General features: G+C 34.1%; 176 protein-coding genes and 2 tRNA genes (2 of these 178 cut by a window edge). 81 read left to right on the forward strand and 97 right to left on the reverse strand.

Annotated features, from left to right (window positions below):
- Window positions 1-1,890, reverse strand: partial view of a carboxy terminal-processing peptidase gene (locus AXG55_RS05145; protein WP_148697060.1) — the 5' portion only. 156 nt of this gene lie to the left of the window's left edge; 1,890 of the gene's 2,046 nt are visible here — the first part of the coding sequence; its start codon is at window positions 1,888-1,890; its stop codon lies beyond the left edge, outside the window.
- A gap of 89 nt (window positions 1,891-1,979) precedes the next feature.
- On the opposite strand from AXG55_RS05145, the gene AXG55_RS05150 reads away from it, so the two are divergent.
- From AXG55_RS05150 to AXG55_RS05160, 3 genes are all read left to right on the forward strand, one after another.
- On the forward strand, window positions 1,980-2,471 hold the full coding sequence (locus AXG55_RS05150) for a Fur family transcriptional regulator (protein ID WP_148697061.1): 492 nt from the start codon (window positions 1,980-1,982) through the stop codon (window positions 2,469-2,471).
- A 115-nt stretch (window positions 2,472-2,586) separates the two neighbouring features.
- Window positions 2,587-4,149 carry a pyruvate kinase gene (locus AXG55_RS05155; RefSeq protein ID WP_148697062.1) on the forward strand — a complete coding sequence of 521 codons (1,563 nt, stop codon included), beginning with the start codon at window positions 2,587-2,589 and terminating at the stop codon, window positions 4,147-4,149.
- A 3-nt stretch (window positions 4,150-4,152) separates the two neighbouring features.
- The gene (locus AXG55_RS05160) at window positions 4,153-5,166 is read left to right on the forward strand and encodes a diacylglycerol/lipid kinase family protein (protein WP_148697063.1); all 1,014 of its coding nucleotides are present in this window, start codon (window positions 4,153-4,155) and stop codon (window positions 5,164-5,166) included.
- 28 nt (window positions 5,167-5,194) lie between these two features.
- On the opposite strand, the gene AXG55_RS05165 is transcribed toward AXG55_RS05160, so the two are convergent.
- The gene (locus AXG55_RS05165; RefSeq protein ID WP_148697064.1) at window positions 5,195-5,539 is read right to left on the reverse strand and encodes a MazG-like family protein; all 345 of its coding nucleotides are present in this window, start codon (window positions 5,537-5,539) and stop codon (window positions 5,195-5,197) included.
- Window positions 5,540-5,680: 141 nt separating this feature from the next.
- Here AXG55_RS05165 and AXG55_RS05170 point away from each other — a divergent pair, with 141 nt between their 5' ends.
- The 4 genes from AXG55_RS05170 to AXG55_RS05185 all read left to right on the forward strand — a co-directional run bounded on the left by AXG55_RS05170 (window position 5,681) and on the right by AXG55_RS05185 (window position 10,435).
- Complete coding sequence (locus AXG55_RS05170; RefSeq protein WP_148697065.1) at window positions 5,681-6,760, forward strand: methyl-accepting chemotaxis protein; 1,080 nt, start codon at window positions 5,681-5,683, stop codon at window positions 6,758-6,760.
- A 1-nt stretch (window position 6,761) separates the two neighbouring features.
- Window positions 6,762-7,895, forward strand: coding sequence for a methyl-accepting chemotaxis protein (locus AXG55_RS05175; protein WP_148697066.1), 1,134 nt, complete (start codon window positions 6,762-6,764; stop codon window positions 7,893-7,895).
- 210 nt (window positions 7,896-8,105) lie between these two features.
- The gene (locus tag AXG55_RS05180) at window positions 8,106-8,285 is read left to right on the forward strand and encodes a hypothetical protein (protein WP_148697067.1); all 180 of its coding nucleotides are present in this window, start codon (window positions 8,106-8,108) and stop codon (window positions 8,283-8,285) included.
- A 98-nt stretch (window positions 8,286-8,383) separates the two neighbouring features.
- Window positions 8,384-10,435, forward strand: a complete 2,052-nt coding sequence (locus AXG55_RS05185; RefSeq protein ID WP_148697068.1) for a YcaO-like family protein — start codon at window positions 8,384-8,386, stop codon at window positions 10,433-10,435.
- A 96-nt stretch (window positions 10,436-10,531) separates the two neighbouring features.
- On the opposite strand, the gene AXG55_RS05190 is transcribed toward AXG55_RS05185, so the two are convergent.
- From AXG55_RS05190 to AXG55_RS05215, 6 genes are all read right to left on the reverse strand, one after another.
- A complete protein-coding gene (locus AXG55_RS05190; RefSeq protein WP_148697069.1) occupies window positions 10,532-10,795 on the reverse strand; it encodes a hypothetical protein in 264 nt (87 codons plus the stop codon).
- 45 nt (window positions 10,796-10,840) lie between these two features.
- The gene (locus tag AXG55_RS05195; RefSeq protein WP_148697070.1) at window positions 10,841-11,620 is read right to left on the reverse strand and encodes a hypothetical protein; all 780 of its coding nucleotides are present in this window, start codon (window positions 11,618-11,620) and stop codon (window positions 10,841-10,843) included.
- Window positions 11,621-11,827: 207 nt separating this feature from the next.
- Window positions 11,828-12,772, reverse strand: a complete 945-nt coding sequence (locus AXG55_RS05200) for a malate dehydrogenase (RefSeq protein WP_148697071.1) — start codon at window positions 12,770-12,772, stop codon at window positions 11,828-11,830.
- Window positions 12,773-12,871: 99 nt separating this feature from the next.
- Window positions 12,872-13,612 carry a bifunctional demethylmenaquinone methyltransferase/2-methoxy-6-polyprenyl-1,4-benzoquinol methylase UbiE gene (gene ubiE, locus AXG55_RS05205; protein ID WP_148697072.1) on the reverse strand — a complete coding sequence of 247 codons (741 nt, stop codon included), beginning with the start codon at window positions 13,610-13,612 and terminating at the stop codon, window positions 12,872-12,874.
- Entirely contained in the window at window positions 13,599-14,270 is a 672-nt protein-coding gene (locus AXG55_RS05210; protein WP_148697073.1) for a bifunctional adenosylcobinamide kinase/adenosylcobinamide-phosphate guanylyltransferase, read from the reverse strand. The genes ubiE and AXG55_RS05210 overlap by 14 nt, the downstream gene beginning before the upstream one ends.
- 1 nt (window position 14,271) lies before the next feature.
- Window positions 14,272-15,264 carry a M28 family peptidase gene (locus AXG55_RS05215; RefSeq protein ID WP_148697074.1) on the reverse strand — a complete coding sequence of 331 codons (993 nt, stop codon included), beginning with the start codon at window positions 15,262-15,264 and terminating at the stop codon, window positions 14,272-14,274.
- A 1-nt stretch (window position 15,265) separates the two neighbouring features.
- On the opposite strand from AXG55_RS05215, the gene surE reads away from it, so the two are divergent.
- The 4 genes from surE to AXG55_RS05235 all read left to right on the forward strand — a co-directional run bounded on the left by surE (window position 15,266) and on the right by AXG55_RS05235 (window position 18,836).
- Window positions 15,266-16,039 (forward strand): 5'/3'-nucleotidase SurE, encoded by a 774-nt coding sequence (gene surE, locus AXG55_RS05220; protein WP_148697075.1) that lies wholly within the window; start codon window positions 15,266-15,268, stop codon window positions 16,037-16,039.
- Complete coding sequence (locus tag AXG55_RS05225) at window positions 16,036-17,103, forward strand: KamA family radical SAM protein (protein WP_148697076.1); 1,068 nt, start codon at window positions 16,036-16,038, stop codon at window positions 17,101-17,103. The genes surE and AXG55_RS05225 overlap by 4 nt, the downstream gene beginning before the upstream one ends.
- A gap of 13 nt (window positions 17,104-17,116) precedes the next feature.
- The gene (locus AXG55_RS05230) at window positions 17,117-17,920 is read left to right on the forward strand and encodes an SDR family NAD(P)-dependent oxidoreductase (protein WP_233231392.1); all 804 of its coding nucleotides are present in this window, start codon (window positions 17,117-17,119) and stop codon (window positions 17,918-17,920) included.
- A gap of 178 nt (window positions 17,921-18,098) precedes the next feature.
- Window positions 18,099-18,836 (forward strand): type 2 periplasmic-binding domain-containing protein, encoded by a 738-nt coding sequence (locus AXG55_RS05235; RefSeq protein ID WP_148697078.1) that lies wholly within the window; start codon window positions 18,099-18,101, stop codon window positions 18,834-18,836.
- Between the two features lie 73 nt (window positions 18,837-18,909).
- On the opposite strand, the gene oppF is transcribed toward AXG55_RS05235, so the two are convergent.
- The 10 genes from oppF to AXG55_RS05285 all read right to left on the reverse strand — a co-directional run bounded on the left by oppF (window position 18,910) and on the right by AXG55_RS05285 (window position 32,426).
- A complete protein-coding gene (gene oppF, locus AXG55_RS05240) occupies window positions 18,910-19,887 on the reverse strand; it encodes a murein tripeptide/oligopeptide ABC transporter ATP binding protein OppF (RefSeq protein ID WP_148697079.1) in 978 nt (325 codons plus the stop codon).
- A complete protein-coding gene (locus tag AXG55_RS05245; RefSeq protein ID WP_148697080.1) occupies window positions 19,884-20,849 on the reverse strand; it encodes an oligopeptide/dipeptide ABC transporter ATP-binding protein in 966 nt (321 codons plus the stop codon). The genes oppF and AXG55_RS05245 overlap by 4 nt, the downstream gene beginning before the upstream one ends.
- Window positions 20,850-20,866: 17 nt before the next feature.
- Window positions 20,867-21,793 carry an oligopeptide ABC transporter permease OppC gene (gene oppC, locus AXG55_RS05250; RefSeq protein ID WP_233231393.1) on the reverse strand — a complete coding sequence of 309 codons (927 nt, stop codon included), beginning with the start codon at window positions 21,791-21,793 and terminating at the stop codon, window positions 20,867-20,869.
- A gap of 16 nt (window positions 21,794-21,809) precedes the next feature.
- A complete protein-coding gene (oppB, locus tag AXG55_RS05255; protein ID WP_148697081.1) occupies window positions 21,810-22,730 on the reverse strand; it encodes an oligopeptide ABC transporter permease OppB in 921 nt (306 codons plus the stop codon).
- Between the two features lie 115 nt (window positions 22,731-22,845).
- Window positions 22,846-24,501 carry a peptide ABC transporter substrate-binding protein gene (locus tag AXG55_RS05260; RefSeq protein ID WP_148697082.1) on the reverse strand — a complete coding sequence of 552 codons (1,656 nt, stop codon included), beginning with the start codon at window positions 24,499-24,501 and terminating at the stop codon, window positions 22,846-22,848.
- Window positions 24,502-24,857: 356 nt separating this feature from the next.
- Window positions 24,858-28,376, reverse strand: coding sequence for a methionine synthase (gene metH, locus AXG55_RS05265; protein WP_148697083.1), 3,519 nt, complete (start codon window positions 28,374-28,376; stop codon window positions 24,858-24,860).
- Window position 28,377: 1 nt separating this feature from the next.
- Window positions 28,378-28,668: a 2Fe-2S iron-sulfur cluster-binding protein gene (locus AXG55_RS05270; RefSeq protein WP_148697084.1), complete on the reverse strand. Its 291-nt coding sequence runs from the start codon at window positions 28,666-28,668 to the stop codon at window positions 28,378-28,380.
- Window positions 28,669-28,709: 41 nt separating this feature from the next.
- Window positions 28,710-30,581 carry a bifunctional homocysteine S-methyltransferase/methylenetetrahydrofolate reductase gene (locus AXG55_RS05275; RefSeq protein WP_148697085.1) on the reverse strand — a complete coding sequence of 624 codons (1,872 nt, stop codon included), beginning with the start codon at window positions 30,579-30,581 and terminating at the stop codon, window positions 28,710-28,712.
- Between the two features lie 188 nt (window positions 30,582-30,769).
- The gene (locus tag AXG55_RS05280; RefSeq protein WP_148697086.1) at window positions 30,770-31,495 is read right to left on the reverse strand and encodes a response regulator transcription factor; all 726 of its coding nucleotides are present in this window, start codon (window positions 31,493-31,495) and stop codon (window positions 30,770-30,772) included.
- Window positions 31,461-32,426 (reverse strand): sensor histidine kinase, encoded by a 966-nt coding sequence (locus AXG55_RS05285; RefSeq protein ID WP_148697087.1) that lies wholly within the window; start codon window positions 32,424-32,426, stop codon window positions 31,461-31,463. Before AXG55_RS05285 ends, AXG55_RS05280 begins: the two co-directional genes overlap by 35 nt.
- Here AXG55_RS05285 and AXG55_RS05290 point away from each other — a divergent pair.
- From AXG55_RS05290 to AXG55_RS05310, 5 genes are all read left to right on the forward strand, one after another.
- Window positions 32,392-34,752 carry a lytic transglycosylase domain-containing protein gene (locus tag AXG55_RS05290; protein WP_233231394.1) on the forward strand — a complete coding sequence of 787 codons (2,361 nt, stop codon included), beginning with the start codon at window positions 32,392-32,394 and terminating at the stop codon, window positions 34,750-34,752. The two genes, AXG55_RS05285 and AXG55_RS05290, sit on opposite strands and share 35 nt — an antisense overlap.
- Window positions 34,753-34,778: 26 nt before the next feature.
- A complete protein-coding gene (gene phnC, locus AXG55_RS05295) occupies window positions 34,779-35,576 on the forward strand; it encodes a phosphonate ABC transporter ATP-binding protein (RefSeq protein WP_233231395.1) in 798 nt (265 codons plus the stop codon).
- A complete protein-coding gene (phnE, locus tag AXG55_RS05300; protein ID WP_148697089.1) occupies window positions 35,576-36,868 on the forward strand; it encodes a phosphonate ABC transporter, permease protein PhnE in 1,293 nt (430 codons plus the stop codon). The genes phnC and phnE overlap by 1 nt, the downstream gene beginning before the upstream one ends.
- A 1-nt stretch (window position 36,869) precedes the next feature.
- Entirely contained in the window at window positions 36,870-37,529 is a 660-nt protein-coding gene (lipB, locus tag AXG55_RS05305) for a lipoyl(octanoyl) transferase LipB (RefSeq protein WP_148697090.1), read from the forward strand.
- A gap of 248 nt (window positions 37,530-37,777) precedes the next feature.
- Window positions 37,778-39,580, forward strand: a complete 1,803-nt coding sequence (locus AXG55_RS05310) for a metallophosphoesterase (protein WP_148697091.1) — start codon at window positions 37,778-37,780, stop codon at window positions 39,578-39,580.
- On the opposite strand, the gene AXG55_RS05315 is transcribed toward AXG55_RS05310, so the two are convergent.
- A complete protein-coding gene (locus tag AXG55_RS05315) occupies window positions 39,577-40,788 on the reverse strand; it encodes a cation:dicarboxylate symporter family transporter (RefSeq protein WP_148697092.1) in 1,212 nt (403 codons plus the stop codon). The two genes, AXG55_RS05310 and AXG55_RS05315, sit on opposite strands and share 4 nt — an antisense overlap.
- Before the next feature lie 120 nt (window positions 40,789-40,908).
- Here AXG55_RS05315 and AXG55_RS05320 point away from each other — a divergent pair, with 120 nt between their 5' ends.
- The 3 genes from AXG55_RS05320 to AXG55_RS05330 are packed head-to-tail and all read left to right on the forward strand — an operon-like array spanning window position 40,909 to window position 43,922.
- Window positions 40,909-41,682: an exodeoxyribonuclease III gene (locus AXG55_RS05320; RefSeq protein ID WP_148697093.1), complete on the forward strand. Its 774-nt coding sequence runs from the start codon at window positions 40,909-40,911 to the stop codon at window positions 41,680-41,682.
- A 26-nt stretch (window positions 41,683-41,708) separates the two neighbouring features.
- The gene (locus AXG55_RS05325) at window positions 41,709-42,506 is read left to right on the forward strand and encodes a transporter substrate-binding domain-containing protein (RefSeq protein WP_148697094.1); all 798 of its coding nucleotides are present in this window, start codon (window positions 41,709-41,711) and stop codon (window positions 42,504-42,506) included.
- Window positions 42,507-42,524: 18 nt separating this feature from the next.
- Window positions 42,525-43,922, forward strand: a complete 1,398-nt coding sequence (locus tag AXG55_RS05330; protein WP_148697095.1) for a metallophosphoesterase family protein — start codon at window positions 42,525-42,527, stop codon at window positions 43,920-43,922.
- Between the two features lie 11 nt (window positions 43,923-43,933).
- On the opposite strand, the gene AXG55_RS05335 is transcribed toward AXG55_RS05330, so the two are convergent.
- Window positions 43,934-46,795, reverse strand: a complete 2,862-nt coding sequence (locus AXG55_RS05335; RefSeq protein WP_148697096.1) for an AarF/UbiB family protein — start codon at window positions 46,793-46,795, stop codon at window positions 43,934-43,936.
- 152 nt (window positions 46,796-46,947) lie between these two features.
- Between AXG55_RS05335 and AXG55_RS05340 the strand changes: the two genes are divergently transcribed.
- The 7 genes from AXG55_RS05340 (at window position 46,948) to AXG55_RS05370 (ending at window position 53,339) form a co-directional block, all read left to right on the forward strand.
- Window positions 46,948-48,201: an aminotransferase class V-fold PLP-dependent enzyme gene (locus AXG55_RS05340; protein ID WP_148697097.1), complete on the forward strand. Its 1,254-nt coding sequence runs from the start codon at window positions 46,948-46,950 to the stop codon at window positions 48,199-48,201.
- 128 nt (window positions 48,202-48,329) lie between these two features.
- Window positions 48,330-48,896 carry a Fe-S cluster assembly sulfur transfer protein SufU gene (gene sufU / locus AXG55_RS05345; RefSeq protein ID WP_233231396.1) on the forward strand — a complete coding sequence of 189 codons (567 nt, stop codon included), beginning with the start codon at window positions 48,330-48,332 and terminating at the stop codon, window positions 48,894-48,896.
- Window positions 48,897-48,930: 34 nt separating this feature from the next.
- A complete protein-coding gene (sufC, locus tag AXG55_RS05350) occupies window positions 48,931-49,680 on the forward strand; it encodes a Fe-S cluster assembly ATPase SufC (protein WP_148697099.1) in 750 nt (249 codons plus the stop codon).
- 28 nt (window positions 49,681-49,708) lie between these two features.
- Window positions 49,709-51,166 carry a Fe-S cluster assembly protein SufB gene (sufB, locus tag AXG55_RS05355; RefSeq protein WP_148697100.1) on the forward strand — a complete coding sequence of 486 codons (1,458 nt, stop codon included), beginning with the start codon at window positions 49,709-49,711 and terminating at the stop codon, window positions 51,164-51,166.
- A complete protein-coding gene (locus tag AXG55_RS05360; RefSeq protein WP_148697101.1) occupies window positions 51,166-52,464 on the forward strand; it encodes a SufB/SufD family protein in 1,299 nt (432 codons plus the stop codon). Before sufB ends, AXG55_RS05360 begins: the two co-directional genes overlap by 1 nt.
- 20 nt (window positions 52,465-52,484) lie before the next feature.
- Window positions 52,485-52,817: a Rieske (2Fe-2S) protein gene (locus AXG55_RS05365; RefSeq protein WP_148697102.1), complete on the forward strand. Its 333-nt coding sequence runs from the start codon at window positions 52,485-52,487 to the stop codon at window positions 52,815-52,817.
- Window positions 52,818-52,841: 24 nt separating this feature from the next.
- Window positions 52,842-53,339 carry a YajQ family cyclic di-GMP-binding protein gene (locus AXG55_RS05370; protein ID WP_148697103.1) on the forward strand — a complete coding sequence of 166 codons (498 nt, stop codon included), beginning with the start codon at window positions 52,842-52,844 and terminating at the stop codon, window positions 53,337-53,339.
- Between the two features lie 6 nt (window positions 53,340-53,345).
- On the opposite strand, the gene AXG55_RS05375 is transcribed toward AXG55_RS05370, so the two are convergent.
- Window positions 53,346-54,449 carry a DsbA family protein gene (locus AXG55_RS05375; RefSeq protein ID WP_148697104.1) on the reverse strand — a complete coding sequence of 368 codons (1,104 nt, stop codon included), beginning with the start codon at window positions 54,447-54,449 and terminating at the stop codon, window positions 53,346-53,348.
- A gap of 367 nt (window positions 54,450-54,816) precedes the next feature.
- On the opposite strand from AXG55_RS05375, the gene AXG55_RS05380 reads away from it, so the two are divergent.
- The 6 genes from AXG55_RS05380 (at window position 54,817) to AXG55_RS05405 (ending at window position 75,519) form a co-directional block, all read left to right on the forward strand.
- A complete protein-coding gene (locus AXG55_RS05380) occupies window positions 54,817-67,455 on the forward strand; it encodes a fibronectin type III domain-containing protein (protein ID WP_148697105.1) in 12,639 nt (4,212 codons plus the stop codon).
- 529 nt (window positions 67,456-67,984) lie between these two features.
- Complete coding sequence (locus tag AXG55_RS05385; RefSeq protein ID WP_233231397.1) at window positions 67,985-69,151, forward strand: MFS transporter; 1,167 nt, start codon at window positions 67,985-67,987, stop codon at window positions 69,149-69,151.
- Between the two features lie 146 nt (window positions 69,152-69,297).
- Window positions 69,298-70,335: a DUF4135 domain-containing protein gene (locus AXG55_RS05390; protein ID WP_148697107.1), complete on the forward strand. Its 1,038-nt coding sequence runs from the start codon at window positions 69,298-69,300 to the stop codon at window positions 70,333-70,335.
- The gene (locus AXG55_RS05395; RefSeq protein WP_233231398.1) at window positions 70,329-71,849 is read left to right on the forward strand and encodes an ABC transporter substrate-binding protein; all 1,521 of its coding nucleotides are present in this window, start codon (window positions 70,329-70,331) and stop codon (window positions 71,847-71,849) included. Before AXG55_RS05390 ends, AXG55_RS05395 begins: the two co-directional genes overlap by 7 nt.
- 32 nt (window positions 71,850-71,881) lie before the next feature.
- Window positions 71,882-73,636, forward strand: a complete 1,755-nt coding sequence (locus tag AXG55_RS05400) for a sensor histidine kinase (protein ID WP_148697109.1) — start codon at window positions 71,882-71,884, stop codon at window positions 73,634-73,636.
- A gap of 344 nt (window positions 73,637-73,980) precedes the next feature.
- Window positions 73,981-75,519, forward strand: coding sequence for an ABC transporter substrate-binding protein (locus AXG55_RS05405; RefSeq protein WP_148697110.1), 1,539 nt, complete (start codon window positions 73,981-73,983; stop codon window positions 75,517-75,519).
- Between the two features lie 9 nt (window positions 75,520-75,528).
- Here the strand turns inward: AXG55_RS05405 and AXG55_RS05410 are convergent, their stop codons facing one another.
- A complete protein-coding gene (locus tag AXG55_RS05410) occupies window positions 75,529-76,467 on the reverse strand; it encodes a DUF2797 domain-containing protein (protein ID WP_148697111.1) in 939 nt (312 codons plus the stop codon).
- 144 nt (window positions 76,468-76,611) lie between these two features.
- Here AXG55_RS05410 and AXG55_RS05415 point away from each other — a divergent pair, with 144 nt between their 5' ends.
- Both AXG55_RS05415 and AXG55_RS05420 read left to right on the forward strand, forming a co-directional pair.
- On the forward strand, window positions 76,612-78,552 hold the full coding sequence (locus tag AXG55_RS05415) for a lytic transglycosylase domain-containing protein (RefSeq protein WP_233231399.1): 1,941 nt from the start codon (window positions 76,612-76,614) through the stop codon (window positions 78,550-78,552).
- Window positions 78,553-78,600: 48 nt separating this feature from the next.
- Window positions 78,601-78,690: transfer RNA gene (locus tag AXG55_RS05420), tRNA-Ser, on the forward strand.
- Window positions 78,691-78,895: 205 nt separating this feature from the next.
- Here AXG55_RS05420 and AXG55_RS05425 read toward each other — a convergent pair.
- Window positions 78,896-80,356 (reverse strand): gamma-glutamyl-gamma-aminobutyrate hydrolase family protein, encoded by a 1,461-nt coding sequence (locus AXG55_RS05425; protein WP_233231400.1) that lies wholly within the window; start codon window positions 80,354-80,356, stop codon window positions 78,896-78,898.
- A gap of 633 nt (window positions 80,357-80,989) precedes the next feature.
- On the opposite strand from AXG55_RS05425, the gene AXG55_RS05430 reads away from it, so the two are divergent.
- Both AXG55_RS05430 and AXG55_RS05435 read left to right on the forward strand, forming a co-directional pair.
- Window positions 80,990-81,685, forward strand: a complete 696-nt coding sequence (locus AXG55_RS05430) for a phospholipase A (RefSeq protein WP_148697114.1) — start codon at window positions 80,990-80,992, stop codon at window positions 81,683-81,685.
- A gap of 478 nt (window positions 81,686-82,163) precedes the next feature.
- Entirely contained in the window at window positions 82,164-83,588 is a 1,425-nt protein-coding gene (locus AXG55_RS05435) for a hypothetical protein (RefSeq protein WP_148697115.1), read from the forward strand.
- A 159-nt stretch (window positions 83,589-83,747) separates the two neighbouring features.
- Here AXG55_RS05435 and AXG55_RS05440 read toward each other — a convergent pair whose 3' ends face one another.
- Window positions 83,748-84,332, reverse strand: a complete 585-nt coding sequence (locus AXG55_RS05440; protein ID WP_148697116.1) for a lipocalin family protein — start codon at window positions 84,330-84,332, stop codon at window positions 83,748-83,750.
- Window positions 84,333-84,407: 75 nt separating this feature from the next.
- A complete protein-coding gene (locus tag AXG55_RS05445) occupies window positions 84,408-85,655 on the reverse strand; it encodes a dicarboxylate/amino acid:cation symporter (RefSeq protein ID WP_148697117.1) in 1,248 nt (415 codons plus the stop codon).
- 402 nt (window positions 85,656-86,057) lie between these two features.
- On the opposite strand from AXG55_RS05445, the gene AXG55_RS05450 reads away from it, so the two are divergent.
- The 3 genes from AXG55_RS05450 (at window position 86,058) to AXG55_RS05460 (ending at window position 88,918) form a co-directional block, all read left to right on the forward strand.
- Window positions 86,058-86,390: a DMT family transporter gene (locus AXG55_RS05450; protein ID WP_233231401.1), complete on the forward strand. Its 333-nt coding sequence runs from the start codon at window positions 86,058-86,060 to the stop codon at window positions 86,388-86,390.
- 114 nt (window positions 86,391-86,504) lie between these two features.
- The gene (locus tag AXG55_RS05455; RefSeq protein WP_148697118.1) at window positions 86,505-87,371 is read left to right on the forward strand and encodes an HlyD family secretion protein; all 867 of its coding nucleotides are present in this window, start codon (window positions 86,505-86,507) and stop codon (window positions 87,369-87,371) included.
- Window positions 87,368-88,918: a DHA2 family efflux MFS transporter permease subunit gene (locus AXG55_RS05460; RefSeq protein WP_148697119.1), complete on the forward strand. Its 1,551-nt coding sequence runs from the start codon at window positions 87,368-87,370 to the stop codon at window positions 88,916-88,918. Before AXG55_RS05455 ends, AXG55_RS05460 begins: the two co-directional genes overlap by 4 nt.
- A 5-nt stretch (window positions 88,919-88,923) precedes the next feature.
- Here AXG55_RS05460 and AXG55_RS05465 read toward each other — a convergent pair whose 3' ends face one another.
- The 19 genes from AXG55_RS05465 to AXG55_RS05555 form a co-directional block, all read right to left on the reverse strand.
- Complete coding sequence (locus AXG55_RS05465; RefSeq protein WP_148697120.1) at window positions 88,924-89,787, reverse strand: mechanosensitive ion channel family protein; 864 nt, start codon at window positions 89,785-89,787, stop codon at window positions 88,924-88,926.
- A gap of 44 nt (window positions 89,788-89,831) precedes the next feature.
- Window positions 89,832-91,157, reverse strand: coding sequence for a peptide MFS transporter (locus AXG55_RS05470; protein WP_148697121.1), 1,326 nt, complete (start codon window positions 91,155-91,157; stop codon window positions 89,832-89,834).
- A gap of 142 nt (window positions 91,158-91,299) precedes the next feature.
- The gene (gene purM, locus AXG55_RS05475) at window positions 91,300-92,277 is read right to left on the reverse strand and encodes a phosphoribosylformylglycinamidine cyclo-ligase (protein ID WP_148697122.1); all 978 of its coding nucleotides are present in this window, start codon (window positions 92,275-92,277) and stop codon (window positions 91,300-91,302) included.
- A complete protein-coding gene (purN, locus tag AXG55_RS05480) occupies window positions 92,274-92,852 on the reverse strand; it encodes a phosphoribosylglycinamide formyltransferase (RefSeq protein ID WP_148697123.1) in 579 nt (192 codons plus the stop codon). Before purN ends, purM begins: the two co-directional genes overlap by 4 nt.
- A gap of 23 nt (window positions 92,853-92,875) precedes the next feature.
- Window positions 92,876-95,203 carry a phosphoribosylaminoimidazolesuccinocarboxamide synthase gene (locus AXG55_RS05485; protein WP_148697124.1) on the reverse strand — a complete coding sequence of 776 codons (2,328 nt, stop codon included), beginning with the start codon at window positions 95,201-95,203 and terminating at the stop codon, window positions 92,876-92,878.
- Between the two features lie 14 nt (window positions 95,204-95,217).
- The gene (locus AXG55_RS05490) at window positions 95,218-96,003 is read right to left on the reverse strand and encodes an orotidine 5'-phosphate decarboxylase / HUMPS family protein (protein WP_148697125.1); all 786 of its coding nucleotides are present in this window, start codon (window positions 96,001-96,003) and stop codon (window positions 95,218-95,220) included.
- The gene (locus AXG55_RS05495; RefSeq protein WP_148697126.1) at window positions 95,987-97,180 is read right to left on the reverse strand and encodes a 5-(carboxyamino)imidazole ribonucleotide synthase; all 1,194 of its coding nucleotides are present in this window, start codon (window positions 97,178-97,180) and stop codon (window positions 95,987-95,989) included. Before AXG55_RS05495 ends, AXG55_RS05490 begins: the two co-directional genes overlap by 17 nt.
- A gap of 6 nt (window positions 97,181-97,186) precedes the next feature.
- The gene (purE, locus tag AXG55_RS05500) at window positions 97,187-97,717 is read right to left on the reverse strand and encodes a 5-(carboxyamino)imidazole ribonucleotide mutase (RefSeq protein ID WP_148697127.1); all 531 of its coding nucleotides are present in this window, start codon (window positions 97,715-97,717) and stop codon (window positions 97,187-97,189) included.
- A gap of 2 nt (window positions 97,718-97,719) precedes the next feature.
- A complete protein-coding gene (gene purF, locus AXG55_RS05505; RefSeq protein WP_148697128.1) occupies window positions 97,720-99,171 on the reverse strand; it encodes an amidophosphoribosyltransferase in 1,452 nt (483 codons plus the stop codon).
- A complete protein-coding gene (locus tag AXG55_RS05510) occupies window positions 99,171-101,702 on the reverse strand; it encodes an AIR synthase related protein (RefSeq protein WP_148697129.1) in 2,532 nt (843 codons plus the stop codon). The genes purF and AXG55_RS05510 overlap by 1 nt, the downstream gene beginning before the upstream one ends.
- A 6-nt stretch (window positions 101,703-101,708) precedes the next feature.
- Window positions 101,709-102,500 (reverse strand): phosphoribosylformylglycinamidine synthase subunit PurQ, encoded by a 792-nt coding sequence (locus AXG55_RS05515; protein WP_148697130.1) that lies wholly within the window; start codon window positions 102,498-102,500, stop codon window positions 101,709-101,711.
- On the reverse strand, window positions 102,497-104,107 hold the full coding sequence (purB, locus tag AXG55_RS05520) for an adenylosuccinate lyase (protein ID WP_148697131.1): 1,611 nt from the start codon (window positions 104,105-104,107) through the stop codon (window positions 102,497-102,499). The genes AXG55_RS05515 and purB overlap by 4 nt, the downstream gene beginning before the upstream one ends.
- Before the next feature lie 118 nt (window positions 104,108-104,225).
- The gene (locus tag AXG55_RS05525; protein ID WP_233231403.1) at window positions 104,226-105,017 is read right to left on the reverse strand and encodes a ZIP family metal transporter; all 792 of its coding nucleotides are present in this window, start codon (window positions 105,015-105,017) and stop codon (window positions 104,226-104,228) included.
- 42 nt (window positions 105,018-105,059) lie between these two features.
- Window positions 105,060-105,611, reverse strand: coding sequence for a carboxymuconolactone decarboxylase family protein (locus AXG55_RS05530; protein ID WP_148697132.1), 552 nt, complete (start codon window positions 105,609-105,611; stop codon window positions 105,060-105,062).
- A 63-nt stretch (window positions 105,612-105,674) separates the two neighbouring features.
- On the reverse strand, window positions 105,675-106,217 hold the full coding sequence (locus AXG55_RS05535; RefSeq protein ID WP_237243995.1) for a peroxiredoxin: 543 nt from the start codon (window positions 106,215-106,217) through the stop codon (window positions 105,675-105,677).
- Between the two features lie 230 nt (window positions 106,218-106,447).
- Entirely contained in the window at window positions 106,448-106,822 is a 375-nt protein-coding gene (locus AXG55_RS05540; RefSeq protein ID WP_233231404.1) for a DDE-type integrase/transposase/recombinase, read from the reverse strand.
- Window positions 106,823-106,984: 162 nt separating this feature from the next.
- Window positions 106,985-107,623 carry a hypothetical protein gene (locus AXG55_RS05545; RefSeq protein ID WP_148697135.1) on the reverse strand — a complete coding sequence of 213 codons (639 nt, stop codon included), beginning with the start codon at window positions 107,621-107,623 and terminating at the stop codon, window positions 106,985-106,987.
- A gap of 46 nt (window positions 107,624-107,669) precedes the next feature.
- On the reverse strand, window positions 107,670-109,748 hold the full coding sequence (locus AXG55_RS05550; RefSeq protein WP_148697136.1) for a tetratricopeptide repeat protein: 2,079 nt from the start codon (window positions 109,746-109,748) through the stop codon (window positions 107,670-107,672).
- Between the two features lie 6 nt (window positions 109,749-109,754).
- On the reverse strand, window positions 109,755-110,204 hold the full coding sequence (locus AXG55_RS05555; RefSeq protein WP_148697137.1) for a hypothetical protein: 450 nt from the start codon (window positions 110,202-110,204) through the stop codon (window positions 109,755-109,757).
- 166 nt (window positions 110,205-110,370) lie between these two features.
- Between AXG55_RS05555 and thyX the strand changes: the two genes are divergently transcribed.
- Window positions 110,371-111,093 carry an FAD-dependent thymidylate synthase gene (thyX, locus tag AXG55_RS05560; RefSeq protein WP_148697138.1) on the forward strand — a complete coding sequence of 241 codons (723 nt, stop codon included), beginning with the start codon at window positions 110,371-110,373 and terminating at the stop codon, window positions 111,091-111,093.
- 157 nt (window positions 111,094-111,250) lie between these two features.
- Window positions 111,251-112,219: a flagellin N-terminal helical domain-containing protein gene (locus tag AXG55_RS05565; RefSeq protein ID WP_148697139.1), complete on the forward strand. Its 969-nt coding sequence runs from the start codon at window positions 111,251-111,253 to the stop codon at window positions 112,217-112,219.
- A gap of 63 nt (window positions 112,220-112,282) precedes the next feature.
- Here the strand turns inward: AXG55_RS05565 and AXG55_RS05570 are convergent, their stop codons facing one another.
- The 3 genes from AXG55_RS05570 to AXG55_RS05580 form a co-directional block, all read right to left on the reverse strand.
- A complete protein-coding gene (locus AXG55_RS05570; RefSeq protein WP_148697140.1) occupies window positions 112,283-112,999 on the reverse strand; it encodes a hypothetical protein in 717 nt (238 codons plus the stop codon).
- A 63-nt stretch (window positions 113,000-113,062) separates the two neighbouring features.
- Window positions 113,063-114,499 (reverse strand): POTRA domain-containing protein, encoded by a 1,437-nt coding sequence (locus AXG55_RS05575; RefSeq protein ID WP_233231405.1) that lies wholly within the window; start codon window positions 114,497-114,499, stop codon window positions 113,063-113,065.
- Window positions 114,500-114,518: 19 nt separating this feature from the next.
- Complete coding sequence (locus AXG55_RS05580) at window positions 114,519-115,115, reverse strand: TetR/AcrR family transcriptional regulator (protein ID WP_148697142.1); 597 nt, start codon at window positions 115,113-115,115, stop codon at window positions 114,519-114,521.
- 147 nt (window positions 115,116-115,262) lie between these two features.
- Here AXG55_RS05580 and AXG55_RS05585 point away from each other — a divergent pair, with 147 nt between their 5' ends.
- From AXG55_RS05585 to AXG55_RS05595, 3 genes are read left to right on the forward strand one after another with little or no spacing between them, the layout of a single operon-like run.
- Window positions 115,263-116,726: a GspE/PulE/PilB domain-containing protein gene (locus AXG55_RS05585; protein ID WP_148697143.1), complete on the forward strand. Its 1,464-nt coding sequence runs from the start codon at window positions 115,263-115,265 to the stop codon at window positions 116,724-116,726.
- 28 nt (window positions 116,727-116,754) lie between these two features.
- Window positions 116,755-118,389 (forward strand): methyl-accepting chemotaxis protein, encoded by a 1,635-nt coding sequence (locus AXG55_RS15030; protein WP_272866912.1) that lies wholly within the window; start codon window positions 116,755-116,757, stop codon window positions 118,387-118,389.
- Entirely contained in the window at window positions 118,389-119,306 is a 918-nt protein-coding gene (locus tag AXG55_RS05595) for a flagellin (RefSeq protein ID WP_148697144.1), read from the forward strand. Before AXG55_RS15030 ends, AXG55_RS05595 begins: the two co-directional genes overlap by 1 nt.
- A 26-nt stretch (window positions 119,307-119,332) precedes the next feature.
- Here the strand turns inward: AXG55_RS05595 and AXG55_RS05600 are convergent, their stop codons facing one another.
- A complete protein-coding gene (locus AXG55_RS05600) occupies window positions 119,333-119,872 on the reverse strand; it encodes a hypothetical protein (RefSeq protein ID WP_148697145.1) in 540 nt (179 codons plus the stop codon).
- Window positions 119,873-120,099: 227 nt separating this feature from the next.
- Complete coding sequence (locus AXG55_RS05605; RefSeq protein ID WP_233231406.1) at window positions 120,100-121,215, reverse strand: branched-chain amino acid aminotransferase; 1,116 nt, start codon at window positions 121,213-121,215, stop codon at window positions 120,100-120,102.
- 221 nt (window positions 121,216-121,436) lie between these two features.
- Here AXG55_RS05605 and AXG55_RS05610 point away from each other — a divergent pair.
- A tRNA-Gln gene (locus AXG55_RS05610) sits at window positions 121,437-121,511 on the forward strand.
- 113 nt (window positions 121,512-121,624) lie between these two features.
- Here AXG55_RS05610 and AXG55_RS05615 read toward each other — a convergent pair.
- A complete protein-coding gene (locus AXG55_RS05615) occupies window positions 121,625-122,713 on the reverse strand; it encodes an ABC transporter substrate-binding protein (RefSeq protein ID WP_148697147.1) in 1,089 nt (362 codons plus the stop codon).
- Between the two features lie 155 nt (window positions 122,714-122,868).
- On the opposite strand from AXG55_RS05615, the gene AXG55_RS05620 reads away from it, so the two are divergent.
- On the forward strand, window positions 122,869-123,372 hold the full coding sequence (locus AXG55_RS05620; protein ID WP_233231407.1) for a GNAT family N-acetyltransferase: 504 nt from the start codon (window positions 122,869-122,871) through the stop codon (window positions 123,370-123,372).
- Window positions 123,373-123,385: 13 nt separating this feature from the next.
- Here AXG55_RS05620 and AXG55_RS05625 read toward each other — a convergent pair whose 3' ends face one another.
- The 7 genes from AXG55_RS05625 to AXG55_RS05655 form a co-directional block, all read right to left on the reverse strand.
- A complete protein-coding gene (locus AXG55_RS05625) occupies window positions 123,386-124,837 on the reverse strand; it encodes a heavy metal sensor histidine kinase (RefSeq protein WP_148697149.1) in 1,452 nt (483 codons plus the stop codon).
- Window positions 124,838-124,839: 2 nt separating this feature from the next.
- Window positions 124,840-125,511, reverse strand: coding sequence for a heavy metal response regulator transcription factor (locus AXG55_RS05630; RefSeq protein WP_148697150.1), 672 nt, complete (start codon window positions 125,509-125,511; stop codon window positions 124,840-124,842).
- A gap of 495 nt (window positions 125,512-126,006) precedes the next feature.
- Window positions 126,007-126,351 carry a hypothetical protein gene (locus AXG55_RS05635; RefSeq protein ID WP_148697151.1) on the reverse strand — a complete coding sequence of 115 codons (345 nt, stop codon included), beginning with the start codon at window positions 126,349-126,351 and terminating at the stop codon, window positions 126,007-126,009.
- 367 nt (window positions 126,352-126,718) lie between these two features.
- Window positions 126,719-128,533 (reverse strand): hypothetical protein, encoded by a 1,815-nt coding sequence (locus AXG55_RS05640; RefSeq protein ID WP_148697152.1) that lies wholly within the window; start codon window positions 128,531-128,533, stop codon window positions 126,719-126,721.
- Between the two features lie 220 nt (window positions 128,534-128,753).
- Window positions 128,754-129,908, reverse strand: a complete 1,155-nt coding sequence (locus AXG55_RS05645) for a nucleoside hydrolase (protein ID WP_148697153.1) — start codon at window positions 129,906-129,908, stop codon at window positions 128,754-128,756.
- An 87-nt stretch (window positions 129,909-129,995) separates the two neighbouring features.
- Window positions 129,996-131,264: a dicarboxylate/amino acid:cation symporter gene (locus AXG55_RS05650; RefSeq protein ID WP_148697154.1), complete on the reverse strand. Its 1,269-nt coding sequence runs from the start codon at window positions 131,262-131,264 to the stop codon at window positions 129,996-129,998.
- Window positions 131,254-132,102: an ABC transporter substrate-binding protein gene (locus AXG55_RS05655; RefSeq protein WP_148697155.1), complete on the reverse strand. Its 849-nt coding sequence runs from the start codon at window positions 132,100-132,102 to the stop codon at window positions 131,254-131,256. The genes AXG55_RS05650 and AXG55_RS05655 overlap by 11 nt, the downstream gene beginning before the upstream one ends.
- Before the next feature lie 219 nt (window positions 132,103-132,321).
- Here AXG55_RS05655 and fliG point away from each other — a divergent pair, with 219 nt between their 5' ends.
- The 8 genes from fliG to AXG55_RS05695 all read left to right on the forward strand — a co-directional run bounded on the left by fliG (window position 132,322) and on the right by AXG55_RS05695 (window position 141,409).
- Window positions 132,322-133,320 carry a flagellar motor switch protein FliG gene (fliG, locus tag AXG55_RS05660; protein ID WP_148697156.1) on the forward strand — a complete coding sequence of 333 codons (999 nt, stop codon included), beginning with the start codon at window positions 132,322-132,324 and terminating at the stop codon, window positions 133,318-133,320.
- A gap of 10 nt (window positions 133,321-133,330) precedes the next feature.
- Window positions 133,331-134,545: a FliH/SctL family protein gene (locus tag AXG55_RS05665; protein ID WP_148697157.1), complete on the forward strand. Its 1,215-nt coding sequence runs from the start codon at window positions 133,331-133,333 to the stop codon at window positions 134,543-134,545.
- Window positions 134,546-134,548: 3 nt separating this feature from the next.
- The gene (locus AXG55_RS05670) at window positions 134,549-135,889 is read left to right on the forward strand and encodes a FliI/YscN family ATPase (RefSeq protein ID WP_148697158.1); all 1,341 of its coding nucleotides are present in this window, start codon (window positions 134,549-134,551) and stop codon (window positions 135,887-135,889) included.
- Window positions 135,889-136,347, forward strand: coding sequence for a flagellar export protein FliJ (fliJ, locus tag AXG55_RS05675; protein ID WP_233231408.1), 459 nt, complete (start codon window positions 135,889-135,891; stop codon window positions 136,345-136,347). Before AXG55_RS05670 ends, fliJ begins: the two co-directional genes overlap by 1 nt.
- Entirely contained in the window at window positions 136,344-136,925 is a 582-nt protein-coding gene (locus AXG55_RS05680) for a MotE family protein (RefSeq protein WP_148697160.1), read from the forward strand. Before fliJ ends, AXG55_RS05680 begins: the two co-directional genes overlap by 4 nt.
- Window positions 136,897-138,312, forward strand: coding sequence for a THUMP domain-containing class I SAM-dependent RNA methyltransferase (locus AXG55_RS05685; RefSeq protein WP_148697161.1), 1,416 nt, complete (start codon window positions 136,897-136,899; stop codon window positions 138,310-138,312). Before AXG55_RS05680 ends, AXG55_RS05685 begins: the two co-directional genes overlap by 29 nt.
- 42 nt (window positions 138,313-138,354) lie before the next feature.
- Window positions 138,355-140,025 (forward strand): patatin-like phospholipase family protein, encoded by a 1,671-nt coding sequence (locus tag AXG55_RS05690; protein ID WP_148697162.1) that lies wholly within the window; start codon window positions 138,355-138,357, stop codon window positions 140,023-140,025.
- Window positions 140,026-140,137: 112 nt separating this feature from the next.
- The gene (locus tag AXG55_RS05695) at window positions 140,138-141,409 is read left to right on the forward strand and encodes a hypothetical protein (protein ID WP_148697163.1); all 1,272 of its coding nucleotides are present in this window, start codon (window positions 140,138-140,140) and stop codon (window positions 141,407-141,409) included.
- Between the two features lie 28 nt (window positions 141,410-141,437).
- Here the strand turns inward: AXG55_RS05695 and AXG55_RS05700 are convergent, their stop codons facing one another.
- On the reverse strand, window positions 141,438-144,719 hold the full coding sequence (locus AXG55_RS05700; RefSeq protein WP_148697164.1) for a collagenase: 3,282 nt from the start codon (window positions 144,717-144,719) through the stop codon (window positions 141,438-141,440).
- Window positions 144,720-145,020: 301 nt separating this feature from the next.
- On the opposite strand from AXG55_RS05700, the gene AXG55_RS05705 reads away from it, so the two are divergent.
- The 8 genes from AXG55_RS05705 (at window position 145,021) to AXG55_RS05740 (ending at window position 151,033) form a co-directional block, all read left to right on the forward strand.
- The gene (locus tag AXG55_RS05705; protein WP_148697165.1) at window positions 145,021-145,722 is read left to right on the forward strand and encodes a recombination-associated protein RdgC; all 702 of its coding nucleotides are present in this window, start codon (window positions 145,021-145,023) and stop codon (window positions 145,720-145,722) included.
- 11 nt (window positions 145,723-145,733) lie between these two features.
- Window positions 145,734-146,234, forward strand: coding sequence for a peroxiredoxin (locus AXG55_RS05710; RefSeq protein WP_148697166.1), 501 nt, complete (start codon window positions 145,734-145,736; stop codon window positions 146,232-146,234).
- A 74-nt stretch (window positions 146,235-146,308) separates the two neighbouring features.
- Window positions 146,309-147,070 (forward strand): fatty acid desaturase family protein, encoded by a 762-nt coding sequence (locus tag AXG55_RS05715; protein WP_148697167.1) that lies wholly within the window; start codon window positions 146,309-146,311, stop codon window positions 147,068-147,070.
- A gap of 119 nt (window positions 147,071-147,189) precedes the next feature.
- Entirely contained in the window at window positions 147,190-147,876 is a 687-nt protein-coding gene (locus AXG55_RS05720; protein ID WP_148697168.1) for a uracil-DNA glycosylase family protein, read from the forward strand.
- A gap of 178 nt (window positions 147,877-148,054) precedes the next feature.
- Entirely contained in the window at window positions 148,055-149,341 is a 1,287-nt protein-coding gene (tig, locus tag AXG55_RS05725) for a trigger factor (RefSeq protein WP_148697169.1), read from the forward strand.
- Between the two features lie 136 nt (window positions 149,342-149,477).
- A complete protein-coding gene (locus tag AXG55_RS05730; RefSeq protein ID WP_148697170.1) occupies window positions 149,478-149,801 on the forward strand; it encodes a hypothetical protein in 324 nt (107 codons plus the stop codon).
- 331 nt (window positions 149,802-150,132) lie between these two features.
- A complete protein-coding gene (locus AXG55_RS05735; RefSeq protein WP_148697171.1) occupies window positions 150,133-150,408 on the forward strand; it encodes a hypothetical protein in 276 nt (91 codons plus the stop codon).
- A 226-nt stretch (window positions 150,409-150,634) separates the two neighbouring features.
- Window positions 150,635-151,033 carry a hypothetical protein gene (locus AXG55_RS05740; protein WP_148697172.1) on the forward strand — a complete coding sequence of 133 codons (399 nt, stop codon included), beginning with the start codon at window positions 150,635-150,637 and terminating at the stop codon, window positions 151,031-151,033.
- Between the two features lie 72 nt (window positions 151,034-151,105).
- Here the strand turns inward: AXG55_RS05740 and AXG55_RS05745 are convergent, their stop codons facing one another.
- Together AXG55_RS05745 and ileS are read right to left on the reverse strand one after the other, a co-directional pair.
- Window positions 151,106-152,599, reverse strand: a complete 1,494-nt coding sequence (locus tag AXG55_RS05745; RefSeq protein ID WP_148697173.1) for a HAMP domain-containing methyl-accepting chemotaxis protein — start codon at window positions 152,597-152,599, stop codon at window positions 151,106-151,108.
- 199 nt (window positions 152,600-152,798) lie between these two features.
- A complete protein-coding gene (gene ileS / locus AXG55_RS05750) occupies window positions 152,799-155,930 on the reverse strand; it encodes an isoleucine--tRNA ligase (RefSeq protein WP_148697174.1) in 3,132 nt (1,043 codons plus the stop codon).
- Between the two features lie 184 nt (window positions 155,931-156,114).
- On the opposite strand from ileS, the gene lepB reads away from it, so the two are divergent.
- The 4 genes from lepB (at window position 156,115) to AXG55_RS05770 (ending at window position 159,702) form a co-directional block, all read left to right on the forward strand.
- Window positions 156,115-156,789: a signal peptidase I gene (gene lepB, locus AXG55_RS05755; protein WP_148697175.1), complete on the forward strand. Its 675-nt coding sequence runs from the start codon at window positions 156,115-156,117 to the stop codon at window positions 156,787-156,789.
- 165 nt (window positions 156,790-156,954) lie between these two features.
- A complete protein-coding gene (gene rpsD, locus AXG55_RS05760) occupies window positions 156,955-157,563 on the forward strand; it encodes a 30S ribosomal protein S4 (protein ID WP_148697176.1) in 609 nt (202 codons plus the stop codon).
- A 107-nt stretch (window positions 157,564-157,670) separates the two neighbouring features.
- Entirely contained in the window at window positions 157,671-158,699 is a 1,029-nt protein-coding gene (locus tag AXG55_RS05765; RefSeq protein WP_148697177.1) for a magnesium transporter CorA family protein, read from the forward strand.
- 130 nt (window positions 158,700-158,829) lie between these two features.
- Entirely contained in the window at window positions 158,830-159,702 is an 873-nt protein-coding gene (locus AXG55_RS05770) for a phenylalanine 4-monooxygenase (protein WP_148697178.1), read from the forward strand.
- Here AXG55_RS05770 and AXG55_RS05775 read toward each other — a convergent pair whose 3' ends face one another.
- From AXG55_RS05775 to speA, 3 genes are all read right to left on the reverse strand, one after another.
- Window positions 159,703-160,041, reverse strand: coding sequence for a hypothetical protein (locus AXG55_RS05775; RefSeq protein ID WP_148697179.1), 339 nt, complete (start codon window positions 160,039-160,041; stop codon window positions 159,703-159,705). It lies immediately after the preceding gene.
- Window positions 160,042-160,220: 179 nt separating this feature from the next.
- Window positions 160,221-161,141: a bifunctional 5,10-methylenetetrahydrofolate dehydrogenase/5,10-methenyltetrahydrofolate cyclohydrolase gene (locus AXG55_RS05780; protein ID WP_148697180.1), complete on the reverse strand. Its 921-nt coding sequence runs from the start codon at window positions 161,139-161,141 to the stop codon at window positions 160,221-160,223.
- Window positions 161,142-161,214: 73 nt separating this feature from the next.
- The gene (speA, locus tag AXG55_RS05785; protein ID WP_233231410.1) at window positions 161,215-163,137 is read right to left on the reverse strand and encodes a biosynthetic arginine decarboxylase; all 1,923 of its coding nucleotides are present in this window, start codon (window positions 163,135-163,137) and stop codon (window positions 161,215-161,217) included.
- A 213-nt stretch (window positions 163,138-163,350) separates the two neighbouring features.
- Between speA and AXG55_RS05790 the strand changes: the two genes are divergently transcribed.
- Both AXG55_RS05790 and AXG55_RS05795 read left to right on the forward strand, forming a co-directional pair.
- A complete protein-coding gene (locus AXG55_RS05790) occupies window positions 163,351-163,830 on the forward strand; it encodes a hypothetical protein (protein WP_148697182.1) in 480 nt (159 codons plus the stop codon).
- A 46-nt stretch (window positions 163,831-163,876) separates the two neighbouring features.
- Window positions 163,877-164,677 (forward strand): substrate-binding periplasmic protein, encoded by an 801-nt coding sequence (locus AXG55_RS05795; RefSeq protein WP_148697183.1) that lies wholly within the window; start codon window positions 163,877-163,879, stop codon window positions 164,675-164,677.
- 51 nt (window positions 164,678-164,728) lie between these two features.
- On the opposite strand, the gene AXG55_RS05800 is transcribed toward AXG55_RS05795, so the two are convergent.
- From AXG55_RS05800 to AXG55_RS05810, 3 genes are all read right to left on the reverse strand, one after another.
- Complete coding sequence (locus tag AXG55_RS05800) at window positions 164,729-167,119, reverse strand: glycoside hydrolase family 18 protein (RefSeq protein WP_148697184.1); 2,391 nt, start codon at window positions 167,117-167,119, stop codon at window positions 164,729-164,731.
- Window positions 167,120-167,375: 256 nt separating this feature from the next.
- Window positions 167,376-167,612: a translation initiation factor IF-1 gene (infA, locus tag AXG55_RS05805; protein ID WP_148697185.1), complete on the reverse strand. Its 237-nt coding sequence runs from the start codon at window positions 167,610-167,612 to the stop codon at window positions 167,376-167,378.
- Window positions 167,613-167,710: 98 nt separating this feature from the next.
- Window positions 167,711-170,566, reverse strand: coding sequence for an endonuclease MutS2 (locus tag AXG55_RS05810; protein WP_148697186.1), 2,856 nt, complete (start codon window positions 170,564-170,566; stop codon window positions 167,711-167,713).
- A 90-nt stretch (window positions 170,567-170,656) separates the two neighbouring features.
- Here AXG55_RS05810 and rsgA point away from each other — a divergent pair, with 90 nt between their 5' ends.
- From rsgA to AXG55_RS05825, 3 genes are all read left to right on the forward strand, one after another.
- Window positions 170,657-171,967, forward strand: coding sequence for a ribosome small subunit-dependent GTPase A (gene rsgA, locus AXG55_RS05815; protein WP_148697187.1), 1,311 nt, complete (start codon window positions 170,657-170,659; stop codon window positions 171,965-171,967).
- 12 nt (window positions 171,968-171,979) lie between these two features.
- Window positions 171,980-173,455 carry an NAD(P)-binding protein gene (locus AXG55_RS05820; RefSeq protein WP_148697188.1) on the forward strand — a complete coding sequence of 492 codons (1,476 nt, stop codon included), beginning with the start codon at window positions 171,980-171,982 and terminating at the stop codon, window positions 173,453-173,455.
- 140 nt (window positions 173,456-173,595) lie between these two features.
- Window positions 173,596-175,215: a peptide ABC transporter substrate-binding protein gene (locus tag AXG55_RS05825; RefSeq protein WP_148697189.1), complete on the forward strand. Its 1,620-nt coding sequence runs from the start codon at window positions 173,596-173,598 to the stop codon at window positions 175,213-175,215.
- 67 nt (window positions 175,216-175,282) lie between these two features.
- On the opposite strand, the gene trhO is transcribed toward AXG55_RS05825, so the two are convergent.
- The 10 genes from trhO to AXG55_RS05875 form a co-directional block, all read right to left on the reverse strand.
- The gene (gene trhO / locus AXG55_RS05830) at window positions 175,283-176,260 is read right to left on the reverse strand and encodes an oxygen-dependent tRNA uridine(34) hydroxylase TrhO (protein ID WP_148697190.1); all 978 of its coding nucleotides are present in this window, start codon (window positions 176,258-176,260) and stop codon (window positions 175,283-175,285) included.
- A gap of 76 nt (window positions 176,261-176,336) precedes the next feature.
- Window positions 176,337-176,588, reverse strand: a complete 252-nt coding sequence (locus AXG55_RS05835; protein WP_148697191.1) for a hypothetical protein — start codon at window positions 176,586-176,588, stop codon at window positions 176,337-176,339.
- Between the two features lie 193 nt (window positions 176,589-176,781).
- Window positions 176,782-177,708 carry a hypothetical protein gene (locus AXG55_RS05840; RefSeq protein ID WP_148697192.1) on the reverse strand — a complete coding sequence of 309 codons (927 nt, stop codon included), beginning with the start codon at window positions 177,706-177,708 and terminating at the stop codon, window positions 176,782-176,784.
- A gap of 114 nt (window positions 177,709-177,822) precedes the next feature.
- A complete protein-coding gene (locus tag AXG55_RS05845; RefSeq protein ID WP_148697193.1) occupies window positions 177,823-178,680 on the reverse strand; it encodes a hypothetical protein in 858 nt (285 codons plus the stop codon).
- A 199-nt stretch (window positions 178,681-178,879) separates the two neighbouring features.
- The gene (locus AXG55_RS05850; protein ID WP_148697194.1) at window positions 178,880-179,185 is read right to left on the reverse strand and encodes a hypothetical protein; all 306 of its coding nucleotides are present in this window, start codon (window positions 179,183-179,185) and stop codon (window positions 178,880-178,882) included.
- A gap of 13 nt (window positions 179,186-179,198) precedes the next feature.
- Window positions 179,199-180,782, reverse strand: coding sequence for a M16 family metallopeptidase (locus AXG55_RS05855; RefSeq protein ID WP_148697195.1), 1,584 nt, complete (start codon window positions 180,780-180,782; stop codon window positions 179,199-179,201).
- A gap of 18 nt (window positions 180,783-180,800) precedes the next feature.
- Window positions 180,801-182,261: a M16 family metallopeptidase gene (locus AXG55_RS05860; protein WP_148697196.1), complete on the reverse strand. Its 1,461-nt coding sequence runs from the start codon at window positions 182,259-182,261 to the stop codon at window positions 180,801-180,803.
- Window positions 182,262-182,266: 5 nt separating this feature from the next.
- Entirely contained in the window at window positions 182,267-184,414 is a 2,148-nt protein-coding gene (locus AXG55_RS05865) for a hypothetical protein (RefSeq protein ID WP_148697197.1), read from the reverse strand.
- 28 nt (window positions 184,415-184,442) lie between these two features.
- Window positions 184,443-185,354: an AAA family ATPase gene (locus tag AXG55_RS05870; RefSeq protein ID WP_148697198.1), complete on the reverse strand. Its 912-nt coding sequence runs from the start codon at window positions 185,352-185,354 to the stop codon at window positions 184,443-184,445.
- A 33-nt stretch (window positions 185,355-185,387) separates the two neighbouring features.
- Complete coding sequence (locus tag AXG55_RS05875; protein WP_148697199.1) at window positions 185,388-186,818, reverse strand: glucose-6-phosphate isomerase; 1,431 nt, start codon at window positions 186,816-186,818, stop codon at window positions 185,388-185,390.
- A gap of 569 nt (window positions 186,819-187,387) precedes the next feature.
- Here AXG55_RS05875 and AXG55_RS05880 point away from each other — a divergent pair.
- A complete protein-coding gene (locus AXG55_RS05880; protein WP_148697200.1) occupies window positions 187,388-188,032 on the forward strand; it encodes a hypothetical protein in 645 nt (214 codons plus the stop codon).
- Between the two features lie 136 nt (window positions 188,033-188,168).
- Here the strand turns inward: AXG55_RS05880 and AXG55_RS05885 are convergent, their stop codons facing one another.
- From AXG55_RS05885 to AXG55_RS05900, 4 genes are all read right to left on the reverse strand, one after another.
- Window positions 188,169-188,882, reverse strand: a complete 714-nt coding sequence (locus AXG55_RS05885; RefSeq protein WP_233231411.1) for a zinc ribbon domain-containing protein — start codon at window positions 188,880-188,882, stop codon at window positions 188,169-188,171.
- An 83-nt stretch (window positions 188,883-188,965) separates the two neighbouring features.
- Window positions 188,966-190,588 carry a phosphoglycerate dehydrogenase gene (serA, locus tag AXG55_RS05890; RefSeq protein WP_148697202.1) on the reverse strand — a complete coding sequence of 541 codons (1,623 nt, stop codon included), beginning with the start codon at window positions 190,586-190,588 and terminating at the stop codon, window positions 188,966-188,968.
- A 22-nt stretch (window positions 190,589-190,610) separates the two neighbouring features.
- A complete protein-coding gene (locus AXG55_RS05895; RefSeq protein ID WP_148697203.1) occupies window positions 190,611-192,434 on the reverse strand; it encodes an ATP-binding cassette domain-containing protein in 1,824 nt (607 codons plus the stop codon).
- Complete coding sequence (locus AXG55_RS05900; RefSeq protein WP_148697204.1) at window positions 192,421-194,496, reverse strand: ATP-binding cassette domain-containing protein; 2,076 nt, start codon at window positions 194,494-194,496, stop codon at window positions 192,421-192,423. The genes AXG55_RS05895 and AXG55_RS05900 overlap by 14 nt, the downstream gene beginning before the upstream one ends.
- 33 nt (window positions 194,497-194,529) lie before the next feature.
- Here AXG55_RS05900 and AXG55_RS05905 point away from each other — a divergent pair, with 33 nt between their 5' ends.
- Genes AXG55_RS05905 through AXG55_RS05920 form a run of 4 tightly spaced genes read left to right on the forward strand, consistent with a single transcriptional unit; the run spans window position 194,530 to window position 197,928 of the window.
- On the forward strand, window positions 194,530-195,627 hold the full coding sequence (locus tag AXG55_RS05905; RefSeq protein ID WP_148697205.1) for a hypothetical protein: 1,098 nt from the start codon (window positions 194,530-194,532) through the stop codon (window positions 195,625-195,627).
- Between the two features lie 18 nt (window positions 195,628-195,645).
- On the forward strand, window positions 195,646-196,485 hold the full coding sequence (locus AXG55_RS05910) for an HDOD domain-containing protein (protein WP_148697206.1): 840 nt from the start codon (window positions 195,646-195,648) through the stop codon (window positions 196,483-196,485).
- A 25-nt stretch (window positions 196,486-196,510) separates the two neighbouring features.
- Window positions 196,511-197,422, forward strand: a complete 912-nt coding sequence (locus AXG55_RS05915; protein ID WP_148697207.1) for a hypothetical protein — start codon at window positions 196,511-196,513, stop codon at window positions 197,420-197,422.
- Entirely contained in the window at window positions 197,419-197,928 is a 510-nt protein-coding gene (locus AXG55_RS05920) for a hypothetical protein (protein WP_148697208.1), read from the forward strand. The genes AXG55_RS05915 and AXG55_RS05920 overlap by 4 nt, the downstream gene beginning before the upstream one ends.
- Before the next feature lie 77 nt (window positions 197,929-198,005).
- On the opposite strand, the gene AXG55_RS05925 is transcribed toward AXG55_RS05920, so the two are convergent.
- Both AXG55_RS05925 and alaS read right to left on the reverse strand, forming a co-directional pair.
- Window positions 198,006-199,634, reverse strand: a complete 1,629-nt coding sequence (locus tag AXG55_RS05925; protein ID WP_148697209.1) for an APC family permease — start codon at window positions 199,632-199,634, stop codon at window positions 198,006-198,008.
- Window positions 199,635-200,323: 689 nt separating this feature from the next.
- Window positions 200,324-203,074 carry an alanine--tRNA ligase gene (gene alaS, locus AXG55_RS05930; RefSeq protein WP_148697210.1) on the reverse strand — a complete coding sequence of 917 codons (2,751 nt, stop codon included), beginning with the start codon at window positions 203,072-203,074 and terminating at the stop codon, window positions 200,324-200,326.
- Window positions 203,075-203,217: 143 nt separating this feature from the next.
- Between alaS and murJ the strand changes: the two genes are divergently transcribed.
- A complete protein-coding gene (gene murJ / locus AXG55_RS05935; protein WP_148697211.1) occupies window positions 203,218-204,885 on the forward strand; it encodes a murein biosynthesis integral membrane protein MurJ in 1,668 nt (555 codons plus the stop codon).
- On the opposite strand, the gene AXG55_RS05940 is transcribed toward murJ, so the two are convergent.
- The 6 genes from AXG55_RS05940 to AXG55_RS05965 form a co-directional block, all read right to left on the reverse strand.
- Window positions 204,882-205,556, reverse strand: coding sequence for a DUF4276 family protein (locus AXG55_RS05940; RefSeq protein ID WP_148697212.1), 675 nt, complete (start codon window positions 205,554-205,556; stop codon window positions 204,882-204,884). The genes murJ and AXG55_RS05940 overlap by 4 nt on opposite strands.
- A complete protein-coding gene (locus AXG55_RS05945) occupies window positions 205,553-206,671 on the reverse strand; it encodes an AAA family ATPase (protein WP_148697213.1) in 1,119 nt (372 codons plus the stop codon). The genes AXG55_RS05940 and AXG55_RS05945 overlap by 4 nt, the downstream gene beginning before the upstream one ends.
- A gap of 171 nt (window positions 206,672-206,842) precedes the next feature.
- On the reverse strand, window positions 206,843-209,194 hold the full coding sequence (locus tag AXG55_RS05950; protein WP_148697214.1) for a hybrid sensor histidine kinase/response regulator: 2,352 nt from the start codon (window positions 209,192-209,194) through the stop codon (window positions 206,843-206,845).
- 7 nt (window positions 209,195-209,201) lie between these two features.
- Entirely contained in the window at window positions 209,202-210,728 is a 1,527-nt protein-coding gene (locus AXG55_RS05955) for an ABC transporter substrate-binding protein (RefSeq protein ID WP_148697215.1), read from the reverse strand.
- A 78-nt stretch (window positions 210,729-210,806) separates the two neighbouring features.
- A complete protein-coding gene (locus AXG55_RS05960) occupies window positions 210,807-212,336 on the reverse strand; it encodes an ABC transporter substrate-binding protein (protein ID WP_233231412.1) in 1,530 nt (509 codons plus the stop codon).
- A gap of 431 nt (window positions 212,337-212,767) precedes the next feature.
- Complete coding sequence (locus tag AXG55_RS05965) at window positions 212,768-214,297, reverse strand: ABC transporter substrate-binding protein (protein WP_148697217.1); 1,530 nt, start codon at window positions 214,295-214,297, stop codon at window positions 212,768-212,770.
- A gap of 404 nt (window positions 214,298-214,701) precedes the next feature.
- Between AXG55_RS05965 and AXG55_RS05970 the strand changes: the two genes are divergently transcribed.
- The gene (locus AXG55_RS05970; RefSeq protein WP_148697218.1) at window positions 214,702-215,283 is read left to right on the forward strand and encodes a hypothetical protein; all 582 of its coding nucleotides are present in this window, start codon (window positions 214,702-214,704) and stop codon (window positions 215,281-215,283) included.
- Between the two features lie 35 nt (window positions 215,284-215,318).
- On the opposite strand, the gene betB is transcribed toward AXG55_RS05970, so the two are convergent.
- The 4 genes from betB to AXG55_RS05990 all read right to left on the reverse strand — a co-directional run bounded on the left by betB (window position 215,319) and on the right by AXG55_RS05990 (window position 222,830).
- On the reverse strand, window positions 215,319-216,719 hold the full coding sequence (gene betB, locus AXG55_RS05975) for a betaine-aldehyde dehydrogenase (protein WP_233231413.1): 1,401 nt from the start codon (window positions 216,717-216,719) through the stop codon (window positions 215,319-215,321).
- Between the two features lie 176 nt (window positions 216,720-216,895).
- Window positions 216,896-219,445 carry an RICIN domain-containing protein gene (locus AXG55_RS05980; protein ID WP_148697220.1) on the reverse strand — a complete coding sequence of 850 codons (2,550 nt, stop codon included), beginning with the start codon at window positions 219,443-219,445 and terminating at the stop codon, window positions 216,896-216,898.
- 34 nt (window positions 219,446-219,479) lie between these two features.
- Complete coding sequence (locus tag AXG55_RS05985) at window positions 219,480-221,921, reverse strand: hypothetical protein (protein ID WP_148697221.1); 2,442 nt, start codon at window positions 221,919-221,921, stop codon at window positions 219,480-219,482.
- A gap of 183 nt (window positions 221,922-222,104) precedes the next feature.
- The gene (locus AXG55_RS05990) at window positions 222,105-222,830 is read right to left on the reverse strand and encodes a substrate-binding periplasmic protein (RefSeq protein ID WP_148697222.1); all 726 of its coding nucleotides are present in this window, start codon (window positions 222,828-222,830) and stop codon (window positions 222,105-222,107) included.
- Window positions 222,831-223,105: 275 nt separating this feature from the next.
- Here AXG55_RS05990 and AXG55_RS05995 point away from each other — a divergent pair, with 275 nt between their 5' ends.
- The gene (locus tag AXG55_RS05995) at window positions 223,106-223,402 is read left to right on the forward strand and encodes a hypothetical protein (protein ID WP_148697223.1); all 297 of its coding nucleotides are present in this window, start codon (window positions 223,106-223,108) and stop codon (window positions 223,400-223,402) included.
- Window positions 223,336-224,088 carry a phosphotransferase gene (locus AXG55_RS06000; RefSeq protein WP_233231414.1) on the forward strand — a complete coding sequence of 251 codons (753 nt, stop codon included), beginning with the start codon at window positions 223,336-223,338 and terminating at the stop codon, window positions 224,086-224,088. Before AXG55_RS05995 ends, AXG55_RS06000 begins: the two co-directional genes overlap by 67 nt.
- A gap of 614 nt (window positions 224,089-224,702) precedes the next feature.
- Here the strand turns inward: AXG55_RS06000 and AXG55_RS06010 are convergent.
- Both AXG55_RS06010 and AXG55_RS06015 read right to left on the reverse strand, forming a co-directional pair.
- Window positions 224,703-225,233 (reverse strand): GAF domain-containing protein, encoded by a 531-nt coding sequence (locus tag AXG55_RS06010; RefSeq protein WP_233231415.1) that lies wholly within the window; start codon window positions 225,231-225,233, stop codon window positions 224,703-224,705.
- Between the two features lie 124 nt (window positions 225,234-225,357).
- Window positions 225,358-226,275, reverse strand: a complete 918-nt coding sequence (locus AXG55_RS06015) for an alpha/beta hydrolase (protein ID WP_148697226.1) — start codon at window positions 226,273-226,275, stop codon at window positions 225,358-225,360.
- Between the two features lie 131 nt (window positions 226,276-226,406).
- Between AXG55_RS06015 and AXG55_RS06020 the strand changes: the two genes are divergently transcribed.
- Window positions 226,407-227,819, forward strand: a complete 1,413-nt coding sequence (locus tag AXG55_RS06020) for a cryptochrome/photolyase family protein (RefSeq protein WP_148697227.1) — start codon at window positions 226,407-226,409, stop codon at window positions 227,817-227,819.
- A gap of 35 nt (window positions 227,820-227,854) precedes the next feature.
- Here the strand turns inward: AXG55_RS06020 and AXG55_RS06025 are convergent, their stop codons facing one another.
- The 3 genes from AXG55_RS06025 to AXG55_RS06035 all read right to left on the reverse strand — a co-directional run.
- Window positions 227,855-228,241, reverse strand: a complete 387-nt coding sequence (locus AXG55_RS06025) for an FtsB family cell division protein (RefSeq protein WP_148697228.1) — start codon at window positions 228,239-228,241, stop codon at window positions 227,855-227,857.
- Between the two features lie 137 nt (window positions 228,242-228,378).
- Window positions 228,379-229,833, reverse strand: a complete 1,455-nt coding sequence (locus tag AXG55_RS06030) for an amino acid--tRNA ligase-related protein (RefSeq protein ID WP_148697229.1) — start codon at window positions 229,831-229,833, stop codon at window positions 228,379-228,381.
- A gap of 3 nt (window positions 229,834-229,836) precedes the next feature.
- A protein-coding gene (locus AXG55_RS06035) for a Lon protease family protein (protein WP_148697230.1) crosses the window boundary here: on the reverse strand, window positions 229,837-230,686 show its end. 1,727 nt of this gene lie beyond the right edge of the window; 850 of the gene's 2,577 nt are visible here — the last part of the coding sequence; its start codon lies beyond the right edge, outside the window; its stop codon occupies window positions 229,837-229,839.

The raw sequence follows: 230,686 nt of genomic DNA on the forward strand, positions 1-230,686 counted from the left end.
AGGGTTTTCCTGTTCTTCAATGATTTTAGCATAATTAAATGTTAAGGGAAATGCTTTGTTTTTCTCGCTTTTTATTTTTTTAATTTTGGCTATAAGTTCTTGAAAATTATTGTTTTTTAAAATGCGATCTTTACTGAAAGTTTTTAATTTATTTAGTAATACGTTAAGATCTTGAAGAGGTTTATATGATCTTGCCGGTGAAATAGTATCTGTTGCTAAGGAATAATCAAGCTGTTCTTCGCCAATGTCAAAGGCATCAAGTATACTTGGAATATGTATGTCTGAACTCACTCCCAATTTTTGATTGCTCGTACCACTGGGGCGATAAAATTTACTTTGTGTTACTTTTAAAGCACCGTCGGTTCTTCTGCCTCTTGTTCCTGGTATTTCTTGGACTATTTGAACAGTTCCTTTCCCATAAGTGCTTTTATCGCCGACAATAATTCCTCGAGCATAATCTTGAATGGCTCCCGAAAAAATTTCAGATGCGGAAGCACTGTATTTATTTATGATGACAACTAAAGGACCTTTGTAAATCCAAGTGGATTCATCGATATTTTGTCTTTTAATTTGTTGATTTTTATCCATGGTTTGGACAGCAGTGCCATTGGGAATAAATAGGCCTGTTAATTTTATACTTTCAGGAAAATCTCCGCCACCGTTATTTCTTAAATCAATGACAAGTCCACTAATTCCATCCTGCACTAATTTCTTTAAATTTCTTTCCACATCAAATGAAACACCCTTACATTGCGAAAATATTTTTATTTTGCATTTTAAATCCGTATAGAATGTTGGAATTTTAATGATCCCAATTTTTCCATAGCTTGTTTGATAAATATCTTTTTTTACTTGGTCTTCTTTTAAATCTATTTCATCTCTTACTAAATTCACAGTTATTTTTTCGTTTCCCTTTTCAGATTTTCTAGAAACAACAAGTTTTAAAGTACTGCCTTTGTGACCTCTGATAAGATTCACGGCATGTCCTACATCGGTATCGTTTAAATCTTGCAGTCCTTCTCCATTACCTGAGTCCACTGCAATTATTTTATCGTTAGGCTTCAATCGCCCATCTTTTTGCGCAACCCCTCCTTGAACAAGGGAACGAATATAAATATAACCATCTTTTTCTTGGAGTTGCGCTCCGATACCTTCAAGTTTGTTGCTTATATGGATCATAAAAGAATCATGCTCAGAAGGTAACATATGTGCCGAATGAGGATCCATAGCAACAGCAAAACTATTTAAAAAAATCGAATATAATTTATCATTGTTTAATTCTTGAAGATTTTTTTCAATTCTAACATAGTTTTTATAGAGTCTATCGCGTACTTTTTCTTCCGACTCATTATTTTCTTTTGTACTTAAATATTGAAGCTTTATTTTTTTTCGAATTCTATCATTAGCTTCATCCGTAGTTAAACTCCAATCAAGTTTTGCTGTTGAATAAATATCTTGTTTTGAAAACTCTAGCGGTCTTGTTAATATAATTTTTGCTTTTTCAATGCGTTCATGAATTCGTTTTAAAAATAAGCGATTGATTTCAAATAAAAAGGAGCAATTATTTTGAGCAATCTTTTTTCCAAGATTTTTTTCTTCATTTTCATAATAGGAAATATCTGATTTAATGAAATATAATTTACCAGGATCTAAATTTTCAAAAACTTTTTTTGTGGTTCTTTTTGAAAGCTCTTCATTGAATTCTGTAAAATAATAATGTAAATCCAGCATGGAATCTATGCGCGATTTTGCTTCTTGGCAATTTAACAGAGGTGCAATTGTTCTTGCATTCTTTAAAATCTGTCCGTAAGCTGGAGCCGGAGCAAAGGCTTTTCCACTGAGGCAACAAAAGCTCACTGTGACGTACACGGTAGCAAGCAAGAAGCGCATGTCATGTTTCCTGTATTTAGAGCTGGAGTGGCATTCTTTATTTTCAGTTTTTGCTAACTAATAGTCAATTTGTTTTTTTGTGAGTTTTTATGACGACTTCTCGAAGATCTGGGGAAAATCTCCCTAAAAGAGCGCATTTACATAAAATTTTTGATGAGTATTTAAGTCAGCTTGGGCTTAGGCAAACTCGTCAAAGAAAAATCATTCTCGATGCCGTTCTTTCTTCAGGACGACATGTTGATGCAGAAACAATTTTTAATGAAGTTAAGAAGATAGATGCTTCTATCGGCCTTGCAACAATATATAGAACTCTAAAAATGATGACGGATTCTCAAATCTTAGTTGAAAGGCATTTTGGCGGCGATCGCGCTAGCTTTGAGTTTGCCGATTTAGGGAATGAGCACCACGATCATCTTATTTGTAATCAATGTGGTGAAATAGTTGAATTTTTTGATGAAGGTCTGGAGCGCTACCAGGATCTTGTTGCTAAAAATTTAGGTTTTAATCTCAAAAATCACAAAATGGAGCTTTTTGCTGATTGCTTGGCATCGGAAAATTGCAATCGTAAAAATTTGAAATAGTCATTTGATCTTTCCCTATCCTAGTTCTATTTTCGCTAAGTTAAATTTCAATAGGTTTTGAGGATGCGCATTGAGGTTTCCTTGAACGAATAGACTTAAGGGAAAAAATTTGAATATGTTTAAAAAATCAAAGGCGAAGCTCATTTGGACCGTAACAAATAATGGTTGCGATAAAATTGGTGTTGAAAATATTGCGGCGACAATTACCCAAAATCGTTTAGATGCCGTAAGAATGTCCTATTCTTCAAATGCCTTACAGAATATTATTAAATTAAGACTTGAAATTTCAAAACAATTAGCTAGCGAAGATGTTCCTCATAGTGAAGGATATGTTCCTTTTTTATTAAGTTTTATTGGTCGCCGTTGTCTCTTATCGGTACCAAAAGGACAACTTGAGGTTGCTGATGGAAGTGAAATTGATGTTTCTTTTTTAGTAGATTTTAATTTTTGTGCGTCACTTCGCCCCGAAACGCCAACCACAAAAAATGTTGAAATTATGGTTTCAAGTGAAGATCAATTAAATCATTTAAAAGTGGGTTCCTTAATTAGTGTTTCTTATGGTGCCGTTGAATTAAAGATAATGAATCTACCTCAAACTTTAAAATCGGGAATGGTCGTGCGCTGTCTTGTTGAAAATGGCGGATTGTTATTATCAGGCGTGGATGTGCACTCTCCTGACATGTCACGTGATTTGTTTCCTTTGCTTCCCGAAGATGAAAAAACCTTACGTTCGGGTTTCTCTTCATTGGCTGATTATGTCATTGTTGACGGTATCAAGTCGGAACAAGAACTACTTAAAATTAAATCAGGAATTTTAGGTGAAAATGCGCCTTTTTCAGAAAGACATCCAAGTATTCCTATTAATAAAAAAATTCATGAAGTTGAGGCCGAATTGCCTCCTCGCTTTTTATTGAAAGTGGATTCCAAACGCTCGTTAGATCTTCTCGCTACTGTTATTAAACATGTTGATGGTGTATTTTTAAGTCGTTCGGAACTCGGTATCGATGAGCATCCCCATAATTTACCTATTATTCAAAAAGAATTGATTGCACGCTGTAATAGACTCTCCAAAACGGTCATTGTGGCTTCCGAATTGATGCACTCTATGAATATGAATGCTAATCCTACACGTGCGGAAGTTTCCGATATGGCCAACGCAGCTGCGGATGGCGCCGACGCTTTATTGCTTTCTCACGAAGTGACAGAAGGACCCAATGCGCCCTTAGTTGCCCAAGTTACTCTTGAAACTCTTTTAAGTTCAGAAGCTTGGTTTGACAAAAAATGGCATCCGTTTGAAATGGATCAAATTCCCTCAGATGATGATGCCGTAACTTATGGTGCCATTCGTATTGCGCAACAAGCAAATGTTCGCGCCATTGTCTGTTTTACAGAAGGGGGATATACTGCGATGAAGCTTTCTTCTATGCGCACCCCTACTGAAATTATTGCAATTACTTGTAATAAAAAAATCATGCGCCAAATGAATTTGCTGCGATCGGTCAATGCCGTTGTGTTAGAATCGCGCAGTCAAGTTGAAAGAATATTAACAGAGACAAAAGAAATTCTTGTGAAAAATTTTAACTTTAAAAAAGGTGAAAAATTTGTTTTTGTTTCGTTAACGGCATCAAGTGTTTCAGAAAGAAATTCAAATTTATTTACCATACAGGAAATTGATTGATTTATGGAACATAATATTTTCTTCATTGTGAATCCAAATTCAAGATCTGGTAAATCAAAGAAAATATGGGAATCTAGAATTCTTCCTGAAGTAAAATATTTATTTCCCCAGGCACAATGGGCTTACACAAAAGGCAGTGGTGATGCTTCTTTAATGGCATTTGAAGCAAAAAAACTAGGTTTTGATACCGTTGTTGCTGTAGGAGGAGATGGAACTATTAATGAAGTTGTCAATGGTTTATTAGACAATTGTCTAATTCAAAATCAACAATTATCTAATGAATTAAAAAATAAATTTGTTTCTTTAAATAATGAATCTATAGAGGGAACTGCTCTCGCATGTCTTCCTTTAGGAACGGGCTGCGATTTTATTAAAACTTTGCAAATTCCAAATCATTTTAGAAATGCTCTAAATGTAATACAGTCTGGGCAAAAAATTCTATGTGACGTGGGTCGCATTGAATTTGAGAATGTAAATAAAATGGAACAAAACCCATTATTTCGTTACTTTATTAATGTGGCAGGATGTGGCGCTAGTGGAGAAGCAATTCAAAGAATTAATAAATCAAAAAAAATATTTGGGCGCAGGGGAGCTTTTTTAATTTCTGCTGTGCAAACTCTTCTCAAAAATCGCAGTTTTCCCATTAAAATTTCCTATGATAATGAAGAATTTACTTCTTTAAATTTAAGAGTTTTATTTGTTTGCAATGGTCAATTTTGTGGTGGTGGCATGCATATTGCAACAAATGCGTCATTACAAAATGGAAAATTTAGTGTTATTCAAGTTAAAAAAATGAATAATATAAGGACAATATTATTATTAAAACGCCTGTATTCAGGGGATTTTTCCGGTCTCGAAAAAGACATTTTAGTTCGCGAAGCACAAAGTATTCGTATTTTGGACGATTCTCCTCTGAAAATTCCTGCTGAAAGTGATGGAGAAAACCCAGGATACTTACCTGCTTCGTTTACCATATTGCCAAAAACTCTAAGTGTGTATGCACAAGGCTATGTTTAGGAACGCTGGTTTTTTGACGCATATGAGATTATTCTTTTACTTTCCCCATGAGTCCATTTAAGCGCTTGTCTTCAATGCGTTTAAGCTTATTAGCAACGGCTTCTTCGAGCTTTATATGGCGTGCATTGCAATAATTCATGAGAGCGATAAAAACATCAGCAGCTTCGTCTGCCAACATTTCATGAGCAATATTTTTTGAAGGATCACGCCATATTTTCTTTTCAAGATTGGCAAGCTCACCACACTCACCGCAAAGTTCTAGGGAAAAAAAATGAGCAGGGCGTTCGACAAAAGCACTATTTTGGTATTTGTCAAAATCGGACTGAATTGTGTTGAGTCCTTGTGGTGAAGGTTCTTTGAGTCTTAATGTCATTTGGATTTCCTTAAAATGAGAGCGCCAAATTTTTAACCTAAACAGTTTTTCCTACACTCAAATTTTTATTTTTGCAAAGTATGCCGATAACTTTTATTGGACTTAGCAAAATAAATTGCTAAAAACTTGAAAGAAGAGGGAATGTTTTCATACTTGAAAAATATTTCTATAGTAAATAAGATATCTACTAAAAATAAATTATGGTTATTAATTATTTTAACTCTTTTATTTTCTTCTATTTATTCTCTCATTATAATTTATTATGAAAATATAATGGGCATGAATTTTATGATTTCAATTGTTTTTATTATGTTTTTAACATTAATTTTTATAGCAATAAATTGGTTTTTAATTTCAAATTTTATTTCACAGTTAAATGTGACAACAGAAGAAATTGAAAAATACTGTAAAGATGGCGATAACTCTTTAAATTCAATTAAAGATAGTTTAAGTCAATTTATTTCATATTCAGGTAATCAATTAGATATTTTAAATGACAGTTCTAAATTAATGCAAAGTATTTCGGATATGCTGTTTGAGACAACAAAAAATTCGGAAGTTTGCAAGGAAATTTCAGATAAAGTCACTCGTGATGTTAATGAAGGTAATGATATTATGCAGAAAATGGTTGAAGCCGTTTTGACCATTGAAAAAACAAAAGAGGGTTTGGCTGAAATTTCTAATCTGATTAATCAAATTAGCAATGATACTTCAACAATTCATACAATTGTTTCTACAACGGAACTTCTTTCTTTAAATGCTTCTATTGAAGCGGCAAAGGCGGGAATGACAGGAAGAGGATTTTCCGTGGTTGCAGAAGAAGTGGGTAATTTGGCAAAACACAGTGGCAGTGAAGCAAATGAAATCGAATCAATTGTAGAAAAAAGTCAAAAACAAATTCAAGTTATTATTGATGCCAATCAGTCCCGAGTTGAAGTAGGTAAGGTAGCAAGTAATGCAGCACTTGCAGTATTTGGAGCTATAAAATCAGAAATGTTTGGCATTTCAAGTCGCTCCGAAAATATTCGCGCAGCCACTTGGGAACAAAAAATTGGAATAGATCAAATGAATCAAGGAAACTCTGAAATCAGAAATATTCTTAAAAAGAACATTACAGATACAGTTAATTTAATTAGAATATATAATGTAAATGTAAAAAACTTTAAAAATATAAAGGAACTAGGAGATATTCTGAAAGAGTATTGGAAAGGGGATAAATAATATGCCGGATGATATTATAAATCATTATTCGGGATTAAAAGTAAAAGTTTTAATATCCACTTTTTTGTGTAATTTAATATTATTTGTATCCGCATTGATTTTTATTTATATTTTTGGATCAGGCTTTAAAAGCGTATTCAAATATGCTTTAAGTATGGGAATTATTCTCATACTTTTAGAACTTGTAATTTATGTCTATGTTAAAAAAATACAAAAAAAATCTTTATTAGTAGGTGTTTTATTTCAAAATTATATTGAAAAAAGTCAAAATACTATTGAAGAATTTGTCTATCCGAAAAAAAATATTGCAAAATCTTTTGATAAACAGTTTGATTTAGTTAATCAAACCGCAGCGGCAATTTCAGAAATTTCTCAAATGATTTTAAAAACTACAGAACAAATCAATGACTGCAATGAAATCACTCAAAGTGCGGAAAAAAGACTGCTTGAAGCTGTCTCTATTATGGAAAAACTTGAAGAATCTATAGAAATTATAAAAAATGCCACGGGTGATATGGATATGATGTTGCAAATCATCAATCAAATTACTTTAAAATCAATTGTTATTACAGATATTGTTGCTAAAACAGAATTACTTGCCATGAATGCTTCTATTGAAGCTGCTCGTGCCGGTGAGTATGGTAAAGGATTTTCCGTTGTATCAGAAGAAGTGGAAGCACTTGCTCGTACAAGTGGAAAGTCAGCAAAACAAATTAAAGATCTTCTCAATGAAAGCGCTCTTAAAGTAACACAAATTATTAGAACTATGAACGAACGAATTAAAGAAGGTGAGGTAGTCAGTAAAAGAGCATTTGCTGCGTTTACAAGTATAAAAGAGGGAGTTGCCCAACTTAAAGAACAAATTCAAGTGATTTATCAGGGTACAGAAATGCAAACAGGTGTGATAAAAAATGTAGAAGACACTCTAAAAAGGGTAACAGAATTGAGTGGGAAAAATAATAATCTTATTACAAATGGCAATGAAATAATTCAACATATTATTCAAATAAATGAAAAACTAACTTTACAGAGTGAAGAAATTCAAAAATCACTAAGTGGTATAGAAGCTATAAGAAACTTACAGAAAAATAAAGGAAATGAAGTGAGAAGATCTCTGCAAGGAATGGGGTTTTGAATTTATGAACTGGGTATAAGAAAATTATTATTTTTGTTTATTTAACTTTTTAAAATAAAATTTAAGATCTCAGGCTTGAAAATTTTATTTTAAAAATATAATATCCATTTGGAAGTCTTCCATCCGATATAAAATTTTAAAAAATAAATATGACTTTTTTGGTCATGTTGACCAATATTTGTCTGTTTAAAATTAATTAAGGAAATTATTATGGGCGGAACAGTTTTTCATCCACATAAAGAACCAATGAAACCTAATGATCGTATGATAGTAGTAAATTCACTAGAAATGTTAAAAGAACTTGGATTTGGAAAGGAGTTAGAGTCCAAAGAAAATAAGAAAAAAGTTGAAAATATTGAACTTATAAATTCAGAGCCCTATTGTGAATGATGTCTTTTTAGATCAAGAAGTAACCTAAATAAATTTATCTAGGTTACTTCTCAGACTAAATTTATTTAAAATATATTTTAAAAATAGGGAGAAAAGCAATGGTTGGAGATAAAGGTTTTGCTATTTTTGAGTCATTTTTTTCTCCGCAAAAATGTGATAATTTTATTGATGCAATAAAGCAATACCTAAGTAATAATTATGATTCCGTATATTCCATTTTTCATATTGATCTTATCGTACCCGAAGTCGAAGAATTTTTAAATACACCACAACTAACTAATTTTATTGAAGACTTTATGCAGTGTAAATCTGTTTTGGTTTCTTCGGGATTATACCTTCGAGGATCTGAAACAATACCTCATAATGATGCAGTTCGTATTTCAAGTGAACCTCAAAATAAGCTTATACATGTATGGATAAGCTTGGATGATATTCTTCCTACAAACGGTCCCTTATTTTATTATCCATATTCTCATAACCGAAAATCACTTTCATTAAAAGACAGAATGAAAGTCTCGAATTTGATATTCAAAGGTGAAAATAATTCTGATTATTTCATAAATCAAAATCTTGATGATCCCGATAATGAAAAATTTTTGGGGCAAGAACTAGAACTAGAGTTAAAAGATTTTGATTTCAAAAAAAATGTACGTGAAACTTTTTTAGGCAAAAAAGGCGACATCATGATATCTGATGGTCGATTAATACATGGTGGCCATAAAATACTAGATTATTCAAAAAATCGCCCTGCATTAATAGGATTTTATTTACCAAAAGATGAAAAAAATTATTATTTCTCAGACTATCCTAAAACTTTGATTAATAGAACGGCTGACTGTCCAAGAAAAAGTTTGTCTCCTATTGTCAAATTAAGAAATTACTCTGATGAAAATTTGAATTTAATTACCCCTGAAAGAGTAATTAAATCGGAAGTAGCAGTTAAAAATATTTTTGAATTTTTAAATAAAAATCATTTTAAAGTAGAACTAAGTTCAGTTGGACAAGATATTATCACTTATGTTTGTAAAATTTATCATAATAAATGGCCTGAAGCTGTGGGTTATGGCAAAGGTAAAACGCAACCTCAAAGTATGGCAAGTGCTATGTTTGAAAGTTTAGAACACCTTATATGCCGTGGCGATATGATAGATGAATCAAAACGTATTGCAATTTCGGTTCATTCCGCATTAAAAGAATGGACTTGTTATCCAGAAGAGATTCTTTTTAATAATAAAGATAATCATGATCCATTTCATTGGGACATCTTTGAAAGATATTTAAATAAACATGAAAAATTGCTTGTGCCAAGCTTTGTTATTGATTCACCAGGTGGAGCTCCTTCAGAAATTATAAAATATAATATGGGCGGTGCTTTTTCAAATTCAGGTACGGCAACGGGCTCGACTTTTGAAGAAACAGCATTACATTCATTAAATGAACTGATCGAACGGGATTCTTTTTCTCTACTCCTGTTAGAAACCTTTTGTCGAGAAAAACCAAAAAATTTAAGAATTATTGATAAAGAAACTCTACCACAAAATTTACAAGAACTACTTCGCATTTCTGAAATGGAAGTAGGATATTCTATGACTTTAATAAACATGACATCCGATCTTCAAGTTCCCAGTGTTACTTGTTTTGGTCCTGGAGTTGAAGAAATGGAAAAACCATTTTTAGGATTTGGATGTTCCCCTAGCGCGGAATATGCAATAGAAAGAGCCATTCTTGAAAATGTTCAATGTTGGCATGGTTATCATGGCTTGAAAATTTTTAATGTAGAAGAAAAACAGATGGTATTAAATACTATAATTGAATTGCCAGGATTGAAAAAATGTTTAAAGCAAAATTATCAAAATGCAATCGATCAAGGATTTTATGAAATAATTCATTTTTCTGAGTTATCCAATATTTCTAAAAAAATATTTAATATTCATGAATCTAGTTTTTCTACATCCGAAGTTCTTTCTAAAATTATAGAAATTCTTGAAAAAAATTCAATGAAAGTATTTGTAAAAACCTTATTTCAAGATAATAATTCTGGAATTATTTGTTTAAAAACAATTGTGAGAGAGCTGGAAGTATTTTATCTCATTACATCAGGTTTACTGCCTGTCCCGGGTAAACGGGGGAGAACTGCTTTATCCTCCTAATGTTTATTTAAGAGGATATTTCAGGCAATGAATTCATTGAAGATAAATTAATGAAATTTAATGAAATGAGATTTTAATTGATTTCGAATGTCGACTTTAAGCAGTGGCTTCCTTTTTATTATTCACTTCAACCAAAGGAATATCTTCCGCTGATTCCATAGATTCTATAATTTTCATTTCAAAGCCTTCGTCTAAATCAAAACTTTCGCCCATGAGGGAAAGAATTTTTTCAGTTGCTTTTTTACTTGTTTCAGCGGCAACAGCATCGTAACAAGAAATAATTTCAATTTGTGAACCTTCTGGCGCAACGCACATTAAAGTATATTTTTTTCTAATAACACCAGCATAAAAATTAGACATATTTTCTCCTTAAATAAAAAATTTATTATAAATAAACGAACTTAATTATCTTTTTTGTTTACTTCCTCCCGAAAAGAATCCTGTTTTTTTCGGTTTTTGTTGCTGTTCAGCATGTTCTTTTTTCTTAGAAAAGAATCCTGATTTTTTAGTTTGTGAATCTGGATTTGCTGCTGTTCCCGAGGATTTGGAAAAGAATCCTTTTTTAGCAGGTTGCTTATACTGACTCTCATATTTTTTTGTCATTTCCTCAGGTGTTTTGCCTGATACGCCTCCTGTAACAAGGCCTCCATTACCTGAAGAAGCTGGTGGTGGTAAATAGTATGCTGGTGCGGAATAGCGTGGTTGCATCGCATTTGAAACGGCGTTGCCCACAAGAGCCCCCATAAGAAAGGGTGCCCAAGAGCTTCCGCCACTTCCTCCAGATGATCCTGTATTATTATTGTTATTATTTGAGGATGAGGGGGTATTTTCAGAAACTAATCCAATTTTATAGCCCTGCGTCATTTGCAGTACAGGGTTGCAATTTCCATTTTCTGAAGTGAAAGCAAGTTTGGCAATATCGCTTTTTGCGTCTTTAGGACGTTCGATTTGTGCCATTTGTAAATCTTCTATACTCAATGGATTTGGAATTCCATTTGCTTTTGCGGCGTCATGAAACACTTTATATTTGCCAAGTGATTCATTGTAGGAAATCTGCATGACATTTACGGCTGCTGAAGGGCATGATGCCGCTGAAATTACAGGCTTCTGCGCGGAAGGTGTGTGGTCAATGCAGCTTGTTAAAACAAGAGTTGCTAACGTAGCTATGGGAATTAATTTATTCATTTTATTCGCCTTTAGTTAAAATTAAAATGCGATAACTAAAAATTTTTGTGAACCGTTGTGGTTCCTGCTCATAAATACCATTATACGATAATATGATTTATTTCAAAGTGGGCGAAATAGAGATAAGAATTTTTATACGTTATTTATCAATAAAAAATCCTTTAATAAAAATAATTTATTAAAAGATTTTTTATTGAATTATGTTTTTTAAACACTGCTCAAAGCAATTTTACGTACTTCCAAATAAGCAGTATGAGCTGCTTTTAATGCCGCTTTTTCTTCTGTGGAAAGATCAATTTCAAAAACTTTTTCGGCTCCTTTATTTGTCAATTTAACAGGGACACACAGACAAGCGCCTTCTGAAATTCCATATTCTCCTTTGAGTTCAACGGAGCAAGGAAGAATGCGTCCTTGATTCAAAACAATACTTTCAACCATGGCTGTAACGCCAAATCCAGGAGCGACCCATGCCGATGTTCCGATAAGTTCGGTGAGTTCTGCTCCACCGCGTTTTGTTCTGTTGACGACATCGACAATTTGTTCTGCACTTAATAATTTATTTAAAGGAACTCCGCCTACTGTTGCGGTGCTAACGACAGGAACCATATCCTTGTCTGTATGTGCGCCTAAAACAATAGCTGAAACATCTTTAATGTGAACATTTAAGGCGCGCGCAATATTGCTCCGGAAGCGTGAGGAGTCGAGAACACCAGACATTCCGATTACTCTTTCGCGTGGGAAGCTTGTTACTTTTTGTGCTACTGTCAGCATGGCATCCAAAGGATTGGAAACGAGAATTAAAATACAATTAGGCGCATATTTTTTAACATTTTCGCATACTGTTTTAACTATTCCCGCATTAATGCCAACAAGTTCTTCACGAGTTTGTCCTGGTTTACGAGGAACTCCTGCTGTGATGACGACAACATCGGAATCTTGCATAAAAGAAGAGTCATCTGTTGATGTGAAGCTTGCGTTAAATCCTGCAAAAGCTCCGCCTTGTGCGAGATCGAGAGCGCGGCCTTGAGCAACATTAGGTTTCAAATCGATAAGAACTAAATCGCCTAATTCTTTTTGTGCGCACCATTGTACAACAGCAGCACCCACATTTCCACCCGATCCAACAACTGTAATTTTAGGTCTTTTTAGCATTTTAAGGCTCCTCAATAAAGAAACAGATAATGAAACAAAATATACTCGTTTGGAATAATGCTTGTTTTTTGGATTCAAAACAAGTTATTCTCAAATCTTTTAACTTTTTTTCACCGCTTTGAAAAGTCGTGTCGCACCTGCAAGCCAATTCGTTTGTTCTATTTCAACAAAACCAATTTCAGATAATATTTTTTTAAATTCATCGCCTTTTGGCATTGTAGAAACACTTTTAGGAAGATATTCGTATGCCGCCCTATCAGAAATAAAACCGCCAATTTTTGGTAATATATTTTTAAAATAAAAATCAAATAATTTTGCAATCAATGTATTTTCAGATTGGAAAAACTCTAAAACAAAAAGAGTTCCTCCTGTTTTTAAAATACGATGAAATTCGCGCAGAGCCTGTTCTCTGTTATCTACGTTACGTAAGCCAAAGGAAATAGTCACACAGTCTGCAGAATGATTTGCTGCTGGTATTTTTTCTGCAGAAGCTTGAACAAATTGCACATCAGAATATTTTGCTTGTGCCCGTAATTTTGCTTGAGTCAGCATTCCTTCAGATATGTCAAAGCCAACAAATGTAGCATAATCTTTCCGCTTTGACTTTGCATTCAAGAGAACGTCACCAGTGCCACAAGCAATGTCGTATAAAACGCCCTTTTTTGTATGAATTTTAGGAAAAGAGGAAATCATTTTATTACGCCAGCGTGTGTCTTGTCCTGCAGAAAGAAGTCGATTTAGAAAGTCGTAGCGTTTTGAAATTTTATCGAACATAGATTGAATTTGAGTTGATTTCTCACTTAATATCATTTCTTTGCTTGAACTATTATTTGTTGACATTATTTTCTCCAACAAGAGGATCTTTATTTAATTCTGTAAAAATAAAATTTTCATCCACAATTCCCATAGGACAAAAACCATTTATGAAATTTTGTGACATATTTTTTAAAAGAAGATGTTGTCCTGCAATACTAAATGTGATGCATTGTGCCAAGGAACCTACGGCTAAATTCATATTTCCTAATGCTTCACGAAAAATACGTCCACTTTCCGATCCAGGAATCACACCTTCTCCCACTTCATTGGAAACGACAAGCACAGGACATGATAAAATTTTCAATTGATTTATAAAGTGCTGTGTTTCATTTTCAAGATGTTTCAATAATTGAAAGGGAGAATAATTTTGAATGTTAAGCGCCATTTGCCAACCCATCCATAGGGTAAGGCAGTCAACTAATAAAACTTCGGTTTTTTGTTCTTCGCAATATTTGACAACTTCTTCAAGGGGCACAGGGTGTTCTATTGTTTTCCAGTGCTCGGGGCGTCGTGCGCGGTGATTTTGAATGCGAAATTCCCACTCAGGAGATTTTTCAACGAGACCTCCCGTCGCGTAGTAAACAACATGATGCCATTTTTTCGCGCAATTTTCGGCGAAAAGACTTTTACCTGATTGACCACCACCTAGAAAGAGAGAAATCTTAAATTTATTTTCTTGCATATTAATTCCTATTTAATTTTAGAAATTGTATGATAGTTTCTCCTAAATTCGCAATCATTTCGTAAGAAATAATATGTGGAGTGTCATTTTTAGTATGCCATTCGTCAATATTATTCCAATCAATGATGTGGAGCAGTGGTGTATTTAAGGAAAGAAAAGGAGTGTGATCATCTTCCATCATAAATGCAACTTGTTTTATATCTACATTTTTTGCAGAATTGACAAATTTTTCTCCCAGATTTTCATCGGAACCTTGTGTAATAGATAATTTTTGGTTTTTGTGTCCTATCATATCTAAAATGAGAATTAAATTAATAGGATATTTTTCATAATAAAGAAGATTGTTTTTTTGTTGCAGGATTTTTTCTGCAAAGTGTCTTGATCCATATAAATTATCTTGTAAATTTATTTTAAATTTTCCTTCATTCCAATCTTTTAAAAAAGCTTCCTCTCCATCGAAAAAACTTAAAATAATATTGCAAGATCCCCAGCTTTCCTTGTTGAATTTTGTTTTTTTCAATACGCGCGCAAGTTCCATCATGAGAACAGTGGATGATCCTCCATCATTAGCACCCACAAAGCGCAATTCTTTGAAGTATTTTGTGTCGTAATGTCCTCCAATCACAATGGAACATTTAGAGTTTTTATTTTGAATAGCAATAATATTTTTACCCACAACCTGTTTTTTTTGCGGCGCCTTTTTCAAGGTACCCCCAAATTCTACGGCTTCAAAATTTGGAATTGTTGCTTGAAAGGGAATTTCTTTTGCTTCCCAACCAAATTTATTTAAAGTTTGCCTTAAATCTGAAGCTATCTTAGATTGACTTTGGGATCCCATAGGGTGGGGTTCTGCTGTAAACCACGTCATGCTTTTTTGCAGATTTTCAGTTGAAAAACTTGCAGAGTTTTGAAATGACAAAGGTGCGCTAAAGGCTTTTATAGTAACAACAAGCCCAAAATAAATAATTGTCCAAAAACATGAGGTTCGTTTCACTATGCATTTACTCCTATGCAATGATGATGGCTATAAAGCTAAAGGTATCAGGGTGTTAGCAAAGTACCTAAGTTCACTCGGTCATAAAATAACAGTTGTTGCCCCAAATGGCGAACGCAGTGCGCAATCCCACGCCATGACGTTTTATCATCCTCTACGTGTCCGTCTCGTTGCAGAAGGTGTTTATGCTGTGGACGGCACTCCTGCAGACTGCGCTGCTTTAGGCCTTCACAAAATTTTAGCTGAGAATCCGCCCGACTTTGTGGTTTCGGGTATCAATCATGGACTCAATGTGGGAATTGATGTGAACTACAGTGGTACGGTGGGTGCTGCGACCGAAGCCGCTCTTATGGGTTTTAAAGCGATTGCTATTTCGGCAGACAGTGAAGATCTCGAAGGGGAAGAGCTGGAAGCCGTTTTTCTAAAAGCAGCAAAAATTGTGGGAGAAGTTTTAGAAAAATCCCATATTCTAGAGTGGCCGAAGTTAGAGGTCTTAAATATCAATGTTCCGAAACAAGCAAATGAAATCACTTTGGCAGAGTGCGGTGGAGAGTCTTTGTATGTACCTCATATTGAGGAGCTGTCTTCGCGCTATAAAAAGAATTTAAAAATATATTTAATTGGCGGTCTTTCGCGCCATGAACCTAAAGATATGTCTCAAGATGTTTCTTTAATTCGTAGCAATAAAGTAACATTAAGTTTTGTTAAAGCAAAACAAAGCAGTTCTGAGAGTAATAAAAATTTAGAAATTTTGATTGGTAAAATTAAGTTATGATTTATGATAAAAATTGGGCACGGGAATTATCTCAAGGGCTTATTAATATAGAGCAATTAAAATCGAAAGAAATAATTTCTGCAAATGAAGTCCACTCGTTGAAATCTGTTAAAGATAATTTTGATATTCGTGTGCCACATATTTTTGTTAAACAAATTCAAAATGAAAATTATGTTTTAAAAAAACAGTTTGTCCCTCATTCCAACGAATTGATTTTTTTGCCCGAAGAATTAGACGATCCTATTGGTGATGAGCGCTGGACGCCGGTTGAGGGTATAACTCACAGATATCCTGATCGTGTTTTATTTAAAGTCACTTATATGTGTGCTTCTTATTGTCGCTTTTGTTTTAGGCGATATAAAGTTTCAAATTCCGAAAATAATTTGGATCAAAATCATTTTGAAAAAGCATTTGACTATATAAAGTCGAATAAAAATATTTGGGAAGTTATATTTACAGGGGGAGATCCTCTTACTTTAACAGATAAAGCTTTGCAAAATATAATGGTAAAAATGTCTTCTATTGAGCATGTAAAAATAATCCGTTTTCATTCGCGTATTCCTTCTGTGTTACCTTCACGCATTAATAAATCTTTAATTGAAATTTTAAAGGAATCTAAAAAAACAGTTTGGATTGCGGCACATATTAATGCGGCAGAAGAGTTTACCGACGAAGCCCAAAGAGCTCTCGCAATGCTCATTGATAACGGTATTCCTGTTTTATTACAATCTGTCTTATTAAAAGATATTAATGACAAACCCGAGAAACTCATATCTTTATTAAAAACTGCAATTGAAAATAGAGTAAAACCCTATTATTTGCATTATCCTGATTTAGCTAAGGGAACAGATCACTTTCGCGTTCCACTCAAGGAAGCTATTGCGCTTGTCAAAGGGTTAAGAGGTAAAATCTCGGGGCTGTGTATTCCCCAATTTATTATCGATATTCCTGGTGGCGAAGGTAAAATTGCAATAAATGCACATACAGCTAAAGAACTTGACAATCATATTTGGCAATTTGAAAGCCCTTTAACCGGATCTTTAATTCAAGTAAAATATCCGTAAAGGAGATATGACTATGAGTTTATTGGAAGGAATATTTGAAGATAACGAAATATCTTTAAAAGATAAAGTGGCTTTGGTAACAGGTGCCAGCTCAGGAATAGGACTTGCCACAGCAGCTTGGTTGGCTCGCGAAGGGGCACATCTTATATTACTTGCGCGTAGAAAAGAAAAACTTGAAATTTTAAAACAGGAATTGGTAAAACAATTTGCTTCAGTCAAAATAAAAATCATAGCAGAAAATATTTGTAACCCAAATATTTTAAAAATACTCGAGCAAGAACAATCTCTAAATATTGATATCTTAATTAATAATGCGGGTTTAGCTAGTGGACGCGATTCCGTTATCGATTTAAAAGACGAAGATTTAATCGAAATGATGGAAACAAATGTGACGTCACTCTTTCGCCTGACAGCCGCTGTGGCGCGCAATATGGTTGAAAAGGGTTCGGGTCATATTGTGAATTTAGGAAGCATTGCAGGGCATTATACCTATGAAGGGGGCTCCGTTTATTGCGCTTCCAAATTTGCCGTACGTGCTTTTACAGAGTCTTTAAGACAGGAAATGCACGATAAAAATGTAAGAGTTTCGCTCGTTTCACCGGGGATGGTAAAAACCGATTTCAGTTTGGTGCGTTTTAAAGGGGATAGTAAAATGGCAGAAGGCGTTTATCATGGGGTAGACAGTTTAACTTCTGCTGATGTGGCGCGGCTAATTATAAAGACGTTAAAAGAACCTGCCCACGTGAATTGGAATGAAGTCGTGATATTACCTACCGTGCAAAGCCCTGTTACTTATAAAGTGAAACGAAACTTTTGAAAATTGCGCGTTTATAAAGTTTTAAATAACCAAGTAAGATGCTAATGTTATTAGGCTTTAAATATTTTATTATTTTAATCTTTAATTTATTCATTAAATACCGAAAACATACTAATCTTAAAGTCCTTCGTTTTGATTTTAAGATATATTTTATTTTTAGAATTTTAAAAGAGGAACTATGAAATCATTTTTAAAATTCATATTAGCACTATGTGCATTAAATATAAATCAAGCCATAGCAGATTCAAAACCTACTTATGTTATTGGTGTCGAAAATATCACATATGATCCCTATTATACAGTTAAAGAAAATGGAGAGTATGGTGCTTTTGCGAGAGATATTTTTGATCTTTTTGCGAAAAAAAGTAACATTCAGTTCAAGTATGAACCAATGCCCGTTGCGCGTTTATTTAAAGAATATTTGGGCGGTGGTTTAGACTTCAAATATCCTGATTCTAGTTTATGGATGAGTGAAGGAAGAAAAAATAAAAATATAATATATTCTGATAATGTTGTAGAGTATATTGATGGTGCTATTATTAAAGCAGAAAATAAAAATAAAGATATTTCATTTATTAAAAAGCTAGGAACAATTCGTGGTTTTGAAGTAGGTGAATATAAGAAAAGACAAATTCAAATTGAAGAAAGTTCAAATATTCCAGAATTAATTGACAAGCTAGATAATAATAAAATTGATGCTGTTTTTTTTAATGTAGCTGTCGCTTTAAATTATGTTAATAGAAATAAATATTTTAAAAATAAATTTATATTTAAAAAAGAATATCCCTATTTGCATGATTATTATAGATTATCTACTATGAAGCATAAAGATGTGATTGATAAGTTCAACTTATTTTTAAAGAAAAATATAAAAGAAATCAATGAGATGAAAAAGAAAAATAAAATAATTTTTTGAATGATATTCTTAAATTAAAAGAGAGAGTTTTTACTTAAAACACTCTCTCTTTTTTTTTAATATATCTGTTACGTTAAACTGCTTTCAAACAACTTGTTTTGGATCCATTATTTAGCGTTTTTAATTGAGGCTCAATTTCTGCGCATTGGAAGTCTGCAATTGGGCAACGAGTACGAAAACGGCAGCCACTAGGCGGATTAATGGGAGAGGGAAGATCTCCTTGTAAAATTTGCACAACCTTATTTTTTTCGAGCTCGGGATCGGGAATAGGCACGGCCGATAAAAGCGCTTTAGTATAAGGATGCTGTGGATTTTTATAGATTTGATCACGGGTCCCAATTTCTACTGGTTTTCCGAGGTACATCACCATAATGCGATCGCTAATATGTTTCACAACACTCAAATCGTGAGCAATAAATATAAGAGTTAATCCTAAATCGCGCTGTAATTTTTTAAGTAAGTTTACAATTTGGGCTTGAATAGAGACGTCTAAAGCACTGACAGGTTCATCACAAACAATGATTTTAGGATTGAGAATGAGGGCTCTGGCAATACCAATACGTTGGCATTGTCCTCCAGAAAACTCGTGAGGATAACGATTGATATGCTCGGGAATGAGACCCACAAGGTTCATTAGATTTCTTATTTTTCCTTTAACTTCTTCTTTAGATAAGCCAGGATAAAATGTTTTTAGAGGTTCTGCAATAATTTCTCCTGCGGTCATACGGGGGTTGAGGGAAGCCAAAGGATCTTGGAAAATCATTTGAATGTCTTTACGGGCATCACGCATTTTTTGGTGATCAAGTTTTAGAATTTCTTTACCCAATAAAGTTACATTCCCTTCGGTTGCGGGTAACAAACGCATAATAGCTCTTGCAAGTGTTGATTTCCCGCATCCTGATTCGCCCACAACACCCAGTGTTTCTCCTTTATGAATATCAAAACTCACACCATCAACAGCTTTTAAAGTCACTTTTTTAAACCAAGATCCTTTTTTAGCAATAGGAAAATGTACCTTTAAATTTTCAACAGATAAAATAGGTTGGTTCATAAGCTCACCTCTAAGTAACATGCTTTTTTCAAATCTTTTCCAAAACTGAGCAAAGGTGGGGGAGATTGCAAACATTTTTCGTTGGCATGTTCACACCTTTCTTGAAAAGGGCATCCCTTCGGCAAATTTAATAAACTAGGCGGATTTCCTGGAATAGTAGGGAGATCGCCGTAGTTTTCGTCGGTGAGACGTGGAATGGAACGCAATAGACCTTTAGTATAAGGATGTTGCGGAGTATAAAAAATATGATTTACAGGTCCATATTCCATTGTTCTGCCTGCATACATTACCATGACATTATCACAAATTCCGGCAACTACGCCTAAGTCGTGCGTAATGATGACAATAGCCGTTCCCAGGTCTTTTTTTAGCTCACGAAGTAATGTAACAATTTGCGCTTGTACCGTAACATCCAGTGCTGTCGTAGGCTCATCTGCAATGAGCAAATCGGGTTTGCAAAGCAAACTCATGGCAATCATCACGCGTTGGCGCATACCACCTGAAAACTCATGAGGATACATGTCAATGCGATTTTGGGCATCGGGAATTTTAACCATATCCAACATTTTAATGGATTCATTTTTGGCACTTTGGTAGCTCATGTTTTTATGAAACATAAGCACTTCTGTCATTTGTTTTGAAATTCGTAAATAGGGATTGAGCGATGTCATGGGATCTTGAAAAATCATTGAAATTTTATCACCACGAATTTTATTTAATTCTTGTTGTGGCATACCAATTAATTCATTCCCATTAAATTTAACACTTCCTGAAGTTTTGCCATTTTGCGCTAATAAACCCATAATACCAAGCACAAGTTGGCTTTTTCCAGAACCAGACTCACCCACAATTCCTAAAGCTTCTCCTGCATTTAAGGAAAGACTAATTCCATTTACAGCTTTAATGGCACCATCTGGAGTTGCGAAAGAAACATTTAAGTTGTTTACACTCAATAAAGTCATACATGTACTCCAAATAATTAGCGATCTTTGGGATCGAGAGCATCGCGTAAGCCGTCGCCAATAAAGTTAAAACAGAACAAAGTAACAACTAAAAAGGAAGCCGGAAATACAAGACGCCACCATGCCACTGTTACATTTTGCGCGCCATCATTAATTAACACGCCCCAACTTGTTGCAGGTTCTTGTACACCTAAGCCTAAAAAGCTCAAAAATGATTCAGTTAAAATAACTTGAGGAATTGTTAAAGTAACATAGACTATGACTATGCCTAAAATATTTGGAACAATATGTCGCCAGATAATTGTAGGAGAATTCACGCCACCAGCGTGGGCGGCTTCAATAAATTCTTTGCTTTTTAAGCTTAGAGTTTGGCCTCTTACAATACGCGCCATATCAAGCCAATTCACGGCTCCAATGGCAATAAATATGAGAAAGATATTTCTGCCAAAAAATGTCATTAATAAAATGACAAAAAACATGAAAGGTAAGGAATAAATAATATCAACAATGCGCATCATAAAACCATCAATTTTGCCACCTAAAAATCCTGCTGTGGCTCCATATGCAATGCCAATAACAACACTGACGACACTTGAAATAATTCCAATAAGGAGAGACATGCGCCCTCCGTAAAGCGTGCGCGCGAAAACATCGCGGCCTAAATCATCGGTTCCAAAGAAGTGGAGATTGGAAAAACTCGGCGCGAGTCCAATGGAGCCCCAATCTGTGTCTTGCATTTCAAAATGGGAGAGAAAAGGCGCAAAAATTACCGATAATGTAATAAAGAAAAGGACGAAAAGACTGACAACGGCAGCCTTGTTTCGGGAAAGTCTGCGCACAGCATCTTTCCATAAACTGCGTCCTTTTATTTCCGCATTTTTATCGATTTGTTCCATTATAAGCGCTCTTTTATTTAATTTGGTGATACTTGGCGTTGCTGACATAAATAGTTATTCCTTACTAATATTTAATTTTTGGATCTATTAAAGCGTAGAGGACATCAACGATAAAATTAAATGCAATGATGAGTGCTCCCACGAGAATGACAGAACCAAGAACAAGAGTGTAATCCCTATTTAACGCTCCTTTTACTAAATAACTCCCTAAACCAGGCAGGCTAAAAATTTGTTCAATAACTACGGAACCCGTAATGATGCCTGCTGTTGCTGGACCTAAATAGGAAATAACAGGTAAAATGGCAGGGCGAATGGCATGCCTGAAAAGAATAATACGGTTTGGTATGCCTTTTGCCTTTGCTGTGCGGATGTAGTTGCTGCGTAAAACTTCAATCATGCTTCCGCGCATAATGCGGCTAATAATAGCAATTTGAGGCAGAGCTAAAGCTGTGACTGGTAAAACCATGTTGGAAAAGGAACCTTCATTCCATCCCCCCGCAGGTAACCAGCCTAAAATGACGGCAAAAAGCAATGTAAACAGCGGAGCGGTAACAAACGTCGGAATTGAAATACCCGTCATGGACATTCCTGTGGCGACATAGTCTATCCAGGTATTTTGCTTGAAAGCGGCTAGGGAGCCCACAAGAACACCCACAATAAGAGCGATAGTCATAGACCATCCGCCAATCCATAAGGATACCGGAAAACCCTGGGAAATAAGTTGGTTGACAGTCCAGTCGGGGTATTTAAATGAAGGGCCAAAGTCGCCTCGTGCCAGGGACCAAAGATAATCAAGATATTGAATAAAAATAGGGTCATTTAAGTGGTATTTAGCATCAAGATTTGCTTGTACTGCAGCACTTAATACTTTTTCACCAGAAAAAGGTCCGCCAGGAGCAAAGCGCATTAAGAAAAAGGATAGAGTGATAAGTACGATTAATGTGGGCCAAGCCCCAAGAAATCTTTTTATAGTATATGACACCATAAATACCAAAACCTCAAATTAAATGTAACAGTTATGCTCTAAAATTAACGATTAACAGTAACAAATTTTATATTAATAATTTAAATCAAATTAATAAACACTTTTTTTACTTTTTTTATCGGCTTGCTGTGATTTCGCTATCTATAATATAAAAGTTTCTTGAATAGCTGTGGTCAAGAGGATTTAATCCCGAATAACCTCCGACATGTTGTTTTACTAAGTGAGTCGTAACATAAGTAAACATCGGAATAACGGGATAATCATTCATTAATAAGAAAGATGCTTCTTGGAAGAGTTTGCTACGTTTTTCTTTATTTGTTTCCAATGAGGCCATTTTAATTAAATTGTCATATTTTACATTGGTGTATTTGGGATGATTTTGTGGATGTTTCGATTGAAACATGTCCAAAAATGAAGAGGTGTCATTGTAGTCCGCAATCCATCCGTCGCGAGCGGCAACATAATTGCCCTCGGTTCTATCGGTTAAAAAAACCTTCCATTCTTTGTTTGACAGCGAGACTTTTACACCTAAATTTTGTTCCCACATTGACGCTAAAGCAATGGCTACTTTTTTATGTAAAATATTTGTATTGTAAGTATAGTTTAATGTTAAAGGTTTTTCTTTAGAATAGCCCGCTTCTTTGTATAATTTTTGAGCTTCCGCAAGGCGTTCTGCGGGTGATAGTTTGTCCCAAGCGTAGGATTGTTGTTTGTAGTCGGCGACTCCAAAAGGAACAATATCGTAGGAGGGTATTTCACCCCTTCCTGTTACCTTTTCAGATAATATTTTTCTATCAAGAGCCATAGACAAAGCTTGGGCTAATTTAGGATTATTTTTAAATGGTTCTACTTTTGTATTTAATGAAATATAATAGATTGAAAGATAAGGATTTGTATGCAGTTGTTTGCCATAAACTTTTTTCAAATCCTTAAATTTGTCAGAAGGAATGTCATAGGTGAAATCTAATTGACCTGTTTGGAACATTTGCAGTTCCGTATTTGCGTCGCTAATTGGGAAATAGTTCACAGTTTCAATGACAGTTTTGCTGCTATTCCAATAATGGGGGTTTCGTTCTGCGATAATTTTATCCCCAATTTTCCAGTATTTTAATTTAAAAGCACCACTATTAACAACGTTTCCAGGTTGTGTAAATTGATCACCATACTTTTCAACATTTGCTTTTTTAACAATACTTAAATTTTGAAAGGCGGCTAATTTTAAAAAATAGGGAGTTGGTTTTTCAAGAGTAATTTGCACCGTGCTTGGATTTAAGGCAACAATACCCATTTGTTCTGGTTTTGCTTTGCCCTGGGAAATAAGTGTTGCATTTTTAATCATGGAAATGATTTCAGCATATGTGGATGCGGTTTTGGGATCGGCAAGTCTACGGTAAGAAAAGACCACATCTTCGGCTGTAATGGTTGAGCCATCGGAGAACTTGGCGTTGGGACGAATATAAAACGTATAAACGAGGCCATCTTTGCTTGTCTCCCATTTTGAAGCAATGGCAGGCATGATTTCGCCTTTTTCACCTTCAGATAAGAGTCCTTCGAACAGATCGAATAAGACGCGTCCGCTCACGTTATCTTCCGCTTTTTGGGGATCGAGACTTGGGACTTCAGCTCCAATACCAACGTTTAAAACTTGTTTTGCAGAGAGTTTTGTACCCACGGGAACGTCAGCAGCATGTGTGTTCATTGTGAATGTGAGCAAAGAAAGCAAAGTTGTTCCAATTATACAAGTATTTTTCAAACGTTTTAAATGAGGCATTAGACCCTCCAGTCTTGGTGGTAAAGTTTTTTCCTTACGAGCAATATTTTTTTTAGCTATTGACTTACTAGCCGATTAATCATGAACTGTCAACGGAAAATGTGGTTTTTAAACGAAAAAATATAGAAGGATATTAAATTTAAAGGATTTAAGTGAGATAAAGTTAAATATTATAAATGATATTTTAAGAATTGTTTGTTCTTATTTATTAAGATTAACTTTTTATGACTATTATATATCTTTTTAATGTAAAGGTTAATTTAATTTTTTTGATATTTAATTTTAAATAATAATAATACATAAAATTATTAATTTATAATAAATATAATCTATGTATTATATTGAAAAAAATTTCTTTAAGTTGTGAAATAGCGCGCTTGCGGATGCCATGAAACGAGAGCGCTGGTGGTAAGTTCAGGATGCATTTGGAAGGCTTCTGAGATTTGCACACCAATCCTATCCGCTGCAAGAAGTTGCAACAGAGTCCCATTCCCTTCCATATGGGGGCAGGCAGGATACCCAAAAGAATATCGTGACCCTTGATAACCTTGACTAAAAAGCTGTCTGAGAGTTTTGGCATCTTTTATGGAAATTCCTAAATCAGTGCGAATTCTTTTATGAATCAATTCGGCAAAAGCCTCTGTCAGCTCGGTACCCAATCCATGTAAATAGTAATATTCTGTAAAGTTACCTTGATCGTAAAGTAACTTTGAATCTTTGGATAGTTTGTCACCTAAAGTTACTATTTGCACAGCGAGTGTATCTATATCTCCCGATTGAACATTTTTAAAAAAGTCAGAAATACAAATAATTTTTCCTTCCTTTTGTCTTGGAAAATAAAATTCTGAAATAATTTCTCTGTTTTTTATAGGAGTATCAATTTTTGTACCTGGTTTGTAAACTAATAGCTTATTACCTTCAGAGCACACAGGAAAATAACCATAAATTGCTTGAGGAATAATATTTTTTTCTTTAATAAGTTTTTCTTTCATCTGTGCAAATAAGGGAAAAGCTTTTTTGTCAAGAATTTCATTAAACTGCTCTTCGGTCATATTTTTTTGTGAAAATCCCCATCGGCTGCGGATTAAGGCAAATTCATCAATATATTGAAATAAATTTTCAATTGGTTCTGTCACAATTTTTGTTCCCCAAAAGGGTGGTTCAGGTACCTTTTCGTCTTTTCGGATCCAGGGGCTTTGGCCATATTTATCTGCTTCTAATGTTTTGTTACCTTTACGGATGATTTTTATTTCATTATCTGATGCTGTCGGTGATGTAACAGCAGTCTCTTTATTGTTACTTCGTGCAAAATTTCTAATTTCAGTTGTTTTTTGTGCATCAGGAATTTCGTTTAAGGGACATAATTTCTCCATAATTTTTAAGCTTTCAAAGGCATCAAAAGCATAAAAAACCGGACCTGGATACACAGCTTGGCAATCTTTTTCTACAAATTCACGCGTTAAAGCAGCTCCTCCTAAAATAACGGGAATTTTGAAACCATGTATAGCCATGTACTCTAAATTTTCCTTCATAATGGCTGTTGATTTGACGAGCAATCCACTCATTCCAATGGCATGCGCGCCTGAATTTTTGTATTTTTCAAGGATGGATTCAATGGGTTGTTTTATTCCTAAATTTAAAATTTCAAAGCCGTTATTGGACAAAATAACATCAACCAGGTTTTTTCCAATATCGTGAACATCTCCTTTAACTGTGGCAATGATCATTTTACCTTTGCTATAGCTCGATTTTTTTTCCATATAAGGTTCTAAGGATTTAACTGCGGCTTTCATAGCCTCAGCGCTTTCCAACACAAAAGGCAGTTGCATTTCTCCGGCGCCAAAGCGTTCCCCGACGACTTTCATACCATCGAGTAAAATGCTATTAATGATATGCAGCGGAGGATATTTTTGCAGAGCTTCCATGCAATCTTCAACAATAAATTGTTTTTCTCCGTCAATAATATCTAGTTTTAAGCGTTCTTCAACAGATAATGTGCTTCGTTTAGAATTTTCATTCATCCCCGATTTTTTTGAATCAGAAAATTTTTGTAATATTTTTTTTAGGGGGTCATATTGTTCATTTCGTTTATCGAAAATTAAATCTTCAAAAAGTCCTCTATCTTCATGGTCAATTTTAGCTACGGGAATTATTTTTGAAGCATTTAATATGGCTAAATCAAGACCATTTTTAACCGCATGATAAAGCATTAATGAATTTAACATTTGCCTAGTATATGGATTTAAACCAAAACTGATATTCGATAATCCAAGAATAGTACGTACACCTGTTAACTTAGATTTAATTTCTTTAATAGCATCAAGCGTGGAAATAGCTGATTTCCTAAATTCTTCATCACCACTTCCTAAAGTAAATGTCAGAGGATCAAAAATAAGATCACCTGGATTCATATTAAAATCATCGACTACTAATTTATAAATTCTTTTTGCTATTTCTAATTTTCTTTCAACGGTTTTTGCCATACCTTCTTCATCAATTGTTAAAGCAACTATGGCAGCGCCATATTCTTTGCAAAGAGTTAAAATTTTTCTTGCTTTTTCTTCTCCATCTTCAAAATTAATCGAATTGACAATACATTTACCTGGAGCAATTTGGAGAGCTCGTTCAATGACATTCACTTCCGTGGAATCGATCATTAAAGGAATATTAACTTGTGTTACTAATTTTTTTAAAAATTGATCCATATCTTCTGTTTCGTTACGTGAAACATAAGCAACACAGACATCAAGAATATGAGCACCTTCTTTAAGTTGTCCTTTGGCAATTTGGACAAGTCCGTCAAAATCATTTTGTGCTAAGAGGTCACGAAATTTTTTTGATCCATTGGCATTTGTTCTTTCGCCAACATACAAAGGTTTTGGTTCTAAATTTAACGGAACACTGGAATACAAACTGCACACACTGCGATCGTATTTACCTTTGCGCATTCCTGCGTTCAATTGACCAGATATTTTTGCTAATTCTTTAATATGTTCGGGAGTGGTGCCACAGCAACCTCCAATGACATTTAAAGAAAAATCCTTTGCCATGGTGACAACTTTATGAGCAAAATCCTGAGGTCCTAAGGGATAAACCGTTTTTCCACCAATATTTTGTGGGAGTCCTGCATTAGGTAACACGCTTAAGGCAAAGGGTGATGCTTCTGCAAGGTAAGCTATATGCTGACGCATTTCGTCAGGACCTGTAGCACAATTCATACCTAAAACATCGACGCCAAGGGATTCTATTGCTGTGAGAGCTGTTTGAATATCGCTTCCCACAAGCATGGTACCTGTGGCTTCAATAGTGACTTGTGTCCAAATAGGAACTTGTTTTTTTAATTCTTGCATTGCTTTTTTAGCGGCACGAACCGCAATTTTAACCTGATTTATGTCTTGACATGTTTCAATAAGAATAGCATCAACACCACCTATTAATAAGCCACGCATTTGTGTATAATAACTCTGATAAAGTGTTTGATAATCAATTTGTAATAAGGAAATTATTTTTGTCCCAGGACCTACGCTGCCAATGACAAATTTGGGAGTATTATAACTGCTTGCCACTTCGCGCGCGAGTTTGGCAGCTTGGATATTAAGATTTTCAGATCTGTGTGCGATTCCAAATTCGGCTAAGACAATTTCATTGCATCCAAAAGTATTTGTTTCAACAGCATCGGAGCCTGCATTAAAATAATTGTGATGAATTTCTTGAATCCATTCTTTTCGCCTTTCATTTAACAGTTCAACACAGCCTTCCGTTTGAATACCGCCATAATCGTCTAGGGTGGGATTATTTGCAAATATTTGTGTTCCCATGGCGCCATCAAGAAGTAAAACTCGTTCACGCATAATATCTGAAATTGTTTTTTTCATTTTAAAGGCCTATGTAGTTAATGGAACAATTCCCTAAAATTTTTATTTGGCAACCCAGTCTTTCGTTGGAATTGGCTTCGATAGATTGTAAAAAATCTTTTTCCTCACGTTCCATGGGTGAAATATTTTCCGTTCCTTTTTCAATTTTAATGCGACAAGTTCCACATGTTCCGTTACGGCATCCAAAAGTAACATCAGCGCCACTAGCGTCGACAATTTGTTGAAAAGTAGATCCAATTGGAACTTCTACTTCCATATCTTCTAAAACAAAATGTATAATAGGTTTTGACATTTTTGTTTCCTAAATGTTTTGAAATATATTAATTATTATTTTTATAAAAGTTTTAAAGCAAAATCAACCATTCCAAGTGGTGCACTAATTTGCAATCCTTGAACAGATGATTTGATTTCTTCAATGAGTTCTTTTGCAATCAATATTCCTTCTTCCATTTGTTCATCAGAAGTTTTGCATTTGCGTATGCGTTCCACCACGCTTTTGGGAACATAAACACCAGGAACTTCATTGGCCATAAATTCCGCGTTACGTAGGCTTTTGAGTGGCCAAATTCCAGCAATAATCGGAATTTTAAATTGTGAAGAAAACTCTAGAAAACGAAACAACGACGCGGAATCAAAAACGGGCTGGGTGATAGCCCACTCCGCTCCTGCTTCAACTTTGTAGCGAAAACGGGATTTTTCTTTTTCAATATCTGAGGCAACTGGATTTGCTCCGACGCCCACACTCATGCAAGTGGGACGACCTATGCTTGAACCGCCTAAATCGTATCCTGAATTTAAGCGAGAGACCATATTGACCAGTCCAATAGCATCGATATCAAAAACGGCAGTGGCATTGGGATAAGGCCCTAATTTCGGAGGATCGCCCGTAATGCATAAAATATTTTTAATACCTAAACCCGCTGCTCCTAAAAGATCACTTTGAATACCAAGCAAATTTCTATCGCGACAGGCGTAATGCAATATCGTTTCAATACCAATTTCTCGTTCAATAATACAAGCTGTAGCAAGGGAACTCATGCGCGCCGAAGCGCGAGGTCCATCGGGAATATTTATGGCGTCAATGTTATTTTCTTTACATATTTTAGAGCGTTCTAATATTTTTTCAATTTCCAGTCCTTTAGGGGGAAGCAATTCCATCGAAATTACGAATTTTCCATCTGCAATTTTTTGTGACCAATTGCTTTGTAGTGTGCGTGGTACTGTAGAAATATGAGCACGAATAGGGTTGTGATCGGCGATATTTCTTTTGTTACTTTGTCCTGTATCAAAAGCTTTTGCTTGTCTGATGGCGCCTGACATTATTTTTGTATGCAATGGGGAAGTGCCACTGCTCCCGCCTAGAAGGCGTGCTCCTTTTAAAAGGGCTTGTCTGGCAAACTCTCCCATATATTCGGGACTGGCCATATAAATAAGGCGTCCGTCAACCATGCGCGGTTGCCCCGCATTTGGGTATAAAATAATGGGCTTTAATGTTGATTTTGCTAGTTTTTTTAAGATTTCGAGCATAGGGGCAGGGCCATTTCCTCCGTCGATTCCGACGACATCGGCTCCCCATTCATCTAGTTTTCGAATAAACCATTCCGGTTCGGTTCCATATAAGCTGTGTCCATCTTCATTGACACTCATCATAGCAATAATAGGGGAATCACCAAGCTCTTTTATGGCAAGAATTGCTTGATGTATTTCAGAAAGATCGGGAAATCCTTCTAAAATAAAAAGATCTACACCGCCTTTTATTAATGCCTCCGCTTGGTGGCGAAAGGATTCTTTTGATTCTTCAAGAGAAGTGGGTCCCCAAGGTTCAATACGGACTCCTAGGGGACCCATTGATCCTGCGACCCAGCATTGATCTTTTGCTGCTTTTCGCGCAATTTTTGCGCCTGCAATATTTAATTCCTTAAATTTATTTTCCAGTCCAAATGCCTTGAGCTTAAATGTATTTGCTCCCCAAGTATTTGTACTGATAATTTGCGCTCCCGCGTTAATAAAGTCGGAATGAATTTGTAAAACGAGATCGGGTTGAGATAAATTTACTTCTTCAAAGGATTTATTTATAAATATTCCTTTTTCATAAAGCAAAGTTCCTGTGGAGCCACCAAGAAGTATGCATTCACCTTTATTTAGAGATTCACGAAAAGAACGACAACACAACTTTGGCGTTAAGGAAACAGCGACTTCAGTCATATTTGACCCACTCCATTAAAATTTGTCTCACAGTGGAAAAAACCACACAACACAGCCACAAGGGCGAGAGAACAAAGAGTTTAGGTAATGCAAATCATTTTTGATTTGCACAATGTTTTTTCTACATTGTATTTTGAATTATGACATGAAAAGAAAAACGCAGCAAGGAGTGTCGCATATTGTTTATTTTATTGTGTGCCCTTATTATTTGGAATATATGTGTATCCGACACCTCTAACCGATATAATAAAGTCAGGTTTTGCTGCATTTTTTTCAATGTATTTTCGAAGTTTTCCGACAAAAACATCGACGGTTCTTGTTTCAATAACGCCATCGTATTGCCATACTTTTTGGAGCAAATCATTGCGAGTTAAAATTTTATTTTCATTTTCTAAAAAAACTTGAACTAGTAAACCTTCTGTAGGAGAGATGCGATGCTCAGTTCCATCACTGCGCGTAATAATAAGTCGTTCCGGATCGAAAATAGAATGACCAAATTTTTGGGGAGATAAATTGGCATCGGATTTATACCATTTTTTTCTTTGCACAAGTCTTTTTACTCTTAAAATAATTTCTGAAAGATTAAAAGGCTTTGTTACGTAATCGTCCGCACCTAATTCAAATGCTTTAATACGATCATTTTCAAGACTTTTGGCACTAAGAACTAAAATAGGAGTGCGTTCTGCAAGAATACGAGTGCGTTTTAATATTTCATAACCATCAAGTTGTGGGAGCATAATATCGAGAATAATTGTTGAAATTTTATCATAATTTTCTTTGATATATTTAATTGCCTCTAAACCATCAGAAATAATAGCGACTTCAAAATCTTCCGCCTCAAAATTAAACTGTAGTCCTTCTGCAATGGATTCTTCGTCTTCAACAATGAGTAGTAAGTCTTTGGAGTTCGACATAAAAAGTTGTTCCTTTATTTAACCCTTCGCTTAATGCGAATATTTTTCCATGATGTTCTTCAATAATGGATTGGCAAACAGAAAGTCCTAAACCAGAGCCTTGAACTTTTAATTTGGCATTACGCTCAATTCTGTAGAATTTTTTAAATACTTTTTTTAAATTATTTTTTTCGATTCCGACACCGTTATCTTTAATGTAAATTTGAACAGATTCTTTTTTTGGAATAATTCCTCCTTGAATCATTCCCCCTTTTTCAGAGTATTTTACGGCGTTATCGAGAAGATTGTCGAAGAGCATGGAAAGATGATGAGGGTTGCCCCAAACAAAGTAACTATTTTCTTCGTCAGATTCTAATGTTTGAAATTCAAATACACGACTTTCTCCAAAGCGTTCTTTGACTTGAGCAAAACATCCCATAAGCAGTTCATTTAAATTAATGCGCACATGAGCAAGCGATGATTTATCTGACTCGAGGCGAGCTGAAATTAGAACCGTGTCAATCAGTTTTTGTAGGCGTTCTGTTTCTGTAAGTGTCCGGGTTAAAAAACGTCTCCGTTCCTCATCGGCAACATTGCGAAGTAGCATTGTCTCTGCATAAAGGCGTATACTAGCTAGTGGAGTTTTGAGTTCGTGTGTTACATTGCTTAAAATCGTATCTTGCATTTTTGTAATGCGCGACAAACGTCTTTGGCTAACAAAAATCATGTACAGGGCAATGAGGATGAATCCCATGAGGATGCACCCTTGGGCTAAAATAATCCATTGCCCCGAGCTTGTCGGTGGCACAGGAATTTTTTCGATGAAGCTATTTATTTCTTGGCTTCTTAGAATGTACCATCTGATCCAGACAAACATTAAAAGACCCCAACATATTTGGGCGAGGATAAGAATTGATATGGGATGTAAAAGCCATTTTAGTTTTTTAAGCATGCTCTTCCTTTTATTAATTGCTACATTAGGTAGCAATGTTATTATACAAAAATCTTTCGCCAGCGAAAGTACGAATTCAGAAATTATGGGTAAAAAGTATATTACTTTTTACCAAGATTTCCTTAAGTACAAGCATGAACAATCTATTAAAAATTTAGAAGAAATTAAAGTGGAGGGTATTAAAGAGAAAAAAATTGAAGACAAGATATATATTTTTCTTGGCCTACTAAATATGGCGGTTGATAATGATTTAAATGATTATGCGAATATTGCAATTAAAAATTTAAAGTCAATTAAGAATAAAATGAGCGATTCACAAAGTGAAATTTATAAGTTATATTATGCAAAATATTTGAATAAGATTCAAGATGATGCGGGAGCTATTCTTTTATTAAAACCTCTTATAGCAAAACAACAATCAAATTTAAATTCTCTCGCTGCTCCCTTATATCTTGATTCCTTATTAGATGCGGGTTTAAAATCTGAAGCTTTGCAATTTTACAATACGCATTCATCAATTATTGATCAAAATTTAAATTGGGAAAAATTAAATGAAATTTTAGTAAAACTTTCCTCTGCTGCCATGTCATTTAATCAACCTAATTTAGCCCTTACATTTTTAAAAAAACCCTTACTTTTTTATCCTCTGGAAAAGTCAGGACGTGAAGCTATGAGTATTTTATCGAAAATTGAATGCTCGGGAGGCAGTATTGGAAGTTTATATTTTCGAGAAGAAAATATGCAATATTTATCAAGAGAAGTTTATAAAAGAATAGGAAAACAGCCCGATTCTAGAAATTATATTTTGGCTTTAGTTGGTATTAATCCTCATAAACCTGTGCCACTTGATCCTGTTGAAACCTTAAATGAACAAGAAAAAGAGAAATTATTAGGAATTGCAGAATTGCTTATGTCTGCTAGAGAATATAGCATGGCAGATTATGTGTTAAGTTATTTGTCGCAATCAGAAAACTATACAGCCTTTTTTAATAAAGATAAATTACTAGACATGCGCGGTAGGGTATATAATGCGCTTAATAAACCTATTAAAGCAGCACAAGTCTATTATAAATTATTTACGGAATTACCGAATTCAAAGCTTGCTGACAATGCAAAATTAAAATACGCATTTTCTCTTCATTTTGCTCATCGAAATAAAGAAGCCGCTGTTTTTGCAAATCAAAATAATATTTATAATTCTAAAGATGAGCAGAGTTGGTTTCTTTTTTGGCAATATTATCTTTCAAATCAAACTAAAGAAGCTGAAGTTATTGCAAACGACTACTTAACTAAAAATCCAACTAAAACTCGTTTTAAATATTGGCTATCAATCATTGAAAAAGAAAGAAATGAAAAAAGTTTACTTCTTAAAAATCTTTCTGAAATTTCGAAAAAGACGGTTGATTATCCTTATTCAATTTTTGCAAGATGGCGTTTAAAAGAATTTTTATCTAAAAACGAAAAAGAAAATATACCGCATAATTTTAACTTTAAAGATTTTTATGTTGCAAAAACCAATCCATTTTTGAAAAAGAAATTAAAAAATAAAAATTTTGAATATATTAGAACATTGGTTAATTTTAATTTAAATGATATTGCTAGTTTATATATTAAAAAAATAAATTTAAAGAAAATGAAAAAAAATCAGGTCATTATTCTTGCCAATTTAGCATATGCTGCCATGGATTATAAAATGTCTTCGGATTTATCTCGCAATTATTTTGAAAATGATTTGGATGATTATCAGGCAGGTGAAATATGGACAGAAAAAACCAATTTTTGGAAATTAAATTTCCCACTTGCCTATTGGCCTGATGTACAAAATGCAGCACGCCTTGCTGATATTGATCCCTTTTGGCTCCTTTCTATTATGCGGGCGGAATCTGTTTATTATCCCCACGCCGAAAGCTCAGTCGGGGCGATTGGGCTTATGCAAATCATGCCCTATACGGGAATTCATATTTCAAAACATATTGGGAAAGAAAATTTTAGCGCGAGTTTATTAAAAGATCCTGCGCAATCTATTGCTTATGCCGCATGGTATTTAAGAATGTTATTAAAAATTTATCATGGAAATTACCTTTTAGCCACCGCGGCTTACAACAGTGGCCCAGAAGCGGTGAATCGTTGGATTAGTCAGAATAATTCCCTGACTATTGATGAATTTTATGAAAATATTCCATTTGTCGAAACAAAAAAATATGTGGCAAAAGTATTAGGATACCTTGACATTTATTACCGAGTGCAACTAGGAAGTGGTGACGGATATAATCTTGGTTTTGGCGAATCTTTGCCTGATCCATTTACAAGATTAAATATTTTTTAAAAATTAAGTAGTGAAGGGACTAAAGAGTGACATTCCAAGCGGAAAGGAAAAGCGAGCCCATTTTACAAATTAAGAATTTAGTTAAAACCTATCCCAATGGAACAAAAGCATTGAAAAATGTTTCATTTGAGGTTCCCAAGGGAGCCTTTCTTTCCGTAATAGGTTTATCGGGGTCTGGAAAATCGACCTTATTACGATGCATCAACCGCATTCACGAACCCACAGCGGGTTCGATTTTTTTTGAAGGACAAGATATTACTCATATTAATGAAAAACATTTAAGAGAAGTCCGCAAAAATATAGGAATGGTTTTTCAGCATTTTAATTTGATAGATAGGCGTAGTGTTTTGAATAATGTGCTTATGGGGCGACTAGGACAATTAAACGATCATTTTTTGGGCGGTATTTTTCAAAAATGGCCTGAAGAATGGATTGCTGATGCGCATGAAGCATTAAAAATAGTGGGTATTGCGGATAAGGCTTATGTGCGTGCTGATGGCCTCTCTGGTGGTCAGAAACAACGCGTGGCCATTGCGCGCACTCTCGTACAAAATCCTCATTTGCTTTTAGCCGATGAACCCGTAGCATCATTAGATCCCTCAACAAGTTACTCTGTAATGAATTATTTAAGAGATTTAAACCAAAAAAGAAATATTACCGTCGTTTGTAATTTGCACTTTTTAAGCCTGGTTCGTGATTATTCCACACACGTTATTGCTTTGCGCAATGGGGAGAAGGTTTTTGAAGGAAAGCCTACAGATATTACGGAACAATGGTTTAAAGATATATACGGCGCCGATGCTAAAGAAGTGGAGATAAACTAATGAAATTTCCATCTTTTATTCCAATGGATGAATCAAAAAGAAAAAAAAGAGAAATTACCGGACTTATTTTAGAGTTATTTGTTTGGGGCTATTTTTTTATTTTTTTAGGAAAAATTTTTGTATTTTCAATATTATTTCCCATTATAGAAAATTTTGCTTACGATGACACTCCTTCTGAATGGGCATTAAATTTTATTCAAAGTATAGATTTTGACAGCCGTTACTTTGAATTCCCATGGAGTTGGTTTTTTATTTTATTTGGTATGGGTGCCGTTGTTGGTTTTTTTGTTTCTTTAAAATGTAAAGGCTTTGGTTCGTGGATAGCAAGCCTTTCTAAATTACAGGTCACAAATCCTGAAGATTCCATTAAATTACAAAATCATTGGAAGTTAGCTCGCATAGAAGCTTATTTATTGGTCTTTGTTACTTTAGTCACAGGTATGGTTTTAATCAATGTCAGCTTACTGAAAATCCTACAAATTGATGGGTTATTAGGAGCAGGACGCTTGACTTTGCAGCTGGCATGTGGCGTTCCTGGTGTCGGAGAAACGGCCGGTTCTTTTTCTATATATGAAGGGTTGCAATGGATTTTAAATATCTTTCTTAAAATTCATAATGCTGTTTTTGCAAATCAAGTGGAACTTTTTAATATTCAATGTGTCCCCAATGATTTAACTTATTTTAGTAAAGCTTTGAGCAAGCTTGCGGAATCTATTTATCTCGCATTTATTGCGACATTTTTTAGTGTTCCCGTTGCATTTGCATTGTCTTTTTTTGCTTCGCGTAACTTAACAAGACATAGCTTTTTTATGAGATCATTTTATATTCTTATTCGTTCCTATATGAATATAACCCGTTCCATAGAGCCGTTAATTTGGGCCATATTATTTTCCGTGTGGATTGGCATAGGTCCCTTTGCGGGCGCTATGGCTCTTATGGTTCATAGTATTTCCAGTCTTGTAAAACAATATTCTGAGGCAGTCGAAAGCGTGGATGAAGGTCCTCTGGAAGCTCTTCAGGTCACCGGTGCCAATCGCATATCTGTAGTCTGGTACGCCGTGGTTCCTCAAGTGGTTCTTCCCTTTCTTGCCTTTACCATTTATCGGTGGGACATTAACGTGCGCATGGCTACAGTCATTGGCTTAGTCGGTGGTGGTGGTATTGGTAGCATTTTAATTCAAGAACAAATGCTCGCGCGTTGGACACAGGTCGGAAGTCTTGCCTTTCTCATTTTCTTAGTGGTTTGGGGTATGGACTTCCTTTCCGCAAGAATTCGAGAGGCCATTCAATAAGATGGAAATTAAATATTTAGGCTTAATGCCTTATAGTGATGCTCTTGGCTTAATGGAGTCAATGCACGCCGAAATCGTTGCCAATCCCTTTAAAGAGGGGGTGATACTCGTTGTGCAGCATCCCCCTACAGTTACTATGGGGAAGCGCGAGTTATTTGAAGATATGATTGTGCCACCTGAACAACTTAAATATAAAGGGGTGGCTTATCATAAAATTGATAGGGGGGGCAGCGTCACTGTGCATGAGCCCGGGCAAATTGTCATATACCCTATTTTTCACATTGATAAACAAAAACAGAGCGTGCGTTCCTATGTAAACCATTTAGAAGAAGCCATGATTGAAACAGCGCAGCACTATGGTGTTGCGGCAAATCGTGATGAAATCAATCCCGGTGTTTGGGTAGGGCAAAATAAAATAGGTGCTGTAGGTATACGCATTTTAAATAAAGTAACTAAGCATGGTATTGCATTTAATGTAAATAATTCTCTTGAGACATTTACGACTATTGTGCCCTGTGGTCTGCGTGGTCGCGGTGTTATCAATTTAGAATCAGCAGTAAATGAAAATAAAAGTCTAACTATCTGTGAATCTAAAATTATTAACATCGATGAAGTTTCTAAAATTTTAGCTGAAAAAATTCGTGAGAAACTTTTTAAGTAACTATTCTATATTAATTTGATAAAATAAATCAATCTCATAAGCCCTTGATAAAAATATTTAAACTTTAAATTATTATTTTGTAATTTTTATTATGTAAATAAATTATTTTTATTAAGTTATACTTTAATATTATAAAAAATTTATTAAATATTTAAAAATAATTTTGTTATTTTTTATTAAATGAGTATTTTTTAAATTTGATTTTGTGGAGATTCGATTAGAAAAAATAATTTATTGAGGTTTATTAAATGATTAATTATATGAAAAAATATGGTAATGGGCAGGAAATGCTGATACCTGGAGAAATTTCTGAAATTGATAGATTTTTCGAAAGTTCAAGGAACTCTTATAAGGGAAAAGGATTGATTGAAAATAAGGAATATAATGTTATTTTTTTTGGATGCCACGGAGAAGGGAATCAACATCATGGAAAGTTTATCAGGGAATATTGTAATAAGGAAAACTTTGAACCTGATTTTTTTCTATTGAATGGCGATAACTTTTATGAAAATGGTGTTGAATCTTTCCATTCTCCCTTATTCAAAAAATGTTTTGAAGATCCCTATGTAAAATATTTCCCAAGACATACCTTTTTTCCTATTTTAGGCAATCATGATTACGCTCACTCTGTTAAAAGCAGATTGATGAAAATATTCCACATTTCAAAAAAAGCAGATCCTTACGCTCAGATAGGATATTCTTCTATAAACAATAGTTGGTATATGCCAGGCAGGTATTATTCTTTAAATCATCAATTTATGGAAATTCAAAAACAACCTCTGTTTGAATTTTTTTGTATAGACTCAAATACAATACTTCTTGATAATAATCAGCAGGAATGGCTTATTCATAAAGTGAAATCATCTAAAGCGTTGTGGAAAATTTTAGTTTCGCATCATCCTATTTTGACAAAGGGACATCATGCTCATGAACCTGATGTTACAGGTTTTAACCAATTTATAATTGAAAATAAATTATATAAGGGATTAAATTTAATTATATCAGCTCACGAGCATAATAATCAAATATTACACTGTGCAGGAAATTTATTTCAAATTATAGTTGGAAATTGTTCTTCAAAAAATCCTCACAAAATTCATGATAAAAGTAATTTGATTTATTTGAATGATCAAAAAGGAGATTCTTCTTTTGGTGTTTTAAAAATAACAAAAGACAATATTATTTGCGATATAAAAGGTAATTATAGTAATTTTAATTTTGATTATAAAATGCAGCGTCATTTAAATAGAAATAAAACACTGACAAATTTTGGTGTAAATCCAGGCAATAAAAAAATTATCGAATTTGCTAACGAAATTAAATTAAATATTAATCCTAATATTCCACCTAAAAAATCAGTTCGGACTTCCAATCAACTAACAGGGCGTGAAAATATAGCTCTGAATAGAGCTCACTTTCTTGATCCGAATTTTAAATTAATACCTTTTGTTCCCGTAGGTTCAAAATTATCTCAAACTCCTAAAAATGCAAATACAGTCAGCTTATTATTGGATGGAACACGTCGTATTTCAGAAATCTGTTTAGAAATAAATCAATTGATTTTAAATTGGAATGATAAGAGCAAAATTAAAATGAAAATACGGTCGGATAAAATTAAAAAAATGGATTCCAAATTAAATGAATTGCAAATTTTTTCGAATCAAATTATAAAATCGGATTCTATTTTTGTAAAAAATTCAATATTAAATCACTCAGAACAAAAAATAATTTTAGCAGAAATTTATCATTATCTATCGGAAATTTATTTTTATTCTATGCAATATACATTAGATCATAAACAAAAAAATAAAATCTCGGAAAGACAACCTGCCATTGAACAATTAATGGCTGAAATTTCTAATATTTATTCTTTAATATACCAAGGATTTATTTCTTATTATTTAAAATCAAGCAAATTGTCGAATATAAATGCAGCGCCCGTAAAAGCTTTAGAATATTTAGAATTTCTTGAACTACAGAACAACAAAAGAAGAGCTGAGGAGGGATATAAATTTATTACAAAATTAAAATTTAATTTTGGACATGCTTAATTTACACTCAGAGTTGGCTTTACAGATTCTTTTTTCTTTAAAATTTTTGTCGTTAAAATAGTGAAGGCACCATTTCCTAAAACATTAGCTGCGGTATTTAAAGGGTCAAGCAATATATAAATTGCTGTAATTAAGCCGCTCATTTCTGGTGAAAATCCTAAATATTTTTCTAAAATAGGGATCATCACAACAATTCCGCCCCCAGGAATGCCGGCCACACCAAATTTTGCAATGACAAATAAAGTAGCAAACATAAAAAATGTCGGTAAATCGGGAAAACTCAATCCAAAAGTCGTCATGATGGCAAAAGCGATCATGGGCACAGCAATACTATCTCCCACCAGGTGCACGTTAACCGTTGCAGGAACAATAGTACGGGAGAGATCCACTTGTCCCGTGTTTTTTTCTGCTGCATTGATGTTTAAGGGAAGGGCAGCCATGCTGGACATAGTACTAAAACCCATCATACCTGCAGGCAGCACATTCTTTGCAAAATAAAGGAATTTTTTAGGGCTAAATCCAGCACCAATGAAATAAAGTAATGATAAATATAGAATTTCAGTTAAAATAATGGCTACAACCAAAGGAAAATAAGATTTCACGATGACGGAAAGTACACCATCGCTTTCTAATTTAATGACAAATCCGAGGGCAAATAAGGGAAGAACAGGGACAAATAATTTATTTAAAAATAGCGTAACAATATTCCGCATTTTGTTGGCAAAATGGAGTACTTTTTGAGTTTTAAAACGTGAGTATGAAAAAATAATTCCTGACAAAAATCCGGCAAATAAAGCAAAATTATTTGATATTAAAGAAGGTAATTTTAAGTCCCAGTATGGTTTTAAGGCATTGGTATTATTTGCTATCGCATTTGCTAAAGGAACATCACCAAAGCCCGAAAGGGCAAATTTTGAAACATTATAGCCAATAAATGTAGAAATATATCCGGAAATACAAATACAAACTAACAATATTACAATAAATTTAAATACATTCGATTTAAATGAAAGAAGACAAGAAAAAATACAACTAAATATAATGAAAGGGAGGAAAAAAACCAGGGTCTCTTTTAATGTCAGACTGAGAGCGTATAAAATAGATTGCATAGACGCTGGTAAAAGATTTCCAAAAAAGAAACCAAATATCAGAGTGATGAGCAGTTTAAATATGATACTGTTGAGTATTTTGGGGAAATATTTAATCATTTTGCAACCTTAGAAAAATTTTATACCTTAGGTAGGTCCCTGTGGCAAACACATTGCAAAGCCGTCGGATTTTTACCAATTGTCTTCTGTAACGAAATCAATAAATGGAGTCAACCACTCATGAGTCTTAAGATTTATTCTTGGAATGTTAATGGCATTCGTGCTTCGGCAAAAGCCGGTTTTTTTGAATGGTTAAAAAAATCCGATGCCGATATGGTTTTTTTACAAGAGACAAGAGCTCTACCGGAGCAGCTGGCTCAAGAACAACTTGAGCCCTATGGGTACAAAAGTTTTTGGCATCCTGCTGATAAAAAAGGATATAGCGGTGTGGCCGTATACACGCGATTACCGATTCAAGAAAAAGATCTTGTTGTGGGACTTGGCAATATTGATTTAGATAGAGAAGGGCGATTTATAGGTCTATTTTACAATAATATATTTTGTTCTGCAGCTTATTTTCCAAATAGCCAGCCGGAGGGAAAACGCTTAGAATATAAACTTGCCTTTTGCCAAGCGGTCCATAAAAAACTGAATGATTTTCGTAAGGAAAATATCCCTATTATTTTAGGCGGAGATATTAATATAGCACATACAGAAATCGATCTTGCCAATCCGCAACAAAATCGAAAAAATCCTGGGTTTTTGCCTGAAGAAAGGTTATGGTTAACAAAGTTTTTAGATGACGGTTATTTGGACGCTTTTCGATTATTTGAGAAACGCGGGGGATTTTATACATGGTGGAGCAATCGTCCTGGGGTGCGGCAACGCAATATAGGTTGGCGTATCGATGCGCATTTTATTTCAGAAGAAATCAAAAACAAAATTTATGCATCCTCTATTCATGCCGATGTTATGGGCTCTGATCATTGTCCTATTTCCCTTGATATTTCTTAAATCATATAAAATGGTGAGAATAAATTATGCTAAAAAAATTATTGTTACTTTTCTTTTTTGTTTCCTTAGAGGTTTTTGCAGAACAGTCCGTGCCAAACCAACTCGAAAAAATTAAGACACAAAAAGAATTAAAAGTTTGTACAAGTGCAGGCTATGCTCCTTTTGAAGTGAGAACAGCAAAAGGCAAATGGGTTGGTTTCGATATCCTTATGTTTGATAATTTTGCCAAATATTTAAATGTAAAATTAGAATTGGTGGATATACGTTGGGAAGGAATTTTTCCCGCACTTTTATCTCAAAAATGTGATTTTATTACTGGTGGTATGTCTATTACCGAAGAGAGAAAAAAAGTAATTAATTTCAGCGATGTCATTTATAAAAGTGGTAATTCCCTTGTGATATCTTCACATAATTCAAGTAAATTTAAGAACCTTCAAGATTTGGATAAAGAAGGTGTTAAAATTGCTGTAAAGACAGGGAACACCGGGCAGCAGTATTTAGAAAAAAACTTAAAAAATGCAAAATTATTGCGTTTTGATACCAATTCTGATTTGCTAACAGCTGTCCTCAAAAATAGAGCCGATGCCTTTGCACAAGATACCGTATTTGCACTTATGGCCTCTCACGAGAATAAAGGAAAACTGGTTATTTTATCTGAAAAATTAAATTATGAAGATTTGGCTGTGGGTGTTCGGAAGCAGGATACAGAACTACTCAATAAATTTAATTCTTTTTTAGCAGACTGGAAAAAATCAGGAGGCTATGGTAAGGCCGTAACGTACTACATTGAAAGTGACAAATGGACTGCGGAACTTAAAAATTAAGTTTATATTGGAGAAAAAATGCTAAGAAAAAAAATTTCTATTCTCTTTTTATTTTTTAGTATTTTTTTTATCAAGGCAGCCTATTCTCAAAGAGAATATAATAATATTTTAGCCATGAGTGACATTCATTTTAATCCCTTTGCTATTTGCGTAGATAAAAATTTTAAAAAAAAATGCTCCGCATTAATTCGGGAATTAAATGAAAGCGAAGTTAATAATTGGAAACAAATTTTTGAAAAATATCATGAAAATTTATCCCCATCAGTTTCAGGAGAGGACACAAATTATCCTTTGTTTGAATCATTTTTATATGGAATTAAAGAAATAACGGAAAAAAATTCAAATATTCGTTTTGCTGTGATTCTTGGCGATTTTTTGGGGCATCATTTTATAGATAATTTTAAATTATACTCTCAAGATAAATTAGATCCAAAAAAAATAGATTTTATTAAAAAAACCTATCAGTTTTTAACAAATGAAATTCGTTCTGTTATACCTGCACAAATTGAAATTTATCCTGTTATTGGCAATAATGATTCTTATATAGATAATTATAATGTGGATAATCCAAAGACATCATTATTTTATAATGATTTAAAAAATATTTGGGCTTTAAATTCCGAGCAAATTAAAAATTCAGATTCTTTTTCGTCTGGTGGGTATTATTCTGCTAAAACAAAAATTAAAGGACTTTCTGTTGTTGCGCTCAATACCAATCCTTTTTCTAAAAAAGCGACAAGCAAAGATAAAGCAGACATCAATAAAATAATTGAGGAGCAACTGATTTGGCTTAATGTAAAATTAGAAAATGCTAAAAATCAAAAAATATTAATCATATCGCATATTCCTTTTGGTATAGATACCTATTCATCTTTAAATTCGTTAAAAAAAGGGGGAGATCCTGTTTTATTTTGGAAGGATAATCCTAATTTAATTGAAAAACCTTACTTGAAAATTTTATCGAATCATTTCTCTTCCATTGCCGGAATTTTAGTTGCCCACACCCATTTTAATTCCTTTCAAATGATTGATAATGATTTAGAACTATTTTCTCTTACTGTCCCTTCGGTGAGTCCCATTCATAAAAATAATCCAGGTTTTCAAATATTTACTTTAAATGATGCAAATATTTTTATGAATTCATTAAGTTATGTCTTTGGCAGAGAAGAAAAAAAATGGAAAGAACTTTATAATTTTGATGAACTCTATGAAAGTCAAACTCTTTATGTCGGAGTTCAAAGTTTAATTGGAAAATGGTTTAAAGAACCTTTAGTATCCGATGGGAAATTTATTAATTTTTACTCCATGGGTAATGAAAATACACAAGTAAAAAATAATTGGAATTATTATATTTGTGCTGCCGATAATAATTTAAATAGTGAAAACTATAAAGAATGCTTAAACTCTATTTACTGAATGTTTAATTCTTATTTCTTTCTACTTAAGCCAAATAAAACTAAATATTCTAATTCTTGGGTTGTCATTGGTAATAAGTGCATTGAAAATTTTAAATTGCTAATGTAACGACGTAATGACCATAAAATACTTTCTAACAACAAGGTTTTCATGCGGAAAAAACTACTGTAAGCTAAATTTGCCAATAGAACATCGCCAAATTTCTTTTTTTGTGAAATGAAATAGCTTTGTTTAGAGCTTTCCTTCCAGGACTCGACACGCATGAGTATTCGCCAAATAATTCGAGAACTTAACGGTAATCCTGAAAGAGAGGATTCCCAAATATTGGCAAAACGTAACGAGTATAATTTGCGTGCCGCGATTTGTACTTCTCCAATTAATTGTGTTTCTTCAACAGTTCTTAAATAGGAGATTTTACTCCACGATTCCACAATACGCCAATAATCATCAAGGGAATTTCTTCTTAATTGTTCTAAACATTCTATTGTGCAAAAAGCTCTTGCGATGCTCGATAATTTTACAAACTCTTGTCTTTCCTTTAACCATTTTTTTGAGGGCGTTTCTATAACGTAACGGACGACAGCAGGTTTTACTTTATCGACAATTTCAATATAAAGATCACTTGTGATAAGAATAGTTTGTCCGTCCTGACTCATTTTTAAATTGGGATGATCCTCGGGGGAAACACGGCGAATTTGAATATGACAAACATTGGCTTTGGCCAGTTCGCGGACGCGATAAGATAAAGTTGTAATATCTCTTTCATCTAAAACAGGGCCAATATCGTACTCGGGCATTTGTCGTGTGAATTCAAACAAAGTCGATAAAATCACTTTTGAAACTCGAATAATTCCCACATCCCAGACAGTGCCAATGAGTTCTTTTAAATTAAATTGATTTTTTAAAATACGACCAAAACTATTGCGTGCCGAAATAGATGATGTTGTTAAGGCAATTTGGCTTAAACCTCTTAATGCGGCTTGGACTTGAACTTTTAAATCGATTTGATTTTCGCTTAATGTTTTAATAAATTCACCAACAAATCTTGTTAAACTCGCACTGCCCATGGATAAATTTAAAAATTTAGCTAAGTCGTCAATAATAGTATTGGAATGCAATGATTCCGGATTATCCACTAAATAATATAGAGTTTTATAGACACCATCAGCATCTCTTAACAAAAGTCGGTAAATTAAATGTTTAAACTCATGACGGGTTTTTATATCCCAAATAAAGCAAGGATTAAGATCGATCATGGAAATTTGTTTTGAAATATCATCAAATAAAATATTTCCTGGATGAGGATCTGCCCAAACCACTCCCTTTGTAAATACCAAATCGATATAAGCTTGCGCAATATTATCTGCAATTTCTCTGCGTTTTAAATATTTTGCTTGCACAATTTTTGTAACTTTAATACCCGGCATTTTTTCCATAAAGACAACATCAATATTGGCTTGGAAAAAACGAGGAATACGAATGATTTTATTGTCACCTAAGGCTTCTCGAACTTTATCCGCATTTTTTTCTTCTGTTGTAAAATCGAGTTCTTCTTGACTTTGTTTATGATAATTTAAGACAGATCTTCTTAATGTCGATACCAGACCTAATAATTCCGATTGAGTTTCATCACCAATGGATTTATCTGTTAATATAATTTTATTTGCTTCATCGGTTAATTTTAAAATATGTTCGCATTGAGTCGCAAAAAGTTCTTTTAAATTTGGTCGTTGAATTTTAATTAAAACATTTTCAATTTGATATTTTTCTTTTCCTAAAGGGCTCAATGGAATTAAATATAAGGCTCCTACACTGGCACTGGCAAAATGACGAATGGGTTTTTCAGGTATGATAAGATAAGGTTTCCAAATTTGATATTCCGGTGTATTTAATATTTCTAAAAAATATTCCCAAGATTTTTCAATACTCGGAAAAATACCACCCGCATCATCTTGGCTAGTCCGTAGTTCTCGCGCTAAACTCGGAGGGCATAATTCGGAAATAACTTGAGATATTTTGACATAAAGTCCTCCGATTTCTTGTATAGCAATGGCAATCACTCTGCCATTAGAAAACTCATTATGAGGCGTGCAGGCAATAGATAAAACAGCATTAATACAGCTTTCGCCTGGAATGGCTTCAATAGCACCGCTTAAAATAGGGGCTAAAACTTTACCTCTGGGGTCATTAGACAATGTCTTTTTTAATAAAGGAAATACTTTTTCTTTATAGACTTCTCCTAATATTTCTTCCGAAATTTTATATATTTTTTCACGTTCCTCTTTATTTAATTGAAAAAGAGCTTGAAAAAATGTTTCTTTTAAGTCGGGAAATTTTTCTGCTGCACGGGATGAAAGAGCAGGGATGACTTCCACAAGCGCGGCCATGCGTTCGCCTAATGTACCAAAAGCAGCCTCTAATATTTGTGGTTGTCCAAAAAGAGCAATCAATTGAGGGTTTTTTTCAATTGTAACACACACCATTTCGATAAATGGAACAAGTAATTCTTGTGTTACTTCTGTATCTGTTAAAATTTCAGAAGAAATTTCGCCAATATTTTCTTGTAATGTCCGGAAAGATTTTTCAATTTGTGTTAAAATAGAATCGCTTTGTGGAAAAAGCGCCTTTGTAATTCCTTTAATAAGTCCAAAACGCCCCACTGCTGATTGTTGTTGTGATAAAGGTGATATGGCAATGTCTGCAAAAACAAAGGAAAAAAACTTTGCTATCACATTTGAATTCACTCGTATTTTTTTTGTTAAAGGAACAATCCAACGGTAATCGAGAGAAGCGACTTTTTCTAAATTTTCATGATAACTCCTTTTTGTGTTCTCTGTATTGCTTTTTTTCTTTCTGCTTTTTCCAACTTGCATTTAGGAATGCCCTCAAATAGAAATCGATACCCCTCTTTACGGGTATGATCTTCTTTATAGAATTGTTGACAGCCTCGGAGCATTTTGCGACCCCTATGTCAGTTTCATATTGGAGGCGGATTTTTCACCCGCTCCCCTAGGAAGGTAAAAACATGAAAGCTCAAAATCTCGGTTCTAAGATACGTCATGAATTCCCAATTTTTAAAAATAACGAAAAAAAGGGAGATGGACAAATTAAACCCTTTGTTTATCTCGATACTGCTGTTACGGGGCAAAAGCCCCAATCTGTTATTCAAGCCATGACAAAATATATGGAAACAGATTATGGATCAGTGCATCGTGGCGCTTATGGGGTTTCTATTCGATCTTCAAAAATGTACGAAGATACTCGTGAAAAAGTAGCAAAATTTATAGGTTCCTCTGTTGATGCCAATCAGGTTATTTTCACTAAAGGAACAACAGAAAGTTTAAATATCGTTGCTCATGGAATTTCAGAATTATTTTTGGATGATAAAAGTCGTATTGTTATTCCTACTATTGAACATCATGCGAATTTAATTCCTTGGCAACAAGCGGCATTGCGTAAAGATTGTGAACTGGCTTATTTGTCTTTAGAAGGAAAGCAAAGTTCTAAGTTAAAAATAAATTTAAAAGAAGCAGAGCAATTTATTACGAAAAATACCAAAGTGGTTGCATTTGCTCATGTTGGTAATGTTATTGGACAAATAAATCCTGTGGAAGAACTCATTGCACTCGCTAAAAAAGTAGGAGCTTTGGTTGTTATTGATTGTGCGCAAAGCATGTCTAGCCATGACGAAGATCTCTTCGCTATGGGTGCCGATGCTATCGCTTTTAGTGGGCATAAACTTTATGGCCCGACAAGCATAGGTGTGCTTGCTATGAAAAAAGAACTTGTCGATCGTCTGCCACCTTATTTATTTGGTGGTGGGATGATTTCTGATGTGAATTTAGAGCAGAGCTTATGGACCACAGGGCCTGCAAAGTTTGAAGCGGGCACACAACCCATAACAGAAGCCTGCGGTTTATCTGCGGCCATTGATTGGGTCGAGAGCAAAGGAAGAACAAATATCTTAAATCATTCTAGTGGTTTGGCGAGTCTGTTTTTAGAAAAGCTAAAAAACATTCCAGATATTGAAGTGTTTTCGCCCCAAAGTGGTAAGGAAACAATTGTGTCCTTTCGCCATAAAAAAATTCATGCCCATGATATGGCGACCATTCTTGATTTTGACAATGTGGCCATGCGGGCAGGGCACCACTGTGCTTGGCCTTTAATCCGCAATTTGGGAGTTGATGCCCTTGTTCGTTGCAGTTTTGGAGCTTATTCCGATGGGGATGATGTGGAGATTGCCATTGAAGCTATAAAAAACTCTGTCAAAAGGGTCTAGTTTTATCGTAGATTTTTATATTGTGTTGATTTACCGTCCCAAATGTCGATCTTACGATTTTCTGGTGGTAATTCTTAATAAGTGCCTATGAGTGAGCACAAGTTTTGGGCAGTTTGGAGTTCATGGATATGACAGAAAACTTGAATACATCACAATCAATTGAACTAAATTCTCTTTATCAAGAGGTTATTGTCGATCACTCGAGAAGGCCGCGTTTTAAATCAAAAAATATGCAGTGTCGCTTTTGTCAAGAGGGAAAAAACCCTTTATGTGGTGATATAATTACAGTTTTTTGTCAAATTGAAATGAAAGATTCCTGTCCTTTGCTATCCATTGGATTTGATGGTGCCGGTTGTTCCATTAGCCAAGCTAGCGCAAGTATTATGTGTAATTCCCTCCAAAATGTAACGTTACAAGAAGCTCAAAAAACTATCAGTCATGCAGAAAATATTTATACTGGTAAAATAGCAGTTAATGCCCATGATTTAGATGAAGATATTGAAGCATTAAACGGTGTTAGTAAATTTCCTGTGCGTGTCAAATGCGCGGCTCTTCCTTGGAAAACATTGGATCTTCTCTTAAACGATAATTTTGACAAAAATGGTATGCCTAAATCTGGGTGTGATAAGCTTGAAAACTGTGTGAAATCCTCAAATAATCAACGCAAATTAAAAATTGTAACGACAGAATTTTAATATTTATATTTTGTTTTTTAGGAGAAGGTTCCAAATGTTATCCATTAAAAATCTAAAAGCATCAGTCGGTGATAAAGAAATTCTGAAAGGAATTGACCTCGACATTCCCAAGGGTGAAGTGCACGTCATTATGGGACCGAATGGAGTTGGGAAATCTACTCTTGCGCACGTACTTATGGGTGCAAAATCCTATCACTTGACCGCAGGTAGTATTCATTTAGATAACGAAGATGTTACTTTACTGGATACAACGGAACGGGCAAAAAAAGGAATGTTTTTAGCATTTCAATATCCAGTTTCTATACCAGGATTAAAACTTTCTGAATATTTAAGAAATTTATATAATATTCGTCATGAAAAACAATTGAGTGTTTCCGAATTTAGAAAAGTATTAAAAGATAAATTAGAATTGCTAAATATCGAACGTGCTTCCTTACAACGCTATTTAAATGACGGGTTTTCGGGCGGAGAAATGAAGCGTCTTGAAATGCTCCAACTCATGCTTTTGGAACCTAAAGTTGCTATTCTCGACGAAATTGACTCCGGTGTTGACGTTGATGCACAAAAAATAGTTGCAGAATGTATCAATCAAATTGTCAAAGTAACAAAAACAAGTTTTGTTATCGTAACACACTACCAACGCCTGCTCAATTTTATCAAACCAGATAAAGTCCATGTGGTACTAGACGGGAAAATTAATCAGTCTGGAGACATGTCTTTGGTTAATGAGCTTGAACGCATGGGCTACGAGCATATTCGTCAAAATCAATCTTCAAAAACTTAACTTGTTTAAGTGAGAAGAGGAGATCCATATGAATAATAATAAAAATAATGACATTCCTAACAGTGAAGACTTTGATGCATCGCAGGTCGACATTTTAGACGACTATAAATATGGCTTCCACGTTAAGGAAAACTATGTTTTTAAAGGTGCAAAATCGGCAGAGGGTTTAACAAAAGAAATTGTAAAAGAAATTTCTGCATTTAAACGTGAGCCACAATGGATGCTCGACATCCGTTTAAAAGCTCTGGAAATATTTAACGAAAAACCCATGCCCACATGGGGGGATACAAAAACTTTAAATGAAATTGACTTTACAAATATTCACTACTTTGTACGCCCCACAGAGCGCGTGGGGACAAACTGGGATGATGTGCCCTCGGAAATTAAGGACACCTTCGATCGCTTAGGTATTCCCGAAGCCGAACGTAAATTCCTGGCTGGTGTTTCCGCACAGTTTGAATCGGAAGTGGTTTACCACAGTATGCAAAAACAACTTGAGGAAAAAGGCGTGTTGTTTTTTGATATGGATACCGGTTTGCGTGAGCATCCTGACATTGTAAAAAAATATTTTGGCTCCATAATTCCTGCTCATGACAACAAATTTGCGGCTTTAAATACTGCTGTTTGGAGTGGTGGTAGCTTTATTTATGTGCCTAAAGGCGTGCGTGTAGATATTCCATTGCAAGCTTATTTCAGAATTAATACCGAAAATATGGGGCAATTTGAAAGAACCTTAATCATTGCAGATGAAGGTTCCTCGGTGCATTATATTGAGGGTTGTACGGCTCCTGTTTATCGTACGGATTCTTTACACTCCGCAGTGGTAGAATTAATTGCCATGAAAGGTGCAAAAATTCGTTATACTACAATACAAAACTGGTCAAAAAATATTATAAATTTGGTGACAAAAAGAGCCTATGCTTATGAAGACGCGGTGGTGGAATGGGTCGATGGTAACATCGGTTCTAAGTTAACAATGAAATACCCCGCTGTTTACTTAATGGGTCCCCGTGCTCGCGGCGAAATCTTGTCTGTTGCCTTTGGGGGCAGCGAAATGCATCAAGACGCCGGTGCAAAAATTATTCATGCCGCGCCAAACACATCAAGCGTTATCACTTCAAAATCCATTTCCAAAGACGGTGGTGCGACTACTTATCGCGGACTTGTAAAAATTCCCAAAGGAATGACAGGCTGTAAAAGTAAAGTGCAGTGCGACGCCCTTTTAATGGACGATAAATCCTCGTCAATCACTTATCCTACCATGGAAATAGAAGAACAAGCCGGTACCGAAGTGGGTCATGAAGCCAGCGTCAGCCGCATTAGCGACGATCAAATTTATTATCTCACCAGTCGTGGTTTTACCGAGCGCCAAGCAATGCTTATGGTTGTAAATGGTTTTATTGAAGAATTTGTTAAAGAATTACCTATGGAATATGCGGTTGAATTAAATAGATTAATTGAAATTGAATTTGAAGGGGTTGGCTAATGATGATGACACTTGTTGAGCTCAATACCCATAATTTACCAAAATGCCCAACTCATCCCGAAGAAAGTTGGCGAAAAACAAATCCTGAAACCTTCTTTTTACCGCAAAATGAAGTTTTGAATTTTCAAGGTAACAGTGCTGTTGAATCTCTAAATAATAAGTTTTTACCTTGGAAAGTCTCTTACAGAAATAGCGATTTACTTGAAAATCGTATTCAGCAATTAAGTAACATAATAAATGAAGACGGAATTCAAGCCTTAAAATTAGAACAACATCGCATTATTTTACTTGAAATAGGTCATGGATGTGTTGATATTTACGCATCTAAACAATTAAAATCAAATATTGAATTAATTTCCGCTCCCTTTGAAGTGCAATCTATCGCTCCAAAAAGCGATATTGGTTTTGCATTGGCAAGTCGTTTAAAAGCAAGCTCTCCTCATGAATTGATTGTGAAGTTGGAATCTTTTGGAACGGAAGTCCCTCTGGTTCTCATTGCAAATCAAATGAGTCCAAATTTTTCGCAATGCTACAGCGTATTAAAATTTGTTTTAGCTGATTCGAGTCAAGCTGAATTGGCTTTAATTGATGGTGGTAATCAATTTTCTTATTTACGACACTCGCTTGAGTTGCATGAAAATGCAAAATTAACTCAACTCTGGATTCATAATTCTGCACATGAAAATAGAAATTCAGTTACTTTACTGGAGCGTTTAGTTACTTTGCATGAAAATGCAAAATTAAACGATGCGCAAATTATGTTACCTCAGGGAAATACCCGTGTAACTTCAAATATTGTTTTCGCAGAAAAAAGAGCAGAAGCGCATTCTGCAGCCGCTGTTGTGGCAACAACGGGTAAATTTGACTATGAACCCATTCAATATCATATGGCAGCCCAAGGAAAATCCGACCTTAATGTCAAAATGATTATGTCGGGACGCGCCCGCGCGATTTTCCAAGGACTAGTGACTATCGAAAAAAACGCCCCTCAAACTCTGGCAAAACAAAATAATAAAAATCTTTTATTAAGTAAAAATGCCCGTGTCGACGCTTCTCCTCGCCTTGAAATTTTGCCAAACGATGTTATGTGCAAACACGGTAGTGCCACTGGGGAGCTCGATGCTAAGCAATTGTATTACATGGCAACACGAGGTTTTTCCTTGAATGAGGCGCGTAAAATGATTGTAAAAAGCTTTGTTGCTGAGTCTCTTATTAATTTAGAAAGTGAAACTCTTTTATCTGTTATGGCAGAAAGTGCTCTTGAAGTGGCCTTAAGTCAATTGCCAAAAGAAATTTAAGCAGGGAATATTTTTAATTTATGGCACTTTATAAAGTTTGTTTACTTAACGAGTTGTCTTCTGAAAAAGCAATTAAGTTTCATGTGGACGGTTTGGATATCTTATTTGTTAAATCGTTACAAAGTAAACAGGTTTATGCTTTTGATAACAACTGTAATCACGCCGATAAACCCCTCGAAAAAGGCAAATGGAATTCGGAAACGAGTGAAATCACTTGCCCCTTTCATAAAGCCGTGTTTTGTATAGCCGAAGGAGGAGCTGTAAAAGCGCCTCCCGCTTGTGTGCCCTTAACGGTATACGAAACAGAGATCCGTACCGAAGCGGATGGCTCTTTTGTCTATGTGAATTTATAAATATATTTTTAAGGAGAACATCAAATGCCTAGTTTTGATATAGTTTCTGAAGTGAGCATTCAAGAAATCGATAATGCTGTGAATCAAGCGCAAAAAGAATTGGCATCTCGCTACGATTTTAAAGGTAAAAAATATGATTTGGTCTTAGATAAGCAGAAATGTGAAATGAAGCTCACTGCGGACTCTGAGACTCATGTGATTGCTATGGCCGATATTATCAATTCCAAACTGCTCAAACGTGGAATTGACTTGGTCTCCCTCGACGTCGATAAAATCAAACCCGTCGGTGGCATGATGATGAGCCAAAGCATTAAAGTCAAACAAGGTTTGGAAACTGATGTGGCTAAGAAAATCACCAAGACAATAAAAGACTCAAAACTCAAAGTCGATACTCAAATTCAAGATAAACAAATACGTGTCACTGGAAAAAAAATTGACGATCTGCAAGAAGTGATTTCCTTACTCAAGGAAAAACAACAAGAACTTAAAATTCCCATGCAGTTTGTGAATATGAAGAATTGATGTTGTTTATTTAAGTAACTCGAAAGCCTCTTCAACTTTATCTAATTGTACACTCACAGGCCTATTATTTATGTAAAGGGAAGGGGTGCCTTGAAAACCCTTTAAAGCCAAAAACTGGCTTCTGACTTTTTGCACATGTTGCTGTGCTTCTCCTGATGAAACACATTTGATAAGCTGATTTATATTTAAACCACTATTTTTAGCAATATCTATGATAGGTTTATATTCAAGCTGAGTTATAATTTCTTTTGATTTTTTTTCTAAATTTTTTGAATCTTCGGAAATTAAGTCCAATAATTTATCACGAAACGTCCAAAATTTTTCTTCTCCTTGTTCCTGAGCACAAAAGGAATTCTTTTCATAATATCCACTTAATCCATAATTATCTTGAGGAAAATTAACGCTGACAAATTTAATTTTGTCAGCATATTTTTTAACTATTTTTTTTAATTCTATCTCATTTTTTCTGCTTTTATCATTGGCATAGTCATTAATATCAACAACTGTTATTTCAGATTTTTTATTTCCACGTACGGGATATAAAGTGAGATCCATTTCCAAAGGAGGACCTATGAGTGCAGGTAAAAGTATTTTTATCTTATTTTTAGAAAGCATTTCTCCTGATTTTTTATCTATTATTTCATTTGATTTTTGATATGCTAATTGCATTTTTATTAGATTTTTAACTTTATCAAAGCTCTTTCCACCAAATATCTGTACTCCATTTATTCGGATGGCCGTATCATAATATTTTTTTGCTAATGCATCATCAAATGGTGTTATTTCAATTAAATTTTGTAATGGAGGTAATTCTTTCATTTTTCCATTATCTTGTGCAAGTGCTATCCTAAGAGCTGATTTTAATAGAAATTCTCTTTTTGCATCATATATATTTTTTTCAAAACCATAATAATCAAATAACATATTTTGAGGAAGAGTATTGCTAAACCAAACTTTGCCATCTAACTCAAACAAAGGTTCTCCAAAAATACTTTTGTCTAATGTGCTTTTATGTTGAATAAATTTAGGTATAAAAAAACCAATTATCATTCCAATTAATAAAAATAACACATGTATTTTTTTTATTAATTTGAGTTTATTCTTTAACATAATAATCTCCTTTTTTAATTTTATCTTACTTCTTTATTTTAAATGTATCTATATATTAATTTGCAATATAAAAAATGAAAATAAAAATTTATTGTCATAAATATGTCAAAAATTTTTTTCGTAATTATTTCGTAATTTTTCCTTAATTATTCTGTAATTTGTTTTAAAAAAATTATTATGCCAGAATAAAATATCTTATCAAAATTGTTTATTTTAGGAAAAAATATACTTTTATAAATAATGATGTATATAAGTGAGGAGAATTAAACAAGTGTTAATGAGATGGAAAAAAGGTAAAGGTGAAAATAAAAAATTTCATTTCCAAACTTTTATAAAAAGGTTTTTTCTTTTTTTTCTATGTCTTTTTTTGATACTTTTATTCCATGGTTGCCATTTTAATCCATTAGGAGGCAGCCATTCGCAGATTGATGAGGCAAACGACCCTTTTTTAAGCACGCCCTTGCCATTTACATTGAATGGTTTGCTCGTCTCCGATAGTCAAGTGAATTTGGCCTGGGATGCCGCTATAAGTGCAGATGATTACACAGTGGTATATGGTACTTCTTCTGGGAATTACACCACCACCGTAGCTCTCTGTAGCCATACCAAATCCCAGGTGTGCGTGGTAACGGGGCTTATGAATGGGACGACGTATTATTTTAATGTTATGGCAAGGAATAAATTTGGGACTATCAATATGAAAAATGAAGTTCCTGCCATCCCTAAACCCTTTAATTTATTTTTAACTCCTCAGCACCTTTCCGCGCTCGTCTCTTGGGGATCTGTAGATAATGGAATAGGGAATACCAATTTCACTGTACAATCGGGGAGTAGCGTTAATAGCATAAATAATAGTGATTTTAATGTGAAGGATCCCCACTTAGTTCAAAATTTACAAGATGGAGTTTATACCTATTTCCAAACCATTGCTAGCAATTCAGCGGGTACCATCACAAGCGTCGTAGAAAGTGTGTTTATTATTGATTCTCCTGTTGCCCCAACATGGCCCGCCACGGGGAGCGTGATGGTTTTAGGGAATCAAATTATTTTAAATTGGATAGCATCTATCAGCAATGGGACGCTCCGCTATAGCTTATACCGGAAGCCGTTAGCATCTATGACGGGTTATGCACCTGTTCCCGGTTGTAGTTTAATTGCGGCTACCACGTGCTCCGATAGCACCTTAAATCTCCAAGACAACAATAATTATTATTACATGGTGGTGGCGAGCAATGAAGGAGGGATTTCCCCCGACTCTACGGTTCAAGCCGCGTTGACATTTCCCAACTCCCCAAGTGGCTTTATCATTTCGGCGACAAACGCGACAACGAATACGTTAAATTGGGATAATTCCTTAGGTAATGGGGATTTAACATATCAGCTTTATAGAGATACAAATACCCCTGTAAATATTATTCCTCCAGGTAACTTAATTGCCACAGTATTATCTCCCTTTGCAAGTCCTGTAAATTCAAGCATCGACACAGGACCAAGCGGTACATTTGTAGAAAACACATTATATTATTATTCCTTGGCAGCAACCAATGCGAGTAGCTCTTCAACTGCTACGCAAACGACCTTAGCTTTGCCATCAACCTTGATGACACCTCCGACGAATCTTGCGGCTACTTCTGTGACAGACAATAGCTTGAGTTTGGCCTGGGCTTTTAACGTCGGGAATGCACCCGTTGTTTTTCACGTGTACCGTTCCCTGACAGCCAACCCTACTGATTGGGGCCAACCTTTAGATTCAGGAGGAGTTTCTGTCTCTGCGCCCTATTTTAGCGGCTTACTTACTTACCAAGATTCGGGGTTAAAGGAAAATACCAATTATTATTATATGGTAGATGTTCTAAACCAGAGAAGCACGGCCGTTGCAGTCCCGTCTACAGGTGTGTTTTCTGTGTTGACGACTTTAATCACAGCTCCCACTCTTGCTGTTAGAACCTCAGACACTACGGGGATTACGCTCGACTGGTCGCCGCCGCCTTCATCGAGTAATGGGATTGTCACCTACCAGCTCTATAGAAGCGCTACTCCGATTACAGGGACTCCCTCAGGTGGAACGGCCTTGCTCGGGGCGGGAGTAACGACACCGTTTTCCTATAAAGATACGATTTCTACTACAAATACAAATAAGAAATATTGGTATTATGTAACAGCGAGTAACAATTCACCGGCATCAGTTTCCCTTACTTCCAATGTTGTTGATGTGACTACAGCTCTTACCACAGCTCCCACTCTAACAATTGGAAGCATTCAAACAAATTCCCTGACGTTAAGCTGGACGACAACACCTGCGCCTACCGGCCTTGAAACCGTTAACTACAATTTGTATAGATCTTCTTCAGGTAACGTAAATACCTGGGGCTCTCCCATTTATACAGGTTCGAACCAGAGCTTTAGTGATGACAACCAAGGAGCAGGTTTAGCCGAAAATACAAAATATTATTATTATGTGACGGTTACTAATAATGCTATTTCAGCGCAGCCTCTTCTTTCTTCTGTGGTTTCAGAAACCACAGCTTTGCAACAAGCCTCTCAATTTATCCAAAATCAAACAGTTTCCAAAAATACAAACATCACGTTATATTGGAATCCGCTTCCGAATAACAGCACCATTACTTATCAGCTTTACCGCAGTCCCAGTGGGTTAAATACGTGGTCTAGCAATCTCATCACATCTGCATTTAGCAACACGTCCTTTATGGACACGGCTCCTGTAGAAAATACCGCTTATGATTACAAGCTGACGACTTTAAATCAATCCACGGTACCGGCCGCTTTGGCTTCCGATATTTATACGGTTACAAGCGATATTAGATCATTGCCTACTTTGAATCCACTTGCGTTAAATTTATTAAGTAATAATACCAGTAGTATTGATTTAACTTGGACTTTTCCTATCAATCCTACGACAATCTCATATAGCGTTTTTAGATCTTTAGATTCTGATCCTGTTTCTGGAAATTATTCTTGGAGTTTATTAACTGGTTTTCCCAATAACTTAAATAGTGTGACTGACAGTAATAATATTTTGGAAAATACGTATTATAATTACAAAGTTTCAGCCAGCAACAATGCCTTAGCGGTGAGCGGTTCTACGAAGGAATCTCCTGTACAACGCATTTTAACCAACCTGACCACCACTCCTAATCTAACTGTGAGCTATGTGAGCAACACACAGGTCACTCTAAATTGGAATCCCGTTCCTAGCGGGAATGGCAATGTAACCTATAAGGTGTACCGTTCCACAAACCAGCCTGTAGACATCACAGTCTCACCGCAGTGCATGACCACAACCACTACGACTGTGGCTGCCACTTTGGTTTTTTGCAATGACGTGACTTCTGTGAGCGCAAGCCAAACCTATTATTATGCTGTTACTGTAACAAACGGGATAAACACATTGAAATCTAAAGAGATTCCGGTAGTGACATTACCGAATCCTATTACAACGGCACCTGTAATTACGGCTTTAGGTTCTAATATCAATATTCTTTGGCAGCAAAGTCCGGGAGCAGGGCAATCTAGTCTTTTAACTTACGATGTGCTGAGTTCTACCGATCCTGTATCGAATTTTACCACCCTTGTGTCAGGTATTGCGGATAGCAATGGTAGGGCTTATGACGATACCGTAATAACATATACTGGGCTTCCTATTTACTACAAAATTCGTGCCCGGACATCAACGGGACAAGCTCTCGCAGATAGCCCTGCCGCAGGGGTGACGCCCATTGCTCCCTTTTCGCTCTCACTTGCAACGGTGACTTACTCAAACTCTACTACGGCGCAAATTGTTTTTAGTTGGCCCGTGGCAAAGGGAGCTAGCAAGTACGAGGTTTATGCAGGCAATGTGGCAAACGGATCGGCGCCCCCTCCTTCGGGGACAGGAATCCTTGTGGCATCGGGATGTGCGAATAGGACGTGCACCTTAGATGTATCTGCAAATGCAAACTACTACTACACGGCCGTAGCAAGCAATGCTGTACTCAATTCTACGGCAACCACCACCACCTCTGAGCTTGCTATTCCTGTACTAACCCCCCCTATAAGTAAGTTGAAGGCGGCGCCTGAACAAATCACAATAACCTGGGATACGATATTGGGAGCGCAATCCTACAGCGTTTCCTATATTCCCGTGAACCCCATTACCTGCTCATCATGCCTGCTCACATCCCAAGTGGGCTGCACCGTTACGGGAGTGGTCACAAGTTCGGCATCATGTGTGATCGGGGCAAGTCCCTCTATCCCTTTAACCGATGGACAGCTGTACGCTTTTACGCTTTCTTATGTGGACTCCCAAAGTAACACTGTTGTAAATGTCCCTGTGAATGCCATGCCTCTTGGGAATTTTCAAATGACTTCACTTACCCCATCTGCAAGTGGTACCTCTTCGACAGATGTGGCATGGACTCCTTCCGTAGGTGCGGATAACTATGTTGTGAAATACCGGATTCCTCCAAGCACTTCATTTACTACGAATCTTCCTGCCGTCATTTCTGGTACTACCCCTCTGGGTACAACGGTAAATAATTTATTAACAGGGTTTGACTATAGCGTTATGGTAACAGCAAGTAACACATGGGGAAGTGTAGATAGCTCTGAAATGACATTGCGATTGCCCGGAGGGATCCCACCAGGGCTAATAGTGAATAGTGCGGGGACAGTCCCCCTTTCTGTGAACTTGGGTTGGGATGCATTACCCAATAATCCGCCTGTCACTTATAACGTTTACCGCTCTATTTTAAATTTAAACCCATTTGTTCCAACCCCGACAAACCCACCCACAGCCCCGGTATGTACCGTCGCATCTACGGCATCTCCCAATAACGTCTGCACGGACAAAACGGCTCTGGTAGAAAACCAAATTTACTATTATGTTTTGACGGCAAAGAATACGGCAGGAGAGTCGTCACCCTCTAGCTCCGTCACGGCGACTTCTGCCTTGGTCACCCGTCCTGCATTTACCACAGCTTCAAAAATCGCGTACAACAGTTTGCGGTTAAATTGGCCTGCGGCAAATAATAATGGGATAGTTTCTTATAATATTTATCGTTTTGACAATTCTACATCCATATGGCCAACAGCACCTCTAAATAACTCTCCCATTATTATAGACCCTGTAAGTCAAGCAATTGGATCTTTTACTGATAGTGCTCACTTGACTCAAAATACCAAGTATAAATACCAAATTTCCGTATCCAATGCCGCTTTAGGACAAAGCCCTTTGTATTCCGATCAAAATTATAATAACCCGACGAGTCCGTTGACGGTAACTACCCTGCTGAATGACCCAGTCACTTTAACTATAAATAATTTCACAGCAAGCAGTGTAAACCTTTCATGGACGCCAGCAGCGGGCACTGAACCTGTGACTTATAGACTTTATAGGCAGCTTAAAGGTGATGGGAATAATTGGACAGGGCCTTTAAATTCTCAAACCCCCACGGCGTTATCCTATGTAGACAACGATCCTAATTTGGTTGCCAATACTCAATACACTTATAAAATTACCGTAACCGATTCGGTTCTAGGCAGTAAAGAGCTGTCTGATATTACAGATTCCATAAAAAGCATAACAACAGCTTTAGATGCTCCTCCTACAATTAAAACAACAAACGCAATAGACTCAACTCACATTAAGCTGACCTGGGATAAACCTCCAGGTAGTGCTCAAATCACTTATACGGTTGCTCGCGCCAATAGCGCTTGTAGTCTAACGCCTTTGAATTGGAATACCGCTGTCTCTGTGCTACCGTCCGATCCCTTTGCCTTCACAGACTCATTACTGACTCCTAATACAACCTATTGCTATAAGTTGAATGCATTGCAGGGAGCCACATCTTTAAGCTCATCGCCCGTTGCGGCTACAACGGATCTTACCGCGGGACCTGTTATAAATAGTAGACAGGCTCAATCAATCCCTTTGCAAAACACGCTTAATTGGAATTCTTATGCTGGGACAGGAGTGGTGACATTTAGCGTATTTAGGCAAAATGATTCGGGAGATTGGGTCTCCTTATCCAATAGCGCGACTTCTCCCTTTTCAGATAAGAATATTCAAGAAAATTTTTTATATACTTATAAGGTTTCAGCGCAGAACAATAGTGGGTCGGGTGTTGTCCATGAGACCCCACTTCCTGCGTTTTACTCCGCACTTCAAACACCCATATCGTTTGATGAGAAGCAAACTACGGTGACAGACTCTCAAATCAATCTCTCTTGGAGCAAAGCTACAGGGGGAAGTGTTGGCGCTATTGATTACAGGCTTTATCGGGTGGTACCGGGTGTACCTCCTGTTATCAGCCTTATATACACGTCTAACTCTTTGACAACTACAGCTGTTCCTGCAACAGGGGCTGGCATTACAAGTTTCTGGGATGGCGTAACACCAGCTCCTGCTCTGACTCAAAACACGGTTTATACTTACCGTCTTTCGACAAAAAACACGGCTCCTAATGCTGTTGAGCTTTTTTCAAACCCCGACTATGCTGTGGTGACGGATCTTTCGTCCAATTTTCCACCTTTGCTCAGTTTTGCAAGTGTACCTCCCATAGGCAGCTCGTCTGTAGCATTAAAATGGACACCCTCAGCTACAGGAGCGGCCTATGGTCTTGTGACATACCAAGTATCCCAGTCTTCAGATGCAACTGGGAATCAAGGCACATGGGGTTCAGCTATCTTAGATTGCACGACAAGTGGCTCAAGTCCAAAAAACAATTGTATTGTCGGTAACTTACTGGAAAACAAGAAGTATGTGTTCAAGCTCTCTGCCTTTAATAATTCTCTCACCCCAACTACTCATGATTCTGCGCTTGTCACGGTGACAACGGCTTTGGCAACGGCTTTGGCAACGGCTCCTACTTTAGAACAGGTCAGTGGGAGTGCAAACCCTTTGACGTTCCGTTGGGATAAGGTCAAAGGTGACCAGGACGTAATTTACAAACTTTATCGTTCGGAAAACTCCAATGGTACGGTTACTGCAGCTGATACTATGATCTGTACGAATTCAACTGCGAGTCAATGTAGCGACACTAATTCTCCTAAAGCAAGCATCAAATACAACTATGCTGTAATTGTCAGTAGTGTCTCTAATAGTGCTACAGTGAGTTCAAATATTATTCCGATAACAACGGCTCCCCATCCTCTGGCAACGGCTCCTACACTGAGTGCGATTGAGGGTAATGTGACCATCAGCTGGCCGCAAAGCCCCTCAGCCGACACGCCCTCTCTATTAAGTTACAAAGTAGAGCGGTCCACGAACGATCCTATCTTTACTAACCCAAGCACTGTGAGTGGTTGTGATGCGGTGCCCGATTCTGGCGCGGCTGTGACGACATGCCCAGGCGCAGATACGGTAACAGCCAATGGGAGCACCATTTATTATTATAGAGTGACAGCGATGACGGCGGGTGGCAATGCTGCGGCAAGCCCTGTCGCAGCCATTACCCCAATTTCTCCTATTACTGATTTCAAAGCAGCTGTAACGGCGGGTACTTCTATAAGCCTCACTTGGAGTGGAGGTCTTGGGGCAACAACGTTCCAAGTGTACAAATCTTCCTTAGAAACGTCCGCGCCTGGGGATGCCAATAGCACGCCTTTGGTTTGCAGTGCGCAACCTTGTACGGATACAGGAAGTATAGGCACCCCCTATTACTATTATGTTGTAGCAAATAACGGCGCTTCTCCTATCAATTTGGCAAAAACCACTTCTGCCCAATTAACAGTGACCCCCTCAATTCCCGTAACTCTTACAGCCACGGCAGACACGGGGCAGATCACCCTCAGTTGGGATCCTGTCCCAAACGCATCAACCTATTTCTTGTATTACATAGCCTCTCCTAATGATGCTTTAACTTCGAGCACCATTTTCACTGTGACCACTCAAAATGGCAATTTTGGTAAACAAAGTTTAGATGTATTACAACTTACTAACGGCACGGCCTATAATTTTGTGTTGAAGACGCTTTTGCAGAGTGGTGCGGTGGTCTATAGCAGTTCTGTAACAGCAACTCCTATTGGGGCTGTTACTATCAGTTCGATTAGTCCCACTGAAACTACGATGCAGGTCAATTGGAACAACGCGGTAGGAGCCAAAAGTTATACCGTAAGCTATGCGACGGCAACTACGGGATATGGACGACCGGTTTCAGCGGGAGCTAATTTCAATAAAGAAATAATTTCCCTTATTCCAGGAAACCTTTATTTTGTGAAGGTTGCGGCCATAAATAACAACGGCTCTGTTTCTTCGCCACGAAGTGCTACTGTGACCATTCCAAGCCCTCCCTCATCTATTAGAGTTGTGAGTGCGGGCTATAATAATGCGGTACTCGAGTGGGACAACAATACGACGACAACTCCAAATGTTGTTTATAAGGTGTATCGGAACCCGGCAAGCAGTTCCTCGCCGATTACAATTAATGACGTTCTTGCGTGTTGGAATGAAGTCTCAGCTATTACGCCAAATAGAGTGAGTTGCACAGACAATGGAATTCAAAATTCTCCCCCAAGTACTACTTTTACCAAATTGGCTCCTATGGCAGAAAATACAAAATACAGTTACCAGATTGTCACAGCGACAAACCCTGTAATCATAGCTCCCGTAGGTAGTGTAGCAGGTTTCACAATTCCAACGAAATTATCGCCTGCCTCTTCTCCTGTCCTGGTGATAACAGATTTAAACCCATTAGAAGATAAGTTCACTTTTAATAGCAATAGCATAACGCCTACTGCCAATTCTGCTTCTTTCAAGTGGCGTTTGGATTTAGGCAAAGGTGCAGGCAGGGAAAATATGGAGTGTCAGATCTTATATAAAATTAAAGGATACCCAAATTATAATAGTTACTCTTGGTATCCTTGCGCTCCAGCAACAGATAATACCAGTCCTGTGGATACTCTGTATTCTAATACAAAATACGATTTGCAAATCCAAGTTAGGAACAAATCGCCCTTTCCAACTATTGTGCAGTCTAATGTACAATCTTTTACCACACTTTTTTATTCAACGAGTTCCTTTGATGTCGACGTACCATCGGTGACGGATACGACTGCTACTTTGAATTGGAAGTTTGGTATTGGGGATCCCAATGCCAAGGTGAATTTTACCATTAAGCAAAATGGGACAGCTCTTTCCGGAGCTAGTATTAGTAGTTGTAGCAGCAGTCTTAACAATGTAGCTCCTTCTACTACCACTAACTTAAGCTGTGTGGTCACGGGTTTAAGTCCTAATACGAAATACAAATATACCCTTGTTGCCACTAGTGTAGACAATTCCAATTCCACTTTGTCGTCCACAGATACTATAGCCACAACAAAGTTTGCCTTAAATATCAACCGCGTTGTACTTACCCAAAGCTCAGCCACCGCCCATTCTATCACTTTGAATTGGACCATGCCTGTGGGTGATGGTCTGGTAGACTATCGTATTATAACGAAGACGCCCACAAACGGCAGTGTGACAACCACATTCTTGGGCTGCTCTTTGTTAGGACGCACCCCCACTTCAGGTAGCACAGTAGAAACCTGTACCGTGAGCGGGCTGCAGCCAAATACAGATTACATATTCAATGTTGTCGCAACAAATAGAGCCACGGGAGCGACGACAACCACCGGGAGTGGCGACTTAACAGCAACGACAGACTTTGATACCAGCAAGATTTATTCTCTTGTGGAATCAAACGTATCGGATACCAGTGTGACCTTAAGCTGGAATTTTGCTATAGGCACTTCACTTGTAGATTTTAGTGTTGCCGTTGATGGCATCACCATCCCAAGAAGTCAAAAATCAGGGATCTTTTTAAGCAACTGCAACGTGTTAGGGATAGATCCTTCTACAAACCCCGCCTTGAGTTGTCAGGTCAATGGTTTGAACCAAAATACCTCTTACAAATTCCAAGTCACGGCGACAGATAAAACTAGCGCAATTCCCTCTTCCTCTTTGACTGTCATTACGGCCCTCAGTACCGCTGCTCCTGGTGCACTTTTTAAGCTGGAGGCAGTATCTCCTGGGTTTACACCAGATCTCCTTTCGGGTGTTCTTACTTTGAGCTGGAATTTTAATATTGGGAGTGCCCCCGTCGACTTTTCTTTTGATCTTAGTAATTCCAATTTTAATATTGGTAATGGAGCATGCACGTTAAAAGGAGTGACGCCTGGAGTAAATGTCAAGATCAGTTGCACGAGTGAGATGAGAAATTTTAATCCTCCTACTACTCATTACTTGTTTCAAATTAAGGCGAAAAATCGTTCCACGGCGAATGCGTCTGTGTCATCCAATAAGCTCGATCTCTACCTTGGAACTATTATTAGTTTGCCCTTCTCCACTCCTATTACCGCATCTCGAATAGACAACGCGTTGTATGCTAAGACTAAATCGTTGTATGTTAAGCCCGGTCAAATGCAGATGAGCTGGACGTTGAACCAGGGTAAGGACAATGTAAATTATCAGCTCCAATCTAGAAATACAGACACGACAGGAGCTGTGTTCAGCAATTGGCCCTTGGCGCAAGTTTCATCCTGCATTCCCTCAAATGCCTTGACCGCAGCCCAAACTCCGGGAACAGAGGTCACATGCACTCTTACAAGCCTTATTGAAAACAGCAATTATCAATTTAGTGTGATTGCCACAGGCGCGAAGAATTCTACTTATACGGTGACAAGCAATGCCCTCAATGTGCTGACACCACCCGTGACGGCGCCGTCAATGGGGCTTGTCACAATCCCCACGTCCCATTCCATTCAAGTTTCTTGGCCTGCGGCAACGGCTGTGGCTCCCTATGGAATGGGGACGAACCAAAATTATAGTTATAATGTGTATGCCTTGAATTCCGCAGGAACTCCAACCCACAGCGGCATCCTGTTTTGTAGCGCGGCCCATACGGAGGGCATGAACCCGACAAGTTGTTCAAGTACTCAATATGATGGCAATAATCTAACTATAGGGGCAACCTATTCCTTTGCGCTCTCTGTGCAAAACACCAGTACGGCTCTCAGCAACACATCACCATTGAGCACAGTGACGTCCGCGTTGTTTAGCAAACCCGTAAATACGACAACACCAAGTGATATTGCCCCATCGGGGGGGGCAGCCATTTCAAGTACTTCCGGAATCGTCTCGGCAAGTTCGGGAACACTCACGGGGAACCTTGGCGCCTGGAGTGATCCTTCCAATTGCAGTTTTTCCTGGTACCGAAACAATGCTTTGATACCAAATAATACGGGAAGCACCTATACTCTGCAACCAAATGACCAATGTGCTGTGTTTTCATATTGTGTCACATGTTTCAATGGCTTAGGGCCTTCTTCGGGAAGCACGGACTTGAGTACAACCACATGCAATTTGAAATCCACCAGCCCGAGCACCAATGGCATTAGCACTGCTGGCATTATCAGCGCATACGCATCAAGGGTGAAGTCGGTAAAGGGCTCTGCTTTGACCAGCGCGGGGCAAAGCCAAATTCAGAATTTCCTCAACCAATGCATTACGGAAATCCCCAGCATTCCTTTTCCCGATGTGATGTATGCTATGCGCAGCTACCAAAATGCAGGATATGGGACGAGGGGTAACAACGTCTTGTATGACCTCTTTTGCGACGCACACAATGCGACTCTCGCATCAACATCCTTAACTTGGAATACAAATGGAATTTTAGGTGATTCGAAAAAATCTCCGCATGGAATGGCGGATTCAAATTCCTCTCTCTTCAATTCAAATAATCCTTCCACGTTAGTTGCTTATGCACAGACACCGGAATCCTTTCTAAATCAATATCAAGGTGTGATGGGTTATGACAGTACGACATTAACAGCGCAAGCTGAGAGCGGAATGGGCTATGGTATGAATATAAATTCTAAAAATTTATTTGATGCTCTTACTCTCACTCCCTTTACTAAGAAATTATCTACGGGAGGCTCTGACTTCTTCGCGCGATCTTTAAGCGGATTCGGCACAGTCATAGACTTTAGCGGCAATCAAGTTTCTCCAACGAACAATGTCTCTGCTTTTGGAGTGGGCAAGTTTCATTTGGGATCACTACCTCTTATGGGTAGAGCAAATAACAACACCCTGAATTCATATATGCCCTTCGCCGCGGCTTGGACAAATCTGGCTTTAAGCTTCGATCAAATGGAAAGTGTGAGGAATAATTACTTGATGAATCTTAATTTGAAACGGCCTGTTATTGGGACGGCAGATGGAAAACTCATTATGGGTTGTACTTTACAGTCTGGTGATATCTCTTGCCCCAGTAACGCGACAGTGTGGTCCAGTGGCAATTCTTTTGGAATTAATGGAATTACTATTGCCAATAATCAGGCATACCTTACGATTCCAAATTTAAAACAAATGCTTAATTGCCCTTTTAATGGTAACACTATTGGAACTTGCGTCGGGAATGGAATATTTTCTAATTTTAAAATGAATTCCTCAGGACTTATTTATAAAGGATATGCTTATTTAGCAAATAAGGCCTCTATTAATAAGTGTCAGCTAAACGGGGATGGTTCCATTTCCAATGTATGTGATAAAGCAGTTAATTTTGGTTCCTCTTATTTAGGATTAAATCAGTTTAATGGGATTATTTATGCAGGTGATAGTAATCAATTAAAAATCTGCACCCAAGATTCCTCCAACGGCAATTTAGCCTGCAATAACTCAAATAGAATTGGCACTCGTCCATTAGTAAGTATGGCTTTTTATACAACTCTAAATGGAAATACAATTGGCTATTTTTCCAATATTGATAAGAATATATATTCTTATGAAATCTCTTCATCCGATGGAAGTCTAAGCTCTAGTTTATATGATACTTTTGGGACGAATATAGATTTTGGAAGTATAATTCCTAATAACGGATATCTTTATGCAAACGATCACAGCGCAGCTAAAATAATTAGTAAATGTTTAATTACCCCTTCAACAGGAATGCTATCAAATTGTTCAGCTCAAAGTTCCATAAGCATTGGAGGTCAGAGTTATATCCCCACTGCCATAGGTTTTTATTAGGTGACTGATGTTTAAAATAGCATTTTTACTGTAAACATTTTTTAAGTAATTTAAAAAAATTTAACATTTTTTATTATATAAAATTTATTAGTATTATCATAATATTGCTTGTATTTATAAAGATTTAGATGTTATTTTTACATCATTGAAACTTTACTCAAAATTTCAATAAATGGTTCTCTATTTGTTTTTTTAAGTATAAATATATTCCTTGTATTATAAAATTAAAATTTTTTTTAAAAAACATTTTAAAATATTTAAAATAAAATTTTTTAAATTAACTTATTAAAAATAAATTTCAATAAATTAATTTAAAAATAAAAGCCTATAAATTTATAACAAAATAAAATTATAGGAATATTTATTTTTTAATAGATTACCAAAATATTTATAAAATAAATTAAAAAATCACTGAAAAATATGTATTTGACAAGTAAATAAACATTTTATAGTTTTCAATCCGAACAGAATAGGCGTATTGAAAAATACGAAGTTGAATATGAAAATTTAAAAAAAGGTTTCTAACAAGGTGGTCGAATTTAATCCCTTTTTATTGCAAGTATTAGTATCGACAGTACCAGCTACCGTAACATCAGGTTTTTTTCCTGTGCTTGGTACTGCTGTTGCTGCTTCTTTGTTGCAAGTTGGGATTTTTTTCTTTCTGATGAGAATGGGTACAGTCATAGGAAGTATTTGTGCTCCTAGGCTTCATGAGAGTTACATGCCACATAAAATAGGTGTGGGTGCTGAAGTTGCAAATTTTTTGGTTGCTATAGCAATATTATTTGCCATTTTTTTGCAATCAAGTTTGCTACTTTTTAGTTGCGCTTTTTTTAAGGGATTGGCAAATGGATCGATATCTATTCTTCGATTTTCTTGGTTAAAGCAGCTCCCTAATTTTCAGAAATCGAGTCATTTAAATTTAATTACAAATTCATTGGCGCAGGGTGCTTATGTCTTTGTTGGTATCTTATTATTTATATCAAATTCACTTATTATGGCACAGATTGTCGTAATTGTGGATGCTATGGGTTCTTTATTTGGTGCTTGGTTATTTTGGAGTTTGCGCAATCAAAGCATTACTATGAAATATGAGCAAAGTACCAGCTTAAAATCTCGTTTTGTTACTTTAACTAAGACTCCGCAACGGCGGGTTATTTTGCTTACAGATATCTTAGTTTGCTGCGCCATGGGTGGAGCAAATATCATGCTATTAAAATATGGAAACATGTTTTTTGGTGAAAATAATGGCTATGCCATTGCCCTTGTTGTTTATGGTTTGTTTTTCTTTCTTGGTGGCAAACTTATTCAGCTTAAAAATAAAGGTAAAGTGGTAAAATTAAGTTTACCCGTGGTTATAACATCTATGCTTATTATGGTTGTTTCTTTATCACTGCTGCCTTTTGCAGAGCACTTGTATTTAAAGATTTTATTATTATCGGGAACATTTTTTTGTTACCCCATGATCTGTCTTCAAATACAAAGTGAATGGTTTAAAATTTGTGATGCTGAAGAAGCTTCGGTTATTTCTTCATCACAAATGATTTATTGTCAAATTGTGTTCGGATTTTTTGAATTTATTTACAGTATTTTAAATAACGATAATTTCGTTAGAGCTTTGTTTTTACAAATTGCCTGTGTTGTTATGTTGGTTTATACTGCCCTAAATAAAAATCGAAGAGTTCAATATGTTTAACATTTTTTTTGAGAATGAATTGTGAATTGTAATGAGAGTGAATTATTATTAATTGAGGAATTTAATAATTTGAATGGATTAGAAATGATCGAATTGATAAAATCTGAAGAAAATGCTACTTTTTATGGCTATACAAGTTAGCTTAAATGAAATTAATAATGAATTTAGGCGATAGACACAATGGTCAAAAATGTGTCAAAAAAATTAATAAAAGGTATATTTATAAGCCTAGGTGTATATATTGGGAAAAGCTATTTTTAGAAAAAAATAGCTTTTTTCTTAATGAATTGAAAGATTTTCAAAAAAATAAAGAATGCCATTTAAATAAAGATTGGCTCACCGTGTTACCTAGTTTAGAATTTCATGAGGTCGGTGAAAAATATTTATCTGGTTATGTTAAATACCAAAATTGCGATTACATTTCAGCTCCTATTTTAGGAGAGTCCTATTGGGAATCATTTGGTGCCGTTATCGGATTGCTCAGTTTATTTGGTGTCTATGATCTGCATAATGAAAATATATTAATGGGAAGAGACTCAAATAATAAAATTATTTTTGGCCCCATAGATATTGAATGTTTGTTTGAAAATTTTACATTGGTCTCACAAACCCACTTGCTGCCTTCAAAAATACTTTTAGAGCACAAAAGTGGTTTGTATAAATTAAAAATGGTATTTAATTTGTCTTCAGAAATGAATTTTATTGCTCCACTCTTATTTGGGTATATTGAATTTCTCAATTGTTTTTTAAACTTTAAAGAGTTCTTTATTAAAAAATATCCGCAAATTTTTAATTACCCTATTAGAGTCATACTTCACTCAACGGAGTGCTATAAAACAAAATTAAATCAGTTTAACGACTTTTTTAATTCAGAAGAAAGGGATCAAATTAGCAAGGGTGATATTCCCTATTTTTTTAAATACTTAGGGAGTAAAAAATTATATTATATGAATAATTCTTCTAAGAATATCACTTCTTCAAAAAGTTTGAATATTGTTTCAAATAAATTATGTGATAATCATAATACGAATAGCCTAAAAAAAATGGGATCTTTGCAAATATTTAACTACTTCTCAGATAATATTACTTTTGGCAGTGCTAAATATAAAAATCTATCTATTTTGAAAAGTAAAAACTTAATTATTATTAAATATGATAAGGATAAATGGGCAAGTTCATGTTAAATATTTTGAAATTAATTATGCTATTCTTGATATTATTACATAAAAATATCAATTGTAGTGAATTGGAAAAGAGCAAAAATATAAATATAGGTTTTTCTTATTTTTTAAAGGAAATAGATCCTATTTTGGCCTATAATCATCAACATTTTATGATAATTCAATTTATTTATCAAACCTTAGTGAGGATAAATGAAAATGGATCTTTAGTGGGAGATTTGGCTGAAAGTTGGAAAATTTCTGAAGATAAGAAAACATATTTTTTCTATTTAAATAAGAATGCCCAGTTTCACAATGGCGCCATTGTGAATGCCGATGATGTTGTTTGGAGTTTTTCGAAGCATTTTTGGAAAAACTCAGGCTCCACAACCGTAAATTATTTGCAAGAAATTTTAGAATACCCAGATAAAATCCCCGATGGTGCCCTTCATCCCAGTATAAGTGCTGTCGATAAGCATACCGTGCAATTTAAATTAAAATCGCCATACCCCCCTTTTGTATCTCTTCTTGTTATGCCTTCTTACACCATTTTTCAAAAAAATAATTTTAATGCAAAAAATCCTATTGGTTCGGGTCCCTATAAAGCCGAATACAATTCAAATAATAATAATTGGATTATGAGAAAAAATAAAAAATATATTGGAAAATTGCCTAAGACGGAATCCTTTTACCTGTATGAATTAAAAAATAGCAAAGATATAAAAAATATTGAAATAGAAAAAAATTTAGATGTCGTATTGGATTATTTTACAGAGGATATGTATGCTGGTATAAAAAGAATAAATAACTTTGACATTAAAAAAATTAGCAATTTAAGAAATTTACATTTGTATTTTAATATGAATAAAGGCTTATTTAAAAATAAAAAACTTCGTAAAGAATTGAGTGTTTTAGTACAAAAACCTTTTGCAGCGGAAGGTTTTTATTCCCATATATATAAATTTAACCCAACTTATTTTCCTAAGGGGATATTGTCATATGAGTATTACAATGGAGATAATAATTTAAATGAATTTGATAAGGGTTTTATTTTTAAATCTCAATTACCTTCAAAACTTCATGCTTTAGTACAAAAAAAATATCTCGACTCTAATATTATAAAAAAAATTGAAACGCAATTTCAAAGTATTGGAATTAATATAATATGGAAGGAGTGCGATAGTGGTTATATGGAGGAGTTAGCAAAAAATGATTACGATATACTTTTAGCAGGATATTCTTCTAACTTTCCCGACCCCGATGGATTAATCGATCCCTTAAGAAATAATTCAATATTTAGCTATGGCAATATGCCCTCTGAAAAACTATTTCAGAGTCTTGCTGAATTTCGTCATATAGATAATCCCAAAGAAAGGCTAAAAAGTTATTCCAAAGTCTTTAAAGATTTTGAGCAAGAATATTATTTTATCCCACTGTTTCAATCGAGCTTACCTATTTTAATAAAGAAGAACTTATTTTTACCAGAAGCAAAATTTTATTATGAAAGTGAATTGTGGAAAATTCATTGGAAGAAATAGACTGTTAAACAATCATTCAATTTGGTGGTTATATGACCAAAAAAAAATTGTTAAAGTTTCGGAAGTCAATATTTATATTTACATTTTCACTGTTTTGTTCCGTTTTTATAGTGTACACTTTTATTTCCTATTTTCTTGTAAAAACAACCTTAGAAGATTCTTTTAAAGACAAAATATTGGTTTCCCAAAATTTATTTGCCGACTCCATTCACAACGATATTTTAACCGGTTTTTATTCTGAAGTATTTCGTAAATGCAAAATATTTTATGAATCCGGTGGTTTGGATTTTATTAATGTAACCGACTCTTCCGGTAGTAAAATTTGTGATTTTAAAAAGGAAAATATTAGAAATTCCAATTTGGGGTTAATCACTTCAAACACTTATTTTGATGAAGAGAAAAAAATTAGCGCTGCTACAATTTCAGCAAATTATTCCGATTTAGGTATGCGCAAGGTTTTAAATGATTGTTTGTTTATAATTGTATTTGCTTTGGTATTTATAGCTTTGTTGTTGTCCGTTTTTATAAATTATTTAAGCCGCTATTTTGCTTTACCCGTGCAAAAAATATCGCAACTCTTGCGGAAAGCCAGTGTCAATGAAATTGCAAGTTCCCACAATCACTTCAAGTCCAACTTCGAAGAGATTGTTTATTTAAACCATTCCGTTGCCGAAATGGCAAAGAAAATTGTGGAATCGCATAATGCACAACTGCAACAAAAAGAAATTGAGGCCGTTGCCAAAATTGCGGCTCAAGTTGTTCACGACATACGCTCTCCTCTTTCTGCTTTAAATGTTTATGTCAAATGTGTTACTCAATTGCCCGAAGAGGAACGGGTTTTTATTCGGACGGCTGTGGATCGCATTAATGACATTGCTAATAATTTGGTTCATAAGTTTAAAAATGAAATGGTTCAAAAAAAGAAGGAACCAGGCTATGAAATTGTTTCCACTCTACTTGAAAATATTGTTGCTGAAAAAAGAGTGATGCATTCAGATAAAAAAATTAAATTTGATCTGCATATTGCTCCAAATGCGTATATGGAGTTTATCAAAGTCAACATGGTAGAATTTCAATCGGTCATTTCAAATTTAATGAACAATGCTGTGGAGGCCATGGGAAACTCAGGCGTAATTAAACTCATATTGGAAAACCGGAATGAGTATTTATGGCTGACTCTTATTGACAGTGGTTGCGGTATGTCTCCTGAATTTTTGCAAAAAGCGATAGCGGGAGGAATGACTACAAAAACTCACGGTGTGGGTATTGGCTTGTCGAGTTCGGTACGTATTATCCAAAATTGGAATTGCAAAGTAGATATTCAATCCCAAGTAAATGAAGGGACAACCATTTCTATTCAAATGCCTATAATTTCGGCTCCAAATTGGTTTCCTCAGGAAATAAAGCTATCGCCAAAGAGCACTCTGGTGATAATTGATGACGACCAATCCATTCACGATATATTAATGCGCCGCTTTGCCAGTCTTATTAAATCTTCTGATGATATTCAAATTGTGAACTTTAAAGATCCACAAAAATTTATTGAGTTTTATAATCAATATGATAAAACAAGGGACATTTACTTTTTGTTTGATTATGAATTTATTGGTAGCAACTTAACAGGAACAGACATTATCAATCAATTTAATTTGGGAGAAAAATCCACTTTAATTACCAGTTATTTTGAAGACACTCATGTTCGTAATAAATGCAGTCATTTAGGAATTAAAGTCATTCCTAAGAATTTAGCCTACTATATTCCCATTCAAATTAAGCTGTGCTCCTAATTTTTTGTGATGAATGATTAAAAATTTATCTTATGAAGTGGAACTGCCGTTATAATTTATTAAATGTTTAAAAATAAAGCTGTTTAAAAATATTTATTAATTAAATTGCTAAAAAAAATAACAAAAAATGAAAAAAGTTAAAAATTAAAATTTTTTATAAAAATGTAAATATAGATTTGACAATTTAAAGGAAATTATATAATACCTTGTTGGTAAGATAATATTCACAAAAAGGGACGTGAATATTATCTTATTTTTTTTAAGTATTTCATATTCAACTCTGTTCGGTTCATATCAAAACTCAGACATAAATTTCTCTCAATAGTAAATTAGGTTGATTTTAAATGAAGTACGTTAAAGTAATAATTATTTTATTTTTTAGTTTTTTCCAGTGCTATTCCTTTTCCAGTATTAAAAGTCATAAGCAAGATAAAGTCATTCATATTGGCATGACCATGTTTTTAAAAGAATTAGACCCTGTAAAAGCATGGAGTCACCAACACTATTTGCTTTTTGCATGTGTATATGACACTCTTGTGCGTTTGGAAGAAAATGGTTCTCTTAAAGGACGTTTGGCAGAACGTTGGACAGTTTCTAAAGATCTCACCACATATACTTTTTATATCAATAAACAAGCCCTGTTTCATAATGGTGATACGGTTACCACGGAAGATGTGGCTTGGAGCTTGTCGCGGCATTTGTGGTTTAATTCGGAATCGAATACACTAAGCTACTTACAAAATGTACTTAAAAATTCAGAAAATATTAAATATGGCGAAATTATACCTAGTATTGAAGTCGTGGACTCTCATACCATTAAATTTCATTTAAAAGCTCCCTATCCTCCTTTTGTTGGAATATTGAGTTCGGATTTATTTGTCATTTATCAAAAAAAGAATTTTGATCCTAAGAAACCGATGGGCTCAGGTCCTTTTAGTGCATATTATGACACTAAAGATGAGAAATGGATTATGAAAAAAAACAAGAATTATTTTCTTGAAAAAATCATCTCAAATGAAATTCATTTTTATAATTTAAAAAATACTAAGGACGGCTATGACGATTTCAATAATGAAAAATTAGATGTGCTGTTAGGATTTCCACCAGAACATAAATTAGCTGTATCATTTAATGATAACTTTAATATGGAAAAAATAAGCAGTGCGCGTTTTGCCCATTTATTTTTTAATCACAACAAAAAAATATTTCATAATAAAATGTTTCGTGAAGAATTAGCCTACATAGTGCAACAACCTTTCGCAGATGAAAATTTTCATTCTCATATATTCAAATACAATCCGCATTTTTTTCCCAAAGGCATAATGCCCAAGAATTATTATAATAGAAAACCAATACCCTATGTTTCCCATGAGGAATTTAAGAAAAAATGGAAGTATCCTAAAAAATTTGTCATTTTAATTAATAAAGAATCTTTAGCACCACATATGATGCGATCATTTGAAAAAGCTTTTGCAACAGTCGGTATTAGAGTAGAATGGAGAATTGTTTATAATAGTATGATTGAGGAACTAGCTAAAAAAGAATTTGATCTTGTTTTAGCAACATATTCTTCAAATTTTCCTGACCCCGAAAGTTATTTAGATCCTTTAAGGCAAGAATCTAAATTTTCATTTGGAAATATACCATCACAAAATCTTTTTCAAAAATTAGAGACTATTCGCTACACTCCTAATCAAAAAGAACGTCTGCATAAAATTGGAAAAATATTTCAAGAATTTGAGGAGGAGTATTATTTTATTCCCCTATTTCACATGCATTATCCCTATATTTTATATAAAAATGACATCCATGTTCCCGAAGCAAATTATTATTATGAAAGCGAAATGTGGAAGCTGCATTGGAAAGAGGAAGCAAAAAATTAAAAACGCAATTTAAAAAGTTGTTATTTCCATATTGACAACATAACCTTCATGGCGTCGCATATTAAAAACCTGTTCACCGAAAAAAAGATATTGTCCCTTTATTCCTGTAATCACTCCCTCAATTTCTGGATTTTTATCTAGATTTATAGATTTATATTTCGCATTGGCATTATTCTCATTTAAATTAAATTGAATGGCAACAATTACAGGATTTTCAATTAATTTTATTTCATTAGATAAATTTAAATGCGGAGGTGTTGTCACAATTAATTCTTTGTTACTTTCTTTTACTTTGCTTTTTAACCAATTTTGCACTTCTGTTACTTTTTGATTAAATTCATCATAGCTGGGGCGATCATTTCCTTTTTTTAGCATATTGAGCCAGTGGCTTTTGTCGTGCAATATTTCTTTTAAAGCATGTTCCAATACACCTGCTTGATGTCGGGAGGTCACACGCGCCAATAGGGCGGCACTTGTTGCACCTTGATCGATCCACCGTGTGGGAACTTGACTGTGCCTTGTAATTCCTACTTTATATTTGTCTGTAAAGGATAAATAAACATAATGCGGTTGGTAACAAAATTCATCCCCCCATTGTGGTTCGCGGCACGTACCCTTCATATAATGACACAAATGGGGGCTCATAATGCATGTGTCTGCTGATGCTTTTCTTTTAAAGCAAGGAAAGCAAAAGCTATCAAATAATTTTTTTACGGTTTTTTTACAGGAGACACATTGAAATGTATTTAAATGTTTTATTTTAATTTTTGACCCTAAAATAATTTCAGTGTTATTGTTTATTTTGTATTGAAGATTTATAATAACATGATCTCTATTAAAAGTTACTTTATTTTCCAGATCCTTTGGCGAGAAGGGCAGCAACTCTGTAATGAAATCGCAATGTAATTTTGTAATTGGATAATTCTGTTTTTGGAATGAGAAATTCATGATTGACACCTTTTTCGTCAAAGACTAAACATAGTGGCTAGAAAGTGTTGATTTCAACACAACTCTAAATTCTGTAAAATGTTAATTACAGCGCAGTCATGCCGATAACAGATTATGTCTTCTGTCATGAAACGGAGCCCTCAGGTGAAGCTAAGGAATATCAACAACTTAATAAAAAGTTCGAACCTTTCTAAGAAGAAGCAACGCGCTTTTGTGAGCTTGCTATTTCCTTTTTTCTTTTCTCCTTTAGTGGTGAGCTGCCAAAGTAGCATGAACCAGCGCGCCGCAAACTTACATATCGCTCCTGAAAACACAAGGTTAGCCGAAGCTAATAATTCCAATGACAATGAAGCTAATTCTTCATCGACATCTAAGGTGCCGTTTCTACAAGAACAATCTGAATTTGACTACGCGGCTGCAAAAAAACCTGCTACTTCTTCAAAGTCAATGCAAGTTGCTAAAAATAATAATAAAAAACTGAATGAGGGGTTGCTTCCCAAAGCTCCCGAGTCGGAAGATAGCACAAACTTTTCTGATGGCGAGAGCGGTGAAACCCTGCCCGTTGATGAGTTTGAGGATTCAGAAAATCTTGTTTCAAATTCGTCCGATAATGCATTGAGCGCGGAACAACCCTCAGACAATAGCAATTATGCAGATACAACTGACGATAACTTATTGCTATGCGAAGATAATGTTTATTACAATTCGTGGCGTGAGCAATTTGATCGCCTTTGGCTTGCTGAAAATTCAAAAAATTATAAATCTGAATCCTCACGAATCAAGGCTTTAACTCAAGCAAGAACAAACGAGTTTATTAAAATTGTTTATCCTGCTATTGAAAAAACGGGATTTGATTTCCCAGTAGTTATAAATCAACAAGTATTACAATGGGTTAACTACTTTAAAAGTACGGGTAAAAAGAGCTTTTCGATGTGGCTGTCCCGTGGTCGTATTGTCATTCCTGAAATGCAAGTCACGCTTGAGAAATATGGATTACCTAAAGACCTTGCTTATTTATCCATGATTGAATCGGGCTATAACGCCAAAGCACTCAGTTATGTGGGTGCCGTAGGCCCTTGGCAGTTTATGCCTGCCACGGCTCGTGAAAATGGCTTGAAAATTAATGATTACGTGGATGAGCGTCGTGATTTCAAAAAATCCACCGTAGCGGCAGCAAATTACTTATCTAATTTATACACACAGTTTGGAAGCTGGCACTTAGCGGCGGCAAGCTATAATGGCGGCCCCGGTTTGGTGAGAAGAACTTTAAACAACTATGGCAGCGACTCTTCTTTCTTCCAATTGACCTCTATGGGCGTTGTGAATAGAGAAACAGCAGACTATGTGCCAAAGCTCATAGCTGCTATGATCATTGCTAAAAATCCGGAAAAATTTGGTTTTGACACTTCTCATTCCTCGGTTGTTTCAGCAACAAAAAGCATTAAATTAACACGTTCTATTTCTCTATCTGAGCTCGCAAAGAGCCTTAAAATGGATAAAAGTGTTCTCGAAAGTTTAAATCCAGAATTGCGTTTAGGTCTCACTCCTCCGCCCCAAGCCACTTCGGGAGGGGTCTTTGAATTAGAAGTTCCTGCTGCAAAATATGATCATGCCTTAATGGCATTAAACAATATTCCTGACGCTTCAAATAAATATTTAATTGCGGCACGCATCAAAAGACGAGAAACCGTTTCTGCCTTTGCTGCCCGTTACCACTTGAATACCACATCTGTCTTAAGTGCGAACGCTCATTTAAAAATGAATTCTCATTTGCACAAAGGACAAGTGGTTTATATCCCTATTTCTTTGGGTACAGGACAATATGAGCGTTTATCGAGCGGCAAGTTCAAAAGCCATAGCAAAATGGCGAAAGGAACTTCCTCTAAGCATTCACACTCTGTGCATAATGTTTCAAATAAACATAAAAAAATGATTGCTACAAAACCCTCTTCTAGCAAGGTAAAGTCATTCGTCAAATCTAAAAAAAATAGCGAATCTACTACTGCTGTTTCTTCCCGCAAAAAATCAACTAATAAAAAAGTTGCCATTTCTGGGCAAAGAAAAAAACAACTTCGCCCCCGCTGATTGATCTTTATTACAAAAGTATGCTACATCATCGTCACCACAAACAGGGGAGAGCTGGCAGAGTGGTTGAATGTACCTGATTCGAAATCAGGCGTGCTCGCAAGGGTACCGAGGGTTCGAATCCCTCGCTCTCCGCCATTAAAATCTACCGTTATTACAATTATTTATATGAGTCAGTTTGAATCCTTTTTTGCCGCAAATCTAACGTGATGTAAATGCCAGTATAAACAAATTTAACGCATACAAGAATATTTTCTCTATTTGATAGGTAGGCCGACTCGTACGAAGAGAAATTTGAGCTAGTTTTACTTCTGTATCTAGGGAATCCTCTCCCTCAAAAAATCTACGTTAGGAGGTTTTTTGAGGGAGGAGGGATATCAATGATCTCTTTTAAGTAGGTTTGTTTGTTTCGATAGGTTTGGCAAGTTTGAAAAAAATAAGTAAATATATTTTTATTGCTGAACATCAATTCTTTAGATTTTTGAATATTTAAACGACAGAATTTCTTCATTCCGCTATAAAACTCAGGATGAAACTGTACTCCTAAAACAAGCGATCCCATTTTTGTTTCAATGGATTTAACGACATAAGTGTTATCTGCAGATACTGAGGTCACAGTCAGTCTGTCTCCAAGCTTATCTACGCACTGTCTGTGCAATGAAACACCAGAGTGAATTGAATTCTCATCAAAAATTTTGAAGCGAGTATCTTCCTTTGCAACAATGTTGAAGTTTTTAGTATTTATTAAGCTGTGTTCGTCTTTAACGCTTTCAATTGTTCCCCCAAAATAGACATTGATAATCTGGCAACCGCGGCAAATACCGAGTAAGGGAATTCCTTTGGTAATGCAGCGATGTATGAGAAAAAGATCGGTCAGGGTTCTTCTGATATCTAAATAGGGATTGCATTTTTTACTTACATGGGAATAAACATAATCTTCAATGTCACTTCCCCCAGGTATAATAATGCCGTCGGATTTGTCTGCGTTTTCATAGCAATATTTTTTAATTTTATTGATTTCCGGCATGCTATTAGAATGTTCAAGGAGATATTCAATAAATTCATTTGTATGGAGTGATGCCGAGCGTTTAGGTATGGATTTAATTTCCATTTCAAGTGCGGGTACATTAATTGTTTTTAAAAACTGCTCAATTAAAATGGTGTTGTAGGAATAAAGATTTTCAATAATGTTTCTCACTTTGGGTGTCGTGAAACCCGTATCTTCGAAATTCCAGAGTAGACCAATTGTCATAGGACTTTTATTTTTGTGGTAATAAAATTGGACATTGTTACAAAATTTTCTGCCTAGAGAAATCTTGTTTTCTAAGTTGAGAAAAATATTGCTAATATAGTGATTATCAATAATGGAGCAATAAGTTTTTTCCGATAAATTGAGATTTTCTTTTAACCATTCCTTGAATGATTTAATATTAAGAAGTTTATTGTTATTAGATACTTCCTTTGGTTTGATAAAAGGATTGCGATGAGATTCGAAGGTTATAAAAAGAAAGGCTAAAAATTTTTGGATACTCCTAGGGAAAACTTTTTTAAATATATAACTTTCATTTTTATTAAGTTCTGTTATGTTTTTAATGAAATTATTACTAAAAAATTTCTTATCATCAATTTTTTTGCAAATACAGACTCTTAAGATTTCTTGAATATTGCGAGAGTTTATGCTGCCTTTGGCAATATGTTCATTGATTTCATTGATACATTCTTGGAGAGCTTGCTCTTTGCTTTTATTTTTTTCAAGCTTTCGACCTGTAAAACATTGAGTGTAAGAATTGCGTATGATTTGCATGGATTTTCCAATCATAAGTTGACGTTAATATAATTATAATTGCATATATGAATTTTAACTCTAATACGCAGTTCTGTTGAACTGGTCATATTTAATTAATTATATATGTGAAATTATTTATAAATATCCTTTTTTAATAAGATGAGTCAATTGCATATAATATAATAATAACAAGTTTATGTTATATCATTAAAGAATAAGATTCAATAGGGTAAATTTTACGAAATAATTGAACAAAATGATTGAAATTAAAGATAAATTGAGGATTAAATTAAGTATTTTTGCAATAAAAAATTTATTATTATTTACTTTTAAAGAGAAGGAATAATTTCAAAATTTGTATTTATTTTAAGCTTATAAAATGAAATATTATTTCTACGTTAAATTTTTAGAGTTTTTTAATTTATGACTTCAAGTAATATCGCTATAAATTAAACAGTTTTTTAAATTTAACTAATTTTTATAAATTTATTAAACTATTTTCAAGTAAAAAGTATAAATTATCTATAAATTGAGTAAAAAAATAAATTCATATCTATTAAACATTTTTAAAATTTAATGTATATCTGACAGATTGATTCACGTGTAGTTGCAAACTTATTTTTGTTATGAATTCTAATTAAGAGATTGAAAATGTTTTCAGTTTACAATGACAATTATATTTTGCCTTTTTATTACGTAAAAAAACCAGATTATGAAATATATTCTGACATAACTCCTTCTGATCAAGGATTAAAACAAAGAGAATTTAAGGGGCAATTGAGCACTTATTCTCCTGTAGTAGAAATTAATGATGTTTCTTTAAATGTTTCATTAACTCTAAAATTATTTTGGCAAATATATGGTGTTGATCCTTGGGTTCGTGAAACCAATTACAATTCGCAGGTTTTTATCAAATACAAAATGAATGACAGTTGGTCATTTATGACATTTTATGATCATGAATCCAATGGCAGAGGAGGAATATATGAGAGGGCATGGGATCGTTGGACGAATACCGTTCAGCATAGCGTAAAAAACTTCAATTTATCTTTAAGCATATGGCCTTTGGTTCGAAATTATGAAACCACGCATGAAGAAGGTGAATATATTCAAAATTATTTAGGCTATGAGAATATTACAATGTCATATAAAACAGAATTATGGGAAAGTAAAATATCCATTCAAAATTTAGAAAACATAGATCGAATTCAATTTATATTTTCACAATCTTTGCGCGTGTACAAAGACTTCGGATTAATTTTTCAATATTTTCGAGGATACGGACAAAGTCTTATTGAATACGATCATTTTACTGAGGCTTATGGAATAGGTATTAGGTTTTATTAATAAAATTTTTCAGTTGACTTTTTTTATTAAAAAAATATTCAATAAAGTGGAAGACATATATTTAATATTTGAGTATATATCAATAATACTGAATTTTATTTAAAAGTTAACATTCTTAATGTCTTCAAATAGAAATCTCCATAGTGAACCACTCAAATTATCACTATGGATAAAGCTTTATTGAAACTAGTTTAAATCATACAAAATGAGATTTCAAATATCATTTTGTATTTATTCCAAAATATTCTGTTTCAGATATCGTGAGATTTATGAAAGGAAAAAGTGCTATTTCAATTGAAATAAATTTTTGAAATATGAATTATATTTTGTGATAAATAATATATCTAAAAATTTTTATATAAAACCAAATTTTATTTTAGTATTCAAAAAAATGTCAAAATAATATTAGTTGATTATTTTTGTTATAATATATTATAATTTTAAATGAATTTTAAAAATAAAATTAAAGGATTTAAAAATGAAAAAAATAAAGATAATTTTATTATTACTAATTTTAGAATTTATTTCATGTAGATGCTCATTAAAAAATAATACTCTTCCTCAAATTCAATCACAAAATATAGTGCAGTTCAGAAGTCCAAAAATTTATGAAAACCCAATTGAAGTTTTTAATTTTAATGGGAAATTCGGTGAGGTTTTTATATTAAATAAATCAAAATTTAATATAATTCTAAAAAATAATTCAAATAAAAATATTACTATTAATAATATCACATTTACTAATACTACATTTAAGTTTGACTTACCATATCCTGGAATATCAACTGCTAGTACAAAACTTGGATCAGATTTGCCATGTGGAATTATTTTAAATAAAAATAAAAGATGTATTTTTTCAGTCACCTTCCAACCAGTTTCAGAAAGGGTTGAACTTGGAAAAATTGTTATTGATTTTACAATAAACACTATTATGAATAAATATACTTTTGAAATAAGTGGAGTAGGAAAAGAAAAATCATTTGCCCTTAAAGAACTTGAAAAGCTCAAAACAACATTTAGCAAAGTAGCTAAAAGGTCGACTCCAAATCCTCCAACAACTAAAATTATAAAAAGTATTTTAGCAAATGGGCATTCCAATAAATTTGTTTATGATGATTTTTTTGCATCATTTAATAATAAAAGCGTAAATGTTTTACAAAAACAACTTAGTGTTAATCGAACTATTGGTTATACATATAGATCTGATTTTAGACCGCCTGAAAAACCTTGGATAAACTGCGATGATGATTGGAAAAAGGGTTTTTCCTTAAAAGATCCCATTTCAAGCCGAAAAATTACTTATCCAGGTCATTCCGTAGGAACAAATTGTGGTATAAAGGATATTGGGGGTTTTTTTCCTTCTGTTACTAGAAAAAAAGATATTGAAAAAATTAACAAAATGTTAATAAATTATAAAAAGGAAACTGGCAAAAATTTTGATCCTAGCAAAGATAATTTTATGATTTTAAATAAATATCCAAATAATGTTCCTCTAACTACGGCACCAATTTCTGATCAATTAAATTGGTGGCTACAGAGTGTATTAAATTTATCTGGTCATGTTTTTTCAGATTACAGTTATAAAGGTTTCATTTCTACATCTACAAATATAAATTTTATTATTAATAATTGGTCTGGGGGAACTCTTTCTAATGTATATGTTGTTTATCAAGAAGGTGGATATTTATTACCTAATCGTTCTAATCCAGATTTTAATCTGGACAATGGAAGTCATTTTGTAAAATTTAATGAAAATGAAGTTGCTGTTCCTGGTGCCATATTATGGGAAGATGTTATGGCTTATGTCTCAATCCCTGAAAAAGATATTATGGTAAGAGATGGTTTTGAAGCAATGGACAAAAATGCGTATGATATTATCATAAATGATCTTTCATATCTTTAAAAATTTAATAAACTGTGACATATTCAATTTAAATAGGATTATATACAAAGAAAAGATTAACTACTGAATTTTGAAGCTTACCTGGCTAAAATGGTTGTCTTTTAATAAAAATCAATTTAAAAAAGGAGACAAGAGAAATATTAAATAAAGAATCTATGTTTATCTAATATCATAAATCAATGTAGACAAATTAAAATCATTTTGTTTAGCAATATCGAGCAATTTTTGAAGAGTTTCAGTATCAATAGTTTCATCACGAGTCAAAATCCAAAGCATATCTTTTTTAAGAGTTCCAACGATAGCGTATTTATATAAATCATCTACAAAATATACGTAATAATTGACTCCATTAAAAAAGTTAACAATTTCAGTAACCCAATTAAAACTTACAATCAAACTACGGCCACTTGGATCTTTAGTATTGACTTTTGCTTTTCCAACAATCTCTTTTAGAGAGCCATTAGCTTTAAAACATGTATTAATAACTTTAACATTGCCATCCTCCTTGATTGAATATTCTGCTGTTGAAGAGATACAATCTTTTTGAAAAAAAGTGGGTAAATGAGCTTGCTCATACCATTTTCCCATATAACGAGGTAAATCAAGATTGCAACTAGAACTGCTAATCATTAGAGTATTTGCCTCCATATGACACAAAGGAAACTGAGAACCAGAATTGTCTTCATTTGCAAAAGTTGTACATCCTAAAACCAGAATAAATACTAAAATTAACAGTTTTTTCATTTTAAAATCTTTCAATTAAAGTTGAGAAAAAGAATGCAATGAAAAATTTATATACTGAATTATTTCTGTTGTAAATTAAGAAGCTTCTGTTGTAAGCAAAACATCTTTTTCCATTTTTGTATTTACAACCTTAGCCACGCAGGAGTCGGACCATACATTGAGAGAGGTTTCAATCATGTCAATGACGCCGTAAAAGGGAATAATAATTCCAAGTAATGCGATGGGAACATTCATGCTGGCGAGGAGGCTTGCGCTTAAGAAAAAACAGCCCATAGGCACGCCGGCATTTCCGACAGCGGCAATAGTTGAGATAAATATCCAAAGAATCATTGTTCCTATAGAAATTTCCATGCCATGATTCTGCATAAGAAAAAGAACTGTTGTGAAAATAAAGGCAGCACATCCATTCATATTAATTGTTGTGCACAAAGGTAATACCAGGCGACTGACTTTGGGGTTTACATTTGCATTTTTTTCGGCAGTTTCTATGGTAACAGGTAAGGTACCAGCAGATGATTTTGTAAAAAAGGCAAGAGAGAGAGCGGGGAGCATGGCTTTCATTGTTTTGAAGGGGGGAATTCCATTAGACTTAAGCCAAACAGGTAAAATAACAAATCCTTGAATAAGATTGGCCAAAACAATGATCGCAATGTATTCCCCAATTCCTGCAAATTCCATTCCGCTTTGAATTTGAGTTACCGTAACAGAAATAAAACCAAATAATCCGAGAGGAATAATTTTAATAATCCATTTTGTGATGACAAGAAATAAGGAATGAGCACCTTGGAAAAAATTTAAGATTGTTTTTTTAGATTCAGGTTCTGGAATAAATCGGATGGCAATTCCAGTGATTATGCCAATAAATAAAACTGAAATCACTTGTTGGTTTAAAAAAGGAGAAAGAATGCTTGAAGGGATGATATTTGACAGATGTTCGAGATAGCTAATGTCATCTGTTTTAGGAAGTGCTCCCTTTGCGCTGAGTATTTGGATGTTACTGGGTTTGACAATTAAATATAAAATACAGCTAACAGTAGCGGCTAAAATGGTCGTTGTGATGGTATAAAAAATGGTACGTTGCCAAATTTTCTTGCTTGACTGATCGGCTTTGTGACTCGATAGCGTTACAATTAAAGACAAGGCAATGATAGGAAGGCTGATGCATTTGAATATTTTAATAAAAATATCAGATATAAATTGTGCGAAATCCTGTAACATTATGTTGTTTGAAAAGCCGCAGGCAATTCCAAGAATGATCATGGTAAAATAAAGAAAGGGGGTATTCATAAAAAAATTTTTACGAAAAGTGGAAAATAAACTCATGATTGATCCTTTATAGGAATTAAAATTCATTTTTTTAAAGAAAAATAGAGATTGATGGAATTAACAACAACAGAAGAGTTTTAGTTTTCTGTTGAGATTTTCAGAAGGGCTATTTAATAAAACTATAAGAGGATTCATGTACCATTCTACCAGTTGATTTTACTAAGAAAAATACCATACAATTTATGACTATAGATGATTTTTTTTAAGTTGTCAATTGAGATAAAATAATTTACAGGTTTTAAACCTTGCGATTCTTGAGGAATGGTAAGTTCAATTAGGAATTTAATATTGAGAAGCATTCATAAGTAATGTCTTTAAAAATCATTATTTTATTTATTTAATGATTTATCATATTAAATAATTGGGTCTTTTAATATGATTTGAAAAGAGGACTGCCGGATGATGAATTCTTTTGTTTTTTTAATTGTTTCAATTGTTTTTGAAGTTTTTGCAACATCGGCATTAAAAATGTCTGAAGGATTTACTAAAGTATGGCCCACATTTTGTGTTATTTTAGGGTATGGTGTGGCCTTTTATTTTTTATCTCTTAGCACGAAGCAACTTCCCTTGAGTTTTGTTTATGCGGCGTGGTCGGGCCTTGGTACAATTCTTATTTCCCTTGTGGGTTATTTCTATTTTAAAGAAACTTTTGATATTTTAAAAATTATTGGATTATTTTTAATAATTTTAGGTGTCGTTTTTATGAAGTATTCCAATGTGCAATTAAAATAGGAATATTTTTTTTAGGAAAATTTTACCTTCTTGTCATGAATATGAATGAATATTATTTAGAATAATTATAAGTGCTATATTTATATTGAATATTTTTGTCAAAGAAGGTACTTAATGCCATTTTCTGTAAAAAAAATTATTTTATCTTTAATTGGTTTTATCGTATTCATAATTGTGACCTATTTTATATATCAAAATGTTTTTTATGTCACCACAGATAATGCTCAAATTGAAGGACATGCTTTATTAATCTCACCGAAAGCTTCAGGGTTTATCACTAAAGTACATATTATACAAGGACAAAAAGTAAAAAAAGGGCAAATATTAATTGAAATAGATGATCGTGATTATGTTTATTCATTAAAGCAGTCTAAAGCAAATTTAATTTCATTAAATGCAAAAATGCGAGATATTGAAATCAATTATAAAAGAACTGAAAAATTATATAAAATTGGCGCTGCAACTCAACAACAATATGATTCTGCATTAGCAAACTTTAATGACATTCGTGCGCAGACAGAAAGCGTTCAGGCTCAAGTTTTGCAAGCAGAATTAATGCTAGAATATGCTAAAGTAAAAGCACCATCGAATGGAGTTATAGCTAAAACGTCAGCTGAAATAGGTCAATTAGCAAATATTGGTGTTCCATTAATTGGATTTGTCGATTCTGATGAGAGATGGGTAACAGCAAATTTTAAGGAAACAGAGATTGAAGATATTCGTATTGGAGAACGTGCGCAAATCGACGTCGATGCGATTTCAAGTAAATCATTTTTAGGAACTGTATTTTCTATGAGCTCAGCAACCGGAGCAACTTTCACTTTGTTACCTCCCGATAATGCAACAGGGAATTTTACAAAAGTTGTTCAGAGAGTAGCAGTACGAATTAAATTTGATAAATTATCTGATCAAGATATAGAACTATTAAAAAATGGACTTTCTGTTATTGTTAAGGTTCGTAAAAGCCGGGAAAATTTATGAGTTTGACCTCGCGTCTCATAATTTTTGTTGCTGTACTCGCCTCACTACTTGAAATTATCGATACCTCCATTGTCAATGTTGCTATTCCTACCATGATGGGAAATCTGGGCGCCACACTTGATGATGTCAGCATGGTTGTAACAGGTTACACTGTTGCCAATGCCATTGTTTTACCTGTCTCTGCATGGTTGGGTGAGCGTATAGGAAGAAGAAGATATTATTTATCTTGTATTGCCATATTCACAATCACATCTGTTGCCTGTGGTCTTGCACCCAATTTAACTTCCTTAATTATTTTTAGAATCTTTCAAGGTCTTGCGGGAGGAGCATTGCTTCCTACCTCTCAAGCCCTTATTTATGAGCAATTTCCAAAAGAACAGGCAGGAACGGCTGGAGCTATTTTTGGCATGAGCGTAATGGTGGGACCAACCTTGGGTCCTGTTTTAGGCGGCTATCTGACTGATAATTATGGTTGGAGATCTATTTTTAATATTAACTTGCCTATTGGAGTTTTAACTATTTTTATGGGTCTTATGTGCATTCAAGATCGCACAAATGCGGAAAAAAATAAATCAAATTTAGATATTTTTGGTTTTATATTGCTTGTTCTTGGAATTGGATGTTTGCAATTTTTATTAGAAAGAGGGCAGGCTGATGACTGGTTTGAATCAAAAATTATTTTGACTTGTGCTATTGTCTCAATTATTTCAATTATTTTATTTATTTGGTGGGAACTTAAAGTCAAATTTCCAATAATTAATCTTCGCTTATTTAAAGAACCAATTGTTGTTTCGGGTGTTACATTAATGGGTTGTTTGGGTTTTTTTCTTTATGGAGTTGTATTTGTTTTACCAGTATTTTTAAATAGTACTTTTAATTATACTGCGGTTCAAATTGGCGAACTTTTTATTCCTGGTTCCATTCTAACAGCAATGTTAATGCCTTTAGCTGGAAAAAAAGTCCAAACAATTTCAGATCCCAGAAAATTAATAGTTATTGGTCTTATTGGAGTCGAAATTTGTCTTTATATGATGTCTTTTTTCTCTCCATTAACATCGGTAAATGAAATTTTAATAATGCTATTTATGCGTGGGGCGGCTTTAGCGTTTTTATTTGTACCCATTAATTCTACAATTTTAAGTCAATTCTCTGGTTATGAATTGGGACAAGTCGCAGGTTTATTAAATTTATTTAGGCAAATTGGGGGAAGTATAGGTATTGCTGTTATAGATACTCTATTAGCAAGGCATATTAGTTATAACTATAATGAAATATTGTTGCATGTTTCGAATTTAAGTACGACTTCAATTAATGAATTAAATTCGTCTGCAAGTAATTTCTCGTTCAGATTTTTAAAAGATATCGGATTATCTAATTCTTCTAATGCCGCTTTGCTGAGTTTATATAGCCGTGTTCAGCATCAGGCCTTTGCTTTGAGTTTTTTACAGCTTGTGCAAATCATGATGATCATATTTGCAATTTCTTTTTTACCCATAATTTTTATTAAGCTTAAGAAAAAAGTAAAAAATGTATCCAATTCCCATTAAAAAAATTAAAAGGCATTTGCACCAAGGCGATCATTTTTTATTTTTTCTTTTTTTTCACTCTGCAATTCAAGAAAAGTGCGAATAATATTTTGTTGCACTTTATTTGTTTGTAAGGAAGGACAAGGAATTCGGACTATCATATCGATTTGATTTAAATTTGAAATGGAAAACTGGACGCGTGGTTCAATACTTACAGGCCCTAATACAAAAAAATGTTTTTCACTAAGGTAAAAACGTTTTGCTTCCTCAAGATATGACTTACAGGATTCTTGTGCAGCGAAAAGTAAATTTGCTTCACAACTTTTCCAATCCTCATTTTTTGAAATAGGGACAATAAAAGTATGTAAAGTAAAACTTTCGCTGTGACTTTCTTTTGCAATGGAATTTGTCAGATAAATACTGTTGGGAATGACCAATGTTCTTCCTGTATATTGATAATGATCTTTGCCAGGACCAATTTCAAGTAATGTGGTACTCATAAATTTAAAATCAGCGACTTCACCACGATAATTTAAAATTTCAATGCGATCGCCAATGGAAAAGGGTTTGGCAAGCCATTTGTATAACCCTCCGATAAAACATAAGAAGAATTCTTTTGTAGCAATAGCAATAGCTGCGGCAATGGCTACAAAGGAGATGGCCATAGTTTTTAATTCATTGGACCAAATTGTGATAATTGTGAAAAAAATGAGAACAATAAAAGCATTATTCACGCGTACAATAATGCTTCGTTTTGTTTCTGCTGGAGATATTTTTGATTGTGAAATTTGTTTTACTACTAAAAATCGTATGGCAATTAAAGAAAAGAAAAAAATAGCTGTTGTTACAATATGTTGAAAATAAAACTGAAAATCAGAAAACGAAGTCATTTTTAATACCTAAACAGGCTTTTTTATAAGTTAACTTTTTAATTTTATTGAAGCTTAGCCTGTTCTTTTGTTGCTTCATGGGCGATTTTTATCATTTTACTTTTCATAAAAAAGTAAACAATACCACCTGTGAAGATCACTATACTGACAATTAAAAAAGTTTTAAAGGGTGTGTCTAAAGAATCTTTTCCTATTTTTGCTGCAAGCAATCCTGTTAAGCCAAAGGTTGCTAAATAAAAAGACTGAAATAATGATTTGTAACGTTGCGGCGCCATGACACTTATTGTTGACATCATGACAGGAGAAATAATGGTTTCACTAAGTGAAAGAATAATAATAAATAGCATGATTTCATAATATTGGAATGGTTTTGTGCCTTCTGCAACACCTTGGCCAATATAGGAAAGATAAGTAAAATAAAATAATCCGGCGGCAGATAAAATGACAGCAAAGCTCATTTGACTAAAAAAATGAGGATATTTATTTTTGCGAGCCTGGCGCGCTAAAATATAAGTAATAATGGGAGTACATGTAATTATTGTTAAACTTTCAAGTGACATAAAAAAAGGGGAAGGAATATCGTAATTAAATACTGTTTTATTTGTAAATTTTTCTATATATAATGTTAAGGTACCAGATACGGCAATATTATATACAGTTGTCCAAATAGCAAAAAAGACAAAAGCAAGAGCTAAACAACCCGCAGCCTTTTTTTGAATTTTAGTCATGGTTTTACGAGGTGGTTTGGGATCATGACGACGGCGTCGAGTGAATTCTAAAACAAGGTGCTTTCTTCCAAAATAAAAGACAATCATGCCAATGATCATGCCTACACCCGCCGATGCGAGGGCAACAGGAAAGCCAAAATTTTGCATGAGCAAGCCGCCACTGATTCCAGCAATCATCGCTCCGACATTAATGCCAAAGTAATACCAACTAAAACCCGACTCACGACGGGTATCGTTAGGTTTGTAGAGATCGCCTAATAAGGAGGGCATACAGGGTTTAAAAAAACCTGTGCCTGCAGCGACGCAGAATAAGGCAATATAGAAAATTATTTCAACTTTTGAAAATAACATTAAAAAGTGGCCTAATATAATAATGAAACCACCAATTACTACGGCTTTGCCCCGACCAATGAGACTGTCGGCGCAGTAGGATCCGATAATAGGGAGGGTGTAGGCCGCTAAAGTATATAATCCAGCCAGAGATAAGGACTCCGCATTGCTCCAACCCAAGCCTCCTTTTTCAACGGAAGCGGAGGCATAGAGCACTAAAAGAAAAGAAAGTGTGTAATAACTGAAACGTTCAAATATTTCGGTGAAGGCAAGTACATACATACCTTTAGGTTGTTTGATTTTTGTTGTCATAATCAATGTCTTTCTTTGCAAAAGCAAAAAGATTGAAATGTAAAGTTTATTTTATAGAGGTAACTTAAACTTTACCGATGATTTTGACAACAAATTTTTAAATAAATATTATTGAAAATATTAAAATGTTTATAAAATTAGTTTATTTCTTTTGGGCTAAAGAAATAATTTTTCCAACAATGAAGCTTTCAGGTAAAATACGTTTTAATTTTTCAAATTCATTTTGATCAATAACCAAAGCAAAACCCATTCCCATATTCCAAACAGTAAAGGCCTCATCATCAGAAATTTCTCCTAAAGTTTGAAAATATTTAATGATTGAGGGAACGGGGATTTTTGATTTATCAATGTCATATACTAATTTTTCAGGTAATATGCGTGCAATATTTGTAAGTCCACCACCCGTTATGTGTGCCATGCCTTTTATTGTAATCTGTTTCTTTAAATTTAAAATATCTTTTACATAGAGTTTTGTCGGTTCTGTTAAATAATGTCCAATTGTTTTACCTTCAAATGGTGTTTCAAGAGTTAAATGATTGTCGGCCATGATTTTACGTACGAGAGAATAGCCATTGGAATGAAAACCACTGCTAGGTAAACCAACAATAATGTCACTTTCCTTAATATTTTTTCCATCTATTATTTCTGCATTTTGAACTTCTCCCACGGCAAAACCAGCGAGATCAAATTTATTATTATCATAAAATCCTGGCATTTCGGCTGTTTCACCACCTAAAAGCAAACAACTTGAGTCTTGGCATGCTTTTACAATTCCTTTAATAACGCGATGAGCCACATCGATATCCAGTTTTCCTGTAGCAAAATAATCGAGGAAAAAAAGGGGACGAGCCCCACAGACAATGAGATCATTCACACTCATAGCAACGAGATCTTGTCCTAAATCTTCATAGCGCTGCATTTTTATTCCCAGTTCAAGTTTGGTACCAACGCCATCGGTACAGGCAACCAAGGAGCGTTCTTCATCCAATTTATAAATGCCCGCAAAGCCACCAATAGTAGGATTAATTTTTTTGATTTTATCTACCAGTTTTTCACCGGCAATAATGCTCACTCCCGCTTTTTCATATGTGCTGCTTGAACCTGTGGATGTGCTTGTCATAAAGTAACGTTCTCCTGTGAAATGATTTTTTTAATAGATTTAATGAGTAATTGGTGCTCCAGGGGGCGCACCCGCTCTTTTAATTGTTCTGTATTTTCAAAAGGAAATACAGGAAACGATATAAAATTTAATATTTTTCCGGAATCAAGTTCAGGAATTACTTCGTGAACAGTAAGTCCCCAGTTTGTTACTTTATTATCAACGGCATATTCATAAGCATGCGCTCCTTTATACAAATGCAAGGGAGCAGGATGCAAATTAATTAAGAGGGGAGGGAAACTAAATTTATTTATTTCATTAAAAAAGATGTTTGTTAATACACGCATATAACCAGCAAGAACAATGACTTTAATATCGGTTAAATGTTTTATAGATTGTAATAAAGCAATTTCATGTTCATTGCGACTTATAAAATTTTTATGCGGAACAACATACGAAGGAATGTTGCGTTGCTTTGCTTTTGCAATCACTTTTGCATTTTCAATATTACAGATTAATGCTTTTACTTTATTTGGAAAAGCATCAGCAATTGCTTCAAAATTTGTACCCGTTCCACTAGCTAAGACGACAATCATTATAAATTTCTCATTCTCAATTTCTATTTTGAATTTTCATAGGAACATAATTCGGCCGCAATGTCTGTGCGAAAATGCGGCTGGGATAAAGTTCCATCTGAGTTTTTAAGTTGAATTTTATTCATAGCTATGTAGGCATTTTTTTGCGCTTCCTCAAAAGTTAATGCAGTTGCGGTGACGCCAAAAGCACGCCCCCCCGTTGTGGAATTATCTGGTTCGATTGCGGTAGGAATAAATTCACAATTTAACTCTGAAAATTCGTTATTTTCAGGAATAAGAACTTCTCTTCTTGCCGCACTTTTTTCAGGATATTCTGGTGAAGCTCCGACAACAAAAACTCTTTTTAAATTATCATGGGAAAAAGCAGTGCCCGATTTTTCAGGAAATAAAAATGGCAAACCTTTTGCTGTTCGGTATAATTCCGTATAAAAATCACGCTGCAAACCTGGAAGTAATACTTGGGTTTCCGGATCTCCCAGCCGGCAATTATACTCTAAAAGCCAAGCGGTGTTATTTTTATCCACCATAAATCCAGCAAAAAGGAATCCTTGATAAGGCATATTTCTTTTTACCAACTCGCGCAGAGTTTTTGTAAATGAATCTTTAATTTGTTCCCTTAATTGAGAATTTAATTGCATAGGAGAAACTGTTCCCATACCTCCTGTATTAGGTCCTGTTTGCCCATTATTTCTGCGTTTATAATCGCGAGCTATAGGTAACAAACGAAAGTTTTCACCGTTGCAAAGGGCAATGGCCGAAATTTCTTCACCCGAGAGAGTTTCTTCAATAAGGAAACAAGGTTCCCCTTGTTTTTTACTATATGTAGGAGCATTAATTTGTGCCGATAAGCTTTCCCATTCATTTAAATTAATTTCAATGGAATGAAGAGCTTCAATAACATCTTCTCGTTTAAATAAGACAAAAACACCTTTTCCTGCCGCAAGACTGTCGTATTTTATAACACAAGGTAATGAAAAATTATTTGAACTGCCATTTTCGATAAAACAATGGAGTGTTTCTTTTAATTTTTTCCAAGTTATTATTGTTGAGTCTGCTGTTTTAATTCCAGCACTGATAATAATTTCTTTACAAATAATTTTACTTGCTTCTAGAGAAGCACAGCCGAGCGAGGGAGCGAGAACGGGTATTTTAAATTCTTGACATGCGGCACTTATACCTTGCGCAATAGGAAGCTCAGGCCCCGCTATGACAAGGCCAACGCTATTTTCCGCAGCGAATTTTGCAATATCGGAAACATTTGTTGACGGACATTCTTTATACTTTGCGGTAAACCAATTTCTTTTTCCTGCGGCACAATAGACGCTATTCACCTCAGGTAATTTTGTAAATGAGGAATAAATAGAAAAGTCGCGTCCGCCATTTCCTGCGACAAGAATTTTTGCAGGCATAGTGGCAGAATCCATATATTCATTAAAAATATTTTTTGGAATAGGCCAATCAATTGAATAGGAATTGCAAATTTCAGAGGGAGTTACATTTCCTACAAAAGTTTCATATAGCTCAATGTATCTTTGAGAAATTTTGTGGGCTATTTCATCTGTTACTTTTTTGTCCGAAAAATAAGGATGATTTGCAGGATTTTCTTTAAAGTTTTCTGGTTTGCCTAATATTTTTATAAGTTCTTCACGTAAAAACTCTTTGGATAATTGCTTAGGGGAGGATAAATTTAAATTTTTGGCATACCAATAGCGAGAAGAATCGGGCGTGTGAATTTCATCTACAAGAATAATTTTATTTTGATACAATCCCATTTCATATTTTGTATCAACTAAAATGAGTCCACGTGATTGTGCTTCTTTTTCTCCAAATAAAAATAATTCAAGCGCCTTTTTTTCTATATAATTCCAATTTTCTTTTCCAACAATTTGTGCCGCTTGCTCACATGAAATAGGGCAATCATGGCCGGTTTCTGCTTTGGTTGTAGGAGTGAGAATCGGTTTTTCAAATTTTTGATTTTGGATCATACCTTCGGGTAACATAACACCATAAATTGAAAAAACGGCTGTAGCACCTTTTTCTTCATATAAACGCCAAAGACTTCCACTTAAATAGGAACGAACAATAATTTCTATAGGAAAAACTTGTGCTTCTTTTACTAATAAATGAGTTTCGTCAAGACATCCTATTAAACTATTTTCAATAATATGTTTTGTTTTATTAAAGTACCAAACTGAAATAGCTTGTAATATTTCTGCTTTTTTTTCAACTTCAAATGGGAATATGAAATCGAAGGCAGAAATACGTGGTGTTGTTTGAATGATTCTTGTTTCGTTATTAAGAATAGCGCTATTGCGAACTTTTCCAATATATAGGCTTTGTATAAATGCCATTTTAAAGCGCTCCCTTAAAAATATTGCTGTATCGTGATTAAATTTTCATTCATACTTTCAATAGGAATATTTCCTCCTGAAAAAATGGCACGGCTAAAAGGAAAAATAATTTCGTTAGGATGATTAGAACAATTGCGAATTACATTCCAATCAGAACTTTGCACCCCTAACCCTGGCGCTAATACGGACAAATTGCTTTCTTTTAATTCATCAGAAAATAGAACTTCATTGCGATTTGCGGCAACAACGACTCCGGTAGTGCAATATAATGACTCTTCTCCTTGAAATATTTCATTGCGGATTTCCGAACAAGCTAGTAGGGTTTTTTTCCAATTACTTTGAATAAAGGAAAGATGGCCTTGGCTCGATTCGCTTGTGGCACATAAAACAAAACTCCTCGCTTTTTTGCCACAATGTTTCGCGCCTTCTTCATAGGCCATTTGAATTGTTTTTTCACCTAAAAAGGGGCTTAAAGTAACACCGTGAGCACCTAGTGAATGAAAAACAAAATTTAAATATGCTTTAAAAGATGTTGAAATATCATTAAATTTAGCATCTAAAATAATAGTGTATTGTTTTTGAAAGCGTGCAATTAATTCTTCTAATAATAAAATACCACTACTGCCATAAGAAAGAAAATAAGCTAATTGTGGTTTGATAACACGGTGCTCTAAAGAGCTCGAACAGAAATCAAGAATTTCCATGTGCTTATAGACGGAGTCACGAAAACTTTCCAAATCATTTTTATTAGGATTGGGATCGATACCTAGGCAAAGTTTTAAATTAGGATGATTTTTCATTTAAGCCTTTCTCAAATCTTTCAGCGGCAAGAATATGTTCCCCATTATTTTGCGAATAGGAAACAAAGTGTCCCATTTTTCTATTTGTTTTTGCTTCTAATTTACCATAAAGAATAACATCTATAATTTCGGGTTGATGTTGCCATGAACTCAAATTTAATTCACTTTTGTTACCTTGTGAGATCCAGCAGTCACCCAGTAAATTTCCCATGCAATAATAACCAGGATGTAGTTTAGGTTGATGCAGGGGAAGATTCAAGAGAACCCGTGCATGAGCATCAAATTGGCTTAGGTTACAGGCATTTCGTGTAATGTGTCCCGAATTATGTGGACGTGGTGCAAATTCATTTACATAAACATAAAAACCATTAACGCTATTTTGATGAGTGTAGTTACTTTTTTGTTTTGTTATGAAAAACTCTGTGGTGAGAAGTCCTACAACATTAAGTTTTTCAGCAGCTTTTATTGCAATATTTTTTAATTCATTTTGCACTGAGTCTGGTAATTGGGATGGGACAGTTGTGTGTTTCAAAATATGATGGGCATGAACATTGTCAAATATAGGAAAACAAACTGTATTTCCATTGAAGTCACGTGCCACAATACAGCTAGCTTCACATTCTATGTCAATTTTTTCTTCTGCAATGAGAGGGACAAAATTATCTTTTGTGAATTGATTTGCAAACTTATTTAAATCATTGTGATCGGCAATAAACCATTGTCCTTTGCCATCGTATCCACCAGTAGCTGTTTTTAATATAAACGGAAAGGATAAATGTTTTGTTGTTAAAGAAATATATTCGTAATTTTTAATTTCAAAAAAAGCGCAGACAGGAAATTGATTTTCTTTTAAAAAGTTTTTTTCATATATTCTATTTTGTGTTGTTGTGAGTGCATGAGCGGAAGGAATTAAGGGGGTGCTGGTTTCTTGAACCAATGAGTTTAATAATTCTGTTGAAACATTTTCAAATTCATAAGTTACAACGTCACATTTAGAGAAAAATTCTTTCAACTTATTAAAGTCATTCCACTCTCCTTGGTAGTGATAAGGGGAACGAAAAAAAGAAGGGGAATGGGGATCGGGATCGTAAAACATAACCCTGGCTCCCAGCTTCATGAGGGATTCGCAAAGCATCCCTCCCAGTTGGCCACCTCCCAAAATGCCAATTGTTTTCATAACTGTTTATCCCTTTGTCTTTTTTCGATTTTTAATTAATATTTCTTGTACAACTTCATTTCCTTCAAGTGCTTTTGCTGCTCTTTTTTCTCGCCAATCAGAAAGCTTTTGTAATAATTTTTTATTATCAAGAGCTAAAATTTGGATAGCGAATAAGGCGGCATTGGTGGCGCCCGCCTGCCCAATAGCAAAAGTAGCTGTGGGAATACCGCCTGGCATTTGTACAATAGATAAAAGGCTATCAATTCCTTTTAATGCTTTTGATTGTACAGGAACGGCTAAGACTGGAATTGTGGTTAAAGCACTGACCATTCCGGGAAGGTGGGCAGCGCCTCCTGCACCCGCAATAATTAATTTTATTCCCTTATCAGCAGCTGATTTAGCAAAGTCATACATTAAATCGGGAGTTCTGTGTGCACTTATGACCTGTATGTCATAAGGTATTTCAAATTCTATGAGAATACCTTCAGCATGTTTTAATGTTTCATAGTCGGAGTGACTGCCCATAATGATACTGACTACGTTTTTAGAATTCATTTTTACAACACTTCCCGCTTTTCAGCATAGCCTTTGGTTTGGGCAATTTCATCTTGATAGTTTCCTGTGAAGCACGCTGTGCACCAACCCCCATTTTCTTTTTCTTCTTTTTGCAATGTGGGTTTTTGTTGGAATTTTTGCATAACGGCGATGAGTTGTTCTTCAGATAAAAAGGCGAGAGTCTCAGATTTTAAGTGATCATTCATTTCGAGGGGAGTCATAATTTGGGCGAGGAGTTCTTTGCGTTTAGGAGTGTCAATCCCATAATAGCAGGGGTACTTTACAGGAGGAGAGGCGATACGCATATGAACTTCTTTAGCTCCCGCTTCATAAAGGAGTTCAATAATTTTGCGAGATGTTGTCCCTCGCACAATGCTGTCATCGATGACAACTACCTTTTTTCCCCGAACTGTCTCTCGTACAGGATTTAATTTTAAGCGGACTTTAAAATTCCGGACATTTTGTGTGGGTTCTATAAAAGTTCTTCCCACGTAGTGATTGCGAATAAGTCCAATTTTGTAGGGAATTCCAGAAGCGTGAGCATATCCCATAGCCATCGGAACACCACTGTCGGGGACGGCAATAACCATGTCGGCATCAACAGGGTTATTTTTTGCAAGGGCTTCGCCCATGGCAAAACGGGCATCATTTGCTAAAATATTCCATACCAGACTATCAGGTCTGGCAAAGTAAACATGCTCAAAAATGCATTTGGCATGTTGTCTTTTTAGACTTTGAAATGCAGTCAAATTAAAATAATGACTTTTCCTCTCGCCCGTTGCTAATTCAATAGAAAGAATTTCGCCAGGAGCGATGTCGCGAATGAAAGTGGCGCCGACGAGATCCATGGCGCAAGTTTCACTGGAAAGAACCCAACTTGGCAGTCCATTACTAGATTTTAATTTTCCTAAGGAGAGAGGGCGGTAGCCACAGGCATCGACCACAGCATACAAATGAGTTGGTGTTAAAATTAAAAGTGAAAAAGCACCGCAAAGTTCTTCAAAAGAATGCATGAGCTTTTCCAAAAATGTGGCTTTATTGCTGCGTGCCATAATGTGGAGAATAAGTTCGGTATCTGCGGTGGCTTGTAAAATAGCACCAGAGTTTTCTAAGTGAGTGCGTAGTTCGTCTGAATTGACAATGTTTCCATTGTGAGAAAGGGAAACAGGAATTCCTCCAATGCGTGCTGTCAGGGGTTGAATATTGGCGCCAATATTGCCACCCGCCGTACTGTAGCGGACATGACCTAACGCGTGATTGCCTTCAAGTTTGACAAGTTGTTCTTCTTTAAAGACATCAGAGACAAGTCCTGCGTTGCGGTGTGTGTGAATGACGTTTTCATCTGTGCAGGAAATTCCTGCACTTTCTTGGCCGCGGTGCTGTAGGGCAAAGAGACCAAGGTAAGCAATTTTTGAAGCGTTTTCTGTGTTTGTAACTCCAAAAACTCCGCACATTATGTTGTTTCCTTATCTGCACAAGAAAGTGTTTCAAAGTAACGTTTGAGTGATTTTGAATAGAGACTGTGAACAGTGTTAAAATCACACAATGGCATTTTTATACTAGATTGTATAGATTTTAGATAGCCAACTTTTGAAATAATTAAATTTTTAATATCTTGTTTTAAAAATTCATCGGCAGATTCTTGGGATTCAAATCCCACAATAAATCCCATGTTACCTTCTGCAAAAAGTTCTTTTGTAGAAGTTTTCCAAATTTGACTTGTGACTTCTAAGTTGCATTGTGATTTTAAGGCGCTCGAAACTAAGGAGCCTAACATACCACCATGACCAATAGGAAAGCACATTTTAGGTGTGAATTTTGTAATAGAGGAAAGAATAAATCGCCATAATTCTTTTTCAAGTTTTATATTCACTATAGGGCAGTTTGAATTTTCACCACCGATTAACCATGCTGTTTGTGATGCTTCATAGCTTGAGTGATTAAAGACACCTCCATAGGCAACATGATAAAGTACCACAGAATTTTTATCTGCATTTTCAAAGTAGCGATTTGGTAAGGAATCTAATGGAACTTTAGCAATATCATCGATGCGTCCTACAATGCCAAGCATAGGTGTAGGGGGGATGGGTTTACCCGATGTTTGATTATTTAAACTCACATTGCCGCTGACCACAGGAATATGAAGTTCTTTGGCAATAAGGTTCAGACCGTCTACGGCATCGGAGATTTGGCGCATGACCTCAGGAGATTTTGGACTGCCAAAGTTAAGGCAATCCGTCATAGCAAGAGGAACGGCACCTGTTGCTACAACTTTGCGTGCTATTTTTAGAGCAGAAGCGGCAGAACCTTCATAAGGGTTGAGTTCAACCCAGCGTTCTTCACATCCGCCTGCAGCCGCAATGCCAATGCGTGTTGAATTTCCCAAAGCATCTTGTTCTTGGGCATATTGAGGCAGTCTAACCACGCCCGCTGCTGCCGATTGCATAGCGCCACATCCTGCTACGGTGTTACCTTGCACTGTAGAACAGTAATTATGGTAAACAGGGGAGCGATCAGCATGTGCTGGATGAGAAAATAATTTAGAAATAAATTTAGGATATTTTTCAACAAAATTTTCAAGATTGATATTATTTAAAATATCTTTATGCGCATTTTGATTTAAAATATTTAAAGATAAAGAAGGTTTATGAGTGTCTTTTTCGCCATGCCAAGCGGTTTCAGCAGTCTCATTTTTAAGTATTTTATGATTATTTAAATACTCTTCTCTACTTTGCAGAGGCCATTCATTACGAGGCGCTTCTTCAACTAAAATAGGAACAGGAGTTGCCGTAACAATTTTATTATCAAATACACAGGTAAATAAACCGGTGTGGTTGACTTTACCAATAACTGCGTAAGAAATATTGAATTTTTCAAGTTCTGAAAGAACAGCTGTCATGTTATGAGGTGCTACCGCACAGAGCATGCGCTCTTGAGATTCACTCAATAAAATTTCCCAAGCTTGCATGTTGCTGGCGCGTTGCGGTACTTTGTTGAGATCGATAACAACACCACAACCAGAGCGTCCCGCCATTTCAACAGAACTTGATGTGAGTCCAGCGGCACCCATGTCTTGCAGACCCACGGTTAGTTTCTTTTCAATTAAAGACAAAGTCGCTTCCAGTAAGACTTTTTCCGCAAAAGGGTCGCCCACTTGAACTGTGGGTTTTAATGTAGCTCCGGCTGCGGAAAATTCGGAACTGCTCATAGTCGCGCCATGAACTCCATCGCGTCCTGTTGCCGAACCAAAATAAATTAAAACATTTTCATTTTCTGGAAAGAGAGTTTCATTTATTTCTTTAGTTACTTCTGTTGTTACTTTAATATTTGGAATAATTTTTGCAGATTTTTGTTTTAATAGGCTTACTTCTTCTTCGCTAGCTTCGGAAAGTATGCCTTTAAATATTTTGTCTTTATGAACTATTCCTGCGCTAAAAGCATTAACAAGAATATTTTTGCTGTAATTATGGTGAAAACTGATGTCTCCACTCACTGTAGGAACTCCTACAGAATTTCCATAATCACCAATACCGCGTACTGTGTCACGAAGTAATGATGCATTCCATGTGCCTTCACCGAATCGCAAACAATTTAAGCCGACAATGGGATTCGCGCCCATGCAGAACACATCGCGTAAAATACCACCCACTCCTGTTGCTGCTCCTTGATAAGGTTCCAAGTAGCTAGGGTGGTTGTGTGATTCCATTTTAAAAGCAATACCATAATCTTTATTAATAGCGATAACGCCGGCATTTTCTCCAGGTCCTTGAATGACCCAAGGTTCTTCGGTGTGGAATCTTTTTAAATGCACACGTGAAGATTTATAGGAACAGTGTTCACTCCAAAGAGCACCGCATACAGCGAGTTCTTCTGAGGAAGGAAGACGTCCTAGTTGTTTGCAAAACTTATTGAGTTCTTCTTCATTTAAACCAAAATGTTTTGCTTTTTCTTTAATTTCATTTGTAATGAGGGTTTGATCAAACATAGGTATTCACTCCCGGATTAATTTCTTTGTGAATTGTTCAAGCGAGCTGCCATTTTTAATTTTTATATTTCGAGATTGGGAAATACCAAGTAAGAAAAATAATCCTTCGTCGCTGCCAAGATAAATATCGGAAGCGCGTTCAGGGTGTGGCATCATACCAAATATTAAACCGGATTTATTTGTGACCCCAGCAATGGATTTATAACTGCCATTTTCATTGCGGTTGTAATAAACTACAGCGTTATTTTCCGCAATTTCTTTTTCATTTTCGTCTAAAGGAGGAAGCCAGTTCCCCATGCCGCAGGACATGGGTATTAATGTTTCATTTGCATAGATTTTTTCAATATTTTTAAGAGTATTTCCCTTAAATTTAGGAATCCAAACACAATTGTGATTTGGGTTACATTCATCCATAAATTTGGAATCTATTCTTATCGAAACGGGAAAATGATGATGTTGACGTGTGATATTTTTTACTAAAGCACCGGGTAAAAGCCCGCTTTCGCATAAAATTTGAAACCCGTTACAAATGCCTAAGATAGGAATATTTTCTTTAGACTTTTCTTTTACAAAAGCCATTTCTTTTGTGCGCGAGGCAATGGCTCCCGCCCTCAGATAGTCCCCAAAACTGAATCCCCCAGGAACGAAAATAGCATCGATTTCACTTGCTGTAAGCGAACCGTGCTTTTCCAAATCGAGGAATTCAGCTTCGGTTTCAAGATTATTGGAAATCCACAACAAGGATTCCTTTTCGCAATTTGTTCCAGGAAAAACCGGTATTAGGGTTTTTTTCTTCATTGGACGACCTCAACCTTATACTGCTCTATGACAGGGTTGTGCAAAACCTCGCCAGCATATTTCTTGATATTGTCTGGTTTAGAATTACCAGGCATACGGATAAAAAAGCACTTTTGCTGGCGCATGCTCATGACGTCATTGCCAGATATCCTGATATCGTTTGCTATTGTTTTTGCCTCAGTGTCAAGGACATCGGGAAGAAGTTCTACAGTTACTTTAATAACTCTTTGAAGTGCGGGGACTTTTATATTCACATGTTCGGATTTTTTACGAACAAATTCTTCTGGGGTGATGCCATACACTCGTTTAAATGTGACTTGTGCAGAGTTAAGATACCGATCTGTTTCAAAAAGAGCAGATATGGTATGAACGCCTACAATTTCACAGACTTTTTTGTTAGCTAAAAGATCTTCTAAAAACTGCTTTTGATTGACATGACTTGTAGCAACCTTGGCAGATATTTGCAGCGCAATGGATTGGACCAATTCATAGGCCGCAGTGCGGTTCATGCCACTTGAGACAAGTGCGGTTAAAACGCTTTGGCTTGCCCAAAGTCCACCGGTTTTCCAAAGATTTGCCTGCATAGCTTCGGGGCGGATTTGCATTCCTTCAATGAGAGAAGCGCAGCGCGAAAGGATAAAATCGGTAGTGACAAAGATATCGGGGAGAGCAAAACGCTCTACGCTGCTGTGAGAAATATCCCGTTCATGCCATAAAGCAACATTTTCACAAAGCATAGATGCATAACCACGAATGGTGCGCGTTAGTCCACATAAATTTTCCGCTAAAATTGGATTTTTCTTATGCGGCATGGCAGAGCTGCCTTTTTGCTTTTTGCCAAAAGGTTCTAAAACTTCGCCCAGCTCTGTGCGTGCCCAATGGCGGAGATTTGTGGCAAAGCGATCGACGGCGTTGGTTGCCGATAAAATAGCTGCCGCCACGGACACGAGGCGATCCCGTGGAATGACTTGTGTTGCCACAGCTTCGGGTTCTAAATTCAGTTTGTTTAACACGGCAAGTTCAAATTGAGGTGAAAATTGCGAGTAAGTGCCTACAGCTCCTGATAATTTTCCAAAGGACATGGTTTTTTGGGCTTGTAAGATTTCAAGGTGCGCTCTTTGAAATTCAGCAAAATGACTGGTGAGAACCTGGCCAAAGGACATGGGTTCGGCATGAATGCCGTGAGTGCGGCCAATGCAAGGGGTTTGCGCGTGTTCAAACGCACGAACAGCTAAGTTTTCTCTAAGTTTTTGAAGTGTATTTGAAAGTATTTCGAGGGATTTGCGTGTGCGAAGGGAAAGGCTGGTGTCGAGAACGTCGGAGCTGGTGAGTCCTTTGTGGAGGAAATGTCCTTTGTCTCCCATGGCATCTCCCACTTCTGAGACAAAAGCAATGACATCGTGGCCCGTTTCCTGTTCCCGGTTAAGGTAGTGGGAAGGAGTCTTGCTGCCCAAAGCGGAGTCAAAAACGTTAAGAACTTCTTTGGGGGCTTCCCCGGAATCTACAAGCGCTGAAAGATGTGCTTTTTCAACCTCGGCCCACGACGCGTATTTTGCGTCTTCGGTCCAGATAGCCTTCATTTCTGGGCGAGAATAACGTTCAATCATAATGCAAACCTCCGGGTTTTATATGTCTGTTCACACGGTCAGTTTTTCTTAAGAAAAAATATTCTTTTGTACAAGTACAATTCACACAAATAGATAAAAAATAAGTGGTTTTAGATGTTTACCAGCTTAATCCGACGTCGAGGAAGAGCATTAAAATAAAGCCAAAAATAAACCCTGCCGTAGCTTGGGATTCATGACCCTCTTTGTGGAGTTCGGGTATCATTTCACCACAAATAACGTAAAGCATGGCTCCTGCAGCGAGTGATAGTCCTCCTGGCAGCATGGCGTGGGAAAATACTGTGGAAAGGCATCCTAATAACGCGCCAAATGATTCGGCTAGACCTGCAATGAGAGTGGCATTGATGGCATACTTATTAGAAAATCCGTATGATTTTAAACACAGGGCAACAACAAGTCCTTCAGGAATGTCTTGTAAAGCAATTCCAATGATAATGGGCAATGCGATTTGTTCTGTGCCGCTTCCCATACCTACACCAACGGCCAAGCCTTCAGGAAAGTTGTGAATGGTAATGGCGAGAATAAAAAGCCAAATGCGCTTGAGTGATTTTGCTTCTCCGCCTTCTTTGCCTTTTAAAAAATGTTCATGGGGGATTTTTTTATTTAAATAACTAATTCCAAAACTGCCCAGCAAAATAAACAAAGATAAATAAGCGGCAATAAATAATTTATCTGTAAATTGATGTTCCAATAATAAAATGGCAGGATTTATGAGAGAAAAACAAACGGCACCTAACATAACTCCTGCGCTTATGCCCATTAAAATATCTCTAATCTTATTAGAAATATTTTTAATAAAAAAAACAGGGATGGCTCCCACGCAGGATGCAAAAAAAGTAACAGCGGCACCAATAGAAGCAAGAGTTAGAAATGAGTGAGATTGAGAAAGCACTTGAAAATAATTTTCCTTATTTATTTAAATTTGATACTGAAATTAACGCAAATGCTTTAATCCTTTTGCCACTGCGGTAAGTTTCATGAATTCATGGATTTTGGAGCGGTTCACTCCTAAATCCATAACTGCTTTTTCATGGGAAACAACACACTTTTCACAGCTGTTTAAAATACTTACAGCAAGTGAAATAAGTTCAAACTTTTCTTTACCCATCAAGGGTTTTGCTAAAGAATTCATACGAAGACCAGGAGTTCCGTAATCTGTTACTGCTTTGGTGTCATTGCGTTCTGCAAAAAATCTGAATTTATAATATGTATTTAACATTCCCATAATTGCTGGAATTTGTAAAGCTTCATTAATTTGTTCGTGGGGAATTTGAATGGAATTTGCGAGTTCAACTCCCAACATTTGAAGATTTGAAAATTCAAGCGTCTTTCCGAGTGCCGCTAAAAGTAAGCAAAGTTCATCTTCAGAAAGAATACTTGATGAGGTTAGTTTTTCAAAGTTGAGTTTGAGGTCTTTAACTGCTAGGCCTTCAAGTCCTTCGGTATGTTTTTCTAAAAAAATTGTAATTGAGTCTTGTAAATTCATCTTTATTTTCCTTCAAATTTTATTTTTAAAAACACCGCTTATTTAGGGCGGTGTTTATCTTTGTTACTTAATAGTTGCTTGTCCCTTTTCCCAGTTGCAAGGACAAAGTTCATCAGTTTGAAGAGCATCTAGTGTGCGTAATACTTCTTTTACGTTGCGTCCTACAGAGAGATCGTTGACGCTGACCCAGCGCACAACTCCTTCGGGATCCACAATGTAAGTCGCTCTAAAAGGCACTTTGTCTGTGGGATGTAAAATTCCAAGTTCTTCACTTAAATTTTTTGTATTGTCAGCGAGCATAGGGAATTGCAAATTTTTGAGATCTTCATGATGTTGGCGCCAAGCCAAGTGTACATATTTTGTGTCTGTGCTAACACCGTATAAGTCCGTGTCGCGATCGAGAAATTGTTTGTAGAATTTATTAAACTCCGCAATTTCTGTGGGGCAAACGAAAGTGAAATCCATAGGCCAGAAGAAAAAGACAGACCATCTCCCCTTCATTGTTTCATTGCTGATTTCGGCGAATTCTTTACCATGTTCCAAGGAAACAACAGCTGGTATGGAAAATTTAGGAAATTGTTCAGAAACTCCAAGAATACGTGACATAATGTCTCCTTAATAATGAAAATGTTTAAGCACTTCTAAAAATGGCTAGGATGGTTTTTAAAAGAGAAGCCTAAAATTAAACATAAGCTTAATTTAGAATTAATCTAAATTAAGAATTATGTCAAGTAAGGGTAGTAAAAGATTTTATGCTTTAATAAATTGATTTTATTTGCTAAAAAATAAAAGCCCTCATTTACAAGAAAGAGGGCTTTTATTGCAAAATTAAAATTTTAGTTTGCTTCTAAAGATTTTTTGAAAAAAGATTTTGCAGAAGTGAGGTTCTTTTTTTCGCGCATGCAAATGCTTAAAGTAGAATCTTGACGATCGCGCGCACGGTACATGTATTTCCAGTCGCCGTTGCATTTGATGTAGGATTCTTCCACATCATAGCTTGGTATGCGTTTACGAGATTTTTTGTCAACATTATCTCCGAATTTTTGAACCCATTCGTAAATAGTTTTATGAGAAACTTCAACGCCGTGAGATAACATTTTTTCGGAAACGGAACGAAAAGTCATATTTTGTTGGAAATAAAACTGAACCGCAGTTTCAATAACTGCCCAAGGGTAACGGTGTTGTTTATCAATTCTTTCTTTGTTTGCCATTATAACAGACTCCTTGCAGAAAATAAGCATAACCTCACGCTACATAGCCTTGTGGTTTAAAGGTAACGTAACAGTATTTTTTTGATATCTCAAAAGAATTTCACTGGCAAGAGATTATTTATATTATTTGTTAGAAAGCTGTTTATTCTGTTAAGGATCGCGTTAAGAAATGAGTAGTTCATTTGATACAGTATTAATTTCAAGTATTTGCGCGAACTTAGCGCTCATGCCAATCCAGCGTTCAATAGCAGGTTTTACCATTCCTACAAGGACATAACAGGCATCTTTTGCGTGGCCATGAACAGCAAGTAGTGTGGCATCTTCAACGTGATAGGCAATGGCATCGAGTTGTTTTAAAAAAGTTTGTGCTTCTGGCTCTATCTTTTCTGGATCTTTATTTAATAGGTAAATAGGACGTGCGCCCAAAGATAGAAATAAATTGCAATCATTCAAAAGTGTTTCTAAGCTCTTTTCATAGTTTTTTTCTGAGTCCCAGAGCTTTAATGTGACAACTTTTAAATCAAAAACGAGAAGGCCGGCCATATCCAGTGCCACTTGAAGACTTTCGTAGGACAATTGTTCTGCTGTATCAAGCTTTGCATCTACGGTGTCTTCGTTTTCAAGTTTCAGACGGAGAAATTCAGGGTTATCAAGATCAATACTGCTATTATTTATACATAATGCTGTTACAGAGCTATTGTTTCTTTGTGCAATCGATTCCAGCTTCGTCATCAACGCAGAAAGCGTATCAATACTTTGCAGCGGTGGGATTCTTTTTCCATTTACCCTTACATCAGCCATGAATTTTTTCCTCCTAAATCATTTCGATAAAACTTTCTTATATAAATTAAGCTGGTCTTTTTTGGTTTTCCGACCTTTGAATTTGATTGATTAAGCTATGCGCTCTGCTGTTCATGGGGTCGAGAGTTAAAATATTTTCCATGAGCTGCTGAGCAATGTCGGCTTTTCCCATTTTGTATTCAATGCTACCAAGGGTGTAGATCATATTTACATCATGAGGATGAATGTCCAAATAACGAATTAATATGCGTTCAGCATCTGTATATTCATTTAATTCAAATGAGAGTTTTACCAAATTAAAGATCGCAACGGTGTTGTCTGCTTTTAAATGACAAGCGCGAATTGTCCAGGAGAGTGCTTCTTTGAATTCATTTAATCCTTCAAATGCTAATCCCAAACCTAAACTTGCCATGTCGTCATTGGGTGTTAAACTGACAGCTTTTTGGAACTGAGGAACGGCAATATTATAATTATTTCTTTGTAAAGCAACTGTACCTAAACCAATAAAACACTTCGCACAGTAAGGATCGAGTTCGAGTGCTTTTGTATAGTTTGAAACGCCATTATCAAGGTCACCAAGTTTGGTGAAGCAGTCGCCTATTAATCTAAATAAATTTGCCTGCTGTACAACAGATAATCCACTTTTTTGGAAAGCTTGAGAGATTAAATTAATGGCATCAATATATTGTTTTGCAATGACCATTTCTTCTATTTGATTAATAAGCTTTGATGTGTTCTCTGTTTCTGCAACAGGTACGCTTATAATGAGTGTTTTAAAAATCTCTGAAATTTCATTGGCTGTTTTTTCCAATGGGAATTCATTTGCGAGAGCTTTTTTTATAGCATTTTTTACATTTGTTACTTTATCTTGTTTTTCAATGGTTTCTTGCATAAGTCGCGCTAAACTGTGAATGCTACCTGAAGAAAAAGTTTTATAAAAGCGGCTAATCCATTCGCCAATCCAATTGTTGCCATTTGAAATCGTAATAATATCTGAGGACAGAGCACACATGACATCATAGGTGCTATCTAAATATTTGAGAGCATTTCCATTTACGGGAGAAATAGGTCCATGAATTACGGCGTCACATACAGAAATCACGCAAGAAAATTGATTGCCCACAATTTCTTTTATGCCATCCCCATTGGGATTTAAAAAGTAAACATGATCGTCTAAACTCATTTCTACAACACTTTGTCTGATGTCTGCTCCGGCCGATCCTGTACCGCAAAAACACAGTCTCGCTTTTCCTTGAAAGCTAGGATTGCTCTGCAATAAGTTTTTAAATGCAAAGACAGAATCTAAAGCCCCCGATTCAATTTCAAGAGGCCCTAAGTGGAAAAAGATAAAGTCGGTTTCAGGGAGCCCTAAGGAAGAGCGCAATTCAATGCGTCTGATTGCGGACATTTCCGAGGAGTAGCGTTGTGTATTGATTGCGCGGGCGACGCGGCGGATTCTTTGAGAACTCACTTCTTCTAAATAGGACCAGGTGGCTCCGTCTTTATCAAAGCATAAAATAATATCTGCATTTTTTAACACTTCTTTACGAACAGTTCGTTCCCTTGCGATATTGGGCAACGGGGAGCCATTTATAGAGCGAGTTCCTAAATTTGCATGAGGAGGTCTGGGTGCATTTTGCCAAATAACAAGCCGTGCTTGATTCATTCTTTTTACTTTTGAAGCTTGATAGCTTGCTAAGGAATTTTCTCCTAAAGAAACAATAAGCGAATATTGTTCTAATTCTTTTTCAATTCCCGATAAAAATGTTTTATTTTCGTTCATGGAATCTAAAGTATAACAAGTTAAATAAAGAGGAGTATTAGAAGCGTTCATTAATTTTGCAAATTGCACAAATGCTTTTTCTTCGCTGATATGAGTGTATAATGCCCCTTCTACCCCCATTTTTTTAACGCATAAATTCCACATTTCAAGTTCACAAGGGTGGGGCAGTTGCGGCGCAACAAAAGCAATTTTTTTGTACTTATTTAATATGTGGGAAGCATGTTTTTCTTGCGTTTCGGCAAGAATTTTTCCGCTTTCACCTTCAATTATGGAAATCAAATCATTTGGTTTTAATTTTTTTGCATCACTAACTATGCTTTCAAGGGATCTGCTCTGAGTCATTGTAAATTATCCCCCTAAATATGCTTGAGAATGAATGTATGCGCTTGTTACTTTTCTATGTGACTGAATTTTATTTAAATCTTTAGATAACAATTCAAGAATTTGTTTAAGTAACTTTGTAAACTTATCATCGTGGTCAGCTATTGTGTTTTTAAATAAATTAATTTCATTTTTATCATAATTAGGGTGATTTTTTATGACTTGTAGGAAACTTGAGATCATCGCTTTTCTTTGCGTCATAAATTTTTGTGCAATGATATTGAGCTGATTTTCATTTTCTGATGTGTTATAAACCCCTAAATGCAGCTCTTTAAAAAGTTGGGTATGAAGTTTCCTCCATTTATCCCAAAAGCATAAAAATTCATTTTTTAATGAAGAAAAGACAAAAGCTTTTGAAAGTTCTGAATTTATGGTTTCGTAAAACGAGACCCCATGAAATACGGTCTTTTCCACCATTCAATTCCTTTAAAGTAAAAAATTTTTAATGAAGCCTTGTTTAAAGTTTATTAGAATGCTCTAGTATTAATCAATTCATGGGGAGTGTTGCTTTTTTGGCTGAAATCCTGCACTTTTTTCTACTATGCAAGATATTTCTATCTTGTCCATTTGGGAGAATATTTTTATGAAAAATCAATTCATTGGCACATCTCTAGATGTAGATGACGGAAAGGTAACATTAACAGACTATATGGGAAGCGATCTTTCTGTAGTCAATGCGGCACGAGTGAGTTTTGGTAAAACCAAAACCGAAATGGATGATAAAGACGTCAAATTAATTAAATATTTAGCAGCTCATAAACATATGAGCCCTTTTCGTCACGTTGTTTTCACCTTTGCACTTGAAGGAGTTTCCGAAGTCGTCTGTCGCCAACTTTATAAACACCAAGTGGGATGTGCTTATACGAGCGGTGAATTTAAAGAAGCAGCTACTACTTGGAATGAAATTTCAGGACGTTATGTTGAGTTTGATCCTGAGTTCCACTTCCCCTCTGAATTTCGTAAGCAACATAAAAGTAATAAACAAGCTTCCTTAGAAGGGGAGTGCGTGGAAAATAATGTAATGGCTCGTGCCATATATAAAGAAGCCATTGATCAAGGATTTTCGGCATATAAAAAATTACTTGAATTGGGAGTTTGCAAAGAACAAGCGCGTATGGTTATGCCCGTGAGTTTTAAAAATTCTCTTGTTTGGACTGCATCTTTAGAAGCTGTGGCTCATTTTATAAAATTACGTGATCACGAGGGTGCCCAATTAGAAATTCGTAATTTAGCGCGTGCTATAAAGAAATTAATTGATCCCATTTGTCCTCACTCTCTTGATGCTCTTGTGAATTCTGAAAAGTAGAAAAATATTCCTACAGCCCTGAAAAACTTTACCGATATGCAAAAAGTACGCAGAGCAATTCGCTGGCGGTACATTTGTATTAGTTTAGGCCAAGGATGGCCGCACACTGTTTCCAAGTAGCTGTGGACAGTAGTGAGTTTCAAGGAGGAGACAAGCTATGGGTTTGCGCATACAAACCAACATCCAATCCCTTAATGCCCAAAGAGCTTTGAGCATTACCACCAAACAAAATGATGAGTCCATTGAGAAGGTGAGCTCTGGTTATCGCATTAACAAGGCTTCTGATGACGCAGCGGGTCTTGCGATTAGCGAAAAATTAAAGGCTGACATCCGTGGTCTTAACATGGCGAAACGAAACGCAAGTGATGGTATTTCACTTCTTCAAACTGCCGAAGGTGGTATGAATGAAATTGGGAATATCTTAACTCGTTTACGTGAGCTTGCGGTTCAAGGTGCTTCCGATACCGTGGGTAACAAAGAACGCGGCTTTATTCATAAAGAATTTAACGCGTTAAAAGACGAAGTGGATCGTATTACAAACTCAACTGAGTTTAACGGAACACTCCTCTTAACTGGTGGTCTTGAAGGCTTGCCAGAAGAAATGACTAAAAAATCAAATATTCCACCACTTGAAGTTCAAGTTGGTAAAAACTGGACTATGTCAACAGATTCACAAACAGATGCAGATAATGAAGATTTCAGTCGAAATCCAGTGAACATCATTCGTTTGAACTTTGACAAAATCAATACCAGTACAACTGGACTTGGACTTGGAAAAGCAAGTGATGAAACTAAAGAGTCAACAGGCGTGTTTATGGAAGAAGGTGAGCACAACGATTCTAAAGAACGTGCTCAGCTTTCTATTAATAAACTTGATGATGCGATTTCTAAGGTTTCAGAATTCCGTGCAGACATGGGTGCGCAACAAAACCGTTTATACTCTACAATTGCAAACCTTGCTGTTCAATCTGAAAACTACTCTGCTGCGAATAGCCGTATCCGCGATACAGACTTTGCAGAAGAAACAGCAAAACTCGCACAATCCAACATCCTCAAACAAGGTGGTGTTGCTGTTCTTACTCAAGCAAACCAAAGCCCTGGAGCGGCGTTACGTTTGTTAGGCTAATTTATATTAAGATTAATTATCTTAATATTTATTTAATCCCTTCCTTTTTGGAAGGGATTTTTTTTATAACTTAAATATTTCAACAGAGTTTTTATTCTGAATATCAATATGAATATCAACAGCAAGTTGGTTGCTTTCTGTAACAAAATAGGAAATAGGATCAGCAATGACAAAAGAATCATTTATATTATAAATAATGACTTCTTCATCGAAAACATGGGGTGAAAAAATAGGAAAAATATTAATTAAGCGGTGTTTTGTTTTTAATTTTTCTGATGGAAAATAAGATATTTTATCTTCAAGATATCCTTTGCTTGCTAAGGTTTGAATTTTTTGTGGTTTTGCCATAATAGCAACATCGTCAGTGTCCATAGAAAGTTCATGAATAATTTTAATAAAATCATTTGCATTTGGAAATTTCTTGGCACTGATTTTTTTTGTAACTTTAGCAATTTCAAAACAAGCTAAACCGACGCTATCCGTGGTTAAAGATAATATAAGATCTTTTTTATCCATAAGCAATTTGTCATCGAGGGGATTGTTTTCCTCCCCCGTTAAAAGAATGTAGGTTCTTTTAGCGGCAAATTTTTTCAGTTCAATTAAGTTTATGCTATTTGCTGATTGGGATGCCGATTTATTTGCAGTTAATGAAATGGGATGCATACTTTTTGAATCGGCATGAAAATATTGTTCCATACCTATAGAAGCTACGGTGCGGATAGGGCTTTTTTGCATAAAAACTTTACTGAGTTTTGAAGGCGCAGTTAAATTAAGAGTCATTTCTTGATCCTTTGCCAATCAACATCATTTTATTTGTGTTTCTGTTTTATATTAATATGGATTTTAAAAAAATTGAAGTAAGCCGAAATTGAAGCCAAAAGTATGAATAGGATTTAAGGTGTAGGCGTAATCGAAGCGGATAGCAACACGATTGATTTTTAAAGGTAAAATACGGACACCCGTTCCAATGCTCACACCTGTATAGTGAGAAAAAATATCGGGAATGGTATTTGCGGCATAACCGGCATCGGTAAAGAGAGCGTGCTGGATGGCAAGGTTTTCACTGACGTAACTCGGAATACGCAGTTCCATGTTACTAAACCAGGCAATTTTACCATAATATTCGCTATCAAAGAATCCTCTGATTTTATCAAGCCCTCCGACAAAATATTGTTGAGAAACCACATCACTTGTTGTCATGCTTAAGTTTGCTCTAACTGCTAAATAAGATTGCTTAGGAAGGGGTATTGTAACAAGTCCTAAGTTAATATCAGAGTTATAGTACTGAACAGTGCTATTTAATGATGTATAATTATCATTTTGATTGTCATAAACTTCTCCCGTGGTGTCTAAAATAGAGAGAAAATGAACGCCATCTACTTTCATGCCGTCATAATCAATTTTTCCTAAAGTCAATCTTCCTTCAAAAGCTAAGTTTGCCGTAGAGGGTGGCAATTGATAATTATAAAATTTGTTTGCACCGACATCCGAAGGTAAAATACCATTTTCAGTAATATTATTATTAAAATAAAGAAAACCAAATCCCAGAAAAAAGGAAGGATTGATTTTTACGTCTGTAAATGTAGTCCACATATCTCTTTGATTTGAAAAGGCTCCAGCGACAACACGATTTTTATCATAAGTTCGATAAATATTATGTTCACGCCAAATATAATTCACTAAATTAAATCGGCTTCCTAATACGCTTGGATTTCTAAAATAAAGATAAGTAGAACAATTTTCATTTTTACAACCATATGTAAAGTTAACAGTATAAAGTCTGCCAATGAAATTTGTGTCATACAATCCAATGACAAAATAGGAAATACCACCTCCGGATCCAAAAAGAAAATAGGGTAACAGAGTCCATTTTTCATCAACATTGACAATAATATCTAATTTTTTATTATCTTCAGGATTTTCTATTATTTGAATATTAATATCGATAAATACCTGTAAGTTTTTTAAATTTTGCATAGAGCTATGTAAGTTAGATTTTTTAAATTTTTCCCCAGCTATGAGATCCATGTTTTCTTCAATGACATCGTCACTGGTTCTGATATTTCCGACATATTTTATAGAAGATATTATTCTGTTTTCAGCGTTTTTGGGAAGAATATACTTTATAGATTTAGTTTCTTTTGGAATTTCCTCTTCTCTAGGGATTTCTAAATTGAACAAATTTGTATTCTGTGCATAAGAAAATTGTGAAATAAAAATAGATACAAAAAAAATAAAAAAAAGAAGATATTTTTTATAGTTTTGATCATTCTTTTTCACAGATATTTATTTTCCTGAATTAGTTTTTAATAATTAAAAATTTTAAAATAGCTTCCTCACAATTTTGAACAATTTCGTCATAGCTATAAACACCTTCATCAAAAAGCCATTGTAATGCAATGCCATCGATCATAGCAATGATCATGCTGGCAAATTGTTGAGAATCTCCTTTTCGGAAAACACCTTGAGTGATGCCTTGCTGAATTATCACAGCAATAGAATTACGAAATTTAGCATAATGACTTGCCACTTCTTGTCTTACTTTTTCTTTTTGATCGATTTGAGTCCAGAAATCCATGTTAATTCTGTAATACTCTCTTTTATTTTGAACGATACTTGAACACATCCAGATTACGTTTGTCAGTCTTGCTACGGGGTCGGGATTTAAATCACCTGAGTGAAGAAGATTTTCAATATCAGCACTGACATGATCAAGAACAGTCATCATGAGATCTTCTTTATTTAAAAAATAATAGTGAATAATTCCTTTGGAAACATCAGCGACCCTTGCGACATCTTGCATTGAAAAATTGCTATAGCCATAACGGGTTATACACTCGATAGTTGCATTAATGATTTGAGTTTTTCTTTCAGAAGCGAGGTCGGAACGGCTCATAATTTTTATTCCTGTATAATATCGTCAAATTCATATCTGGGAAGGAACGGATAGTCTTCCAAGAACTAAAATAGCTTAAGATCAAAGTACCATGAGTCAAGGCAAACATTCACAAACAAAGGAAATTTAAGGCCTAAGGAAAGACATATGTACGATTTGCTTCAGGTCATGCAGCAAGACGGGTACCTGTCTTCTGGCGAACTCATTGCCTTAAGAAAGACCTGCAAAGAACTGGGTGAAAACCCTGTTCGTGTGTTGCGTTCCTTGAATATCGCTTCACCAGAGCAAATACAAGAATACTTACAAAGGTATTTTAGAGTAAACGCTTTAGGCGATCAGGCTATTAAGTTGCTTGATGAAGGATATCAAACATATATACCCATTGATTTAGCAATTCATTACAGTTGTTTTGGATTAGGAGAAGAGCATTCTGCGTTGTATGTCGCTATGGAGGATCCCTCTGATAGAGGAACAGTGCAGCAGCTTCGCTTTTTTTTAAACAAAAGAATTATTGCCATTGCTGCTAATGTTTATCAATTGGCAGAAGGATTGTCTAAAATATATCGTGTCAGTATTCCCAATTTACGTTTAACCACTGTAATTGAACGTTCACGGGGTGTTGTGGGAGGGATTCGATACGAAGTTCCCCCTCCTGTAAAAGCGCACACTTTAAATAATTCAAATGCAGGTGCTAGTTTATCTGCTGATAACATTTCCGATGTCGATGCTTTTGTCGCAACGACTCCCGAAAGCAAATTGGGTAAAAAAACTCGAAAAACTGAAAAAGTAAAAGAGGTTCTCCCCGATTTAGAACCTTCAGCAGAAATAACGAAGCCTGATTTTTCAGCAATACCGAATGCTCCTGCAGTTGGATTTATCGATGGCAGCAGTGGCGAAGTAGAGCAGGGAACTCTGGAAGCGCAACCACCACAATCTCCTCCCTCAGAAGAAGGGATTGCAGCTGCTGAAACTCCTGTTGCGGAAGAAAGTGCGTCTGATGATAATCTTATTTCCGAAGAGGAGCCCTCTGTGAGTGAGGATCCTCCTGTAGAAGCTGCTCAAGCACAAGAAGATGTTCTTATTTCTGAAGAAGAACCTGTTGTTGGAGAAGTGGCAGCAACATCTCCTGAGGAGGCTCCTCAGGAACCTTCTGCGGAAGAAGGTCTAATAGAAGAAGAGGTCTCGGTTGAAAGTGGAGCAGGAGAAGAGCAAATCACAAATGAGGGACATATTGCAGAAGAAAGCAATGAAGGAGAAATTTTAGAATCTCAAGAAATTGATTCGCAAATGTCTTTAGAAGAAAATAATAATTCTTCTGATTATCAAAAAGAAATGGGTGAAAATGAAATTGCTCAATTATCGGCTTTAGCAAGTTCTGCGTTGGTAAAGGTTTCTATGATGCAAGAAAAAAATCAAGCGCTTGAATTGGTTAATTCCTTATTAGGGCCTTTTCAATATTCAGTTACTTTAGCGGATGATAATTCTTATCAAATTCAGGGAGAGAATTTTTCGGCGAAAGGTGACTTGACAACTCAATTTAAAGGAAATGAAAATCCTGTTTTTACAGCGATTGATCCTGTTTTAAAAAGAATATTAAAAATGAGTGTTTAAATAAGTTATATTTTATTTGAGGTGCTTTGTGGAAAATGATTCAAATAATTCTTATTCATCATTGTCAGCATCGGATTGTATTGCTTCTATGCTGAATTCTCAAAGACAATTGATGATTTCTATAAGAAGATTAAATGAGCTTGTTGCTTTTTCACAAAGTACGGATGTTGAAGCCGATAGGCAGTTTTTATTATCATTGCAAGGTCAATTTAGAAAAATAAGCGACAATATAGCGAGTGCAACAGATAATTTAGGAAATCTTCTCGAGTTTAGAAAAACAAAAGACCGAGAAATACAAAGAGCATCTTTCAATTTAGATAGCACAAGACAAGCTATTGGAGAAAGTATTGTTACTTTAAATGTTACTTCAGATTATATCCGAGATAGCATTATGATGAGCAGACATTCTTTAGCTGAAACAAGAAAAACTGCGGATAGAAGTCGTGCTTGGGGAAGATTAGGTTCCGATCTTTTACATGATTTTAACACTTTTCAAGATCAAACAGAACAATTAACGGAAGTGATTAAAAGTTGGGACGAATTGATGAGTAAAACCCAAGTTTTACAAAATGAGGTGTTTCAGCACTCGCAAAATACCCGTGAAGCTATTCAAGGTGTGACTTCAGCCATGATCGGTGGCCGCGATAGGATGAATGCGGTTCAAGAAAAAATTTCTATATTAGCAAATCGAGTCTCTGACATTGGAAATATTATTGAAGTGATTGATGATATTTCCGAACAAACAAACTTGCTCGCTTTAAATGCAAGTATTGAAGCTGCAAGAGCGGGTGATCAAGGCAAAGGATTTGCTGTTGTGGCCGATGATATTCGTAAACTAGCAGAAAGATCTTCAACAGCAACAAGAGATATTTATGACAGAATTGAAGCCATTCAAGAAGAAACTTCGGGAGCTATGGGAGCTATTCGAGAAGGTCATGACGTTATTGAAGGCGGTGTTAAAAAAGCAAATACAGCCGATGGTTTACTTAAGGAATTAAGAGAAAAAATTGGGCAACTGTCAAGACAAGCTATTGGTCTTGATGATCAATTAGGAACAGCAAAAAATTTATCTGAAGGTAACAAATCCCGCTCACGAGATATGTTCCGTACCATACGAAAAATAACCGAAACAGGAACATTTGCTCGCGATCTTGTAAATCAAGTAGAAACAAGTTTGACAAGTATTGTGGCAGCAGGAACAAGTAGTTTGGCTGCTATTCAATTAGAAATAAAGAAATTACTAGAAATTATAAATAATCTTGAGCAAGCACAAAGTGTAGCGAGACAGGTTCATGATTGGGTTCACCATGTGGCTGTTGCTTTAGGTGAGGCCAAATCCGATTCTGAAGTCGCGGCAAATCACTGTGCCAGTGGGCTGCATCAAGTGGAACTTTCTTTTAAGCACTTGGATACAGATCGTTCAGCATTGGAATCTTTGCAGCAGGTTGGAAGAGATATTTCAAGTTGTGTAGATAAAGTTGTTTTAGCCAGTGAATATTTAAAAAATCTTTTAACAGCGGGCGTTACTTTACAAATAGGTTCTCCAGGGCAGGTGCTTGTCCTTAAAGAAGATGGAAAATTTTCAATGACAGATAGTTCTGTGCCTAATACTATTCCCGACGATAATTCTGGTGAAAACAAAGGAGCTAAGGAAACAGCTTAATGGGTATTCGAATTATTGGCAGTGGAAATTTAGAAAATAATATTGCCAAAGCACAAAAAGAATATGACAATAGTCTTGAGAAATTATCCTCAGGAGTTCGTTTTACAAAAAGCGAACCTCTTCCTGTGGAGCGTGCTCGTTCCGAAGCATTAACTTCAAAAATGCGCGAATTAAATGTCTATAAACAAAATATAAATGAAGGATTAAATGTTACGCAAAATGCCGAAGCTTCTCTGAACGAAGCCTCCAATGCTGTTATTCGTATGAAAGAACTTGTTGCGCAAGCAGCAAATTCAAGCTTATCAGATAAGGAAAGATCCTTTTTATTTGTTGAATACCAGGCAAACTATGAAGATCTCGTTAAGACAACGGGATTTGAGGAAAAAAAAGAATACCAAGGTATTGGTCGTGGTGCAGGAAAATCTACAGAACCTGTTAAAGTGCGCGTTGGCCCTACGCCACCTGGTGGCGACCCCGATGCTAACGTTGTAAAAATTGATAACTTTAGAGAGCTCAAAAAAACGCCCGTGGAATTAGGTGTACAATCTGCAAAAGAACTTGCTAATTCTGAAGATGGTGTTTCTATTGATGACGTGATCGATCATTTTGGTGCGAGTTCCATAAGTGAGTTAGGGAAAACATTTGATAATGCACATTTAGAAATATCAAGCTCTCGTGCTATTATTGGTGCCGCTACAACTCGTTTAAATTCAGCTTTAAATTCTATTAATGTTGCTTATGAAAATACGGCAGCAGCCAATTCAAGAATTAAAGACGTGGATTATGCAACGGAAATTACAAATTTAACAAAGGCCAATATTTTAGTACAGGCAAGCTCAAGTTTGCTTGCGCAAAGAAATAATATGACTTCACAAAATATTTTAACTCTTGTAAAACCACCAGATAAAAATTCATAGTTTAATTTTATTATTTAATTTGAAAACTATTGAATATTAACAAGATTTCTATCAAAAAATGAAGTTTCATTATCTTCGGGTATAATTTGAACTACGGGGAAATAATGCATAGGAACTTTCTGCATAGTATAGGAACTTTGAATTTTTGAAAAAACCTTTACAGCAGTTCTAGCTAATATATAATATCCTTCTGGTGAATAAGCTAAATCGTCAGAATTTAATTTTTTAATTTGAAATTTACCTACTTTTTTTCCTAAATAATACATTTCTAAAATTGTGATTCCAAAATTGTTGGTATATATTTCTAAATTTAAATAAGTATTAGTTTCTCTATTCAGTATTTTTTTATTTTTAGAATTCAAGCAGAGTTGTAACCAATATCCTTGAATAAATATAGTAACTGTTGTGTTTGGAGAATAAAGTTTCGTAAATTCATTTTTAGAAAGTTTTGCTAAAAGATGACTAAATTTTCCTGTTTTATCAAATGCGGATTCTACTTTTGTTCCTTGAAATAGTTCTGATGCAATTTCTGAAGGACTTTTATTAGAACAAGAATTCGTTTTCATTATATTATTCCTTATTCATATGTCGTATTCTTTGAGCTTGAGATCATTTGTTGAGTTATTGATTTTTGGTACATATTTTTTAGTTAATAGGGTATTAAGCCTTATAACTTTCTGCTATAAAAGATTCATAACTGATATTTTTGAAAAAGGTATGTCGGAGATTTGACTGGTTTGAATTTGGACAACTTTTCTTCTTCATTATGAAGTCATTGAATAAGTTATTCAACTTATAAAATTGGTAATCTCCAACCGTAGGGATCCGCGGCAATTCCTGATTGAATATTTAGCAAATGATTTTTAAGGGTCAGTGTCACTTCGCCTATTTTTTCATTATTTATTGGAATCTTTTCCTCTTTATCGTATAGGCAATTAATGGCTGATATGACCGCTGCTGTACCACAAGCAAACATCTCTGTTAATTTGCCCGTTTTAATATCTGCAATAATTTTGTCAATTTCAATTCTTTTTTCTTCAACCTCATAGCCTAGATCTTTAGCAATTTGAATAATGGAGGCTCTTGTAATGCCATGTAAAATACTGCCACTTAATGCGGGTGTTACAATTTTATTATTGTAAATAAACATGACATTCATGGCACCTGCTTCTTCGACGTATTTGTGTTCAAGCGCATCGAGCCAAAGCACTTGTTCGGCACCTTTTTCTTTTGCAATTTTCATTGGCAAAAGTGCGGACGCATAATTTCCGCCACACTTTGCTTCACCCGATCCGCCAACAGCCGCTCGCGCCAGTGTCCTTTCAATGTACACAGAGACGCCCACTTCTTTTGCAAAGTAATTTTTTGAGGGACTTAAGATAATAAAAAATCTGTATGCTTCTGATGCGCGATAGGATACGCCTTTGTCCAAGGGAATCATAGAGGGGCGGATATAAAGTGCTCCAGGCGAAGGTAAAATCCAATCTTTTTCGACTTTTACCAATTCTTTTATGCAGTTTACAAATAAATCTTCAGGAAAAGGTATCATACCCATGCGTGTGGCCGATTGAGCCATGCGTTTGGCATTTTGATCGGGGCGAAACAAAAAGAGATCTTTGTCATTGCTTTGCGAACGATAAGCTTTAAGGCCTTCAAAAATAGTTTGTCCATAGTGGAACACAACGGCGCTGGGGCTCATTGAAAACGATTTATATGGAATAATTTCAGGTGTTTGCCATCCATTTTTGCGCGGGAGGTAGTCACATATGAGCATATGGTTGGTGGTTACGGCACCAAATGGGATGGTTTCTGTCAGTGAAGGTGGATTTTTTCTTTTGTGTTTAGGGAGTAGATTTTTTATGATTTTAAAATTTTTGCCTTTAGTATTCAAGTCACTAGAATAATTCATTTTATTTCCTTCATGAGATGAGATGTGGTGAGCATACCCCTCCGATAAATACAGCTTCTTGGTGCTCTCGCAAGTTTTTATCATGTTTTTGCAATTTAGTAAGACTCTTTTTAATGATTTGTAATTTTATTAATTTTAAGATGTTACATGATAGTAAAAATTTTTTTAACGGGACGCTTGACTTTAACTTGGAAGGTTGGCATACAGGTCTCACCGCTGCTTGGGGCATCGACAAGTGGTAAGTCAACGGTTTTTGATACCGTCACTCCTAGGTTCGAATCCTAGTGCCCCAGCCACTTTTTCTAAAGAAAAGCTCTCCATTTATTCTTGAATTTTCCCTGACTTGGTAATGACAAAGAGTAAAAGATACTATCTTTTCATAACACGCTTCTTTTAAAAGTATGAATCATCATTTTTTTTCACTCAAAATTTGATCCCATACGTAGTTATAGCCTTTTTCTGTTCTTTTATCTAAAGAATCAAAAATTTTCTCAGTTTTAAAATAGCTTTCATCGCCAATACGGAAACTTTTTATTTCTTCTTTTGTTGCGATTTGTTTTGCTTTGATATTCACAGGTGTTGAGCCTATTTCGCGCATAAGTTTAACCTGTACTTCAGGACTTAAAATGTAATCACAAAATAAATAAAAAGCATTTACTTTATTGGAATTATTTGCAGCTTCTTTCGTTATGGATAGAGAATCAAGCCATAAGTATTCTCCTTCAATAGGGTGTGCAATTTTCCATTTCATTTTTTTCTTATTAGCTTGAATAACATCATAACCCCAAGTCGTAACGTAATTTAAATTATCCATTTTATTTAAATCATTTGAATATCCAGACCATAAATAATTGGCATTATTTATAAGCTGCTTTGCTTTTTCTTTAGAGAACTTTATATCGATTTTATCAAAAATAAAAGCATCTGAAATTTTTTTACCATATATTAAATTAATTAAAAAGAAATTTTGAAAAGCATGTTTGTATATTGAATATTTATTTTTATTACTAGGATCCCATAATACCTTCCATGATGTGGGTTCAGGTACTTTTTCTGTATTATAAGCTAATCCATATGATCCTGTGGTAAAAGGAATTCCATAATTTCTATTGCTAAGGGTAGCATAATTTCCTTTTAATTTCTTCAGTATATTGGCATAATTTTTTAATCTTTTTTCATCAATAGGTTCAATAAATTTAAAGAGATTTCCTTCGCTTGATTTAAAAAAATAGGAAGAAGGAGTGATAATATCGACGCCTCCTTCGCTAATGCGCTGAACGGTATTTTCATGCCCCACGATGGAAGGTTTGACGACTTTTATGCTCACATCATAACCTTTACTCCTCGCATAAGTAATAAATCCACTAAATTGGGAACTTAAATAGCCTTCCCATTGCATGATATTTAATTCGACTTTTTTTAGAGCAAATGTATTTTTTTGTATAAAAAATATTGTTATTATTAAAAAAGTGACTTTTATATGATATATTCGCTTCATATGAAACTATTCCTTTTACTTTAGGAGATAATAAGGTTTGATTTGAAATTGAGTTTGTAAATTATTTTGATTTTAGTATTTTAAGTTAACACATTAAAGAAAAAAGCTCATATAATTGACACTATAATAATTTGTAAAGAAGGATGATTACTCTCATGTTGGTGCGTAAAGCAAATAATCAAGATTTTCCGGAAATATTTTCAATGGGTTTTGATACCTGGGGGCAGGAAGGATTTACAAAAGAACAGCATGTTGAATTTTGTTATAAACGAATTGATTATAAATATAAATATGGTCATTGGTATGTTTTGGAAGAGCACGGGTCTTTAAAAAGTTCCCTTATTTGTTACCGCAATGCTTTTGGATTATTGCCTGGAGCGGTAGGGGTTGGTTCTGTTGCGACGTTACCGGCTTTTCGCAATCAGGGTTTTATGTCTCATTTATTAAAACAAGCGATTTTTATGGAAAGCCAAGCTGTCGATTTAAATTATTTTATTTTATTTTCTGATATTGATCCCTACGTCTATCAGAAGATAGGATTTATCATCTTACCAAATGAGCTACAAAAATGTGAAGATTCTGTAATTATGATTCTGCCGGTAAGGGAAAAATTTGAAAGTATTTTAAGCAAAAATTTTAGCGTGCCAGAATATTTTTAAATTAAAAAATTTTTTAATTTAATTTTAAAGAAGTCACAGTTTTATTGGGAAAAACAACAAAAACGGAGGTGCCTTGACCTTCTTTGCTTTTGATTTCAATTGTTCCTTTATGCAAACCGATCATGCTTTTAACCATAGATAAACCCAGTCCCAGGTTTTTGGAAGGAGTGTAACGAGACTTATCAATGCGGTAAAACCGATCAAATAAATGAGGGAGATCTTTTTGAGCGATGCCAATACCAGTATCAGAAACCTCTATACTTAGATTTGTTTCATTGAGTTTTGCATATATATCGATTTTACCATTTTCTTTATTATAAGTGATAGCATTTGATAACAAATTACTGATAATTCTTTGAAAAAGAACACGATCAAGAGTGTGAGTGAGGTCTATATCACAAAAAATGTTTATAGAAATAAATTTTTCATCGGCAATACCATCATATAAATCTTTCAAATTTAATAATTCTTGATAAATATTTACTTCCTCTACATTGATATGCATATTATTTTTTTCAGACCGTGATAAAAACATAAGATTATCAATTATTTTTGTGAGTCTGTGACATTCTTCAAGATTAGAATAAAGGATATCAATATATTCTTGTTCCGTTCTCTTATTTTGGAGAGCAACCTCAATTTCACCTTTTAAATTATTCAATGGAGTTCGAATTTCATGAGCAATATCATCTGAGAATTGACTAATTCTTGCAAAAGAGTCTTCTAATCTTTCTAAAACTTCATTGAAAGAATTTTTAATAATTTTTACTTCTTGAGGAATCCAGTTAATATCGACTCGTTCATGTAAGTTAGATGAATTTATACTTCTAATTTTTTTCATAATACGATGAATTGGGCTTAAAATAATTCTTGAAATAAAAACCGATAAAATAAGACAAGAAAAAAGAATGGAATAAGAAATGAGGCTGGATGTATTTTTAAATTTTGTTAGCAAAGATATTTTATTTGTTTTATCAGCTAAAATTTCAATGTGAATAAGTTTATTATTATGTATAAGTTCTTTTTTTACAAAATAAAAATATTTAGAATTTTTTTTCATGATATTTATATCATCGCTTGGTTCAGGGAGCTTTTCATTGCTATATTCTCGAAGTGAATAAAGAAATTTAAACATTCCGGGTGATATAAATATAATTTTTTTATTTGTCAGATCTTCTACTAAATAAAAGAAACTCTCATAATCATCAAATAGTAAAAATTTATAAGGAGTTTTATCATGGTTTTCTTTTTTATCAATAAGTCGGACAATGTCATGAATGCTTTTATCTAGAGTTAAATTTTCGGTTTGACTATAGAAAGAAGATACAAAGTTATTAAATAAAAAATTTTGACTTGAAATTAAAATAATACAAGTAATAAAGTACCAAAATGAAAGCCAAATACTAAGACTAATATTAAAATTTTTTTTTCTTATTCTTATTAAAAATAAAGATAATTTATTCATAATCAGCTTTCATCAAACATATAACCAATTCCTCTGACAGTTTTAATAAACTTTTTCTCATAGTCATCGTCAATTTTTGCTCTTAATCTTCTAATATGAACATCAACAACATTTGTGTCGGTATCAAAATTAATATTCCATATTTTTTCAGAGATTTCACTACGAGAAAGAGCGACGTTATTATTTCGTATCAGTAAGGAAAGCAGCATAAATTCTTTGGGGGTTAAATCAATTTTGACTCCTCCGCGGGAGACCCTTTTTTTATTCAGATCGACTTCAAGATCCCCAATAACAATGATGTCTTTTTGAATCGTAGGCTTTCGTCGTAAAATCGTTTGAATACGGGCGACAAGCTCAGAAAAGGCAAAGGGTTTGACAAGATAATCGTCGGCTCCTAAATTTAAGCCCTTTACTTTATCATCAATGTCATCACGAGCTGTAAGCATAATAATATATGTTTTATTATCTGATGTGCGCAGTTCTTTTAAAATACTCCAACCATCCATTTCAGGTAGCATAACATCGAGAATAATTAAATCGTAATTATTCATTTGAGCCAGATATAATCCTTCTTGGCCATTTGATTCAATATCAACTACATATCCCTTTTCTGTGAGACCTTTTTTCAGAAACGAAGCGGTTTTCTCTGCATCTTCAATTATTAAAATTCTCATTGAAATTCCCCTTATAATCAATATTTATCCAGGTTTTTTTAGTATTCAATGTCTGTTTTTTGACTTAACAGAATGAAAACCTTGCCAAAATATAATGGCTCTGAAAAATGCTCCTTTTGGTGAGTAGGTTTTTGATTTTAAAATCATTTAACCATCTGTAATTGTTATAAAATATTTTTGTTTAAAACAAAGAATATTTTCTTTGCAAAATATTCTAATATAATGTTTTATCTCATAATGTAACTAAATTATTTTAGAATATTATCATAAAATCATTGCCTAAGTAACTTAAATTTAATAAAAATAATTTAATTTTACTGAAATTTTTATTTCATCATATTTTAATAAAATTGTAATCGTTTTGTAATAAGAAATTTTATTGATTGAAATTAGCCAAGGGAAATAATAAGGATATGTTTTTATATAATATGACTTAAATTACAAATATTTTTTAATATTATCAAAAAAATTATAAATAAAATAATTTTATAGTGCTCAAGGTTGCTTTGTAGAGCTCTGGCAAGCATTTGCCTGGCAATCTTTACAGCAAATACATTGAAGAATCAAAGTGATATCTTGATTGACAAAATAGGTTCCCTCTCGATAGAAAAGATGATTCTTTAAAATATCGACTTTAGAATCTGTTAAAATACGATTTTTATCTGCAACAATGGTCAATTTTTTCTCTTTTAAAAGCTTATTTATGTCTTCTCCTTTAAAGGCGTCATATTTCTCAGTATTGATACATTTAATGTAGCATTTTTGGCACTTGTTTAGAAAGGCATAGCTAGGAGTGTTAAAAAAAAGGAGAGAGAAAAAAATAATTAAATATTTAAGCATATTTTATCCTAGTTAATAAAAAATGATCAAAGTATATTCAAATGAGTAGATATCGAAATTAAAATTTATGAGTTAATAATAATTTCTCATAAAAACGCATTTGCATAATTTCTTTAACAGAAAACAACTCCTCTGCAGTGACACTATAATATACACTATTTCTTTTTCGTCCTGAAGCGAGATATTCATTTTCGGGATACGAATTTTTGTAATTTTCCCGATAAATTCACAATTATTCCAAATTTTAAACATAGCGGCACCTCGCCTAACGCTAAAAAGGCTTATAATCTTTTAAAATCGTTTAATATTTTTTTTACATTATTTAATATGACAAGGTTCTCTTTTCAAGAAAAAATTTGAGAGGCGATTAAACTAAATATTTATATTTTTGCAAAAGTTCATCTGAATGGGTTGGCATTAATTTCCCTTTGACACCTAAAAGAAAACTCATAAGACTATCTTCCTCAAGAATAAGCAATTGATAAAGTAAATTAATAGAGTTTAATTTTCTTGATTCTTTATTTTGCTTAGTATTTTCAGAAATTTTATGCATATAATTTGCTATTTTTTCTTTGAGATGTTCTATAAATATAACTCTATGATTTATTTGAAAATCTCCAATGCGGTGGTATCTGTCTAAAAGAATCAATATATCTTCTAATTCAATTTTTCTTAAATGAAAAAAACTTTGTATTTGTATGTTTTTGTTTTTTTCAGATATTATCTTTAGAAATTCTTTTTTTGTATAAAGATTTTTTTTCGGAGCGCTTAATTGCGAATTGAAAATAATACCATTGTGTTTTTTTAAGAATTCCTTTTGAGCTTGCTTTGCTATAGAAGCTACTTCAAGAGGTGACCAAGGCATGATGCGCATATGGTTTTGAATTTTAAAATAAGGTTCTATAACAGGAAGAAATACGGTTTTGATTGCCCAGGAGCAGTTTGTGGTGTCAAAATGATAGTCAGAATTTTCGATTATATTTACCCAATTTTGAATTATTTTTACTTCGTCAAGTCCGTATCCATCGCAATGCAAAGATGGAAAAGTGATGATATCTGAGGGTGGAAGTCCAGAAACATGTAGATAATTTTTGACATTTGAATAAGTGCTTTGAATTTGAGAAATCATTAATTCTAATTTATTTATTTTATTTTTTAATGAATTTATTTCCTCAATATTTTTAGATTGATTTATTTTCTTATTAAATGTTTTTATATTGAATGAGAGATCTTCTAATAAAATATTAAAATAATTATATTCATTTTTTAAAAATTTGTTTAATATATTTTCATTTATGTTTGCATCTTCATCCAACATAATGTGCCTAAATTTAATTTTCCTATTTTTTATAATCAAATTTAAAAAATTTACATACTCAGTATAAGTTGCTGCCGTGATTGTAATGCCTTTTAAAATTCCAGATTTTACTTTATAAAATTTTCTTTCTTTTTTTAACCAATCATCTTCAGAGCAAGAAGAACGCATTTTATAGTTTAAAAAATCTTCTTCTAAATTTTCAGGTTTTAAATCAGCAAAAATTTTCGAAATATCTACTCCCATTGTTTCAATGCTACAATCTTGAGCGTAACTTTTAAATTCGGGTTTATATATATACTCTTGATCTCTTTGTATTCTATTATTGATTATATTATAAAAGTTATTACTTATATTTTTTTTATTATTTTCATTATTTGGCTTTTCATCATATTTACTACCTGGAAAAAAACTAAAATAAATTGTACTCATAATTTTAGATTTATTTTTTATGATATAACTATTCAATAAATATTCAGGTATTTTGCCTTTCTTAAGAGTTTGTGCAGCTTCGAGAACTTTTTGATTGATACCTTTTGCCATGGCATCATATTGTCCGTTTGTTTTATTTTTTTCATATATAGATAAACATTCATTTAAATCATTTTCTCTGGCAATTATTTTTTCTTCTTCAGATTTATTAGGAATAAAGAGGTCGACTTGTTGAGGGGAATGTTTAAAATTTTCTATGATTTCTTCTGCATTTTGATATCCAGGAACGGTCAATTTTAATTTTTCATTTATTTTATCAATACTTTCTTTGGTTCCTGTTATTTCTAGAGAGCAATGCCCACAGTTTGACTTTTTTAATAAAGTATCCTTGGTAGATTTTTGATTATGCGTCCAAGCGTATATGGTAACGGCCATAAATTTTTTAAATCCTTTAAAAAAATATGATTAAATATGAATAGTCAAATAAATATTTATTTGACTATTCATATTTAATTAAATAATGAATATTGATTTGTCAAATTATTATTTAATTGAAATATGTAATTAATAATCTCTTGTTTTTAGGTTTTATTTGATTTTATAATGTAATTAAAAAAAATTATCATTGTTTTTATAAAATAATAACAAATATATTTTAATTGGAGTAATTCAGGGTTTCTATCAAGCTTTTTTTGAATTGTTTTTCACTAACTTTAGTGCAAAATTTTTGTAGTTTTTTATTTTCTCTTGTTTTTAAAACTAGGGTGCGCCCTGATTCCAATTGTTCAAATGCTTGGCGATTTTGCATATTATCTTTAAACTGCTCTAATGCCAGATTAAATTCTTTTCCAAAACTTTTAATTTGGTCATAACCATTAGTATTTGATTCGTATTGTGTAATGACATCAAGTGATGTCTTTTTTTCTGTGCAAAAGGGGAAATACATACTTGCAGCCGTTAAGATATCCCAAAAGTAGTATTCACCGGAATCAACAAATTCTAAATTTTTATCGAGAATATCAGCATAAAAATTCGCTGCTTTGGACTTCATATTCTTTTTTAAAGTTTTCATAAAATCCCTAGTGACTTGCACTTGGTTTGTGGCATCGAGAGTGACTAAGGAAAGAGGAATATCTGAATTCATTACAATTTTTGCAGCTAAAGGATCGACCCATATATTCCATTCCGCATATTTATTTTTTAAAGACTCAGTAATATTAGGAATAATGAGATTCCCTTTCACATAAATAGCCCCACCCATAATATAAATCCGTTTTACTTTTTTTGTGACTTCGGGATATTTTTTTATAAGTTGACCTATGTTGGTAAGTGGACCTATGCTTAAGATAACAACCGGATTTGAATTCTTATTTAATGTCTCATGAAGCCATTCTACGGCGTGTTGTGCTAATATATTTGGATTTGGATTTTTTTGTATTATGATATTGTTCATTGTGTCGGAGTCAATGCGCCATTTGTCTGGAAAGGTATGAAATCCTTCTAAAGGAACAGAATCGCCGCATGAAATTGGAATTTGTTTTTTTTCTTTGCCTGCTAAATAAATTAAATTTGCAATGTTTATTTGTGCAGGTTTACAATGAGCTTCTCCTGTGGCAGCAATTGTAATTCCTAATAAATTTGATTTTTTTTCTTGATTGAGTGAATATAAAACAGCTAACCAATCATCAATAGCAGCATCGGTATCTATAATAAGATCAAACTTATTTTTTTCATAGGAAAAAGCATAATTATAAAAAGAAAAACAAAAAATAAAGATAAATGTTTGAAGTTTTTTTAATAAATTAAACATTTTTAATTCCTTTAATTAAAGTGATTTAAGATTTTTATAATAGGTGATTGTTTTTAATTTGACAAGAAATCAATAAAAATATTGAATTTATATTTTATCTTTTTTACTTTTTTTCTCATCTTTTGCAACCAATACAGTTATTGTGCAGTTACTTTGAACATTGAGCATACTTGTAATAGGATCTATGAGAGGTTCTATACTTAATAGTAAAAATATTCCCACAGCAGGAGGGATTCCCAGGGGGGACAAAACAATGCCAAAAGTCGTTGCGCTTAAAATAGCAGGACCTGCAGTGCTTGCTATAGAAGTAGCGAGGCTTGTAAAAAAGAGTGTTGCAAGGGAATTCATTTTAATAGGTATATGGTAAAGATTCATTAAAAATATGGCAATGGTGATACTTCTAATCATAATTCCGGGTTTAAAAATACTTGTTCCTAAAGGCATTATCAGTTCTACATTTTTTTTATCAATTTTGAACTCATTGGTTAAGGCAAGCATGGCCGCAGGCATAGCGGCAAAGCTGCTCGAGGTGCCAAAGGCAATTAAATATGCATTTTTTAGTTTTCTCATCACATGCAGAGGATGAATTTTTCTTTTTTTTGATATAATAAATAAAAATATAAGAAACATAATTATTACTATAATATATATAAGTGCTATTAAATCAAATAAAGATTTTAAAGTGTCATAGCCAAGATTCGAAATAAAACCTGAAATAAGGAAAAAAATTCCAAAAGGAAGTAAATATAAAAGGATATTTACAATTTTCATAAATGCTAAAAAAATGCCATCAAAAAAAGAGATAGCAACAGCGACATTGGGATGATTTGTCACACCAAGTGCTATGCCTAGTAATATTGAAAATATTAAAATTGATATATCTTTTCTTTCATAAATAGAACGAATGATATTTACTGGTAAAATATTTTGCACATAGGAAAAAAAATTATCGCTTACTATTATATTATTTAAATTTTTAAGAGTGCTTTCGGAATTTCCAATGCCATTATTTAATAATTGAATTGTTGCTGAACTTAAATTTGACCCGGGAGAAATAACAAAAGATAAAGTGACAGATAATACGGCAGTAGAAATCATAATAACTAAATATAATATAGATAATCTTTTTAAATAATAAATCGAGTCACTATTGTGAAAAATATTATAAAAACCACAAATTATTGCAGTCATCATTATGGGAATAACAGTAATCTGTAAAAGATCAAGATAAATATCTCCAATAAAATGGGTATTATGAGCTACTTTAGGATAAAAAATACCATATATTAAACCTAAGCTCATGGAAATTAAAATAGTCCAGTGATTTAAAAGAATATCTTTAAGTTTATTTATCATTTTTTTCTCTTAAATATTTAAATGTAAGTAACTTTTCTTTTCCATCTGTTTTCATTCTTTTAATATATAAATTTATCCAATATGCCAAATTGGGACTTTTCCAATTTAGAGCAATGGAAATGGGATCGATGGAATCGCTCACAATTTTTTTTCTTACGTAAATATTTGCTAATTTTTTTGTTTTAATGACATTATTAGCGTAGTTTTCATCGGTATAAACACCAAATATTTTACCTGAAATAACATCAGAAATAGCATTGTCTAATGAATCGTACTCAATAAATGAAATGTTTTTATAATTTGTGTCAAAATAATTTATATTTTGTTTAGCATAATCATTATAAGAGGAATGACTTAATAACGCAATTTTGAAAACTTCAGGGTCAATTTTAACTTTATTATTTACTTTTACTTCAATAATACGATTTAAGATAAGACATTGATTAGGTAATAAATAGGGATCGGAAAATCGAACGGTAAGTCCCCTTGCTAAGGTAGCACTAATGGAACCCATAGCAATATCGGCGTGTTCATTCTCTACGAGCTTAACCACATCTTGAAATGTAGACGCGTTTCTATTGTATTCAACATGGACACCTAAGTTTTTTGCAATGTCTTCTGCAATTTCAATATCAAATCCCTCAAGTTTGTTATCGTTTGTTTTATAAAAAAAGGGTGGTAAATCTACAGAGTTTATAGCTACTATAAGTTTACCGCGCGTTATTATTTTTTTTATATCGGGAGGAATTTCTGCATTGGCATGAAAGTGAAAGAAGACACTATAAAATGCGACAAAAAAGTTAATTAAAAATAGAGAGAGTTGAATCTTTTTTTTCATAAATGACCTTGTTTCAGATTTGCAATATGCTAAAAAATAATAGCAATATTTACAAATTTTAATACATTCAATTTTACCTAGGTTAAGCCAAATTTTTGAAAAATAGAAATGGAAATAATTTCCTTATTTTATTTTGACAAATAGGCTTTCTGTTGCCTGCTGCTGATGCCATTTTGACTTTAAACTGTAAAAAAAGACGAGAGATAAAAAGGGGGCAATGTGGCCATAAAGTATTCCGGTCCACAGAAAGCAGCAATTCTATTGCTCGCATTTGGCGAAGAAATTTCGGCGGAAATTTTTAAGCACATGACAGAATTTGAAATCAAACGCATTGGTAGTGCCATGAGTCGTCTGGGGCGTGTGGACAGCGATGCGATTGATATGGTCATGGAAGAGTTTTATCAAATATTGCAATCAAATAAAAAATACTTTTTAGGTAGTAATGACTTTACTAAAAGATTAATTGAATCTGCCTTTAAAAGTGATCAAGCCAATGCGCTCATTGATGAATTGTCTTTAACATCTAATGCCAATTTAGAATCTCTTGAATTGATTGATCCCAAAACATTGGCTAACTTTTTACGCTCCGAACATCCGCAAACCATGGCATTAATTTTAGCTCATTTAGATCCTAAAAAATTTGGTGAATGTTTAAAAATTTTACCAGAAAGTTTGCACACGGAATTGATTTTAAGAGTTGCCAGTTTAGAAAGTGTTTCTCCGGAAATTATAGATGAAATTGATGATGTTCTTAGAAGTGAAATTCAAAAGTTAGGTAACGTAACGAGTTCGAAAGTGGGTGGAATCGATCCTATTGTTGAAATGCTTAATCTTATGGATAAAGCAACAGAAGAAAATATTTTGGATAGATTGGAAGAGCGCGATCCCGATCTTGCAGAAAATATTAGAAAACTCATGTTCGTATTTGACGATCTTATTAAGATTGATGACAGAGGTATTCAAACTGTACTGAGAGAAGTGAAACCAGAACAACTTAAATTAGCATTAAAGACGGCTTCTGAAGGTGTGAAAGATCTTATTTATAAGAATATGTCCCAAAAAGCGGCGGAAAACTTGAAAGAAGAAATGACCATTGCAGGGCCTGCTAAAATTTCTGATGTAGAGCAAGCGCAATTTGCCATTGTGCAAATTGCCAGAAGATTAAATGATGAAGGTAAAATCGTTATTTCTGCCAGTGGAGAAAATGCTTTAGTTTAATGAGGTGTTTGTGGGGAGTCGAGTTGGTAAACTTGTTAAGAAAAATGACAAAAAAGTCATGAGTTTATTAGATATGGAAAGTTATCCTTGGCTACACTTTAGTGAGCAAGGAATTGTATTTCCCGATAATGTAAAAAAATCTGTTATTTTAGAAAAAATGCACGATCCCTTAGAAATTAAAGAAAAAGTTACAAAACCAAAAGATTTTGATAATCTTTTAGTCAAAAAATCTGTTCCTTTATTACCTCGAGATATGACGGAAGATTTTAAAAAAGGGCAACGCGAAATGTTGCGTCGTCGACGCCGTACTTTATTGGACGAAGAAGAAGCTATGGCGCTTGAATTAGCTGAAATGGAAAATCAAGAAATAGAAAAAAAAATCAAATCAAATGTAAAGAAAAAAAAGGAAGATGATAATAAATTAAATGCAAATCAAGTAAATAAAATTGAGGATCAAAAACAAAATCAACAGGAAAAAATGAATCCCACTTCTCAAACTACAACAATGGAATCCTCTTCTTCACAAAATCATTCAGAGCCTATAAAACAAGAATTAGATGAAGAAAAAATAAAAGAAAAATATGAAAATGCTTATCATGAAGGTTTTGGAAAGGGGCGTCATGAAGGTTTTGAAAAGGGAGAAATAGAAGGAAAAGAAGAGGGATATAAAAAAGGTTTTGAGGAAGGATCTACTCAAGGTTATCGCAATGCTGAAGAACGAGGGATGGTTGCTGTTGAAACAAAATACGATCGTGCTTTTGCAAATATTTCAGAAGCCGCCTCTAAAATGGAACAGTTAAAATCTTCCTTATTAATGGAAGGAAAGGAAATATTTTTAGAATTAGTAAAATTATGTTGTGAAAAAATAATTAGAGAACAAATAAAAAATAACGATTCTTCATTAACAAATTTATTTGATGAAGTGGTTAAAGCATATTCAGCAAGTACTTCTATCACAATTCAAATGAATCACGAGGATGCGCAAAGAATTAAAAAGCATATCGAAAATTTAAATGAAGGATCAAGAATTCAAATTAAGGAAAATTCATCATTACAAAGCGGTAGTTTTCATGTGGAAAATGAAACTGGAGTTTCTATGGTAGATATTGAAAAAAGCGTCGATAATATCATTAAAAATTTAAAGTCTGAAATTTTTAATGATCAAAAAATTGATAAAAAAGAAGAGAATTTAAATAAAGATTCAGAAATTAAAAAGGTTATATAAACCATGTTTTCAAATCACGCGATTTCAAGATTAAAGAAACAAAGAGAAAATCCAAGTATAAACAATTTACATGAAAAATTTGGGAAAGTCGTCCAAGTTGTAGGAACTGTGATTGAAGTGACTTTATCCGATGTGCCCTTGGGCGCTCTTGTCCGCATTTTTAATAGAGAACGTACTTTTTCTATTGAAGGAGAGGTTGTTGGTTTTCGTAAAGAAAAATCACTCGTCATTCCCTTTTCTGATCCTGTGGGTGTTTGTGCCAATTCCCTTGTCCAATGCATCGATCGCGAACAAAAAATTATGGTGGGTGATCACCTCATTGGGCGCATAATTGATGGTTACGGGCGTCCTATGATTGGTGAAGAATTTGGTTCCCATCAGGGCATTCCTTATTCCATCGTGCGTGATCCTCTCAATCCGCTCATGCGGCGTCGGATTAAAAATCATTTTGATACCGGAGTGCGTTCGATTAATGCCTTACTTAGTTTTGGGGAGGGGCAGCGCGTCGGCATTATGGCGGGATCAGGGGTTGGCAAAAGTGTGCTTATGGGAATGATATCTCGCTTTTCCGACGCCGATGTCAACGTGATTGCTCTCATTGGTGAACGAGGTCGCGAAGTACGTGAGTTTTTAGAAGAGAATTTAGGAGACGAGGGGCTTAAAAAGAGTGTTGTTGTTGTCTCCACGGGTGATCAGTCTCCCTTAAGTCGTGTGCGGGCGGCTCATGTGGGAACAGCAATTGCAGAGTATTTTAGGGAACAAGGTAAAAAAGTACTACTAATGATGGATTCTTTAACCCGTGTGGCTATGGCGCAAAGAGAAATTGGTTTGTCCGTGGGTGAACCTCCTACGACAAAAGGTTACACACCTTCTGTATTCTCTTTGTTACCTAAATTATTAGAGAGAGCAGGTAACAGCAATTCAAAAGGATCACTGACAGGGATTTATACGGTATTGGTAGAAGGTGATGATTTTAATGATCCCATTAGTGATTCTGCGCGCAGTATTTTGGATGGACATATTAATTTGTCGCGTTCTTTGGCGGAAAGAAATCATTTTCCTGCCATTGATATTTTATCTAGTGCCAGTCGTGTAATGCTTGATATTACGACGGAAAGTCATTTAAAAGAAGTCGGAGTTTTAAGAGATCTCTTAGCAGAATATCAAAAGAATGAAGATTTAATTAGCATCGGAGCTTACAATCCTGGGATGAATCAAAAACTCGATCGCGTTATGAAAATTCTTCCCAAAATTGAATCTTTTTTAAAGCAAGATCGTTCCCTTGTCTGTAACTTTAGTGATTCCTTAGGTTTATTGCATGAATTGACACATGAGGTTGAATAGTGACATTTCAATTTACTTTGCAAAAAATTTTAAATCTGAGGGAACAGGAAACAGAAGATGCAGAAACAAAAGTGGAGTATGCAAAAAAAATAATTTTTGAATTAAAAAAAATGATTCATGAAGAACGAGATCTCTATTTTTCAGACAGAGATGATCTTAATAAATATGCATTGCAAGCACAAATTCACAAAGTAAAATTGTTTGAAAACTCATTAAGATTAAGACAGGATCGTATTATGGAGTTGCTGGATAATTTGCGTACTTGTCAGTCTGATTTAGAGGTTTATCAACAAGCCTTAATTCAATGTCGCCGAAATCAAAAAATTCTCGAAAATTTAAAAGATTTAAAACAAAAAGAGTATTACAAAGTTGAAAATCGCAAAGAACAAGCTTTACTCGACGAGTTGGGCAACCAAAAATTTGTTCGTATGCAAATGCAAGAAAAGGATGATGAATGAAATACCTTCTAATTCTTTTGTTAAGCCTAAAGTTTTTTTTAAATCATCAGGTTTTATTGGCACAAAATTTACCCGTAATACCTAAAGGAGATTTGAGCACTTCCGAATCTATGCGCATCCGTGATGAACTGGAAATGCTAAAACAAGACATTGAACAAAAACTTGTGAAGCTGGAAGAAGCAAAGAAATCTTATGATTTGGCCAGACTAGATGTCGATGCCCGTTTAAAAAAAGTGGAAGAAGAAAAAAGGTTACTTGACGAAACCCTACAAAAAGAGAAAAAACTGAAGGAGGATAGGGTGAAGAATGCTGTGGAGTTTGTTTCAAAAATGGAGCCCCGCAAAGTCGCTCCTGTTATGGACGCCATGGATAGGGATTTGGTTATCGTTTTATTAAGCAAATTACCTCCTAGACAAGTAACAAAGCTCCTAGAAAATTCAACACCCGCAAAAGCGACACAATTTTTGGAGTACTATACGCGCATCCGCTCTGGCAGAGAATTTGAAATGCTCAGAGAGCTTGGCCTATGTGCGCCTTATAAGGATAAAAATGAAGAAAAAGGAAAATCCCCGCCGTAATTCGAGTCATCCCCAAGGCTATAGGCATTCGGATCATACGCGCCAACGTTTTTTTATTTCAACATCACGTGGTTTTGAAGATATTTTAAAAGATGAATTAGAGGAAATTTGTTCAGAATATCAAATAAAAGGGAATATTTGGAAAGGTTCAGCAGGTTGCTATTTAGAATCCGCTTGGGATGGTTGCATTGCCGCCAATTTGGCTTCCCTTTGTGCCAGTCGCGTTTTGCTTGTTTTAGCAGAAGATGAAGTTTCCCAGGAAGAGGATCTTTATCATTTGGCGCGCACAATTCATTGGCCCGATCTTTTTTCTAAAAATTTGACCTTTTCTGTGAATGCGTCATTGAATGACACCTTTGTGCGCAATTCCATGTTTGTTGGGTTAAAAGTTAAAGATGCCATTTGTGATTCCTTTCGTGACCAATTTGGCGAACGTCCCGACGTTAATACCGAAAATCCCGATGTAAAAATATTTGTCCGTTTATTTCGCGATAAATTTAGCATATCCGTCGATACGACGGGAGTCCCTCTTTCCCAAAGAGGTTACCGCGTCGAGACCGTGGAGGCGCCTTTAAAAGAATCTTTGGCTTCATCTCTTTTGCGCATATCGGGGTTGCATCTTTTAGCAAATAGCATTTGGAATTCATCAAATCCCGTTTATTTTGAAGATAAAGAAACACGATTATTAAAGGAACAGTCAAGAGAAACTAAAAAACCTCAAATTCTTCTGTCACCTTACATTTTAGATCCGATGTGTGGTTCGGGAACATTTTTAATCGAAGCAGCCTTATTATTGTTACATTGGAAACCAAATGTTCATCGTAATGATTTTGCATTTATGGACTTATGTCCTCAAAAATCTCAAGAAATGAAAGCGGCATTAAAGAATCTTAAAACAAAAATCTTGGCAAAAGAAAAATCCTTAACGGATTTAATTATGCGTATTCAAATGTATGCAGAGAAAAATAATATAAATTTTAATTCAAATATTTTATCACCTTTTCATGGAAGCGATATTTCGGAAAGAAATATTGAAACGGCACGAGAATGCGCAAAGGTCGCAGGTTTGAGTAAATTGATTAACTTTACAAAAAAGAACGCCTTCGATGCCCAACCGCATGCATCTCAGGGTATGCTCATTGTCAATCCACCTTACGGTGAGCGTCTTGAGGAGGGTGAAGATCTCACTCCCCTTTATCAAGGCCTTGGAGATCTTTGGAAACAGCAATTTCCTCACTGGACAGCTTGGATGATTACGGGAAGTGAAGAAGGAGCAAAACGAGTGGGCTTGCGTCCTTCAAGAAAAGTTGCGGTCTACAATGGAAGTATTCCGTGCAAGTTTCTACAATACGTTATGTACCCAAGAAACCCAAAAGTTTCAGAATAAACACTTTTGGGAACTTTTCCTTTTACAAAGGAGACACCCTTCGTGTCCGACAAATATTCCGGTTATAAAGAATACCGTGTCATGTACATTGGTGAAGAATCTTTAATTGCATCTTTAAAAGTAGATTTTATTAAAGCAGGGGCAAAAAATACTTCGCCTTTAAAGCCCAATTCCTTTTCTGTTTCCTCTTATTTGATTCGACGTTTGGCTGTTGCTGCAAATTCATTTCCAGGTGCTACGGTTAATTTTTATACTGATGTCTATGAGCTAGCCAGAGAACTTCCTGTATTTGATGCCGATTTAATTATATTAGATGAACGAGAACTCAATAATGATTTTCACTTTAAAGATCTAGTGGATCGTTTTGTACCAAAAGAGGAAAAAGAAGAAGACAATCAAGACACAGAAGTTTTGCATTCTTCACAAAGTGCAAAGGAACAAAAAGAACAAAAAATTCCTGTGAGTTTTGAAAGCTTAAAATCGGCTATTGAAAAATTTACACCCCGTGATTTTATTTATACTATGCGCCGGATTGTTGTTGTGTTACCTCGTTCTGCCCGAAAAACCAACCGTGAATTTTATTTAAGTCTTGCCAATATTCGTGCGGTTATTACCGATCCATCCGATTCCGTAGAATTGTTTTTGGCAGCGACGCGGCAACTTTATGATTTTAGACAAAATCATAAAAAAACAAGTATCTGCATCTCGGGTGGAGGTCTTGAAGGTTATATTTATTCTATTGGAGTAATTAGCGCCATAGACAGCTGTTTGCTTGATAAGGAAACAGGAGATTTTGATATTTTTTGTGGTGTTTCTTCAGGAGCTATTGTGGCAAGCACTTTAGCTATGGGAGTTCACTCAGAAGACCTCGTAAAACAAATATATCGTAAGCATACCAGTCTTGAACCACTGGGATTAAACACGGTTTTTGATTTAGCAGGTTCGGAAATTGCTAAGCGCTTTTTTGATGTTGTTCGTGCCTTTTCGACATTTGATTCCGGTGAATTGATCAGCCGATTGCAGCATTCTGTGCCAACTGGTTTTTTTAAGGGAGAAAAATTAAAAAAGTTTTTTGAAAATCAAATGAGACATTTTGGTGTTGAAGATAATTTATCAACATTAAAAAAAGAATTATACATTAACGTAACAGATCAAGATACAGGTGAAAATATTGTCTTTGGTGAAGAACCTTGGCGAGATATAAAAATCAGTCAAGCTATTCGCGCCAGTACAGCTCTTCCTCCGTTTTATTTACCTGAATTAATAAAAGGCCATTGGTTTACAGACGGGCAATTAACAAGTTCTTCAGATTTTAATACAGCTATTCGTAAGGGAGCATCCTTAGTCGTGTATATCGATCCTATGGTACCTTATACTAGTAATTTACCTGGAGCCGTCATGAAAAAAGGTGGTTACTTTACCATGGTGCAGGCTGTAAAAAGTCTTGTGCAAACCAGATCAAGTTCGATGTTAAAACATTCTATGGACAATCATCCCGATGTTGATTTTGTTATTTTCAAGCCCACAGATGAAGTTATGGAAGCTATGGCAGGAAATCCAATGAAATATTATATTCGAACAGAACTTGTGGAGTTAGGTTTTCGCTGTACGATTTCTCAAATTCTTTCTTCCTATGATGCCATTGCTCATAAATTTGCAAAGCATGGTTTTGCTTTAAAATCAAAAAATATGATTTCTTCACTCCTCAACTGACAAATTTCCCACATATAATTTGCCTATAGGTAAGTTTTGTTACCTCAATCCAAACTTTCTCTTTCCGATATAAACTTTGCATAGGGAAAAATAATGTGTAGAGGTTTTGAATATGGCAAACTCACGTCTTAAGAAGACAGAATCGACAAAGCGTCATCAACATGAACCCGTCGAGGAGACACCCCCTCAAACTAAAGAGGAGCCGTTTCTTGATCATTCTGCAGAAGATGAGTTGACAAGGAAAAGAAAACTGATCCTGACAGGAATTACAGCCGGAGTGGCTGTGGCGGGTGCGACGGCAGCAGGATTATTATTTTTGGGGCCGTACTCCCCTTTTGGTGGAAAATCTCCAGAAAAACAAGATAATATAATTCCGAATCCAACTCCGACTCCCCCTCATGTAGAGGACAAATCAGCCGTGCAAGTCACTCCACCGCCCGTTGTCGCTGAACCTTCACATCCTGCTGTTGTCGCTGCTCCTGCGCCTCGTGTGAAAGAGCATGTCGTACAAAAACCAGTGGAATCAGCACCAACACCGTCTGCGCCATCCATAATTGCTGTGGTTCCTCCTCCAGCCGTGGATAGCATTGAGAAGCCTAAAAAACAAAAAGCGCCTAAACCTTTGATAGCGCCTACAGAATCGTCGGGACCTTTGTCATACAACTATGATATTCAAGATGGGGGGCCCATTGTTCAGCTTCCCTCTCAGAAAAAAATTCTTGTTTCGAGGGACCCAAGATTTAATAAAATTTATTTAAATGGAAATTCAAGTGCCACAGGGCAATATCGTATTTCAATTCCACCACCAGGCGATATTTATTGGAAGGAAGCTGGAAAACCGGCACATAAAATCACCATACTTCCTCCCACTTCCAGTGGTTTGAGGGCGGATTTTCCTCCCCAAATGAAGATAAATGATTCTTTAACCTGGTCAGCAACCGGAAAAGTTTCATTTTATCGTATTGAAGTTGCCAGTGATCAGGAGTTTTTAAATCGGGTTAAAGTGTACAGCACAACCAAAACAACTTTTCCTGTAGGAAATATAGGATTAGGAAAATGGTTTATCCGAATTTCTTCTTTAAATTTACAAAGTGGGACTTGGGACTCTACGAAAGTATATCCCATAAATATTGAAGATGTTCCTAAGCCTGTTCCTACGGCTTCAGTAGCTCCTGAGCAAGCAGCTCCCGATGCTTCTCAAAATACGGGCGCAGATGCTCCGCAAGAAGAGCCTAGGGCAGATGCAAGCGAGGCTGCAAAAATTGAGAATAAGGATGCCCCTGTTACTCCTTCAGCTGAAAGCACTGAGGCAAAACCTGTTGAACTAGTTAAGCCTGTAGAGGCTACAGTCCCTGATGCGCCTTCTCCCCCAACGGCTCCCTAGTGGGAGAGTTGATTAAATTTGAGGGTTTTTATTCGAATGTCACTTGCAATCTCATAACAGGCGGGTGATTTTCGGAATTTGTTACTTTTCGAATCAGTATGGTTGCTTCATCTTTAAATGGTGTGGTGGGACATTTGTTTCCTTTTCTATATACTATCGCTCCATAATTTTCTAATATAAGTCCACTTTGACACTTGGGTTCTTCAATAAATGCATATTTATAGTGTGAATTACTATCTAATAAATGTTCAATGTCTTTGTAAACATATTGATTCGCAATTCCATTTTCATCAAGATTTATAGTAACAGGTATTATGGGGGTTGAGTTAACTAATTCAATATCAACAATTTTGTTTGCAACATATTTTTTAATTTGAATAGTAATAACTTTAAAATGACTATTATGTTTTCTGACACGAACTTTAAAACTGTCATTTTCTTCATTTTTTTTATCATATTTTTGATATGAAATAATGTAACGACCCTCCATAACAGCTCTGCCAAATTTGGGTTGTTCAATAATTTCGAAATCCAAATCATTTACGTAATCTCTTCTAAATTTATTGTCGAAATAAGTAAAACCATCTTTATTTTCTAGTTCATCTCTGTACAATGAATTTGATACATGTCCTAAAGCATCGAAAAATAATTCACTGTTAAACATTCTCTCATCAAGCTCTTCAAATTTGAATATCTTTGCATGAATTTCATGGTCATTTTTATCATCAACTATTGGCGTTTTTTTATTATCACTAATAGAAACGACCGCTGTTACATTAGATTTATCAGTTGAACTTTTGTCTTCATAGCTAATTTCACCATTTTGATTTACGGAAAAGACTCCTTTTTGAGGGTCTTGTTTTTTAATATAATTATAACCGCTTGCTGCTGTTCTTTGATGATTTTCAAAAAGCTGCGTTGTTAAGGTATCACCCACAAAAAAGTAAAAATGTTCTTGTGAGTTTCGGAATATTTTTTTCAATTGCTCTGAATTATGCTTTCTAATTTCGATTTGATTGCTATCAGGAATAAATGAAAAACTTGCACTTTGCAGAGAACCTTCGCAATATAATTTACTTTGGTCATCAAACATACAGTTGGTATTAGCGTGCTTATTATTATCTTGCTTAAGATTTTCTAATGAATGATTTAATTTTAAGATTGTTGATGATTGTAATGGTAATGTTACTTCTCCAAAACAGCCAAAACGTGCTTGAGAATTTTCAAACTCGGAACTTGCAACAACATTGCAATTATTAATTATAAAACCATTAATTTGCAATTTGGAATTTAATATCTTTTGAATAGATTCTAAGGAATGAGATAAATTTGAGGTGTCTAAAGTGATATATTGAAAATTATGATTTTCATGCTGATTTAAGTAAGAATAATTTTTTGAACCATTTATTAATTCTTTAATAAATTCTTGATAATCTAAGTTAATTTGACTATTATTAGATAGATTTTCAAAAATATTATCATATCCTTTTACATTATTTTCTTGAATCATTTTTAAAATATTTTGAAATATTTCAGGATTTTTAAAATGTAAAAACAAAACTATGCCATAGCTTTGATTATAAAATTCATGAATAGGAATGGTTTTTGAAGTTGAGTTGATAATTTCTTTTATAGGTCGAATGGTTTGATTTTTAAGATTCTCGACAATAGGCGCACGAATTTGAACACCTTTTGTCTGTGTAGCACCTGCAAAAAACTCAGCAGATCCTTCTTCAAACCAAGACATTCGGTTCCATTTTCCATCAAATAATGTGGTTCTTCCGTGAATACCATCCATGAGATATCTACCATTTAAATAATGAACATATTCGTGGCGAACTCTGTCAGTCACTCCAATATCACCGCTATAAGTATAAAAGGAACCAATGGACTCAATATAAATACCACCATCTTCAGCATTGCTTAAATCACTAATATAAGACTTGTATTTCATATATTCATCATATGATTTATAGAGAAAAATTTGCAACCTCTCATTGGGATCGTTGTTTCTAGAATTTAATTTTTGAATGGTATTTTTATAAACGGACTCTATCTGTTTTATAGAATGATAAAGACCATCGATTTCTTGTTTGCTGAGTGATGTGTGGAAAATAATTTTTCCTTCATCATATTTAAAAGAATTTTGGAATAATGTTTTATTTAAAATTGATTTAGAATCACAAATATTTTCGCCATTTTTATCTATGAATTCTTTACAATTATTTTCAGTCAAAATATTGTATTGTGATAAAGCATTCACTGCTTCCATCCAGTAAGCTGTCGGGCTTTCTAATTTATTTATATCTTTACGTTCTGTTCTTAAGATTAAATTTTTTAATACAGATGTAATATTTTCGCGATGATGTTCGTATCTTAAAAAGCGTCCTAATTCACGGACATAATTTTTTTGTAGTTCAGGAGAAAGAGTGCTTTTATTTTCTATATTTTCAATACTGTTCACGATTTGTATTAAGTTTTTTACAATTACATCTGATTTTATATCTATATTGTCTTTGTTTTTTTGCCATATTTGTCTATTTTTATTAAAATAAATTCCTCCTGCATCATGTGAAGCTGCTAAAGCTCTTTGAATGGATAAAACAGCTTCATAAAGAGGACTTTGATCTGTGATATTCAAAAACTCTGAATTTTGAATCACATATTCAATGAGTGGCAGTGATGCCTCAAAAGTTTTTGCGGAGTGAATTAAATCAAACATTTGCTTTGATAGATTTTTAAAATCTTCATCTCTATTATTTAAATGCTTTCCAATTAAAGCATTTGCAAAGCGATGAACTAAACTTCCAATAATATTTTTAAATTCATTTTTTGAATGATAATCAGGAATGTATTCTGAATTAACAGATTGTAGGAAAAATCCAATATTTAAAAATGTAACTAAATTAAGAAGTTTTTTAAAATCTTTTTCATTAAATTGTGTAACTTCATAATTCGCAGTTTTAGTAACAGCAAGCATAATATCTTTATTAAAGATTGTTTTTATTTCATTTGGAGATGAAAATTTTACTTTTGCTAAACATGAAGTTTCTAATGAAGAAATATGATTAATAAAAGATATTTTCCTCATATTCTCATTTGAATTTTTATTTTCTTCAATTTCTTTTAAATCGATGTGGGTCAACATGTCAGAAATAATTTTTTGTGAAGAATCGTGGCAATAAGCAATTGTCTCATCAGGAGATTTTTGAGGAGAGGCATGAGATAACGAAGGGAGATTTGATAATATCATAGAACTAGCTAAATATCTAATACTTTTATTAAATTTTTTTTTGGAAATGATACTCATGGCAAACTCCTTGTAAAGATAACCATTCAATCTTTTGAATGTTAAAAAAATTCATTAAATTAGCTAAAAAAAAAAATCAATTTTTAATTAAAATTTTTTGTTAATAATGGAAAAATGATTGTTTTTTTATTGAAAAAATAATAAATAATTTTAAAATTATAAATTTGGTGGTATTTATTAATAAATTTTAGATTATGGATTTCTTAGCGCTTAATTTTTTGATTGTGTTTTAAAATATAAATTGTAGATTAGCATTGCCCTAAACATAGGGATTCCATTTTTATACATAGAGAGTTTAAATATGCCTATTGCTACAGGATCTTTTGCTATCAAGCGTTTTCAAATTTTGTCCCCCGTCAAAGATATTTCAATGACTTGGATATTGGAGCGGATGCAAAAGCATTTTATTTCTCCCCTTGACTTAGATGATGTGCGTGAGGAAGCGATTGGATTTTGTCATCCTTTTTCGGGAGAATCTAAAATTGAAAATCCTCATGGACTTATTTATGAGAACGTCTTTGTTTTTGGAATAAGAGAAGATAAGAAAAAAATACCTGCGACTTATATGAAGTTACAGCTTCGTGCTGCACTCGATGCTTTAGGTCATGAGCGTGAAAACGCCCAGGGAGTTATCAAAAAAGTAGGAAAAAAGGTGCGCGACTCCGTTAAGGATCGCTTAAAAGATGAATTATTGCGAAGTACTTTACCTTCTGTCAGGCTTATTGAAATTTTGTGGCATTTAAATACAAATCAAATATGGTTGACATCCGCTTCGCCTTCCGTTGTGTGTGAGTTTGAAAAGATTTTCACAGAAGCCTTTGAACTTCCGCTGGTTGTCATTAATCCAGGCACGGCCGCACTTGATTTTGAGCGGATTCAATTAGGTTTAAAAATAGACACACAGCCCTATTTTGATGTTTCTCCCATTTCTCTGGCGACCGCCGATGTTCGTAAAAATCATAATGAGAAAAATGTTGATTCAAATGAAGCGCCTTTATTTTAGGAGAAATTGAAATGCCTATTGCAAAAAAAGTAATATCGCCCATCTTAGAAAAACCATATAAAGTAAAAAAATTTTCTGTTATTGACACGCATTCCAATAAGTACACAAATACAAATTTATTAGGAAAATGGCATGTTGTTTATTTTTATCCTAAAGACATGACATCGGGTTGTACTATTGAGGCAAACGACTTTCAAAAAAAGCTAAAATTATTTAAAGAACTTGATTGCAACGTGATGGGAGTGAGTAAAGATTCCTGTGTAAGTCATCAAAAATTTGTTGAAAAAGAAAATCTTACTTTTTTGTTACTTTCTGATGAGGAACTTAAAATGTGTGAAGCTTTTGAAGTTTGGAAGGAAAAAAGTATGTATGGAAAAAAATACATGGGGGTAGAACGCTCTACATTTTTGATTAATCCTGAGGGTTTTGTGGTGGCAGAGTGGCGAAAAGTTAAAGTAACAGATCATGTAAAAGAAGTTTTTAATGTTTTAAAGAATATTCAAAAAAATTGATTTGATTTTCAAATTGGGCTAATATTTTAGAACAATGTAATTCCTCTAAGCTCTTGCCAAAAGGAGTGTGAAAAATGGATGATCACAATCAGTCCTCTTTTTCTGAAATTGTTCAAATAAATAAGGAAGAGCTTGCCAGCGGCTATCCGAAATGGTTTCGCGTTGTTGAGTGTCTCGCTTTGATCGCCTTTTTTGTTTCCACGGGAATTATTTTATATCGCATTTTTCTTTCTATACCCGATTTATGGTATTTGCTTCTCCCCGCATCTCTTCTTGGTTGGATATTTAGTGATTTTATTGGTGGTGTCGTGCATTGGGCTGGTGACACATGGGGTTCCGTTGATTTCCCTATATTTGGTCCTGCATTAATCAGACCTTTTCGCGAACATCATGTCGATCCTTATGCTATTACGCGTCACGATTTCATAGAAACCAACGCGGCTTGTGCCTTAGCAGGAAATCCTATTTTATTTGTCTGTTTATTTTTGAATATGGGAAAAGATTATAAAGTAACTTCTTTTTTAATTTATTTTGTCTTTTTTATGACTATTTTTGTTCTATTTACAAATCAAATTCACAAGTGGTCTCATACGCCAAACCCTAATCGTTTTTTAAAATTTTTGCAAAATACACGGATTTTTTTAAACCCTGAACACCATAAAATTCACCACACTGTTCCCTTTAATAAATATTATTGTATTACAACGGGTTGGATGAACCCCATTTTAACGCGCATTCAATTTTTTCCTCGCCTGGAACGCTTGATTACAAAATATACTAGAGCACTCCCACGTCGCGAAGATATTGGTATTAAAGCTGCTGAAAAACTAATCTAACCTTATTTTTAATTTTTTTTTATATTTAAAAGTAAATATCCAAGCCCACTTTACAAATTTTAATAAATAAATTAGGGAATTTAGGGTGTGCCTCATCCTTTTAGGGGAGTTTTGAGATTATGAATGACTTGCAAATTATTCAAAAAATGGTAAAAGAGAAACTCATTTCGAATATTGTGGAAGGAGTTGGTAGATTTCCAATTCCTTCCGCTTCCCAAGTAGCAGAACTGCCCAGCAATCGCTTTTATCCTTTTGTTCAAAATTGCCAAGAATGCTCTTGCTATGCAAGTGAGAGACGTGCTGTTGTGGCTTCCTCATTTGAGCATAAGCCGTTTTTTGTACTCTCCGATTTTCCAAATAAGGAAGACTCTGAGTCAACGGAGGTTTTTTCAAAAAATTCGCCCTGTTCCGCGATTGCATTAAATTTGTTAAATAAGCTTGAAATTCAAGAAAATTGTCATTTTTCTTATGCCATAAAGTACTTTCCTGAAAAAGGATTGCCCTCTCCTTGTCAAGCAGGTTGTTCTTCTAAAAACCTTTTAGAAGAAATTGCGGTCGTAAATCCACAGATTATTCTTTGCTTTGGTTATCGTGCCTTACATTCCCTTTTGGCTTTGAAAGGCTCCCTTTCGCAAGACATTCTGGTTGAAAACACGTCTTCTTTCTCATTTCAGTATTCTCTAGACAAAACAACACAACTTTATTTCCTGTCGAGTTTCAAAGATTTAAATGAGTTCCCTCACTGGCGGCGACAGGTTTGGCAAACTTTATCTCCCCTAGCAAAGTCTGCCTCGTCAGTGCCTTAAAAATTTGCGACTTTGACAGCTTTGTTGTGTGAAAATGCACTTCCGTATTGACCTATTAGCCTCACTTTAGTAATTGATCGAAGCTAATCAAAAAGCGTTTGCTTCGATCTCTTTTTCGGACTTGGCAATTTTTAGGGCAACATCCTATTCTAGGATTACACGTAAGTAGGAACAAAAAATGACATATTCCTCAACTATTGAAGAAGTTAACAGCACTCGTCGCAAATTTAAAATATCTGTGCCAGCTGCTTCTATAAAAGTCGCTTTTTCAGAAGTCGCTTCTGAAATTCAAAAAACCGCTGAAATTCGTGGTTTTCGTAAAGGTAAAGCGCCGCAAGCTCTTATCCGTAAGTTTTATTTGGGCGATATTGTAAAAAAAGCTGCTGATAAAGTAATCAATAACGCTTATTCTGATGCCGCAAAAACAGTTGATTTTCAAATTGTAAGCTATCCTCATATTGAACCTGAAAATCAATTTGAAGAAAATAATGATTTTGCCTTCTCTGCAACTGTAGACATCAATCCAAAAATTGAGATGAAAGATTATAATGACATCTCTATTAAAATGAATGAAAAATTAAATATTGATGTTGAAAATGAGCTTGAAAAACTCCTTTCCAGTTATGCTCGTGTTCTTGGAAAAACTGAGAAAGACGAATCTGGCAGAGCGGTTGCTCAAGGTGATGTGGCAAATGTAAGTTACACCGTTACGCATGAAGGTCAACTTCTTAATGAAAAAGAGGCAAAAGGCCAACTTATCGAACTCAATGGCTCTAATTTGCCAGCCATCGAAGAAGCCATTTTAGGCTTAAAGCCAAATGAATCTAAAGTATTTGCAGTAACTTATCCTGAAAACTACCAAGAGGCCGATCTTAAAGGGAAAACGGTTGAGTTCAATTTGGTTCTCAATGCTGTTGAAACCATTGTTTCTGCCCCTTTGGACGAAGAGTTTGCAAAGCGCCTTGGGCATAAAACCATAGATGAGGCATCAACCAGCATCCGCGAAACTATCAAAAAATCGAACGAAGAAGCACGTACCAATGTTGCTTTTGGACAAGTTGTCGATCATGTTCTTGCTAAAAATGAATTTGATGTTGCCGAAAGCTTAATTGAAAGCACCATTGATAGAGCTATTGCAGAAGCCAATGCAAACACTCCAAAAGGTTCACAACTTAAAAATGATGACGAAGCAGTTCGTGAAAAATATCGTGAATGGGCAAATAAACAAGTTCGCGGCATTCTCGCTCTCGGACATATTGCGCGTCAAGAAGGCATCATAGTTTCTGATGAAGAAATGCTTCGCGATATGGCTTCTTACGCTATGGCAAATCGTATGGATCCTCGTGAGCTCATCAAACGTGCCGGCGCTCAAGTATATGATGAATTCCGTGGTCAAGTAATGATTCGTAAAGTTATTGCTAAAATTCTTGAGACTGCAAAAATAGAATACACAAGCGAGAAATAAAACTTCTTGTAAAAAAAGTTTTTGCTGTGGGAATAAAATCTGAAATCAGTCCGTTTGTAATAAATGAGCATAATTTTTTTGCTCCTCTTACATTCATCTGCCCCTTTTAGGTAGAACTTATTTTGGAGGTTTTATTATGAAACTTATTTCTACTCTTGTTGCCTCTGCTTTAGCTCTCACTTCTTTCTCTGCTTTTGCTGAAGAGGCTGCCGCTCCTGCTGTGGCGGCTCCTACAGCGGCAGCTCCTACAGCGGCGGTTGCTCCTGAAGCGAAACCTGCAGCAACTGCAGAAGCTACTCCAGATGCGAAACCAGCTGAAAATAAAAAGGCTGAGCACAAAAATAAAAAAGCAGAACACAAAACTGCTCATAAGAAAAAGGCTAAAAAGTCTTCTTCTGAAGCTGCTAAGACCGAAGCCCCAGCAGCAGAAGCCCCAGCAGCAGCCCCAGCTTCTAACTAATTTGTATTCGAATCTATGAAAACCACCCCGACGGGTGGTTTTTTTATTAATTATCTTCATTTAATAATGTATAAAATAGAATATTATTTTTTAGATATTTAGTGATAAATACACCTCTTTTGAGATAAGTTGACAATTAATATTATTTGAAATATCATCACATAAGATAAAATTAATATTGTAAGAGCTTAATAATTTTTCATTACAAAATGAGTTATTAATTTTTTTCAATCACAAAATATTATTTGTATTTAATGATAATTAATATTTTTATTTCAAATGAAAACATTTAAATTTTAATTAATTTTAAAATAAAATGGAGGAATTGTTTATGGCTATTTTATATCCCATAGAAGATTATCATCTTTGGGCTAAAAGATATGATATTGAAATAAAAACAATTCATTGTGAAAAATGTGGGAAATCTGTTACGACTTCTAAACCTTTTGCCTTGGGAAAATTACGTGGTCTCATGGCTGAAAAACATGGTTGTGAAGATAAATGCATTGCCTCTGTCGTATTTCATGGTTCTTCTTTAAATAAATATTCTTCAAAAAGTCTAATAAAGAAAAAAGATAAGACTTTTAATAGATTAGATCGAATTTAAAGTCCAAGTAATTAAGCGTACTTATATTCTGTTTATAAGTATTTGATATCACATATTTTAAAATAAAATTCCTAAAATTTAAAAAATAATTATATAATTTACATAAAATTTATGTTAAAGTGCTGAATCTGATAATTATCTGATTTCCTGTGGTTATACACTGCATTTATACTTCCTTCTTAACTTCATTTTTCCTTAATATTTTAAATTACATAGAGGTAATATATTGATAAGGTTATCAAAAAATATTTTTTTGTTATTTGTTTTTGCAATGACTCCTAAGGCTTTTGCTTTTAAAGGAAATGAGCTTGAAAAATTCTCTCCCTCGCATATACATTTAAATGTAACGGGTAAAGATTATATGAATTCATCTGTAAAGTTAATCATAGTAGAACCAAGTAAGTTGTTTTCCCCTGAATTTTATAACAAAGATGAATTAAAAGAAGTCTTTACGACTTATGAAATAGTTCGAAAAAAAGTTGAAGAGCCTATTGAATTTAAAAAGACCAATGTTGTAAAAAATATTGATATGAGTTTAACTCCACAACTGAGAACTTCTTCACTTTCGCCCGGAACCTTCGCTGATTTTACTTTTGCCATCGAATTTAAAGCTATTTTCTTGTAATTAAAATTCCATTAGATTTATTCTTGAAATAAAAGAAAATACCTTCAAATTTTGTTTGAAGGTATTTTCTTTTTAAGTTGCTTTGCCATTTATAAGAGTTTCAATTTTCTTTGATGTCAATTCTAATTTTTCACTTTGTTCAGAAACATTTTCTGAAGATACTGAAGTGATTTGAGAACTTTCTTGGCTTTTTTGAGTGACTTTATCAATCTGTTCCATAGCTGTAGAAATTTGTCTGACACCGATTTCTTGCTCACGGGTGGCATCGGAAATTTGCCTCATAGAATTTGCTAAAAGATTGATATTTTTTGATATCAGATGAAATATTTCTTGTGCTTTTCCTGTTACCTTCTTTCCTTCATCTATTCTTTCTTTTGTTATACTCAATATTTTATTAACTTGTTCTTGACTGCTTGTTATCAGTTGTTGAATTTCTAAGGCTGATTTACCGCTTACTTTCGCAAGATTTCCAACTTCTTCAGCAACAACTGCAAATCCTTTACCATGTTCACCAGCACGCGCCGACTCAATCGAAGCATTGAGTGACAAGAGCTCTGTTTTGGAAACAATGTCATTAATGACAGCGGTTTTAGTATGAATTTGGTTTATAATAACAGAGATATTTTGCAACTGAGAGTTCGATTCCTGAATACTTTCCATAGAATTGACAAGTTCTTTTATGATTTTTTCACCTTCAACAGATTTTTCAGAAGATTGCTGCGCAATTTGAGTGGATTCTTTTGAATTTTCAGAGGTGCGATTAACCATGCTTGTAATTTCATTAATAGCAGCAGTAGTTTCATGGACGGATGCCGCTTGATTTGAAACGGATTCGGATAATGTTTTTGAACTCTTGTTTAATAATATGCCTATTTCTTTTATTTTATAGCTTTGTATTTTTAATTCTTTAATTCCACTATCAATGGATGAAGTAGTTTTATACACCATTCTAAAAATAATGATTAATATGGTGATTGCAATAACAAGAATGATACTCATAGTAATTGAAGTTAAAAATGTTAGGTTTTTTCCTTTTTTGGTGGATTCAATAGCGCCTTTATTATTAATTTCTGCAATATTAAGTAGTGATTTTTCAATTATTAATTGAAATGGACGACCTTCATTATTAAATGTTTTAAATGCCTCTTGTTTTAAACCTTTTTTTGTTTCATCTAAGGTTTTATCGAGAATTTTTGAAAATTCAATCCAAGCATTATTTAAACTTTCATAAGCTTTTTTTTCATCTGGATCTGAAATGAATTGCTCATAATTCTTTTTTTCCTTTAAAAAATTTTCTATGGACTTGTTTAGTACTACATAGCCATTTTTTCTCTCTTCTTCCGATATTTCTAAAATAATGCGAAGAGGTCTTCTACTAATGGAAGAAAATGCAGCTTGCATTTTTTGAGCAGAATTAATGCTTGGTAACCAATTTGTTTCTGTTTCAGCCGAATAGTCTTGTGTTTTATTAATCATGAAAATAGAATAAATTGCTGTAATAAAAATAAGAAGAAACAATACTGATATTGATAAGTATATTTTAAAAGATAGACTTTTATTGCTCATATAAACCTAATTATCAAGTTTAAGAAAACTTATACTTATTATCGAATTTAATTTTTTTAACTTGATATAATTTTTTTGACATTTTTTACTTTTATAAGTAGTAGAAAAATTCGAATTTTTAGATTAAAAAAACGTGTACTCACAGTATAGTTGTGGATACACGTTTATAAATAAGCATTAAAATATAAATTTAATACTTTTAATGACTTAAACTTAATGCAATAGAAACTTTTTCACCTTCACAGTCTAAATCTGTTTGATATTGCGGTGCAGAAGGCAATTGATCTACAATTATTGATAAGGTTTCGTCCTCAATATATGCGCTATTTGATAAAATAGCCTTTTTGAGTTCGGGACTTGCTGTAATTTGTAAATACATTTTGTCTTCAACATTGAAATCAGCCGATTTACGAGCTTTTTGGATAAGGCTGACAAGTTCACGCGCAATGCCTTCTAAGCGCAATTCTTCACTAATGACAGGATCGAGAGCTGCCACAACCTCAGCATCGGTAGCAACAAGGTTATTGCCGCTGGGGCGTAATTCCACAGTGACCATATCTGCTGTTAACTTAAAATCGCTAATTTGAATTGTTTCTTTACGAAGTGCTTTCACCGCATTTTCTTGTGATAAATCAGAAAGTAACAATTGGAGCTCTTTAATACGATCTCCCAAGGTTTTGCCAAGAACCTTAAAATTAGGTTTCACAATAATTTTAGCTAGTTCAGAAGGATCGTAAGTAATAGTGACGTCTTTTACATTAAGCTCTTCGCAAATAACATCTTTTAATTTAAGAATTTGTGCACCAAATTCCTTCGATAGAACACCAACTGTGAGTTTTTGCAGGGGTTGACGATTTTTGAGTTTGTGAGTCACACGAATAGTACGTCCTAACTCAACAACTCTTCTAGAAATAGAAACATCTTTTAGAAGTTCCATTTCTTCTGCGGTCATCTCGCGATGAGATGGTAAAAGGGATAAATGAACGCTGCCCACATTTTTAAGTTCTTTGGTGAGGGCAAGCTTGCCAAAGAAATACTCTGCTGTAAAAGGAGCAAAAGGAGCTAAAATTTGCGTTGCTTGGAGCAAGACTTTGTATAGCGTGGAGTAAGCTTCCTGATTGCTTTCCCAAAAACGGCGGCGGCTTCTGCGGATATACCAATTGTTAAGGTCATCAAAAAATTCAACTAGAGCAGGAGCCACTTTTGCAATTTGATAAGATGTCATGGACTCATCCACGTTTTTAATGAGTTCATTTAAACGTAACAAAATCCATTTATCCAGTTGATTTTTGCTTTCAACCGTTTGGGTTTCCGGATTCCATTTGTCGATGGAAGCATAGGTTGCAAAAAACGAGTAGGCGTTCCACAAAGGTAACAATACACGTCGCGTGCTTTCCTTTACGCCTTCAATGCTAAAGCGGACTTCTTCACCCACTGTTGCTGGCGAGGACAATAGGAAAAGGCGGACGGAGTCGGCACCAAAGTCGTCAAGGGTCGACATAGGGTCGGGATAATTTTTAAGACTTTTACTCATTTTACGGCCATCTTCTGCAAGAATAAGGCCATTTACCACTACATTTTTAAATGCCGGTTTTTCAAATAATAAACTTGATAATAACGTTAATGTGTAAAACCAACCCCTTGTTTGATCGAGTCCTTCGCAAATGAAATCAGCTGGGAAAAGAGTTTCGAATTCTTCAGCGCGTTTAAATGGATAGTGGTGTTGCGCATAGGGCATAGATCCTGACTCAAACCAACAGTCTAAAACAAAGGGAACTCTTTTTAATAAAGTACCAGGATGTTTTTTTGAAGGAATGACAATGTCATCGATAAATTCCATATGAAGATCGGTGATTTTTTTGTCTGTATATTTTTGTAATTCAGCAATAGATCCTATGCAAAGAGTCTCTCCTGTTTCGTTATTTTTCCAAACAGGAATAGGATTTCCCCAATAACGGGAACGTCCAATATTCCAGTCTCTGGCATTTTCAAGCCATTTCCCGAATCGACCTGTTTTTATATGCTCTGGTACCCAATTTATTTCAGAGTTCATTTTAAGTAACAACTCTCTATTCTCTTGAATTTTTACAAACCAAGAAGGAACAGCGCGGTACATTAAAGGAACACCAGAGCGGTAGCAGTGCGGATAACTGTGTACGAAGGTTTCATGTTTGAAGACAAAACCACGTTTCTTTAAGTCAGCAATAATAATTTTATCGCCCGCTTTGAAATCCAGTCCGATAATTTCTTTTAAGTTACCTTCGATAAACTTACCGTTTGAATCGAGGTGATCGAAAATAGGCAGTTGATACTGTTGTGCCGCATGAAAATCGTCTTCACCAAAGGCAGGAGCAGTGTGGACAGCGCCGGTACCTGTGTCGTGTAAGACATAATTTGTTGCATAAACTTTGAATGAATTATTCCCGCCTTTGTCTATCCAGGATTCGAAAAAAGGCTCGTATGAGGTATTGACCAATTCTTCGCCCGTAAATTCACGGACAATTAAGTATGTATTATCCTTAGGCCAATAGGCCGATATACGCTCTTTTAAAATATAAAAGTGTTCGTTTGAAGCTGTATCTTGAACTTCGGCGTAAATTCCTTTGGCATCAATAGCCACCGCAAAGTTGGCGGGAAGAGTCCAAGGTGTTGTTGTCCAAACAAGAAGGCTTTTGCCCGCGTGTTTTCCTTTTAATTTTGCTTTAATTGTTAAAGAGGGATCTTGAATGTCCCTATAATCTTGACTTGCTTCAAAATTAGATAAAGTTGTTCCTAGGGCTGTTGAATAACTTACTACAAATTTGCCTTCGTAGATTAATCCTTTATCCCATAATTTTTTAATAACGTGCCAGACGCTTTCCATAAATTCAGGATCCATGGTGCGGTATTCGTCATCCATGTCGACCCAGCGCCCCAAGCGGCGGATGTAATTTCGCCACTCTTTTGTATAGCGGACAACGGATTCTCGGCAGGCTTGATTAAATTTTGCAATTCCAAATTTTTCAATATCTAGTTTTCCGTTGAGTCCCAATTCTTTTTGAACGAGAAGTTCTACGGGGACACCGTGACAGTCCCAACCAAAGCGACGCTCTACTCTGTGGCCTTTCATTGTAAAATAGCGGGGAAAAGCGTCTTTTACGGAGCTGGGTACAAAATGGCCGAAATGTGGTAAGCCTGTAGCAAAAGGAGGCCCGTCATAAAAATTGTATTTTTTGTTTTGAGGGCGTTCAGAAATGCTGCGTTGAAAAATGTTTTCATCATCCCATTTTTTTAGCATTTCTTTTTCTACAGCAGGGAAATCTATACCCTTGGCTGGTTTTTCGACTTGCATGCAAAGCTCCCAAGATATTTGTTGCGACTGGAAACCGAGAATTCCGGTATTCTGATGGGTATAGCAAATCTGGTTGGCATTCGTACAGTTTTTTAGCTGGAATTTCACGAAAAAGAATGTAAGTGTATAGCAAAATCAGGCTTGCTTGTTGCACTTCCTTAAATTAAATGTGTGAGGAGCTTCATTGAAAAAGAATTACGTTAGTGAATTTGCGTGGGTTATCGCTTTTATTTTGTTTTTTATTTTACTGAAAACATCTGTCATGGGTTTTTATTTGGTACCCACGCCTTCAATGTTACCGAACATCATACCTGGTGATCGGGTAATGATGAATAAGCTTTCTTACGGTTTATGGTTACCTTTTCTAGATTCCCCGCTGATGACGTGGGGAAGTCCTAAGCGAGGGGATGTGGTCTTTTTTGAATCTCCAAATGGTCAGGGTACATTTGTAAAACGCGTGATTGCTCTGCCTGGTGATGTGGTTTCTTTTTATAAAGGCATTGTGATTATCAACGGGCAGCAGGTTTCTCAGAGTTACATGGGAAACTCTCCCTATAGGCATTATCAAAATAATGTAATTATTGAAGAAAATAAAGATTTACATTTGCGTTCACATTTAATACTTATGTCGCAGGAGCCAGGAAGTACGTATTTTGAGTCCGGAAGATTTATCGTTCCCCCTCATAAAGTATTTGTACTTGGTGATAATCGTGATAGTTCTGTTGACAGCCGCGTTTTTGGTTTTGTGGATGAAAAAGCTTTGTATGGTAAAGCTTGGTTTGTTTTATTCTCAACCGCTGGAAATAATGGCTTATTTCCTGAGTTTCGCACGAGCCGCTTCTTTCAGAGAGTCGAATAGTGTGAAAAGCATTGGAGAATTACATTAATATTTTTAATTAGTTACAGTAAAGGCATAGGCGCTAAAAAAAACATGCAAAGATTTTCAATAAGGGCTTTCCTTATGAAAATAAAAAACATATAGTGCGCCTGTGTTTTGAACATTTTATGGAGGTACTTAGTACATATGTCTCGTTACACTGGCCCACGCATGCGCATCGCTCGTCGCCTCGGAACTTTGCCAGGGCTTACAAACAAAGAAATCAAAAGGAAATCACGCCCAGGACAACACGGCGCGGCTCCACAAAAGAAGTCTGAATTTGCTCTTGCTCTTGAAGAAAAGCAAAAAATTCGCTTTAACTACGGTCTTACAGAAAGACAAATGCAACGCTACGTGAAAGCAGCTCGTAAGGCAAAAACCCTTACAGGTGAAGCTCTTCTTCGTATCTGCGAAATGCGTCTTGACAGCATTGTTTTCCGTCTTGGGTTTGCACCAACAATCCCTGCGGCACGTCAGCTTGTTCGTCACGGTCACGTCCATGTCAATGGTCGTAGAGTGAATATGCCAGGCTACCAATGCAAGCCAGGTGAAGTTATTATTCCTACAAACAAAGAAGCGACTATGGCTCTTGTTAAGAATAACCTTGTTCACCGTTCTAACGCACAACCACCTGCATTCTTGAGCCTCAGTTCTGACAAGCTTCAAGCATCTGTTGTTAGTGTTTGCTCACGTGAAGAAGTTCTTCTCAATGTAAATGAGCGTCTTGTGGTAGAATACTACGCACAACGCGGTTAATTTTCATTTTTCTTAAGAATCTCCCGCTTTTTTACGAAAACTTATTCGTAGAATTTTATTAAATCCTTTGTCTGAAGGAAGCAATAAAAACAAGCGGGGGCTTTTTTTTGTCTGAAGTTGTTTTAACTAAAAAATTTCATGGTCGGAATTATGCTTATGAAGAAGTGATTCTAAGTCAAATTCCCATAGAAGCGAACAAGCAAATGCAAGAGCTTTCTGTTCGCTTTAAATTGCATTATCTGACCATGGAAGATTGCCTCCACAGAAATCAAAGAGCAAAAGTAGAATCTTTTGGAAATTATCAATTTGTCGTATGGCACTATTATCATCCTGTCTTAGAAGCACCCATTGAGCTTTATATTGTCATTAGCGCCGAATTTTTAATATTAATTTCAGATAAGGTTCCTGAAAATGTAGCTCCTAGTTGGAAGCTAATCTGCTTTCAAAAGGGGCAAAGCATTATTCTTAATGAGGCTATTTGCCAAATGTTCACATCGCTTGTGGAGCATACCGAGCATTACGTGCATTCATTAAAATACATCATGCATTCCTTAGAAAAAAAAATCATATCCAAGCATATCAATCCTAAAAGAATGCTGAAAATAAAATATTTGGTTGTAGAGCTCGAGCAGTCCCTTTGTCCCATAGCGAGTGTTTTTCACCATCTTGAAAAGTTTGATTTTAATATTGAGCAAAAATTCCAGGTAAGAAATATTGAAGATCACAATACGCGCATATTACAAGATATCACTCACTTAAGATTTCAATCCATTGCTTTGATGGATGTCTACTATGGATCTTCAAGTGCTCGATCTAACTTAGAAATGAGAAAATTAACGACACTTTCTGCTTTTTTGTTACCCATGAGCATGTGGGCAGGGTTTTTTGGCATGAACTTTGATGGAATGCCCTTTCATGAAAAATGGTTCATGATACTAGGGCTTTGTCTAATTGTGGGCACCCCTATTAGCATTTTGAGTTTTTTAATTTATCGTAAATATAGAAGAGAAAAAATTCGTTTAAAAAGAAAACGGCATGATAAAAAAATCAAATTACATTTTCCTTTTTTAACCAGGCGTAAGGATATTCAAAAAAATAATTTTAAATGGGGAAATCAGCATCATGAAGATGAATAAAAAAACATCAAGAGAAGCTGAGAGAGTGTGCATAATATGATTTAATAAAGCGAGCTATCATGTGGTGTATAATCATGGGAAAGCTTTTGGGATGTATAAGTAAAATAAATATTTGAATAGGTTAGTAAATATGAAATCAGATCGGCAAGAACAGCAAACTCTTTCTTCTGTTCCCATTCCTGAAGGTGCGCTTTCAATAGAGGTTGAATACAAAGCGAAATCTTCCTATCCCATTATTCCAAGTTCTTCTGTGGAAGGAACCATAGGATCAAAAATAATGGCGCCTGTTTACTCTCAAGATCAGCATTTAACTTGGAAAAAAATGTATGAAAAGCAGCAGGAATTAATTCAAAGTCATTTGTGCAAAGAATATATGGAAGGGATTCAGTACTTGCAGTTTCCTCTCGATAGGGTTCCTTTGCTTGCCCGCTCTAGCGAGGCGTTAAAAAAATGCACTGATTGGCAAATCATTCGCGTGGAAGGTCTTGTTTCTCCTGTGAATTTCTTTGCCTTACTGGCTAATAAATTGTTTCCTTGCACTGATTTCATTCGTCACATGGATGAAATCGATTATACGCCCGCGCCTGATACGTTTCACGATCAAATTGGTCATTTGCCTATGATTACAAATAAAAGATTTGCAGAATTTTTTAATTTATTTGGCATTGCGGGTTCTCGTGCGAAAACAGAAGAAGAAGTGATGTGGTTCAATCGTATTTATTGGTTTACAGTTGAATTTGGTTTAATTAACGAAACAACTCATTGGGAAGAAAAAAGAGATCCTGCATTGACAAGAATTTATGGAGCAGGAATTGCTTCTTCCTGTGGTGAAATTTTATATAGTCTATCAGATAAAGTTACAAAACACTCGTTTGACATAGAACGTATTACAAATACTGAATTTGATATTCATCACATGCAAGATCAACTTTTTGAAATTGAGTCCTTTGATGAATTAGAAACAGAATTTAGAAATTGGGCTTTTAAAAAAGGGTTTATTTAATTATAAATAACATTTAAATAAACCCTCATTTTTATTATCGCATTTTTTAGCATTGACGAGTCTAACAGAATAAATATATCCATTTTCATAATCGCCGCTGCAAAATAGAATAGGACTTTCAAGTTGAAAATTTGCAAATTCAAGCCATTTTATTTTTTTACTTAGGTAAAATGAAGGCTGCAAAATAAATTCAAAATCTCTACTGTAAAATTTCCAACTATAGTCTAAGTTACTTTGTGATGAATAATGACCTTGATCTAGTGTAGGACAAGAAATCTCTAATGAATTTGCATTTAATGAAATAATAAATGAAGCTGAAAATAATGTTTTTTTTATCATTATAAATTCTCCTATTCATTCTAGGAATGAATTAAAATAATTAATTTTTTAATATGCTTAATTTTATAATGAATTAAGTAGTGTTATATGTGAATTTATAATATAAATATTTATATATGTTCACACATAGCAGAGAATTAATAATTTGTCAATTTTGATTTTAAAATATCAGGTGAAATTCAATTATTTTTATTCCATGCGGAAAGAGCTGTATTTAACATGAGCATAGCAATTGTCATAGGACCGACCCCTCCAGGAACAGGAGTGAGTGCTCCAGCTATATTTTTAACGTCAAAACCTACGTCACCACAGAGTTTTCCATCAGATTTTCTATGAATTCCCACGTCAATAACAACGGCGCCGGATTTAATATATTCTGAGGTGATGAATTCTGGTTGTCCCGCCGCCGCAATTAAAATATCTGCATTTTGACAAAGTTGTTTTAAATTTTGGGTTTTTGAGTGAGCTATAGTCACTGTAGCATCAGCACTTAATAGTAACAAACTCATTGGTTTTCCGACGATATTACTTCTGCCAACGACAACAGCATTTTTACCAGAAAGAGGAATTCCATAAGTAAACAACATCGCCATAATACCAAATGGAGTGCAAGCAATGGCGTTCTTGAATTCTCCCGTTGCTAAACTTCCTAAATTGTGTGCTAAAAAACCATCAACATCTTTTGATAATGTAATAGAATTTAATATTTTTTCTGTATTTAAGCCCTTGGGTAAAGGCAATTGTACAAGAATGCCATCAATCTGTTTATCATGATTTAAGGTTTGAATTAATTCAATGATTTTTTCTTCATGCGCTTCATCGCTGGATATTAAAAAACTTTTTGACTCAAATCCCGCTTCTTTAAAAATTTTAATTTTATTATTTACATATACTTTGGAAGCAGAATCTTCTCCAATTAATATAACAGCTAAGCAAGGTATTTTTTTATCTCTTCTTAAATTTTGTGACTGTTCCACAAAGTTCGCGCTTAATATTTTACCATCTAGAATTTTGCATTGTGAGTTTTCAAAATATTTTACTGTTTTAGAAAAATCAGGAATGATAAATCCTGATTCCTGCGCGCGTTTAAAAAATTTCATGAAACCTCCAACATTATTCTAATTTATAAACATAAAACCCCCCTTACTTAGAGAAAGGGGGGTGGGGATGATATCAATCAATAATTTCTAGAGAACTTTTTCTTTCCAGATAAGGATATTCGCTAAAAAATCCTTTTACCTTTCGTAAAATGCGATCGCATTCTTGTTGAGGAATAACTCCCGCAGCAACATTACGTTTGAGTTGTAATTCGTAACCCTTGACAACTTCTTCGTCGCGGTAATTCATAATTCTTAAGATTTCGCCCACATCTTCGCCCTTGACTTCTTCCACGGGCATGATTTGGCCTTCTTCATTGATGCGCACAATAAGCTCATTCACAGCACCAAAAAGATTGTGATTGTTGCCTAAAGCTTCTTGGTAAGCTCCCACAAGAAAGAATCCAATATAATAGGGTTCATTTGACTTTGGGATATGTAGTGCGAGAGAGTGCTTTACATCTCTTTTATCGACAAATTTATCAAGGCAGCCATCACTGTCACAGGTTAAATCCATAATGACACCATGGTGCTGTGTTTTTTCATCGAGACGTGTGATTGGCATAACAGGAAACAACTGATCAATTCCTAAAGTATCTGGAATGGATTGAAACATAGAGAAATTTGCCATGTATTTACCGAATTGATTTTTTTCAAGTTCATCAAATTCTTCTAGTTGCATGCCGGAATTACGGTAAAAGCTTAATGCTTTATTACAGAGGGCGTAATAAATCACTTCCGCTTTAGCGCGTTCTTCAATTTCTAAATATCCTAAATTAAATAAAGTGAATAATTCGTCGCGATATTGAAGGGCATCATGGTAATACTCAACAAAATTCTTACCGTTCATATAGGCAACGGAGTTCATCATGTCGGCAAGGAGTCTGTGATCGGTTGGAGATATTTTCCACTCTTCTAAGTTGCCTCCTGTTTTTTCCACTTCGCGCACATCGGTTAATAAGACAGCATGATAAGCGGCAACAGCACGACCACTTTCGCTTACAATATGAGGTGCTTTGCATTTTTCAGATTTACAAACGTCTTGAATTATATAAATAACATCGTTGGCAAATTCTTGCATGGTATAGTTATGGCTGACATAAAAACTTGTTTTACTGCCATCATAATCGACTCCAATGCCGCCTCCAATATTAAGATAACGGAGGTTGAAACCGCTTTTTAATATTTTTGCATAAACGCGAGCCGCTTCTTTCATAGCCGCTTTCACACGTTTGATTTCTGTAATTTGGGAGCCAATGTGGTAATGGATCATAGCAAGTTGATCTTTAAGTCCCGCCTCTTCAACCAAGTAAAGTGCTTCCATCATTTCAACGCTATTTAAGCCAAATTTACTGCCAATTCCTCCGGATTTTTCCCACATTCCAGAGCCTTTGGCATAAAGCTTGGCTCTCAATCCGATATCAACGCAATAACCTACTTTTTTAGCGTAATTGATGATGTATTTGAGTTCATCTGTACCTTCAATAACGAGAACAACATTTTTCCCCATTTTCTTAGCGTCGAAGGCCAATTCAATAAAATGTGAATCCTTAAAACCATTGCAAACAAAAAGTGCTTCTGGATGAATATCATAAGCTAATGCTGCAAAAAGTTCAGGTTTTGTACCTACTTCTAAGCCATAAATATGTTTTTTACCGCTGCTAACGAGGTCATCAATAAATTCTTTGCGCTGATTTACTTTAAATGGAAAAACGGCTCTTAATTCGCCTTCATATTTAAATTCTTCCATGGCGCCGCGAAAGGCGTTTTGGAGCTTGGTAAGTTGTGTGTCAAGAATTTGAGGAAAACGGACAATCAAAGGAGTTTTGACCTTTTTCTCAGCTGCTATATCAAGGATTTTTGAAAGCTCAACCGAGACTTGTTTATCTCCGAAGGGATAAACTTCCACTGTTCCTTTATCAGAAATACCAAAGTAACCGGAACCCCAATCATCGATACCGTAAAGGTCACGAGATTCTTGAATGACGTTTTTCATCATCGTCATACCCCACACAAAAAAGGAGTTAGAAAGAATTTCCGCAAAGATCTGCGGGAGAGGAAACACGCTTTCACATATAATAGGTGTACGCCATGTCAAGAATTTTTTGAAAAAATTATTTAAACCACCATGGAAAGGGCAAAATACGATAGTATTTTTTTATAAGCATTTATAAATAAACATAAAATGTACTTATGAAAAAAGGGGGATATTATGGCATTTTGGCACAACAGCCGATATGAAGATGTCGAAAAATCTTCTACAGGAGATCCCTTGCGCGGATTGCCTGAGCAGCAATTTCCATGGCTGCTGACTTATGCAACAATATCTGATGAAATGAACGATACATGGCATTATGAATTATCCTGTCTTGGTATTATTCCCGAAAAAAATAACAATAAAATAAAAGCAACTTTATTTATGATTGCCGAATGTAAAGTTTCAAAGTTAAATTTAAAACAAATTGGAATTTCAAGTGACAGATTAGAGGCTATGGGTGTTGAGTCTTGGAACTATTTAGAAGAAAAATTTTCCTGTGAAATTATTTGTGATTTTGACAAATTAGAATCAAAAGCAAAATCATTAGCAGATAAATGGCTCTTCCAATTGAGAAAAAAATATACATTAGAATTGAAAGCAAGGCAATTGTTGGAAAAAATTAAGACAAGTAGAATTTCAAAATTTTCTGAATAAATATGATTTAATGAAAGATTGAAATTTTTATTAAGAAAGAAGTAAAATGAAATTGATGTTAATAGGTATAAAATTAGTTTTATTTTTTAATTTTTTGTTTATTAATAATACTTTAAAAGCATCGCCAACAGATGCAATCATTCTAGATTTTTTTGAGCGCCCCCCCTATTTTATTCTTGTTAAAGGAAATAATACAATATCAGACGGAGTTGTATTTCATATTGTTGAAAAAATATTTAAAACAGCAAAAATTCCTTATCAATATGAAATGGTACCATTTCCAAGAACAGTTTTAAAAATAAAAAAAAATGATACAAAAATATGCGCATTATCAGTCTATAAAAATAAGGATAGAGAAGAATTTTCCTATTTTACAAGTCCTATTTTTCACGATAAAAAAACAATTTTTGTTTATAGAAAAGGCGATGAAAGATTTAATAATTTGAAAGTGACAGATGATGTGTTTATAAAATCTGATTTGAAGTATTTAGCGAAAATAGGCTTTAGTCAAGGAGAGTATCTTGATCAAATGTTATTTAAATATAAACAAATAAAACCTATGGATAATCAGAATCCCAAAGCAATTGGTGTTGTTTATACCTCTAGTGATATTAATTCCATGTTTTCAGATATTTTAAATAAAAAAGCAGATTATATGTTGTCAGGTAGAAATGAAGCAGAATTTTTAATTCAAAATGATAATAAATTAAAATCAGGTTTAGCAATAAAAGAATTTAAAGATCAGCCTCCTGGTGAATTTAGATATATCATGTGTTCTAAAAATGTCGGTATAGAAACAATCAATAAACTTAATGAAGCTATTAAAAAAGTTGTTAAAAAGTATTAGACTAGAGGTCAAATTTATCTAATACTTTAAAATTATTTTTATAAATATAACTCATTGAATGGTGCAAATACTGTTTTCATACACGACTTTAATTGTACCTTTTAATTTGACAACGCCACATTCTTTAAATTCAGTATTATTTACGAAGATATTTAAAGGAACTTCAAAACCTTCTTTATAACCCCAATTGCCAGCTTTATTAAAGAGTCGAGTATCATCGTGTGCATAAGTTTCACTTTGATTACCGGCTATGAGAGTTCCCCAAACACCCTGCTGTGTATAAGGCAAAATATAAACATGGCTCTTATTAATAAAGGTAACAGATGTTTTTTCATTGCTTTCGACATTCGTAACAACTACAGGTTGGGGTTCAACGATAGGAATTGTAACAACTACAGGTTGAGGTTCAACGATAGGATTTGTAATAACTTCAGGTTGGGGTTCAACGATAGGATTTGTTATTTTACTTTGATTTTGTTTTGGAGTTGTAACTTTATATGATTCATTAACGGAACAAAATTCCGAACCATCAAATTTGTATATAGTATCTTTAGGTGAAGTTGAAATTGTTTCAGTAATAGATTTATCTTCATTTATGTTGGTGTGAATAATACCAGCATATTTTTGTTCAAAGGAATAATATGTACCATCTGCTTTTTTATTGCACAATCCTGCATTCATTGCATTTAAAATTAAACCATTATCTGTTGAGGCGTCCCATGCAAATAATTCACCTAAATTATAGTCTTTTACAAATTTTGCTTTTGCAATTACCGATTGAGGGGAGTCAAAGGATTCCACAGAAGCAGAAATGATATTTTCATTTGTATTTTTGGGTTTCCAAATATAAGCAGCTTCTGCTTGTTTATCATAATAAAGATTTTGTGTATTTCCTTCTGTCATGTGTTTATCAAAAATTTCTCTAAAATCGGAAACACCATTTTCAAAAGTGCCACTGACACCGAGAGAGCCATCTTTTCCAGCAGCAACACCATGCCAAAATAATTTATCGTGCTCTGCCTTAACTTGAATTGTATGCCAACCGCGGCTATAAGCAGCAGCTCCTAAGACTAATTTTTGAGAAGGAAATTCGGGATTATTCTCAAGAATGGTTTTTATGGCTCCTTCTGCACTATAAGATTTAAAATTTTGTTTATTTGTTTGTATTTGTGAGCTCACAGTGATTGGATTCCCTGCTTCATCTTTTATTTGATTTTCAGATTCTGAGGTTCCGTAAACGGAAGCAATAGGTTTGGCATGAAGAGCTGCTTGGTGGTTAGGGTAACGACTGAAAGCGCCATAAAGATCATAACTCATAATATTGATAAAATCGAAATCATCTTTAAGATTATTAAAATCAATAGACGCTAATTTTGAGGGAGAAGCGCTAACGGCTGCTGAAAGCTGTTTTTTAAATATTCCTGTAAACTTATTATCTAAAGCAATTCTTAATTCCTTAATGAGTGAGGTATAGCGGGACTTTTCAACAAGGTAACCTTCATTAGCAAGTTTTGTTACAGCACCACCTCCACCTGGGAATTCCCAATCGATGTCTATGCCATCAACAAAGGGATTGTCTTGTAAAAATTGAATGACAGAATTGATAAAAGCTGTTCTTCCTTCTGGAGAAGCAACCATTTTATGAAAAGGTGAACTTAAGGTCCAGCCCCCAATAGAAACCATGGCTTTTAAATTAGGATTAACCGTCTTCATTTTTTCCATTGCTTTTAGCATAAAATAAGAAGCTTGGGGGTCATACTTTGTGATTTCAAAATCTTTTTTGGGCTGATTTTTATTATTTTCATTTGCACCTACGTCTTGATCTTCCCAGTTATACTTATCAAACACGTTTTGATCATAATTTGTTCCTGTTTTTCCTGGAAACATTCCCTGTCCACACATGGCTTTTAATATGGCAGCGCCATATTTATTTTCATTTGCAATAAGTCCATTATTTTCTGTGGCATTCTTTCTTTCGTAATCGCATAGAGCTAAAAAGCTATAAAAAACATGAGTCACATTTTTTGCAGGTGTAAATTCGGCGGGAAAAGCTCTTTCCCAATAAGCCCATTCAGTTAAATAAAGGCCGATAATTTTGTTACTTTTATGTGAAAATGGTATGTTTTTTTCTAGGTTTGCATTGTATCCATTGAAGTTGAGTGGTTCTTTTTTATCTTTTAATATCACGCCATAATTTCTTGGTGAAAGGGGCGGAGGTATAACACTTTCAGGCCACCAAGGTCCTTTATAATTCCATTGTAAACTTGCAGCGGGACGATTGCCTAGATATTTGCTAGGTTTTTGGGGTTCATTAGGGTTGGTATTATAATCAATTGGTAATTGCCCCGATTGATTTTGTGTGACTTGAATTGCATATGCTAAAGAAAAAGGATTCAATAGAGAAATTAAAGCAATAGAATTTAACGATGTTTTTTTAAACATTTTATTCCTTTTTGATTATATAAATATTAAGTATCAAAGCACAATGCTTTGAATAAAAAAAGATATGAAAAGAATTCGTAAAGAGAACCCTTTGCGCTGTGAAATTAAATTTTAAAATTTATATTGTCAATTTTATTAAATTAAGATTTGATTACAATTAAAATAATATTTTCTATATTTTTATTTTTGTTGATTTTTTTATTTGGGAAGAAAATTATTTTTGAACATAAAAATAGTTTTTTTGACTAAAATTTATTTATTTTCCTTTTGAATTTAATTTTTCTCGAGAAATAATCAGTCCATGACTCACATCATAAGGTGACAAACCTACAGTCACTCTATCTCCAATAATGACACTTATTTGATATTTGCGCATGCGGCCGGAAATTTTAGCTGAAATCGTCTGTCCGGTATGCAAACTCACGGCATACTTTCCTCCTGCAAAAACATTAGTCACAATGCCTTCTACGCTTAACAAATCAGAGCGGCTCATATTGAACCTCCTATTTAATTTTTTTTGTTGCTACATTGAACAGTATTTCATATATAGAATATTAAAATCAAGGAGTTTTAATAAAAATAATATTTTTGCTATTCATCAAATTCAACAATGGTAACACCATCTCCACCTTCGCCATGCCGACCGCCGCGAAATCTTAATTTATACGAGGAATCTTCAAGATGTCTCCTTACAGATTCTTTTATTTTACCCATGCCGTGACCATGAATGATAACCACTCTGTCAACATCCATTCGATGCATTTTGTCTAATTCGATATCAAGTTTATCTAAAGACTCATCTACAGTGCAACCTAATAATTGTATGGTATTTCCACCATGTTGTAACGTTGGTGGAATTTCACTGTCTTGAAGATTATGATATTTTTTGAAATTTTTTGTTAAAGGTTTTACATTTAAAGATGATTTTTGAGGTGAGGAACTATTTTGTTTTGGCAAGGTTTCATTTCCCGGAATCAATTCGTGATAGGGAATTTTAATTTTCAAAATTCCAAATTGACACTCAATATTTCCTTTGGAATCAGCTGTTTTTAAGACAACTCCTTTTTCTTTTAATTTAGTGGATTTCGCACTCATACCTGGTTTCCAGAACTCAGGAGAGCGTCCCTGTGATTGTGCTTCTTTTGCTGTTTGTTGCGCGGAGCGTACTTTTTCTTTGGTCGATTTTTCAATTTCTTGGAGAGTGTCTAAATCATCATGCAACTGCTCTTCAATGTCATCAAAAGAATTTTTTAAAGATTGTAAACTCATTCTTGCTTCATCTAATAAAGAGCGGCTTGACATGTTTTTAGGTGCTCTAAATCTTTCCGCTTTTTCATCCAGGGATTGATAATTAGGAGAACTTTTAGCTGATGTGGTTTTCGGAAGTTTAATTCCTGATAAAGCTTCAAACCCAGAAAGTTTTTGTGGTTTTGCTGTGTTTATTATTTCTTTTTTTTGAGCAGGAGCTAATTTATTTTGATTTTTTTCACTCAAATTATTTTGTTGTGCCTGAGAAATTTCCAAATTGTTTTCAATTGTTTCTTTATGAGAAATTTCATGAATTTCTCTTAACAGAGTTTCTTTTTGTTTTTCAAATTGTCTTTCACGAATTTCTAATCTATTTTCAAATGCATTAAGTCGTTTTTGTAATTTATTGCGATAATTTTCAACCAAATCACCTCTTAATTCAGATAATTGTTCTTTTTCATTTTTTAATGATTTGAATTCAGAGTCTAATTTTTGGGTTAATAAATTTTGTTTCGTTAATTCTTCGTTTATTTCGATACGTTTCAATTGCAGTTCTTTTAGAAGGTTTTCCATTCTTTCTGATTCAGAACCGTAATATGTTCGTGCTTTTTGTATAATATTATTATTAAGCCCCATGCGTTCTGCGAGCTCAATTGCGTAGCTTTGTCCAGGAATTCCATTTAAAAGCTTATATGTTGGCAATAATTTATGTGGTTCAAATTCCATGCTACCATTAAAAAAACGCGAGTCATTGTCTGCTAACGTTTTCAAATTTGAAAAGTGCGTTGTTATGATGACAGTTGCTTTTTTTACTGAAAAATACTCTAATGTGGAGCGCGCCATGGCCACGCCAATGGCGGGATCGGTTCCGACAAATCCTTCATCTAATAAAATCAGGCTCAATTCATTGGCTTGTTCCGATATTCTTTTAATTTGAGCAAGATGTCCAGAAAACGTCGAGAGATCTTCTTCTCTATTTTGTCTATCGCCCAATTCTACAAAAATATTCTCATAATCCTGAATTTCAGCTTTATCGCAGGAAACAAAAAGTCCTGCCTTGGCCATAAGAGCTATAATGCCTACTGTTTTCATGGCAACTGTTTTACCGCCTGCGTTGGGTCCACTTAAAACCCAGACGTAAGGAGATGTTTCGCCTTGACTTTTGGGAGCAAGATGCAGATCGTTGGCAATACATTTTTTATTCTCAAGAAGAAATAAAGGATGTTTTGCATTGATTAGACTAAATCGAGGGTTTAAATCACGAGGTTTTAAAAATTCCGGTTTTATGCCGTGAATCACGCCTGCAAACTTAGTGCGGGCAATAATATTATCGAATTGTGTTAAAATTTCAGATGAAGAAAGGATGTCTTCGTGAACAAGGTAACAATCTTTAGAGAGTTCACGCAAAATACGTTGTTCTTCTACTTCAACATCATTTTGTGCTTTTTCTAATTGAGCTTGTTGCATGGCAAGTGCTTGGGGTTCAATGAAAACGGTGGAACCGCTTTGACTGACTCCCCGAGGAATGCCTTCAATTCCTGATTTGCGATCGGCTCTTATGGGAAGCACATAATGACCGTCACGCAGCATCCAGACGTCATCTTGCAGAGCGTTTCGAATGTCTTGTTTTTTAAGAATTTCATCTAGTTGTTCGACTATTTTACGTTTGGCGTGTTCTAAGCGGCTGCGTGCGGAATGCAGTTCGGGAGAAGCACTCGATAAAATATTTCCATCCATATCCACGCTTTTATTTAATTTAGCATGGAGCTCCATATGTGGTTTTAAATCATTTGAGAGATTAAAAAGATTGGGATACTTTGTCGCTCGAGATTTTTCATATTTAAAAAAAGATTGAATAGAGTGACAAAGTTTGAGTGTAATTAAAATTTGATACAGTGCTTGAGGAGATAGCAGAGCTCCTCTTTGTAAGAAATTCTGAAACAGAGTGAAATCGAAAGATTCTAGCGAAATGCCATTAGTTTCTGTATTTAAATCGAGCATTTCCGAAGTGGCTGTAAAGAAAAAATTTCTATCTTCTAATTCCAACCAAGGTTCTAATTCCGAAAATGTTTTTTTTGAGTGAGGAAATGTTGCAAATCCTGCAAGATATTGGGTTATTTTATTCCATTCTAGGCGTGTCAGGGCATCCTGACGAAGAAAAGTGGAAGAGGTATTGTCAACGTTGTTTTGATGTTCCATAAGATCTGTGCACCTGTGAACGGTTGGTTTCCAAGCCTAGCGGGATGATGTATAAACGTATTGTGGGCAAACATCAATAGGAGTAAACACTTGGCTCGCATCAAAAACTTTGTCGCACATGATGACAAGCGTGACAATTTAAAAAAAATTGAGAAAATAAAAAAAGAAAAAAGATCTGTTCGTGGCCGTGTGGTTGATGACTGGATAATTGATGCTCCCAATGCGCATCAATCGAAATCAGAAATACAAGCCACCATTGAAGATCTTTACACAAAAGGCATGCGTCGCGGTCGTGTGATTGAAGTGCAAAAAAGAAATGTTTTTATTGCTGAGGAAAATGAAAAAGGGATGCCGGAAACGGAAAATCTTTGGCTTTGTTCTGTTGCAAAAAGACATTTTCAAAGAGCTCACCGCGAGCGTAACTTTGTTGTTGTGGGTGATCGTGTTTTATTCGAGCCAAGTGCGGAATTGCAATTTGACGATGAGGGACAGCCGGTTGATACCGATTTACCTCGTGGAGTTGTGCAACACTCCTTTGCCAGAACAAGCAAAATTTCAAGAAAAGACCCCATGCGTCCTGACTGGGAGCATGTGATGTTAGCAAATATCGATCTTGTTGCAATTGTGGCGTCTGTTTTGCATCCTGAAGTGCGCTGGGGACTTATTGATCGTTTTTTAGTGCAAGCAGAAATGGAAAAAATTCCTGTTGTTATTATTTTAAATAAAGTCGATTTATTAAGTAACGAAAAACTAGCAAGTAAAGAATTTGTTGAAATTTATAAGCGCCGTGTAGAAATCTATCGTAATATTGGCTATGATGTTGTTGAATTATGTGCTTTAAAACCTAAGAAAAACCCTGAAAGTGTGAAGCATTTAAGAAAATTATTTAAAGGGAAATTAGTGGGTTTCGCCGGACATTCGGGCGTTGGTAAAAGCAGTATTTTAAATTTAATGAAACCTGAGTTTGAGCAAATAGTAGACGAAAATCCTGATATTTTTTACAAAGGCCGTCATACAACAACGTACAATAGTTTGTTGCAATTAGATATTGGTGCTTATGCTATTGATACCCCAGGTATTCGTTCTTTTCATATTAGTAATTACGATCCCATTTCATTAAGTTATTGTTTCCCCGAATTTCGTCCTTTTAAATGCAAATACCGTGAGTGTGCTCATGATCACGAACCTCAATGCGGAATTAAACAGGCCGTCTCTGAGGAAAAAATATCGCCAGAACGTTATCGCAGTTACCTTGGCATATTAAAAGGCTTAAGCTTTAGAGAAGGCGAAGGAGATTCCACCGATGCCACAATGATTGCCGATTTAAAAGCCCGCGAACAAAAGCGTGATGAAGAATTAGCAAAAGAAGAATCTCTTTTAAATCAAGATTTAAAGTCTTAAAAGGAATTCTAAATGGATATTTTAACAAATCCTGAATTTGTGATTGTTGGTGGTGGTATTTCTGGATTATTACTTGCTTTAAGGTTATCCCGTGATCCTAAGAAAAGGGAGCGGGGAATTCATTTAATTGAAAAGCAGCCGCAATTGGGAGGGCGCTTTTTTTTCTCTTCCACTTTTAAATTTACAGGTAAAAATTCTGAAGAAATTAGTCAGGAAATAAATGAAAATGCTTTTAAAAATCTTTATTTAAGTGGTCCAGGATTTGAATCTATGGAAGCAGGTACTTTGGAAGCACTTTATAGGCACGTTGAATCTCATTTAACTGAAGATGAAAAAAACCAAATTGAAGAGATTTTAATTCAAGACAATTCCCTTGATTTTAATAAAATAAACAAATGTTACATTGTAAAAAAAGAATTTGTCTCTGAAGTCGATTTATTTTCGGGGTCAAGCGAAATCTTTACCAAAAAAGATTCGGAATTATTTAAATCGTTAGTATTTGATTTTTACAATTCCAACCATTTAAATGAGGATAATAACTCACAAGCAAAAGATTTTACTATTTTTGAGAAATCTACTTTTTGGAATGAATGTGGCAAAGGCACTAAAGAAACTTTTGCTCCTATACTCACGTCCCTAGTGGGGCCTCAATGGGAAAAAGCAACATTTCAATATGTATGCAAAGCATTATATGATTTTTTTTCAAATCATAAAAATACAATTCCCCCTTCATTCTTTCGAAAAAAAGGGCTTGAATTTGCTATAGAAAAGATTTTAAGACATCGTGGCGTGATCATTCGCACTTTATGCGAGGTGGTACGTGTTCATTATAATAAAGTAACAAAATTTCAATTGCTTTTATCTGATGAAATTCAGCCTTTAAATAAAATATTAAAGTGTTCAAAATTAATTTTGGCAATACCCCTTGTAAAATGTTTAGGGTTGTTACCCAAAGAAAATTTTTCGCCCAGTCAATCACGATTTGTTTCCAAGGTTCGTCCTGTTTCTTTAGTGATATCTGAAATTTCAGATTTTTTATCGGTTAAATCGGAGCAATGGCCTGAACAAAGCGGGTCGGGTGACAGACTTGTGTTTCCTGTTGAAAGAGCACAGGGTTTTGTGACCCATGATGGCCGCATTTTATTTTCGACAAAATTAGAGTATGAGGAGTCTTTGCAGGCGCCTTCTGTCCGTGAAGCTATTTCCAGGTTACGGCGTGCAGCAGCACGTGTTTTAAAATCCGAGTTTGCCGAGGAATTTAAAAAGGGAGCTCGTATTCCGCAAAATAAATTATTAGAGCGCATTGTTTTACTTCCCGTTGCTTTTACAATTCCTTGTGACATGTCGCCACAAATTGAAGTTAAAGAAACAAAAATGGGTATTGAAGGTCTTTATTGTTGCGGAGATAGTTTTCCAGGTTTTGCATCAGAACCTTGGAAAATGGTGGTGAGTAGTGTTCATGATGTTGCTATGCAGCTCAATTCTTAATAGAATTTTTATTAAATTATTTAATAAAATATAAACTAGATAAGCAGTTTTTTAATAAAAAATTCATATAGCCTACCACAGATAACTTTGATACTATTCCTGTCAAGTGTTTCAAGTTATGATTAATTTGCGGGGGTAGTATGAATTATTATTCTAAAATCATTTCATTGGGTTTTGCTACAGTTTTAGCAACGCAATATTCACATGCGCTTCCTGCAAATGCGAAGCTTGCCAAAGTACAAATGTTAAATATTGGCATTGGAGAAGAGCCAAAATCCCTCGATCCACAAAAATGCAATGAGTCGACTTGTACGACCATAGTAAGACAAATTTTTGAAGGACTTATTCAAGCCAATCAAGAGGGAAAAATAGTTCCCGCCTCAGCAGAAAGTTGGAAAATTAGTGCCGATGGAAAAATATATACCTTTCAATTGAGAAAAAATTTAAAATGGTCTGACGGTTCTCCAATTACAGCAAATGATTTTGTTTATTCCCTGCGCCGTTTAGTTGATCCTAAAATAGCATCGGAGCAATCCTCTCTTCTTGAATTTGTTGTGAATGCAAAAGAAATTGTTGACGGAAAAAAAGTACCAAATACTCTTGGTGTGAAAGCTCTTAATAACCAAACACTCGAATTTGTTTTGACGCAACCGACAGCGTCATTTTTTGAAAATTTAACAGTAACAAATACCTTTCCTGTGCAAGAAAAAAATGTTGAAAAATTTCAGGATTCTTTTACGCAAGTTGGAAATTTAGTTTCTAATGGCGCATTTAAGTTAACGTATAGAAAAGTAGGCGATAAAGTTACTGTTGAACGCAATTCAAATTATTGGAATAATAAAGAAACATATCTTGAAAAAGCAAACTTTTATTCTGTTGTCGATCAGAATTCGGAATTTACCTTGTATGAAACAGGTCAATTAGATTTAACTTCGACAATTCCAGTAAATCAATATAAACAAATTAAACATAAATATGGTGCTGAACTTGTCAATCAACCTTATTTAGCTTGCTATAATTATGTTTTTAATAATGAAAAACCACCCTTTAATAATTCTAATTTACGTCAAGCATTAAGCATCGCAATTGATCGTGACGCTGTTGCGAATTCTGTATTGGGGATGGGGCAAAAACCTCTGTATGACCCAGTTCCTTATGGCTTAAAAAATTACACCCAAAGTAAGGTTTATTGGCATAATTGGCCCCGTGCAAAACAGTTAGAAGAAGCCAGAAAGTTATATCAAGAGGCAGGATATTCAGAGAGTAAGCCATTAACATTACATATTTTGTATAATACCAGCGAAGCACATCGCAAAATTGCCACAGCGGTAGCCTCAATGTGGAAAACAAATTTAGGAATTAATGTAATTACGGAAAATGAAGAGTGGAAAACCATGCTCGATAAACGCAGTAAAGGACAATTCGAAGTTTTGAGAATGGGCAATGTTGCTAATATTAACGATGCCAGTGACTTCCTAAACCCTTACCGTAGCAATGATCTCTCAAATGATGCTAAATATAGAAATCCAGAATATGATGCCATTGTGAATAAAGCATTGCAGGAAATGGATTTGGCAAAACGAAAATCTTTATTTGAAAAAGCATCGCAAATTATTTTAAAAGATGCCCCTGTGGCAACAATTTATAGCTATGTCTCTTCATATTTAATTAAACCATATGTGTTGGGACTAAAGAAAAATAATATGGATAAATTTGTTCTTGCAGGAGTTTATATTTCAGATAGAAAAGCTATTGATTGATAAAGAAACAAAAGAAAATTAAAAACCCGAAGATTTTCTCGGGTTTTTAATTAGGCAAAAAGTAGATTTAAAGGAGTCCTTTCTCCCATTTTTCGCGAACTTGCTTTGCTCTTTCTTGGCGTACTTTTAATGCTCTCATATTGTTTTCAAGCATGGTGTTTTTACGACGAGCCTCACGTTCATGAAATTTATCATAGCAATGAGGACAATGATGATCCGCTTTATACATGGGACTTTTTAAATCATCTTGTTTTAAAGGAGTCCAGCACGAGTAACAAATTTCATATTTTGATTCATTTAATTGTTTATCGACTGCAACACGATAATCAAAAACAAAACAGTCGCCGTCGTAATGATTGTCTTCATTTGGTGCTTCTTTAAGTGTTTCTTCAAAGTACTTTAAAATGCCACCTTGAATTTGGTACACTTCTTCAAAGCCTTCTTGGCGCATGAAAGCAGTGGCTTTTTCGCAGCGAATGCCTCCTGTGCAAAAAGTAACAACTTTCTTCGATTTATATTCTTTGAAATTGTCTCTTATCCATTCAGGAAAATCACGGAATTTTTTGAGTTTGGGATCGATGGCGTTACGAAATGTTCCCAATTCTACTTCGTAGTCATTGCGGGTATCAAGAATAACGAGTTCCTCGCCTTCATCCAGCCATTTTTTGAGTTCTAGGGCATCAACATATTTTCCTGTAAAATGAGCTGGTTTAATAGATTCCATGCCCATAGGAATGATTTCTTGTTTCACCTTGATAATCATGCGGCGAAATGGAATGTGATCGCTATAACTTTTTTTAAATTCTACATCGGAAAAATATTCGTGGTTGTGCATAAATTCAATATAGGAATCAATGCCTTCAGGTGAGCCCACAAGGCAAGAATTAATTCCTTCTTCAGCTAAAATAATAGTTCCTTTGATATTTAAACTATTGCATAAATTGAGGAGAACTTCGCGCAGCGCTTGAGGATCTATAATATTCACAAATTTGTAATAAGCAATATTGACAAAAGGAAGATCGGGAGAGGGTGTTTGTTGTTGCATAAATTTCACCTTGTAAAGTGTTGAAATTGTTTGGCTTATTTGTTTTTTAGTGTTTGGGTTTACAAAGAAATGTGTTTTAGGACATCATTTCTTTGTAAATTTTAGTAAGAAGTTCTGTATCTTTGCGTTCCCAGGAAAGAAAAACGCGACGCGCTTCTCTATTTTGTAGAGCAGTCGTGCGGAAAAATTGAACAAAAGTTTCTTCATTCTCTTGAGTGCGAAGGCTTTGTACGTTTTCGGCATTGATAAGAATTTGACTCGCTCCTCTCTTTAAAATCAGATTATTGCGGTTCCATTCAAGTGTAACAGCGGAAGATGTGAATACCATTGGTTTTTCTCCTAAAGAAGATCGAACAAGAAATCAAAAGTTCCTCATAACTCAAGGAACATTGAGACTCAAGTTATAAAATTGTTTTATAATAAAAAGAAGACTTCCTTGCTGCCTGCCCATTAAAAATAATTATTTTATTGGATTTTGGCAAAGGAAGTCCTAGGTATGAAATAACTAAAATTTAATTTAGTTATGGAGCTAGTGGTGTTTGAGCAAGTATTGTAAGATAAATGTAGCCTAAATATTCTTTATCGTCTTCTTTATTACCCCAGATAATTACTTGATTTCCAGCGTTATTGAAGGAGTTCCAGTTACCTTGATTTCCAGATAACATATTTGCTGGACAATCTGTACCTGTACTTGCGTTCATTAAGTTATTAACTGTATTGTAACTAAAATCAGGCACGCTGGCTGCTGGGAAAATTTGACACTTTTTGGCGCCTGATACCGTACCTAACAAGGAATAATCAGCTTTGCCATCATTTCTTTGGGTTTTTTCTAAATTAAAGGGAGTGGCGATAGGAGCTGCTGCACCAGGACCCGCTTGAATAACATTTGTTGGAATCATACTAGTATTACTATTAGCGAGAGCATTTGTAACAGAAGTAGGATCGGTGCCATAATTTAGAATTATGCCAAATGGTGTTGGAGAAGCTGCGGCAAAATACCATGGAGATGGATCAACACTGTTATCTGGAAGTGTTTTTATGTAAGAAATCGCTTCTGTTATAGGAGCCAAACCTGAAGCGTCAATATTAATGACCAATGGGGAACTTTTTACAGTATAAATAATTCCACTTGTATCTTTATAAGATTTTAAAGAAACATTACAAGCAAAGCCTGATACAATTTGAAAAGTAGAGCTGCTTGCATTTATGTTTACATCTTTTTCAGACCAATCATTCCCTCCAGGTAGCGCTTTAGGGCAAACTACATCAACAACGATGCTTGTAAAGTTAGCAGTTGCAGGTGAAGCCATTCTTTTCAACGTAACATTTATCTTTGCTGGTGTAGGTGTAATGTCTGTAGAATTTCCATTAACAGTATCCGAATTAAACTTTCTATTACAACCTGAAATTAAAATAACAGCAGAGGCTAATGCAATGATTTTTTTCATAGAATTCTCCAAAATTTACAAGTATTTTTAATTACTTGACAAAGGTTAGGTAACAAAAGGGTTCGCAGAACTTCTACTATAAAAAAAAAAAAAAAACAATCTTTTCCGTAAAATTTATTTCTCGGATGAAAAAGTAAAACCAATTCGAGTTGACTGAGTTTTTCCTAAAGGATCTTTATAAGAGACAAGAAGTTCTGCAGTATTATTGTTATAAATTATTTTAGGAGAGAATTTTAAAGTGACAGTGCATAAATCTGTGAATGATTTGCAGTTATCTAATTTATCTATAACCCAATCATTTGTAGGTTTGGAATACTCTACCATAGTAGCTGTAAGTGATTTAATAATATTACCTGACATAGGTTGAATTGAAATTGTAACAGTTTGAGTTTGATTTGCTTGAGCTTTAATTTTTCTTGAAGGATTCGCAGAGTAAATAATTCCAAATGTACTGAATATGGGATAAGGAGAATTTTCAATAACTGCTAGTTCATAATTTTCAGCATAGACATATAACGTTTCGGTAACAGGGCTAGCATCTGTTGAGATATAGTCTGCCTTAACACTACCTGCTTCTGCATCTCCAATTTCATTTATTTCAAGAATGGCGGGATTATTAACAGGCTTATATGCTATTGACTTTGCATTAACAAAGCTATTAATTGTAATATAACATTTTTTATTTTTAATAATACTTATACCAGATTTTGAGCCAACACCGAGAGTTAAATTTCTTTCAATCCATGGATTAGATCCAGGAAGTCCATTGGGGCAATTGACATCAACATTCATAGATATCTTTGCAGTTTCATTTGATGCACTAAAAGGATATGAATTATATTTTTTCGACTTAGGTTTCTTCTTAAGCGTCAACATTTCAAAATTATTTGTACCAATATTATCTTCATTTGTTACTTTTCCGCAGCTGCTTATAGATACCAATGCTATGAGTGCTATTGCCCATTTTTTCATAGAGTAGAATCCTTTTTTGAACATTTGAAAAATAATCCGGTTGGATAGTAACAGAAAGAAATCTGTGAAGGCAAATATTATAAGTAATTATTATTATTTAGTTTTATTCTTGAAAGATAAATTTTAATAATTGATTTTTAAACTTTTTGAAATAATTTAAATTAAATTTATTTTTTAAATTATTCATAATTTATAAATTTTACGAATTTACAATAGCACCATTTGATTCAAGGACTTTAGAAAGTTTATTTTCAATATCGGAACGAAAAGCTTTATGAGTAAAAGAAATTTTTTCAGATTTATGAATGCATTGAAAACCATTTTCAGTAGATTTTAAAGTAAAAATAACTTCACTTTTCCCTAATTTAGAAAAGCAAATAATCACATTTTCGCCAGATAAAGAAATACTCGCAATCTTTCCGAGTTCTCTCGTTGATAAGGAATCTGTTACTTTTTTTACAAAATCATTTGCAGATGATGCTGATACAGAAAACTCTTTAATCATGATTTAACTCCTTTTATTTATTATACGGCTTTGCTAATGCTTCAAGATCATTAATAGCAATTATATCAATATTGTCTAAATTCTTAAGTTGATTTATTTGCTCTGCGTTAGGATTTCCCATAATGACAAGGACGGGAACGATAGCTTGATCGGCTAGTTTTTTTAGTGTGTCGTTCACGTTTTTTAAATTTCTTTGCTTATCCAATTTTGCAAGATTAAATTCTATGGGATTGATGCTAGGCAGATTCCCACGATTTATTTGCATCATAATTTCATCAGATTTATTAAATACCGTGGATTCACTTGTTAGCATTCTATTGATTAGAGCTGTTCTTGTATTATCTAATTCTTCTTGCGTAATTCCATTTTTAAGAAAATCATCCCACGTTTTTGTTGCAAGTTGAATGGCTTCAGCGATACGTTCATTGGGGCTTTGGAATGAGAGATTAAATAAACCAATATCCGTATTTGGAAATAGAACCGTATCATTAAAGTAAGCGTGAGGAGAATAACTAATACCTGATTTTGCTCTTAAAGCTTTAGAAAAGCGATCGCCACCAACAACACCTCCATTAGAAGAAAAAATTTCTTCTAATATATCATATTGAGTTGTTTCAATAGAATTTAATTTACCTAATTTAGGAAAATAGTAACGTAACGAAATGTTACATTGACTCATGTCGGGTTTGGTAATGATTTCAGTTCTAATTTTATTCCCTTTATATGCTTCAATATCCCGAGAAGGTAACCAAGTCCGAACAGAAGGTTCTAAATAAGGAATTTTAGAAATTAAATTTTTAACAGAATCAAGATCTTTTTGAGTATATGAACCAGAAAGAAATACGTTTAATCCATTTTTACTAATTTCTTTTTTATAAAGCTCTTTCACTTTTTCGTCTGTTACTTTACTTATTACAGCGGGTGAAGCTCTTTCTATAATAGAAGTAAAATAATGATTTTCTCCAAATACAATGGAATAAGACTGTTGATCAATAAATCGGTATTGTTTTTCGATTGTATTAGCATCGAGTAAGTTTTTAAAAGCATCTGTAGATTGTTGCTTCCAAAGGGGAAGAGCTTTTTTATCAAAGCGCGGCTTTAAGATCATGTCTGTTAATAAATCTAATACTCTGCTAAAATCAGAGCTGAGCGCATCAGCTGAAATAATTAATTGCCCATTTGGCATTAATGATGCTTTTAAATTAATTCCATATTCTGTTGTATAATTTTGTAATTCATCAAAACTTAAATTCCCAATACCGCCCAAAATAAGCATGTCGATAAGTGCACCATAAGCGGGTCTGTCTTCTTTTGGTAGAGAATAAACTCCACCAGGAAAAGTAAAATTAATTTTAAATTTTAGAGCGGATTCGCTTGGCAGACTATAGATTGCAGCTCCTCCATCTACAGGAATTCGGGAGTAATTGATGCTTGGCCAATTAATGGAGCGCCAGTTGAGTTCTGTAGGTTTTGAAAATATGATGGGACGGCTGCTTTGTAATGAATCTTGTGCATAAGCGAGAGTGTTAAAAGAAGCGCTCATAAAACATAAATAAGATATATTTTTAAGTAGTTTAAATTTATTTAATTTATACATTTCATTTGTCCTTGTTACTTATTTTTTCATGTTTTTTTGAAAATCAGAATAGAGATCGGAACAGCTTGGAGCTTCACCTGGAGGAACTATTCCTGTAACATAAAATTTATTTCCGTTGAGACTTTCCTTGAGCCATTGTCTAAAATTTTCCGTTGTAACGCTTTTTACAATCTTTTCAGCTTGTCCAGAAGCATTAAAATCATTTAGAAAAAAAGTATTATCTAATATTGTATTCACTAAACCAGTCATTTTTTCGGCAGTTTCTGCATTTGAAACCGCTAATTGCTTCAGGATTTGTCTTCTTATTTTATCGGTAATAGGTTTTTTAAATACCTCTTCAACACCTTTTAGCCAAAATGCTTGAACAGTTTCAAATTTTTGACTTTTCGATAAAGAAAAATTAGCTACGATGGGATTGCTTTGATTTTGCCAATATATTTTATAAAAACTAAAATCGGTGGCTAAATTTTCTTTTACCAATCTTCTTTCAAATGTGCCATTTATATTGTCATCTAATAATGATTGAAATATAATAGAGTAAATAATTGTTTTCATATTTGAATTGTCAGAAGGATAAACTATTTTATATTTTTTAGTAAAAATAGGGGCACTACAAATAAAATTTTTACCTAAGTCTCTCGTAAAGTAATCAGAGGGTAATTTGGAATGCTGTATTTTAAGTTTACCTTCCCAACTTCCAAAATATTTTTGTACTAAATTAGCGACATTTTTAGGTTCAAAAGGCCCTCCAATAACCATTAAAGTATTATCAGGAGTGTAAAAGTTTTTATAAAATGTTTTAGCTGCTTCAACGCTCATATTTTCAACATCTTCTTTAGTACCAATAGGCAACCATTCCATCGTTGTGTCGCGTTCCGTTATGGCTTTTAAAATTTCACCGCTTCGTGATAAGGGGTCATTTTCAATCCGCAATTTTCTTTCAGAAATAACAGCGCCTTTTTCAATAGAATAATAGGGGTCAGTTATGTCTAAATGCTGAAAGCGAGCGGACTCTAATTTCAGCATAGATTCTAAGGCAGGACCAGGAAAAGTTGTATAAAAAGTTACAAAGGAATCATTTGTTCCTGCATTGCCACTGCCTCCAAAGGAGTTTAAAACGCGATCAAAGTTTCCTTCTGGCACACCTTCTGTTTTTCGAAACATCATATGTTCAAAAAAATGTGCAAGACCCGTTGTTCCTTTATATTCTCTGTTACTTCCTGCATCGAGAATAAAGTGAATAGTAGCGACAGGATTGCGTTTGTCAGGCACAATAATTAATTTCAATCCATTTGAAAATTGATATTTATGAGCATGAATGGTTGATCCTGGAATAATAGGAGCCGTTTGTACTAATTTAGGTTCGGTCTGAACAGCATAGGAAGAGCATGTCGCAATTGAAATAACTGAGGGCAATCCAAATTTAATAAAACAAGATGCCAAACGATGAGCTAATTTTAAACAATTTTGAGAGGGCATATACTTTATGAATCCTTTCTAATGTACTTTTGCGCGTAATTTCTAACTCCTGCTTCGGCAAGAATATGAAATGTACGTACGAGTCTAATGTCTTCTTGAGGAAATTCGTCTAATTTTGCGTAGATTATATTTTTTCTACTTTGTTTAAGAATTTTTGAAATATGTTGAGAAGGAGGATGATTTGAAATAAATAAAATACTTCTATGATTTGTAGATAATGCTCCTGCTAAAATTAAACATTCTGTTGCATTTTGTGCATAGTGAAGAATAAAGGGATTATTCCAAGGACTTTCTATAGAGCTTGGTAGCGGAATTACTGCAAATCCGCCAAATTCACTTTTTGCAATGCCAGGTCCAATTAAATTATCTTTAAAGGGTGTGGCATAAAACATTAAATTGCTATCGTCATGTTGTTCGGCAAGCCAATATGATTTCCATGAATAAAAGTCATCTTTTATTGGTTCTGCAAAACTAAATATAACGGCACCAATATCTGCTTTTCCTGTATTGAGTTTGTCTTTTATTATAATTTTTTCTTTATGCCAATTTCGTATTGTTTCACGAATATCGAGTCCATCACAAAAATCGGCTTGGAGTTCTTGATGAATAATTTCTTGTGAACGCACTTTATCTCGCATATTTTTTTTAATATTTAAAGCTAGACGTTCCATAAAAATATCTTCACTTGGAAAGGAGCACGAATAAGGATGATCTTCATGGATCCAACTGTTATCAGCGTATTTTTCTTCATCTACTGGCGGGGTTTTTGAGTGTTGCTTTATTTTATCAACCGACTTTATTTTTGATTTTGTAATTTTTTTAGAACTTTGAATGGTCTCAAATTTTTGTATACTTATTTTTGATGTCTTTTTGAAAAAACGTGATAATGGTAAATGAATTTGTTGAAGCGTGCTCGCAAATAAAGCATTTGTCGGTATGTTTTTGCACTCTTTTAATAATTCATAGGCAAAGTTAGAATCAATGACTGAAGTTGCTGCTAAAAGCATATCAAAAATATTTGGGAATAATAAATTTTTATCATAAGCAAGTCGGTATGAAAATCTAAAGTAATCTCTTTCTTGACTCGCACTTATTTTGAGTTTAGTCCAATTGTCGTATTTTTCTGAAGTTCTTAAAAATGCTTCAGCATAACTTTTTTTTGCAAAATTGATCCAATTTAATATTGTATTCTTTTCCTTTAACAGATCCTTTGCGAAAAATCCTGTTAAATTCATATATTCGCAACAAGAATCGATGGAAGGTTGGCATAAAATCAATTGCTTTGTATTGTGTTTTAATTTTGCATCATGGAAAGAAATAATTTTTTCTTCTAAGAAATCGTGTAATGTTCCTGTTTCTATTTTATTTGCGATTTGCATTTCAAATTGTTTTAATAATTCATATCCACAAATGATAAGAATTTTTTCACCAGCATGATTTTGAATAAATTGAATCATGTTTTTACATGAATTTGAAATATTATGAATTAAGTATTCATTTTTTAAGGTTGCGGGATGAATTGGACTGGAAAAGTTTTTTTGAAGCCATGTTGTTATTGCTCCTGGAAGAATCAATTCAGGAGGAACTATGGATTTTGAGGTTGCTTGTTCAAATAATTGCCATTGTAAACAATTTTCAAAACCTCCGACGCAGTGGATATTTAAACTTTTATTTTGAAGAACTTTTAAAAGATAGCGTTTGCTATCAAAAGGTTCCATAAAAGTAACAGGATTCATTTCCATTTGCGATAATAGATTTTCTTCATTTGAAATTAAACAATCTTCTGTTTCAATGACTTCTTTTGAATTTAGAGTGACGCAATGTGGAAAACTTTTTAAAATTTGCGGTAATAAATTATTAAATTCTTCAGGCCAATCAACAAGAATATGTGTTTTTTTTAAGTTAGAAAATTCATTTTCTAATAAATCAATATTTTTAATAATACAATTTTCTTGTAGACTTGTTTTTGTGATTGGGAAAAAAGAAACATCACAATTTGGAAAATATTCTTTTAATAATGGCATTCGAAGATTTCCAATGGAATATTCCCATCCAATAAAATCTTCTTTAAGATTTGAGTGTTCTAATAAATTGTGATCAAATTCAAAACAAAAATATTTTGAAATATTTATAATATTTTTTAATGGACTCATTTTGTTTTCACTCTGTATTGTTACTTACTTAAACGGGTCTTAAATTGGGTCTTGCTGAAGAGTGTTGTTCGTTTTGCAATTGCTCATCAGTTGGAAAATATTTCAGGGCATCCTCGCCTAGTATAGCAAAAACACTTGATTTTAACGCTCTTGGAAGAGTGAGATTGCTGTCCAAAGATCTTAATCTTTGCGCGTATTTTGCAATTTGAATGCCATCTCTTACAGAATAAGTTTCTTCATATTTATGTGATAATGATAAGAAATTCACAAGAATTAAAAGTAAATTATCTTCTATATAGGGCACAGTGTAGCGAATGATACGCGCCTCTGTTTCAACATCGGCAAAATCCAAAAATATTTGTGGATTTAATCTGCTTTGAATATATTCGGGGAGATCATAAACACTGGAGTCATCATTCATTGTTGTTACAAAACGAAATTCAGGATGGGCGTGAATGCGTACGCCTGCAATTACGGAGTCAACGTAACGGCGGTGATCGAGAAGCGAAGCCAAACTCGCCCAACTCTTTTCTGACATTCTGTTACCTTCGTCGAGAATACAAACTCCCCCTAAAAGCATTGCTGTAACGAGAGGGCTGGCCACATAGGAAATTTGTTTTCCTTCCGTGATGACGGGCGTGATGATAAGGTCGTCGGGGCGTGTATCACTTGTACCTTGCATTAAGTAAACAGGGTATTTTAATTCTTTGGCTACGGCTACGGCAAGTGTGGTTTTTCCCACTCCCGGTTTTCCCACCAATCTGGGATTCATGGGAAGATCTTCATCACTCATGCGAAGCCAAGCGGCTCTTAATTGATGTGATGCGAGATCATTTCCCATCCAATGTGCGGGAACTTCATATTCTTTAGCAAGCCGAACAGTAATATTCCCAATTTTTGCAAGATCTTTTTCTTTATCGACATGAATATTGGAACTCATTCTCTTCCCTTCTAAGTGGGCTCTCAAATTATTTTACTTGCTCGTAAGCCCCAGGGAACGCAAACGATTACCTGTGTTTAATCTGCCTCTAATCTGAGCAGCCTTATCAGCATAACCGGGTTTTCCCATGAGAGCAAACATGTTATTTTTGTAGTCCTCAACACCTGGTTGATCAAAAGGATTAATGCCGCGCGCATAACCGCCAATGCCACAAGCTAACATATTAACATACATCCAATAACCAAGCCACCACGCATTTAATTCGGGAACTTCCCAAATGAGAGTTGGTACTTTACCGTCTGAATGTGCTAAAAAAGTTCCTTGCTGTGCTTCATTTTGTACATAAGAAAGATCGTGTCCCGTTAAAAAATCAAATCCATCATTTAAAGTAGAATGTGGAATTTTGATTTTTCTTTTGAGAGAACCCTTGAGTAAGGAATATTCATCTATAATACGAATATGTGTTGCAAAAATATGGCGTTCCCCATCTTGAAAGTATTGTCCTAAAGAATGTAAATCGGTTGTGAAGTTAGCGCTGGTTGGAAATAATCCTGTGTTTTCTTTTCCATCGCTTTCGCCAAATAATTGTTTCCACCATTCGGCAATGCCGCGTGCTTTAGGAGTCCAAGTGCATAGGGATTCAATTTTAAATTTATTCGCATAAAGAATATTGCGAATTCCTGCGTAGCATAATGCTGGATTTGTTTCGAGAGAATGATTTTTATCTGAAGTGCAATCTTCAAAAGCTTGCTGAGCTCCTGTAACAAATTCAGTTACGTTAATTCCAGCAATAGCTAAAGGTAACAATCCAACGGGAGTAAAAATAGAGTAACGACCGCCTACATTTTTTGGAATGGGGAAATAAGGATAATTATTTTCTTTTGCAATTTTTAATAAGGTACCATCACTCGGATCTGTGATAGCAAAAATACGGTGAGCCGCTTCGTCGGCGCCAAAACGGTCATCAAGGTATTGTTTTAAAACGCGAAAGGCGAGGGCAGGTTCGGTCGTGCCTCCGGATTTAGAAACAACAATGAGGCTTGGTGTATAGCTGTCGAGGGCATCGAGAAGTTCTGCAAGCTCATCTAGGGCAATATGGTGACCCGCCCAAAATAACACGGGCCGGCGATGAAATGTCTCTTGATTTATCAAGGCATACGAATGTGTTAAGGCCTCATACACGGCTTTTGTTCCGAGAAGGCTTCCGCCTATGCCAACAACAACAACGGCATCGGAGTGGCTGCATATGGTTTCCACGGTTTGTTTAATCGCATTTAACTGGATAGGGCTTTCTTCTTTTACATAATCTACCCAGCCAGTGAATTCAGGGCTTTTTCCCTTTCCTGAAATTAAAGCTTTTTTAGCTGCTAAAAGATGATTTGTTTCTTGAGAAAGGTGTTTTTCAATAGGAAATACGTCATGAACTTTGGTCCAGTCTAATACGAGGCGTTTTTCTTGAGACATAAATGGAAACTCCCATAGAGCTTAAGTATCGAAAATTTCGTTCAAAACAAACAAATCTATAATTCACACAGGAAAACTCTATTTGCAATGGGAGCTCCCTATTTAGGGAAAAAATATTTTCGAATCAAATGGTTATATTTAAGAAAGATATATTTTAATTTTATCAATAGTTTGTATTTATTATTATATTTAATGACTTTAAAATATCATGTATTATTAACATATTTATATTTATTTTTTATATATAATTATTAATAATTATTGAAATAATAATAAGGTTAAAAATTCTTCTGATAATATTAAAGAATCAAGTGAAGTTCATTGCTTATATAAATTATACTAGACATAGTAAAAATCTGTCTATAAAAAACAAACCTCATTCTGGTAGACATTGATTTACTAATTGTTAAATATATAAAGTTATTTTTGTAATCAAATTGTAATAATTAAGTAATCATTTATTTATTGTTATATGGGCGTTGAGAATATATTTAAAGAACTTATATGTGTGCCTTTCAGCGAAGTGTTGAAGGTTTTTTTTAACTATATTTATAGTAAGGTATTATAGTATGTCATTAGTTACAAAATCTTTAAGTATTGCAGTCCTCTCTTTGGCTATTGTTTCTTGTAAAAATAGTGGAAATTCTAATAGTAAAAATAATGATAATAAAGAGGAAACTACCTTAGAAAATAAAGGCTTATTAGGTCTTTGGGCATATGAAAATCAGTTGGATGATAATCTAGACAATGACAAAAAAATTGCCCATAAAATTAATTTTGACTTCAGCGCGAATAAATTTAATGAATTTACTAAAGCTAAAGCAACTCAATCAATTGGTGATAAGAAAATTGTTTGCTCAATTGGAGTTAAACTTGATGGCGATGAAAATAAAGGAAAAATTGCCCTAGTTGCGGATAGCATATTAGAAGAATCTCAAGGATATGAAGACGACTTAGCGGTTGCTCATAAAATGTGCGCTGATTTTGAAACAAACTCAAAAGACAAATATGAATACACTCGAGTTTCACATGATACTGTGAAAATGTGCGAAATACTGCCTTCTTCTATAAATTTAAGCGCTTCAGTTTATTCTGTTGATGGTGTCACAAGTACTGAATCTGTCGAAGTTATCCCCGCAGCAGTCGATGATAAACTTGAAGTAATAACGGATACTAAAAATGAAAGCCATTGCAGAATATTCAAAATTAACTAAAATTTATGCAATAAATTATAGTTACAGTGGTTGTTAATTTATATTTAAATTTACAACCATTATTAGAGAGCTATATAAAAAAAAGAGGGATTTAAGTGTGAGCTTAAGTCCCTCTTTTAATATTTCTTAAAAAGAATTAATTATTATTTGGTAATAATAAATGCGAGCAGTTCGGACAAAATTCAATAGATTTTCCGCGGGCAATATTATTTAAAATTTGCGGTGAAAGCCCAATGCGGCAGTTGCCACAAGCTCTTTCGGAAACGCGGCAAATAGGGCCGTTGGGATTGCGAGTAATTTTAGCAACACGAATATAATGTTGCGCAATGCGATCGTCCAAACGAGAAAGGTAAGAGTCACGAACCTTATTGATTTCATTTAAGCGACCAGCGGAGTTATTTTCCGCTTCTTGAGCTTTGCGGCGCTCTCCTTCGGAAGCATTTGTCGATGCTGAGAGTTCACCTTCTGCTTTGTGAAACAGAGATTTCGATTGCTCGATGCGACTTTCTGTTTCATCAGCCTTGCGTTGCGTATCGCGGATTTCGCGTTCGACGTGATCGAGTTCACGTTTTAAACTGCGGTGATCGTCGTCATTTTTAGCTGCAAAGAGGCGCGCGGAACGCTCTGCTTTGCGTTCTTCGAGATCATCAAGTTTTTTATATAAACGACGGAGATCTGCTTCATGGAAAGACATATCTGTACGTGTTTTGGCAATTATTTCTTCACTTAAGCGTGATTTTTTAGCCAATTCAGAAAGTTCTTTTTGAGCCGCTCGTTGGTCTTGAGTGACAAGCCCCGAGTCAATGTCGAGTCGATATAATTGTTCAATAATTTCATAACTTGGATTCAAAGGGGATCTCCTTGTGAGACAAAAAGAGGCAACTTCTCTATTTATCATAGCGTTATTTTTTTTTCAATGCCTAAAATATTGAATTAAAGGCCACTTACAAGTTTAGCAGATATCAAATTTGGAAGTTTTCTAAAATCGTCAATGACTTTGGTTTCAAGTTCGCCATCCACGCGAATCAAACTCATAGCCATGCCGCCTCTGCGATTGCGCGAGAGCTCAAATTGCGCAATATTTACTTTATTTTTTGCAAGGTAAGTCCCCACATCCCCAATAACACCGGGTCGATCATGATTTTGCATGACGATGAGATCGCCTTCGGGTTCAATTTCAAAAATGAAATCATTAATAGAACAGAGACGAGCAAATTTTCCATCGTAAAGTACTGAACCTACAGAGATTTTTTCATTTGTTCCCGTGCCAAAAACTTCAATTAACAGCTCATTTTTTGAAGTGAGCGTATTTTTAAGCTCAATTTCAAATTGAATACCTCTTTTTGCTAGCAAACGTTCCGCATTTACATAGGAAACAAATTCATCGGAAACATGGGATAAAAATCCCTTCAGGCAAGATAATTTTAATATTTGCAGATCTTCTTTATTCACGTTGGCGTTTACGGTTAATTTTAGAATGGCAGGGTGAAAATCAAAGATTTGTGCTGCTACAAGAGAAGTTTTTTCGGTTAATACCGAAAATTGACGAAGATCTCCTGATCCTAGAATGGAAACATGAGGTAAATTAACAGGATAATCAACAATTTCACCGCGCAAGGATTTCAAAACTTGAATCGCAATGGTTTCACCAATGCGGTATTGTGCCTCTAGGGTACTTGCCCCTATGTGTGGTGATACAATGACGTTAGGATGCGAAATAAGCTCCTTCAGCGGGTTAGGTTCATTTTCAAATGTATCAATGCCGGCACCCGCAATATAGCCTTCATGTAAGGTTTTTAAGAGATCTTTTTCATTAATAATACCCCCACGAGCGGCATTGAGCACAAAAGATCCTTTGCGCATTTTTTTAAGTTCTACTTCGCGGATCATGCTCTTTGTTTCTTTATTTAAGGGAACATGAACCGATAAAATATCGCAATCAGCTAATAATTCTTCTAATGTATTTTTGCGTTCTGCTTGGTTTTTACGGAAAACTTCATCAGAAATATAGGGGTCATAACAAATAACCCGCATGTCAAAACCTTTGGCAAATTTAGCAACTCTGTGGCCTACGTTACCTAATCCTACAATACCAATGGTTTTTCCTCCCAGTTCTATGCCCGTAAAATGATGGCGATTCCATCCTCCTGCGCTGGTGCTTTGATGAGCTGCTGGAATTTTACGCAATAAAGAAAGGAGCAAACCAAGTGTGAGTTCTGCCGCGGAATTGGTATTTTTACCTGGAGTATTGACAACAAGTATGCCGAGTTCTGTAGCCATATCGCAATCAATATTGCCGTATCCAACGGCGGCTCTTGCTACTACGCTTAATTTTTTAGCAGCACGAAGCAAAGGGGCATCGACGTCGGTTTCCGAGCGGCTGATAAGCACATTTGTATTTTCGATTTCCTTTAAAATGACATCCCGGGGAGCGTCGGGTAAGTAAACAATTTCAAGAGGTTCAGTAACAGCTAATTCGGGGGGCTGGTTTTTAAGAAGTTGGAGAGCCACATCATGAAGCTTTCCCGTAATTAGAATTTTTACTGACTTTTCCATTATTCCTCAATTCCTATTCTTTTTAAGTTAAATGAGAATAAAGACCCTCTCCTAATTTTGAAAGGACTTTTTCTGATTCACCATAATCGAGGAGTTGTCCATTGCCAAGTACAACAACAAAGTCTGCGTTATGAATGGTATCTAATCTGTGTGCGATTACAATTGTGGTTTTATTTGCAAAGGCTTTTTTCATTGCGATTTGAATTAAGGATTCTGTTTCCAAATCAACACTTGCCGTTGCTTCATCCATCAGAATAATTTTAGAGTTACTTAATATCGCTCTTGCCATGCATAAGAGTTGTCTCTGTCCTACAGAAAAATTTCCACCCCTTTCGGCAATGAGATAATTTAACTGTCCTGGAAGGGTTTCCACATATTTTGCAAGTTGAACTTCTTTTAATGCCTGCCAAATTTCTTCATCAGTAAATTTTCCCGTGCGGTCTAAATTATATTTTAATGTTCCTGAAAACAAATGCGGCTCTTGAGGGACAATTGCAAAAATTTGGCGTGCTTCATGCAACGGAATTTGGGTAATATCAACTCCGTCAATAATAATTTGTCCTGTATGAAAGTAAATCATACGATAAAAAGCTTGAAACAATGTGCTTTTTCCTGCACCCGTGCGGCCAATAACTCCAATTTTTTTTCCCGCTTCAAATTTAATATTTAAATTATGAAGAATAATGGGTAAATCCTTTCTATAGGAAGCAGATAAATTTTTAATAATGACTTCGCCAAGACGAGGCCATTTTTCAGGGATTTTATCCAAAGTAGCAGAATGAGAAGGATGCTCTGAAGGTAAATTTTTATATTCAATAATTCTTTCAATACAAACCATTTTCGATTCAATTAAAGATAAACTGCGCGTTAACCATTGCATCATGGCATCAAGACCTATGGTCAAGCTTATTAAAAAACCAGCTTGGCCAACTCCGATTTTATTTTGCGATAAAAAATATATTGTAATAATACCTATAGAAAGAGAAAAACATTCAGAAATAAATTTGAGTCTTAAATTAAGCCATCGTAAAAATCGACTTTGCAATAAGGATGCTTTTGCAAAATCTTCCGAAATTGTACTTAAATGATTGATAAATTCATTGGTTTTTCCATAAGCTCGAATGGTTTGATATCCTACTACGGATTCTGTAAACAAACTCCAAATAGGAGATTCTAATACTTTAGTATAGCGTTGAATTTCTCTTGATGCTGCTTTAAATGTGGATTGAACTTGATAATAGAAAAAAGTACAAGGAAGTATAGAAAAAATAGCCAAAGGAGCTTTGATTAATACAATAAAAACTATTATAGTTAATTCTACTAAAGAACTAACAATATCTGCAAAAACTCCTGGTATCTCATCTTTGGCCTGGGTATAGTCGCCACTAAATCTTCTAATTAAACGACCGGAAGGATTTTCATCCATAAAAGTAACACGAACATTAGAAAAGCTTTCGACCATTTGATCATGTAAAATACGTGCTCCATTTGCTAAAAATCCGATAATTGTTATCCAATTGAGAGCAAGTAAAGAAATTGTAGTGAAACAAAATCCCAAAAAAAATAATGTTAAATGAAGTGGAGTCGCTTGCTGTAGCCCACTGCGAATCGAATTTTCTAAGAAAAAACCTTGGGAACAATTTATTTTACTGCAATCATCAACCCATAAAGAAACAAAATAGCGAAAGGCACTATCCTTAAAACTTGAGATAAATAAAATAATAAAAATGATAGGAGCAAAGAATTTTACACCTTGCATGGAACTAAAATACCGGTAAAAAAGAGAAATTCCAATTTTTCCTTCTTCTCTTTTTTCTTTTGATATAAAACTTTTAGTTTCTTCCATAGTGTTTTAAACCTAATATAAATTGATTTAAACGAGAGTTTTTATTTTCAGTTAATTGATTGTATGGTCCCATTTCTAAAACTTTTCCATCTTCAATAAAAATAATAGTATTTGCAAGATAGAGATAATCGAGCCTATGGGTCGACCAAATAATGGTTTTGTTTTTTCCCCAATCACCTTTAAAAATATTTTGCACAATTTCTTTTTCTGTATTGAAGTCAACAGCGCTCAAGGGGTCGTCGAGTAAAATTAAACTTGAATTCGTAAATGCGCTTCGGGATAAACTGACTCTTTGTTTTTGACCGCCAGATAAATTAACTCCCCGTTCACCAATTTCAGTTTCCAAGCCATGTTCAAGATTGTCTAAATCAGATTGAAAACTTGCGGCATATAGAGAATTGATAATATCTTTATCACTAACATAATTTGTATCGGATTTTTTATATATTAATGGAATATTTTCGCGAATGGAGCTGCTCATAATAAAGGCTTCTTGTGGCACATAACTTTGAAAAGATCTTAACAATGAAATACCTAATTCTGTATGTACATTACCTTTAATAATATGATTTTTACTATTGTAATTTTTGACTTCTATTTTATAAAGAACCTCTCCTGAAGTTGGGAAAATATCTCCCATAATAATTTGAATGAGTAAAGATTTTCCTGAGGCCACTGGCCCTACAAGAGCCACGGTTTGTTGAGCAGGAATTTCAACTGTGACATTTTGAATGACATAAGGTTCCAATTCTGAAAATTTTAACGAAACATTTTTAAGAGAAAATGAAACAGATATGTCTAAATTTTTTTCTTTACTTAGAATTTTTTGAATTAAAATTTCGGTTTCTTTATCGTTTTTTTCAGGAATATGATGTAAAAATTCTTCTGATTGGGTTTTTGCTTTATAAAATTTTTTTAATCGGTTGGAAGCAATAACAGCTTGTGACCAAGCATTTACAAACCAAGGTAGCGGCGTAATTTGTTGTCCTAAAATTCCCGATAACCAAATGGCTGCAAATATGGTAGAAGCTTCTTTTTGACCATTAAAATAAACCATTCCTGCAAAAATAGCACTGCTTACCACCATCCACCAATTGTGGGTGATAGCAAAAGCGATACTGTATTTTACAGTTATTTTGAGATCTTGTTTATATTCTGAAAGTGCTGCTTGATTGATCTCATTTTTAAAATGATTTCCCCAACCAAAGTAACGGATGAGACGCATACCTTGTACCCATTCTGTTACCAATTGCAGTCGAATATCTCCTCTTTTCATCATTTCGTGATGAAGCTTGTTTCCTAGCCAAGTGAAAAATAACGATATGGGAATTTGTAAACAAATTACGGAAAAACCAAGCCAGGCTATTTTTCCCAGGAAAAAAACCATCATTGTCATGACGAGAGCGCAAGAGACAATCAGAACGGGGAAATCAATCATAGCATGTGACATGTAGCTTCCTAAAAAGCGCGTGTCATTTTGTGCCATATTTGTCAGGTCACCCGCCTGAAACAAGACTCGGTCTTTTTTACAAATATTTAAAAGATGCGTGTACATATATTTCATTAAGTTAAAAGGGATTCTCCAAAAAAGGAGCATTTCTTTCTCAATTTTTTGGGCATGCAAACTTGCTGCTAAAATATTAAGCAAAAAAATTACCAAAGCTAAGCTTATTGCAAACAGCATCTTTTCATTTGTGGAAGGATCCTGGTAGAATAAACTGATAAATCTAAAATTAGAAGAAGGACTTTCAAAACTACGTAACAACTGAATGGCTGCCAATGCTGACATAAGGGATATGATGACATCGGAGAGGTGAATGAAAAACATAGCTATAAGTTGTTTTTTTTCATATTCCAATACAGAAAGTAATGGAGATTTTCTTAAGGAAACAACAGCATTTTCTAAATTGGGATATGTATTTTTTTCTGCTATAGTTTTATTAACAAAAGGAACAGAATTCAAATCATTTTTTTCTGCAGCTCTTTTTCCTAGTTTTTTCATTAAGGAAGTGACGTCAGAAAAAGAAAATTTTTGCCATAGTGTTGTTTTATTTTGTATCAAGTTATGACCTCGATAAATTGGGAGAGATTTGGTGTGAATTTATTTTTTGATTTAAATGAAATATCAACACTCACCTCTAAAGCAGAGCTTGATTGCTTGACTCAGTACGAACATAGTTATTTACAAAAAATGATTGCCGCTCAAACAGTAATAAACCAATATATTAAAACAATCAATGAAGAAAAACAAAATTTTCAACTAATAGTGAGTCGCTATTATTCTTGGATTTATAAAACTTTACAAAAAAAAAATAACTCCTCAAGAGAAAAAACTGATTTGTTTTTGTTAAAAAATTCCCTTGAAAAAATAAATTATAATCAAAAAAACAAAGAAAATTGTTATTCAAAACCATGTAATCATTATCAGGTTTTAAAACATTTAGCTGATATTTGGAATCAACCTTTACAAAAAGAATCAAATTCTATTCGAATCTTTTTGTCTTTCTTTATGGAAACAGTATATGGAATTCCAAAAAATTATATTGATGACATCTTTCATCTGATTTTTTCCGATTGGAAACTTATTCTTTCTCCCTTGGGATCTTTAACTCATAAAAAGTTTTCGCTATCTGATATCGAAGATTACTTTTTTGGAAAGAAAGCAAAACCCGATTTTTCAGTTCACTTTATTGATAAAATTGATAGACACTTCTCAGTTGTAGGAGTGGGTCATAAAAATCATATTTTTATTTCAAAAGTGGAAGATTTTGATTTATTTGAAGCCGCATTGGTTGTTCATGAATTTCAGCATATTGAAGATGCTCTCCAGGAAACTCATGAATTTTTGAAAAATGGGAAAAAAGATTTACTATGCGAAAATCTTTATCTCTCAGAAAAAAGTGCTTTAAATGCGGAAAGAGTTTTTTTACTTGCGCATGGAACTTCAAAACGAGGGCGATTTCATTGGTTGGAATCAAATTTATTTTATCCCATTCTCCTTTTAAAATGCGAATTTCATAATCTGTTATTTAATGACATAAAACCTCTTGAATTTGCAGAAGTCTGTACTGATCATGGAATGGAGCCTTTGCCTTTATCATCTTTAATTGCATGGGGAGCACCATTTCAAATGAGTGCTTATTGTGCTTCTGCAATGGAGCTGGAGCAAAATTGGCTGAAGTTTTTACAATAAGGGAGAAATTTTTTATTTATGAATCACGAATCAAATTCTCAAAAAGATATCAAACTTCCTTCTATTCCCGATGCCGTGCGTGAATGCCTTGCTCAGATGTATAGTACTGATGCCGATATCTCTAAACTTGCTGTATTAGCTCAAAAAGATGCTGGCATTGCCTCTAGTATTTTAAAAATGGCTAATTCTACACTTTATTCTATGGGGCAACCTACTAGTGATTTAAAAGTGGGGGTGACACGCATTGGTTTAAGTTCACTCATGCAAATATTAATTAAATATTCCATTGAAAAATTATTTGAATTTGATGCCATCGATTTTTTTAATGTAAAATCATTTACAAAGCATTGCTCTTGGGTCTCACAGCTTGCATTTGAGATAGGGAAGATTGTAAATTACTCCCCACTTTCCGATTTATTGGTGGCAGGACTGCTTCATGATGTGGGACTGCTTGTAAGGGCAATATCAGAAAAAAATATAATGAAACAGGTCACAGAAAAATGTTTAAATGACAAAATGGATTTTCACAGTTCTGAAAAAAGTTTGAAAATTGAATCCCACGAAATTTTAGGAGAGACTTTACTACAAAAATGGCAGCTTCCAAAAGAAGTGATTTTGTTAATCAGATATCATCATACGGATGAAAATTATAGACCTAAAAATTTATCAAGTGAACAAAATAAAGCAATCAATATTTTAATGCTTTCGGATACAATTGCTCATCGCTTTGGTAATGCCTTTGTTAACTATACGAGGGAAACGAGAGTTAATACCGTAGAATTAGATAAACTTGGTATCAATAATCAAGATGTAGGAAAAACTGTTAAGTTAGTTACACAACAATTGCAGTTTTTTTAATTTTTTAATGATGTAAAACTAAACTATGAAGAAATTTTTACTTTTTTTAATAATTTTATTCCTTCCAACAATATTAGCTCTTGTTGCTATGTATTATTTTATGCCAAAAGATTTTAAATCATTAACCGATTTAGGAAAAGAAAAGTTAGTCAGTACTTATCCTGCGTTAAATCGTTATCTTGATGTCAATAAAAAAGTTGTTGCAAAAAAAGCTCAGCCCGTTCCTACTCCTGTTAAACCTAAAAAAATAGATAATACTCTTCACTTTACAAATGCTGAGGTTTATTTACCAATTTGTGGAAAAGAAATCAAAGAAAAATTTTTCGATAATTTTACAGGCTGTAATTTTTGCCCTAAATATTTAAGTAATGATTCTAGTGATAATAAATTTGAATATTTTTCAGATAGTCGGGGTAAAGTTTTCAAAAAAGAAGATGAAGAAGCTGTGGTATTTATGAAAGGTTGTACGGATAATGAAAACAATGGAGTGTCTCTTGTTCTGCGCAAAGGATATGGAGGATGGCAAAGGAAAGCGGCATTTCAAGGTGTGTATTTTGATAAAAAGCCATTAGAATATAAGGATAGTAACGGTTTTTTTATTTTTATTGCAAAAAGAACTTCGATTAATAATATAAATACAAAGCAAGAACTTGTTCAAATGCGCTTGCGCGAAACAAATGCTGAGCAAAGAATATTATTTTCAGCAGATATGACAACTCAAGAAAAGTGTGACAAAGATTTACAATCTTCATTTGGAAATCCTCTTCGTGAGAATGATAAAACTTTTTCAGCATCTCTTGAAATTATTGGTTGTGAACCCACCGCATTATCGGGAAGTCATAATTTGGTTTTTAAATTAGAGAATGATGAATTTATTCCTAATAAAGAAACTGCATCTTTAATGACTAAAATTGAAAAATATGGTGAATCTTTATGAAAATTTTTAAAATCTTTTTTATCATTTTAAGTCTCATTTTTTTTTCATTGAAGTCAAAACCAATTTATGCTGAAGATATAAATGAAAATTTTAAATACTATAGTTTTTCTATAAATATTCTTGGACCTCTATTTGGTGTTTATTCTGCAGGTATTTCCGCTTTTGCTACTTCGCATATTCAATTGGCACTTTCGGGAAGTTACTATAGTACACGAAATTTAGACCCCAATATTATAGGCTGGCAAACGCAATTTAGATTAAATTATTTTTTATATCCTAATCATTTAAATAGTTTTTATTTAGGAGCTTTAACTGGTTATGAATCAGTTGAAATCAATCCAAACACATCATCTTCAAATAATTATAATGATATTATTTGGGGAGTTGTTCCTGGTTTTAGATGGACAATAACTCGAAAATTAGATTTTATGTTTGGTGTTATTATGGGATATATGTTCGGAAGTTCGCAAATTGCGCCTGAAATTAATTTTGTCTATTTTTTATAGAAACTCATTTAAGATTCATTACAAAATAAAAGGATCGTAAAAAAATTACGATCCTTTTCAAATATTTAAACTATTTTTTATGAACAACAGTTTGTGTTGCCTTTTTTAGCAAGAATAGAAGCTGTGTTTTTATCTGATTCTGCTTTAGGTAAGCAGAATTTAACGGATAGTATAAATATGAGTAAACTAAATACAGCGACCACAAGGAAATCCCAACCGTTAGGAATCAGATGTTGGCCTCCTTCAAAGGAACTATAGTATGAAATGACACAGAATATAAGCATATAAGGGATGAGCCACCATGCGCATTTAAAGTCGAGTTTTGTAGCAACATGTTCAGGATCGAGAGTATTTCTGCTTAAGTAATTTGAAATGACAAAGACAACAAACCCCGTGATGACAGTGACGCCTAGTTTCCAAATCACATTCCAACCTGACCAGTAGATCATAAGGTTACAGACGTAAAAGGCAATAAATGCAAATACTTTGTAAAAAGGAAGGTTAAAGGGTCTTCTTCTTTCAGGTTGTTGCTTTCTTAAAGCAATAAGGCAGATAGGACCTACTGCAAAAGAGAAAATTAAGGCAGACGAAAGGAAAGAAACAATGGCTTTCCATCCACTGAAGGGAAGAAAGGCAAGCATGGATACGACAAGATTTAAAAAAATGGCACGCATTGGAATTCCGGATTTCGAAATTTTTGCAAAAAACTTTGGTGAATTTCCAGATTGGCTCATAGTTTGAACAATTCTTGCACTTGAAGCAACATACAATACGCCTGTTCCAAATGGGGAAATAACGGCATCAATATAAAGAACAGTGACAAGCCAAATGACTCCTAAAGAAGCAGCTAGGCCAGCAAGGGGACCCGAATCACCCACAAAAGAAATACTTTTCCAACCATTTGCGAGGGCGCTTTCGGGAAGAGCCGTAATGAAAGCGTATTGAAGGCCAGTATAAAGGGCAATCGCAATTAAAATGGAAAGAATAAGAGCAAGAGGGATGTCTCTTTGGGGGCGTTTTGACTCTCCTGCAAGCAAAGCGGCATGTTGGAATCCACAAAAGGAGTAAACAACACCTGCTAATGCCACTGCCGAAAAAATACCATTAATACCATTAGGAGCAAATTCGTGTGGCGAAGAAGAACCAATGCCCATATTGCTGAAGTTATGTGACGTAAATAAAAATACAACGACAACAGCGAAAGGAACTAAAAGTTTCCAAACACTAATAAAGTTATTTGCATTGGCGAGGAATTTGGCACCAAAGCTATTTAAGAAAATGAGGACGAGCATAGTTAAAAAGCATGCCATATATCCAAAAGGGGTGAAAACATTGTTTTCATTTACTTTTTGTACGAGTGAAGGGAATTTATTTCCCATATACAAAATGGTTGATTGAACCTCTTGAGAAATAGAAACCACATAAGTAATCCAGGTAATCCAAGTAAGTATAAATCCTACTAATTTGCCATGAGTAAAAATGGGAAAGGCAGCAACCCCACCTGAGATGGGGAACATCGCGGTCAATTCGGCGAATGTGAGCGCCAAGAACATAATACAGAAACCGCCAATGAGCCATGATATGATGGATGCTGGACCTGCCATTTGAGCGGCATATAACGAGCCAAATAGCCAGCCTGAACCGACCATTCCACCAAGACTGGCACACATAATGCCAAATAAACCAATACTTCGTTTAAGTTTCATGGTGTATTTTACCTTTCGGAGCAAAAAAAAATTATGGATAGGGATCTACGCGGGAAGCTAGCAGGAAGCTTCCCATTTAGGAATCCGATATTTATTTACCCTCCCCATTTATTTCTTTATTGCTGGTTAGTCAAATTAATTAAGCCTCTGGAGCAATTTGCAACAAAATATTATTTGAGTATTTTAAAAGCATACCAAAAGCTTAAAAATAAAAAATGCAATATTTTTTAGCAAAAATAAAAATGAGGCCACTGCAAGAGAAAAAGATCAATTTTTGAATTTATATATTTTTATTAATCTTTTAATAAAAATATTTTTAATTAAAATTTGTAAATTTATATTGATTTATTAAGTATTTTAATTATAAAATATGCAGCTCTATTTTTTGAAAATTAAAAATAATTTAATTATTTTGGTAATCTATTTTTGACATGGTTATGAGTCTGTGTCTTGCTTGCCGATATCGAAAAAATATGTAGTAAAATAAGATTGAATATAAAAATTGTATGAATCTTTTAATTTGTTATTTAATAGAAATATATTATAAAATTATTAAAAATGTTATATATTCAAATAATAACAAACAAAAAGACTCCCAAACATGAAAATAAATTTTTTGAAATTTCGTTCCTTCGCTTTTTAAATTCAACAAAAAGAATTTTCATAGAAATGCTAATAATACAATCAAATTATATTAATGACTTTACAATTTCTTCAACGTGTTTCAAGGCATGGGGCAGTTTTTCTGGATTTGTGCCTCCTCCGCGAGCAAAGTCGGGGCGTCCTCCTCCTTTTCCATCAACCATTTCTGAAAGCTGTTTGACGATGCTCCCTGCAGATAATTTTTTAAATTGCTTTAATAAATTTGGATTTATTGCCACCATAATGTGAGCGCGTCCTTCTGAGCTTGCTGCAATAACGGAAACGGTGTCTTTCTTTTCTTTTAATCTATCACTTAATAATTCCATTTCTTTAGCGTCAAAAACATCTAAAATGGTTGAGATAAGTTTGATATTTGAACCGATATCTATCGCTTTATTTAGAAGATCAGAAATTTGTGTATTCACAACACGACTTTGTAACATAAGTATGTTTTTTTCTAAGTCCTTTATATGATCACGCATACTGTGTATTTTATGTGAAACTTCATTTTCAGCACATTTTGCGCTTTCTGCCGCAGCGGCAATTTGATCTTTTAGTTTCTTAAGATAATCGTAGGCATTCGTGCCTGTTACCGCTTCCAAACGACGCACTCCGCTTGTAACGCTTCCTTCTGAAATAATTTTAAATAAACCAATATTTCCTGTAGCAGTCACATGTGTCCCACCACAAAGTTCTAAGGAATATTCTGGAATCTCAAGCATTCTGACATAATCATCGTATTTTTCATCAAACATGGCCATGGCTCCTTGCTCCTTTGCTTTTCCTAAAGGAACAGAATCATGAGTGATAATTTTTTTATTATTTAATATTTGATGATTGACATAATCTTCAACTTTTTGAATTTCTTCTTGTGTCATGGCTTTATTATGAGAAAAATCAAAGCGTAACGCATGGGAGTTAACGAGGGAGCCTGCCTGGCGTACTTTATCACCCAGAACCAATTGCAACGCCTTGTGAGCTAAGTGAGTCGCTGTGTGATTGCGCATTGTGGCTTGTCTCAATGTAAAATCAATTACTGCTGTTACTTTTGCTTTTTCGCCAAATAGTTTTACAAGTTCATTTTGATCTAAAGAGTTTGCTTCTTCTGTGCTGTATTCAATATGTTTGAGAACATGAACAATACAATTTACAGTTTTACGCACATCGACAACTTCAAATTCATTTTTTGCGCCGTGACTTAAGGTTACAAACCAGCCGGAATCAGAAACTTGACCTCCTCCTTCTGGGTAAAAAGGAGTATTTTCAATAACGAGTTCAAACATTTTATTTTTTAATTGACGAACTTTTTTAATTCTATCAAATGAAATTGAGCATTCAATAACTTCATGATTGTCTTTTAATTGATTTTTAAATTCTAAGTTATAACCCGCAAAGTGTTTATCTTTTTCTACATGGGGAGTGTGAAATTCCATCCAAGGAGAATCATCAAGATCGAATTTATAAAATTTTGCTTCGGCACGGCTCCGTTCTTTTTGCTCTTGCATGTGCTTTTTAAAGCCTTCAATATCCGTTTTAAATTCGATTTCTTCGCATAATATTTGCGTTAAATCCGATGGAAAGCCAAAGCTGTCGTGAAGAATAAAAACATGTTCCCCTGAAAGAACTTTTTTATTTTTACTTTTTGCTTCCTCTATGAAGGAATGGAATTTTGCGAGACCGCTTTCTAATGTGCTATTAAAACGCAGTTCTTCAATGCGGATAGCATCTTCAATACGGGCTTTATTTTGAATGATTTCTGGGTAAAATTCTCCCATTTCTTCAACAACAGTTGTTACAATGTTTTCTAAAAAAGATTTATTTTTAGGCCAATGGGGGGTAAGTTTTAAAACTTGCAACACGGCACGGCGCAAGACGCGGCGGAGAACGTAACCGCGGCCTTCATTAGAAAAATGAGCACCATCGCCGAGGGTAAATGTCAGCATGCGAATGTGATCGGCAATCACATTGCAATTGACTTTTTGTTGAGTAGAAAGCTCGTTTATTGTGTTTTTAATACCGGTGGTGTCGAGTATTTTTTGTTTGATTTTTATAAATAAATCAATATCAAAGTTGGAGTGTTTTCCTTGTAAGAGAGCTGTGAGACGTTCAAGGCCACAACCCGTGTCCACGCTTTTCATAGGCAATTCAAGTAAAGTCCCATCTTCTTTGCGATTGTATTGCATAAAGACAAGGTTCCAAAACTCAAGGTAACGGTCACAATCGCAACCCGGACCCGAACATTTCAAACCTTTTTCATAACACTGACCGACATGCTCCCCTTGATCGAGATACAATTCAGAACAAGGCCCGCAAGGTCCTGTTGGTCCCATAGCCCAAAAATTGTCCTTGTCGCCAAGACGCACAATGCGATTTTCTGAAACTCCTATAGATTTCCAAATGTCGAAGGCCTCATCATCGGTATGATGTACGGTGACCCAAAAACGGGATAAATCCAGTTTCAATTCCGACTTTGTAAATTCATAGGCCCACTGAATAGCTTCTTTTTTGTAGTAATCTCCAAAACTCCAAGATCCGAGCATTTCAAACATGGTGCAGTGGCGTCCGTCTTTACCCACATCATCTAAGTCACCAACTCGAATGCATTTTTGTGCATTGGTTGCTCTTTTATAGGGACGCACTTCTTCGCCGGTTAAGCACGATTTAAATTGCGCCATACCTGCAATCGTAAATAGAATTGTTTGATCGCCAATGGGAATGGTGGAGGCACTGGGAACATAAGTATGCTGTTTGGACTCAAAAAATTGTATAAATTTACGGCGTATTTCATTTGTTTTCATAATATCTCCAGATGCCTACCTCGTTTGCGAAAAATTCTATACGGATATTGTAATATCAGAGCGTACGGAGTTACCGGGCTGAGATATCATATAGAATGACCTTTGGTTCATGGCAATAAGCAAGTTAAAGGAATAACTGATTTATGGGAAATAATAAAACAGACGTCATGGCAGCAAAAAGTGACTCTGAAAAATTAGGAAAAGCCAGTTTTGGCGCCATGGCGGGAGTGATGTTTTCTAGAGCTTCAGGAGTTGTCAGAACTTCTGTTGTTAATGCCACTTTTGGTTTGGCTGTTTCTTTAGATGCTTTTAATTCTGCTTTTCGCTTTCCAAATAGCTTGCGCGATCTCTTTGCCGATGGGGCTTTATCCGCCGCTTTTGTTAAAGTCTTAGTCGAAGAAAAAACCAAGGGGCGGGAAGCTGAAAAAAAATTAATTGCTATTATAATCGGTTTTTTTTCTTTTGTTACTTTTACTATTGCCATTATAGCCGCTGTTTTTTCATATAAATTTATGTCCCTTTTTGGTAGTGAAGATTTTAAAAATTCAGGAGGCTTGGATTTAGCTTCAAATTTATTTAAAATACTTGCCTTTTATTTGCCTTTTACCATGTTAAATGCCGTTGCTATGGCTGTATTATCGATAATGGGGCAGACATTTCGCGCCATGAATAGTTCTGCTTTTTTAAATGTGGGCATTATTGGGTTTGCTTTGGCGGCACCTCTGTTTACTTATTATGGAATGAATCCTATTTATGGAATTGCCATAGGAGCTTTAATTGGCGTTATTATTCAAATGATTTATCAATTTATTCCTTTGTATCATTTAGGTTTATTGAGTGGGCCTAATTTTAAAGTTAAAGAATGGCTTTCCTATAAACCTCTGCATGAAGTTCTCATCTTAATGGTGCCACGTGCTATCGCACAAGGCGCTTTGGTACTCGCTCTGATGATCAATACTTTTTATGCCATTCAAATTGGCAGTGGCGTGTTAAGTTATATAATTACAGCAACAATGATTATTCAGGTTCCCATAGGACTTTTTGGTGTCGCTACGGGATTTGCCGCGCACCCCATTCTCACAAAAGCTATTCACGATGGGCAAAATCGAAAATTTTCTAAACTTTTAACCGAAAGCCTAGACGCTACCATGTGGCTCGCTGCCATAACAGTCGCCTGTTTTGCGCTATTTATTGTCCCCTTTTATTCCGTGCTATTTCAGCATGGTAAAGTCACCATGCACGACACCATTCAAAATTCAATTGCGGTTTGCGCTTATTCCATTGGAATTATTTTTGCAACAGGATCAAAAGTTTTATTAAATGCTTTTTATGCTATTAATTCAACGAAACAAATTGTTTATAATGCCCTTGTTTATTTAGCTATTAATGCGACATTAAGTTCTATTTTAGCACCTAAATTTGGAATTATTGGCCTCGGTTTATCTTATAGTACCTCTACCGCAATCGATTTTTTTATGAATTATATTTTCCTAAAAAGAAGATATCAAAAGAAATACATTGGTGACAGTCCTTATATAGAAGGCGGCTCATTATTTAATATAAAAATTATCATTTTTGCCATTTGTGCTTATCTGTTTGGAATTTTAGGAGTGTTTTCATCCACCCATTTTTGGCAAGAGTTTAATTTTTATACTCCATTTGAGTTAAATTTTTTAGCCTGTTTCGTTATTTTAAGTTGCGGTGGATTTTTATTTTTAATATTGAATTTTTTTCTTATCAAATATTTTGGTCCTGTCCATTTAAAAAGGTTGGTTGAAAAAATCACGGGGAAATTTTTAAGAAAAAGTTAGGTAAGTTGATTTAAATTTTTAATTTTATTTATCCATTGATTAAATAAATTACACTCTTCGCATATTTTTTCAATTCCCAATTCTAGTGTAATAAGAGAACCATGCATGACTTTTTCATATTCATGATATAAATTTTTAATTCTTTTACTTGGGGCTGTTAATTCACTATTATTAATATGTTCTGGTGATTCAAATGAGTTTCTAATTTTTTTAAATTCTTCAATTAAATTTTTTTGACCCATTTCAATAGCCATAGTTTGAGGCGAACTAAAAAGAAGAGCTTCAAATTCGTACATTTGGACATAAGGAAAAAAGCGCTTCATAGGATCGGTTCCTATGCTTTTAGTTAGTTCTTGAACCAAAATATGATGTAATATTTCTTGCTTTTGTTGAATATTTTTCTGGAGAATAGCTTCTCGTTTTCCTGGAAAATGATTTGGTAACCCATAGAAATCAAAAAGAGTTGTGCAGTAGGAATTGATATCATTTAAAAGTCTTAATTTGACATCACAAATAACTCTTTCAATTTTAAAATTACCCCCTTTATGGCCAGGTTTGCCAATTAATGAAGGATAAAGAAAAATATTTAAGGGAATAAAAATTTTTGAAAGGACATCATTTACAAACATCTCTTCTGTTTGGCCTTCACAAATTATATGAACTCTGATCATTTGCTTGGCCTCCCTCCTAATATATTTTTTTCCCAAAGTTCTCCTATGGAATAATTTTCAAGCCAATTCGAAAAATCCATTTTATTTAATCTTTTAAAAACAGAAGTCTCATTTTCTCTTTCCACAATAACCAAATCTTCTAAATGGAATTCATTTAATAGAGGAACTGATTGGGTCGAAACAATAACTTGCATACGTTTGGCAGCGGATCGAATGAGTGCTCCCAGCAGAGTTATGGCGTAAGGATGCAATCCGAGCTCGGGCTCATCAATAATAATAGTTGAAGGAGGATCGGGCTGTAGCAAAGCGGTAACTAAACAAATAAATCGGATAGAACCATCGGAAAGTTGACTTGGCCATAAGGGATAATCACTATTTTTTTGCTTCCATAGAAGTTTTATTTGTTCTTCATCGTTAGGAAGTTTTTGTGGGTTTAAAACAAAGTCATCAAAAAAAGGGATAGCAAGTCGTACTGTTTTACAAATTTTTTCATAGGTAACATTATTATTTAATTTTAAATGATAAAGAAATGCTGCTAAATTCGACGCATCTGATCTTAAATATTCTTTATCTTGTAAAGAACCAACGCGTTTTACTAAAGCGGAATCACTGGTATCATGAAAATGGTAAACCTTCCAATTTGAAATCGCACCTAAAGTAAACTTCGCAATTTTTTTAGATTTCCCACTTTTTGCTTCTTCGGCAAGTTTTGATTCTTTGTGGCCTGAGCCCAAATTTGGTTTTGTGACTCCATGATAAGATCCATCAAAATAAAGAATTTCCTTTTCAAAGATAAATTGCCCATCAAGTGTAGGTGTAATTGTAAAATCATAATGATTCTCATGTATATCTACAAAACATATTGAGGACTCAATTTGTTTTGTTGTCTTAATACCAAAGTAAAGTAGTCTATCGGCTTCACCCTGAACGCGAGTCCATAATTGAAGTCGATTTTCAACAAGTTCGGTTAACATTTTGAAATAAGAGATGAAATTACTTTTACCTGCACCATTTGCACCAATAAGGATATTGAGTTGGTTGAGTTGAAAATTTTCCATTGCTTGAATGGATTTGAAACCACGAATGGTGAGCGATTTAATGATTGGCTTTCCCATTGCTTATCCTCCGATCATAATTTTGACCCTAAATCTTGATAAAGAATTATTTTGAAAAAAACAATACCAAAAACCATATTAGCATTTTTCGTTTTAATAATTAGATTAAGAGTCAATGATGTTTCTTTTATTTTGAGGAAAAATAGGATTAAGAATAAATATCAATTATTTTTATGAACAAAATTTATCTTTAAATTTGCTTTGTATTTCTGAAAAAGAACAAGGCATCTTTTTTAATATACCATCAAAATCATTTAGGTATTTTTTATCTAGACCCGCATTGGTACAAACAAAAAGGGGACAATCATAGCCAATTTCCTTAATTTTTTGTGACAAATTTAAATCAACAATTGTAATGTTGTCGTCTATATAAAAATCGGAAATAATACAGGAAATTTTTTCTTTATTTGAAATATTACTTCTTAAAAAGTCATACATCGTTTCAGGACAATGGAAAGTGAATAAATTAATATCATTCATAAATTCTTTCCATAATTCAAGATAAAATTTATCGTCATCTAGAATGAGTGCCATTTTATCTTTATTAGGATTCAAATGAGGTATGATTTCCCATGTGTCTAATTCGGCTTCATATTTTATGAAGTAACTGTATAAGAAATTAAGCATTTGATAACCCGTCATGGGTTTTGGTATGAAAAAATCCGAATTAACATGAGCAGATAAAGAAATATCATCTTTTATAAAGCGATTGGAATGCACACAGGTTTTAACGAGGGTATCTTCTTCTCTAATTTTTTTAATAAAATCAAATCCATTTTTTTGATTGTCATTTAAATCAATATCACAAATTAAAAATTCGGGGCTTATCTTTGTATAATTTTCTATAGCTTCATTGTAGTTGTCAAAACTATGTATTTTGAAATAGGAGCTCAATTCTTTGAAATCATCAAAAATAGATATAATTCCTTGCAAATAATTGGGATCGTCTTCCAATATAAAAATGGAATAAGTCTTTTTTTTGCTTAAATGAATGAGCTTTAAAATTTTATTTTCAATTTTTATCGCTTCTTTTTCATATAATGAATAAAATTCTTCTTCCTGATAGTATAATTTGTTTTCATATAATTTACTTGAATTTGGGAAGTAAAATTCATTGTAGTTAATTTCACTTTCCAATGAATGGGTAGGCAAATAAATGAAGAATTCAACCCCTTTTTCTTTGCACGATTTACAATAAATATTCCCACCGTGATTTTGGATAATTTGCTTTGATATTGCTAACCCCAGTCCGGTTCCTTTTCTTTTTCCCTTTGTAAAAAACAAGTCAAAAATTTTATCTATATCCTCATCTTCAATATAGGAATTGTTATTGCCAAGACAAATTTCTATGTAATTGGTATTGTCAATAATGACATCTTTAGTAAATATCCAGATTTTTCCTTTTTTATTGGGAATTGCTTGTATGGCATTCATAACAATATTAGAAAAAACTCTTTCCAATTTTTGAATATCGGCTTTAATTTTATGACTATGAAGAAAGTCGTATTCAATAGAAATATCGGAATTATTGTGAATATCGAAGCATATTTTTAAAACGTTTGAAATGATTTTTAATAAACTTGCTTCTTCAATTTTTAAGACGTCATTATTTCTACCTTGTAGCATTTCATTTAAAAAATATTCTACTCTTAAAATGTCTCTATTTGTATTTATGGAAATAGAAATGAGATGTTTGGTAATGTCCTCGTGAGATTTCGATTTTTTTAACAATTCAAGAGACATTTTTAATCGAGAAAAAGGTTGACGAACGTCGTGGGCAAGCATTTGAATAGTAGAAGTTATTGCGGAGAGCTCTGCAATTTTTAATTTGTCGTCCTGTGATTTTTTAATTTCTTCTTGAGATTCAATAATCTTAGAATATAAATTTTTAAATTCTATAAATTCGAGATTTTTTTTCTCTAAATTGGTTTTATTATTTATGGCTGATTCTATTTCAAATATAGGGCTTGCTATGTTTCTATATGTGTTTGTAATATTTCTTTTTGTGATTATAAAAATGATTAAAGATATAAATAATAAAATGCAATATAAAGATAAAATAAATAATAAGTCAATCTTCTTTGCAATGTAGATGTTGCCTATATTTTCATTGCCATTGAGGAGAATTTCAAATTTTTTATAATAATATATGTCTATTAAATTTTCCATTATAAATTTATTTAAAATGAATTCATGTTCCGAACTTATTATTTTTTTCCCAATATTGCTGATTTCAATTTCTTCATTTGGCTTATAATGGGGATGAATTTTTAAAATAATTTGATCGAAGGCCTTGCTTTCGATTAAGGAAGAGAATTCTTTTTGAATGGAGAAAAAATCGCCCAATACAATGGAATTGCCAATGCCATTTGACAGAGAGTTGATAATATCTTTCGGTGTTTTTGTGTAAATAAACCAGTTAACAAAAAAACATCCCATTGAAATGAGAACAATAAAAGTGCAAATTACAAAGCGAATTTGTTTTTTTGACTGTGAATATATGTAGTTCTTTAATGTTTTCATATTTTAATTACTTTTTCTCTTTCATTACCACCCAGGAAGCAAAGAAATCCTTGACCTGTTCTCCTTTTTGAGAAAGGCTTTCAATGGTTTGAGGGTTGTAATAGATGACAGATTTTCTTTCAAGTAAGGGAATCCAATAGGCTTGCTCGTGAACATATTCGGAAAGTTCATCAATTATTTTTGATTTTTCTTCCTTGGTTTCCGAGCTTAAAGCTTTATTGTAAAGATCTTCTAATTTTTGATCATACAAAGGTTTTGCAAATTCTTCGGAACTGCTATGCAATAACCGGGCAAATTTATATAGAGAATCGTACTGATCCCCTTGAAAAAAAGAAATATCTAAAGGTGCTTTTTCCGCAATTTCTTTGGGTAAAAATTGTTTATAATATGTAATATAATGCGTTTTGAAACCGTATTCGCTAAGTTGCCCTTGAATCTCTTCAATTAATAATTTTTTATTTCCTTTTATCTCTTTTCCTGAAGAATAGACAGAAATTGGCCATTCTTTTTCTCGAATTTCTTTGGGTAAAGACTGAAATAATTTTTTTGCCCCTTCGGGATCATAGGGATTCTTTAATTTATGAATGCCCCAAAATGTATACGGATAATTTTCAAAAGTAGGGGAATAGCCCAAAACTTTACTATTTAACTGCTCTCTATTGAGAGCATTTTGGACAAAACGTCTGAAATCTAATGAATTGCCAAGGGGGTTGCCATTGGTAAAAGTTAAACTAAAAGTGTTTGTTGGCAATTCCGATGTAAACGTTTTATACATTTTTTGCTTTTCTTCAGGCAATTTTATGATGCTTACGTCATAATCTATATGTGGTTCGTTTGTAGTGTAAAAATGGACTATATCTGGTGATTTCCCTAAAGAAGTACTCACTTTTTTTAACTTCACAATTCCCTGGTCAAATCCGGGTGCTTCTATGGCATAGGGTCCAGCGCCAATGGGAAATGTTTTCCACTCCAAATAATTGTCCTGAAGTTCTTCAACAGGGACTAGGGAAAAATAGGTATCGGAGAGCATATATAAAAAGTCGGGATCGGGAGCTATTAATTTAATTCTAATCGTATAGTCATCAACAATTTTAACCCCGGGCACCACGCCGCTTTTAAATTTGGTTAGTCTCTGTTTTTCAATTTCTTCTAGGCCATAAATATTTTTTAAGGCAGCTCTCCCATAAGTTTTTTCTTTGGTAAAAAAAAGACGTAAAAGAGTAAATTCCAAATCTTGAGCTTTTGCCAAACGATTATTGTGAAAATAGATATTTTTTTTTAATATTAACACATATTCTTTTTCTTTGTAATCGTAAAAAGCTTTTTCTAATAATCCTGGGACTATATTATTATTATATGTACTTAAAAGTTGCCCCAATACGGCAGCCTCAATTGCGATTCGTGTACTACTAGGAGCATTTCGTTCATAAGGATTGCCTTCGCTTTCATTAAGTAACACATTTATTTTTGTCTGGGCGAACGTTGAATTTATTGTATACAAAGCAAGACATGATAATATTGTTTCTTTAAGCATATTATATAATCCTTAAACGGGAACTTTATTCATTCCCTTAATGAGTTAAGGTAATTCAAGGAGAGTCTAATAATGAAATTACTCTTTACTTCTCATGACCACCCTTGGGGCAAAAAATTCATTTGTTTGTTCTTCTTTTTGAGCAAGGCCTTCAATGGTCTGAGGGTTGTAATAAATGACAGATTTTCTTTCAAGTAACGGAACCCAATAGGCTTGCTCGTGAACATATTCGGAAAGTTCATCAATTGTTTTTGATTTCTCTTCCTTGGATTCCGAGCTTAAAGCTTTATTGTAAAGATCTTCTAATTTTTGATCATACAAAGGTTTTGCAAACTCATCGGAACCGCTATTTAGCAAACGGGCAAATTTATATAGAGAATCGTACTGATCTACTTGAAAAAATGAAATATCTAAAGGTGCTTTTTCCGCAATTTCTTTGGGTAAAAATTGTTTATAATATGTAATATAATGTGTTTTGAAACCATATTCGCTAAGTTGCCCTTGAATCTCTTCAATTAATAATTTATTATTTCCTTTTATTTCTTTTCCTCCTGAATACACGGAGATTTGCCATTCTTTTTCTCGAATTTCTTTAGGTAAAGATTGAAATAATTTTTTTGCCCCTTCGGGGTCATAAGGATTTTTTAATTTATGAATACCCCAAAATGTATACGGATAATTTTCAAAAGTAGGGGAATAGCCCAATACTTTACTATTTAACTTCTCTTTATTGAGAGCCTTTTGGACAAAACGTCTGAAATCTAATGAATTGCCAAGGGGGTTGACATTGGTAAAAGTCAAACTAAAAATTCTTGTTGGCAATTCCGCTGTGATAGTTTTATATATTTTTTGCTTTTCTTCAGGCAATTTTATAGTGCTTACCTCATAATCTATATGTGGTTCGTTTTTAGTGTAAAAATGGACTATATCTGGTGCTTTCCCTAAAGAAGTGCTCACTTTTTTTAACTTCACAATTCCCTGGTCAAATCCGGGTGCTTCTATGGCATAGGGTCCAGCGCCAATAGGAAACGTTTTCCATTCCACATAATTGTCCTTAAATTCTTCAATAGGGACTAAGGAAAAAGAGGTATCGGAGAGCATATATAAGAAGTCGGGATCGGGAGCAATTAGTTTAATTCTAATCGTATAGTCATCAACAATTTTAACGCCGGGCACCACACCGCTTTTAAATTTGGTTAGTCCTTGTTTTTCAATTTCTTCTAGGCCATAAATATTTTTTAAGGCATCTTTCTCATAAGCTTTTTCTTTGGTATAAAGAAGTCGTAAAAGCGAAAATTCCAAATCTTGAGCTTTTGCCAAACGATTATTGTGAAAATAGATATTCTTTTTTAATATTAACACATATTCTTTTTCTTTAAAATCATAGAATGTTCTTTCTAATAATTCGGGCACTATATTATTATTATTATTTATAGTTAAAAGTTGTCCCAATACGGCTACTTCAATTGCGATTCGTGCACCTCTAGGAGCATTTTTATCATAAGGATTGCCTTCGCTATCATGAAGTAACACATTTATTTTTGTCTGGGTGAACGCTGAATTTATTGTAAATAAAGCAATGCATAATAAAATTGCATTTCTGAGCATATTATATAATCCCTGAACATGAACCATAATGCACATGAATAACTTAAATTTATTCATAGGAGTCATTTGAATTGTCAAGAGGTTTAAAATGGCAAAAGTTAAACCAATAATGTCTGTGTGCAATTTAGATTTGATTGTTTTCTTTTTTTCGTTTTTCCTTAAGTAAGATTAACAATATCCTTACCCTTAGTAACCCTACAATCTAATAAATAAGCTCTATTTTTTGCACGTATAGAAGCATTTTGATCATAATAATTATTTTCACTATGATTATGCAACGCATTTATATTTGTAAGGGCAAAAGAGGAGTTCATTGTAATTAAAGTAATGCAAGATATAATTATTTTTTTAATCATAATATTAAATCCTTAAAATAAAAATTGCTGACTCTCTTAAAAAATTAAAGTAAATCACGGAGTCAAATAATGAATTTACCTTTTATTCTTCATTACAACCCTTGAAGCAAAAAAATCATTTAATTGTTCTCCTTTGTGTGCGAGGGTTTCAATTGTTTTAGGGTCATAATAAATAACACTCTTCCTTTCAAGTAAAGGAACCCAATAAGCTTGTTCATGAACGTATTCAGAAAGTTCATCAATAATTTGAGATTTTTGTTCCTTGGTTTCTGAAGTTAAGGCATTATTATAGAGGTCTTCCAACTTTCGATCGAATAAGGGTTTTACAAATTCGTCAGAACCACTGTTAAGTAAACGGGCAAATTTAAATAAGTGATCGTATTTATCCACTTGAAAAGATGCGATATCAAACGGCACTTGTTCCGCTATTTCTTTGGGTAAAAATTGTTCTTTAAATAAGATATAAGTAATTTTAAATCCATACTCTGCAAGTTGCTTTTGAATTTCATCGAGTAAGAATTTTTTATTTCCTTTTATTTCATTACCTGACGAATAAACAGAGACTTTCCATTCTTTTTCTTGATATTTTTTTGGAAAAGACTGAAATAATTTTTTTGCGGCTTCAGGGTCATAGGGATTTTTTAATTTATGATTGCCCCAAGAAGAGCGTGGAAAACTTTCGTAAACAGGAGTATGGGCAAATACTTTTTTATTGAGTTCTTCTCTATTGAGGGCTTTTTGGACAAATTGTCTGAATTCCAATGAATTTCCAAGAGGATTGACATTAGTAAACGTCAATCCAAAAGCACCCACAGGTAATTCCGAAATGAAGGTTTTATATTTTTTTTGCTTTTCCTCAGATAATTTAATGAGGCTCACGTCATAATTTATTTGTTCCACATTTTTAGTGTAAAAATGGATTAAATCTGGCGCTTGTTTTAAAGATGCATTTGTCTTTTTTAATTTGACAACTCCTTTTTCATAACCTGGCGCCAATATAGCAAAGGAGCCTGCGCCTATGGGAAAGGTTTTCCATTCGATATAATTATCCTTAAGTTCTTCAAGGGGCACTAAGGAAAAAGAAGAGTGTGTGAGCATATATAAAAAGTCGGGATCGGGCGCAATTAATTTTACTCTAACCGTATAATCATTAACAACTCTCACCCCGGGCACCACACCACTTATAAACTTCGTAAGACCCTGTTTTTCAATTTTTTCCAGGCCATAAATATTATTTAATGCGCCTCTGCCATGGGACTTTTCTTTGGTAAAAAAAAGTCTTAGGAGTGAAAATTCAAGATCATGTGCCGTTGCCAAGCGTTTGTTGTGAAAATAGATATTCTTTTTTAATTGTAGAACATATTCCTTTTCATTGTCATCATAAAACGCATTTTCTAATAATTCGGGCACAATTTCATTATTATTGTTTATGCTTAATAATTGCCCAAATACTGCAGAATCAATTACGATAGATGTGTTACTAGGTGCATTTTTATCATAAGGATTGATATTGTTTTCATTCAGCAGCACATTTATTTTAGTCTCGGCAAAAGTCGAATTTATTGTAAATAAACTGATGCACGATAAAAGTGCGTTTTTAACCATATTATAAACCCAAAAAATTTAACTTTAAATAAAGTAAATTACTTAAAGTAATAATTAGTGATAAAAAAATAATACAAATTTTACTTAATACATAATTATTGTTAAATCAACAAATTATGAAGCTATAATTTATAGCAATTTATTTAAAAGGAAGTGTAAAAAAAGAACAGTCTATTTCTAATCCCTTTACAGATCATTTTTACTTCTATCCTAAATATTCAATTATATAATTAAATTTAAATGAGATATAAATTTAATTATATGAATTGTGATTATTTTTGTGATCATATTTTAACAAAATAAATATACTGATTAGTCCGTCAAAAATTTGGCTAAATTAATTTTTTTTAATAATAAATCGCTTATTATTTTCTTTTAAAATAATTTTTTAATAGAGGACAGATATGTTTCAAAAAATATTTCCCGTACTTTGTATTGTAGCTCTTTCCAATGGCGCGTTCGCTAATACCTATTTGCCTGATTTGCCTTTTTATGCTCCGTATAATAATCCCGCAACTGATGGATTTTGGGGTGATTGGGGTTCTGCTCAAACTTGTCCTGCGGGACAATACGTTTCTAGCTACATTTTAAAATCAGAGGCGCCTCAAGGGAGAGGTGACGATACGGGTCTTAACGGAATAGGTTTGCGTTGCAATGGGGGTTCAATTGTAACAAGCTCTCAAGGTCCTTGGGGGAATTGGGGTTATGAAGGCAATTGCAATGGCCCTGCAACGGGTTTTCAAATTCAAATTGAGAGGCCGCAAGGTGACGGAGATGACAGTGCCGCTAATGATGTACAATTACTTTGCAGCAATAATTCTATTGCCCGTGCGCAAGCCAATACGCATTGGGGTGATTGGAGTCCTTTTTATACTTGCCCTGCGGGACAAGTTATAATTGGGCTCGTAACCCGTGTTGAAAGACCGCAAGGTGATGGTGATGATACCGCCTTAAATGGTGTTCGTATGATTTGTGGCAATCCTTAATTTAAAAAATTTGGAATTGGATTTTAGAAAACAGTTTATGTCATATCAACATAAACTGTTTTCAATTGAGTGTAGTGTTCTATAGCGGCCAGACCATTTTCTTTGCCAAAACCCGAGCCTTTAAAACCACCAAAAGGAATTTCAACTGGTGTTAAGTTATAATTATTAATCCAACACATTCCCGCTTCTATTTTTTCTATGACTCTATGAGCGCGTTTAATATCATTTGTAATAATGCCAGCGGCTAAACCATACTTAGTGCTATTGGCGCGCTCAATAACTTCAGCTTCTTCTTTAAATTCAAGAAGGGACATCACAGGGCCAAATATTTCTTCTTTTACAAGAGACATTTCGTCATGACATTCTGCAAAAACCGTAGGCAAAATAAAATTTCCGTTGGCAAAATGAATTTCACTGGGGCTCCATTCCGGTTGCTTTCCGCCAATTAAAAGTTTTGCGCCTTCTTTTATTCCCGACTCAATATAGGACATTACCTTAAACAAATGATCACGACTTATAAGTGATCCCATTTGAGTGGTGAGATCGAAGGGATCTCCTACTTTAATTTTGGCAACACGGGTTAATAATTTATCGATAAATTTATCTTTTATTTTATGATGAATAAAGACGCGTGTTCCGTTACAGCAAATTTCACCTTGGGTATAAAAATTAGCATTTATGGCAATAGCAACAGCTTTGTCTAAATCACAATCATCGAAAATAATTAAAGGAGATTTTCCGCCAAGTTCAAGACTCACATGCTTTAAACTTTTTGCGGCATTTTCCATTATTTTTTTGCCCGTTTCATGGGATCCAGTTAAAGATACTTTTTTAACTTGAGGATGTAACGTTAAATACTCACCAACTTCACGGCCGCCTTGTGCAACTTGAAAAACGCCTTCAGGAAGTCCTGCTTCTAAATAAATTTCTTGCAATTTATTTACTGAGAGAGGGGTTAATTCGGAGGGTTTAAAAATCATAGCATTGCCACATGCTAAAGCAGGTGCCGATTTCCAACAAGCAATTTGAAAAGGATAATTCCATGCCCCTATACCTGCGCAAATTCCCAATGGCTCTTTGCGGGTGTAGGCAAAAGATTTTCCAAGTTGAATATGTGAGCCTGAAATGGTGGGAGCAATGCCCGCGAAATATTCTAGGGCATCGGCGGAGGTCGGTATATCTGTTTCCAGTGCTTCTTGCATAGGTTTGCCCGTATCGAGTACTTCAATTTGCGCCAATTCGTGCATTCGCGAACGGATTATTTGTCCTGCCTTATAGAGAATTTTTGAGCGTTCTAAACCACTCATGGAAGACCAAGTTTGGAAGCCCAACTGCGCTTTTTGTAGGGCCGAATCGATTTGATGAGGTTGAGAAATTTCAATGTCACATATTTTTTTTCCCGTAGTGGGGGAAAAATTGGAAAATACTTTCTGCATATGTCTCCCTTTCATTTAAATTTCAAGAATCTGTTACCATATTTTCAAAATAAAAGAAATTAAATTTTTGATTTAAAAAATTGTAGAATTTTAAATAAATTTAAAATAAGATAATTTGAAATTTAAAAAAAGAAGTTACTTTAAAAAACCGTCTAAAAAAGAATTTTAAATCATAATTATAGACCAGTAATAGTAGGAATTATTGTCATTATTGTACTTACAGATGTTGTTTCAAGTGAAGTTGAAAATGAGGTAATTTCATTTGCATTGATAAAGGATTCTAAGTCAATAAGGGAATATTCCGCATCTTCCATGAGTTCTGTAATGGGCTCTATTAAATCATCGGGTTCAAAAATAATTGGTGAGTTTACATCGGTACTCCAAAAACTCAGCTCAGACTCATCTTCATATAAAGAGGACAAATCAGTTTCAATTGATTGGATATCAAATGACGAAGAGCTCATTTCATCTTCGGAGTAATCACGGAGGGTCAACTCATGAATGCGTTTAAAGATATTTGTAAATTGATTTGGTGTTAATTGTGTTCTCATTTCAGAAGTATCTTCAAGCAATTGTTGAAATTCGGCATCGGGATCCCAAGATCCATTCGACCAATTATCCCATACCTGTCTATAGGTGGGCATTCTACCGTTGTTATAGTCAGGCAACCAATGATCGCATTCATCCACCATATCAAAAAATCTTCTTAAAAAGGGATCTAAGCGATCAAAGACGGCTTCTTCCTCATTAGGAACGATATAAAGTGGAACATAAGATTGAAATAGAGAAACTTTATAGGGGGATAATTTTTCATCATTATTGTATCTTAATAAAGAATTATTTATTTCTAATATTGAATTTTGAATATTATTAGATAATTTATCTATTTTTTTGGGTTTTTTATTGGAATGTATTATTAAAGAATTCCTTATTAATTCATTTAATGTAATTTCATTCATATTTTTTAAAATTAAATTCTTATTATTTTGTGTTTTACTATTACTTGATTTAAATTCGGAATTTAGTTTTTGATACGTTTCAATAATATCATCTTCCGAAATTTCATAAAACTTATTTTTAGCAATTTTAATAATAATTTCTTTAGTTTTATAATCAAAATTTTGAAACCATTTTGTGAGTATAATTTTATTAAAAAAATGATCAGAATGACTCATTAAATTATACTTATTAATAAATAAAGCAGCGTTTATGACGAAGGGTAAATCTCTTTTAATTTTATTTCCGTGATACCAATCTCTTGATGTATAAAAATATTTTTTATTTATAAGATAATATAAAACATGGTCTAAATTTGACTTTTTATATTGAAACATCCAAGTTTGATCATTTATGTCATCAGTTATTTGTAATAATTTATTAGATTTAGAATTAATTAATGCATTTAATTTTGTAGGTAATTTATTATAAATCCATATTTGTTTTTTTGATTCTCTATCGCATTTGTTTAAAGTAAAACTATAATTAGTGTCTTCTTCTAAGCAATATCCTGGATACATCGCCGAATAAATTCTAAACCCTTTATACCGCATTTTTTCAAAAACAATGATCCAATCTTGAGATTTATCTGTAATAGAGCATGAAGACGAATTGAGAAAAAGATTAGAAGGAAATTGTTTAGAAAATAAGTAATAAAAAATACTCATATCATTTGAATCAGATATTGTCAGGCAATTTTTGTCAAATGAAGAAGTTATTTTATGAGGTTGTAAATAGTTAGTATTAAATTGCTGACTCCATATTAAATTATTTGTAATAGCACTATTTTTTTTAGAGTTCAAAATATTTGATTTATTTGGAGTTGAATTTAATAATTTTAAAATTGAAGAATAAAAATCATTTGTACTTAATTTAAGTTGAGTAAGTGATTTTTTATATTTTAAACTAGCTATAATTTTTAAAGATGGATATTGGTTTGCATTTAAAAATTCTTCAATCATTTGCGGAGAATTACTAAATTTAAATTGAAATTTTTTTTGTGTAGTTATATTTGAGAGTGATGGTTTTAAATTTGCGTTATTCCAGTGCTCTCCAAAACTTATTTCTGAAATTTTAAAATCATATTTTTCATTTTCAGTTAGTAACAAAAATGGTTTAAATATTTCTTGAGAAAATAATGTGTCAAAAGAATCTGAAAAATAGTGCGCAGGTTCGAATCCCGCTCTATACTCATTATTCATACTTGGAAAGTAGGCTTTAAACCAAGAATAGAATTCAATTTTATTTATTATAGTAGGGTGTTTTTTTTCAAAAGAGGAAAGATAAGAATATATTGATTGATTAATACATTGAATAAATGAATAATCTAATTGTGCAATAGTTTCTAAGTACACGGATTGAGAGTTTTTTCCTTGATATATGGCATCAAAATATTTTTTATCAAGTTCTTCAATAATAATTAAACTTGCGTAATATTCTAATAGCTTCTCTTTAATAGATTTAAAATAAATTGTATCCAGCATTTTTCTTGAATTTGAATTTATTTTCTCATGAATATTTTTATAGCTTTCAAATTGAACTTTTATCTTATCAAATTTTGTCCATCTTTCATGCGCTAAGGATCCTTGATCAGTTGCTTTGGGCAATTCATTTTTCTTTCTTTCTTGCTCTTCTAAATTATAACTTTGTGCTTCTTCAACACTAATACCATGAGTATTTTGAATTAAAAATAGCGAAATAGGGAGAAGTAGTATTAATTTTTTATTCATATAAAAAATTTCCTTTAGATAATTTTAATATTAATTAACCTAATTCAGGTAATAGGGCGCCAATTACAATTGATTCTATTGAGGTTGTTGTGGTCGCAATTTCACTTGCCGTTTGTATACTGATATGCACATTATTAACTAATATTTCTAAATCATTAATCATTTCTACAATTTCAGCCATTTCTTCAAATTCATTTAAGTCAGCAGCTATAGCAGAATCATCTCCTAAACTCATTTCTTCAGCTGGAAAGGCATTGTAGTCTGAAGAAGACGCTTCATCACTTATACGTAGGGGACTTCCCTGATTTTTTAGTGTTTCAAAAACACGACTATCTTCAGCCATACGAAAGACATTATCAAAATCGGATTCAGGAATTTCTTGCTTTAAATTTGAAATATCTTGATGAATTTGTTCAAATTCAGGAGAAGGATCCCATTCACCCTCTATCCATTTATCCCAAACTTCTCTATATGTTGGAATTCGATTATTATTAAGATTAGTTAATTTACCGTCATTTTTTTCAACTATATCAAAGAAGTCTTTAATTCTAAAATAAGTATCTTCATAATAAGGTGGTTCGTTTATTAAAGGTACTGTTGCAACAGGGATAAGGGATTTTGTTGTAATATTGTTTTGATCTTGAGTTTGAGAAATAAATTGTGATTTATAAAATTGAGAAAATTCATTTTGCAAATTTAAATGCGAAGACTCAATACTATATATATATTTATTTTTTAAATTTGATATTTTTATTCCTAAAAGAGAAATTTTAAATTTTTGAACATTTGTTATTCCCTTGCTTGAATTTTTTAATTCATTCAGTAACTCTTGAATTTCATAGTTTGAAATATTTGAATATTTATATTTTGATAATTTAACTAAGGTTTTTTGAGAAACAGAAGTTAAATTATCAAACCAATTCATTTTAATTACTTTATTAAAAAACCAATTAGATTTATTTTCCAAGTGATACTGATTTATAAATAAACTAATATAAATGGCATTGGCAATTTCAGGAAGCATGACCTCTGTCTTTTGCCAGTCTTTACTGCTGTAAATTTCACTTCCATGTATCAATGAAGATAAAATAAGATTTTGTTTATTCACTAAATAATTATTTGACTGCCAATTTTGATTTTCATCTAGATTATCAATTTTTAATATGGAATTCGTCAATTTATTAATCAATACATTTTCATTTGAATTTAAATACCAAATTTGACTTTGATTTTTTGGATGACACTTTGTTATGCTTTTGCCATATAAATTGGAATCATCTATACAGTATCCAGTATACAGTGCGGAATAAATTTTAAATTCAGCTGAGTTGCTTTTTTCTTTTATAAAAATCCAATCCTGAGATTTGTCCTTAAAAATACATGGAGTTGCTTTTAATGAAATTCCATTTACATAATCATAGTCTATATTTATTCTTAATAACCTATTTTTAGAAATTGAAATACACTTATTTAATGATTTTGATTGAATTTTTGAACTTTTAATTCCACTATTTTGAAACGATAAATATTGATTTTTATTTTTTTTATTGTCAATATTACGATCCATTTTCTCAATTTTTTCTAATATATTTTGATAAAAATCAATAGAGCTATTTCTTACTTCTGAGAGTGTTTTTTGCGTTTTAATAAAATCTATATATTGACTTCTTGGTATTTCATTTATTTTTAAATATAAATCAATTAAATCGGAATTATTATTATATTTAAATTTGTAATATTGTGTTTTATTATTCCATATTATTGAAGGCTTAATATTGGCATTATTCCAGTATTCTTCAAATATAGATTCTGTTTGTTTAAAATCATAATGACTTTCATCGCCAAGCTCAATAAATGAATTAAATAATTCCTCATCAAATAAAGATTGAGTCGAGTTTAAATAATAATGAGATGGCTCGAATCCTGCTCTATGTTCACTATTGAGAGTAGGCCAGTAAGCTTTAATCCATGAATTAAATTGAATAGATTGAAATAAATGATGATTTTGTTGAGCATAAATCGATAAAACGGAATAAAAAGATTGATTAATGAGCTGAATAAGAAGTGGCTCAATATTTTGCATGGTTTCATTAAAAACAATTTCTGCTGATTTTCCCTGGTATGCATTATAAAAATATTTCTTATCTGTTTCCTCTAAAAGTATAAGACTTGCATGGTATTGCAAAATAATTTTTTGCAGTGGGGCGAAATAATTTTTAATTAAATTTGATTTTAAATTTAAATTTATTTTCTCAGAAGTTTCTTTATATTTCAAAAAGTTAGTAATAACTATTTGAAATTTATTCCATTTTTCTTTGGCAATGGATCCTTGATCTGAAGAAACTTCAGGTTTTTTATCAAATGTTTGCTGCCACTCCTGGGATGTGTTATTTTCAAGATCGTGAATGTTTATTCCGTATAAATTTTGTATTGGTATTAGAAATAAAGGGAGAGTCGACAATAGCCTTTTGTTCATGGTAACATCCTGTTATTTGGAGGGGAAGTTTTCAATCTATTCCATATAGAAAAATTAAGAAATGGATAAACAAAATTGGGCTTAATAAAATAATTTAAATTTGTAAATGAAATTTCTTTAAAAAAATTAATATTATTTATAGGTTACCAATGTAATAATGATTTTTAATAGATTACCAATAATTTAAACATTTTTAGCACTGAATTTTTTCAAAATGACTTTGTAGTCTTCACCTTTTTTAAATTTCTCAATCATTTTTTTAGATTGTTTTATAAATTTTTCATTAGATTTAATTGATGTTGCAATCCAGGTATAGTTTTCAAATATAGGCCCAATTTTCTCAAATTTTTTTGAACTCATTTTTTCTTTTTTTATAATATATTCTGCTATAATCTGGCCTTCAATCCATCCATTAATTCTTCCTGAAGAAAGCTTTTTTAAATTTTGATCGTTTGAATAGACTGTAGAAATTTCACCTCTAAAATTTTTTTGTTTCAAAATTTGAATGAGTGAGGAACCATAAATAACACCTAAATTATTTATGTTATTTAAACTACTTCCATTCTTTTTTATCCATCCTGAATTCACATATATATAAACTTCTGTAGAATATATTTTATCGAGCCAATAAAAATTGTTTTCCCTTTCTTGAGTTCTTGAAACAAATAAAAGGCTATCTTTTTCTTTTTGTGTCGTTTCAAGTGCTCTTGCTAAAGGATAAGCACTAAAATTTACCTCTTTAAAAATACTCTTTGAAAGTTCAATTATAAGTCCTTCAGGGATATTTTTTTCATTGAGCCCTGATTGTGGTGGGACATTATCTGAGATATTTACTAAATAAGAGGCTATGAGTGTTTTATGCAAAAGAAATAAGCTTATCATGAATATTTTATTAATTTGAGTGTACAAATTTATTCCCTTATTGCAAATGAGTTTGGAAACCTTTTACTTCTAAAAATAAGATATTTTTTAAAAGATATCAATCGATAATCAAAATTTACATTCGTATGGGGCATTGAATAACGACTGTTTTTTGCTTAAAAATAATGCGGAAATTATTTTTTCCAAATGGCAATTTGTGAACTCATAAATATTTTAATAATTTTGATGTTTAAGTAAAATTTTGTAAATTAATATTTAACTTTCAGCAATTTGAGCTCGATTCATTAAAGGAAGGAATAATTATGAATCATTTGGATAAAGGGAGCACATTTCATCCGCTAAACAATAATGTTATTGAGTCTATTATTAAAAATGAATGGGGTCTAACCCAGTGTGGCTTTATTCAAATTCCTCAGGAAGGAGTGGTAGCATCAAACTTTATTGTTCATACTAAAGAAAAAAATGATATTTTGATTCGCACTTACCGTACTTCATATTCAAAAGAGCAAATATTTTTGAAGTTGAAGCTCTTTTGTATTTTTATGATAGAAAGTTATCTGTTCCAAAGCTACTTCCCTTCAATAATGGATGTTTTGTAAAAAAAATAAATGAACTGTGTTTTTTTGCCTATGAAATAATTGATGGAAAAAGTCCAAAGCAAGTTGATTTATCTAATTATTTGGCGCAAGAGGCCGCAATTTTACTATCTAATTTTTTTAAAATTTCATCTCAATATGAGACAAAAAATAAAACTCCAATTAATGATATTAAATCTATTCATAATATGTTTATAAATTTTAAAAATAAATTTTTATCACAAATTGATTACTCATATTTTCATGAAATAGAAAATTTTTTTGCAAATATAAAAATCGATTCTTGGTTAGAAAAAAATGAAAAAGGTTTGGTTCATGGAGATTATTTTTTTGAAAATATTCTTCTTAAGAAAAATAAAATAGTAGGTATTATTGATTTTGGTGATGTTTATTATGGCAATATGGTAAACGATTTAGTTATTGGCGCCATGGAATTTTCTGTCGATACTTTAGAAGTATTTAATTTGCAATGGATGCAATCATTTCTTGGAATTTTAAAATTTAACTTAACTTCAGTATATTTTTTAGATCTTATGCGACTCAATTGTATTCGCTTTATGACGCAAACAATTCCAGATGAAATTTATTCAGGTCATACTCCCTGTCAAAATCGATACCTGAATCGCTTTAAAAAGCTTCATGATCAAGATTTAATCTCTAAAATTGAAAATATATTTATAGACTTATAAATAATTTTAAAAAATAATAAAAAATTAATTCAATTTTGAAAACTCCGTTTCTTGAATTTTTGGGGCATTCTCTTTGGCTATATTTAGAAAAGTTTTTACTTGAAATAATTCAATCCAATGCATAATTAAAAAAACGCCACCTAGTAGAGAAAAAATTCCCATTATAATAATTTTCATAATACTCATATTTTGTATACTAGAAGTAAATAGAACAATATAATAAAATAATAAGCAGAAATAGGATATTAATAACCAGTAAAATCCACCATTGCTTTTAATCTTGGAATTGCAATCTTTTAGGGTCAGAGTAGTTCCCTTTTTGACTTGATAAGTGAGATATATAACCCAAAAAAATCCAAAATAAGGAATAAGAGTGAGCCATATAATCCAGGTTCGTTTTATAGCATATTCAGACTTCATAGCTTTGAAGGCTCTTCGATATGTGAGTATATATAAAACTTCACAAATAAAAATCATTAATATAATTGTAAGGCTTATTATTATAAGCATTTTTATGTTATCTGAGGAAAAAAAATTTAAAGCATAATTGTTTATGAATTTAGAATAGGAATCATCCATGGTTTATTTTAATCCTATATCATTTAAATATATTGTTACTCAAAAAGTTTTGGTGCGTTTGGAAAAGAAATTTTACTGCTAATGAGTTCGGCAATTTTTTCTAATCCTTTTTGATCAGTTTCTGAAAATCGCGCAAATACGGGACTATCGATATCTAAAACACCAATGAGAGTTTCAATAGCAGGTTTTCGATTGGGATAAAATAAGGGGATGACCAATTCAGAAAATGTGGCGCTATCACAAGCGATGTGACCTTCAAATTTATGAACGTTATCCACGCGCAAGGTTTTTAATTGGGTGGCTGCTGCACCGCAGACCCCTTTGTCTAAAGCAATGCGTGTACAGGCCATTTTTCCTTGAAAGGGACCCAGAATTAATTCTTTTTCTTTCAGTAAATAAAATCCTAGCCAGTTTATTTCGCGAAGTGATTCGTAAAGCAATGCCGTTACGTTACAAATTTGAGCGAGCCAATCTGTTTCTGAAGAAAGATAAGAATCGATCATTTTGTAAACGCCATCGTAATATTCTTCATTCTTTGTGATATCTATTGCGGGATGAAAATTCATAATTGCAATTGTTTCCTTTGTTATAAATAAAATATAATGCATTGAATGATCTAATGCATTATTTGATTTTCTACAAGATGTCTGAAGTAAGATGGATAAAAAAAATAAAAAATTTATGCTCCAATTAAGAATCCAATAAGTTGCTTTTTATTAAAGAGATAGTTTCCATTTGTCTTTCAAGAGGAAACATATGAGTTCCATCGGGAAGTTCAATCCATTTTAATTTTGGAAAAAAGCAGCTTACCCAAAATTTTGCATTGGGGTTGCAAGTGTCGCTTTTGCTTCCCACAAAAAATAGAGGTTGAATTTTTGTACGAATTTGAAAAGGGATTTTTAAAAAAGCCCACCAAGCTCCAATAGGATATTCTTCGAACATGAGGGCTTCCCAAGCGGGGTCATGGCGTAAAGTAATTTGTCCGCCAGGAGTTTGCTCCTGAAAAGAGCCTTCAATATAGTCAGAAATAACTTCATCATCCCAATGTTTCATAAGTGAACTTTTTTTTAATTCATTGAAAGCAATTTTTAAAGAAGGAAATTGTGTTTTCCGTCTTTTAACTCTTTGTCCTCGAGGACTTAAATGACGTTTCTTTAAAAGCGCAATAATCGTCCATTGTAAAATAATTTTAGGTGCTAATATGGGTGGTTCAAGAAGGAATAATTTATAATTGTGAAGTTCTTTAGATGCAAGAAGCGAAAGCCATGCTCCTAAACTGTGTCCTGCCAGAATCCAATTCAATTTTTCACTTTTCAGTGATTTTATTTTTAAAAACAATTGAATATGATCTTTTGTAAGTTGCTCCCAGGCGCCGGTATTATTCAGATTTTCAGAGATAAGATCGGGTATCTGTGATCTTCCCATTCCTCTCATATCGTAGCTGATAATTAAACAGTTTAATTGTTGAGCCATTTTTTCAAATAAGGATTTGTATGTTTGAGCAGGAATGCCATTTGCATGTGCAAAAAAAAGAGCATTTTTTGTGCTGCTCTCGTTTGGCGCAGGAAATTCATAGACTTCAAATCCGTCAACATTCATTTGTAGCATAGAAATCCTTTCAGGTCTGATTGCTAAAATAATCTGTTTTTAGCATAATGAAAAATGTTTATCTAGAGCATTAATGGTTGCTTTATATATGATAACTTGAAAACTCATATGATATTGCTTTGGAGTAATGAATGGAATTTAATAATTCAATCGTTTGGTTTCGTCGTGAATTGCGTTTTGTTGATAATGCTGCATTAGATAAAGCTTGTTTATGCTCCAAAACCATTGTTCCTGTTTTTATTTTTGATACAAAAATATTGTCAACACTGGTTGATAAGCAAGATAAAAGAGTTTATTTTATTTTTGAATCTTTAAAAGAAATGGAAGAGGAGCTTAAGACATATGGAAAATCATTAGTCGTACGTATTGGTGATCCTACTGTTGAAATTCCAAAATTAGCGCAAGAATTTAAAGCGGATTGCGTTTTTACGAGTAATGATTATGAAAATTATTCAATTCAAAGAGATTATAAAGTTAAAACAAAATTAAAAGATTTAAATATTCAATTTATTTCTGTTAAAGATCAAGTTATTTTTGAAGGTACCGAAGTTGTAAAGCAAAATAATCTTCCTTATGTGGTTTATACTCCTTACAAAAATGAATGGTTAAAAAAAGCCCACGAAAACGATTTTAATTGTTATTCTTTTGATTTTAAAAAGTTTATTAATAAAGAAAATATTCATACTGTTCCCTTTTCATGGAAGTTAACAGAAGTGGGTTTTTCGCCTGCCACTCTTTGGTTAGCAACAGGAAGAAAGGGTGCTCTTGAAAAAATAAAGCAATTTATTTCTAAAATAAATGATTATTCTGAAAATCGGGATTATTTTTCAAATAATGACACCTCAAATCTTTCAGTTCATTTGCGATTTGGTACGATCTCAATTCGAGAGGCTTTCCGTTTTGCTTTCCAATATAAGTCAAAGGGAGCTGAAATATGGATTAACGAACTCATCTGGCGTGAGTTTTATAAAATGATTTTGTCTGAATTTCCTCACGTTGAAAGTATGCCTTTTAAAAAAGATCTTAAAGATATTCCCTGGGAAAATAACGAAGAGTTTTTTGAAAAATGGACAAAAGGACAGACAGGATTTCCTATTGTCGATGCCGCCATGAGACATTTAAATGAAACAGGTTGGATGCACAATCGTTTGCGCATGATCGTGGCATCTTTTTTAACAAAAGATTTGCTTATCGATTATAGAAAAGGTGAGCAGTATTTTGCTGAAAAGCTTCTGGATTATGATCTGTCTTCAAATAATGGGGGGTGGCAGTGGTCTGCCTCTACAGGTTGTGATGCACAACCTTATTTTCGAGTATTTAATCCTGAATCTCAATCACTTAAGTTTGATCCTGAAGGCAAATTTATTCGTAAATTATGCCCTGAGCTCAGTCATTTAGATAATAAAAATATTCATACTCCCTATAAAGTGACTTGGAATCTTTTTTCGCATCATAAAAATTCTGGAGATTTATCCTATCCCAAACCTATTGTAGAGCATGATCAACAAAGATTAAAAGCGATCGCTATGTTTAAAAAAAGTTAACTTAAGAAAAGTAGTATTAAAAGATATAATTAAAATTATGGATTTGCTTCTGCAGAAATTACAGAATTATTAGAATTTTTAGGATGCGATCCAAATGAGAAAGAGGACTTTGTGTTAAATTGAAAAACGTATTCATCTTGTTCAACGTAACCAAAGCTTTCTTTTAAGTAACGCAACTGTCTTTCTGGGGATGTTTTTAATTTTGCAATTTTTTCTTCAAGACCTTGATTTTGAATTTCTAGTTCCATAATGGCTTGATTGAGAACATCTCTTTCATGAATTAATTCCATGAAATTTGAAATCCCCGCTTTGCCAATGGCAATCGAACCGATAATCAGCCATAACACAATCACCACGACCCAGCGTGCGAGAGTCTGGAATCTCTTAGAAAAAACAGTAGGTTGCATGTTGGGTGGAGTCATATCAAATCCATATCTCAAAATTAAAACTTTTCCGCCATAGCGACTTTTTTATTTTAGCATGTGGGTAAAATTTTGTTGAGAATCTTTTGCAAGGAGGCAATTTTTTTTGCCATTATTTTTGTCGATGTCAAATTTGCTTATTCCCAAGCCACAGTTCCTTTGGGAAACTGGCTTAAAAAGGGGAGAGGATACAAGCTGGAAATAGATTTTTGACCCAAAAGAAGTGCAATAACTCTATCGATTCCTAAAGCGTTTCCTGAGCATGGGGGAAGTCCAAACTCCATCGCATTTTCAAAAAGAGGATCCTGTTGAAGTTCGGGACGTGCCGAGAGAGTTTTTTGGAAGCGTTCACTTAAGTTTTTAGCATCACTGAGTTCAAGATAACCGTTGCAGATTTCAACGCCATACAAAAAGGCTTCCATTCTTTCGACAAAGGGCTTTGTTTCATTTTCAATACTGTCATTTTGTTCTAAAGAACGATTGCTTTTTACTCTTTCTTGCGCTGCCAGAGCTCCCATTTGAATAGGATAATGTGTTACAAAACAGGCTTTTTGCTTTTCCAAAAAAGGTTCAATTTTTTCCATAAAAAGTTTATAAAAAAGAGTGTCCCAATCATCATTTTTTGTAATAGAAGGGCTTAAATTTTTTGCTTTTAAATAAAATTGTTCGGTATTTTGAACGTGTTCAAGTGAAATAGACAAAATATCTTGGAATAATTTATCTACACGAAATGCAGGCCACTGCTTAGGAATTTCTAAATGTGTTCCCAAGTAATATGCCAAAGTTTCCACAAGATTTTGTGTGTCTTCCATCATATTTTGCAAAGTTCCTTGGGCACGATACCATTCTAGCATAACAAATTCCGGTTCATGATGTTTTGAGACTTCTCCATTATTTCTATAAGCTCGGGAAAGCTGAAAAATTTTATGAGTTCCTTCGACCATTAATTTTTTGAGGGCAAACTCAGGGCTTGTAGGTAATTGTAATTTCCATTTATGACCACGATGATCTTCATATTCTGTATGAAAAGGATTTAAGTAAACTTCAACACCACCACTGGGTACTAATGTGGGTGTTTCTATATTGACAAATCCTCTATTTTTAAAAAAAAGATGCACGCGATCGAGGCTGCTGTTTCGTTGTTTGATCGATTTGAGACGTTTAGCAACAGGCGAAGTGTAAAAATTTGTTACTTTAATATTTTGATTAAATAATTTATTTTGTGATTCTATTTCTTCTTTATTGGGAAGTGGCGAGGGAATAAGCGCATTTTCCCATGAGCTTAAAGAAGTGGTTTTATTTATCAATTCATTAATGATAATAAAATAATTGTCGTCATATTTAAGCTCTGCTTGCGGGTTTGTGCGCATTATTTTACATTTAAAAGTAATTATACTTCCTTCATTAAGGAGTTCTTTTTCTAAATGTTGACCTATGCCTACGGGCCAAATTACACCCGAAGCATCGCAAAGTCCCATCAACATATCAATGTAAAAAACTCTTCCCGATGATAATCTTTCGGATACGGAATGCACTTTACGAAGCTCAAATAAATTTTGTAAAATAAGTTGATTTTTACTCGTTAAACTCATTTTTTATACCAAATTTTTACGCGTTGATTTTTTTCTTGTTACTTTAGGTTTTTTAGTGGCCGTTTTTTTCTTTATCTTTTCTTTTTTGTCCTCACTTTTTTGATGCAACATTTTATAAATTTTATCAAAGGCACTGCCTTCTTCAAAGCGGCCTTTTTTCTCGTCCCATGTTCCCGAATAGAAACCTGTTAATAATTCAAAAGCTTCTTCTGCTTTCGAAACAGGCCATATATGAAATTGTTCTTTTTCAATGGCCTCGCGTACTTCGCGATTCAACATAAGATGTTTGATATTTTGTACGGGAATAATACAGCCATTTCGTCCTGTGAGACCATGCAATTTACAGGTTTTGAAAAAGCCCTCAATTTTTTCGTTGACACCACCAATCGGCTGTATTTCGCCAAATTGATTTACCGATCCCGTAATGCCAATGCCTTGATCTATTGGAATATTTGCAATGGAAGAGAGTATGAGGCAAAGCTCAGCCAATGTTGCCGAATCTCCATCGACTCCGTTATAATTTTGTTCAAAACAAATAGTGGCCGCCACATTAGCCGGTGATTTTCTAGCAAAAGTCGCATTAATCCAGCTGGTTAAAATGCTAACCCCTTTGTTATGAAGTTTGCCGGATAGGGATGCTTCTCTTTCGATATTTAAAATTCCGGGCTTGCCTTTATAAGTGCGGCAGGTAATTCTTGTCGGAACACCAAAAGAAAGATCGCCTAATGAGTAAACTGCAAGTCCGTTGATTTCACCAACACGTCTTGAATTTGTAGAAATGATGATGTCCTTACGTTCCAGCATTTCAATAATATGATCTTCAATGGCGGCAGAGCGGGCATAGCGTTCATCA

The sequence above is a fragment of the Silvanigrella aquatica genome, assembly GCF_001907975.1.
In the GTDB taxonomy this organism is placed as follows: domain Bacteria; phylum Bdellovibrionota_B; class Oligoflexia; order Silvanigrellales; family Silvanigrellaceae; genus Silvanigrella; species Silvanigrella aquatica.

Bases quoted from the DNA above. Each gene is read 5' to 3' on its own strand.
- AXG55_RS05150 (WP_148697061.1), top strand. From the start codon at position 1,980: ATGACGACTTCTCGAAGATCTGGGGAAAATCTCCCTAAAAGAGCGCAT.
- AXG55_RS05155 (WP_148697062.1), top strand. From the start codon at position 2,587: ATGTTTAAAAAATCAAAGGCGAAGCTCATTTGGACCGTAACAAATAAT.
- AXG55_RS05160 (WP_148697063.1), top strand. From the start codon at position 4,153: ATGGAACATAATATTTTCTTCATTGTGAATCCAAATTCAAGATCTGGT.
- AXG55_RS05165 (WP_148697064.1), bottom strand. From the start codon at position 5,539: ATGACATTAAGACTCAAAGAACCTTCACCACAAGGACTCAACACAATT.
- AXG55_RS05170 (WP_148697065.1), top strand. From the start codon at position 5,681: ATGTTTTCATACTTGAAAAATATTTCTATAGTAAATAAGATATCTACT.
- AXG55_RS05175 (WP_148697066.1), top strand. From the start codon at position 6,762: ATGCCGGATGATATTATAAATCATTATTCGGGATTAAAAGTAAAAGTT.
- AXG55_RS05180 (WP_148697067.1), top strand. From the start codon at position 8,106: ATGGGCGGAACAGTTTTTCATCCACATAAAGAACCAATGAAACCTAAT.
- AXG55_RS05185 (WP_148697068.1), top strand. From the start codon at position 8,384: ATGGTTGGAGATAAAGGTTTTGCTATTTTTGAGTCATTTTTTTCTCCG.
- AXG55_RS05190 (WP_148697069.1), bottom strand. From the start codon at position 10,795: ATGTCTAATTTTTATGCTGGTGTTATTAGAAAAAAATATACTTTAATG.
- AXG55_RS05195 (WP_148697070.1), bottom strand. From the start codon at position 11,620: ATGAATAAATTAATTCCCATAGCTACGTTAGCAACTCTTGTTTTAACA.
- AXG55_RS05200 (WP_148697071.1), bottom strand. From the start codon at position 12,772: ATGCTAAAAAGACCTAAAATTACAGTTGTTGGATCGGGTGGAAATGTG.
- ubiE (WP_148697072.1), bottom strand. From the start codon at position 13,612: ATGTCAACAAATAATAGTTCAAGCAAAGAAATGATATTAAGTGAGAAA.
- AXG55_RS05210 (WP_148697073.1), bottom strand. From the start codon at position 14,270: ATGCAAGAAAATAAATTTAAGATTTCTCTCTTTCTAGGTGGTGGTCAA.
- surE (WP_148697075.1), top strand. From the start codon at position 15,266: ATGCATTTACTCCTATGCAATGATGATGGCTATAAAGCTAAAGGTATC.
- AXG55_RS05225 (WP_148697076.1), top strand. From the start codon at position 16,036: ATGATTTATGATAAAAATTGGGCACGGGAATTATCTCAAGGGCTTATT.
- AXG55_RS05230 (WP_233231392.1), top strand. From the start codon at position 17,117: ATGAGTTTATTGGAAGGAATATTTGAAGATAACGAAATATCTTTAAAA.
- AXG55_RS05235 (WP_148697078.1), top strand. From the start codon at position 18,099: ATGAAATCATTTTTAAAATTCATATTAGCACTATGTGCATTAAATATA.
- oppF (WP_148697079.1), bottom strand. From the start codon at position 19,887: ATGAACCAACCTATTTTATCTGTTGAAAATTTAAAGGTACATTTTCCT.
- AXG55_RS05245 (WP_148697080.1), bottom strand. From the start codon at position 20,849: ATGACTTTATTGAGTGTAAACAACTTAAATGTTTCTTTCGCAACTCCA.
- oppC (WP_233231393.1), bottom strand. From the start codon at position 21,793: ATGTCAGCAACGCCAAGTATCACCAAATTAAATAAAAGAGCGCTTATA.
- oppB (WP_148697081.1), bottom strand. From the start codon at position 22,730: ATGGTGTCATATACTATAAAAAGATTTCTTGGGGCTTGGCCCACATTA.
- AXG55_RS05260 (WP_148697082.1), bottom strand. From the start codon at position 24,501: ATGCCTCATTTAAAACGTTTGAAAAATACTTGTATAATTGGAACAACT.
- metH (WP_148697083.1), bottom strand. From the start codon at position 28,376: ATGAAAAAAACAATTTCAGATATTATGCGTGAACGAGTTTTACTTCTT.
- AXG55_RS05270 (WP_148697084.1), bottom strand. From the start codon at position 28,668: ATGTCAAAACCTATTATACATTTTGTTTTAGAAGATATGGAAGTAGAA.
- AXG55_RS05275 (WP_148697085.1), bottom strand. From the start codon at position 30,581: ATGACTGAAGTCGCTGTTTCCTTAACGCCAAAGTTGTGTTGTCGTTCT.
- AXG55_RS05280 (WP_148697086.1), bottom strand. From the start codon at position 31,495: ATGTCGAACTCCAAAGACTTACTACTCATTGTTGAAGACGAAGAATCC.
- AXG55_RS05290 (WP_233231394.1), top strand. From the start codon at position 32,392: ATGGGATGTAAAAGCCATTTTAGTTTTTTAAGCATGCTCTTCCTTTTA.
- AXG55_RS05285 (WP_148697087.1), bottom strand. From the start codon at position 32,426: ATGCTTAAAAAACTAAAATGGCTTTTACATCCCATATCAATTCTTATC.
- phnE (WP_148697089.1), top strand. From the start codon at position 35,576: ATGAAATTTCCATCTTTTATTCCAATGGATGAATCAAAAAGAAAAAAA.
- lipB (WP_148697090.1), top strand. From the start codon at position 36,870: ATGGAAATTAAATATTTAGGCTTAATGCCTTATAGTGATGCTCTTGGC.
- AXG55_RS05310 (WP_148697091.1), top strand. From the start codon at position 37,778: ATGATTAATTATATGAAAAAATATGGTAATGGGCAGGAAATGCTGATA.
- AXG55_RS05315 (WP_148697092.1), bottom strand. From the start codon at position 40,788: ATGATTAAATATTTCCCCAAAATACTCAACAGTATCATATTTAAACTG.
- AXG55_RS05320 (WP_148697093.1), top strand. From the start codon at position 40,909: ATGAGTCTTAAGATTTATTCTTGGAATGTTAATGGCATTCGTGCTTCG.
- AXG55_RS05325 (WP_148697094.1), top strand. From the start codon at position 41,709: ATGCTAAAAAAATTATTGTTACTTTTCTTTTTTGTTTCCTTAGAGGTT.
- AXG55_RS05330 (WP_148697095.1), top strand. From the start codon at position 42,525: ATGCTAAGAAAAAAAATTTCTATTCTCTTTTTATTTTTTAGTATTTTT.
- AXG55_RS05335 (WP_148697096.1), bottom strand. From the start codon at position 46,795: ATGCAAGTTGGAAAAAGCAGAAAGAAAAAAAGCAATACAGAGAACACA.
- AXG55_RS05340 (WP_148697097.1), top strand. From the start codon at position 46,948: ATGAAAGCTCAAAATCTCGGTTCTAAGATACGTCATGAATTCCCAATT.
- sufU (WP_233231396.1), top strand. From the start codon at position 48,330: ATGACAGAAAACTTGAATACATCACAATCAATTGAACTAAATTCTCTT.
- sufC (WP_148697099.1), top strand. From the start codon at position 48,931: ATGTTATCCATTAAAAATCTAAAAGCATCAGTCGGTGATAAAGAAATT.
- sufB (WP_148697100.1), top strand. From the start codon at position 49,709: ATGAATAATAATAAAAATAATGACATTCCTAACAGTGAAGACTTTGAT.
- AXG55_RS05360 (WP_148697101.1), top strand. From the start codon at position 51,166: ATGATGATGACACTTGTTGAGCTCAATACCCATAATTTACCAAAATGC.
- AXG55_RS05365 (WP_148697102.1), top strand. From the start codon at position 52,485: ATGGCACTTTATAAAGTTTGTTTACTTAACGAGTTGTCTTCTGAAAAA.
- AXG55_RS05370 (WP_148697103.1), top strand. From the start codon at position 52,842: ATGCCTAGTTTTGATATAGTTTCTGAAGTGAGCATTCAAGAAATCGAT.
- AXG55_RS05375 (WP_148697104.1), bottom strand. From the start codon at position 54,449: ATGTTAAAGAATAAACTCAAATTAATAAAAAAAATACATGTGTTATTT.
- AXG55_RS05390 (WP_148697107.1), top strand. From the start codon at position 69,298: ATGAAATTAATAATGAATTTAGGCGATAGACACAATGGTCAAAAATGT.
- AXG55_RS05395 (WP_233231398.1), top strand. From the start codon at position 70,329: ATGTTAAATATTTTGAAATTAATTATGCTATTCTTGATATTATTACAT.
- AXG55_RS05400 (WP_148697109.1), top strand. From the start codon at position 71,882: ATGACCAAAAAAAAATTGTTAAAGTTTCGGAAGTCAATATTTATATTT.
- AXG55_RS05405 (WP_148697110.1), top strand. From the start codon at position 73,981: ATGAAGTACGTTAAAGTAATAATTATTTTATTTTTTAGTTTTTTCCAG.
- AXG55_RS05410 (WP_148697111.1), bottom strand. From the start codon at position 76,467: ATGAATTTCTCATTCCAAAAACAGAATTATCCAATTACAAAATTACAT.
- AXG55_RS05425 (WP_233231400.1), bottom strand. From the start codon at position 80,356: ATGCAAATCATACGCAATTCTTACACTCAATGTTTTACAGGTCGAAAG.
- AXG55_RS05430 (WP_148697114.1), top strand. From the start codon at position 80,990: ATGTTTTCAGTTTACAATGACAATTATATTTTGCCTTTTTATTACGTA.
- AXG55_RS05435 (WP_148697115.1), top strand. From the start codon at position 82,164: ATGAAAAAAATAAAGATAATTTTATTATTACTAATTTTAGAATTTATT.
- AXG55_RS05440 (WP_148697116.1), bottom strand. From the start codon at position 84,332: ATGAAAAAACTGTTAATTTTAGTATTTATTCTGGTTTTAGGATGTACA.
- AXG55_RS05445 (WP_148697117.1), bottom strand. From the start codon at position 85,655: ATGAGTTTATTTTCCACTTTTCGTAAAAATTTTTTTATGAATACCCCC.
- AXG55_RS05450 (WP_233231401.1), top strand. From the start codon at position 86,058: ATGATGAATTCTTTTGTTTTTTTAATTGTTTCAATTGTTTTTGAAGTT.
- AXG55_RS05455 (WP_148697118.1), top strand. From the start codon at position 86,505: ATGCCATTTTCTGTAAAAAAAATTATTTTATCTTTAATTGGTTTTATC.
- AXG55_RS05460 (WP_148697119.1), top strand. From the start codon at position 87,368: ATGAGTTTGACCTCGCGTCTCATAATTTTTGTTGCTGTACTCGCCTCA.
- AXG55_RS05465 (WP_148697120.1), bottom strand. From the start codon at position 89,787: ATGACTTCGTTTTCTGATTTTCAGTTTTATTTTCAACATATTGTAACA.
- AXG55_RS05470 (WP_148697121.1), bottom strand. From the start codon at position 91,157: ATGACAACAAAAATCAAACAACCTAAAGGTATGTATGTACTTGCCTTC.
- purM (WP_148697122.1), bottom strand. From the start codon at position 92,277: ATGACAAGCACATCCACAGGTTCAAGCAGCACATATGAAAAAGCGGGA.
- purN (WP_148697123.1), bottom strand. From the start codon at position 92,852: ATGATTGTCGTCTTAGCTAGTGGAACGGGTACAAATTTTGAAGCAATT.
- AXG55_RS05485 (WP_148697124.1), bottom strand. From the start codon at position 95,203: ATGGCATTTATACAAAGCCTATATATTGGAAAAGTTCGCAATAGCGCT.
- AXG55_RS05490 (WP_148697125.1), bottom strand. From the start codon at position 96,003: ATGAAAAATCATCCTAATTTAAAACTTTGCCTAGGTATCGATCCCAAT.
- AXG55_RS05495 (WP_148697126.1), bottom strand. From the start codon at position 97,180: ATGAAAACAATTGGCATTTTGGGAGGTGGCCAACTGGGAGGGATGCTT.
- purE (WP_148697127.1), bottom strand. From the start codon at position 97,717: ATGAATTCTAAAAACGTAGTCAGTATCATTATGGGCAGTCACTCCGAC.
- purF (WP_148697128.1), bottom strand. From the start codon at position 99,171: ATGTGCGGAGTTTTTGGAGTTACAAACACAGAAAACGCTTCAAAAATT.
- AXG55_RS05510 (WP_148697129.1), bottom strand. From the start codon at position 101,702: ATGTTTGATCAAACCCTCATTACAAATGAAATTAAAGAAAAAGCAAAA.
- AXG55_RS05515 (WP_148697130.1), bottom strand. From the start codon at position 102,500: ATGAAGAAAAAAACCCTAATACCGGTTTTTCCTGGAACAAATTGCGAA.
- purB (WP_148697131.1), bottom strand. From the start codon at position 104,107: ATGATTGAACGTTATTCTCGCCCAGAAATGAAGGCTATCTGGACCGAA.
- AXG55_RS05530 (WP_148697132.1), bottom strand. From the start codon at position 105,611: ATGAATTTACAAGACTCAATTACAATTTTTTTAGAAAAACATACCGAA.
- AXG55_RS05535 (WP_237243995.1), bottom strand. From the start codon at position 106,217: ATGTCACGTATTCTTGGAGTTTCTGAACAATTTCCTAAATTTTCCATA.
- AXG55_RS05540 (WP_233231404.1), bottom strand. From the start codon at position 106,822: ATGGCAAACAAAGAAAGAATTGATAAACAACACCGTTACCCTTGGGCA.
- AXG55_RS05545 (WP_148697135.1), bottom strand. From the start codon at position 107,623: ATGGCTGATGTAAGGGTAAATGGAAAAAGAATCCCACCGCTGCAAAGT.
- AXG55_RS05550 (WP_148697136.1), bottom strand. From the start codon at position 109,748: ATGACTCAGAGCAGATCCCTTGAAAGCATAGTTAGTGATGCAAAAAAA.
- AXG55_RS05555 (WP_148697137.1), bottom strand. From the start codon at position 110,204: ATGGTGGAAAAGACCGTATTTCATGGGGTCTCGTTTTACGAAACCATA.
- thyX (WP_148697138.1), top strand. From the start codon at position 110,371: ATGAAAAATCAATTCATTGGCACATCTCTAGATGTAGATGACGGAAAG.
- AXG55_RS05565 (WP_148697139.1), top strand. From the start codon at position 111,251: ATGGGTTTGCGCATACAAACCAACATCCAATCCCTTAATGCCCAAAGA.
- AXG55_RS05570 (WP_148697140.1), bottom strand. From the start codon at position 112,999: ATGACTCTTAATTTAACTGCGCCTTCAAAACTCAGTAAAGTTTTTATG.
- AXG55_RS05580 (WP_148697142.1), bottom strand. From the start codon at position 115,115: ATGAGCCGTTCCGACCTCGCTTCTGAAAGAAAAACTCAAATCATTAAT.
- AXG55_RS05585 (WP_148697143.1), top strand. From the start codon at position 115,263: ATGTACGATTTGCTTCAGGTCATGCAGCAAGACGGGTACCTGTCTTCT.
- AXG55_RS05595 (WP_148697144.1), top strand. From the start codon at position 118,389: ATGGGTATTCGAATTATTGGCAGTGGAAATTTAGAAAATAATATTGCC.
- AXG55_RS05600 (WP_148697145.1), bottom strand. From the start codon at position 119,872: ATGAAAACGAATTCTTGTTCTAATAAAAGTCCTTCAGAAATTGCATCA.
- AXG55_RS05605 (WP_233231406.1), bottom strand. From the start codon at position 121,215: ATGAATTATTCTAGTGACTTGAATACTAAAGGCAAAAATTTTAAAATC.
- AXG55_RS05615 (WP_148697147.1), bottom strand. From the start codon at position 122,713: ATGAAGCGAATATATCATATAAAAGTCACTTTTTTAATAATAACAATA.
- AXG55_RS05620 (WP_233231407.1), top strand. From the start codon at position 122,869: ATGTTGGTGCGTAAAGCAAATAATCAAGATTTTCCGGAAATATTTTCA.
- AXG55_RS05625 (WP_148697149.1), bottom strand. From the start codon at position 124,837: ATGAATAAATTATCTTTATTTTTAATAAGAATAAGAAAAAAAAATTTT.
- AXG55_RS05630 (WP_148697150.1), bottom strand. From the start codon at position 125,511: ATGAGAATTTTAATAATTGAAGATGCAGAGAAAACCGCTTCGTTTCTG.
- AXG55_RS05635 (WP_148697151.1), bottom strand. From the start codon at position 126,351: ATGCTTAAATATTTAATTATTTTTTTCTCTCTCCTTTTTTTTAACACT.
- AXG55_RS05640 (WP_148697152.1), bottom strand. From the start codon at position 128,533: ATGGCCGTTACCATATACGCTTGGACGCATAATCAAAAATCTACCAAG.
- AXG55_RS05645 (WP_148697153.1), bottom strand. From the start codon at position 129,908: ATGTTTAATTTATTAAAAAAACTTCAAACATTTATCTTTATTTTTTGT.
- AXG55_RS05650 (WP_148697154.1), bottom strand. From the start codon at position 131,264: ATGATAAATAAACTTAAAGATATTCTTTTAAATCACTGGACTATTTTA.
- AXG55_RS05655 (WP_148697155.1), bottom strand. From the start codon at position 132,102: ATGAAAAAAAAGATTCAACTCTCTCTATTTTTAATTAACTTTTTTGTC.
- AXG55_RS05670 (WP_148697158.1), top strand. From the start codon at position 134,549: ATGTTTTCAAATCACGCGATTTCAAGATTAAAGAAACAAAGAGAAAAT.
- AXG55_RS05680 (WP_148697160.1), top strand. From the start codon at position 136,344: ATGAAATACCTTCTAATTCTTTTGTTAAGCCTAAAGTTTTTTTTAAAT.
- AXG55_RS05685 (WP_148697161.1), top strand. From the start codon at position 136,897: ATGAAGAAAAAGGAAAATCCCCGCCGTAATTCGAGTCATCCCCAAGGC.
- AXG55_RS05695 (WP_148697163.1), top strand. From the start codon at position 140,138: ATGGCAAACTCACGTCTTAAGAAGACAGAATCGACAAAGCGTCATCAA.
- AXG55_RS05700 (WP_148697164.1), bottom strand. From the start codon at position 144,719: ATGAGTATCATTTCCAAAAAAAAATTTAATAAAAGTATTAGATATTTA.
- AXG55_RS05705 (WP_148697165.1), top strand. From the start codon at position 145,021: ATGCCTATTGCTACAGGATCTTTTGCTATCAAGCGTTTTCAAATTTTG.
- AXG55_RS05710 (WP_148697166.1), top strand. From the start codon at position 145,734: ATGCCTATTGCAAAAAAAGTAATATCGCCCATCTTAGAAAAACCATAT.
- AXG55_RS05715 (WP_148697167.1), top strand. From the start codon at position 146,309: ATGGATGATCACAATCAGTCCTCTTTTTCTGAAATTGTTCAAATAAAT.
- AXG55_RS05720 (WP_148697168.1), top strand. From the start codon at position 147,190: ATGAATGACTTGCAAATTATTCAAAAAATGGTAAAAGAGAAACTCATT.
- tig (WP_148697169.1), top strand. From the start codon at position 148,055: ATGACATATTCCTCAACTATTGAAGAAGTTAACAGCACTCGTCGCAAA.
- AXG55_RS05730 (WP_148697170.1), top strand. From the start codon at position 149,478: ATGAAACTTATTTCTACTCTTGTTGCCTCTGCTTTAGCTCTCACTTCT.
- AXG55_RS05735 (WP_148697171.1), top strand. From the start codon at position 150,133: ATGGCTATTTTATATCCCATAGAAGATTATCATCTTTGGGCTAAAAGA.
- AXG55_RS05745 (WP_148697173.1), bottom strand. From the start codon at position 152,599: ATGAGCAATAAAAGTCTATCTTTTAAAATATACTTATCAATATCAGTA.
- ileS (WP_148697174.1), bottom strand. From the start codon at position 155,930: ATGCAAGTCGAAAAACCAGCCAAGGGTATAGATTTCCCTGCTGTAGAA.
- rpsD (WP_148697176.1), top strand. From the start codon at position 156,955: ATGTCTCGTTACACTGGCCCACGCATGCGCATCGCTCGTCGCCTCGGA.
- AXG55_RS05770 (WP_148697178.1), top strand. From the start codon at position 158,830: ATGAAATCAGATCGGCAAGAACAGCAAACTCTTTCTTCTGTTCCCATT.
- AXG55_RS05775 (WP_148697179.1), bottom strand. From the start codon at position 160,041: ATGATAAAAAAAACATTATTTTCAGCTTCATTTATTATTTCATTAAAT.
- AXG55_RS05780 (WP_148697180.1), bottom strand. From the start codon at position 161,141: ATGAAATTTTTTAAACGCGCGCAGGAATCAGGATTTATCATTCCTGAT.
- speA (WP_233231410.1), bottom strand. From the start codon at position 163,137: ATGATGAAAAACGTCATTCAAGAATCTCGTGACCTTTACGGTATCGAT.
- AXG55_RS05790 (WP_148697182.1), top strand. From the start codon at position 163,351: ATGGCATTTTGGCACAACAGCCGATATGAAGATGTCGAAAAATCTTCT.
- AXG55_RS05795 (WP_148697183.1), top strand. From the start codon at position 163,877: ATGAAATTGATGTTAATAGGTATAAAATTAGTTTTATTTTTTAATTTT.
- AXG55_RS05800 (WP_148697184.1), bottom strand. From the start codon at position 167,119: ATGTTTAAAAAAACATCGTTAAATTCTATTGCTTTAATTTCTCTATTG.
- infA (WP_148697185.1), bottom strand. From the start codon at position 167,612: ATGAGCCGCTCTGATTTGTTAAGCGTAGAAGGCATTGTGACTAATGTT.
- AXG55_RS05810 (WP_148697186.1), bottom strand. From the start codon at position 170,566: ATGGAACATCAAAACAACGTTGACAATACCTCTTCCACTTTTCTTCGT.
- AXG55_RS05820 (WP_148697188.1), top strand. From the start codon at position 171,980: ATGGATATTTTAACAAATCCTGAATTTGTGATTGTTGGTGGTGGTATT.
- AXG55_RS05825 (WP_148697189.1), top strand. From the start codon at position 173,596: ATGAATTATTATTCTAAAATCATTTCATTGGGTTTTGCTACAGTTTTA.
- trhO (WP_148697190.1), bottom strand. From the start codon at position 176,260: ATGCAACAACAAACACCCTCTCCCGATCTTCCTTTTGTCAATATTGCT.
- AXG55_RS05835 (WP_148697191.1), bottom strand. From the start codon at position 176,588: ATGGTATTCACATCTTCCGCTGTTACACTTGAATGGAACCGCAATAAT.
- AXG55_RS05840 (WP_148697192.1), bottom strand. From the start codon at position 177,708: ATGAAAAAAATCATTGCATTAGCCTCTGCTGTTATTTTAATTTCAGGT.
- AXG55_RS05845 (WP_148697193.1), bottom strand. From the start codon at position 178,680: ATGAAAAAATGGGCAATAGCACTCATAGCATTGGTATCTATAAGCAGC.
- AXG55_RS05850 (WP_148697194.1), bottom strand. From the start codon at position 179,185: ATGATTAAAGAGTTTTCTGTATCAGCATCATCTGCAAATGATTTTGTA.
- AXG55_RS05855 (WP_148697195.1), bottom strand. From the start codon at position 180,782: ATGTATAAATTAAATAAATTTAAACTACTTAAAAATATATCTTATTTA.
- AXG55_RS05860 (WP_148697196.1), bottom strand. From the start codon at position 182,261: ATGCCCTCTCAAAATTGTTTAAAATTAGCTCATCGTTTGGCATCTTGT.
- AXG55_RS05865 (WP_148697197.1), bottom strand. From the start codon at position 184,414: ATGAGTCCATTAAAAAATATTATAAATATTTCAAAATATTTTTGTTTT.
- AXG55_RS05870 (WP_148697198.1), bottom strand. From the start codon at position 185,354: ATGAGTTCCAATATTCATGTCGATAAAGAAAAAGATCTTGCAAAAATT.
- AXG55_RS05875 (WP_148697199.1), bottom strand. From the start codon at position 186,818: ATGTCTCAAGAAAAACGCCTCGTATTAGACTGGACCAAAGTTCATGAC.
- AXG55_RS05880 (WP_148697200.1), top strand. From the start codon at position 187,388: ATGTCATTAGTTACAAAATCTTTAAGTATTGCAGTCCTCTCTTTGGCT.
- serA (WP_148697202.1), bottom strand. From the start codon at position 190,588: ATGGAAAAGTCAGTAAAAATTCTAATTACGGGAAAGCTTCATGATGTG.
- AXG55_RS05895 (WP_148697203.1), bottom strand. From the start codon at position 192,434: ATGGAAGAAACTAAAAGTTTTATATCAAAAGAAAAAAGAGAAGAAGGA.
- AXG55_RS05910 (WP_148697206.1), top strand. From the start codon at position 195,646: ATGAATCACGAATCAAATTCTCAAAAAGATATCAAACTTCCTTCTATT.
- AXG55_RS05915 (WP_148697207.1), top strand. From the start codon at position 196,511: ATGAAGAAATTTTTACTTTTTTTAATAATTTTATTCCTTCCAACAATA.
- AXG55_RS05920 (WP_148697208.1), top strand. From the start codon at position 197,419: ATGAAAATTTTTAAAATCTTTTTTATCATTTTAAGTCTCATTTTTTTT.
- AXG55_RS05925 (WP_148697209.1), bottom strand. From the start codon at position 199,634: ATGAAACTTAAACGAAGTATTGGTTTATTTGGCATTATGTGTGCCAGT.
- alaS (WP_148697210.1), bottom strand. From the start codon at position 203,074: ATGAAAACAAATGAAATACGCCGTAAATTTATACAATTTTTTGAGTCC.
- murJ (WP_148697211.1), top strand. From the start codon at position 203,218: ATGGGAAATAATAAAACAGACGTCATGGCAGCAAAAAGTGACTCTGAA.
- AXG55_RS05940 (WP_148697212.1), bottom strand. From the start codon at position 205,556: ATGATCAGAGTTCATATAATTTGTGAAGGCCAAACAGAAGAGATGTTT.
- AXG55_RS05945 (WP_148697213.1), bottom strand. From the start codon at position 206,671: ATGGGAAAGCCAATCATTAAATCGCTCACCATTCGTGGTTTCAAATCC.
- AXG55_RS05950 (WP_148697214.1), bottom strand. From the start codon at position 209,194: ATGAAAACATTAAAGAACTACATATATTCACAGTCAAAAAAACAAATT.
- AXG55_RS05955 (WP_148697215.1), bottom strand. From the start codon at position 210,728: ATGCTTAAAGAAACAATATTATCATGTCTTGCTTTGTATACAATAAAT.
- AXG55_RS05960 (WP_233231412.1), bottom strand. From the start codon at position 212,336: ATGCTCAGAAATGCAATTTTATTATGCATTGCTTTATTTACAATAAAT.
- AXG55_RS05965 (WP_148697217.1), bottom strand. From the start codon at position 214,297: ATGGTTAAAAACGCACTTTTATCGTGCATCAGTTTATTTACAATAAAT.
- AXG55_RS05970 (WP_148697218.1), top strand. From the start codon at position 214,702: ATGTTTCAAAAAATATTTCCCGTACTTTGTATTGTAGCTCTTTCCAAT.
- betB (WP_233231413.1), bottom strand. From the start codon at position 216,719: ATGCAGAAAGTATTTTCCAATTTTTCCCCCACTACGGGAAAAAAAATA.
- AXG55_RS05980 (WP_148697220.1), bottom strand. From the start codon at position 219,445: ATGAATAAAAAATTAATACTACTTCTCCCTATTTCGCTATTTTTAATT.
- AXG55_RS05985 (WP_148697221.1), bottom strand. From the start codon at position 221,921: ATGAACAAAAGGCTATTGTCGACTCTCCCTTTATTTCTAATACCAATA.
- AXG55_RS05995 (WP_148697223.1), top strand. From the start codon at position 223,106: ATGAATCATTTGGATAAAGGGAGCACATTTCATCCGCTAAACAATAAT.
- AXG55_RS06010 (WP_233231415.1), bottom strand. From the start codon at position 225,233: ATGAATTTTCATCCCGCAATAGATATCACAAAGAATGAAGAATATTAC.
- AXG55_RS06015 (WP_148697226.1), bottom strand. From the start codon at position 226,275: ATGCTACAAATGAATGTTGACGGATTTGAAGTCTATGAATTTCCTGCG.
- AXG55_RS06020 (WP_148697227.1), top strand. From the start codon at position 226,407: ATGGAATTTAATAATTCAATCGTTTGGTTTCGTCGTGAATTGCGTTTT.
- AXG55_RS06025 (WP_148697228.1), bottom strand. From the start codon at position 228,241: ATGACTCCACCCAACATGCAACCTACTGTTTTTTCTAAGAGATTCCAG.
- AXG55_RS06030 (WP_148697229.1), bottom strand. From the start codon at position 229,833: ATGAGTTTAACGAGTAAAAATCAACTTATTTTACAAAATTTATTTGAG.